Here is a 223,013-nt window from a genome sequence, read left to right on the forward strand (position 1 = left end):
ACCAAGAAGCACCTTATCCGCTGCCTCAAGCGCTATCTGGCCCGAGAGATCTATCCCCGGTTGATGGCCGACCTGGCCGACATGCAGGCCCTGCAGACGACTTGACAACCATAGGAGCATCACGATGCTCCCGCACCGGAGAGCCGCGATCCGGCCGCGGAGCATGCGCGGATGCTGGCGCTGGCTCATGAGGAGATCACCGCCTGGGTCGTGCGCAACGCCCAAGCCGGCCGCCCACCGGTGCCGCTGTCCTTCGAGCGGGAACTCGCCCAGGCGGTGGTGGCCTCGATGGCCGGGCTGGGCGCGCTGCTTCCCTTGCTGGAACGCGAAGACGTAGAAAACATCCACATCCACGGCTACGACCGCGTCTGGCTGGAGCTGGCCGACGGGTCACTGGAACGCTGGCAATATGTGGTGGCCGACTCCGATGCCACCCTGATCACGATGGTGGCCGACCTGGCCGCCCGGATGGGCCAGACCGCCCGCGAGTTCAGCCCCGCCAACCCGATGGTCTCCTTCCGCATCCCCGCGGGCGGGGTGCTCGGGGCGCGGTTGTCCGCGGTGATGTCGCTGACCGACCGCCCCCGGATCGCCATCCGCCGCCACCGCCTCCACGACGTCGGCCTGGACGACCTCGTGCGGGCAGGCACCCTGGACTCCCTCCTGGTCGCCTTCCTGCGCGCAGCGGTGCGGGCGGGCAAGAACATCGTCGTCACCGGCGGCCCCTACACCGGCAAGACCACCGCCCTGCGCGCCCTGGCCCGGGAAATCCCCGCCAACGAACACCTCATCACCGTCGAAGACGACGCCGAACTGGGCCTGGACCTCCTCGGCACCCACACCCTGGTCACACCCCTGGAGGCCCGGCAGGGCAACGCCGAAGGCGCCGGCGAAGTCACCCTGGACGACCTCCTCAAACAGACATTGCGGCATTCCCCGAGCCGGGTCCTGGTCGGTGAGGTCCGGGCCGGGGAGGTCACCTCCCTGCTGCGCGCGCTGGGCAACGGCGCCGCCGGCGGCATGTGCACCCTGCACGCCGGCTCCGCGGCCGCGGTCACCGACCGCATCGCCGCCCTCGGCCAACTCGCCGCACCTCCGCTGCCGGTGGAGGCCGCCTACCGCTGGACCGCCTCCGCGATCGACCTCGTCGTGCAGCTGGCCAAGGTCGACCACCACGACCCGCACTCCGGCCGGTTCAGTCGCCAGCGTTACGTCACCGAGATCGCCGAACTCGGTCCCGTCGGGGACACCGGCCGCCCCGACCTCACCCACCTGTTCAGCCCCCGCCCAGTGGACGGCCGCGCCATCCCGGCCTACCCACCCAGCCCCGCGTTGATGGCTGATCTGATCCGGCACGGCTTCGACCCCGGCCTGCTGCACCAGACCGAGGGCGACTGGCAACCCGCGTTCCTGCGCCGGGATCTGTCATGACCGCCCTGCCCGCAGTACTGGGTGTGGCCTTGGCGGCCGCGGTCTTGCTGGCCGCCACCAGCCTGCGCGCCCCGGACCTACCCGCCGACCGCGACGGCGCGGCGCCCCGCAGGTGGAACGCCTGGGCGTGGGTGAGTCGGGGGGCTCGGCCGCAGGCCACGCTGTCCGCTGTCGGTGCCGGTGGTCTGGTGTGGTGGGTCAGCGGCTGGCCGGTGGCCGCGGTCGCGGCGGCGATCGGGGTGGTGCTGGTGCCGCGCGCGGTGGCCCAGCCCGGCAACCGCGACATCATCATCACCCTGGAGGCGCTGGCCGAGTGGATCCGGCGTGTGGCCGATCTGCTGGGCTCCGGCGCGGGCGGGCTGGAGTCGGCGTTGACCGCCAGCGCCCGCACCGCCCCCGCCCCGATCGCCGACCACGTCCAAGCCCTGGCCGCGCGCACCCGCGCCGGCGGGACGGAACCGGCGCTGTGGGCCCTCGCCCGCGACCTCGACCACGCCGCAGCCCACCGCGTCGTGGCCTGCCTGCTCCTGCGCCTGCGTAGCGGCGGCCGCGGCCTGCTGCCCATCCTCACCGAGCTGGCACAGTCGCTACGACAAGACGTCGCCGCCCGCCGCGAAGTCGAAGCCGATCGCGCCAAAGTCCGCACCAGTGTGCGGGCGCTGCTGGGCATCATCGCCGCCATGACCGCCGCCTTGTCGGTCTTCACCGAGGACTACCTCACCCCCTTCAACACGCTCGTCGGGCAGTTGTGGCTGGCCCTGGCGCTGGGGTTCCTCGCGCTGGCCTGCGTGTGGCTGGCCGCCTTGACCCGGCCCCGCCCGGAACCAGGATTTCTGTTGTACCGCCCGCGTTTCCTCGGCCGAGCACCACGGCGGTGGACACCGTGAACGCCCTGATCCTCGGAGTCTGCGCCGGGCTCGCCGTCACCTTGCTGGTGATCGCGATAGCGCCACCGGCCCCGCTCAACATCGCCGCGGCCATGGCCCGCGTGCAGAACCACCACGACGCACCCCAGGCCAGTACGACACAGGGGACTCGTCGGCCATCATGGCCGGCGCGCGTCCTGGCCGGGCTCGCGGAGCGTTCGGCGCGAACATCCAACCGGTGGTGGGGCGTGCCGGTGCTGGACCTGGAGTTGTTGGAGCGCACGGTCACCCGCTACGTGGCGGCCAGGCTCGCCTGGGCTGCTCTCGGTGGGCTCACCGCCATTGTTCTCGGTGTCGTCGTCGAGCTGGACATCGTGACGGTCACCCTGCTGACCGCGGTCGCCATGGCCGCCGCCTCACTGCTCCCGGGCGCCCACATCACCCGGGACGCGGCCGCGGCGCGGACGGAGTTCACCCGCACCCTGGCCTCCTACCTCGAACTGGTCGCCCAGGAACGCGCCGCCGGCGCCGCAGCGGCACAAGCGCTCGGCGAGGCCGCCTCCCTGGGCAGTGGCTGGGTCCTCGGCCAGATCCGCGCGATCCTGCACCGCGCCCGCCTCACCGGCACTCCCGCCTGGGACGCCCTTGCCCAGTGGGGACAACGGTTCCGGGTGCCCGCGGTGGTCGAGCTGGCCGACATCCTGGCCACCGCCGCCGAGGGCGCCGCCGTCTACACCACCCTGACCGCCAAAGCCGCCGCACTGCGCCAAGCCACCCTGGCCGCCGACCGGGAAGAGGCCAACCGCCGCTCCGAACGGCTCGTCGGACCGTTGGCGTGCCTGCTGATCGGCTTCCTGATCGTCATCGTCTACCCGCTGATCGCCCGACTGTAGAAGGGATGTGGACACCTCATGCTCCGCGCACCCCGAGCCCCGGACCGCTGGAAACTCCTCCCGCACCGGCTCGCACTCCAGCTCGTCCTCACCGTCACCGACCTGGCCGAGAAAGCCACCACCACCCTGCGTCGCCGTGCTGGCAGGCGCCGGGGCGGGGACGACGGCGTGGAAACGGTGGAGATCGCCATCGGCATCGCCCTAGGTGTCGCGGTGGCCCTGATCGTCTGGGCCGCCTACAAGGCAATCGCCCAGAAGTACCTCGACCAACTGCCCTAAACCGGGATCCACCATGAACAACACCACCGTCCACACAGGACGTAGCCCGGCGCCGCGGCGCCGATGGGAGGACCGCGGGGCGGCGACCGTGCAACTGGCGGTGCTGCTACCCCTGTTCTTCCTACTGTTCTCCGGCGCCACACAGGCCGGGGTGTACTGGTACGCCCGCAGCCTGTGCCAGGCCGCCGCCCAGCACGGCCTGCAAACAGCACGCACGCTCACCGGCACCCCGGCTGAGGGACAGGCCGCCGCCCGCTCCTTCCTGGAGCGCACCGGCAACGGCCTGATCACCAACACCGCGGTCAGCACCACCGGCAGCACGGCCACCACCGTGCGCGTGGAGGTCACCGCCACCGTGCTCCGCCTGGTCCCGATCCCCGGGCTGGACCTGCGCATCACCCGCAGCGTCACCGGCGCCAAGGAACGCTTCACCACCCTCGACGACACCGGGAACCCGCGATGACCCGCCGCCACCCCCGGCGCGGGAGCGCGGCCGGGTCGGTCAGCGTGGAGTTCGCCGCCGCAGCCATCCCCGTCCTGTTGCTGTTCACCACCGTCCTGATCGCCGCCGGCCGGATCATGCTCGCCCACACCGTGGTCACCGACGCCGCCATCGCCGCATCCCGCACCGCTTCCTTGGCCCGCACCGCCCCCCAGGCCCAGCACACCGCCATCGCCACGGCGCGCCGGGTGCTCACCGAACAGCACTTGCACTGCCGCAGCCTCACCGTCACCGTGGACACCTCCGGCTTCACCGTCCCGCCCGGCCAACCGGCCATGGTGTCCGCGACGGTGACCTGCGTGGCCGAACTGGCTGACCTCACCCTCCCCATACCCGGCAGCAAGACCCTCCAGGACACCTTCACCAGCCCCCTGGATCCCTTCCGAGGCCGGACATGAACCCCGCGGGGCGGTCAGCGTCATGACGCCATCCTCGGCTTCGCCCTGGTGCTGGTGCTCGCCCTGGTCGTGGACGGCACCGGGAAGATCCGCGCCTACTCCCGCGCCGATGCCCTCGCCGCCGAAACCGCCCGCGCGGCCTTGACCGCCGTGGACACCCGCAGCACCCCGATCCAACTCGACATCCCCGCCGCCCACACCGCGGCCCGCGGCCACCTGGCCCGCGCTGGCTGCCCCGGCACGGTGGAGATCACCTCCGCCCGCACCGTGCGGATCCAAGTGCGCTGCACCGAGCCGGCCCGGATCGGGCTACTCGGTTCCCACTACACCGTCACCGGCACCGCCACCGCCGGACTCGACATCGGCACCGGACCAACACCGCTTCGTCGGGACCGGTGATGGACGGCCGGGCAGGACCTCGCGGCTGGGCCGACATCGCCCGCGGCCTGGGCGCGGTGCTGCTTGTGCTGACGCTGGTGGTGGGCCTGCCGATCGGACTGCTGGCAGTGGGCAGCGACCCGCGGCAGTTGCTGCCCGACGAGCTACCGGGGCTGGAGGACCTGCCGCGGCGAGAGGAGATCCTGCCTTGGCTGGAATCGGCCTGGCACCGGCTGCGCTTCGCCTATGGCGCCGGCACCCTGATCCCCGATCTGCTGCTGGTGGTGCTCTGGTTGACCTGGCTGGCCATGCTCGGCCTGGTCCTGGCCGAGACCATCCACCAACTGCGCCACGGCATCCGCACCCTGCGCGGCGGGGTCGGTCCGCGGCGGTGGATCGCCGGACTGATCGCCACGGTCCTCATCGCGCTGTTGCCCCAGTCCGCGCTGGCCCTGCCCGCCACCGGGTCGAGAACAGTGGCCACCGCCGTGCACGACCCCGACCGCGTCACCGAGGCCAGGAAAGCCAGCGACAGCAAGCCGTTCACTGTCGATGGCGGGTTGGCGCATCGACGAACGGCGGATCCGGCGGTGCGCCCGGAATGCCTTCGGGTCACTGTGCGGCCCGGTGACACCATGACCAGCCTGGCCCACACCCACCTCGGCGATCCCCGCCGCTACAACGAGATCCACCGCCTCAACGCCGACCGCATCCCCAACCCTGACCTGCTCTACCCCGGCGACGTGCTCCTGCTTCCACCACCAGCCCCGAACACGCCACCGGCCGGGACGCACACCGTGACGGTCACCGCCGGGGAGACCGCTTCCACGATCGCGCAACGGGAGTACGGCCACCACGGCGGCTGGTGGCGACTGTGGGAGGACAACCACCACCGCCCCCAACCCGACGGCCGCGCCTGGACCAACCCGGACCAACTCCGTCCCGGCTGGCAACTCTGGATCACCGCGCCACCACCGCCCCCACCTCCAACACCACCTCCAGCCCCGCCTTCTCCACCCCCTTCAGCACCGCCAACTCCGGCCCCGAACGAGCCCGCGGACCGTGGTGATCCGGCCCCGGCCGAGGCAGGGTTCGAGCTGTCCACCGGTGCCTTTGTCAGCCTCGGCCTGGCCACCGCAGTCACCGCCGCGCTGGCCACCCTCGCCCTCCGGAAGCGCCGCCGCTATCGAATAGGCAGCGGCGAGCGCGCTGACCTGCACCAGCCCCTCGCCCCGGTCGTCCGCGCCTTGCGCATCGTCCACGACCACGCCCTCCCCGCCGCACCATCCACGCCGGCCCTTCCTCCGGGTCAGGCCGTCCTCGGCGTCCGCGACGGCCATGAACTCGCCCTCAACCTGGCCGCCACCCACGGCCTTGGCCTGCAGGGCCCCGGCGCCGCCGCAGCAGCCCGCGCCCTGCTGCTCCACCTGCTCACCACCGCCGCCCAGCACCAGCGCCGGACGCGAATCCTGCTGCCACGCAACGACGCGGACACCGTCTTCGACGGGCTCGACACCACGTGCCTGCCCGGGGCGATCACCGTGACCCCGACCTTGCAGGCCGCCTTGGAGGAGATGGAGGCGGCACTGCTCACCCACACGCGCCTGATCACCGAAACCCGCCAACTCCCACCGGAGCGCGAGCAGCTCGTCCTGCTCGCCCGGCCCACCGCCGGCCAGCATCGACTCCAGGCGATCCTCGACCACGGCACCGCCCTCAACCTGGCCGCCATCCTGCTCGGCCCCTGGCCCCACGGGGCCACCGTCCACGTCGCACCGGACGGCACCACCTCAGCCACCGAGTCCAACCAAGAAGGTCAGCTCGCGGGCATCCGCCTGTTCACCCTGCCCGCCACCGACACCGCCGACGTGCTCGCGGTGCTGCACCAGGCCGCCACCCCGGAGGAACACCCGGCCACCCCGCCCGAACCGGCGAGAGCCGAAGCCACCGCCCTCGAAACCACCGCCACCACCTCCGAAGCGACACCGACCCGGTCCACGACGACCACCCCGGCCAACACCGCACCCACCATCGCGGCGACGCCAGCCGGCCCCGGAGAAACCGAGGAAGACGCTGTCCCGCTGCGGCTCCAGGTGTTCGGGCCACTCCGGCTGAACAGGGTCGACAACGGCGAACCGCATGACCTCACCGGCGCGCTGACCGGCAAGCAGTGGGAAGTCCTGGTCTTCCTGGCTCTGCACCCGCGCGGTGTCCGCCGCGAGGCCCTCAACGAGGCCGTCTGGCCGGAGAGCCCCACCGCCCGCCCCTACAACGCCATGCACTACACGCTCTCCCGGCTCCGCCACGCCATGAGCACGGCAACCGGCGGCCAGATCACCAACCTGATCCGCAACCACGACGGCCGCTACCACCTCGACCACACCCTGGTCAGCACCGACTACCACCGCTTCCAGAGCACCATCACCAGCCGAGACCGATCCACCGAGGCCCGCCACCGCGGTCTGGCCGAGGCTCTCGACCTCTACCGCGGCGACCTGGCCGAGGACCTCAGCAGAACCTGGCTGGACGCGCCGAGGGAAGCCGCCCGCCGCGATGCCCTGGACGCCCTCGGCTTTCTCCTTCGCGCCGAAGCCGATCCCGACATCCGGCTGCGATTGCTGGAGCGCGCACGGCTACTCGACCCCTATAATGAGGACATCTACCGAAGTATCATCCGTACACAGGCCCGGCTAGGACAATTCGATGCCATCAGGCGCACGTACGCACTGCTGATCGCCAGCCTGTGCAACATCGAACAACACCCGAGTCGTGACACCGAGAAGCTCGTCGAGGATATGGAACGCCTCGGCCGGAACGTGCCTTCCGGCAGGCCAGGTTAGGGAAAAGCCGGAATCGAATTCCGATCCGAGCTGACCACGCGTAGGGCCTATGACCCGTGGCGGTGCGATCTCGCCGACGCCGGTCCTACAGTCCCGATGAGGTGCCACCCGGGCTTCCTCGCACCCGTCCAGCTAGGCAGGCAGGGATGCCGACCATCGAAGTCCCCGGTAGCTGCCGCCTGCGGGGCTACCGATGCTGGGGCCGACTCGCCTGCTGGTAGGCATCTGAACAGGTTGGGCGCGGCGGCGGTGTGCCCGGTGATGGTCGACGACCAGCCTCCGCCGGTCGTCCAACTCCCAGCAAATATCTAATCGAACTTGTCATTCCTTCAGGACCTCGCCTTTCATTGACGCCGACCATTCCTGTCCCCAGGGAAAATTGGGCGAATCGAACCATTGGCAATGCGTATGTCGCACCTATTTAGACTGAAAAGAATCATGACAATCACCCGAATTCCCTCTTGTATTTTCCGAAATTCAGGGTAGCGTCGAAGGTGTCAAGCAAAGGGACGGCAACCCTGGAAGCTGACGGTTCACTCTCCAAATATCCGCCTGATCCCTCAAAGGGGATGACTGCAATGACCTGCATTGACACTCATGTCTCCGACTACTCTCTGAACGTTGATGCCGAAGAGACGATTCGCGCCGTGCTCGCCGAGGCAGACCGGCCCTGGGGCCGTCGCCTGAACGACGCGCTGCTGCTGGCTGCGTCCGAGGCAGCGGCCTACGCCGTCACGCCGTACACCCCGGTCCCCATGGCCGACCTCCGCCCGGATGTCCCCCCGCGCGCGGACCGGCCGGACATCGCCGCCTGCGACGCTGCCGGTGTCCTGCACGCGCTGGCCCGAACCGGGTTGGCCGAGGTGCGCACGGTCTGGTCCGAGCCGTACACCGATGCCTACCTGAACACCGGCCGCCGACTTCTCGCCGTGCACGTGCTGCGGCCCTTCGTAGTCCTGGGCGTGCGGTACTGGCATTCCCGCGAGGCACTCGACCACCTGGCCCGGACCGGGCACGCCTACTCCGACCAGTGGGAGCTGACCGAGCGCAGCCACATCGTTCCGGCCGGCTGGTACCTCGTCGGCCTGGTCGGCGATCTCTTCTTCACCCTGGTCGGCGCGGCCGCCATGAACGTCGACCCCGACGAACACCCCGATGTCGTCGCCGAACGCCTCGGGCTGCGCGCCCTGGACACCGAAGGCTTCGGCGCCGAGCACTGCCAGGCCGAGTGCGCAGCCTGTGGCAGCCGGTGGGGCGCCGGGTCCGGATCGTGGTTGTTCCGGCCCGAAGGCGACACCACTGCCCGTGGCTGGGACTTCGACACCCTCGGCGAGGTCAGCGACAACGGCACCGTCCCGTGCCCGCACTGCAAGACCGGTCAGGTCGGATTCTGCATCTCCTGACCACACACCCCGGGGCTGTGCAGGCCCCGAGCGGGCCCTGAACCTTGCGCCCGGCAACACCTTTGCTCTGTCCACACAGGACACCTGTGTGCGGACCGGGGACGGCAACCCCCACCGCGCGCCCTCTCCACATCCCGACCCAACCCCTTTTGGAGGTCGCCATGTCCACCGCCACGAAGACCCGCCACACCAGCCGTCGCAGCCTCACCCCCGAAGAACGGGAAGAACGTATCTCCGCAGCCCGGCAACAGCTGCTTGACGGCGTCGACAAGCTGATGAGTGCCGAGGGCTGGCACCAGCTCATCGCCGCCCGCGCGTGGCTGCGCCGCTACAGCCTCAACAACCTGATCATGATCCTGGAGCAGTGCCCCGAGGCCAGGGACGTCCGCCCCCACTCGGAGTGGAAACAGCTCGGCTACGGCTACATGCGCAAAGGAACCCACAAGATCCAAATCTGGAAGCCGGTGTTCCGCAAGCCCAACCCCGACCAGACCACCACGCCCACGGCGGCCACCACCGATGAGAAGCCCGAGCAGCGCAAGACCCTGTCCGGGTTCATGCTCGTCCCCGTCGTCGACGTCTCCCAGCTCCAAGACACCCCGCCCGCCCCGGCGCCCGTCGCGCAGCCGCGCGCGCTCGCCGGTGACGCTCCGGCCGGCCTGTGGGACGGCATCGCCAACCAGATCCGCGCCCTGGGCTACACCCTCGACCGGGGCGACTGCGGCCCCGCCAACGGCCGGACCAACTTCACCCGCCGACAGGTAACCATCCGGGGCGATCTGGCCTGCGCGCAGGCGGCGAAGACCCTCACCCACGAACTCGCCCACATCCTCTGCGAGCACGACACCCGACCCGCAGCTCTCCGCGCGCTGTGCGAGGTCGAAGCAGAGTCCGTGGCCTGCATCGTAACCGCGGTCTGCGGCCTGGACAGCCTGTCCTACTCCGTGCCCTACGTGGCGCACTGGGCCACCGACCGCGACACCGCCCACGCCAGCGCGCACCGGGTGCTCACCGTCGCCGATCTCATCCTTGGGCGACTGGAGGCAACCTCGGCGAACCCCGAGCCAGCCGACCTGGCCGCCACCGAGGCGCCCGACGGTGACCAGCAGCAGCAGGTTGCGGAAATGGCGTTTGCCTGACCGGCCAGCGGTTCCCGGAACCCAGCCGTGGTGAACGGGTCGGTGGTGGAACCCGGCGGGTGAAACATCCCAAGGGATGCGGCAACTCACCCGCCGGGCCTCTCCAAACATCGACACCCACAAGGAGCACCGACCCCGGCGCCCAAGGGCACCAGGTGCTCAGTCTAGGACCCGTCCCCAACTCGCGCGCCACGCTGGCCGCGCGGCCCCGGCACAGCCGATGCCCAGGCAGAACCGGCTGTGCCCGCAGCACCCCGGGCTACCTCGAACCGATATCACCCGGATCCACAATGGACGGACAGCGACATGAACACCGAGAACTCTTCGACACCGGCGCGGGAACCCGGGACGAGGGAGTTGACCATCTGGCACACCTACGAACAGGGGACCATCCTCGGCGGAACCTCCAAGGGAGATCGCGCCAGCGAGCTGCTCGGGCGCGCCGGACTCGGCTGGCGGTGGTCCCGGCACATCGTGACACCGAACGGAGACGACGGCGCCTGGTACATCCGCATGAGCCGCGACAAACCGGCCCGCCGCGGGCAGATCGAGCACGCGGCCGAGTGTCTCCGCCAGGCCGGCTACCGGGTCGCGGTGCACCTGGACAACACCCCGCGGGACATGCGCGTCTCCGAGGCCGAGCGCGCCGACCGGATGTGCGAGCGCGCCGAGGCGCTGCAGGCCAAGGCCACCGGCCAGCACAACACCGCGGCCAGTCTGGCCGAGCAGGCCGAACGCTGTTTCCCGGACAACGGCCAGCCCCTGCTGGTCGGTCACCACAGCTACGCACGCGATCTGCGCCGCCGGGAACGGGGCTGGACCAAACTCGGCCAGAGCGCCGAACTCGCGGTCACCGCCGAGTGCACCAGCCGCCGCGCGGACACCGCACGAAAACACATGCAGCACCGTCAAGACCCGCTCCGCGTCGCCCGCCGAATCCACACCCTGGAAGCGGAGTTGCGCAGGTGGCAACGCGCACTCAACGAATGCGACGAGCAGCCCGCGGACACCGCCGCCCAGGATGGTCGAGAAGGTCGCCGTCCCGTCCCCGAGTGGAGCACGCGTGCGAGGGAGGAGATCGCCCACCTTGAGAACCAACTCGCCTACTGGCGCGCCCTGCGCCAACAGCAGCTGACCGACGGCACGGCAACCGACTGCGGCCCCGACACGATCAAGAACGGCGACTTGGTGCAGGACAAGGTCGGCTGGGCCGAGGTCGTCCGGGTGAACAGGAAGTCGGTCACGATCAACTTCATGCAACTGCCGGACGGGGAGTGGATCACGTCTACCGTTCGCTACGACCAGATCCGCGAGCATCGTCCCAGGCCGAACTAGGACGGCCCGGGACCTCAGCCGTCAGGCCGATGGGTACCGCTGTTGCAGAAGGCAGCCGACCGAGAACGCCGCTACCCCCGATCGGGTCTACTACGGCTGACGCTAGCTGACCCCGTCCTATGCTTCCGGGCTATGCCTAATACCAGTCGGATCGTCGACCTCGACAACCCGGGCACCTGGCCAACTGTGCTCGCGGGGCGGGTGCGGGAGTTGACCGAGGAAGCCCGCGGGACCACCGACTGCACTGGCGATCTGGCCGTTGAACAGTACGAGGACGAGGTTTGCGGGCTGCTCGACGGCTACCTTGTCCGGGCGTTCCACTGCACCCGTTTGCTTGAGCACGAAGCGGCCAACATCCAGGCACATGGGCTTCGCACGCTCAGCCCGGCTTTGGTCCAGACTCGCCTGACCGAAGCCCGTGACTACGGCTACCTCACCGAAGCCGATCACACCAAGCTCAGCGAGACTCACCACTTCACCACCCAGGCTAGTTGCAAGGCCAACGATCCGCGCCGCGATCAGATTTGCCTGGCATTGCCCGCCGGCGTGTTCGACAGCGAGGCCCACTCCTTTCACCTTTTGCTGTCTTGCTGGGGAGGCGAGGCCATCTACTGGGCCCACGCTGATGACGACGAGGGACTTGGCGGCAAACTGCGCACGCTGGGGCGGCCGACGATCATCGTCACCCTGCTCGATTTCTCTGGGCTCGCGCAACACGACACAGGTCCGACTCTGGCCAACCTGTTCGTTGGAGCCGCTCTCGGCCTAGCAGATGTTCATGGCGGAGTGGACTACTTCAACTCGATCCCGGCGGACCGCATCGACCGGTTGCTGCACCCTGGTGACGCCGACTACGACCGCCACTTGGAGCTACCTCAGCATTAACCGGCAGCTGCCATCAGTCCAGGACCTTCAGCATGTAATAGGCCCACTCTCTCCACATTTCTCACTATGCACCTATTGCTTGACTGAAGGACATCAACTGCCGAGCCTAGAAACTCAATTAACTTGACCTAGCGGCGGCCACGTCGAAGCAAACGTATCAAGGAAGTTAGCACGGATCGTGCATCCTTCCTGCGCTCGGGTTCTGAATGAAAGAGCGCGACTGCGACCGCAAGGCCGAGGTAGACGAGCAGTAGGGCAACTGCAATTGTTGCCATGCTGTTGATTAAACTGGTGATTGACGTAAAGACAGCGGTCCAGTCCGGCAATGTTGCTATCATCATCACTCAACCTCGCCGTAGCGGAGGTAGAGCGACGACCCGCCAAGTCTGATTGCCCAACCAAATGCATCTTCTATGGCCTCCGCCCCGGCCACACCGATCTCGGGGGCGGTGAGACAAGCAACAAGGTCCTCGGGATACGGATCCCGGTTCCAGTGAAGCTTCCAACGCGGACCCTCGCCCCAAAGGGACAGCTTGCGCTCACGTCCGCGGCTGGCCGGCTCCGGCCTCTGCAGCGGGTCGCCCCACCAGTTGGCGACATGCCAGGTTCGTCGAGGATCCCGAGCGGAGATCCGCGTGACGAGAGCCGCGAGAATTATCTCGATCTCGGCGGTCATCGGCGGTATTTGGCCCAGTGCGGCATGCTCGGCGGCTGTTAGAGGTATTTCCAAACGCGGGAAATAATCTAGGTACGATCCATCATGGTTCCACCGAGATCGCGAGACTGCATCCGTCGGCCCGAAGTCCGAGCGCGCCGCGAATACGACTCGGGCACCAGTAGGAGTATGGACGGCATGGAATGTACGGTAGTCATTCCTGGCGACAAGTCGCAGACCTGGCATGCCAAAGCGGAGATCATCATTGGTGGAGATTAGGCGACCGAGGGCGTTCTCAACTGCTCCCGGAATAAGGAAAACCATCTGGTCGTATCGCGGTGATGCGACCATGGTGTACGCCAAGAAGTCGTGCGTGCTATATATGTTCTTCTGGCTAATCTCACTGTTGTAGTTGTTGAATAGATGCAGTGCCACTAGCGCACGAAATCGGCGTTGCTCGGGAGTGCACCGGTCGAGCCCAAGGCATCGGCGACCCAGACCAGCTTTCGCAGCGATTTTGTCCTCGCCGGTGTACGACCGGCGAAGATCGCGAAGTGTGCGCCGGGCAGACGAGGGCATACGTGATCCATCTCCGACGGCTCGGCCCGCCAATGGTCACGTTGCTGTCACAGGTCACGCGGAACTGCCACACAAAGCAGGTGACCCACACCTCTCAACGTCGTACGCGGTGGTGCCGAGACCGTCCGCTGGACGCCATAGCAGCCCTTTGTGCGAGGCCGCATCTTCCATTGAAGACAAGAGCACCCTAGCACAGCGCCGACCGAGGCGATCACACACCTGGGAGGCAGGAGCTAGACGTTGAGGTAGGTGCCTGCGGACTTGCCTTCAGCGGGTAGGTGCCCAACAGCCTTCAAGTTTGTGTGCGACGAACCCGATTTCAAGTTGCGCCACGGATGGCGGGAAGATCGACCGGTCGCCAACTACGCTCGATGCTCTACCTATTACTATGGATTCCGGCGCATCGGACGGGTTGCACCAATGTAGTCGTCGTTCTTGTATCGGTAGCTGTCGATCTGGACGGGCTGGCCGAAGGTCGGTGCGTTGATCATTTTGCCGTTGCCTAGGTACAGGCCAACGTGGCGGATCTTGATGTGCGGGTTGCCGTAGAACACGAGGTCTCCCGGCAGCAGCGGCTGCCCGACTGGGACGCCTGGGCCAGCCTGGAACTGGGTATGTGCGGTGCGCGGCAGGCTGATCCCAGCGTGGGCGTAGGCAGCTTTGGTCAACCCGGAGCAATCGAACCCGCCCTCGGCCCCGCCGTCGCCGCCCCAGACATAGGGCTGGCCGAGTTGTTGGCAGGCAAAGCTAATCGCGGCGTGCGCGGCCAGGCTGAGTGCCTGGACGTCAGTGCAATTCCCGGTTCCTGCCACTGAGGCGGCAGCGGCGTAACGCTCGGCTTGAGCGAGGACTTTGCGGACGTACCAGTCGGCGCGGTTGTAGGTGAAGATCGCGCGGTAGAGGTCCTGCCCACCGCGGGCGCCGGAGTCACACAGGTAGTGCGCGGCGGCGTGGATCGCATCGTGCGGGTTGTAGCGCGAGGGTGGGGTTGCGCCGCCTGGCGGCAGCCGGTGGCGGCGCAGGACTTCGTCGAAGGTGCCGGCCAGGAACTGCATCGGACCGGCCGCGCCGGCGTGGTTCTGGCCGTTGTGGACTCCGGGGAGGGTGGAGCGGCCGTGGTCGGTTTCGATTTTGCCGATGGCGGCCAGGATGCTCCAGTCCAGTCCGGGGCATTGGGGGGCCGCGGTGCGGTAGAGGGCGAGGTAGTTGCCCGGGATGTCGGCCAGGGCCTCGGCGCCGGGGTGGCTGCTGGTGCCGCCGGTCACGGTTGCGGCGAGGTGGGTGAGGAAGGCGGCGATGGCCACCGGGATCGCCACGATGACCGCCATCGCGGCGAGCACGAGTTTCACGGCTGAGCCCTGCGGGCTGGAGCTGGAGGGGGCATTGGCGTTGGTGGCGCCAACTTGGTCAGGGCCGTGGTGGACCCGCGGACCGGCTCGGTGGTGGTGGAGGAGGAGGAGTTCGTGATCGGCCACAGGTCGGCGAGGTCGATCAGATCGAGGCGCCGTGGGGTGGTGGCTGGTTCGGTCAGTGGAAGCCACCCCGCGGTCGCGGAGCGGCCTGTGGCGATGGCCGGGGGCGTTGTGGTGGCGATGGGGACCAGGGCGGGGTGGACCAGGCTGGCCGTGGCTTCGGCCAGGGCGCGGCGGGCGGTGGCCTCGCGGCGGTGGCTGGGGAAGTGGAAGAGCACGGGGGTGCGGATCGCGGTGGCCGCGGCCAGGCGGGCGTAGTCGGTGAGCTTGGTGGTGAGGCGGGTGAGGGTTTCGGTGCCGAAGTCGTACTCCAGGAAGAACTCGAACTCGCGTCCGGCTTCTTGCCAGCGGCCGTAGGCGTCGGGGCGGACGATGTCGCCGAAGTGGGCCGCACAACGGGTTTCCGGCCACCAGGCGGTCAGGTGGCTGCGGGTGGCGGGGTGGCGGGCGTGGGCGATGAGGGCGGTGAAAAGGCCGTTGACACCGATGGTGTGGGCCAGGCGCAGGGAGTGGGCGATGCCGATGGCGGTGGTGTGGCGGTAGCCGAGGGTTTCTGGGGCCAGGCCGTCTTCGTGGGCCAGCACGGTCGCGCCGGCGGTGTCGAGGATGTAGTGCATCGGCATCGTGCCGGTGGTGATGAAGGGCTGGAAGCGGTCCAGGACGCGCCAGAGGTAGAGCTGGCGGAGGCGGTGGTTGGCCGCGCGGGTGGAGGGGAAGGCCAGCTGCTCGATCTGGTGGGTGGTGAACACGCGGTGCTCGAAGAGCATCCTGGCCAGCCACCGGTCGCGTGGGGTGAGTCGGGCGGCCAGTTGGGCGTGGTGGGCGCCGGTGGCCGCGGCGCGTGGGGTGGGGCGTTGGGGTAGGTGGCCGCGGAGTTTCCGTTGGGGCGTGACGTTGGTGATCATCCTGTTCTCCTGGGTGGTGGTCAGGCGGCCCGGCGTGGGTCGCGGCCGGTGCGGGTGGCCGGTCCGGGTGCTGGGGTTGGTGGGCGGGTGTTGGCTGTGGCGGCGGTGCGGATGGTCTGTGCGCGGCCGGGGATGGGGGGTGGGAGTTTGCGGGTGCGGGCGGTGAAGGGGTGGGCTTCTTCGCCGTCGGTGAGCAGGCGGGCGGCGATGTGGAAGGCGCCCAGGTGGGACAGGTCGTGTTCGGTGAGGCGGGGGTGGGTGTGGCGGGCCAGGTGGCGGGCGTCTTCGGGACTGGCGGTGAAGAAGACTTTCGAGCGGGTGTTGGCCGAGATGCCGGCGTGCAGGTCCTTGGTGAGCTGGTCGAGGTGCTGGTGGGCCAGGACCATGGACAGGCGGTAGCCGCGGGCCTCGGCGAGCAGGTCTTCCAGGGGGTGGGGCATGTTCAGGAAGTTGTGGCATTCATCGACGTAGAGTGCGCAGTCGCGGCGTCGGCGTTGTGAGAGGCGGGCGCGGCGGGTGGCGGCTTGCCAGACCGCGGCCACGATGATGGATCCGACCAAGCTGGTGGTGTCGATGCCGAGGGCGTCTTTGGCGATGCGTACCAGGCAGATTCCGCCGTCGAGGACCTTGGTCATGTCCACTGTGGAGGGTCCTGCGGCCAGGGCGTTGCGTACGAACGGGCGTAGCAGCAGGCCGCGGAGTTTGTTCATCAGCGGGGCGATGATGTGGGCGCGGGCGGGATCGGACAGCGTGTTGTAGCCGGCCCAGAAGCCCAGCAGGACCTCGTCGCGGAGGTGTTCGGTGGCGCGGTCGCGGAAGGCGCGCACCGTGAGCAGTTTGGGCACGTCCAGCAGGGTGGGGGTGCCGGGCTGGGTGGTGAGGGTGAGCAGGCTCGCGCGGAGGATGTCCTCGGTGCGGGGGCCCCAGGAGGAGGCGTAGATCCGGGCGAAGATCGAGACCAGGTTGTCCACGGTGCGGGCGGTGTCGTTGCCCTCCAACGGGTTGAGTACCGGGGGGTGGGTGGGGCTGTCGGCGTCGAAGAGCACCACCTTCTCGCCTACCTCCTCGGGTAGGCGCTGTAGTAGGTCGTGGATCAGGTCGCCTTTGGGGTCGATGACCACGACGCCGCGGCCGGCTTGGGCGTCGGCGAGCACGAGGTTGGCGATCAGTTCGGACTTGCCGGAGCCGGTCTTGCCCAGGATGTGGAGGTGGTGGCGGGCATCGGCGACGTGCAGGCCGATCGGGCGGGGGTGTCCGGTGTCGCTGATCCCGAGTGGTTTGACCTGTGGCCCGGTGGTGGCGATGCCGGGTGGTGGTGGGAGGGCGCGGGCTCCGGCGCGGTGCAGGCCGGGAACGGCTTCGTCCAGGGGCAGGTGGGCCAGGGCGGCGAGTTCGGGCACCGAGAGCAGATCACCGGTGTCCAGGCGCCGGGAGGCGATCGTGGCCGGTGGGTGGGGTAGGCGGGTGCGGCGGTAGTGGTTGTGTTCGGCGTAGGGGGCGAAGGCGGAGGCCAGGGCGTGGCCTCGGCCGCGGAGCACGGCCTGGATCGCGGCGCGTTCCTGCGGGGTGGGTTCGGCGGTCAGGGTGGTGGCGGCGAGGTAGCGGATGCGGGTGTCGTATTGCGGTTCTCGCTGTTTGGCCACGATGGCCCGGTCCTGGGCGTTGTAGTCCATGCTGGTCTGCCGATCCAGCCGCGGTGCCGCGGTGTTGGTGCGGGTGGTGTGGGTGGTGTGGGTGCCGGGGGTGAGCAGGTCGAGCAGGCTGCTGATCGGGTTGATCGGCCGGCCGGTGTGCAGGCGTTGGGCGGCGCGGCGGGCCCGTACGAGGCGGCGCCCGGTGACCGGGCGGGCCAGGATCTGCACGCGGATGTTTTCGTGCGGGCCGAGGGTGCCTGGGACGCCGAGCAGGGCGCGGAGGGGGTCGGTGGCGAAGTCGGTGCGGATGGGCAGCGCTTCGGTGCGGGCCAGGCGGAGTTCACCGCCGACCGCTTCGAGATGACCGCCGTGGTGCGGAGGTGGTGCCGGGGTGGTGTGGGTGCGTGCGCCGGGCCAGGCGGCTTCGATGGCGCGCTCGACCAGCCCTGGGGGTATGAGGCCGGGGACCCACAGCTGGATCTGCAGGCCGTTGGCGGTGAAGTCGTACTCGAAGCTGAGGTGGGGCTGGCCGTGCAGCAGTCGTTTCCAGGCGGGGTGGAGCAGGCCGATGAGGTTGGACCACAAGGTGATCGCGCCGGTGGGCTCGACTGTGGGCGGGGCCAGCACGGTGATCAGCCGGGCATCAGCGGCCAGCCGGGTGTGGTTGCGGCAGCACCAGGCCCGGCGGAAGAGCGCCACCGAGGTTGCCAGCACCAGGAGGACACCGGCGGCCGTCGGCCCCCAGTTCAGGAGCAGGTCCCTGGCCGCGGTCGCCAGGTTGGCGAGCGCGCCCCACGGGTTGAGCAGGTAGTCCGCGATCGGCGAGGCGTACGGTTTCCCGTTGCCTTCCAACAGGTTCCCGGCGGGCCGCAAGTGCGGGGTGACGTTAGGCAGCATCAAGATCGACCTCCTCGGCTAGCTCACTGACGGCCCCGGGGGCCAGGGACTCCAGGTCTACGAACGCCTCTGGTGTGGTCTCTGGTGTGGTCTCGGTCAGGGCGGCCAGCTCCGCGGGTGAGGTGGTGATCAGGGCGTGTTCGGCCGGGGAGGCGAGGGCTTGGAAGGCGACCCGGTGGGGTCCGGTGGCCAGCAGGCCTTGGCCCTGGGCGGCGGAGAGCAGGAATTGGCGTTCGCCGGCGGAGAGGGTGAAGGCGTGGCCGATCTCCTCGATGGCCTGTGGGGCCTGGCGCAGCAGGATCTGGGTGGAGGCGTTGGCGATCACGGCCTTGCCGATGTCGGAGCCCAGGACGTCGGCGGCGTCCTGGGTGGCCACGGTGAGTCCGGCCCAGTGCTTGCGGCCGGCTTTGGCCATGCGGAAGAGGAACTCCGCGCCGGCGGGCTGGCGCATCAGCATCCAGGCTTCGTCGACCACGACCAGCCGGGGGCGGCGGATCGCGGCGTTGGAGACCTGCCGCCACACCGCGTCCAGTGCGAGCAGGGTGCCGAGGGGTTTGAGTTCCTCGGCCAGCTCCCGCAGGGAGAACACGACGAAGTGTCCGTCCTGGCGCAGGGTGGTGGGCTTGGCGAACAGCCCGGAGAACGCGCCGGTGGTGTAGGGCTGTAACCGCGCGGCCAGTGTCACCGCGGCCGGGTCGCGCACCTGGGTCAGGGCGGTGGCCAGGTCGGCCAGCAGCGGGGCCGGGCGTAGCCAGGTGCGCGGGTCGGCGGTGATCCCGGCCGCGGCGTAGGTCGCGGTGATGGCGCGGTCCAGGGCGAGGCGTTGGGTGGCGTCGAGTTCAGCGCCGAGCAGGACGGCGACCACGGTGTGCAGGAACAGGCAGCGGCGCACCAGGGCGTCTCGGGGTGCGGTGCGCCGCCCGTCTGGGCGGGTGTGCACTGGCAGGTCGAGGGGGTTGAGGTGGATTTCGGTGGCGCCCAGTTGCAGGTGGGTGCCGCCGATCGCGGCGGCCAGGCGGGCGTATTCGTCTTCGGGGTCGACGATGAGCACCTGGACGCCGCGGTAGAGCGAGCGTAGGGCTTCGAGTTTGACCAGGTAGGACTTGCCGGCGCCGGAGCTGCCCAGGATGACGGAGTTGTGGTTGGCGCAGGCGAAGCGGTCGTGGTGGACCAGTCCTTGGGAGCCGAGGTTGAACCCGTAGAGCACCCCGGTCGGTGCCGCGGCGGAGGCCGGGTCCGGGGCCGGGAGGTCTGGGCTGGGGAACGGGAAGCTGGCCGCGAGCGCGGTGGTGTCGAAGGTGCGCCGCAACCCGAGCTGATCCAGGCCCAGTGGCAGGGTGGTGATCCAGGCTTGCAGGCTGCGGTAGCTGGCGGGTTTGGCATCCAGCAGCAGGGAGGCGGCCAAGGAGCGGACCGCGGCGACCTCAGTCGCCAATTCCTGCGCGGTATGGGCGTGCACGGTGAGGTAGAGGCCGAAGCGGAACAGCTTGTCCTGGCTGCGGGCCAGCCGATCGGCCAGGTCTTCGGCATCGCGCAGCGCGACCGCGGCGTGCGGGTCCAGGCCGGTGCCGGAGCCGAGCCGGGCGACCTGTTTCTTGAGGCGGTCGGCGGCGGTGACCGGGTCGACGGGCTCGATGTGCAGGCTGACGTCCAGGCGCCCGGGGTAGGTCAGCAGCGGCTGGAGCCAGCCGGGGTGGACCTCGCGCGGGTAGCCGGTGACGGCGAAGGAGGCCACCTGCTCGCCGCCGACCTCCAGGTGCCGGGCGCCGACGGTGATCGCGTCCGGGGTGAACACCCCGCTGCCCGCGGTGCTGGTGCGCCTCATCGCGGTTCACCTCCGTCCTGGTGGGTGCTGGCGGTGGTGCCGAAGGCGGCCGGGTTCCAGCCGCCGGTGGGCGCGGTGGTGATCACTTCGTCGGCGGTGGCCATCGCGGTGCCGGGCGGGATGAGCGAGTCGGGGTTGCAGGCCGCGGCCAGCACGCTGGTCGCCGTGCCGGGATCCAGCGCGGTGACGGTGATCCCGGCCGGTGCCAGCAGCGCGGTGGCTTCCTGCACCCGCTGGGCAAGCCGCGTCTCCGCGGCGCGGCGCGCTCCCTCATCCGGATGCGCCGGTGGGCGGCCTCGACGCAGCAGCGCCAGCGGCGAACCGACTCCGCCTGAGCCGGTGGTGTGGAGGGGTTCGCGCAGGACCAGGAGGACTTGCCGGCGCAGCAAGTCGGTGGTGGCGGCCAGCTGGGTGAGGTAGTCGGCGTGTTCGCGGGCAGCTTGTTCCAGCGCGGGATGGGGTAGCCGGGGCGCGCCCTCGTGCAGTTCGGCGATCTGGGTGGACAGGTCCAGGTGCTGGGCGCGCACCAGCAGTTGCGCCGGGGCGGTCAGGCCGTTGAGGAAGCGGGCGAAGACGGCGACGAGGGCTTGTTGCTCGGCGGCGGTGCGCAGCCCGAAGTTGACCGTGGAGCACACGGCCAGCACGGCCAGGCCGTCCGGGCCGAGGTCGATGACCCCGGCGTCGGTGACGGCTTCGGCGGGCAACTCCAGCGGCACCGGGGACACTGCCCCGGACCCGCCCGCGGTGGTGGCGTGCTGGGCCAGCCACTGCGGGACGGCGGGGATGCCTTCGGGGGCGGCGACGCGGTGCCGCGGGCTCAGCGCCTGCCGCAGTGCGGCCAGGGCGAGACGGTCCAGGCTGATCCCGTCCCGCTGCCCCAGCGCGACGACCGCGGTGATCGCCGCGATCGGCAGCGCGGCCAGTGCGAAGACCAGCAACGGGATCAGGTCACGGGTGAGGTGGTAGGCGCCGTAGAGCAGTCCGGCGGCAGCGGCGAGGATGAGTACCTGCCGTCCGGTGAGCGGGCCGAGGATGCGATCGGGCCGGTCGACGTCGGCTGGGATGCGGATGGGTGCGGTCACTTCTCACCTCCAGGTCGAGTCGGCGGAGTGGGTCCCGGCGGCTGGAACAGCACCGCGGACGGGGCGGACGCCGGACCGCTCGCCGGGGTCTCCGCCGGGCCGGGTGGTGGTTGGAATTGGAGCGGGGCGGGAGCGTGGGAACGGGCGCGGCGGCCGAGGGGAGCCACCGCCGGATGCCCGAACACCGGGGCCGCAGGCGCGGAGTCGGCGATGCGGGGCTGGACCAACTGCTCCGGGGTGGCGGGCTGGAACCGCAAGTGCGTGGGCACCGGCGCGGCGGGCACGAGAACTGGGGTGTTCGCTGGGACCGCGGCGGTCTGGAACCGCAGAGGACTGGGCGCGGCCGCGGGGCGGGCGATGGGCGTAGCGGTGGTGGGCCGGTCGGGGACCGGGGGCTGGAACTGGGTCATGGTGGGGGCCTCCGAGGCGTGACGCGGAGCCAGGTCGTGGGTCGGGGTCTGCGGGGCGGGTTGCTGGAAGCGGACCGCGCCGACCCGGCTGCCCGGCTGCTGGTGAATGTGGGCGGCGGCGCGGTGCTCGCGCAGACGGCGGGCGATGGCCTCCGGGCCGCCGATGCCGGCCAGGCCGCCCCACTGGCGGATCGCCATCGGCCACGGCGGCTCGCTGACCGCACCCGGCTGCGGCCGCACGGCGGCGGCGCGGGTGTGGGAGTGCGCGGTGCTTCTGCGATGTCCGCTGACCAGGCCGAAGGTCTTGCCGATGACGTAGGCGCGCAGCAGCCCGCCCATCAGGGACCGGCCCTGGCTGATCTTGAGCGGCTTGAAGATCCAGAAGGGGATCTTGACCAGGATGTAGAGCAGCGCGAGCCCCACCAACAGGTTGACCAAGCCCCCGGTGGTTGGCCCGAACACCGTGAACCCCGGGGCCAGGATCACCCGCAACGCGGTGATCAAGGTCAACGACTGGGCAAGCTGCACCGCCAGACAGCCGCCGAAGGCTTTCCACCACCACCTAGCGACCCCGTCGGAGACCGACAGGGCGTGGCCCATGAGCAGCAGCGGGGCGGCCACGATGAGGATCACGGTCAGGGCGACCCGCACGATGTAGGTCAGCAGCACCGCGATCACGCCGATGGCCACCGCGATCATCAACAGGGCCTGGATGATGCTCATCCCGAAGGCCGGGTTGAGCAGGAGGAGCTTGAGCGCGTCGGCGGCCTCGGTCGGGTTCACCCCGGGCCCCATCACCGCGGCCGAGAGCGCGTTGGCCAACTCGATGGCCTTGACCGCCACGAACAGCGACAGCGCGCTGGCCAGAAACCCGGTGAGCAGCCGCGGCAGGATCTCCTGCGCCGAAGAGCGGGTCTGCACGGTCTGGTAGGCCATCAGCTGGATCCCGGCGAAGACCACGAGCAGCCCGTAGCAGGCCAGCACGATCTCCCAGGAGGACTGCCACAACTGCCCGATCCGGGGCACCGATGCCGGGGTCGGGGTGGTGAGCAGGGTGTTGCCGAGCAGCTCCAGCAACGGGTTGAGCGCGGAAGCGGCCATGTCCCGGAACAACTCGGTCAGCATGGTGTCCAGGCAGACCGACCAGGTCGAGGTGTCCCACAGGGAGCACACCAGCTTCCCCGACCCGCCCGGCTGGCCCGGCGGTCGGCCGGGGGTGGTCGGTTGCGGGATGCAGCCCGGCCCGGTGCAGGGTCCCGGTGACGTGCTCGGCACCGTGGTGGTGATCGGGTTCGTGGAGGTGGGCGGCGCGGGCGGAGTGGGTGCAGGGGTTGGCTGGGCGCTTGCGGTGACCGCCAAGGCCGCGGCCAGCAGCAGGCCCAGGCTCACCGCCAAGGCCCATCCGGCCCAGGTCCGGGGCACTCCGCGGCGGCGTGGCCTCCCTGTTGCGGGAGGGATGGTGGCGGTCATGGTCCGGCCCCGACGATCCGCTTGAGGATCTCCACGATCAGTGGTGCCAGCAGCGCCACCGCGTACCCCACGCCCGCGCACTTGAGCGCCAACTTGGCCTTGCTCACCTCACCGGGATCCCCGCCGGCCGCGACGTAGCGGGCGCCGCCGAAGCTGAGGAACAGGGTGGCCAGCCCGCCGAGGATGCCCGCCAGCCACAGCTGGATGTTGCTGAGCACTTCCTCCAACGACTTGGCCAGCGCCAGCACCGCGGCCGGTTCGGCCTGCGCCGAGGACGCCGCCCCCAGCCATCCCGCCGCGAGCAACGCCACGACCGGCAGCGCTCGGCGCACCGTGTGCCACGGTCCCCAATCGGACGTAGTCCTCCGATGACTGCGGGCGGAACCCGCGGCGGTGAGCACGAAGTGGTCATCAGGTTGCTGGGGGTTGGCAGGTTGGGTCGGGGGCTGTTCGGTGGCAGGTGGGGGCGGGGTCAGGCACATGGGGGCACCTCCGAACGGCGCGGGGAGGACGGAGTGGTCTCACGCTCCTGAACTCCGGAATCCGAGCCGGTCTTGGACATCCCGCGCCGGACTTTCCGCCCGGACCGACCCCGGGAATCGGTCACCGAACGTGGTCGAGGAGGACGGGGCTGGCGGCGGGGTGCGGTGGGCTCGGCGGTGTCCTCGCACAGGTAGGCGCGCAGCCGGGCCTCGGCGCGCTGGCGCATCTTGTAGGCCGCCCACAGCTTCATCCGGCTCCGGGCCGCCCAGTCGGCCATGGGCAGTTCTTCCAGCCGGGTCGCCCCGATGACCGCGGCCTCGATCCGGGTCAGGACCCCCTCATCCACCGCGCGGGCCAGCACCAGATCCGGGTGGCCCCAGGGCGGGTGCGGTGCCCGGGAGAAGAACCCCGAAGGCAGCGGGGTCGGCGCGGCCAGGGCCTCAGCGACCGCGGCGTGCCCGGCACGGAAAGCCGCCCACCGCAAGCGCAGCATGATCTTCGGGCGGCGCAGATCGATCGTGGTGACCGCGGCGAGGAACCCGCGCAGGACCTCGCCGGCGACATCGGCCGGGTCGGCGGCGAAGCGGTCGGTCAGGCGCGCGGTGACCGAGGTGAGCGCGGGCAGGGCCATACCGACCGCGGCCACCGTCCAGGTCGCGCCCTCGGTGCGCGAGCGCAGCACCAGATGGGCCCACACCGCATCCCGGGTCGACTGGCGGCAACGGCGCTCCAGCACCAGATCGCGGAGTTCATCCAGAGGGACCTGACGATCCGGAAGCCCGGGAAGCCGGCGCCCGTTCAACGACACCGGATGCGGTCCGGTGACCAGCCACTCGAAGGCACCGCGTGCCACATCGAGCGCATTCTCCGAATACGATTCGCCGTCGCTGCGGCGCGAGGTCGAACGTGTAGGCATGACGTATCTCCCACGGCGTCGAGGTGTTCAACAACGACGCCAGTACGCCACGACGATTACTAGCGAAATGCTAGGGCGATACTATTTTGATCTCCCGGTACTGCTATGAAACTACTAGATCCTGCTGAATTCGCGACACAATGAAGGCCGGGCGCCGGCGACATACGGGGAAACCCACAAGGTGGAACTAGTAGTCGATGAGCTGCGGTTTGATCGTTGATCTAGCTGTGGACTAGTAGTCGACTGCCCGCTTGTCCGGCCACGAGCTGCACGCCTGGTTCAACCTGTCGAAAAAATCTTGGAAGAGCTTCACTCGTCGAATCGGGCTGTGGCGGTGGACGTCGACGAGAGTGCCTAGTGGTGGATCCACAGCGCGTCGCCTTCCCGCGATGGACTGCAAAGTTGATGGGCTTTTGTCCAATAGGTGCGGCAGAACCGGAGTTAAGGGGCGTCCAGTAGTTCGCCACTCGCCCTGCGGAGGCTCCGATGGATTCGCGCAGCTGTTCCGGCTCACCCGCTGATTCGACCAACAAGCCCGGGTCGCCCCGAGGGTGGCCTGGCGGCCGCGGTCGCGGAGCGCGGCCACGGTTCGGCTGGGAGCCCTTCCTGATCAGGCCGTCCCGGCCCAGGTTGACGACCGTGTGGCCCGGTCCCCGGTTCGCCGCGGAGGACTGGCTGCTGTCCACGATCGTCAAGATCGTCACCAGCTACACCTGTCCCGGCGACCGAGTGCTGCTGCTCGCTGTTCCGCGTCCAGCCACACCAGGAGATCGCCTCGGCGCGGCTAGGGTCCGAACACCGCGGGAACGCCGGGAGTACGACGGTCTCCTTGACGCCCGTTGGGCTGTGTTCCGCCTCGGCCGGACCGCCCAGACCTGTACCGATGCGGCCGGCGCTAACCACGCGGTTGACGCCGCCGCTGGGGTGGTCGACACCGAGTCGAGCCCAGGGCCTCGCACCACCAGAACCGCGGCCCGAGGCGTAGGCGAGCGCAACTCAGACCAGACGTCCCGCGGTGCTGTCGATCGAGGCGCGGACTCGGTCGACCTGATCATCACCGCGGTCGAGCCGACCGTCCCGCACCACCTGGGACTGCGTCGCTGGACCAACCGCCTGACCGGCCGGGGCATGGTCGTCGTCATTACACACAGCCACCATGACGGCTCCGGGCTGCACGACCCTACCGGCGCGGTGGTGCGCTCAGCCCGGCGGTCCGGACTCCACTTTCTCGATCACATCGCCGTGCTCGGCGCCGTCACCATGCAGCAGCGCTCCGAGTCCAGCACACCCACCGCCAGTAGCGCGAAGTCCTTCAGCGACATCCTCGTCTTCACCGCCGCCCCGCCTGGGACCACCGTACGGGGACACTGCGGAGACCTCCGATGACCGCCGCAGGGTCGGCGCCCACGGCCACATCGGTGTGGTTCACCGGCGAACGCAGCCTCGCCGACCAGCACCGCCGCGGTGGTTACACCCCGGCCACCCAGACCGACCGCGACCAAGTCCCACCCACGGTCGCCGCACACGCCATCACCACCTTCACCCAGCCCGGCGACCTCGTCCTGGACCCCGACTGCGGCGCAGGCACCGTCGTGACCGAAGCTCTCTGCGCCGGCCGCTGGGCCATCGGCCTGACCGTCGACCCGCGCTGGCGCCGAGTCGCCCGCATGAACCTCACCGCGGCCCGCCGCAACGGCGCCCGACGGCCCGGAACCGTGCTCACCGGAACACCCGGTCTCCTCCACGACGCCGAGGCCACCGACCTGGCCGGCCAGGTGGACCTGGTGCTGACCAGCCTCCGCGGACACCGGCCGAGCGCAGCCGTCGACAGCTCCGGGTCGGTCTCACGCTGGCGGCGACTGACTGACATGCTCTCCGGCTGCCACCCACTGCTGCGTCCCGGCGGTTACGTCGTGGTGGTCATCCAGCCCACCCGCTACGGCGGCGTGCTGCTCGACCTGCCCACCCAGGTGCTGGAGGCAGGGCGCGCCGTCGGTCTTATCCCGGTGCAGCGAGGCATCGCGGTGACCGCCCGGGTGCGCGGGCACGAGGTATTCACCCGCGTCGAGGTCACCGTCCGCCGCGCCGCCGAGCACGCCCGTGCGGCGGGAACACCGATAGCCCTGACCGCCCACTGCGACGTGGTGATCTTCCGCGCCCACTTCCTCCCGGCCACCCTGCTGGCCGACGGCGTGGTCACCGAGCTGCCGTTGGCCACCACCGCGTTGCGGCAGGACGGCATCGCCAACGCTCACCCGAGCACGAGGTGGGCGGCATGACCCTCCTGCAGTGCCGTGAACGCGGCTGGCACTCGACCTACCACCGCCGATCCGCGGCCCGCAGCGCGGCCCGGGGCCACCGCAGCGGACCGCTGCCCATCGAGCAGCAGCATCGGGCAAACCCCGGCCGCGGGATGAAGCAACTCGTGCGGAGAATCCGGCCCGCGTCGGTCCGTCGATCCGGCACCACGACGTCCACGGCCTTGCTGGTCGGCTCGGCAAACGGGTCGGTGGATGTCCGGACCGCCCTGGGGCGTCGCGTTCAGGTCGCTGTGATGAACCTGCCGGACGGGGGCGCGCCATGAGCCCCGGGCCGGTCCGCGGCACTCCGGGCACCACGTCGACGGGGTTCGCCAACACCACGTTGCCTGGCCCCGATAGGCCCTCGTCTTCACCTCGCTCCCTCGCAGGGCGCCTTGCCGCGGCAGTCAGCGCCCCGACCTCGTCCGCGCGGTCTCAGCCCGGCGGCCTCCCCGTCCCTCAGCTGCGCGTCAGCTCGCTGGTCAGCGATCTGCACTGCGTCGTCTCGCCCGTCGACCAACGAGGCAGGATCGCCGACCGATCACCCCTGCGCGCACTCGGCTGGCCACCAGGCCACCGGATCTCCCTCGCCGTGCTCGATGCCGCGGTCATCGTCGTGATCGGGCGCCGCGGCCCACACACCCTCAACCGGCAGGGGCGCCTGCGGCTGCCCGCCTCCGTCCGACACCAGTGCGGACTGACAGCAGGTGACCGCCTCCTCGTGGTGGCCCTGCCCGGACAGGACTTCCTGGTGGTCTACACCCCGGTCGCGGTGGGGTCGATCCTGCTTGCCCACCACGCCCGCGCACGGCAGGAACCGGGGCGATGACCGCCGAACTGGAAGCGGCCCGCCTGCTCCTGGCCAGCCTCGGCATCAGCCCCGAACAGCTCTTGGCCGCGCCGATCGCGGACGCACCGGTGCCGCTCCTCCGCGACTACCTGCCGCGCGTGGCCGATGCCGTTTCCTCCAGCACACGCGAGGTCTACGGTCCGTATTGGCGGCGGATGGTGGAGGTCTGGGGCGACCGGCCCCTGGATCAGGTGACCGCGCTGGACATCAAGCAGCTCGCCGAGCAGACCACGCACCGGGCCGTGGTGCGCAAGAACTCCAGGTCCGGCCGCAGCGCAGCCGAACACCTGATCTCCGCGACCCGCTGCGTGTTCCGGCACGCTGTGGATGACGGCCACATCCGCGAGTGGAACAACCCGGCCATACGCGTGGCCAAGCCCCGGCGGCTGGCCAGCACCCGCCGCGCGCTGCCACCGGCCCGGCTTGCCGAGATCAACGAGGTGGCCGGCTCGACCGGCAACGACCCCGAGCTGGATCTGACCCTGGTGCGCCTGCACACCGAAACCGCCTGCCGCCGCGGTGGCGCCCTGGCCCTGCGCCCGAAGGATCTCGACCCGCAGCAGTGCCTCATCCGCTTGCGGGAGAAGGGAGAGACGGTCCGCTGGCAGCCGGTGTCCCCGACCATGATGGACACCTTGGTCGCTCACGGCGAGGTACGTGGCGCCGAACCCGACGGTCAACTCTTCCGCTACCGCAACGGCCGCCCGATCACGACCCGCCGCTACGACCACATCTGGATCCGGGTCGGCGAACACCTGCCGTGGGTGGCCATCCAACAGGTCACCACGCACTGGATCCGGTACACGACGTTGACGTTCGTGGAGCGCAACTTCGGCTACGGCGTCGCCCGCGCGTTTGCCGGGCACTTTGGCAAGGGTGACGGCGGGACCACCACGACCTACATCCGTGCCGAACTTTACGAGGTCGCCACCGCGCTGGCCGCACTCACCGGAGAACCACACCCGTTGGCCCAGCTGCCTGGGTAGCAACCTGCTCGGGCGGGGCAGCTCTGCGCGCTGGACATCGGCGATCCGACAGGAGATGGCCATTCCCTGGCGGGTGCTCGGTTTCCAGGCTTGGCCGCCCTGTTGCGGGACAACTGGATGGCGGTGATCGTGGACGAGGCGCTGCCCGAGACCCGTGCCGCGGCTCCACAGCCAGATGCTGTTCTGTCCCCAACGTCCCTGTTTTGAGGGCCTCGGCGCACGCTCTGCGCCGAGGCCATCCTCATTTCCTTGAGGTACAACGGTTCTTGACCGCTATCCGCCGTAGTACCGAGCGAGAACCAGAGCGACCACGACGCCCACCACACTCCAGACAACTACGCGCCGACGACGCCAGCGAGTCCGCCAAGCGAGCGGCTGGCGGTTGCGCCACAAGCAAACCCATTCGTGGAGGGTGCGAACTCCCTCGTCGGCCTGCTGGATTCGCGCCGAGAACCACTGCGCGAACGTCAGCCGCGGCCGGCCCGGACAGCCACAGCTGTACGCCGGCCCTCCTGCTTGATCATCTACCTGGGACACCAAGCCCCCTATGCCTCTCGTGGATGAAACGGTTGCGGATGCGTCCGGATGCGCCGCGTGGTGGTCGCGACCATAGGCGGGGCTGCTCTGTTAGTCGACCTAGTCGAACCGCGGGTCGGGGCCTAAACGACGGGGCCGGTCCGATTTTCGCTGGTAGAACCCCTCAATTCGAGGTCTATCATGTGTGATAAGCCCGGAAAGTTCACCCGCTTGGGCTAGTTGGACATTGGCTAGTCGCCCTCGCTCGGGATGCGCGAGCAGCCCCCTGACCTGCTGTAATACCAGCAAGCTGGTATTACAGCAGGTCAACTACGTCGAGAATTGACGTCAATTGTGGATGCTTCGCAGTTGGCTCCGGGCAGGAGAGGTGTGACGCCTCGACATTGCGAGAAGTATCGCAAGTCGTGCTGTGAGACATTTCGCAGGATGAATTGCGAAACATGTTTTGCACGGCTTCTTAGTCCGGCGTTAACGGACAGGTTCGAGCCCGGTGGGACCCGATGGGCCAACCACGGCTCACCCCGTGGGTGCGGCTGACCACAGTGCCGGAGGACCAGCCGGACAACACCTGCAACGCGCTGGTCCACCTACATGGCCTGGATGTCGGCCCAATCCGCCTGGCGACCACTGGCGGTTCTGACCGTGATCATGGACTCCCGCGACGTGCGCATGATCTACGCCGATCCTGGTCATCGACGGAACGGCACCAGCCGTGTCCACCCTCCCAGCACTTCAGCGAAGCCGTCGTCGTCGGCGGCATCCAGCTTGCCGAGGACCTGCGCTTCCTGCCCGAAACTCTTGTGTGTAATGGTCATCGGGTGGAAGGGATCTGTATCCCAGGAGTTCGAACGATCTTCGTGCACGGTTACGTAGTAGACCTCGCCCTCGAAATCGCCAGGGTGGCGAGGCACCACAAGATGAGCCTGCAGCGGGTCATCGTCAGCACCGCCCCGCCCACCGTGGGCCCGGCAGGCGGCAACGAGCTGTTCGATACGAACCAGTCGGTCCCTTGCGCCCCACCGCATTGCCGGGGACAGCAGGTACGGTCCCCAGCTGCGCACGAGCCAACCCGCGGCGCCTTCGGGCAGCGGCCCGGTCTGGCCGTTGCGTTCGGAGCGGGTCACCTCGCACATCTGCCAGATGCGGGACGTCACGTCCTCGGGGTCGAGTCCCGTCGGCAGAAGCTGGAGCGCCTCCGCACGGGCGGCCGCATCGGAGGCCAGCTCGTCAGCAATGGTCAGCCGCTGGGGCCGGGTCATCGAGTTCATGATCTTCGGCAGCTCGGTGGCCAGCAGGTCCTGCGTGTCGATGAAGCTCCACTGGTCGCCGTGGCGGGAACCGGTGTCCGCGGTCAGGTCGATCGGGATCACCGACTCTGCTGGGCTGCGGAGCTGCTCGATCACCTGTGAGATTGCCGTCTCCAGAGCTGGCGTGGTGTCCAGCCAGGCGGCGGCATCCCACGCGTTCTCGGACAGCTGGGTCAGAATCGGCGCAAGCCGGTAGGCCATCTCGTCGTTGAGGGTGGTCACCTTGGTGCTGACGTCGGCCGACTCGCCACGCCAGGTCGCGAGCACGGTGTAGCGGGGCCCAGACGGCAGAACGCTGTAACTGGTCACGGATCTCTCCCGAACTGTGGGTCGCCGAACAGCCCCGATGACGCGGGGGCTTCGGCGCGACGAGTGAGTTCGGTAGCCCTGCGGCGCGACCGCCGAGCCAGTCCAGCAACAGCATAACCGGATACAGGCCCACCCGGTGAACTTCACCAGGTGGGCCTGTCCCGTGCATCGACGTTGTTCGCTGGGCACGCCCTAACCGGCCGCCGGCCTGCCTACGCCAAGGGGTGAGGCTCATCGGTGAGCGCGGCCAGCGCCCTGGCGATCTCCTGGAGGTCGGCGCGGACGTAGGTCGTGGTGGATCCGGTGTCACCGCCTTGATCGTTGTGCCCGGCGAAGGCGCGCGCGACTCCGTAGCCGAAGTTCCTCTCCACCCACGTCAAGGTGGTGTGGCGCAACCAGTGCGTGGTGATCTGCTGGGCTGCCGCCCAGGGCAGGTGCTTCGCGATGCGCTGCCAGAGGTGGTCGTAGCGGCGGCTGGTGATGGGTTTTCCGTTGCGGTAGCGGAGAACCTGGTCATCGGGTCCGGCGCCGCGGGCCTTTGCAAGGGCCAGCAAGCCGCACATCAGAGTGCGGGAGACCGGCTGCCAGCGCACCGTGCCACCCTTCTCCCGCAACATGATCAGGCACTGCTGCGGGTCGAGATCCCGCAGGCGCAAGGCAAGCGCACCCCCACGACGGCAGGCGGTTTCGGTATGTAGTCGAAGGATCAGGGTGTCCAGCTCGGGGTCGTCGCCAGTAGTGGCCGCGACCTGGTTGACCTCGGCCAGTCGATTGCTGGCGATGGCGCACCTGGTGGAGGGCAGCCGGCGAGGCTTGTCGACCTTGAGCGCCGGGTTGTCGGCCGCGGAGATCAGCTTGTCCTTCTCGGCGTGCCGGTACAGGCAGCGCATGGCGGCGATGAAGTGCTCGACCGCGCCACGGCCGCCGCGGGCGTTGCTGCGAACACGCACCGCGGTCCTGATGTCCTCGGCGAACCTCTCGATCTCCAACGCGGTCGGCTCGTCGAGATGACGATCACCCCACTCGGCACAGATACGGTTCCAGTAGGTGCCGTACACCCTGCGAGTGCCCTCACGAACCGCATCGGAGACCTCCGGGATGTACTTGGCGAAGGTCGGCATCGGCGGCCTCGGCTTCGGCACGGAGAGCAGATCCTCCGGCTTGATGCCCAGGCGCTCCAGGAGAACACGCGCGGCCTCCAGCTCTACGGTGGACGGCGCGCTGGCCGTGCTGGTGGTTGCGTTCATGTGGTCACCGCCCGGCCGGAGGTGGTGTTCATGGACCTGCTCGCAGCGGTGTTCACCGAAGAGGTGGTGGAACCGTTCACGACTGCGCCGGTGTCGCTGTTCAGGGCTGCGGCAAGTCGGGAGGACAGGCCGCGCGAACAGGCGGTCACCTGCCGGACCCACGCCGGGGTGATCACGGTGTCCGCGGTGCGCGCTTGCTGTGCACGGGCCAGGTAGTCCGCGAAGCGGATCCGGGTTCGGGTGGGCGCCCTGCTCGCGTCGGCCTGTCGTTCATGAACACCGGCTGCGGGCTGTTCATGAACGGTCGCGGTGGTGTTCATGGACTTGGCGGTGCTGGTGTTCACCGCCCCGGTGCTGGCGGTGATGGACGCCGGATTCGATGTGGTGGCCGCGGTGGTGAAGGCGTGAGTGACGGCCGCGGTGAGCTTGTCCCGCAGGTCGGTGATCGCCTCGGCGGCCAAGAAGATCACCAGCGGTGGCACCGAGTGCAGCAGCACCGCCTTGCCGTCCCCGCTCGCCCAGGCCGACCAGGTGTTCATGGCGTAGGTCGCGGCCAGGGTCGCCCACTTCGCCCGTCGCACCCACGGTCCGGTCTGTAGCCGGTACTGGGCGATGATCTGCTCGGCGCGCAGGATCGCGATGAGGATCAGGCTGACCATCGGGTCCAGCAGCCACGCGGTGAGCCAGGGCAAGGAGAATCGCGGGGCGCCGCCGGCGGCGAAGTGCTGGACGTTGGCCATGGTGAAGGCCAGCCCGAGCACGATCCCGGTCCACATGAGCCGGTCGACCTGGGTCCGGATGCGCTCGACCTGCAGCGCGATCACGTCCGGGTGTGTTTGGTGCGCCCGGATCCGGCTGGCTTCGCGGGCGTCGTGGAGAAGTTGGTCTGCGGCGTTCATCGGGAATCGCCGCCCGAGGCCGCGGTGAACTTGTCGGCGAACAAGTCGTCCAGCACCGCGGGCGGGAACACGAGCAGGTGGCCGGCGGCTGGGTCGGCGGCCAGCAAGACCCGGTCTCCGGTGGCCAGGCCGTGGCGGTGGCGTGCGGCGGCGCAGATCCGGAGATGGCCTTGCTCGGTCACGCTGAACTCGCCGTCGGTGTGGGCTTCGATGGTCAGCGGGCCGTCGGCAGGACGCAGGTGCAGTCGTGTACCTGGTGGCCAGTCGAGTGTTCGCAGGACGGCCAGGTCAGTGACCCGCCCGCGGTGGTCCAGCACGGACAGCCCGTACACCACGCTGCTGGTGCGAGTGGCGGGGCCGGTCGCCAACGGGAGAGCTTGGCTACTCGACCTCGGTCCGGACGAGGACTCAGTCCCGCGGGCGCGGGACTGCGGCATGGCCGGAGGAACGAGGGGTGCGATTACGACGCCGGTCATGCAGACCACCGCCCAGGGCGATGTTCTGACCAGTGCAGATGCACGAAGTCGGTGGCTTCAAGCGCGCTCAAGCACGCATACGTCAGATGTGGCAGGGATGCGACGTGTGGGGGTTCGAGTCCCCCCTCGGACACAATCTTGTGGCACACCTCCCACATCTGACGTTGTCGTGTTCAAGCACGCATGAACACGCTTTCTTCGCCCCTCCTGGGGCCTGCTGTCGCCTGTCGCGGTGGTGGTCTTCATGACCAGCACCGTGATCGCCCCGGGCATCCCCCCGGCGCTCCCCGGTCGGCGGACGAATCATCTCGCCGACGGCCAGTCCCGGCTGCGGCCAGCCGCCCGTGTCCTGCCACCGCCTGCCCCAGGCGGGGAAACCCTGCCGTCGCGGTACAACCCGCACGACGCCATCCACGCCGCCGCCCACTACCTTTGCGACTCCGGCGCCCGCGACGGACGCGATCTCTACCGGGCGATCTTCACCTACAACCGCGCCGACTGGTACGTCCGCCAAATCATCGACCAGGCCGCCCGATACGCCGAAGCCGCCCCAGTCGGAACCGGCACCTGCACTGACATCCGGGCACCGAACCCCGCAGCGCCCACACCCAGTACCACGCCGAGCCACGTGTGCCCGCCGGACAGCCTCTACAGCCGGGGGATCTCGTTTTCTACGGCAATCCCAAGACCAAGATCCGTCACGTGGCGCTGTACCTGGGTGGCAACAAGATGATCAACGCCCCGACCTTCGGGCAGCCGGACGTGAAGCCGTTGCGTCGACTGGATGAACTGCGGTGAGGTTGACGTTCGACTGGGCGCGGGAGATCGCGGCCGGCTGTTCGTGGGGGTTCGAGGTGTTCTCGGAGCCCGATCCGGTGCTGCTGGGCAACGTGCGGTTCCTTGCGGGCTACCGGCGTGGGTGGTTGTTCGACCTGGGCCTTGTTGCCGCAGTAGACCATGCGGTTGTCGACGGGATGGCCATTGTCGCGGCAGAGCGGGGATTGGCGTCTTCGTTCGACCCGCAGCTCACGAGGCCGGTGTTGATGCACCTGTTGCCGACAAGTGGTCGATGATGGTGATGGCCGTTCTCGACAGGCCCCGCCGGTTCAACGACATCAAGCGCCACCTCGAAGGCGTGACCCAGCGGGTCCTGCCCCAGACCCTCCGCCGCCTCGAACGCAACCGGATGATCGAACGGCGCGTGCTGCCAACCTCACCGGTCGGAGTCGAGTACTCCCTTGCCCCGCTCGGCGAATCCCTGCGCGAAACCTTCGGTCACTTGTACGACTGGACGACCGCCCCCGCGGACGAGATCCAGAACTGCCAGCAGGGCTACGACCAGCGTCGTCACGCCGAACGAGCGTAGCTCGCCGACTAACCCACCGAGTAGACGCCGGATGACGGAGGTGAGCGCGTGCCGCCCACCTCGTCATTTGTTGGTCGCCGCCTATGTCGATTGATGGAAAACGACTAACTATCCGTATACCTACCTGTTGATACCACGGTTGTTCTACCGACGAGCCGGTCCCACACTACGTCTTGGCGACGTCACCCTGTGTAGGTATGCCCGACGTCCGATGGAGAGGTTAACTATGTTCACACGTATCTGGCTGAAAGCCGCCGTTGTCGCCCTCGGGGCGGTGATGCTGTCCCCGGTGGTGACTGCGGCGGAGGCGTCGACCAGTGACCGGGAGTGCAGGATCGGTACCGAGCACGCCGCGTGTCTCTGGTCGGAACCCAACTACACCGGTCAACTCACCACGTTCCGCAAGGGCATCAGGCGAACCACGGTGGACCAGTTCCAGCGCGTCCGGAGCTATAAACTGCACAGAGCGTTGGTTGCGGGTACCGGCGACACCGGCGGAGCCTTCTTGGCCTGGTCGAATGGGGACCTCGTGGAAAAGCCCGCCAGTGACCCATGGGGTTCGCGCTCCGATGGTTGGGTAGCGGGGGTCAACTTGTCCTGGGGCCGTGCCGGGCAGGCGCTGCAGAACCTGCGCCAACAGTTCCAGTGCGAGGTCATCAACACCAAGGAGTCCTGTGGCACAGAGACGGAGACACCTCATGGCGGCACGTTAGTCGCGCGCCTACCTGCGCCTGGCGCGACCGGCGCGAAGCAGCTTTCCGGTAAGACCGCGACCCCCGAGCGGGCAGCACAGGCCGACCAATGCCTGCTCGGCCTCGAACACTCGGTGTGCCTGTGGTCTAAGCCCAACTACGAGGGCGACCTGATCGCCTTGCCTCTCGGCTACGACAGGATGGTCCTCGGACACCTGGGGTTCACACCCAGGAGTGCCAAGTCCATGGACATCATCAATCTCTTCGGCCACTCCTCTCCCACTCACGACGAAATCATAATGGGCGCCGGTCCTTTCGTGGCGCCGTCCCTCAACGTGGTTGACTCCTTTAAGCTCGATCTGATCGAGTATCGCGACGTCCACTAGCATCGCACCAGTGCTCGATGGCAGATTCGCGCCAAGCGAACATCGGCTACCTCGCCGGGTTGAGGGGTCATGTCGCCTGCGGCGAATGACGACCTGCGCTGATGTCCTGAGTCTTGTCGGCGTGTCTTGGGCTGGGGTACAAGGAACTCCTGGTAGATCGGTCGTTGTCGAGCGGCCGTTTTACCAGGAGTTCCGTTGTTGTCGTGCCCTATCCGTCGCGCCGGATCTGGTGCGGGGTCGTGTTGTCGGTTCGCCGCCACCCATCAATCACATGGTCCAGCGCGGAGATATCCGTCGGACACCACCGACGCGCGGTGGGCGGTGATCGACCGCCTGCTGCCGGACCCGGAGTGGTTGTCAGGCCGGGGTGGCCGTCCGGAGAAACAGCGCGTCCAGCACGCTACGGACCAACCGGTCCAACTTGGGAACAACCAACGTCTTCCACGGACTCAGGGGCAACTCCGACAACCACTCTTTCAGCCCGTCTCGCTTCTCAGGCTCCAAGCCCCCCGATACATGCAGGTCCTCCACCGTCGCAACAATCGGGATGCTGGACATGCTCTCGTCTGAATAGTGCGACTACCGGACGTAGCACAGCGCCCCGTCGCCATCCGAGGTGAACGGGATGACAACCAGATCCCGCGTGCTGGCTTGCTTCCTGAACCTGTGTCGCTTCCGGGGGCACTCGGTGCGCTCATGGTCGTATTCTCGCTGGTAAGAGCCTCTATCGACGGTAGTCGGCTGACCCGCTTGGTGCGACCCACCTTCTGATCACAGCCTCAACAGCCGCACCCACCGGACACCGCGCTGCCACAGAGGAGAATCTGGTGCTGGCCGGGGCGGGCACCGTGCCCGGCGTGGGCATCCCGCCCCGCGACTACGCCCAGCCGGTCGCGACCAGCCCGGTCACCGCAGCCACGAGCCGCTGGCCACACCCTATTGAGCGATCGCTCAACTATGCGTTAGTGTTTGAGCGATCGCTCAAACATGGGAGTTGACATGCAGACATCACCGCCGGTGCCCAGCTGGCGCCGCGTCGTGGTCGCGCTCATCGTGGTCTACGCCCTGTGCCTGACCATCGCCGTCCTGGTCAGCGTCCGCTCGCTGGCCTGGCTCCCGCTACTACTGGTCCCCACCGCGGCGCTGACTGTGCCGCTGTACTTCCGCACCGAGGACAGCTTCCGCCTGGCCTGCGTGTTCGCCTCGCTCGCCGTCCTACTCCCGGCGGCGGTGTTCCCTCCGCTCCTGCTGATACTCGCGCTGTCCCATGGCGGTCCCGCGCTGATGCTCCTGTGCGCGGCCGCGGCGGACCGATGGTGGTGGAGCTGGCTCCCGCTGGTGCTGGCCACCGGGTTCGTCACCTGGTTCCTGTTCCACGGCGTCATGTGGTGACCTCCGTGCCCACATCGCCGCCGGTGCCCAGGTGGCGTCGTTTCTGGGGCGTGCTCCTCATGGCGGTCGGCCTGACCATCCAGGCCGGCGTGATCAGCGAACCATCGCGGAAATGGCCTTGACCGCCTTGCGTCGACGCCATGAACAATGGTCCTGGTGAAGCGTGTGGCGGTGATCTAGATGGTGACTGGTGTGGCCATTGACCTGTGGTTGTTTGAGATTATTGAGCATGTTTCAAGTGGGGTCAGTTCTGGTTGCGAGGCGGGTGACCTGCCCGAGGTCATCGAGCCCATGCTCGCCAGCCCGACGGCGGCCGGCTGGTCGATGACCCGGGTCAGAGCCTGGAGGTCGTCATCGGTGGCCGGCGGTCCGGGCAGCCGCTGCACCCGCGCGGTCGATTCAGAATTGTGAACCAGTTCCCCGCTCGTACTATTGGGGGTTGAACGACCGGCAATGGTGCGAGTGGAAAGTCAATAACATCCGGGCCATGACAAAACGAAGTTTGTTCCGCAGATCCGTGGCCGGTGTGGCCGGTTTAGCGCTGTCTCTGCCGTTGCTGGTGACGCCCGTCGCGGCCAGCACCTCGGCACAATCGATCACCAGCGCCCCGTACCCGGTCAACGAAACCGCGGCCAAATCGCTGACCCCGACCTTCTCCGTGCAGGTCGAAGCGGTCGGCAGCCAGCGCCCGTCGGTAGAGTTCGAGGTCTACAACGCCGAGCAGACCACCCGACTGGCGAACGGGACCGGCGCTTTCGACGCGACCGGCCGGGCCAATTGGACGGTGCCGAATGGAGTATTCGCCGACACGAACGAATACGCCTGGCGCAGCAGAGCCGTCACCGGTGGCCAGGAGGGGGAGTGGTCGGAACTCCATCCCGTCGCGGTTGACGCCACCGACGGCGTGGACCTGCCCGCCGGCCCACCGAAACCCGGCGCGGTCGACGGGCTCGTGGTGACGCCTGCCGCCGGCGGCGCCTATCTGACCTGGCAGGCCGCGGATGGCGGACCCGGCGCGGCCGTGACGCACTACGTGGTGCGGGCCCAGCAGACCGGCAGCGGCAGTTCGCCCGCGGTCGAGGTGGTGGTGCCCGCGGGCCAGGACCACGCCGTGGTCACCGGACTGTCCAGCCAGTTCGAGTACCGGTACAGCGTCACCGCGCACAACGACTGGTTCCCCGGCCCGGAAGCGGTGTCCGGCGCGGTGCGCCCGGCCACCACGCCGTTGCCCGCGGCCCAGTTCACCGCCATGGCCACGGACTACGTCAAGGCCCGCGGCCTGCTCGCCAGCGGCGGCGCGACCAGCCCGGCGCAGGCGGTCGAGCCGAGCCCGCACCGCGAGGTCATCCGAGCGGCGGTGCAGGCAGACGGCCCGGCTGACCTGAAACAGCGCGAGCACCTGGTGAAGCAGAACCTGTTCGTCGGCTCGCACACCACGAACCTGTCCGAGATCGCGGTCATCCCCGGCCAGGGCGGCGCGGTCACCGTGCACGCCGATGTCTACGAGAAGCTCGACCAGGAGGCGGTGGTCAGCACCGCGGAGAAGGTCCAGGTGCCGGAGGAGCGCATCCGCCGCTTCACCTTCGCCTTCACCGTCGCCGGCACCGCCTGGAAGCTGACCTCCGCCAGCACGCCCCTGGAGGGCGAGGGGCAGCCCGATCCGGTGGTGGAGACCCCGGACGTGAAACCGGTCGCCATGGACAAGAACGGTTTCGCCGAAGGCCCGCAGCTCATGTCCACCACCGCCGCGGTCAACCACGGCAGGATCGCCGCCTATGGCCGGGCGTGGGCCCTCAAGGACAACCCGCACTACAAGATCAAGGGCAATGACTGCACGAACTTCATCTCCCAGGCCCTGCGCCACGGATATTTCCCGATGAAGCGCGGTTTCTACCGCAACGACGGCGTCTGGTGGTACACCGGCGCCAGGCCGATCTACGGATCGTTCACCTGGTACGCCGCCCACAACAGCTTCAACCACATGTGGAAGAAGAAGCGCGCGGACTTCCGCTCCTATTTCAACCAGGCGGTGCCGGGCGATATCCTTTACTTCGATTTCCAGGGGGATGGCCACCTCGACCACGCCGCCGTGGTCACCAACGTCAAGGGCAACCACATCTGGTACTCCCAGCACTCGCCCAAGAAGAAGTATCGCCACCTGCAGGACGTCCTGCCGGGTAGCCCCAACCTGAAGCTCTACATCGCGCACCCCAAGGGCTGAACCGCCTCGCGGACAGGCCAGCGGGGGGCAGGCCGTCCCGGTCAACGGGGCGGCCTGCACCGGTCGAACCACCAAGTCGGGAGACATCGACGAACTGGCCGTCGCATCAGGACGGTCCGGCTATCCGGCCCTGCTCCGCTGTCTATAGTGCGCGAAGTGCGGAACTGGCTGATCACTGGCTTTCAAGCGACGAAAGACCTGTTGCGGGACAACAGATTCAGCCGTCACCTCCCAGAACACCACGGGCAACTCGCCGGGCCTGCCCTGCGGATGTCGATCACCGAGATGGATCCGCCCCGGCACACCGAGATCCGCACCCTCATCGGCGGTGCGTTCTCCGCCCGCCGGGTGGAGACACTCCGGCCGGTGATCACCGCGTACGCCGAAGTCCTGCTCGCCAAGGCCCGCGGCCGCGGGCCGGCGGGCGACCTGCTGACCGAGTACTGCACCCCACTGGCCTTCGCCGCCCAGTGCGAGCTACTCGGCGTGCCAGGACACCGGCGGGCGGCCGTGCGTGCCCTGGCCGAGGCACGCCTGCGGGTCGCGGGCCGGGATCCGGCGGCCACCTGCCTGGCCGAACTTGGCCTGCACGCCGAGATCGCCGACCTGCTCGCCGACCGGCAGCGCCCGCCGACCGGTCTGTTCGCCGACCTGCTGATCGCCCACCGCGACGGCGGCCTCAGCCACGAGGATCTCACCGGCCTGGCCGCCTCCCTGTTCTTCGACGGCCACGCGCTCTCCGCCGCCCAGATAGGCCACGCGGCACTGTGCTTGTTGCGCCGCCCCGAGCTGTGGGAGCGGCTGCGGACCGAGCCCGCGCTGCTTTCCGGCGTGGTGGAGGAGACCTTCCGGCACAGCCCGGCGGTCAACCACACCATGTCCCGGGTGGCCACGACCGGCCTGGAACTCGGCGGCCGCCAGGTTCGCGCCGGCGACCGCGTCGTGGCCGCGCTGCCGCTGGCCAACCGCGACCCGACCGCCATCGACGACCCGGACGCCTTCCTGGCCACCCGCGAGCACCCCCGTCACCTGTCCTTCGGCCACGGCACCCATCACTGCCTCGGCGCGCACCTGGCCAGGGTGGAAGTCCAGGTCGCCATGGAGGTGTTGCTCCGCACGGCACCTGGCCTGCGCCTGGCGGATCCGGACGTCGAACCGGCCCAGACGGTGACACCGATGATGCGCGCGCTCACCGCCTTGCCCGTGCACTGGTGAGCATCTTCGGCGGAACCGGGCTAGGCCCGCCACGCCCCGATCAATCCCCACACTTCATGGTCGGTGGTCGTGTTCGAGGGGCATGGCCGATGCGGGAGCCGGTGCGTCGTGTCCCTGCCGGTACAGCCAGCCGAACACCGCGCGCAGCGGGCGGGCGATCAGCAGTGGTGCGCTCATCCGGGTGGCCACCAGGCCCAGGTGCACTGGCACCACCCGGATTCCGTCGTCGGCGACCTCGGGGGCCAGTGCGCCTCGCCGTCTACACCCTCATGGCGCCCCCACACCGGCTGCTCTCACCCCGGGTGCTGCTCGGGGCGTTGCTGGGAGGCAGCTAGATTGCCGCTGCCGGACCTGTACCTCAAGCGGGTGCTCACCCAACCCGCCGCTCGGAAGTCGCTGCCCCAGTGGGCAGTCACAAGGGCAACACCGTCCACTGTGGCCGGTGCGGCCCTAGGGTGCCCGCCATGGGGAGGACGACGCGCGCCACGGTGCTGGTGCTGCTGCTGGGTGGACTGGGACTGGCCGTGCCTGCTGTCGCGGCGGCGGAGACGCCGGTGGAGGTGGCGATCCAGAGCCGGGGGGTGGGTGGCGGGCCGGGTGAGCTGACCATGACGGTGACCAACCGGGGTGAGCGGCCGTGCAAGCTGGCCGCCACGCCGGCGGGCACGGTGGAGGTGCTGTCGGTCACCAGGGATGGGCAGCCGGTCGAGCCCGAGTTCATCCAGACCGCTTACCACGCCGGGTTTGACGCGATGTTCGCCGCCGCGACCCGGGAGGTGGCGCCGGGGCAGAGCCTGTCCTTTCCGCTGACCGAGGGTGGCGCGCTGGACACGGTGACCCCGGTCCCCGGCGGCGGACTCGGCGCGCACTGGGCGCTGGAGCAGGCGGGCCGGTACGCGGTGACCGCCGCCTACCGGATGCCGCGGGATGTGGAGATCGGCGAGGGTTCGGTGTGTGCGGGGGCGGGCGCCCCGGTCACGGCCGCGCTCGCGGTGGGGCAGCCCGGCGGGAACGGCTTGTCCTGGTTGGTGATCGGCGGGATCGCGGCCGGTGCGCTGGTACTGGTGCTGTTGCTCGCGCTGCTGGTGCGGCGGCGTCGGCGCACCGGGGTCGCGGTGCTGGTGCTGCTGGCCGTGGTGGCCGGGCAGTTCGCGCCGACCCGGACGGCGCAGGCGACCATCAAGGCCGTCGCGGGTGATGACGGGTTCGGGGCGGCGGTGCAGGGCTGCCTGTCGCTGTTCCGTGGCAACGACCCCAAGGGGCCGCCGCGCGGGCCGCTGGACCCGGCGAAGATCATGCCGTACCTGGACGGCACCTACAAGGTGTGGATCAAACCGGCCAAGGGCCAGACCAACGTGGAGACCCGCGGCACCGCGGAGTGGTCATCCATCTACTGGGATCCCAGCGACAACAGTCCGATGATCGGCGATCCCGCCGTCTCCTACGATCCCTGTTCGGCGCTTTACCACGAGCTGACCCACGCCTTCGACGCCGGGAACAACCAGCTGCCCGCGGGGGAATGCGCCTCGGCCAAGCCCACCAAGGCAGGCAAACGGGTGCCCACCAAGGATGTCCGGGCGGTCCGGGCGGAGAACGAGTTCCGGGCCAGCCAGGGTTTGCCGCCGCGCAACAACTACGGTGGCGCCCAGCTCCCGCCCGGCAAGGAGCTGGACGCGGCGAAGATCAAGGGCGAATGCGGCGAGGACAAGAACAAGACGCCGGCCAAGGGCGGACCGGACCGGAGCAAGCTGGTGCCAGGCGGCAGTGTCGGCGATCCGCACCTGACCACCTTCGACCGCAGGGAGTACGACTTCCAGGCGGTCGGCGAGTTCGTGCTCGCCAAGTCACCGCAGTGGGAGGTGCAGGTCCGGCAGAGCCCCCTGGCGGGCAGCCGCACCGTCTCGGTCAACCAGCAGGTCGCGTTGCGTGCCGGTGCGGACCGGGTGGTCTTCGACCTCGCCGCCGACTCGGGTGTGCAGCGGATCCTGGTCAACGGCAAGCAGATCAGCCCGGCCGACGAGCGGCTGCCCGGCGGTGGGCGGATCGTGGTCACCGACTCGGGGCACACCGTGAGCTTCCCGGACGGCAGCGAGGCCGACATCGACCCGATCGGCCGCTGGGGCCTGCACGTGCTGCTGTTCCCGCGTCCGGAACTGGCCGGGAAGCTCACCGGCCTGCTCGGCGACCTCAACGGCGATCCGGCCAACGATCTGTCCACAAAGGATGGTCGACCGCTGCCGGAGAAGCCGTCCAGGGAACAGCTTTACGGCGAGTTCGCCGATCGCTGGCGGGTCGGAGCCGAGTCGCTGCTGGACTATCCGGCCGGGCGCGCCGCCGCCGACTACACCGACCGGTCCTTCCCGGACAAGGAGGTCGCGGTCGCCGATCTGCCCGCGCCACGCCGGGAGGCCGCCACCCGCCACTGCGCCGCACTGGGCCTGTCCGGCCCGGCCCTGGACGGCTGCACGCTGGACCTGGCGCTCACCGGCCAGCCCGCCTTCGCCCGCAGCGCCGCCACGATGGCCGACACCCTCGCCCGCGGCCCGGAACCCAAGCCGGTCAAGGGCGAGCAAGGGCTGCTGCGCGACGGTTCGACCGTGTCCGGCCGGGTGAGCAAACCCGGCATGGTGCACACCTATCGCCTGGAACTGGGCGATGCCACCGTGTTCCGGCTGCACGAGGTCCGCGGCGAACTCCTGGACCGCGGCAAACTGGAGATCAAGCTCGACGGCCAGTACGACCCGGACTCGCCCGGCTTCACCATCACCAGCGTGTACCAGTACCGGATCGTCAAGGGCGGCAAGTACACCTTGACGGTGACCGGTGACGACGGCGCGACCGGGGCCTTCGCCTTCCGCCTCAACACGGCCAAGGAACGGCGCATCCCGGTCCGCCTCGGTGAGACGGTGCGGGGCAGGCTGGACTTGCCGGGCCGGGTTGACCTGTATGCCTTCCAGGCCACCGAGGACGTGCAGCTGGTTCCCGCCGACGGCACCGGCTGCGAGATCACCATGGCCCTGGTCGAGGACGGCCCGGCGCCGTCGGCGCACACGCCGCACGGGGTGTGTTACGGCGTCGGGATGGGCCGGTTGGAGCCGGGGCGGCGGTATCTGCTGGCGGTGTGGTCGGCGGAGGGCCGGACCGGGCCGTACTCGTTCAAGCTGACCGGCGAAGGCTGAGCGGTCAGGCGAGCGCCCGGCGAGGCTAGGCCAGCGGGGTTCGCTGGCCTAGCCTGATCGCGTGTTGATCGGCGTGAACGTCCCGAACTTCGGTCCCGGCACCAGCCCGGCCGTGCTGCGCGACTGGGCGCGGACGGTGGAGGGCCTGGGCTTCGACCTGCTCATGGTGTCCGACCACGTGGTGGTGACGCCCGATGTGGCCGAGCAGTACCCGGCGCCGTTCTACGAGCCGTTCACCACGCTGTCCTGGCTGGCCGGGGTCACCGAGCGGATCAGGCTGGGCACGACCGTGCTGATCGCGCCCTACCGCCATCCGCTGCTGGTCGCGCGGATGGCGGCGAACCTGAGTGAGCTGAGCGGCGACCGGCTTGTGCTCGGGGTGGGGATCGGCTGGGCGCGCCAGGAGTTCGAGGTACTCGGGGTCCCGTTCCACCGCCGGGGAGCGCTGACCGACGAGCTGATCACAACCGTGCGCGAGGCGTGGCGGGACGCGGGTTACCGCGCTGGCCGGATCCCGATCTGGGTGGGCGGGCACAGCGACGGGGCGCTGCGGCGCGCGGTCCGGCTCGGCGACGCCTGGCACCCGCTGCGACAGACACTCGGGCAGTGGCGGGAGTCCTTGGCGCGGCTGGCAAAGGTCGCCGCCGCCGAGGAACGGCCGCTGCCCGAGCTGACGCCGCGCATCCTGCTCCGGCTGACCGACGAGCCACTCGCGGACCGGCGGCTGGGTGAGGGCACGCTCGATCAGGTCGTCGGCGATCTGGAACTGCTCCGCGCGGACGGCGCGCGGGCCGTGGTGCTGGACCCGTTCCCCGGCGACCCGGAACAGACGCGGCATCCGGCGGCCGCCTGGCACGCACTGGCCGCGGTACGAAAGGAATTCCGGTGAACGAGGAACACTTGCGGCGGGCCATCACGCTGGCGGCCGAGGCTCGGGCTGGTGGAAACCCGCCGTTCGGGTCACTGCTGGTCGGTCCGGACGGATCGGTGCTCGCGGAGGAACGCAACTCCAGCCTCACCGACAACGACATCACCGCCCACCCCGAGCTGAAGCTGGCCCGCTGGGCTGCCCAGTCGCTGGACGCGGCCACGGCCGCCGGCACCACGATGTACACCAGCTGCCAGCCGTGCGGGATGTGCGCGGGCGCGTTGGCGCGGTCGGGGATCGGGCAGGTGGTGTTCGCGCTGTCGGGCGAGCAGCTCAACGGGTTGAAGACCTCCGGCGGCTTCGCCGAGGTGCCGAGCGACGGGCCGTACCTGTACGAGGAGGCGAAAGTCCCGGTCGAGGGGTACTACGCCTAGGACCGCACGCCAGTGGTCAGACGGGTGGCCAGTCCCGTAGGGCGCACGCCGCGGGGCTCGGCGCCGTCTTCGGCTGGCCGCCGTGCGATGCTGAGGATGTCCAGCGGTGGCTATCGTGGACTGATGCGTGAAACACCCCAAGAACTCACTGAACTCCAGGCCCTGCTTGACGCCTCGCTGGCCCGCTCCACCGATCACCTCCGTTCGATCGTCGCCGAGCGCACTATGACCGCCGAGCAGCTCACCCAGATCCTGGTCGGCATGTGCACCCTCGCCCTGTCCACCGTGACGGCGAAGGGCGAGCCGCGGATCAGCGGCGTGGACGGGCACTTCCTGCATGGCAAGTGGTACTTCGGCACCGCACGCAGCGCCGCCAAGGCCCGCCACCTCGCGGCCCGCCCCGCCGCCAGCGTCGCGCACATGCGCGGCGAGGACCTGGGAGTGTTCACGCACGGCACGGTGGAGATCCTCAACCCCGAGAACGACGAGCCGGCCGCGGACTGGCCAGACCTGCTCGCGTACTTCAAGGACTTCTACGACGATCAGACCGAGTGGGACAAGGACGTGTTCTACTACCGGCTGCGTCCGCACTGGATGACCGTCTACGCCCCCGACGCCGCGAAGCTCACCGCCAAGGCTTCCTGACGGTGGGCTCCCGCCGCAAGTTCGCCATCTGATCAGCTGTCAACGGGTTCAGGTACCGCTGAAACCCTTGTCCAGCACGGGTTACGCCTCGCTATGTTCGGATGGAATCCGATCTTGGGGAGGCAGACATGCGCATGTCCAAGCTTGCCGCCGCCGCTGCGGCGCTGGCCCTGACCGCCACCGGGCTGTTCGCGGGGGCCGCGAGCGCCGCGCCAGCGGCGGACCCGTGCGGCTACTTCGAACGCGGCGCCGACGCGCTGTACAACCACTGTCCCCACGACGAGTGGCCGGTCGAGGTCTACATCGACAACCACGACGGCTCCAAGCGGCAGACCTGCGTGAACACCGGCACCACCAAGATCGGTGAGGCCAGGGTCATCTACTTCGCCTGGTCCAACCGGAGCGCCTGCCGGGTCTGACACCTGCGGGTGAGCCGGTTCCCACCACAGCGGGAACCGGCGCACCCGGTTCCGGACGACCCTTGCCCTGACCGGCGTTGAGGGGAGTCAGGATGATCGGGACAATGGTGGTGGCGGCGTTGCTGGCGCTGCCGGGAGCGCCAGGAGCGGCCTCGGTGAGCGGGACGGCGCTGATCCACATGCACGACCCGGAGAGCGTGTTCGAGGTGACCGTGGCCGCCAGAGGTGACGCGGGGACGATCCGGGTCGCGCATCACTTCCAGGGCGAATCGGGCTGGCTGACCGGAACCGTGGACTGCGTGCGCACCGGGGGGCCGGTGGGCGTGGTGACCGGGAAGGTCGACCAGGTGCACCGGATCGGGTGGCTCAAGCCGGGGGACCGGTTCAGCCTGAGCGTGTACGACCACGGGCGGCGGGACCGGATCGGCATGGCCTGGCAGGCGGAGGCGGCGCACTGCCTCGGCCCGGCCCCGGACCGGGCGATCACCGGCGGGAACCTCAAGGTCGGGGCCGCGGCACCGGACTAGACTCCGGGCACATGGGACTGGGGGGACCGGAGACCGTGGCCGTGGGCGTGCCGCCCGAGCTGACTCTGCTGGGCCGGGTTTCCTTCCGCGGCAACGAGATCACCGGCCCGCGGATCCACGCACTGCTCGCGTTACTGGCCGGGGACCTGCGGTCCGGACGCGGTGTGGGCTCGCTGGTCGCGGGGTTGTGGCCGGAGGTCCGGCCCGAGCACCCGGTGAAGGCGGTGCAGATCCTGGTGTCCCGGGCGCGGGCACAGCTCGGCGCGGAGGTCATCGCCAGCACGCCGACCGGGTACCGGCTGGCACTGGGCGAATCGCGGGTGGACGCGGCCGCGGTACTGGTCCACGCCGAGGCCGCCCGCCGGTGCGCGCTGGCCGGGGAACACCTGGCGGCGCTGACCGCGGCGGAGGCCGGATTGGCGCTGTGCCAGGGGATCGAGCCCGCGGACGGGGACGATCCCCTGGCCAGGCTGCGGACCGAGCGGGCGGCCACGGGGGTGGAGCTGGGCCGGGTCCGGGCGATGGCGCTGGCGCGGCTGGGCCGGTTCGCCGCGGCGGTGGGACCGCTGAGCGAGCTGGCCGGGCAGTGGCCACGGGATGAGGAACTGCTCCTGGAACTGCTGCGCGCCGAACAGGCCACCACCGGGGTGTCCGCGGCAGTGGCCCGGTACGAGCACTACCGGCGCGGATTGCGCGCGGAACTGGGCACCGAGCCGGGCGAGGCACTGCGACGGCTGCACGGTGAGTTGCTGCGGGCTACCCAGCCCGCGGTGCGGCGTGGCGTGCCGCACGAGCCGAATCCGTTGCTGGGACGGGAAGAGGACCTCGCGCGGGTGGCCGAACTGCTGCGCGGATCCAGGGTCACCTCGATCGTCGGCACCGGCGGACTCGGCAAGACCAGGCTGGCCTACGCGGTCAGCCGGGCCGCCGGGCACCGCCTGGTGCAGGTGGTCGGACTGGCCGGGATCGGCGCGGAGGAGGAGGTCGCGCTCACCGTGGCCGCCGCCCTCGGCGCGGACCGCGCCGACCCGGTGCGCGGGATCGCCAGGGTCCTGGCAGGCGGATCGGCGTTGCTGGTGCTGGACAACTGCGAGCACGTGGTGCGCGGAGTCGCCGAACTGGTGCGCGCACTGGTCGCGCTGACCCCCGAGGCCCGGTTCCTGACCACCACCCGCACCCCGCTCGGCCTGTCCTCCGAGGCGGTCTACCCGCTGCCCGAACTGAGCCCGGCGGCCACCGTGCAGCTGTTCACCCAGCGGGCCCGCGCGGCCCGGCCCACGGTGCCACTGCCCGCGGACACCGTGGCCGAGCTGTGCCAGCGCCTGGACGGCCTGCCGCTGGCCGTGGAACTGGCCGCGGCCAGGGTCCGGGTGCTCTCGGTGCCCGAGATCGCCCGCCGCCTGGACGACCGCTTTTCCTTGCTGGCCGGGGGATCCCGGGACGCCCCGCCCCGCCACCACACCCTGCGCGCCGCCCTGGACTGGAGCTGGACGCTGCTCGAACCCGCCGGCCAGGCCGCGCTGCGGGCGCTGTCGATCTTCCCTGGCGGGTTCACCGCGACCAGCGCGGCCGAGTTGCTCGGTGCGCCGGATGTGCTTGCCGTGCTGGAACACCTGGTCGACCAGTCGCTGCTGAAGGTGGTCGACACGCCACAGGGCGCGCGGTTCCGGATGCTGGCCGCGGTGCGCGAGTTCGGTGCCGCCCAACGCGTGGAGGCGGGGGAGCGGCAGCAGGTCAGCGCCGGATTCCTGCGCTGGGCCACCGGATTCGGCCGCCGCCACCACGAGGCGGTGTTCCAGGACGACCCGGCCGAGACGGCCGAACTGATCCGCGCCGAACAGGACAACCTCACCCACGCGCTGCGCCTGGCGGTGGAACTGGCCGACGGTCCGGCCACCGCGGCCGCGACCGCCCTGCTGGCCGCCCTGGGCCTGCTGGACAACAACCTCCTCCGGCTGCTGCAGGTGGTCGAACTGTCCGGTCCGGTGCTCGGCCGTTACCGCCCGTCCCCGGAGCTGGCCGAACTCACCCGGACCGCGCTGACCCTGTGCTCGCTCTACAACTTCCAGGGCAGCGGCCTGCGTGCCGGGCGGGCCCTGCTGGCCCTGCGCCTGCTGCCACCCGGACCGCCGGACTCGCCGATCCGCGCCTTCGCCCAGGTGCTGACCGTCCTGGTCGAGGTCAGCGGCGCGGACGACCCGCTGCTGCGGGCGCTGTGCGAACGCCCGGAGCCACTGCTGGCCGCGGCCGCGGAATTCCTGGCCGGCTACCTGTGGGAGCGCGACGGCGTGCCGGAACGGGCCTTGCGCTGCACGGAGAAGATGCTGGCCGCGCTCCCCGGCGGGGTCCCGTTGCTGGTGGTGCTGGCCCGCGGCCGGCTGGCCGAACTGCACCTGCAACTCGACCGCGCCGACCTCGCGCTGACCCAGCTGCGCACCGCGCTGGCCGAACTGGACACGCTGCGGCTGAGCCCGGACTTCGTCGGCACCAGGGCCGGATTGATGCTGGCCAGCCTGCACCTGGGCGCGCTGGAGGAGGCCGAAGGGTGGTCGCCCCCGGCCGGACCCGGCGACCAGGCCGACTACCAGGAGGGCTTCCGGCTCGGCGTGCGCGCGGAGATCCTGTTGTCCCGCGGCGAGATCGAGATCGCCCTGCGCCAGTACCGCGACCTCGCGGGCCCGGCCGAACCACCCGCGGTGGAGCCCTGGGCGTTGCTGGCCCAGGGGGTCGCGGTGGTGGCACACGCTCAGCACGGGCGCCTGGACCAGGTGGCCGGGCTGGTCCAGGCGCTGCCCGCGCGGCTCTCGGCGTTGCTGGCCACCCCGGCCGGGCCGGGCACCAAGGTGGAGGAGTTCCCGGCGGCCGGGGTGCTGCTGGTGGCGCTGGCGCTGGTGCGGCTGGACCGCGGTGACCCGGCGGTGGCCGCCCGGCTGATCGCGCTGGCCGAACGGTTCCGGTACTCCCGCGCGTTCCAGCCGACCATGTCCGCCGAGCGGATCAGGGACACCGCGGTGCGGGCCGATCCGGCGGCCTACGCCGAGGCGGTGCTGGCCTACGCGGGCCGCTCGCAACACGAGCTGCAGGCGGCGGCCCGCGCGCTGGTCGAGCTGTGTCTCACCGGGTGAGCAGCGGCAGTGTGCGCACGCCCAGGGTTTCCGGGTTGGGCATGAACTCGGCCGGGCGGTCCGGATCGGTGCGCAGGTCCGGGAACCGGTCGAACAGGATGTCCAGCACCACCCGCCCCTCCAGCCGGGCCAGCGGGGCGCCAAGGCAGAAGTGCATGCCCCGGCCCCAGGCCAGGTGCGGGTTCGGGTCCCGGCCCGCGTCGAAGCCGTGCGGGTCGGTGAACACCCGCGGATCGCGGTTGGCCGCCGCGGTCCACATCCGCACCATCTGCCCTGCCGGGATCGTCTCGGCGCCGACCTGGACATCGGCGGTGGTGACCCGGTAACCGGTGGCGAACGGGCTGAGCATCCGCACCGCCTCCTCGATGGCCAGCGGGATCAGCGACCGGTCGGCCCGCACCCGCGCGCCCTGCTCCGGGTTGGCGTCCAGCAGCAGCACGGTGTTGCCCAGCATCATGGTGGTGGTGATGTGCCCGGCCAGCAGCAGCAGGCAGCCGAAGGTGGAGACCTGCCGGTCGGAGAGCCGCTCGCCGTCGACTTCGGCCTGCACCAGCTCGGTGAGCAGGTCGGCGCGTGGCTTGCGGCGGCGTTCGGCGGCGTGCTCGGTCATGTACGCGCCGAGTTGCCTGGTCAGCTCGTACTGCCGCTGACCGATCGCCTGCTGGGCCTCGGCGTCCTCGGGGTTGAGCGAGAGTTGCATATCGCCGCTGAAGCGCTCGTCCACCCAGGACCGGAACATCTCCTTGTCACCGCTGGGCACCCCGAGCAGATCGGCGATGATCGTCACCGGCAGCGGGTAGGCCAGCTCCGCCACCCACTCGAAACCGTCCCGCCCTTCCACCTCATCCAGCATCCGGTGCGCGAGCTGGGCGATCCGGGGCTCCAGATCGGCCACGGTTTTCGGCGTGAACGCATGGCTGATCAGCCTTTTCAGCTGGCGGTGGGCGGGCGCGTCGGTCTGCAGCAGGTTGCCGTCGTTGAACTCCGCGGCCGCCTCCTCCCCGGCGAGCAGCTTGAGGGTGTTGGCGGAGAAGTTCTGGTTGTCCCCGAGCACCTGGACGATCTCGGCGTGAGTGAAGACCTCCCACAGGCCCAGCTGGGCGTTGAAGCGGACGGACTCCTCGGGCTGCTCGCCGCGCATCCACGGGAACTGCTGGTGCACGGTGGTCAGGACGGAATTCGTGGTCATGCCGCCGAGGTTGGCGGCCACCGGTTTCACCGTGGTTTCAGCGCGGCTTCCCTGGCGGCTGGTTGACCGGTCGCGGCCGGATCGCTAACCTCGGCCCTTGTTCCAACCAATCGATTGGTTGGAACCAGGGCCGAAAGGGGTAACGTGCGGGACGGTGGGTGGGAGCCCAGACGGCTGGCGGCGGTGGCGGTGGCGCTGCCGGACGGGGTCACGCCGTCCGGGACGCGCGGGCGGATCCTGCACGCCGCACTCGGCCTGTTCGCGGAGTGGGGATTCCACGGCACCTCGATCCGCAAGATCGGCGCGGCCGTGGGCATCAACTCCGCCACGCTCTACGCGCACTACCCGTCCAAGGAACAGGTGCTGGCCGACCTGGTCCAGATCGGGCACGCCGAGTTGCACCACCGGCTCACCGAGGCGGTGCGCGCGGGCGGCGCCCCGGCCGAGCGGCTGGCCGCGCTGATGCGCGCGCACGTGCTGGCACACACCGATTTCCCGCTGCTCTCGGTGGTGACCAACAGTGAACTGCACGCGCTTTCCGCCGAGCTGGCCGCACCGGCGCTGGCGCTGGGCGTGGCCTCCGAACGGCTGCTGCTCGACGTGCTGGCCGCGGGCATCGAGGACGGCAGCTTCGACCTGCCCGATGTGCGGCTGGCCGCCCGTGCGATCGGCGGCATGGGGCAGCGGGTCGGGAACTGGTTCGGCCCCGACCAGCCACACACCCGCACCCAGGTGGCCGAGGCGTTCGTGAGCTTCGCCCTGCGCATCGCCGGGATCACCACCCCGATCCCGCCAGCCTGACCCCCAGACCCCGGCACCACCCAGGAGAGCGCCCGACCATGGACACCCTCGTCAGCACCCGGCACGGCGACGTCCGCGGGACCCGCACCGCGGCCGGCATCCTCGCGTTCAAGGGCATCCCCTACGCCGCGCCCCCGGTCGGCCCGAACCGGTTCCAGCCGTCACGCCCACCGCAGACCTGGTCCACGCCGCGGGATGCCACCGAATACGGCCCGACCGCCCCGCAGACCCCGCCGGAAGACCCCGCGCTGGCCCTGCTGCCCCGGGTGGTGATCCCCGGCGAGGACTACCTCAACCTCAACGTCTGGACCGCGGGCACCGAGGACCGTCGCCCGGTGATGGTCTTCATCCACGGCGGCTCGTTCACCGGCGGATCCGGCTCGGTGCCCTGTTACGACGGCGCCGCCTTCGCCAGGGACGGCGTGGTGCTGGTGACCATCAACTACCGGCTCGGCGCCGACGGGTTCCTGTGGTTCGGCCAGGGCGCGCCCAACCTCGGGCTGCTGGACCAGATCGCCGCCCTGGCCTGGGTCCGGGACAACATCGCCGCATTCGGCGGCGACCCGGCCAACGTCACCATCTTCGGCGAGTCCGCCGGTGGGATGAGCGTGTGCACCCTGCTGGCGATGCCCGCCGCCCGCGGACTGTTCCACCGCGCCATCGCCCAATCCGGCGCGGGCCACTCGGTGATCAGCCCGGCCACCGCCGCACTCATCGGCACCCGGCTGGCCCAGATCCTGGGCGTGGCGCCCAGCCGGGAGGCGATCGCCGAGGTCGAACCGGCCCGGCTGGCGGCGGCCCAGGAACAGCTGGGCCAGGAGGTGGTGGCCAAGCCGGATCCCGCGCTGTGGGGCGAGGTGACCCGCAACCTCATGCCGTTCGAACCGGTCGTCGACGGCGACCTGCTCTCCGCGCCGCCACACGAGTGCATCGCCGCCGGCGCCGGCGCGGACATCGACATCCTGATCGGCAGCAACACCGAGGAAGCCCGGCTGTTCCTGGTGCCCACCGGCCTGCTCGGCCTGGCCCCCGAACCGTTCCTGCTCGCCGCCGCGGCGGGCTACCGGCTGCCCGCCGAGGGCCTGGATCGCTACCGCGCCAACCGGCCGGGGGCGAGTCCTGGCGAGCTGGTGGCCGCCATCATGACCGACTGGTTCTACCGGATCCCGTTGCTGCGCATCGCCGAGACGCACCCCAGCACGCACGTGTACGAGTTCGCCTGGCGTTCCCCGGCCTACGACGGCACGCTCGGCGCCTGCCACGCCGTCGAACTGGGATTCGTCTTCGACACCCTGGCCGATCCCGGGCTGGCCCGGATCCTGGGTGACCAGGCCCCGCAGGCACTGGCCGATGCCCTGCACCGGGCCTGGATCGACTTCGCCACCACCGGCGATCCCGGCTGGCCCGCCTACCGCCCGGACAACCGGGTCAGCAAGCGCTTCGACACCGTCCCGGCGATCACCACCGACGACCGGGCAGACGAACGGGCGGTCTGGGACGGTCACCGCTGACGGCAGACCGCCACGGCTGGAACACTGTGCGGGACAACGGGGTGAGGGGTATCGGATGTACGAGCAGGCCGCGCACCGAGGTATCGACTGGCTGCTGTCCCAGCTCAAGCCGGACGGCTCCTACGGCCAGACCGACCTCGCCTGCTACTACAAGTCCCCCTCGGCCCTGGCCCTGGCCGGGCACCCACGCCAGGCCCGCCGCCTGCTGGCGGTCGCGGTCGAGCGGTTCCGCACCGAGGACGGCGACTTCGTCACCAGCGCGGGCGTGAAGAGCGCGAACCCGATCTTCGGCGAGTTCTGGTCCTACCCCAACGGCTGGCTGGCCCTGGGCGCGGCCAGACTCGGCTGGCTGGGCGTGGCCCACCAGGCCTACGCGCACCTGCGGAAGTACCGGACGCCCGAAGGCGCGTTCAGCGCCAACGAATCCGGCATCCCGGACGCCATCAGCACCGCCCACCTGGGCTACCTGGCGCTGACCCTCGGCGACCTCGACACCGCGGCGAACGCGGCCACCTGGCTGTTCCACCTGCTCGCCCAGCCGGATCCGGCCGCCCGGTTCTACCTGCGCACCGACGAGAACGGCCCGCGCCAGTCCGACGACTCGCCACTGCACGTGCTCACCACCGGCGCCCCGGACCAGCCCTACTTCATGATCGGCTACCCGCTGGCCTTCCTGACCCGCCTGCACCAGGTCAGCGGGCACCCGGACCACCTGGTCGCGGCGCAGGGCTACGCCGAGTACGCGCACCTGTGCGGCGAAAACCTCATCGGCACCGCGTTCAGCCACAAGGTCGGCTGGGGCGCGGCGATCCTGGCCCGGCACACCGGCGACCAGCGCCATCGGGCACTGGCCACCGGCATCGCCGACCACCTGCTGTCGCTCCAGGGCCCCGACGGGAACTGGTCCCCGGACGGCCCGGCGCACGCCACCTTCGACGACACCGCCGAGATCGCGCACTGGCTACTGGAGATCGCCGCCGAACTCCCCGCCTAGGACCCGCACCCCAACTCACCGTCCACAACGGCCAACACGGTGCGTGGGTTGGATCCTGGTCAGAAGGCGGGAACCTTCGTTGTCGAGGCGTTCCCGCCGACCACCGGGGTCAGCGTGATCTGCCAGTGTGCGTTCGCGCTGAAGGGCTGGTCGAACTTCTCGAACGCGCAGTCCCTGGTGAACCCGCGCCGCTTGCCGTCCCAGTCGGCGCCGGACTTGAAGTAGACCTCGTAGGTCCCGGCCAGGCTGGACAGGGTGGCCTTCGACTTGGCCCGCACGTAGATCGTGGCCCGCGGGTTGTCCGGCTTGCCCACCACCGCCGACACCGCGATATCCGCGTCGCCGTCGTTGCTGATCTCCAGCCGGGCCCGGCCCTTGGGCCCGCTGCGGTGCACCACCTCGCCGTTCTTGGCCTGCCGGTTCTGCTCCGCCGGGTCTTCCGGCTCGGCCGGGATCAGGTTGCCCAGCTTGAGGTTCTGCTTGTCCAGCTCCTCGGCCACCCCGGTCAGCGCGGTGTGCAGCGCGGTCCGCACGTACCGCTTCGCCTGGGCCAGATGGACTTCCGGCCCCGGCGCGACCCCGCATTCGTTCGCCTCGACCTCCGGCTTGGGCGTGACCCGCAACTGCGGCGACACCGCGATGAACGCGGCGAACCGGGTGTGCGCCTGCTTCGCCGCGGCCGGCGGCACGATCTTGTCGATCTCACCGCGTCTGACGTCGAGCAACTTGGCCAGTTCCTCCCGCGCCGCGGCCAGGTCCTCGACCGATCCGGCCCCGCTGATCCGCTCGATCAGCGGCCGCGCCGCCTGCTCCACCCCGGTCAGCACCGCCTGGTACTCCGGCACCGACATCCCGGCCACCGTGGCCGAGGTGCTCGGCGGAGTGCTCCCCTCCCCGGCCCCACACCCGGTCACGGCCACCAGCACCCCGGTCACCACAGCGATCACGGGCAGCCTGCTACCCAGCACGATTCCCAAATCCCCCACCCCCACTGAACTTTCAAGTGGCGGCAGCCTATCGGGGTTGGCCTACTGGAATCGGCCTTCGTGTCCGGTTCGTGCCCAACGTCGAGTTGGCCAAAGTGGTACGCCCGGTTGGGCCAACTATGCGTACGACTTGGGCCAACTCGACTGGCTCAGGGTGGTTCGCCGGCGCGTACGGCCAGGCCGCCGGGCTCAACCCGCCTGCCGTCCTTGGTGACAAAGCACAACTCGACCTCTTCGCCGGTCTCCGCGTCGGTGTAGACCGGCGTGGTCCCGGCCTTCACCGGCCGGTGCTCCTGACCCCAGCGGGCCAGTCCGGCCAGCACGAACACCAGGTCCCGGCCCGCCGGGGTGAGCACGTACTCCTCGCGGGCCCTGGCCCCGGTCACCTGGTAGGCGCGCCGCTCCAGCACGCCTTCGTGCACCAGCGCGGCCAGCCGGTTGGCCAGCACATCCGGCGCCACGCCGAGGTTCTTGCGGAAGTCGGAGAAGCGGGTGCGGCCCCAGAAGGCCTCCCGCGTGATCATCAGGACCCATTTCTCGCCGAGCAGGTCAACGCCGCGGGCCACCGCGCACCGCGCCTGCCTGCTGATCGCCTGCGTCATGGGGCAGAGGCTACCCCACTGGGTTGGCCACTCCTATTTAGTGGTCTAGATTGGAGAGACCTACTCAGAGGGGTTGTCATGGATCTGCACGATCGAGCGGGCGTGGTCACCGGAGCCGGCAGCGGGATCGGCCGGGCGCTGGCGGTGGAACTGGGCCGGGTCGACCTGCTGGTCAACAACGCCGGCAACGTGCGGGCCGGCCGCCTGGAACAGCACGAGATCCGCGATGTGCACGCGATGATCGACCTCAACCTCACCGCGCCGATCCTGCTCACCCGCGCCCTGCTGCCCGCCCTGCGCGCGGCGGCGCCCGGCAACGGCGGGCTGATCCTCAACATCGCCAGCGGCATGGCCCTGCTCGGCCTGCCCTTCTACGGCGTCTACGCCGCGACCAAGGCCGGTCTGGCCCGGTTCGGCGAATCGCTGCGCCGCGAGCTGCACGGCACCGGTCTGCACGTGGCCACCTCCTACCCGGGCGCCACCGACACCGACATGATGACCAGCACCGAGGCGGGGGAGGAGTACGGCATGGGCCTGCGCCCCCTGGCCGAGGTGGTCGGCGAGATCATCGCCGCGCTGGCAGCCGGCACGCACGAGATCAACACCAGCACGCCCGCCCGGCAGGAGGTCCAGCGGCGCAACGCGATCGACCCGCTGGCCGTGGACGCCCTGCTCGCGCCCAGACTGCCCGGCTTCGAGCACGCCGTGCGCAACCACCGCACCACCTGACCCGCTCAGCGCTGGGCGATCCCGGCGAGCACCCGCGGGCTGAGGTGGTGCCGCAGCTCGCCTGACAGGTCGGCCTGGGCGTGCCGGGACGCGAACCGCCACCGGCCGTCCAGCCGCTGGAAGGTGTCCCGGTACCGCCCGGCCGCGATGATCTGCAACGGCAGCTCCGGCGTCGCCTGCAGCACGGTGAAGTAGGCGCGGGCCGTCGCCGTGCCCGCCTCCTCATCCACCTCGATCACGATGTTGGTGGTGACGTGCTTGGTCCGCGGCGTGCCGTCCGGGTAGACCACCAGCATCTCCCGGAACTTCGCCGTGACCGCCGCCGCACCGCGCGCCTCGCTGCCATCGCGGAAGGACCCGTCCGCGAACAACGCGCCGACCTGGTCGAACTCACCCGCGTCCACCTGTTCGGCATAGCGCAGCATCAGGTGCTCAATTGCCCGCTCACTGGAAATACCCATGAACGGAGGCTACCCTCCGCTTAGGCGGTGAACCAGGGGAGGACCCATGCGGGCGGACGCCCAGCGCAACCGCGACCGCCTCGTCGCCGAGGCCAGGACCGCCTTCCTGGCCGCCGGGACCACCGCCTCACTGGAGGAGATCGCCCGCCGGGCCGGCGTCGGCATCGGCACCCTGTACCGGCACTTCCCGGCCAGGGGCGACCTGGTCGACGCGGTCTTCCACGGCGAGGCCCAGGCCCTGCTCACCCTGGCCGCCGACCTGCGCACCGCCGACCCGTTCGCCGACCTGGCTGCCTGGCTGCGCGCGGTGCTGACCCGGCACCGCGCCTGCCTGGCCATCGCCCAGGCCACGGGGGAGTCCCAGGCGAGCCTGGCCGACCTGAGACAGCCGGTGGAACAGGCGGGCGCGGACCTGCTGGCCCGTGCCCAACAAGCAGGTTCCGCCCGCCCGGACGCCCAGGTCCGCGACCTGATGCGGCTGGCAACCGCGATCGGCCTGGTCGCCGACGAACACCCGGCCGAACCGGGCCTGGCCGACCGGCTGCTCAGCCTGGCCGTGGACGGCCTGCGCGCCCGCTGACCCTCAGCGGCCCTTGCGCTTGATCTTGATATCCCGCATGTCGGTGACCGCCACCTTGTACCCCTCGCGCACCGGAAGCCCGTGCGCGGCAAGCACATCCAGGGCCTTCAGCTCGGCGACCTCGTCATCGTCGTCCGGCTCGGCGGCCAGCTGGCAGCGGAAGGTGAACACGGTCGCGCCCGGATCGTGGCTGAACGCTCCCGCCTCGGTGAACCCAATCCCACTGGCCGCGGCCAGCGCCGCGCGCTGCGCCTCGGACAGCGGCTCGAACTTCCCGCGGATACTGACCCGAAACACCACTCTGTCCTCTCGTACGGCATAACCCAGCACTCGATCCCCGAGCACGTCCTGCACCCCGTCCAGCAGCCGGAGCACCGCGGCGGCGATGGTCGCCGGCCGCTGCCCGGCCACCGTGCGCCGCCCGATCTCGCCGAAGACCAGCGCGTGCGCCCAGCCGATCTGCCCGGCCACCAGCCGGGGCAGCAGCCCACGGTCCCCGGTCTCCCGAACCAGTTGCGCGGCAAGCGAATCCACCATCTCCGCGCCCAGCCGCTCCAGCCGGGCGGCCAGGGTCGGCGCGGCCAGCATCATCGGCAGCACCCGGCCGAAGCCCTCGGTGAGCCCGGCCGCCCGGTCCCGCCGCCGCACCTCGGCCCGCAGCTGCGCGAGCACGGCCCGCGCCGCCGACATCCCGGCAGGCCGGACCCGCACGATCTCGGTCAGCCGGTCCGGCGAGGCCTGATCCGGCGGCAGCACCAGGTCTTCCTTGGCCGGGAAGTAGTTGTAGACGGTGTTCACCGAGACCTCCGCCGCCTCGGCGACCTCGGCGACGGTCACCCGGTCGAAACCCCGGGCCACGAACAGCTCCAGCGCCACCTCGGTGATCCGGCGCGCGGTCTGCCGCTTCTTCCGCTCACGCAGCCCCGGGGTGCTCACCGTCGAAGTGAAACACACCCCAAACTTGCAGTGCACCCCACTATTCGTCCCCGTTGCCAAACCCACGACCAGGGGATGTGTGCCCGCTCGCCGTAACCGATCCAGCCGAACGTCGTTAGGGCGGACATGAGCGAAGCCTTGCTCCTCGAAGACGGGACCGTGCTGAACCTGCTCCGCCGCGGCGACCCGGCCGCCCCGCTGACCGTGCTGTTCGCCCACGGCTACGCCCTGGACCACCGGGAATGGCACCGCCAGCTCGGCGTGCTCGAAACCGCGGTGGCCCGGCCGGTGCAACTGCTCGCCTACGACCACCGCGGCCACGGCGAGTCCAGCCCCGCCACTCCGGAGACCGCCACCATCGACCAGCTGGCCGACGACCTGGCCGTGGTCATCGAACGCGCCGTGCCCAGCGGCCGGGTGGTGCTGGTCGCGCACTCCATGGGCGGGATGGCCGCGCTGGCGCTGGCGGTGCGGCGCCCGAGGCTGTTCTCCCAGCGGATCGGCGGCCTGGTGCTGCTCTCCACCGCGGCCGGCGGCTTCGCCGAGACCAACCTGGGCCTGGCCCAGCCGGTGGGCAGACTGGTGCACGAGCTGGAACGGCTGTTCGGCCCGGTGGTGCGCAAGGTCCGAGAGAAGATCGAACCGGCCAAGACCGCCGGCCTGCGCTGGTTCCTCTTCGGCGCGGCCCCACGGGCCGAGGACGTGGACCTGACCGCGGACATGGTGTGGTCGAACTGGCCGGAGACGGTGGCCCAGTTCAAACCCGCGCTGGACCGGCACGACCGGCAGGCCGCGATGGCGGTGGTGGAGGGCGCCCCGCTGGGCGGCGCGGAAATCGTGATCATGACCGGCGACCAGGACCGGTTGTGCCCGACCAGCCATGTCGCGGAGATCGCGAAGGTGCTCGGCGGAGGGGAGCAGGTGATCGTCCAGGGCGCGGGCCACATGCTGCCGCTGGAACACCCGGACGAGGTCACCGGCCGAATCGCGACCCTGGTGGACCGGCTGCCGTAGTCGATCAAGCCGCTGAACAGGGGCGAGCTTGCTTGGCTTGCGTTCTTTGCTGACTCGATTACTTCAGTGATGGCTGAAATCAAGCGAAACGCGAAAGGAAGGCAAACCGCCTCGAAGGGGAGTGGCCCGGCGAGTGAGGGGTGCGCCGGGCCATCAGGGTCGCGGCCGTCCGCGCCGGGTGGGCGGTTGCCTACCGCTCCTCGTCCTGCTGCCCGGGCCGCGCGATCGGGAAGAAGATCGGGCTCACCAGGTACGGAGCCCGGTCCGCCGCGGCCTGGTTGCCCGCCCGCGCCCGCAGCAACGCCACCATCTCACCCGCCAGCTCCGTCATCTCAGCCGTGCTCAGCCACAGCGTCCCCTGCTTGTACCCCACCCCATCGGCGGGCGGATTGGCCCCGTCGCGGTCCAGGTACGCGTTGAACTCCGCCAGCAGGGCCGCCATCGCCGCCGCGAAGCCGTGCCGGTGATCATCCAGCGTCATCGCCGCGGCGGCCGCGGGATCGACCAGGGTGCGGTCCTGGCGAAGCCGGTAGTGGCGTTCGACCGCGCCGTGCACGCGTTGTTCGTCGGCGACCTCCAGGATGCCGCCCTCGGCGAGTAGGCCGACGTGCCGGTACAGGGTGGTTTTGGGCACGTCGGGGAGCTGGGCGCACAGGTCGGAGGTGGTGACGGTGCGGCCGCCGGACAGGCACCAGGTGATGCGCAGCCGGACCGGGTGCAGCAGCAGGTCGAGGGTGTCCACCCGGCCTACGATCCCACATCTGGTACCGTTCCCAAAGTTGGAAACGCGCAGAGGGGGTTCCCGGTGAGCACGAACATCTCCACCCAGGCCAGGCTCAGCGATCAGGCGGTGCTGCCATTGCACACACTCGATCCGGCCGCGCCACTCGACGATCTGGGCTGGCTGGACGAGGTGATCGGCGACGCGCGGGTGGTCGCGATCGGCGAAAGCTCGCACTACAGCACCGAGTTCCCGCGGCTGCGGCACCGCGTGCTGCGCTACCTGGTGCAGCGGCACGGGTTCGTCGCAGGCACCGAGGAGAACGGGTTCGTCCAGGGACAGCTGGTGCACGACTGGATCAACGGCGGCCCCGGCGCGGTCGGCACGGTCATGGCCGACGGGTTCGGCTCGCTGACCGGGTTGTGGCGGCCGGTCCGGCTCCAGCTGGAATGGCTGCGCGAGCACAACCGCACCGCGGCGGAGCCGGTCCGCTACTACGGCATCGACCTCGGCGGCTCCAACGTGACCCCGCTGCCCAGCCTGGACGCCGTGCTCGGCTACCTCGCCGAGGCCGATCCCGGCTACCGGCCCGACCCGGTGCTCCGGGAGATCGCGCTGACCTTCGCCGCCACCTCCGCCTTCGGCATCCCGGCCGCGGTGGGCGGGTACGGCGCACTCGAACCGGAGCGCAAGAACACGCTCACCGCCGGACTCGCCGGACTGCTCGCCCGCCTGGCCGCCAGGCGGATCGACTACACCGCCCGCACCGGCGCCGAGTCCTACCAGCGGGCCCAGCGCGCGCTGCACGCCGCCATCACCCTGGACGTGATGGTGCGCGCGATGGCCCAGGGCGACCTGGAAACCGCCTCACTCAGCCGCGAGGCCACCCTGGCCGACACCGTGGAGTGGGTGCTGCGCCGGGAGGACCGGATCGTGCTCGGCGCGCACAACGGGCACGTGCAACGGGTCCCCGGCGCGATCCCGGGCACGCCGCCGATGACCGGCCTCGGCGTGCACCTGGCCGACCGGCTGGGCGCGGACTACCGGACGATCGGCACCACCTCGGGCAGCGGCCAGGTGCTGGGCAGTGGCTTCTTCGCAGGCGAGTTCTTCGAGGAACTGCCCGAACCCCGGCCAGGCAGCCTGGACGCGCTGATGGCGGCCAGTCACGACGGTCCCTTCGCCGTCAACCTGCGCACGCTGGGCGAGGCCGACCGGCAGGCCGTGCGCGCGGCCGGCCAGCACCGCAACGGCACCTACTACAACGAGCTGGACCCCCTGGTCGCCTACGACGCGCTGGTGCACGTCCCGGTGGTCAGCGCGGGCGAGCCGGACGCCGAGGCGCTGGCCGCCTCGCCGCCGGAGGTGCGCGAGATGTTCGCCAAGTGGCAGGGCAGCGGCGGCTGATCGGCCAGAATCGCGGTCATGCGCGAGGTTGAGGGACGGACGGTGGCCCTGCCCGACGGACGGCGGCTGGGCTACTACGAGTTCGGCGACCCGGCGGGCCTGCCCTGCGTGTACTCGCCGGGCTGGCCTGCCTCCGGTCTGCTGGGCGGGGTCTACGACGAGACGGCCCGCGCGGCCGGGGTGCGCTGGCTCTCGGTGGACAAACCTGGTTGCGGCGCCTCGGATTTCGACCCGCGCCGCTCGCTGGCCCGCTACGCCGCCGACCTCGCCTGCCTCGCCGATCACCTCGGCCTGGCCAGGTTCGCCGCGGTGGGGGAGTCCGGCGGCGGCCCGCACGCCCTGGCCATGGCGCACGCGCTGCCGGACCGGCTGACCAGCACGATCCTGCTGGCCGCCATCGGACCAGGGCACGAAAGCCAGGTGCGCCAAGGCATGCGCGGCGGCAACCGCTGGTTGTTCCTGCTCGCCCAGCACGCGCCCTGGCTGCTGCGCCTGCAGCTGGGCGGGCTGAGCAGGCTGGTGCGCGACCCGGCCGGGGCCCGCAGGTTCGAGCAGTCGATGCTGCGCCGCGCCTCGCCCGCGGACCGGGCCGCCCTCCACGGGGTGGACACCGGCTGGCTGGCCGGGGCAGCCGCGGGCGCGTTGCGGGACGGCGGTCGCGCGGCGGCCCAGGAGCTGGTCATGATCGCCCGGCCGTGGGGGTTCGCGCTGAGCGAGATCACCGCGCCGGTACTGGCCTGGCACGGTGATCAGGACACCAACGTGCCGCTGCCGGTGGCCCGGCGGCTGGCGGACACGCTGCCGGACTGCACGCTGCGGGTGATCCAGGGACAGGCGCACGGCGTCGGCCTGGTGGTCCGGGATGAGGTGATGGCCGCGATCCGGGCCGCTGGCTAGGACCGCCCGCGAACAGCGGAGACCAGCACGACCCGCAGAATTCTCTTGTCACGATCACTTCAGTGTCGAGTGAAATCAACTCCAGCAAACCGAACCCATCCCAAACCCGCCGGAGAGCAGGCAAATCGGCTTGCCCTCGCCGCGAGGATCGACCCATGGCCCAACCCACCTTGCACACCCCTCGGCTCACCCTCGTGCCACTGGCCGAGGAGCACCTCGACCTGGAGATCGAGCTGGACGCCGACCCAGAGGTGATGCGCTACCTCGGCGGCCGGGCGCACTCCCGCGCCGAGGTCGAGCAGTCGCACCGCAGGCGGCTCGCCGCCGCGCGGAAGGTGCCCGGTCTCGGGTTCTGGGCTGGTTTCGCCGAGGACGGGTTCGTCGGCTGGTGGATCCTGCAGCCACCGCACGGGCCGGACCAGCCCGAGGTCGACGGCGAGGCCGATCTCGGCTACCGGTTGCTGCGCAGCCGATGGCGCCGCGGCTATGCCGGCGAGGGCGCCCGCGAGCTGATCCGCTACGGCTTCACCGAGGCCGGGCTCGACCGGATCTTCGCCCAGACCCTGGCCGGCAACACCGCCTCCCGGGCGACCATGACCGCCGTCGGGCTCTCGTTCGTGCGGGCCTTCCACTCCGGCGGACAGGACGAGGTCGAGTACGAGATCACCCGGACCAGCTGGCAGCGCGGCGCACCGGCCTCCCCCTGACGCGGGAGCCGTTTCGCCCTGTGGCGGGAGTTCGCCGCCCCGCGCCCCGGCGAGGCTGGTGCCGGAGGTGGGCGATGATGGCTTGGCCGGAGTGGACGCCGTACGCGGCGGCAGCCTGGGTGGTGGGGTACGCGGGCTTGAACCAGGTGCTCGACGGTCCCTGGATCGTCCTTGGCCTGGCCCCGGTCGCGGTGGTGATCGCCGTGGCCGCGATCCGGCCCCGCGGTGGCCGGCTGGTGCCGGCCGGGGCGTGGCTGATGAGCGCGCTGGCGTTGGCAGCGGGGATGTTCACGGTGATCTCGGTGGTGGCGTTCGTGATCTCCGGGATGCTGGCGGACTGGCCGGGGCTGCTGCGACAGGTGGGTGCGCTGGTGGGGGCGGGGCTGTTCGCGGCGACGGCGGTGTCCTATCAGCGGCGCAGTCGTGGGGTGTGCGGCCGGTGTGGTGAGCCGGGGGAGGCGGGGCCGGTTTCGGGGCGGGTGCGCCGGATCGGCTACCTCGGCATTGCCGCGTTTGTGCCGTATGTGGTGCTGAAGTCGTGGTGGGCGGCGGGATTCGGCGCTGGTCCGGAGCTGACCGAGGGCTTGTACGGCTTGCTGGCGCGCTACGGCGTGGACGCGACCGCGGTCGCCGCGGTGGTGGGCATGGTGCTGTTGCTGGCGCTGGCGCGGCCGTGGGGGGAGCGGTTGCCGCGGTGGCTGGTGCTGGGGCCTGCCTGGCTGGGGGCGTTGCTCGGGCCGTACGGGGTGGTGGGGCTGGGGTGGGTGCTGCTGGTGGTGCTCGGGGTGTTGCCGGGCAGTGCGGAGGCGCCGCTGTGGGTGGCGCTGGTGGGTGCGGTGGGCTTCGCCGGGTTCGGGCTCGCCCTGGCGGTGACGGCGGTGTCGTATCAGCGGCGGACCCGGCGGAGTTGCCGTACCCATAATTCTTTCTTGACTCGATAAGTTCAGTGTCAACTGAAATTAATCACTCAAAAACCAAGAAAAGACCCTGCCCAGAGGCAGGATGGGTGCCAGACTGCCGTGGTGGTTTCCGAATACGCCCAGAGCGACCAGTTCCGCGGTGCCCGTATCCACCTGTGCGATCTCGCCGGCCTGGAGATCCGCGATTGCGAGGTGGACGGTCTGAAGATCGTCGACTGCTACGGCAGCGAGGTCTACCTCGGTGGCGCCTTCGAGCGCGTCGTGGTCAACGACGTCGACGTGACCGCCTACGTCGAGGCCGAGCTGGACCGCCTGCATCCCGCACGGGTGCTGGCGCGGGATGCGGCCTCCCCCGAGGACTACCGGGCCGCGTGGGCGGCCGTCGAGTCCCGGTGGAACGCGACCCTGGCCCGGGCGAGGCTGTTGCCCGAGGCGACACTGCACGAGCGGGTCGGCGGCGAGTGGTCCCTGGTCGAGACCCAGCGGCATCTGCTGTTCGCCAGTGACGCCTGGCTCGGCAGCGCCGTGCTGGAGGAGGAAGCGCCCTACCACCCGTTGGGCTTCCCAGCCGGGGGAATGCCGCCCGAGGCGGCGGCGAAGCTCGGCCTCACCCTCGATGCCACCCCGGCCCTGGACGAGGTGCTCGCGCCGCGGCTGGCCCGGATGGCCGCGATGCGGCGGGTCGTCGATGGGCTCACCGCGGCCGAACTCGACCGGGTGTGCGGTCGTAAGCCGGCGGATCCGTATCCCGACCAGGAGTACGTCGTGCGCCGCTGCCTCAAGGTGGTGCTGAAGGAAGAGGCCGAGCACCACCGTTACGCGGTGCGGGACCTCGCGGTGCTTGAGGCAGGTGTGTCTGGCGAGCCTTCGGCCCGGGGGTGAAGGTCGGGCTAGATGATGATCCCGGGTAGGCCGGCGTGGGCCGGTCGGCGTTTGCGGCGGAGCCAGACCTTGCGGGTGCCGTCGGAGAACAGCAGTACCCTGGACAGCTCCCACCCGGCGAACTCGGCGTGGATGGCGAGCTGGGTGGCCGCCGCGCGCCGGGAGACTCCCGGGGGGATGCGCAGCGGCTGGTACTCCCAGTCTCCGTCGACCACCGCCTCGTTGGCAGCAGCACTCATGGTTGCACCACCTGTACCCCTCCTCCGTCCGCGGAGGCGACCAGTACGCGTCCGCTCTTCGGATCCACCGTCACCGAGTTGGGCTGGTGCACGGTGGCAAAGCGATACTTCTCCTCCGGCGAGCCGGCGGCGACGTTGTAGCCGACCACCTCGTCGCGTTCGGTGAGGGTGATCCACGCGAGGTCCCTGGTGCGGTCGTAGGCGATCCCGTAGGGCGCCCCTGGCACGGGGTAGCGCTGGCGCATGATCAGTGGGTTCGTGGAGAAGGCGAGCAGTTCGCCGCCGCGGGTGTCCACGGCCAGGACGCGGCCGAAGCGGTCGGTGACCGCGTGGGTGGTGGCATCGCCCGCGCGCAGGCCCGCGCCCAGTTCGCCGGTGGCGGGGTCGACCTCGATGACGGCGGTGCGCAGTTCGTCGAGGACGACGACCTTCTTGCCCGCGGGCAGGACGGCGCTGACGCCGCGGAAGCCTTCGTTGATGGTGCGTTCGAGCTTGCCCGCGGAGTTGAGCACGGCGATGCCCTGGCCGGGTTCACGCAGCGCGACGATGGTGCGGTCGCCGACCTGGGTGGCCGAGAGCGGGCCGCCGCTGACCTCGAAGGTCTCGGCGGCGCCTGCGGGCAGGGTGATGCGGAGGAGTTTTCCGTTGGCGCGCACCGGTGCCAGGAGTTTTCCGTCCACAAGGGAGAGTTGGTCGACCGGGCCGGGCAGCGGGATTTCCCGGGGGGTGGCGGTGAGGTTGTCGGCCGGGTAGAGCAGCAGCCGGGCGGGGTCGGTGACCGCGATGGCGACCGTTCGGGTGGTCTCGTCCAGGGTGAGGGCGGTGGCCTTGCCCGGTAGCGGCGTGACGGTGCCCGCGGGGATCGCGCCGCGGGCCGCGGCGACCGCGGGGCCTGCGGGGATGACCTCGTCGGGTGGCTGTTCGTTGGTGCTGCTCTGGCTTGTTGAACAGGCCGTGAGCAGGACTGTTCCGGTAAGCAGGGCCGCCATCAGCCGACGCACTCGTTTCCTCCCGTGTTGACCGCGGTGCGTTCAGCATCCCGGAAGTTCACGCGCTCGTCACGTTCCGGGTGTGAACAACTCCACGACTTGTAACTCGTAGTAGTTGTTGAACGAAGTATTACCGTGTTGGCCGTATCGACCCCGAACCGCCCCGTCCGTTGAAGGAGCCCTCGATGAACAGCACCGGCTCGCGGGGTTCCTTTGTGCTGGAAGGGCTGCGGGTGGGGGAGCACGCGCACGGTCACGGGCACCTGGCCGATGGCCGGGAGTTCTCGTTCGTGTTGCGGCATGGGGTTGCCCGGTTGGTGGTCTATCGGGCGGATGCGCCCGCGGTGCCGGGGCGGGCGCATGTGGAGCTGACCTGGGAGGCTCCGGTGGATGGGGTGGCGCCGAGGGACCGGCGGGCGGTGGGGGCGTTGTTGCGGTCGATGCTCACGGCAGCGGGCGTTCCGGATAGCTGAGTTCGACCGCGCTGACGTCGTCGAGGGCGGCGCGGATGGCCGGGGGCAGGGTGAGTTCCTCGGCGGCGAGGCAGCCGGTGAGCTGGGCGGTGTCGCGGGCGCCGATGACGGGGGCGATGACCTGGGGGCGGTCCCGGACCCAGGCGAGGGCGACGGCCAGGGGTGAGGTGCCCAGGCCGTCGGCGGCGGTGGCCACGGCCTGGACGATGCGGGCGGTGCGTTCGGTGCGGTGGTGTTCGACGTAGGGGGCGTAGTGCGGGCTGGCGCCGCGGGAGTCGGCTGGGGTGCCGTTGCGGTATTTGCCGGTGAGCACGCCGCGGCCGAGTGGGGCCCAGGGGAGCAGGCCGAGTCCGTGGTGGGTGGCGGCGGGGATGACCTCGCGTTCGACGCCGCGTTCCAGGAGTGAGTATTCGACCTGGGTGGAGATCAGTGGGGCTGGGCTGTGCTGGGCGTGCTGGCGGGCGGCGGCGGTGGCGGTTTGCCAGCCGGAGTAGTTGGAGATGCCGGTGTAGCGGACTTTGCCGCTGGTGACGGCGGTGTCGAGGGCGGCGAGGGTTTCCTCGATGGGGGTGCTGGCGTCCCAGGCGTGTAGTTGCCAGAGGTCGATGTGGTCGGTGTTGAGGCGGCGTAGTGAGTCGTGCAGGGCGGTGAGCAGGGCGCCGCGGGAGGCGCCGCCGCCGAAGGGGCCTTCGGTGCGGCGGGCGACGGCTTTGGTGGCCAGCACGATGTCGGTGCGCGGGATGGCCTCGGTGAGCAGGCTGCCGAGGATTTCCTCGGCGAGTCCGTCGTTGTAGACATCGGCGGTGTCGACGAGGGTGCCGCCGGCTTCGCAGAAGGCGAGCAGCAGGTTGGCGGCTTCGTCGGCGTCGGTGTCGCGTCCCCAGGACATGGTGCCGAGGGCCGTGCGGGAGACCCGGAGGCCGCTGCGGCCGAGCTGTCGCTGTTCCACGCCGCACAACCCTAGGTGCTTGGTGAGCCTGTTGTGGGTACCTGGGCCGTGGTGGCGGGTCACTCGGTCGTGTGACCGGTGTCACGGTGGCCTACCCGGTTTGTTACTAGCGAGTAAGGTTCGGCGAGTGCGACTTGGGCTGAACCTCGGATATTGGGGCGCCGGTAACGACGCCGAGAACCTCGACCTGGCCAAGGAGGCCGACCGGCTCGGCTACTCCGTGGTCTGGGCCGCGGAGGCCTATGGCTCCGACGCGCCCACCGTGCTGAGCTGGATCGCCGCGCAGACCGAACGCATCGACGTCGGTTCCGCGGTCTTCCAGATCCCGGCGCGGACCCCGGCGATGGCCGCGATGACCGCGGCGACCCTGGACACCCTCTCCGACGGCCGGTTCCGGATGGGACTGGGCGTGTCCGGACCGCAGGTCTCGGAGGGCTGGCACGGCGTGCGTTTCGACAAGCCGCTGGGCCGGACCCGGGAGTACGTGGAGATCGTGCGCAAGGCACTGGCCAGGGAGCGGCTGAAGTACGAGGGGCGGCACTACACGCTGCCGCTGCCGGATGGTCCCGGCAAGGCGCTGACGCTGACCGTGCACCCCGCGCGTGAGCACATCCCGATCTACCTGGCCTCGATCGGTCCGAAGAACCTGGAGCTGACCGGCGAGATCGCCGATGGCTGGCTCGGGGTGTTCTTCTCCCCTGAGCACTCCGCGGAGAGCCTGGAGTCGATCCGGGTCGGCCGGGAGCGGGCGGGCAAGACCATGGCGGGCTTCGACGTCGTGCCGACCGTGCCGCTGGTGGTCGGGGAGGACTGGCAGGCCTGCGCGGACAAGGTCCGGCCGTACGCCTCGCTGTACCTGGGCGGGATGGGCAGCAAGCAGAAGAACTTCTACAAGGACCTGGCCACCAGGATGGGCTTCGGCGAGCAGGCCCAGGAGGTGCAGGACAAGTTCCTGGCCAAGGACTACGAGGGCGCGCTGGCCGCGGTGCCGCTGGAGTTCATCGACGCCACCTCGCTGCTGGGGCCCAAGGAGCGGATCACCGAGCGGATCAAGGCTTTCGCGCAGGCGGGGGTCACCACGCTGACCGTTTCGGCGATGCTGCAAGATCTTGACGAGGCGACGCTGTCCCTTCGCGTCGCGGTCGAAGCCTTGGAAGCAGCTGGAGTGGGGTAAGTGGCGCATCATCTCGCGGTCGCCGACCGGGTCATCGAATCAGTTGGCGACCGCGGGATGGTGGTCTGAGCCATGACCTGGCTGGAAGCCCTCGTCCTCGGCGTGGTCCAGGGGCTGACCGAGATGCTGCCGATCTCCAGTTCCGGTCACCTGCGGATCGTCTCGGAGTTGTTCTTCGGGCGGGACGCGGGCGCGAGTTTCACCGCGGTGACCCAGCTGGGCACCGAGGCGGCGGTGCTGATCTATTTCGCCAAGGACATCTTCCGCCTGGTGGGCACCTGGTTCCGCGGGTTCGGCAACGCCGCGGTGCGTCAGACCCAGGACTACCGGCTGGCCTGGTACGTGATCATCGGCACCATCCCGATCAGTGTGCTGGGGCTGCTGTTCAAGGAGCAGATCCGCACCAGCGGCCGCAACCTGTGGGTCGTGGGCACCACACTGGTGGTGTTCGGGCTGGTGCTGGGCGCGGCGGAGTTGTACGGCAGGCAGAAGCGCACGGTGGAGCAGATGACGCTCAAGGACGGCCTGATCATGGGCTGTGCGCAGGCGATGGCGCTGGTGCCGGGGGTCTCACGCTCGGGTGGCACGATCACGGCGGGTCTGTTCATCGGGTTGAACCGGGCGGCGGCGACCCGGTATTCGTTCCTGCTGGCCATCCCGGCTGTGGTGGCGGCGGGGATCTTCTCGCTGCCGGATGTCTTCGAGCGGGCCGGGGCGAACGCGCCGAGCATCGCGCAGATGATCGTGGCCACCGTGGTGGCCTTCGCCATCGGCTATGTGACCATCGCCTGGCTGCTGAAGTTCGTGGCCAAGCACAGCGTGTACGTCTTCGTCTGGTACCGGGTGGTGCTGGGCCTGTTCGTGCTGGCGATGCTGTCCTCGGGTTACATGTCGGCGACCTGACCCTCGGCGCGGCGGGTGCAGGTGCCCAGGCAGCGCCGGTAGGCCTGTTCGGCCTGGGCCCGGCAGGCCCGGTTCTGTTCCCGGCACTTGACCGCGGGCGTTCCGCTGCGCAGGCAGCGGTCGTAGGCGAGGTCGCAGTTGCGGCGGCTGTCCTCGTACTTGCGGCGGCAGTTGTCCGTGCACGGACCGGCGGCCAGGTCCTCGGCGCAGGCGGCCACCGGTGCGGCGGCGGGTGCGGCGGAGGCGGCCGGGGCCAGGAACAGGGTGCTGAGGGCGGCGAGGGCGAGCAGGCCGCGGGCCAGGCGAGTGCTGTTCGACATGTCTTCGTTCCTAGCAGCCGAGCCCGGCGAGCGTGCGGTGAAATGGCCGATCCGCACCCGCTGGGTGCCTGGAACCGGTGGTGTGGGTGGTGGCACGTAAGCTGCCGGGGTGGCGACGCTCATCCTTCTGCGGCATGCACGATCGGTGGCCAACGGTTCCGGGACCCTGGCCGGACGGGCCGAAGGGGTGGGCCTGCACGAGGACGGCCTGACCCAGGCGCAGGGCCTGGTCGAGCGGTTCGCCGGGGTGCCGATCGCCGAGATCGTCTCCTCGCCGCTGCAGCGCTGCGCCGAGACCCTGGCGCCGCTGGCCGCCGCGCTGGAGCTGACCCCTCTTGACGAGCCGCGACTGTCCGAAGTGGACTATGGCGAGTGGACGGGCAAGGCGATCACCGATCTGCTCAAGGAACCGTTGTGGAAGGTCGTGCAGCAGCACCCTTCCGCGGCGGTCTTCCCTGGCGGTGAGGGTCTGGCGGCGGTGTCGGCGCGGGCGGTGGCCGCGGTCCGCGAGCATGACGCGCGGATCAGCGCGGCGCACGGGGCCGAGGCGATCTGGGTGGCGTGCAGTCACGGTGATGTGATCAAGGCGATCCTGGCCGACGCGCTGGGGTCGCACCTGGACGCCTTCCAGCGGATCCTGGTCGATCCGGGGGCGGCCTCGGTGATCCACTACACCGAGCACCGGCCGTATGTGTGGAAGGTCAACGACTCGGGTGCGCTGGCCGGGCTGGTGCGGGCGGAGCGGCCCGCCGAGGACGCCACGGTGGGTGGCTCAACCGGTGGCGAGACCGCTCCCGCCGAGACCGCTCCCGTCGGGTAGGGCTGGGTTCGCGGGTAGTTCCAGGGTGATGACCGCGCCGCCGTCTTCGGCGTTGGCGAAGGTCAGGGTGCCGCCGAGCACCCGGGTCTGGGCGGCGGCGATGGTCAGGCCGAGGCCGTGTCCGGTGCCGCGGTCGCTGCTGCCGGTGCGGAAGCGGCTGGGGCCGTCGCGGAGCAGGTCGGTGCCGAAGCCGGGTCCGTGATCGCGGACCCGCAGGGTGCGCCCGTCGACGTGGACCTCCACGGGTGGTTTGCCGTGGCGGCGGGCGTTGATCAGCAGGTTGACCAGGACCCGTTCCAGTCGGCGCGGGTCGGTGAGCACGGTCTGGGACTCGCCGCTGACCTGGGCTTCGGGGGTGAGGGCGGTGACCCGGCGCTGGACGAAGGTGAGCAGGTCGAACTCGGTCAGTTCGGCCTTCTCGGTGGCGGTGTCCAGGCGGGCGACTTCGAGGACGTCCTCGACCAGTCCGCGCAGGGCTTTGATGCGGTCGCGGACCATTTCGGCGGGGCGGCCCGGCGGCAGGAGTTCGGCGGCGGTGACCAGTCCGGTGACCGGGGTGCGTAGTTCGTGCGCGATGTCGGCGGTGACGCGTTGTTCGGCGGCCAGGCGTTCCTGCAGGGCATCGGCCATGGCGTCCACGGCCTGGGCGAGTTCGGCGGTCTCGTCGGCTGGGCGGTCGCCGATGGCGTCGCGGACCCGGACCTCGGTGTCGCCGTCGGCGACCTGGCGGGCCGCGGTGGCGGCCAGGCGCAGGCGCCGGGACAGGCGGGCGCCGAGGATCACGCCGAGCAGGGTGCCGAGCACGACGACCGCGGCTGAGCCGATGACCAGGACCTGGTCGAGCTGGTCGAGGGCGTCGTCCTTGTCGGCGTAGGAGGTGCGGATGGACAGGATCTTGCCGTCGGTTTCCGCCGCCGCCCAGATCCATGCTTGGCCGGGGCGGCGTTCCAGGTAGGTGGCGCGCTGGCCGCCGTGCACGGAGTCGCGGAGTTCGCGGGGCAGGTCGGGGGAGTCCAGGTCGGCGCCCAGGGTGGCGGTGCCGGACATGGCGTAGTCGCGCACGACGAGCTGGATGCGTTCGTCCTGCAGGCGGCGGGCGTCGGTGAGTTGCATGCGGGCGAACTCGGTGCGCACCAGCACGCTCAAGGCGATCGCGACCAGTGCGCCGACCACGGCGATGACCGCGCTCAGTCGCCAGCGCAGGGTTGTCGGGAACACCGGCTCAGCCCCGTAGCTTGTAGCCGAAGCCGCGCACGGTCTCGATCCGGTCCTGCCCGATCTTGACCCGCAGCCGTTGCACGTGCACGTCCACCACCCGGGAGTCCCCGCCCCACTGGTAATCCCACACCTGTTCCAGCAGCACGTCGCGGGTGAGCACGTTGCCGGGGGAGTCGGCGAAGCAGAGCAGCAGCCGCAGTTCGGTGGGGGTCAGCTCGACCTGCTCGCCGGCCAGGCGGACTTCCAGGCCGTTCTTGTGGATCTCCAGGTCGCCGAAGCGCAGCACGGTGTCCTCGGCCTCGCGCCCGGCGCGCGCCATCCGGCGGACCACCGCGCGGATGCGGGCGACCAGCACGGTGGAGTCGAAGGGTTTGGTCACGTAGTCATCGGCGCCGGCCTCCAATCCCAGTACCACGTCGATGGGGTCGGCGCGGGCGGACATCATGATCACCGGGGTGGGGCCTTCCTCGCGGATCTGGCGGCACAGGCTGACCCCGTTGAGGCCGGGCAGCATGATGTCGAGCAGCGCGACGTCGGGGCGGTGTTCGCGGTAGGCGGCCAGGCCGGCCAGTCCGTCGGCGGCCACGGTGACGGTGAAGCCGTCGCGTTCCAGGGTCAGCTGGGTGGCCTCGCGGATGACGTCGTCGTCCTCGACCAGCAGCACGTGCAAGCCGCTCACTTCTTGAACTCCTCGAAGGCGGTTCCGGTCCAGCGGTAGACGGTGATCTCCTCGCCGCTGGGGCAGCAGCTGCGGTCGGCGGGCTCGTAGACGGGGTGGCTGAGCACGAACCCGATGCTGGGTTCGACCTTGATCACGTTGCCGGGTTCCTCGGTGCCGAACAGCCGCCGCGGCGGGGTGGCGGTCAGCTCGTAGATGTAACTGCCCAGCACCCCGCGACCCGGGTAGACCCCGGCGACGCTGCCTGCGCAGGCGCGGATGGAGGCCAGCAGTTCGGCGTTGCCGTCCCCGGTGAGGTCGATGAAGCGGACATCCACCGCGTACCGGCTGTCCCCACACGGCTTGAGCTGGAGTTTGATCTTCTCCCCGACCTGGGGGTCGGCGCGCAGGATCGCGATGGCATCGGCGCTGGGGGCGGTGCCGCTGCTGGTGGGCGGGCTGGTCGGGGGTGGTTTGACCTGGCTGGCCGGGCCTTCCACCTGGACGCCGCCGACCGTGGCGCACCCGGCTGTGACCCACCCGGCGGCCAGCAGGGCGGCGCCCAGGGCCGCCGCGGGGCCGATCCGCCTTCGCATGCCGCTCATTGTGCCCAGGCAACCACGCCCCGGCGCGGACGGCGCACCCGCCCCACCGGGTGTTACCTGCCTGGCGGGGGAGTGCCGGGCGGCTGTTACAGAACCGTCGGACGGCCATGACAAAGCGCGCTTAGCGTCGGAAACGTCCTGCTCAGACAACTTTCGGAGAGTTGTTCACATGCTCAAGCGTCTCGGTCCGTTCCGTTACGTGGCCGCGGCTGTGCTCGCGTTGATCGTGGTGGCGCTGCTGCTCAACCGGAACACCGCCGGGACCCCCGAACCCGCCGCGAGCAGCCCCGGCCCGGAGTCGGCGGACAAATCCCCGGACCCGGCGCCGCGCCCGGTGCCCAGTGGCGAGCCCGCCAAGGTGATCTACAAGGTCGACACCCAGGACCGGGTGGTGTTCCTGACCATCGACGACGGCGCCACCCGCCGCCCCGACATGATCGACATCCTCAAGCGCAACGGGGTCAAGGCGACCTTCTTCCTGACCAACTCCTACGTCAAGCAGGACCCCGGCTTCTACCAGAAGCTCCGGGATGAGACCGGCAGTGCGATCGAGAACCACACCGAGTCCCATCCCAACCTCAAGGGCCGTTCCCTGGATGCCCAGCGCACCGAGATCGGCCCGGTCTCCGACACCTACGCCACCGAGTTCGGCGCCCGCCCGACCCTGTTCCGCCCGCCGTTTGGCAACTTCGACGACAACACGCTCAAGGCCGCCGGTGAGGCCGGGATCAAGTGGGTCGTGCACTGGGGCTCGGAGATCATCAACGGCAAGGTGCAGTTCAGCGGGCCGCACGAGTTCCGGCCCGGCTCCATCGTGCTCATGCACTTCCGCAACACCTTCGAGCAGGACGTCCAGGCATTCGTGGACCAGGCCCGCGCGAACAACCTGACCCCCGCCCTGCTCACCGACTACCTGAAATGAGCGCGATGAACGCGAAAAAGTCCACCTCGACTCGGCGAGTGCTGTCCGGGATAGGCAAGACCGGCCTGGTGCTGGTCTCCGTCGCCGCGCTCACCGCCACCGCCGCCGGCTACCTGACCTACCGGCAGGCCACCATCGGCCTGGCCACCGACAACGTCATCACCGACGACAAGGGTGAGCCGGTGCTGCCCAAGGCCCCCGGCACCGACACCAACATCCTGCTGGTCGGGGTGGACTCGCGTACCGACGCCCAGGGACGGCCGCTCTCCCGGGAAGTCCTCGACGCCCTGCAGGCCGGGGATGCCAACGGGGAGCAGAACACCGACACCATGATGCTGGTGCACGTCCCGGCCGATCCGGCCAAGAAGGCCTTCGCGGTCTCGCTGCCGCGGGATTCCTATGTGGACATCGCGGGCGGGTTCGGCAAGCACAAGCTCAACTCCGCCTACGCCCGCGGCAAACTCGCCAAGGCCAAGGAACTGCGTGGCCAGGGCAAGGACGCGGCCACGGTGGACAAGGAGTCGGTGACCGCCGGGCGCAAGAACCTGATCAACACCATCGGCAAGCTCACCGGGCTGACCGTGGACCACTACGCCGAGATCAACCTCTACGGCTTCAGCGAGATCACCAAGGCCGTCGGCGGCATCCCGGTCTGCCTGAACAAGCCGGTCAAGGACGACTTCTCCGGCGCGAACTTCCCCGCGGGTAAGCAGACCCTGGAAGGCGTGGACGCGCTGAAGTTCGTCCGCCAGCGCCACGGCCTGCCCGCCGGTGACCTGGACCGGGTGCGTCGTCAGCAGGCGTTCCTGGCCGGGCTGGCCAACCAGGTGCTCTCCGCCGGGACGCTGACCGACCCTGGCAAGGTCAAGGACCTCATCGACGCGCTGACCCGCTCGGTGGTGCTCGACCAGGGCTGGGACCTGCTCGGATTCGCCCAGCAAGTCCAGGGGCTGTCCGGCGGCAAGATCCAGTTCCACACCATCCCGACCCTGCGCTCCAACCTGGCCACCCCCGGCGACGGCGTCGCGGTGGAGGTCGACCCGAACAAGGTCAAGGGCTTCGTGCAGGGCCTGCTCACCGGCGACGGCACCCCCGCCAGCGCCTCGGGGGCCGGGACCTCGGCGGGCAAGGTGCGGCCGGTGGCCAACACCGCCCAGCAGCCCATCGACGCCGCCGGGATCCCCTGTGTCAACTGACCACCACACTCGCGCGGGCGAGCAGCACCCGAGCGCCGCTCGCCCGCGCGTCCCCTTCTGGGCCGCCATCCTGATCGCCTATCTGCCCGGCGCCGCCGGTGGTCTGCTCGGCGGGTACTGGTTGCCCGCGGGGATCGGACTGGGCTGTGTGGCCGCCGCCCTGCTGGTGGCGCCCGGTGGCCTGTTCACCGCAGCCGTGCAGCCTCCGCTGATCACCGCGGCCGTGGTGGCCACTGTCGTCGCAACGGGCACGCCGCTGCTGGCCGCGGTGTCCGACCTGGTGAAGACCTTCCCCTGGCTGGCGGCCACCACGGCTGTGGTGATCGCGATCGTGCTGGGCCGGGTGAACCGGGCACGGCGGACCTGCGTAGTCAGGAGAGCCTCGCCCGGCGCAGTGAACCGGCGTGAGACGCGCGTGAAGGCGGGCTCGACCTCCCGGAGCGGGCGGTCGGAATGGTTGCGTGGTGGCAGGGAAGGGGTGAGCGCCGATGAGTCTGAGAGCACGCCACGCCCGGCGTCTGGCCAGTCTGCTGACCGCCCGCACCGGCGCCTACGTGCTGGTGCGCTACGACCGGTCAGCCGCTCGGTACCAGGTGCAGTGGAGCGGCGGTCCTGATCGCGACGCCATGCGCGAGCTGGCCGCCGAATACACCGAGGAGGTCGCCGAACTCGAGCTGGCCGAGCTGATCTGGCTGCGCAGCAGCGGCTGAGGCAAGGCGTTGTCCGCTTCCCGCCGCCGTGGGAGGTTCCCGATGATCGTGCTCAGTCTGGAGATCGGCAGCGACACGCACCGGCTGCCCGCCGTGCGCGCCGAGGTGGATCCGGTGCTGCGCCGCCTGTTCCCGCCCGCCGCGGCCGAGCAACTGGGCCAGGCGGTGCGGGAGGCGGTGGCCAATGCCATCCAGCACGGCAACGCCGCCGATCCGCGCGCCGCGGTCGGCATCACCCTGGCCCTGGCCGAGGACGAACTGCTGATCCAGATCAGCGACCAGGGCTCCGGTTTCGTGCCAGCCGCCACCGCCGGTCCGGGCCACCCGCCGGCGTTGTTGCGGCCGCACGGCGGCGGCCTGACCGTGATCCTGGCCGCGGTCACCGGCCTGGACGTCACCCGCGCCGGCGGCCGTTTCCTGCTCACCCTGCGCGCGGCCTTACCGGCCTCGCAGTCCGACGCCGCCTGACTCAGGTGGGCGGGTCGAGCTGGGCGGTGACCGCGGCCCGGATCTCGGCCCGCAACACCGCCCGGTCCCGTCCGGTCCCGTCCGCCCACGCTGCTCCACTCGCCGTGCAGCGGGAAGACCTGCGCCAACGGGGCCGCCAGCACCGCATCGTCATACCCGCTGGCGCGGCAGATCCAGTCGACCGCGTGCAGCACCTGTTCCTCGGTGGCCAGCCCGTCCGCGCAGCGCCGGGCCACCGCGGTGAACACCAGCCGGGCCGCCGTCGCCAGGTCCGGTTCGGGCGCTCCGGCCTCTGCCAGGGCCCAGGGCAGCACCGAGCGGACCTCCTCCAGGTCCTGGCCGTTCATCCCGGCGAGCATGCGCAGGTCGGTGCCGTCGAGGTCCTCGGTGAGCCAGTGCGCCGCCCACAGTGGCGTGCGCTCCGGCGGCGCGATGCCCAGCCGCAGTCCGGCGGCCGCCAGTGCCGGTGTCGGCGTGTCCTCGAACAACATCAGCGCCGCGCCGCCAGATCCGGTCCGTTGACCAGCTCACCCAGCCACCCCGGCACCGCCTCAGCCCACTCGGCCAGCGCGGACTCATCGGCGCCGAGCAGGGCGCGTTCCCAGGCCAGCGCCCGGCTGATCGCGCCGACCTTGGTGGTCAGCGCGAGGGTGCGGCGCAGTTCGGCCGGGGTGCCCAGATCCGACCACGGTTCCAGGTAGGCATCCCGCAACCGCAGCATCTCCGGCGCCTCCTGGTCCAGCTCGAACCTGCGGGCGGCCACCCGCAGCGAGACCAGCAGTGTGGTGAAGGGGTGCGCGATGCTGGCGTCGCCCCAGTCGAAGAACCGGTACCGGCCTTGCGCGTCGACCAGGACGTTGGCGTCGTGCAGATCATCGTGCTGCAACCCCAGCGGCACCGGCGATCCGCCCAGCTCAGCGCACAACTCGCCGAGCCGCGGCCGCTGCTCGGCGATCTCGGGCAGCTCGTGCTCGCCGAGCAGCCGGTCCAGGTGGCCGGGCAGTGTGGCGGGGGAGAGGTCGGGCACGCCCAGTCCCAGGAAGTCCGGCGTGTGCGCGACCAGTTCCCGCTGCAGCACGGCGTACTCGCTCAGCAACCGTTCCCAGGCCGCGAGCCCGTCCTGGGCTGATTCCCGCAGTGTCCGCCCGCCGTCGGGCAGCAGCGACCAGCCCCGCTCGACCTGCACCGCCAGCGGCGTGATCACCCGGTCGGGGGCCAGCGAGCCGAGGGCCCGCAGCAACCCGGCCTCGTACAACAGCCCCGGTCCGTTGGCCTTGAACCACACCGGACCCGTCGTGGTGGGCACGGTGGCCACCGTCGACCACGGCCGCTCCCGCACCCGTTCGATCTCGCCGGTGCGCACCCGGCCGTCCAGGTTCGCCTCGATCCAGGCCACCGCCCGCGGCCACCACACGGGTTCGCTCATGGCGGCACCGTAGAGGAACTAGTACTCCCAGTTCATCCCAGTTCCCTGGTACTCGGCCACCGGGATGGACTCCGCGTCGGTGCGCATCCGCTCTGGGTAGAGCACCCCGTGGAGGTGATCCACCTCGTGTGCGACCAGCCGCGCCACCCCGTGGCTGAAGATCGTGATCCGGCGCGCGCCGGAGAGTTCCTGGTGCTCCACGTGCAGGGCCAGGGGCCGGGTCACCAGGCCGCGGACGTCGAAAAAGCTCAGGCAGCCCTCGTATTGCTCGTCGGTCTGGTCCCCGATCTCGATGATGCGCGGGTTGAGCAGCATGATCAGGTCCTCGCTGCCCGGCGGCAGCACCAGTGCCGCGGCGCGGTCGATGCCGAGCTGGTTGGCGGCCAGTCCCATGCCCTTGCCGAAGGTGTGCGCGCGGCAGATCCGCTTGGCCGCGGTGCGCAGTTCGTGCAGCACCCGGCGGGCGTCCTCGGCCTCATCGGGCAGGACGAAGGGGCGGGCCGGGCGGTGTAACAACGGGTCGTCGCGTTGCAGCACACCGAGGGCCTGCATGACCTCGCTGGGACGTTGCTGGCGGGCTTCCGCGGCGATGCGGGCGGCGGCCCGGAAATGCCATTCGAGGCGGTAGCGGGCATGTAAAGGAGGATCCTCGGTGGCCCAGGAGTACACCCGGCGGCCCTGCTCGTGGCGCTCGTCGATCGCGGTGCGAAACGGCATCGCCTCGGCGGTCATCGAGGTGTGCAGTCCCCACACGGTGGGTTCGAGTTCGGCCGGGAAGTCCAGCCGCATGGACAGCCGTTTGGTGGGCAGCCGGACCGCGCGGCGGAACCACGGGCCCCACTTCTCCGCGCGCACCGAGTAGGTGTATTCGATCCAGGTGCTCTGCCCCGGATACAGCGGGAAGTGGCCGCTGTCGTTGGCGAAGAGCAGCCAGAGTTCTTTGAAGGCGTCCCGGTCGTGCTGGGCCACCCAGTGCATCGGCTCGGCCCTGCCCTCGCCCCACCAGGCGGTCAGTGCCAGCTCGTTCCAGGTCAGCGGGTTGTCCCTGTACAGCCGGTTGGACTGCTCCGGGTTGTCCGGGTAGCGGTCCACCGCGATCCGGATCAGGTAGCGGGTGATCGGCTCGGTGCCGGAGTTGACCAGCTTGCGGCGCATGGTCGCCCGGTAGGAGTGCCCGTCGAAGTGCAGTTCGGCGTCATCGTGCTCCACCAGCAGGCTGGACCCGGTGGCCGCCTCCACCCCGACCTCGGGGCTGGGCTGGATCAGCCGGATCGCCACCGGCCGGTTGGTGTCGTAGTCCCGCCAGGCCCGCCGCAACGCCCCGGCCGCGCGCAACGCCTCATCGGCGGCCTTGGCGAACTCCCGGGAGGGACGCTCGTGCGCGCTCTCCACCTTCGAGACATAGGATCGGCTGTAGCCCATGGCGTTGGCCAGCGCCGTGCGGGAGAGTCCGCGCACGTCACGCCACCGCCGCAGCTCGGCGATGAACGCGTCCAGATGCGCGACATCCTCGCCCGGGGGCTCCTCGTCAGACACCATGCCGCCGCCTCCACCGCCGAGGCGTGAGTCGGCGTGAGAGGCGCGTGAGTCCACGCACATCTTCCGCTAGCCGGCTCACCACTGGTCTGCTCTCACCACAGATAGCACACAAGCGACCGCGCGGAGTGTTCGAGAGGGCTTCTGTTATGGAACTTGTCCAGAGGGTGCTTCGCGCGGTTCCCAGCGGAATGAGCACCATGAGCCACCGAGCCCGCAGTGCCCGACGACTCGCGACGCTGCTCTCAGCGCGTTCGGGGGTGTCGGTCTCGGTGCGCTACGACCGGGAGCTGCGCCGCTATCGGGTGGTGTGGGCCAGCGGCCCGGACCAGGCGCAGATGCAGACCTTTGCCGTCACCAGCGTGGCCGCGGTCCCCGACTTCACCGTCGGCGAGCTGTTCTGGCATCGGACTCCCGCGTAGGCGCCACAAGCCACTACGCGGGGAAGCCGCCCCGGTGGCGGCGGGTTTTCCGGGCCTGCAACCCGGCCGCCACCGGTTCGGCAACCACCCTGCTTCATCCCGTCACCCTGCGGGAGCCCTCCGAGCTGTCTGCCGGGACAGCTCAGGCGACCACCAGCCGGTCGAGCAACGCCGCCAGCTCGACCGGCTTGGTGGCCATCGGCCAGTGCCCGGTCTGGATCTCCGCGCGCACCCAGTCCCGCCCGTAGTGCGGCAGTTCGTGCGCCGGGCCATCGCCCGTGCAGTGCACGAAGACCCTGGGTACCGGTGAGCTGTCCGGAGTGGCCAGGGTGATCACCTCGCGGTGGGTGGCGATCGGCACCCCGTGGGCATGCTTGCGCAGCCAGCCCAGGTGCTGCCCGGTCAGCCCGTGCTCGCCGTAGTAGAGGTCCAGGGTCTCATCGCTGATGAACGGGATCCGCCAGCCCTCGCCTTCGGCGTCGGCCATGGCCTGCATGATCTCCTCCACGCCCGGGATCAGGTCGAAGAGCCGTTTGCCGTGCTCCGGGGTCACCCCGGCCACATAGATCACCTTGGCCAGCCGCTCCGGGATGCGGTCGGCGACCACGGTGACCACCGCTCCGGCGTAGCTGTGCCCGATGAGCACCACATCGGTCAGCTCCTCGGCCTCGATCGCCGCGATCACGTCCTGGACGTGGCCGGACAGGTTCGTTTCCGGGGTGCCCAGGTGGGCGCGGTCGCCGAAACCGGTCAGCGTCAGCGGGTGGACCTGGTGTCCGGCCGCGCGCAGTTCCGGGGTGACCGCCCGCCACGCCCAGGCGCCGATCCAGGCCCCGCCCACCAGCACGATGTTCGCCATTGTGATCTCCCAGCTTCGTGATTCCGGTTGTTTCCGCTGGTGAGAACGCTAGAATCACATCCGGACAGAATCCGCCCGGATTAACTGCGAGAGTGGCCTGTGTCACACCCGACCACCCGGATCCTGGCGCTGCTGGAACTGCTCCAGGCCCACCACCGGCTCACCGGCGCCGACCTCGCCCAGCGCCTGGACGTCGACGAACGCACCATCCGCCGCTACGCCACCCGCCTGGCCGAACTCGGCATCCCGGTGCAGGCCGACCGCGGCCGCTACGGCGGCTATCACCTGCTGCCCGGCTACAAACTCCCGCCGCTGATGTTCACCGACGAGGAAGCCGTGGCCGTCGTCCTGGGCCTGCTGGCGGGGGCCCGTCTCGGCCTGTCCACCGCCGCACCCGCGGTGGACAGCGCCCTGGCCAAGGTCCAGCGGGTGCTGCCCGCCCAGCTACGCGAACGCACCGCCGCGGTGCGCGAGGCCCTGGACTTCACCCTGGCCCCACGCGAGGCCCGCGCCCCCGGCACCGGCACCCTGCTCGTGCTGGGCGAGGCCACCAGCCGGCGCCGCCGGGTCCGCCTGACCTACCGCTCCTACCAAGGGCAGGACAGCGAACGCGAACTCGACCCCTACGGCCTGGTCTTCCACCACGGCCGCTGGTACGTCACCGGCCACGACCACCACCGCGCCGACCTGCGCACCTTCCGGCTGGACCGCATCGGCGAGGCCACCATCACCGAGCACACCTTCACCCCGCCCGCGGAGTTCAACCCGGTCCAGCACGTCACCCAGTCCCTGGCCGGCGTGCCGTATGCCTGGGAAGTCCAGGTCACCCTGCACACCACCCTGGACGAAGCCCGCAAACGCATCCCGGCCAGCACCGCCACCCTGACCGACACCGAGGACGGCGTGCTGCTGCGCACCAGGGCCGAACGCCTGGACGGGATGGCGATGATGCTGGCCGGACTCGGCTGGAGTTTCCGCATCCACCACCCGGCGGAGCTGAAGGAAGAGGTCAGATCGCACGCGGCGCGGCTGGTGGCGGCCAGCGAACACTGAGCCAGCCCGGCCCCGGCGCGGGAAGTCGGGGGGTAGCTTCCCACGCCGGGGCACCGGCTTCTGGTCGGAGTAACGCCCGACCGCCAGGTTCGTCGTTCGGCGCAGCGTGAGCGTTACACCACGGAGCGAGAAATCCGGCCCGGAAGTACGCACACTTGACCCTCACGCGACGTGAGGCCACAGGCTCGGAGCCGTCAACGAAAGGAGCGGGGAAGGTGAGTCACTCGGTCGGCCAGGTCTCCCGGTTCGCCGGCGTCACGGTGCGCACACTGCACCACTACGACGAGATCGGCCTGCTCAGCCCGAGCGGCCGCACCCTGGCCGGCTACCGCCGCTACGAACAGGACGACCTGGACCGCCTCCAGCAAATCCTGTTCTACCGCGAACTCGGCTTCCCCCTGGACGAGATCTCGACCCTGCTGGACGACCCGACGGTCAACGCGCGCGAACACCTGCGCCGTCAGCACGCGCTGCTGAGCGACCGGATCGAACGCCTCCAGCAGATGGTCAAGGCCGTCGAACACACGATGGAGGCACGAGCCATGGGAACAAACCTGACCCCCGAAGAGCAGTTCGAGGTCTTCGGCGCCTGGCGCCCCGGCCCCGGCTACGCCGAGCGCGCCGAAACCCGCTGGGGCCACACCCAGGAGTGGCAGGAAGGCATGCCCAAGGCGGCGGCCATGACCAAGGAGGAATGGGTCGCCGACCAGCAGCGCGTCGCCGACTGGGTCACCGACCTGGAAGCCCTCCTGGACACTGGGGCGGCCCCGGACAGCGTTGCCGCGCTGGCCCTGGCCGAACGGCACCGCGACATGCTGCGCAAGTTCTTCGACTGCACCTACCCGGTCCAGGTCAGCATCGCCGAAAGCTACGTCACCGACCCGGAGCAGTTCGCCTTCCTCGTGCGCCCGGAACGGCAGCGTCCCGGCATGGCCGAGTTCATCCGTGACGCGGTCAAGGCCAACGCCGCCAACGCCGGGTAGCGCGGGTCAGTCCGCCGCCAGCCAGTCCGCGATCAGGTGGTGACCGATCGAGTCCACCCGGAACGCCGCCGGATCCGCCGCCACCCGCGCCCGGATCTCCGCCGCGGTGAACCACCGGGCCTCGATCAACTCCTGCTCATCCACCGCGATCGCCGCATCCACCGCGGTGGCCTGAAACCCGACCATCAACCCCGCCGGGAACGGCCAGGCCTGCGAAGCCAGATACCGCACCGGCCCCACCGCGACCCCGGCCTCCTCGGCGACCTCCCGCCGCACCGCGTCCTCCAGACTCTCGCCGATCTCCACAAACCCGGCCAGAGTCGAGAACGCCCCCTCCGCCGCGCCCCGGTGCCGCCCCAACAGGCAGCGCCGGGGCGCGTCCGGCGCCGTGACCAGCACAATCACCGCGGGCTCGATCCGAGGGAACAACAATCGCCCACACCCGACCGCCCCGCACACCCGCAGATGCCCACCCTCACGGACCTCGGTGCCATGCCCACAGGCGCCGCAAAAACGCTGGCCGCGATGCCAGTGCAGGATGCCCTTGGCGTAGGCGAGCAGGGAAGACTCGGTCGCGGACAACACCGGGAAGAGCGCCCGAACGTCCACAGCGGACTCCGCGCCACTCAGTCGCAACGCCTCCGCCTCGTCCACATCGGACAGATCAACCGCGAACCGCCCGCAATCCCCATCCAGGGCAAGGAAAACCAGCTCCCGCCCGCCCGGGGACCCGGCCCGCGCGCCGTTGCCCGCGGCACCCGCGCGCCCGACCGGATCGTCCCCCACCACACGGTCACCCACCGCACCCAGCCGCCCAGCCTCACCCCAGTGCCCAGCCCCGTCCAGCTGCCAGGCTCCGCCCCAGTGCCCGACCGCCGGGGGCAGTACCACCGGCACCCCATCCCGCACCAGGCACCGGTCCCGCCACAGCGCCAGCACCGTGGACCCCGCCCGCTCCCGCACCTCCGCCAGCCACTCCGGATCGGCGCGGTGCTTGCCCGCGCGGTCCAGCGAGAGTCCGTTATAGGCGATGGCCAGGTCAGACACGGTTCGGCTCCAGGCGTTCGTCGGCGGTGACGGGCCCAACTCCACAGTCCGCGACCCCGACCGTCAAGATGATTAGGTGCCAGCCAGCGACCGCCCGAGACAAGCCACCGGCCACGGCCACGGGCATGGTCACGGCCCCGCCGAACCGGTCTCCCGCCGCGTCCGCACCCTGCTCACCATCCTGCTCGCCCCGCTGGCGCTGGCCGCGGTGCTCGGCGGCATCCTGCTCTACCCCTTCGGCAGCCAGCAGGCCACCGGCCGCGACCTGGGCCTGCACCGCACCCCCGTGCACGCCGAGGTCAAAGCCGTCGCCCAGGAACCCTGCGCCACCGGCGGCCAGGGCGACAACTGCCAGGTCGTCACGGTCACCCTCACCGACGGCCCCGGTGCAGGCGCCACCGTGCGCGTCCCGGTCCCACTGGGTCCCAGCGCCCCGAAGTTCACCATCGGCGACGCCGTGGTCCTGGCCTTCTCCGGCGAGGGCAACCCCCGCGACGGCGCCGCCTACGAACTCGTCGACTTCCAGCGCGGCCTGCCCCTGGGCGTACTCGCCGCGATCTTCGCCCTGGCCGTGCTCATCCTGGCCCGCTGGCGCGGCCTGGCCGCCCTGGGCGCCCTCGCGCTGAGCTTCCTGGTCCTGATGTACTTCATGCTCCCGGCCATCCTCGCCGGCAAAAGCCCGCTGGCGGTGGCCGTGGTCGGCGCCGGCATCATCATGTTCGCCGCCCTGTACCTGACCCACGGCTTCAGCGCCCGGACCTCCACAGCCGTCCTGGGCACCCTGGTCAGCCTGGTCCTCATCGGCCTGCTCGGCGCCTCCTTCGTCGCCCTGACCCACCTGACCGGCCTGGACGAGGAATCCACCAACCTGATCACCCTGCTCGGCCGCCCCGTGGACACCCGCGGCCTGCTCCTGGCCGGCATCATCATCGGCGCCCTGGGCGTGCTCGACGACGTCACCGTCACCCAGGCCAGCGCCGTCTGGGAACTCCGCCGCGCCAACCCCAGCCTCAACTGGCGCAAGCTTTACGCCGCCGGCCTGCGCATCGGCCGCGACCACGCGGGCTCCGCCGTCAACACCCTGTTCATGGCCTACGCAGGCGCCGCCCTGCCCATGCTCATCACCTTCTCCGTCTCCGGCCGCACCTTCACCGAGATCGCCACCACCCAAACCCTCGCCCAGGAAATCGTCCGAACCCTCATCGGCAGCATCGGCCTGGTAGCCGCGGTCCCCGTCACCACCCTGCTCGCCGCCCTGGTCGCCGTCCGCGAACCTGTCAACACCCCACCCGACCCCGACCACACCCCCGATCCCACCCTGGCCCCCGACCCCCTCCACCAAGCACCCGTCACCGGCCCCCAGCCCCGCCTGTCACCACCGGCAGACACCGCAACCCAGCCCCGCCGATCACCCCCTCCGGACACCGGCACTCAGTCCCACCAGCCGCCACCATCGGCCACCGGCACGCACCCGCGACTCCCCGGACAGCCAGGCCCCAGCGTCAGTCACCAACCCCAGGCGAGCACGACCGGCCGCCATCCGCGACCGGCTTCCCCGGCCACCGGCACCCAGCCCAGACTGCCCTCGCCAACCGCCGCAGACCCAAGGATCCGGCCCGCCACCCCCGGCAACACCCCACCCTCTGGTCTGACTCCACCTCCTGGCCCGACAGCGCCCGGCCCGATGACGCCCGGCCCGACGCACCCCAGCGAGCGCGCGCACCCCGCCCTCAACCCCGACTCCGGCCGCTGGCCTACCCCCGCTCATCCGCCCACCAGCCCCAACGTCGCTCCAGCACCCAACCTCACTCGCGCCCCCACCCCCGCTCCTGCCCCAATCCCCGCCACCAGTTCTGGCCCCGCTCCTGCCCCAGGCCCCAGGCCAGGCACCGGCCAGTGGCCAGTCCCCGAGTGGACAACCCCCGACCAGCCGTGGCCAGCCCCAGCCCAGCCCAGGCCACCCCACACCGCCTCTCCCCACACCGCTTCACCCCACCCCGCCCCACCCCAACCCGCCCCACCCCTCAGCGAGCCGCCCTACCCCACACACGAGCAGCGGCGACCCCCACCGTCGCCCTCGCAACAGTGGGAATCGCCGCCCGCCGACCACCCGGCACCGGAAGACCCGACCCCGCCGCGCCGGTCCCGACACCGGCGCGACTGATCAGGCCCGGCCCGGTCTCACTCCCGGCACCGCTTGTTCTTGTTGATGCAGTTGACCACCCGGTTCATGATCGACTGCGACATCACGTTGGCGAAGTCGTCGTGGTCGGAGAAGGGGTTGTGCTTCTCCTCCGGGAAGGAGTCCACCGCGAACCGGCGCTGTTGCTGGATGTCCTGCGGGATGTTGTAGGTCAGTGAGATCCGCAGCTGCGGCACCGCGCGCGTGCCCCGCGGGCAACGTCCGGAGCCGGCATCGGCGAACTTGATGTGGTCGCGGTGGTTCGTGCTGTCGATGTTCTGACCGTCCCAGCAACTCGGGAAGTCGTGCACCCGCTTGATCTTGCTGCCCTGTGGGCAGATCGGATACTTGTTGAGCAGCCGGTCCTCGAAGCCGGTGCAGGTCCAGGAGGCGCGGGCGTTCTTGGTGCCGTTGGTGGAGACCTTCGCGTCGCCGTAGAGGATGCGCAGGAATCGCGGCATCGCCGAGACCTTGCCGGTGGGGCTGCCGCGGAAGGTCAGGTCCACCACCTCCGGCCGCTGGATCTCCCCGCCGTTGCCGGGCAGCTCGTTGTTGCCGTCGGCATCGAGCAGGCTGGCCTTGGGTGACTCGAAGACCTCGGCGTTGTCCTGCTTGACCTCGCACTGGGCCAGCCCGTCCAGCTCCGGCTGCTGACCGTTGCGGGCGGCCTCCTGCTTGATCCCGTCGATGGCCACCTCGCGCTGCTGCGCCAGCGGCGCGAGCACCTCCTGCCGCACCTGGTCCTGGTTGGCCGCGTCCACCCCGCGGAGTTTCTCGTTGGCCTCCTCGACCTGTCCGTCGAGCTGGTCCAGCCGCTCTTCCACCGCGGGCTGGGACTCATCCGGCACGTCCTCCAGCTTGCTGGCCACGTCCGGGCAGGTCACCACATCGGACTTGACCTGCTTGGCGCTGGTGCCGCCGCGCTGGCCCTTCTGGTTCTGCGCGTCGTCGTCACGGTCGATGCGCACCACCGGCCAGAAGTAGGTCGACTTGTCGCCGTTCTTGCAGGTCGTGCCTGCTCGTTTCAGGCTCTCATTCGTCGAGTCCGCATTCGTGGAAAGGTTCCCGACATAGTCGTGCAGGTGCTGGGCGCCGTTGCGCACGCCAGGCTGGGCGATGAAGTTGTCCGGATTGAAGTGGCCGTTCTCGTTACGGCCGCAGTTGACCGTGAACGTGCCTTTTGTCGCGTCGTTCTCCCCTCGGGGTGTGCGTACGTTCGGTCTGACCTTCTGGATGTCGACATACTGGTCTTCCGGCCCCTGCCCGTCAGCCAGCGCCGAGCCCGGCTGCACCGAGGAGGTGATCACGGCGACCACTCCGGCGAGCAGCGTCATCGTGATGCACGCGGCGAGGAAAGCGGCCCGTCGGGACGGGAGTCTGTGCAAGGCCATGCGAGGTCACCTCACAGGTCAAGGTGCATGAAAAACATGCGTGTGCATAACTTCGCCGGGATTCCAGGGCACCCGTGAACCCGACATGGGAAATACGGGTCGGAACCTGCGAAAGCTCACCTCGTTGCCTCGCGTTATCAAACTGTTATTTCAGGCGTACTCCTTCCTCGGCTGCCACCAGCCGCGCCTCCGACACCCACCGCCGCAGCGGCAGGATGGTCACCAGCATCACCACCGCACACCCGGCGAAGACCGCCTGTGCGGGCACCAGCACCGCCAGCAACCCGCCCAGCGCCGCGCCGATCGGCGTGCTGCCGTAATTGATCATCCGGAACGCGCCGCCGACCCTGCCCAGCTCAGCCCGGACCACCGTGCGCTGCCGGACCGACATCGACACTGCCTGCCACATCCCGCCCAGCACGCTGGCCAGCGTCATCACCGCGCCCAGCACCCAGCCCTGCAGCACCAGCGGCGCGGCGAAGTACACCGCCCAGCCCACCCGGGTGAGCTGCAACAGGCGGGCTCGGCCCCACCGCCGCTCACATCGCCCGGACAGCAACGACCCCACCGCGGCGCCCACGCCGCTCGCCCCGAGCAACAGCCCGTATCCGGTCTCACTCAGCCCCAGCGGACCACGCGCGTATCCGAGGAACGGGACCAGGAACGCCGCGTAAGCCGCCATCGTCGTGCCGCTGACGCCGAAGAGCGCCAACAGGATCGGCTGGCGCAACACCGGCCGGAACCCGGACCGCAGCCCAGGTCTGCCGCGCCCCACCGGCGCCGAGGGCAACGCGATCCCGCGCAACAACCACGCCGCCGCCAGACAGGCCACGCCCGCCGCCACCGCGGGCAACCCGATCGCCAGACTCGCCGCCACGCCGGCCACCACCGGCCCCAAAGCCTGCTGCGACAACCGGGTCGCCACCGACATCGCACCATTGGCGCCGGTCAGCTTCTCCGGAGGAACCAGCTCCGGAATGGTCACCTCGGCGGCGGTGTCGGACAACAACTGCAGACACACGACGAGGAAGACCGAGATCACCAGCACCGGTACCGGCGAGATGCCGGTGCTGAGCAACAACCCGGTTACTAGCAATACCAGACCGCGGCCCAGTTGGGCCAATCGGAGCAATCGGCCGCGGTCGGTGGAGTCCACCAGCACGCCGCCGGGCACCGCGAACAGCAGCCAGGGCAGGCTGGCCGCCGTGCTCACCGCGGCCACCGCCAGCGGTGATCCGGTGCTGGTCTGCGCGATCAGCGCGCCTGCCACGATCACCACCCCGGTCGCGGAGTCCGACAACGCCGTGGTGCCGAGCAGGCGCTGGAAGGGGGTGATCGGCATGACCCGAGCCTGCCACGTGACAAGCCCTGGTCAGAGCGATTAAGGGGTCATCGCGGGGGCAGCGGCAAGGGCAGTGCGGGCAGCCCGTCGATGCTGGTGCCGTTGGTCGGCACCCGCTCGCAATAGGTGGCGAATTCGGCGTCGGCGCGCCGGCCGAAGTAATCCGCGTGCAGGGTGCGCTCGGCCCGGAAGTCCAGCAGTGGCACCGCGAATCCGCAGCTGTCGCTGACCCGCTGCACCGCCACCAGGATCACCGCGCGCAACCCCGGCCCGTCCGCCTCGCCGAAACCCGCGACCAGGTCGGCGAAGCGTGGGTCGTCGCGGAAGACCGGCTCGCCTGCGCCATGCACCCGCAGCACCATCGGCGGACCGCTGAACGCGCACCACATCAGCGTGATCCGGCCGTTCTCCCGCAGGTGCGCGATGGTCTCGGCGTGGCTGCCGCCGAAGTCCAGGAAGGCCACCGTGTGCTCGTCGAGCACCCGCAGCGTCCCCGCCCGGCCCTTGGGTGAGAGGTTGACGTGTCCTGACCCGGCCAGCGGCGCCGTGGCCACGAAGAACAGTGGCTGCTCGTCGATGAAGCGCCGCAGCCTGGCATCGAGTCCGTCGTAGTTCCGCCCCATGATCAGCAGTCTCGGCCCTGCCGCTGGCAATCCGCTGACGCCGCTTGCCGACCAGCCCGGCCACCCTCTAGCATTGTGATATCACTTTTCTGGGGAGGAACCTCGCATGGCGCACATCCTCTGTCTCGCCCCCGGTGCGGCGGGACACGTCAACCCCCTGCTCGGCGTGGTCAGCGAACTGAGCGCACGCGGGCACCGGATCAGCTTCGCCACCACCAAGGACTACGCCGCCCGGGTCGCCGAAGCGGGCGCGGAACCGGTGGTCTACCACTCCGTCATCGAGGAGTCCTGGGGCGATGAGGACCCGCCGGACTTCACCGGCGAGGAGATCATCCGGCTGATGCGGCTGGGGGTCACCGAGACCGAGACCCAGCTGCCGGTGCTGGAACAGGCCCTGGCCGGCGACGAACCCGACCTGGTGCTCTACGACGGCATGCAGATGCTGCGCTGGGCCGGACCGTTCCTGGGCGACCGCTGGGGCGTGCCGACGGTGCAGAGCTGCCCGTCACTGGTGAGCAACCAGCACTGGTCGATGACCGACGAACACGTCGAGTTCGACCCGGAACACCCCGGTTTCGCCGAAGTGCTCACCAGGCTCGGAGCCCTTGCCGCGCAACGGAAAGCCGGCTTCGACTTCGGTGGTCTGTTCGACGACTCGCTCAGCTCACGGCACCTGGTCTTCCTGCCCAGGGAATTCCAGCCCGCGGGGGAGACCTTCGACCAGCGCTACCACTTCGTCGGGCCGTGCCTGAGCCCGCGCTCCTTCCATGGCGAGTGGGAACCGCCGAACTCGGTGCGCCCCAGGGTGTTCATCTCCCTGGGCACCGCCTACAACCGGCGGCCGGAGTTCTTCCGCACCTGCATGGACGCCTTCGACGGACTGCCCATCCACGTCGTGCTGGCCATCGGCGACCAGGTCGACCGCGCCGCCCTCGGCACCGTGCCCGCACACGTCGAAGTTCACCAGTTCGTGCCACAGCTGTCCGTGCTGGAGCAGGTCGACCTGTTCGTCACGCACGCGGGCATGGGCAGCACGATGGAGGGACTGCATCTGGGGGTGCCACTGCTCGCGGTGCCGCAGATGGCCGAACAGCGGGTCAACGCCGACCGGATCGAGGCACTCGGACTGGGCCGTCAGCTCGCGCCCGGCGAGGTCACCGCGGAGAGCCTGCTCGCGGCCGCGCTGGCCGTGCTCGGCGACGGGGCGATGGCCAAACGTGTTGCGGCGTACCGTAAGCGCTCGCAGGCCGCGGGCGGTGCGCCGGTGGCCGCGGATGTGGTGGAGGAACTGCTGTGACCGAGCAGGTCGGTGAGCTGGTGCGGGACTGGGTGCACGGCTGGGCGCGGTGCCGCGAGGTCGCGCCGCCGGTGGCCGTGCCCGAGGGGTACCGGCTGCGCGTGGACCGGCCCGGACACCTGGTCCGCCACGTCCTGCCCGGCTTCGACCCGGCGGCGTTGCGGGAGCTGGCCGCCGGACTGACCACTGTGGACACCTGGCTGAAGGTCTGCGGACCACCCGATCAGGTCACGGCCTGTCTGTCCGGGCAGTGGTCGGTGGGCGCGCAGGAGTTCCTGATGAGCCTGGACCTCACGCCGGAGCGGGCGCCGGTGACCTCCTATCCGGTCGAGGTCGCCGAGGGTGTCGACGTGGTTGACGTGCGGCTGCGCGCCCCGGACGGCTCGGTCGCGGCCAGTGGGCGGATCGGGCTGGCCGGGAAGGCCGCCGTGGTCGACCAGGTGGAGACCGCGCCCGCGCATCGGCGCCGCGGCCTCGGGCGGGTGGTCATGGCCGGTCTCGGCGCGCAGGCCCTGACCAGGGGCGCGCGCCGGGCCGTGCTGGTGGCCACCGAGGACGGCCAAGGTCTCTACCACGCCCTCGGCTGGACCACCCGCTCCTCGGTCACCGCCGCCCGCCGCACTGCCTGACCTGCGCATTTGCCAGTCGCGGTGACCTGGACTACATTCAACCCAGCGGTTAATTAACGAGGCGGTTGAATACGTGACTGGCAACGCGATCCCCGAGACCGAGGACCAGCTCAGTGTGGTGTTCGCGGCGCTGTCCGACCCCACCCGCCGGGCCATCCTGTCCCGGCTGGCGGAGGGGGAGGCCACGGTCAACCAGATCGCCGAACCGTTCGCGATGAGCCTGCCCGCGGTCTCCAAGCACCTCAAGGTGCTCGAGCGCGCCGGGCTGATCACTCGCGGACGCGAGGCCCAGTGGCGGCCCTGCCGGTTGGACGCACGTCCGCTGGCCGGGGCCACCGACTGGCTGGAGCGGTACCGGAAGTTCTGGTCCGACAGCTTCGACCGCCTCGACGACCACCTGCGCCTGCTGCAGGAGCAGGCGCCCCGGCAACAGAAAGGACAGGACGATGACTGAGGTAGCAGTCGCCAGGCAGTTCACCCTCACCCGCGTGTTCAACGCTCCGCGCGAGCTGGTGTACCGCTCCTGGACCGACCCGGACGAGGCCACCCACTGGTGGGGGCCGCACGGTTTCACCACCCCACGCGCCACCATGGCCTTCGACGTCCGCCCCGGTGGCGAATGGCAGGCGTGCATGATCGAGGACGCCACCGGCAAGCAGTTCCTCAGCAGCGGTGTCTACCGCGAAGTCGTGCCCAACGAGAAGCTCGTGTTCAGCTGGGGCGAGCAGGGCGACGCCGATGAGGACAAGCCCGTCATCACCATCGACTTCAACGACCTGGGCGAGCGCACCGAGATGGTCTTCCACCAGGTCGGACTGCTCCCGGAGGACGCCTTACTGGAAATGGAGGACGGCTGGAGCCAGTGCATCGAACGCAGCATGACCCACCTGAGCCGCTGACCCCGCCAGCCCAAGCCCACCGCAGGCACCACCGCGCTCCACCCCGCCACAACCGGCCCCAGCACAACCCGCGCCCGCTCCACCGGCAACCACCGCCACCCGGCTGACCACCGCCGCGATTGCTCGATGGTGACAGCGATCCACCGCCCGGATCGCCGCCGAGCCCCACCCGGCGCCCACACCGTCGACCAGCCCGAGCACAGTTCCCAGGCCAGTCGCGACCAGCGCCCGCCCGCGCGGCCGCCCACGGGACACCCGCTCTCGCGGATGACACCCCACCGAGCACGCGGCAAGCGGGCACGCCAGCCCTTGCCCAGCTCAGCCCAGCGCCGCCGCCGCTGATCACGCGCGCTCGTCATCCGCGGTCGGGCCCGGCCTCGCCCCGCCGAGGCACCCCGGTCGCAACCACTACCGCCAGCTGCGGCAGAACCCTGCCCGCCAACGACCACAGCGGAGGTGAACCCGCACTCTCACCCACTCGAATCCCAGCCCGCCGGAACACCACGCCCCCGGCACTGACCGTGCTCGCCGCCGACTCCACCCCGGCACATACCCACATCCAGCCTGGGTCCGCCCGCCTTCGCTGAACTGGGCAACGAATCGCCCCAAGACCGTTCCAAGTAGGACAGGAGGTGTCCGCATGGGCTGAGATGATGTGGCCATGACCGACACACCGGGCCGACTGCTCACCCTGCTCTCGCTGTTGCAGACGCCGCGGGAGTGGTCGGGCACGGTGCTCGCCGAACGGCTGGGCGTCACCACCCGGACGATCCGGCGGGACATAGATCGGCTGCGCGAGCTGGGCTACCCGGTGCAGGCCACGCTGGGCGCGGAGGGTGGGTACCGGCTGGTGGCGGGAGCGGCGATGCCGCCACTGCTGCTGGATGACGAGGAGGCGGTGGCCATCGCGGTCGGGCTGCGGACCGCGGCGGGCCAGGCGGTGCAGGGGATCGAGGAGGCATCGGTCCGGGCGCTGACCAAGCTGGAGCAGGTGCTGCCGTCCCGGTTGCGGCGGCAGGTGGCGAGCCTGGGCAGTGCCACGGTGCCGATGTACGGGCCCCCGGCGGCACTGGTGGATCCGGGGAACCTCACCGTGCTGGCCGCGGCGGTGGCCAATCGCGAGCGGGTGCGGTTCGGCTACCAGGCTGGTGACGGCGCCGAATCGAAACGGCTCGTAGAGCCGCATCGACTGGTCTCCTCCGGGCGGCGGTGGTACCTGGTCGCCTTTGACGTCGACCGGGATGACTGGCGGATCTTCCGGGTGGACCGGGTCGCCGAGCCCCGGGCCATTGGGGCGCGTTCGCTGGAACGGACCTTGCCCGCGGCCGATGCCGCCGAGTACGTGACCAACAAGCTGTACTCGCTGGTGCCGACCTACAGCGCGGTGGCCACCATCCACGCCCCGGCCAGCCGGCTGGCGGGAGTGCTGGGTGACCGGCCTGCTGATCTGGAGGTGGTGGACGAGAACACCTGCCGGTTGCACAGCCACACCGACACCCTGGAATGGCTGGCCTTCCGGCTGGCGATGCTGGGCTGTGAGTTCGAGGTGCATTCGCCACCGGAGCTGGCGCAGTACCTGCGGGAGCTGGCTGGGCGGGTCAGCAGGGCGGTCGCCGGGACCCCGTCGGCGGGGTGAGCGTGATCCACTGACCGGTAGCGCAGCTGCCGAGAGCACCTGCCAGTGGATCATCGGTCAGGACGGCTCGGCGATGTCCAGGGTGACCTTGGCCAGTGGGCAGCCCACGCAGGTCAGGACGTAGCCGTCGGCCTGCTGTTGTGGGGTCAGGCAGTTCGGTTCGTTCATCGCGACCTGCCCGGTGCGGAGTTTCACCATGCAGTCTCCGCAGTTGCCGACCGTGCAGGAGTAGGGCATCGGCAGCCCCGCCGCGAGACCGGCGTCCAGCAGCGTCTGGCCTGGTTCGACCACCACGGAGCCGACTTCGTGCGCGCCGTCCTCGACCACCATCTCCTGCGGTGCGGTGGTTGCGGTGGTGGCGTCCGCTCCGCTGGCGTAGCGCTCCTGGTGCACGTGGGCCCCGGGCACGCCGCGTTCGGTCAGGACGCCCTGGACCGTGTCCATCAGCGCTTCGGGGCCGCACAGGTAGTACCGGGCGGCTTCGGATGGGTTCAACTCGGTGAGCCAGCTGTGCGTGCCCGGGGCGTCGAGTCGTCCGTGCTGCTGGGTGAGGAGGTGGGTGACCGACAGGCGTTCGGGATTTTCCGTTGCCAGCCGGTGGAGTTCGTCGGCGAAGATGATCTCCGGTCCGGTGCGATTGCTGTACAGCAGCGCGATCCGGCTGGTCGCCGGTGTGGCCAGCAGGGTGCGGATCATGCTCATCATCGGGGTGACACCGCTGCCCGCGGCGATCAGCACGACCTCGTGCGCTGCCGCCGGATCAGCGTGGAAGGCACCGGAGGGGCCGCGGAGCGACAGCCGGTCCCCGGGGCGCAGGTCGCGGTGGACGTGGGTGGAGAACCGGCCGCCGTCGACCTGCTTGACCGTGACCTCCAGCCGTGGTGTCCCGGGTGCGGAGGAGGCGGAGTAGGCGCGCCGTACCGATCGGCCGTCGATGTCGGTGATCAGGGTGAAGAACTGTCCGGGGCGGAAGTGGAAGGGGGCTGGGGCCTGGTTGTCCTCCAGCACCAGCGTGACCGTGCTGGGCGTCTCCTGGCGAACCTCGGTGATCCGCACCTCCCGCACCGGGTGCTCCGCCGCGGGCCCGGCGGCGGGAGGCTGGGCCCGCCCGGCGCGGCGGGAGCCGACCTCGACGTCCTGGTAGCCCTCCTTCCGCAGCGCGGACCGGTAGGCGCGGTTCATCACCAGCCGCAACACCCGGTTGATCCCGGGGATCTTCATGACGACCTGGAACACCCGCGCCAGCCGACTGCCGTTGGCCTTGGCCAGGTTCGTGGCGAGGTGGTCTCCGGCCAGCGCCATCAGGTCGGGCACCGTGCCACGCGCCAGGTGCGCGGCCGCGGTCCACGGCCGGGATCGCGCCAGGGCGGCGCCCGCGGTCAGTTCGGCGTGGTCGACCTCGATGAGCAGCGCCGCGAGCGGGGGTGTGCCGCGCAAGGCCATCGTCGCCAGCAACGCCGGATCATCGGTGATCGAGCCGCGGCCGCGCACATGCAGCACGCCGGTGCGGCCCGGGACGAGGGCGGCGAAGGAGAGCCGGTTGTCCTGGAGGAGGTTGTGCAGGCTGTCCGTGCGTTTGTTGCCCTTGCGGTCCGGGATGGCGAGGGTCCGGCTGTCCAGGATCCGCGCGACGGTCCGCCAGTCCCCGCGTGGACTGGTGTCGCTGCCACCGGAGGTGTCCCAGGTGGACAGTGCGAGGAATGGGGCGGCGGCCAGGAAATCGGCGACGCCAGGGCCGCGCAGCGGGCCGTCATCGTCGTCGGTGCCGTCGGTGCCGTCGGTGCGGCTGCCGCTGCCGTTGATGCCATCGCTGCTGCCGCCGCCGCTGCCACCGTTGCCGTTGCCGCCGTTGATGCCGCCGTCGTTGTTGGCGAACTCGAAGTCGGGAACGGGTGCGGGGTCGGTGGGCGCGGGGGGCTGCCACAGGCGGGAGCGGATGACCGCCTGGGCGCAGTGCACATACGCCTCGTGCACGTCGACGAAGGTCTCGGCGCCCTTGCGCTTGAGCACGGAACCGTTGACGCGCAACGTTTCCCCGACGCCCGGCAGCAGGAAGAGGAACGACACCGGGCCGTGCGCCTGGCCGTCGGGCAGAGTGCAGGAGATCCGGGTGGGTGAGTGGACGCGGGTGAATCCCGGGGTGCCGCCGATGAACGTCGTGCGGCTGACGCCTTCCGCGTCGCGGTAGCCGAAGCCGGCGAGCGGACTGTGCGCCAGGATGCGCTGGCAGCCCTGATCGAGGGCGCTGATCTGCTTCATCATGATCACCGCAGGCGGCGACCCCACAGTCGCCTCGACCTCGGCGACGGTTGACATCCGGCGCAATGCGCTCAACTGCATGGGAATCCCCCTCGTCCCGGCGTCAACCGGTCGTGCCCATGGCAACCTGCCTACGAGATGCAGCCGGGCACCTCGTACACGCAGCTCATAGCACTATTGTGAGCATTAGCTCAGGTCTTTGCTACTCGCTTTTGCCGCCATCGAGGAGGACCCGGATGCCATCGGCGGACCGTCGCTTGGCGCCACGTCGCAAGCCCCGCCAGGTGCGTGCCGAACTCACCCGCGAGCGCATCCTCACCGCGGCTGCTCACGTTTTCGCCGAGCACGGCTACGCCGCGGGCACCACCAACCGCATCGCCGAGCGCGCCCGCATCTCCATCGGCTCGCTGTACCAGTACTTCCCGAACAAGGACGCCATCCTCGCCGAACTCCTCATCCAGCACGTCGACCGCGGCACCTGGACCAGTGCCGCCGAACTCGACCTCTCGCCGGGGACGCTGGAGGCCACAGTGCGGGCGTTGATCCGCGACGCGATCGACAACCACAGCGACGATCCCCGGCTGCTCCGGGTGATGATCGAGGAGGCGCCGGTCTCCCAGGAACTGCTCGACACCATCGACCGGCACGGGAAGCTGCGCACGGCCCAGGTCCGCGATGTCCTGCTCCGGCACCCCGACATCCGGGTGGGCGATGCCGATGTCGCCGCGGAGATCATCCTGTTCACCGTGGAGATGAACACCCACAAGTTCATGGCCGCGCCGCGGACCATCCCGGTCGAGACCTTCGAGCGCGAGTTGGTCGCCATGGTGACCCGCTACCTGCGCGGGGACCGGTAGCCGGGACGGGTTGTCACAGGCCGAGCTTGGTGACCGCGTTGTCCTCCAACGGGTTCGCGGTGCGGATGTAGCGGTGCACGGTGCGCGGGTTGGACCAGCGGCCCTGGCGCATGATCTCCCGGTCGCTGGCCCCGCCGAGGGCGGCCTGGGTAGCGAAGCCCGCTCTGAGAGAGTGGCCGGAGAACAGGGCCGGGTCCAGACCCGCGCGCGCGGCGTAGCGCTTGACCAGTTCGGCGACCGCGCGGCCGGAGATGGGAGTACTGCCCAGGTGGCCGTGTTTGGTTATGGCGGGGAAGAGCGGGTGGGCGGAGCCGTTGGCCAGGGGGGTGCCTTGGTAGGCGTGGCAGGTGTGCACCGTGGCGGAGGGGGGAGGGGGCGATGGGGGTTGTGGGCCGGTTGGCGACCGCGGACCGGCCGGGAATCGAGGGGGCGTCGGGGATTGCGGGGCAGTGGATTGGGCGGAGGCGGGGGACTGCGGGGTGAGGTGGGCCTGGAGGGCGGTGGAACCGTTGGTGGCGTTGACTTCCAGCAGGGCCACCCAGTTGGCGAAGGCGCAGACGGGGCAGGTGTGCGGGCGTTGGCCCCTGGGGAGGGCGACGCGCTGTTCGTGGATGCCGGTGGGGTCGGTTTTGGTGCTGGCCAGGTGGACCAGCAGGAGGGGTTCGCCGGTGCTGAGATCGGTGTCGACGGTGACGTCGTCCAGGGTCAGGGCCGCCAGTTCGCTGCGGCGCAGGGCGCCGGCGAAGCCGACCAGGAGCAGTAGCTGGTCTCGGTGGCGGGCTGGTTCGGTGGGCCAGCCAGGGGCGGGCAGCCCGGCGAGCAGTTCCTCCAGGGTGTGCAGCAGGACGGGGCGTTTGCGGGTGGGCTGGGTGCGGCGGGTGCGGCGGATGCCGCGCAGGGTCAGGCGGACCACGTCCGAGCGGGTGGGGCTGGGCAGGCCGTTGGCGGCGTGCACCGCGGCGATGGCGGCGGACTTGCGTTCCAGGGTGGCGGGGCTGAAGGCGGGCTGGCCGGTGGGTTTGCGGGTGTCGGCGGCCGCGGCGAGGTAGACCGCGACGTCGAGCGGGTCGGCGGGCAGGGCCTGGCGGCCCTCGGCGGCGCACCAGGCCGACCAGGCCAGCCAGTCGGAACGATAGGCGCGCAGGGTGTTGGGGGACTGGCTGGCTTCCAGGTAACGGGCCAGGGACTCGGACTGTTCGGCGTCGAAGCGGGCGCGCACCGCCAGCAACTGCTGGGTGTCCACCAGCACGCTGCGCGGGCCCTGCTCCAGGCGGGCGCGCACGAGCTTGGGCAGGCGATCGACGACCTGGGACGCTGCGCCGGGGTGCTCCACCCGACCAGCCTGCCACAACGGGATGTCATGATCGACTCCGTAGACCGGTGACACGGAAGGGAACTGCGGTGGCCGAGTTGTCCGGAGTGGCCTCGACTGAGGCGGGGATGCTGGCGATCTGGGCGCCGGAGGAGTTCGCCGGGATCGTTGATCAGCAGAGCTGGGCGGCGGAACTGGGGACCGAGGACGGGATCCGGGCGCGGATCGAGGCGGGCGGGCTGGTGCCGGTCAACATCGGCGGGAACGGGGCCTGGCAGGTCGTGCTGCGGGCCGGTGGGCCGGAGGCGCCCGGTGGCGGCCTGGGGTTGAGTGCGCCGGAGATGCCCGGTGGCGGGGTCGGGTTGAGTGCGCGGGAGGAGCGTTTTGTGATGCTCAGTTCCGAGCCCTACCTGTTGGTGTGCCATGGAATGGTGCATGTCGGCGGCATCGAGGAGGTGTCAGGGCGGCCCGCCGACACCGGGCTGCCGTTGCCACCCGGGCGCTACTCCGTCTCCGTCCATCTCATCGAATGGGACGCCGAACCAGGCAGCCGGGACGCCGAGGGACAGCCGGCCGAGGACGCGTTGCCGGACTTCGTCGTGTTGCTGGAACTGGACTATCGGCCTGGGGCCCGGATGCCGCCCGCCGGGTCGGCGCTGGCGCCGGTGTACCGGCGGGAGTTGCTGACCTTCGGGACCGCGGGGTGAGTCAGGCCAGGGCGAGGTAGACCGCGGTGGCGATGGGGGCCAGGGGCAGGGCGGGAAGCAGGTTGGCCACGGCGATCTCGCGGAGTTCGAGCATGCGCAGGCTGATCGCCAGGATCAGGATGCCGCCGACCGCGGTGAGCGAGCCGATCACGGCGGGGACCATCACGGTGCTCAGCACCGAGGCCAGCGCGGTCAGGCCGCCCTGGTAGACCAGCACCGCGGCGGCGGACAGGCCCACGCCCCAGCCCAGGTTGGCGGCGAAGGCCAGGGCGATGAAGCCGTCCAGGATGGACTTGATCGCCAGGATGCCGGGGTCACCTTGCACGCCGTCGGCGAAGGCGCCCAGCACCGCCATCGGGCCCACGCAGAACAGCAGGGTGGCGGTGACGAAGCCGGTGGCGAAGCGGTGGTCCTCGGCGCCGCCGCGGGAGAAGCGGCGTTGCAGCCAGCCGCCCAGAGTGTCCAGGCGGGACTCGAGGTCGATGGCCGAGCCCAGGCCGCCGCCCAGCACCAGGGCGGCCAGGATGAGGATGGTGGCTGCGCCGCCCGCGGCGGTGGCGAACTCGCCGGTGAAGGCCTGCATGGCCTGGTAGACGCCCATGGCCAGCAGGAACAGCGCCAGCGAGGAGACCATGAGTTCGCGCCAGCGTTTGGGCAGGCGGTCGCCGAGCACCGCGCCCAGGCCGGTGCCCACCAGGATCGCCAGCACGTTGATGCCCGTACCCAGACCAGTCACCGCAACAGCCTAGGTGGGCAGGAGCCCGCGGAAAGCGTGCTCCTGCCCACAGCGCGGACTGTCCAGGTAGGACAGTCAGAGGCGCAAGGGCGGGTTGCCCTGGCGGGACAGGAAAGTGGCCCGCCAGGGCAACGGACTAGCCGGTGAGATACCGGCCGGTCCGGCTGGCCGGGTTCGCCGCGATCTCCTCCGGGGTGCCGGTGGCCACCACCTGGCCGCCGCCGTCACCACCCGCCGGGCCCAGGTCGATCACCCAGTCCGCGGTGCGCACCACCTCGCTGTGGTGCGAGACGGTGATCACCGTGTGGCCCTTGGCCACCAACCGGTGCAGCACCCCCATCAACCGGGCCACGTCACTGGCGTGCAGCCCCGTGGTCGGCTCGTCGAGCAGGTACAGCGTGTGCTTGCCGGGTCTGCGCTGCAGTTCCGCGGCCAGCTTGACCCGCTGCGCCTCCCCGCCGGAGAGGGTGTTCGCCGCCTGGCCCAGCCGCAGATACCCCAGCCCCACCTCGCACAACGTGCGCAGCGGACCGGCGATGGCCGGGGCCGCGGCGAAGAACTCCGCCGCTGCCTCGATCGGCAGGTCCAGCACCTGCGCGATGCTGCGATTCCGGTAGGTCACCTTCAACGTGTCCGCGTCGTAGCGGGTGCCGTGACAGCTGTCGCACTCCAGGAACACATCGGGCAGGAAGTACATCTCGATGCGCACCGTGCCGTCCCCTGCACACGCCTCGCAGCGGCCGCCGGGGGAGTTGAAGGAGAACCGGCCAGGGGTGAAACCCAGCTCCTTCGCCGTGCTGGTCTGGGCGAACAGCTTGCGGATGGAGTCCAGGATCCCGGTGTAGGTCGCCGGGGTGGACCGGCCGGAGCGGCCGATCGGGGTCTGGTCGACCCGGATCACCCGGTCCACCAGGCCGAGTCCGTCGACGCCGTCGTGCTCGCCAGGGGGCAGGGCCTCGGCGCCGAGGGCCTTGGCCGCGGCCCGGTACAGGATGGTGTCGACCAGGGTGGACTTCCCGGCGCCGGAGACGCCGCTGACCGCGACGAAACAACCCAGCGGGAAGGTCACGTCCAGGCCGGTGAGGTTGTTCTCCCTGGCCCCGCGCACCGTCAGCGCCCGCCCCGGCACCGGCCTGCGGCGGCGGTCCGGGCGATGGCCGGTGCGGCGGCCACTGAGATAGGCCCCGGTCAGCGACTCCGGATCGGCCAGCATCTCCGGCGCGGTGCCGGTGAAGATGAGCTGCCCGCCGTGCTCGCCCGCGGCCGGACCCAGTTCGACCACCCAGTCCGCGGCCCGGATCAGGTGCTCGTCGTGTTCCACCACGATCAGGGTGTTCCCTCGGTCCCGCAACGACTTCAGCGTGCCGATCAGCTCCTCGACGTCCTGCGGGTGCAGGCCGGCGGTGGGCTCGTCCAGCACGTACAACAGCCCGAACAACCGGGTGCCGAGCTGGGTGGCCAGCCGGATCCGCTGCGCCTCGCCCCCGGACAGCGTGCGCGCCGGGCGGTCCAGGCTCAGATAGCCCAGGCCGACCTCGGTGAGGTAGCGCAGCCGGTCGGTGATCTCGATCAGCGCCTGGTCCAGGACCTGCCGCTGCCGCTCGGAGAAGGACAGCCCGGCGAACCAGCGCAGGCACTGCGCCACCGGCAGCGCGGTCACCTCCGCGATGCTCCGGCCGCCGACCCGCACTCCCAGTTGGGCGGGCCGAAGACGTGCGCCGCCACAGCTGGCGCACAACCGGAGCCGGGTGCTCTCCTGTTCGGCCGCCGAGCCCAGGCCCAGGCAGTCCGGGCACTGGCCGAAGGGCAGGTTGAAGGAGAAGGAGCGGTTGTACAGCTCGGGCAACTCGGTCTCGTGCCCGTCCAGGCAGACCAGGACTCCGTTGTCCGGCAACAGTTCCTCGTCGCACACGGTGCAGTGCGGCAGGCCGGCGGTGGCCCACACCACCCGCATCAGGTCATACACCTCGGTCACCGTGCCCACCGTGGAGCGTGGGCTGCGGGTGGCCGAGGAACGCTGGTCCACCGCCACCGCCGAACACAGGCCCTCCAGCCGGTCCAGGTCGGGCTTGCCCATCTCGTCCATGAACTGCCTGGCGAAGGTGGACAGCGACTGCACCTGACGCCGCTGCGCCTCGGCGTAGAGGGTGTCGAAGGCGAGGGAGGACTTGCCGGAGCCGGAGACCCCGGTGAACACGATCAGCTTGCGGTGCGGCAGGTCGAGGTCGACGCCGCGCAGGTTGTGCACGCGCGCGCCACGCACGATCAGTCGGTCGGGGAGCAGGGTGTCGGTCGAGTCGAGGACGTCGACTGAGGTCACCATCGTCCTTTCTGGACGCGTCGGAAAGGGCAGGTCAGGCGGAGAGTTTGCGGATCGCGCGCAGGGCGAAGGCGGTGGCTCCGGCGCCACCGATCACCACGATGCCCACCGAGATCAGGATCGAGGGATGGCTGAAGTTCCCGGCGAAGAGCGCGCGTTCGGCGTTGACCACGTGGGTCAGCGGGTTGATCCGGGAGAGCACGAACAGCCAGCCCGGCGCGGTGTCCATCGGCAGCAACATGCCCGCGGTCAGCATCAGCGGCAGGATCGCGGTCTGCACCGCGGTGTAGAACAGGTACGCCTGCTTGATCACCAGCCCCAGGCCGAGGGAGGCGATGCCCACCGCCGCGGAGAGCAGGATCAGCATCACCAGCCCCAGGAAGGTGCCCAGCGGATCCACCGAGAGCCCGAAGGGCAGCACCACCACGATCAGCACCAGCGCCTGCACCAGCAGCGTGCTGACCTGCCTGCCGACCTGGCCGATCAGCAGCGCGATCCGGCTCACCGGCGAGGCCAGCAGCCGTTCCAGCGAGCCCATGTCCCGCTCGTACATCAGGTCCGCCCCGGCGAAGGCGGTGCCGAACAGGGTGGTGAAGACCAGCATGCCCGGGATGAACCAGGACCACGGGGTGCCGCCGCCGGGCACCCCCGGCAGGCTGAAGGTGGACAGCAGCGGACCGAACAGCGCCACGTAGAGCAGCGGCTGGAGCAGCCCGGTGATGATCGCCATCGGGTTGCGCAGCGTCGGCCGCATCTCCCTGGCGTAGATGACACCGGTCGCGGTGATCAGGTTCATGCCGACTCCTCACGCAGGCTGCGGCCGGTCAGGGACAGGAAGACGTCGTCGAGACTGGGCCGGGAGACATTCAGCCCGCGCAGCCGGATCTCCGCGGTGTCCAGGGCGCGGACCAGCATCGGCAGCGCCTCGTCGCCGTGCTCGATCCGCAGGGTCAGCCGAGTGCCCTCGGCGTTGACCTCGTGCGCGCCGGGCAGGGCCGCGCCGATGGTCACCGCGCGGGCGGCGGCCTCGGGCTCGCCGAACTCCACCGTGACCAGGTCGCCGGAGACCTTGGCCTTGAGCTGGTCCGGGGTGCCCTCGGCGATGATCCGGCCGTGGTCGATGACGATCACCCGCTCGGCCGCGGTGTCGGCCTCGTCCAGGTAGTGGGTGGTCAGGAAGATGGTCGTGCCGTACTGCTCGCGCAGCCCGGTGATGTGCGTCCACAGGTTCGCCCGGCTGTGCGGGTCGAGACCGGTCGAGGGCTCGTCCAAGAACAGCAAATCGGGGCGGTGGATCAGCCCGAGGGCCACGTCCAGGCGGCGCTTCTGCCCGCCGGAGAGGGTGGCCACGTACCGCTTGGCCTGCTCGGCCAGTTCCAGCTGGTCGAGCAGCTCATCGGCCCGCTTGCCCGCATCCGCCGAGCCGAGCCCGTAGATGCGGCCCTGCGCGACCAGCTCGTCGCGGACCTGCTGGCCCTCGCTGGCCCCGTGCTTCTGCCCGATGTAGCCGATCCGGCCGCGCACCGCGTCCGGGTTGGCGCGCACGTCGAACCCGGCCACCTTCGCCTCGCCGGAGGTGGCGGGCAGCAGTGTGGTCAGCATGCGCAGTGTGGTGCTCTTGCCTGCCCCGTTCGGGCCGAGGAAGGCGACGATCTCGCCTTGCACTACGTCCAGGTCAACGCCCTGGACAGCCTTCACTACCTCCCCTTTTGCCTTGAAGTGACGGACCAGATCCCTGGTGTGGATCATCCCCAGCTCCCTACTCAAACTTGAGTCGCCGGGCGAGGGTAGGGCAAAACGGACCCTACATACAAGTTTGAGTGGAGGAAAAGTCTCAGCCGCAGCTGATGTCGGGGCGCGGCCGGGCCCTCGGTGTCCCGTCACTGTTGAGCGCGGCGCCGCCGGGCATGCCGAAGACGTGCGGGGCCTCGCCGGCGAAGGTGTGTTCCCCGGCCTCGATCCGTTCCACCAGGTCCTGGGTCCAGGCGATGCTGCTGTCCGCCGAGCGCCGCCAGACCCCGAACAACTCGCTCATGTGCGCGGGTTCGGTCAGGTCCCCGGCCTGCCCGGCGACCTGGGCCCGGTTGACCTCCAGTGCGGCCAGCCGCTCCTTGAGCAGCGAGATCACCTCATCGCGCGGCAGGGTCGGCATCAGCACCAGTGCGGCGGCGAGCAGGTCGGGTTTGTGCTGTTCCGGTTCACGCAGGGTGGCCCGCAGCAGTCGCAGGAACTCCGCCTCGCCTGCCTCGGTCAGCGCGTAGTCGACCCGGCCCACGTTGGTCAGCGGCGAGGAGGCGGTCATCAGCTCCTGCTTGGTGAGCTGTTTGAGGCCGTGGTAGATCGAGCCCCACTTGATGTTGGCCCACTCGTGCGCCCACCAGGACTCCAGCTCGGCGCGCACCAGATAGCCGTGTGCGGTCCCGCACCAGCGCACCACACCGAGCAGCAGCAGCCTCGTCGCCGACATCGTCTCCCTGTTCAGTCACGCCTACCTGGGGTGACCAGGTTATCCCTGCTCGATACAGGCTCGCCGGAGGTCGGGCACGGCAAGGCACAAGGTGGCCCCGATCAGCTCCAGTCCGGCGCAGAGCAGATAGGCGGGCAGCACCCCGAAGGCCTCCACCGCCAGGCCGAACAAACCAATGGCCAGCGGCGCGATGCCCAGGCTGCACAGGGTGTGCACGCTGCTCACCCGGCCGCGGAAGGCATCCGGCGTGCGCGCCTGCAGCAGCGTGCGCACCGCGATTCCGCACGGCGCGCCGCCGAGTCCGACCAGCACCGCGGCGAAGACCGCCACCGGCAGACTCGGCCAGACCGCCATCGCCACCATGGCCAGGGCTTCGCCCAGCGCGGCCACCGCGACGATCAGCCCGAGCCGGGTGCGCAGGTGCACCCGCAGCAGCACCAGCGCGCCCAGTGCCGCGCCGCCGCCGAACCCGGCCACCAGCAGCCCGATCCCGACCGACCCCCAGCCGCGGAACTCGGCGAGCACCGCGATGCCCAGGTTCATCGGTCCGACAAAGCCCAGGTTGATCACCAGTGCGGCCAGGATCACCGTGCGCAGCACCCGGTCTCCGCGCAGGAAGGCGAAACCCGAGCGCATCGCGGCGAACATCGGCTCACCGCTGGGCTCGACCTCCCGGCGTGGCCGGGCCGAGGCCACCGCGACCATGGAGAGCACGAAGGTCACCGCGTTGACCACACAGGCCAGCGGCAATCCGCCGACGGCCACCAGCACGCCGCCCAGTGGCGCGCCCAGCAGCAGCGCGGCCCTGGCCACCACCTCGTTGAGCGCGGCGCCGGAGGAGAGCTGCCCGAGTTCGAGCAGCCGCGGTTGCAGGGATCCGGCCGCGGGCAGGAACACCGCGTCGGCGATGCCGAAGGCCAGCGCGACCAGCACCAGCCACAGCACGCTTGGCGAGGTGAAGGCCAGCACCGCGGCCAGCACCATGACCACCGCGCGGGCCAGATCGCTGCCGATCATCAACCGCCGCGCGTCGAACCGATCGGCCAGCGCGCCACCGAGCAGCATCAGCGCCAGCCGGGGCACCGCGGCCACGGTCATCACCAGACCGGCCACGCCGGGAGAGGCCAGCTGCACCGCGGAGTAGGACAGCGCCACGTGCCAGACCTGATCACCCAGCAGCGAGGTGCCGTGTCCGGCGAGGTAACGCAGGTAGGCGGGTTCGCGGTAGGCCGGGCGAACGGCGAGGGCGGTGCTCACGGGCGCTCCGGGAAGGCGTGCAGGAACAGGAACACGTGCTCGCGGCCGTCCTCGGCCTCGGGTCCGGCCGGCAGGTCCTTGCGCGGTTCACGCCATTTGGTGATCACCGCGTGCAGCTCGTCCTCCAGCTCGCGCAGTTCGGTGTCGGTCAGGCGCAGGTAGTTGTTGGAGATGAAGGCCGAGGTGTTCCACTGCCCCTGCCAGCCGTCCCGGGTCTGCTGGAAGGCGCGGGAGCGCTCGAACTGGTCGGTCACCATCTGGGCCAGCGCCGCGGCGGCCACCGTGCGCGCTTCCGGGGTGGTGAAGTCGGTCCAGGCCCAGGATTGGTTCTCCCCGGTGGCCCGGTACCAGCGTTCGCGGCGGTCCCTGGCCAGTTCGGGCGCGGCGACGATGTAGCCCGCCTTGGCCAGCTCCCGCAGGTGGTAGCTGACCAGGCCGGGATCGGTGTCCACCCGCTTGGCCAGCGCGCTCACCGTGGCCGGGCCGGTCTGGGTCAGTAGCTGGTAGAGCTGCTGCCGCAGTGGCTGGGCCAGGCCCTTGAGCACCTCGGGATCGGTGATACGACGGTTCCCCATGTTCCAGAAGATAAGTTCCAGAAGAAATCTTCCGCAACTGGTTTCGGCAATACCTGCCAGAACGTGTCAGTCTCTGCTGGCACGGTGACCGGCATGAGCAAGCCACTGAACGGAAAGATCGCCCTGGTCGCCGGCGCCACCCGCAACGCCGGCCGGGGCATCGCCATCGAGCTGGGCGCGGCGGGCGCCACCGTCTACATCACCGGCCGCACCGCGGGCGGGGCGAAGTCACCGGAGAACCGCGGCGAGTCCCTGGAGGAGACCGCGGCCATGATCGAGGCCGAGGGCGGCACCGCGGTGATCGTGCCGGTGGACCACCTCGACCCGGCCCAGGTGCAGGCCCTGATCCAGCGCGTCGACACCGAGCAGGGCCGCCTGGACCTCCTGGTCAACGCGATCTTCGGCGGGAACTCCCTGCTGGAGTGGGACAAGCCGATCTGGGAGCACGATCTCGACGGCGGGCTGAAGATGCTGCGGCTGGCGGTGGACACCCACCTGATCACCGCGCACCACGCGCTGCCGCTGATGCTGCGTCACCCCGGCAGCCTGCTGATCGAGCTGACCGACGGCACCACCGCGTACAACCAGGACAACTACCGGGTCAGCACCTACTTCGACCTGACCAAGGCCAACTGCAACCGGATCGCCTTCACCCTGGGGCATGAGATGAAGGCCAAGGGCGGCACCGCGGTCGCGCTCACCCCTGGCTGGCTGCGCTCGGAGATGATGCTGGAGGCCTACGGCGTGACCGAGGCGAACTGGCGGGACGCCCTGGTCAAGGAACCGCACTTCGCGATCTCCGAGACCACCCGCTACGGCGGCCGGGCGGTGGCCGCGCTGGCCGCTGATCCCGAGGTGGCGCGGTTCAACCAGCAGTCCCTGGACGCGGGCAGCCTGGCCCAGGTCTACGGCTTCACCGACCTGGACGGCTCCCAGCCCGACGCCTGGCGCTACCTGGTCGAGGTGCAGGACCCTGGCAAGCCCGCCGACACCACCGGCTACCGCTGATCGAGGGTCCAGCCCCGCGCCACGGATCGCGCGCACCTGCCCGGCTCATCGCCCATGCTGACGTAGAGCGCGGCCAGCATGGGCACGCCGCTGCTCAGGGTCGACCGGGGGAGTGGGCCGTTGGCCACCAGGGAGACCAGGCCATGCGCGATGGCCCAGCTCTGGGTGGCCAGTTCCAGCGGCACCACCTCGGCCCGGAACCGCTCGGCCACCCGGCCCCGGTCGGCGGCCTGGACCAGGTATTCCAGGGTCGCGTCGGCGGCCTTGAGGTCCTCCAGGTCAAAACCGGCGTCGAACATGACCCGGTACAGGTCGGGGTGATCCAGGGCGTTGCCGAGATAGGCGGCCACCAGCGCGGTGAGGTCGGCGACCGGATCGGCCGAACAGGTCAAGGTGGCGAAGCGGGCGGCCAGGCGGGTGAAACCCTCCTGCCGCAACCCTTTCCACAGCCCGTCCATGCCGCCGAAGTGGGTGTAGACGGCCATGGTGGACACGCCGGTCCCGGCCACCAGGGAGCGCAGCGTGACCGGCTCGCGGGTGCGCAGCAGCAGTGCCGCCCGCTCCAGCAGCAGGGTGCGGACCGCTGGATCCTTCGACCTGGTCATGCGTCCAGGATACATAGCATTGCAATGTTATGTATTGTCGAGCCATGGCTATCACCCTGGTTAACCCCGCCGGACTGCCCAAGGTCGACCTCTACCGGCAGGTCGCCGTGGCCACCGGCTCCAGAATGGTCTTCATCGCCGGTCAGGTCGCCCGCGACGCCGACGGCGGCAAGATCGGCGAAGGCGACCTGGCCGCCCAGGTCGAGCAGTGCTACCTCAACCTCGGCATCGCACTGGCCGAGGTCGGCGCCACCTTCGACGACGTGGCCAAGGTGACCGTGTACTTCGTCGGCTGGCACCCGGACCTGATCGCGCACTACGTCGAGGGCGCCGGGCGGGCCGCGGCGAAGCTGGGCATCACCGCGTTGCCGCCGCTGACCGGAATCGGCGTGGCCGCACTGGCCGAGCCGGATCTGCTGGTGGAGATCGAGGCGACCGCGGTCCTGGACTGAGTTATCCGGCCAGGAACCCGGAAACCACCGAGGTGAACGGGTCGGGGGCGTCCAGCCACGGCCAGTGCCCGCAGCCGGGGAGCACCGCCAGTACCCCGGCCGGGTGCAGGTCGGCGACCAGCTTGGCCGGGGTCAGCCCCGCGATCCCGTCCTCGGCCCCGGCCACCGCCAGCACCGGATGCGGCAGCGCCCTGGCCTGGTGCTCGACGTAGAACGCGCCCCGCAGCCAGCCCGGCGGACTGCCGTTCTCCGCCGGTTCCTGGGTCCGCACCCCTCTGGCCTGGATGCGCGCCACTTCCTCGGCGTCCGGCTCGCGCGAGCCGCGACCGGCCGGGGCGATGAGCACCAGCCGCCGGACCCGCCGGGGTTCGGCGGCGGCGTAGGCCTGGGCGGTCAGGGTGCCCGCGGAGTGCGCCAGCAGGTCGATCCGCGGCATCCCGAGATGGGCGCGCAGTGCCTCGATATCCTTGACCTGGGCGGGAAACGCGCAGCTGGCCTGGTCCTGGGGGATCTCGGAGTCCCCGCCCGCCCTGGCGTCCAGCCGGATGAGCGTGTGGTGCCCGGCCAGTCCACCAAGGTCGCCCAGGCTGGTGGCGTCCGCGCCGGGTCCGCCGGAGAGGCAGATCAGCGGCGGGCCCGCGCCGAGTGTGGTGTAGGACAGCCGAAGTCCGTCATAGCTCTCGAAATGCGGCATCCCGCCCAGGTTGCCACAACTCGCCGGTACGCCGGTGTCGATTCCGCGAGCCCGTGCCCGTCGGGTGGGGGAGAGCCGGAATCGGCCGAAGGAGGAGTGGGTGAAGTACCTGCTGATGGTCTGCGCGGAGACCGCCGCGGACACACCGGAGTTCGCGGCCTGGCTGCGCGAAGTTGACGACCGGGGCGCGAGCCGGACCGGACTGCCGCTGGCCGGGCCGGCCGAGGCGGTCACGGTGCGGGTCCGCGGCACCGAGCGCAGGCTTGCGGAAGGCCCGTTCGGGGAGATCAACCCGTGGTCCGTGGAGATCATCGACTGCGCTGATCTGGACACCGCGGTGGCCATCGCCGCCGCGCATCCGGCCGCGGGCCGGGGTCCGATCGAAGTTCGCGCGTACTGGGAGGACTGAGTAATGAAGTACCTGATGTTCGTGCGGGTGGATGACGCACTGGTTGGCACGGTCGAGGACAACGTGGCGGACTGGGTGGACACCACCCCGCAACGCCTGGACGGGGACCGGCTCCGGCCGACCGCGGCAGCGAAGACCGTGCGCTCGCGGACCCTGGTCAGCGACGGGCCCTTCGCCGAGACCAAGGAGTGGATCGCCGGATTCGACCTCCTGGACTGCGCGAGCCTGGACGAGGCGATCGAGATCGCCGCCCGGCATCCGGTGGCTCGCTTCGGCGCGATCGAGCTTCGTCAGGTCGGCTGAAGCTCCTCGGCCAGCGCCAGGGCGTCCTGCACCGAGCCCGCGGCGGCCGGGATCGGCGGCGGAGAGGTCCGTCCGGCATAGTGCGTTCCCAGAAGGAACTCACTACCTCCTGGGGGCAGGACATGCGCACGAAACCGGCTGGCGACTTCGACTACGAGACCCACGGCTCCGGCTACGCCCAGCATCGCCGCACCGACCCGCGCATCGCCGAGCTGGTGCACGCCGCCCTCGGCGACGCGCGGACCGTGGTCAACGTCGGCGCGGGCGCCGGCTCCTACGAGCCCCTCGATCGGCACGTGATCGCGATCGAACCCGCCGCCGCCATGCGCGCCCAGCGGCCGCCGCGGCTGGCCCCGGCGATCAACGGCATCGCCGAGGAACTGCCCCTGGACGACGGCAGCGTGGACGCGGCCATGGCCACCATCACCGTGCACCAGTGGTCCGACCCCGAACGGGGCCTGCGCGAGCTGCGGCGGGTCAGCCGCGGCCGGGTGGTGATCCTGACCATCGACGGCCCGGCCCTGGCCCAGGGCTGGTTCGCCGAGTACGCGCCGGAGGTGGTCAGCGTCGAACGCGGCCGCTACCTGCCCGTCGAGCGGATGGCCGAGATCCTCGGTGGCGCCACCATCACCCCGGTCCCGGTGGCGCTGGACTGCGTGGACGGGTTCACCGACGCCTACTACGGCCGCCCGGAACGCTTCCTCGACCCCGCGGTGCGCCGCGCCCAGTCCGGCTGGGGCTTTGTCGGACCCGAGGCCGAGGCGCGGATCGTCGCCACCCTGGCCGCGGACCTGGAGTCGGGGGACTGGGACCGGCGGTTCGGCCACCTGCGCACCCAACCGTCCTACGACAGTGCGCTGCGACTGGTCGTGGCGGAGTAACTAGCCCAGCCGGGGGTATCGGAGGTCACCCGGTGTCGGTGCGCACACGCGTTGTGCGAACTGGGAAAACACCGAATGGCGGACGCTAGTCTCAGGTGTTTTGTCCTGACCTGGCTGGAGGTTTCGCACAGGTGGCTGGCTTGTCTGTTTCCGCACTCGTCGACCTGGTCCGCGAGCGCTCCCCCTATTACCGGGAACTCTACGCGGAGCTGCCACCCGCGCCGGACCTGACCGACCTGCCGATCGTGGACCACGCCGGGTACTGGGCGGCGAACACCTTGCGGGACAACCGGTTGCACACCGGCGAACACGTCGGCGGACTGGTGTTCAAGACCGGCGGCACCACCAGCGCGCCGCGGGTGTCGGTCTACACCCGCGCGGAGTGGCGGGAGATGAGCGAGACCTTCTCCACCGGCCTCGTCGGCGCGGGCCTGGTCGACGGGGACCGGGTGGCGAACCTGTTCTACGCCGGGGAGCTGTACTCCAGCTTCATCTTCACCCTCAACACCCTGCAGGACGCGCCGGTGGACACCGTGCAGCTGCCCATCGCCGGGTCGGCTCCACTGGAGTTCGTGGCCAAGACCCTGGCAGAGTTCGGCGCGACCGTGCTGGCCGCGCCGCCCACCTCGCTGTGCCAGCTGGCCCAGCACGTGGTGGACACGGTGGGGTCGCTGCCGCTGGTGCGGATCGTGCTGTTCAGCGGTGAGGCCTTCTACGGCGACCAGCGGGCGCTGATCAACACCGCCTTCCCCGGCGCGCGGGTCCGTTCGATCGGTTACGCCAGTGTGGACGGTGGCATCCTGGGTGGGCCGGTCGAGGGTGAGCAGGACGCGCGGGTCCACCGGGTGTTCCCCGGGCGGATCATGGAGATCCTGGACATCGACTCCGGCGAGCCGATCCAGCAGGCGGGCCGACCCGGCCGGGTGGTGGTGACCGACCTGGTGCGCACCCTGCAGCCGGTGGTGCGTTACCCGGTGGGCGATCTGGCCGAGTGGACCGACTTCGAGTCGCGGACCTTCCGGTTGCTCGGGCGTTCCGACGAGGGCGCGCGGGTGGGACCGGTGACGGTCTACCTGGACGATCTGCGCTCCATTGTGGAGGGTGCGGCGGCCGGGCAGTCCATCACCGGCATCCAGGTGGTGTTGCGGCGCAAGGACGCCAAGGACCAGCTCGTGCTGCGCCTCGGTGGCACGGTCACCGGTGAGCAGGAACTGGCCAGGGCCATCGCGGCGCGGCTGGACGAGGTGCGGCCGATGTTCGCCGACCACGTCGAACGCGGCCTGATCCAGCCCCTGGCCGTGGAATGGGCGGGCACCGACGGGCTGAAGATCAACCCGCGGACCGGCAAGCTGGTCCGGCTGCTCGATGAGCGCGGTGCCTGATGTTATTGCGCAACAAGAACTTCGCCCTGGTCTGGGTGGGCCAGGTGCTCTCCCAGGGCGGCACCAGGGTTTACCAGATCGCGCTGCTGTGGTGGCTGCTGGGCAGTCTGCCCGCTGACAGCCGGGGACTGGCCTCCGGGGCGTTCCTGGTGATGGGCGCGCTGCCGCCACTGTTGCTGGTCCGCCAGATCGGCCGCCGCCTGGACCGCCGCCCCAGCCGTACGGTGATGCTGCGCACGGAACTCATCGCCTGCGCCGTGGTCACCGTGCTGGCGATCCTGGCCACCCAGGACGCGGTGTCGCCGTGGATGGTCTACCCGGTCGCGGTGGTGCTGGCCACCTGCCAGGCCTTCTTCGACCCCTGCCTGCTCAAGTCACTGCCGGAACTGGTGGCGGGCAAGGACATCGAACGCGCGGTCGGCTTCGGCGCGGCCACCCAGTCGGTGGCCAACTTCGCCGGCGCGGCCTTCGGCGCGGTGCTGCTGGCCACGGTCGGCTTCACCGGCGCGATCTGGCTCAACGCGGCCAGCTACGCCATCGCCGCGCTGTGCCTGACCGCGGCCAGGTTCACCCCGGCCCCGGCCCCGCCCGCACCCCCGGCGGAGGCTCCCGTCGCGGACGGCGGCACCTGGCACTTCCTGGGTTCGATGCCCGGGGTGCGGCCGCTGCTGGTGTGCTTCGCCGCCGCGAACTTCTTCTCCGCGCCCACCCTGCTGGTGCTGCCGCTCTACACCAAACTCGTGCTGGCACAGGGCGCGGGCACCCTGGCGATCCTGGAAGCCGCGCTGTGGCTGGGTTTGCTGCTGGGCGCCTTCCTCGCCGCGAGTATCCCCACCGGCAGCCGCACCATCCGCTTCGGCGCGGTCTGCATCGCCTTGTTCGGCCTGTGCCTGGCGGTGCCGGGGCTGCTGGTGGACCAGTGGCTCTACGCGGTCGCGCTCGCGGCCAGCGGCTGGTTCCTTGGCGTGTCCAACGTCAAGTTCACCGCGCTGTTCCAGCAGGTGGTGCCGACTGAGGTCAAGGGCCGGTTCTTCGCCGCGCTGCAGGCCGCGATCAGCGCCACCTTCCCGATCGCCTTCCTGGCCTTCGGCGCGTTCGGTGACGCGCTCAGCCCGCAGCTGCTGACCCTGGCCCAGGCCGGTGGACTGCTGGTGCTCGCGGTCGCGCTGGCCCAGCTGCGCGAGCCGAAACCGGTGATGGCGTAACGGGTTCAGCCGCGGTCGGTGAGCAGCGCCTCCAGGTCCGTGCGGGCGTAGTGGCCATGTTTCTGGACCAGGCCCCGCCACTGCGCGAACTCCAGGAACTGGTCCTGCCGCTGCCAGCCCAGCGCCGTGGCCGCGTCCGCGATCGAGAGACCCGCCACGATCCACGCGATGCGCTCGGCCACCACGGCGGCCAGCGCCCCGGCCTGCTCGTTGGCCACGCGGTCCAGCTGCGCCGGTGCGAACAGGTCGTGCGAGCGGCCGTTGCTGGTGTATCTCGCGGCGACGGTGAGCACGCCCTGCTCGGCCAGTGCGGCCACGTCGGCCGGGATGACGTCCAGGCCGCCGCGTCCGGCCAGCCTGCCCGCCGCGCGGTGCAGGCCGATCGGGTACTCCGCGCCCACCGCCGCGCGGATGCGGTCGGCCTCGCCGGTGAGCGCGGCGGCCGCGGCGGCGGACCAGCGCGGGTCCAGGTCCGGTGCGGGGATCAGGCCGAACTCCCGGCCCACCGCGACCTGCCAGGCCCGTAGACCGAGATGCTCAGCCAGCTCGGCCTGGTTGTAGCCGGGCGATGTCGTCTCGCTTGTACTCATCAGCAGTGCTCGGTGATCAGCACCAGCCGGGCGCCGGTGGCACTGCGCCACATGCTCACCCCGTAGCTCAGCTCGTGCTGCACGGTCGCCTCGCCCTCCACCCGGCCCGCCACCCGCTCGGCCCAGAACCCCGGCCGCGCGGCCGGATCCAGCCAGGTCAGCTCGGGATCGGCCGATTCCACCGCGACCAGCGTCGAGCCGCGCAGCACGAACCGGCGCGCGTCCCGCTCGGGCAGCCAGCGCGGCTTGCTCCGGAACCACTCCCGGCCCTGGTGATCAATCCAGCTCTCCCGGGAAGAGCGCCACAGCTCGGTCATCAGCCGGTCCGCGCTTCGTGTTCGGCGCGGGCGGCCAGGACTTCCGGCAGGTGCTCATCGGCCCAGGTGCAGCAGGATTCCAGCAGCCCGAGCAGCGAGCGGCCCAGCCCGGTCAGCTCGTACTCCACCCGCGGCGGGATCTCCGGGTAGTGCGTGCGAGTCAGCATGCCGTCGCGTTCCATCGCGCGCAGCGTCTCGGTGAGCACCTTCGGCGTCACCCTGGCCATCGGCACCCGCAGTTCGGTGAACCGGCGCGGCCCGTCCTCCAGGCAGCGGATGACCATCGCGGTCCACTTGTCGCCGATCCGGAACGGCAGCGCGCTGGAGGGGCAGGCCGGGTCGAACAGATCCGGACGCAGTGGCGTGGTCACTTCCCGAACGGTAGCCAAGTACCTTTGAAGTAACAAGTATGTCGTGGATAGCGTCCAGGTCAGCGCCGTGATCAGCACGGTCCTGACGAACTGGGGAACCCATGAGCAAGATCATCGTCTTCGGCGCCGGTGGCCGGGTCGGCAGGCTGGTGGTGGCCGAGGCACTGGCCCGCGGCCACCAGGTGACCTCGGTGGTCCGCGATCCGGCCCGCCACCCCGGCCTGCCCGGCCAGGTGGTCAGCGGAGATATCACCGACGCGGACTCGGTGGCCACGCTGGTCCCCGGTCACGACGTCGCGGTCAGCACGGTCTACGACGTCAGCGCCGATCCGGCCGCCTGCTACACCGCCGCCGCCCAGGCCCTGGCCGCCGTGCCCGGGGTGCGGGTGCTGGTGCTGGGGATCGCGGTATTGCTGGAGTCCGCGCCGGGGGTGCGGTTGATGGACGCGCTGGGATTCCCCGAGGAGTTCAAGCCGTTCTGCCTGGGGCACCTGGCCGGGACCGAGGTGCTGGCCAGGACGGACGGCCTTGACTGGCTGGTGCTGAGTCCGATCGGGGAGTTCGACTTCGCGGCCGCGCGCACCGGGCACCGCACCGACGGCGGGCCGGTCGCGCCGGGCTGGCCGCGGACCGAGGGCGCGTTGTCCGGGCTGGACTTCGCCGCCGCGGTGGTCGAGGAGATCGGGACACCTCGCCACCGCGGTCAGCAGGTCGCGGTCTATCCGGTCTGAGATCAGGTCAGGGCGCGGGTGAAGAACTTGATCACCTCGTCCACGGCCCGGCCGCGCTGCCGCTGCTCATCGAGCTGGGTGACCACGGTGCCGGACTGGGGTTCCCGGCACTGGCCCTCGGGCAGCGGCGGGTTCTCCTCCCGGCCCGGCGCGTCGTCATAGGCGTGCTGCTGTCCACTGCCCGGCGACCATCGGGTGTTGAAGAAGTTGTGGTTGCCACCGGTGTAGGTGCTGACCGCGGCCGGATACCGGGTGCCGGCGGCCAGCGCGTCGCGGACGTAACCGCGGCCGGCCTCGCCCACCGCGCCATCGCAGGTGCTCACCAGCACCCGGACCGGCGCGGTGGTGACCAGGCCGTCGCTGACATCGCCCTCCACCAGGGGGAAGTACACCGGTGCGACCGGCAGCACCGCGCGGATCCGGACGCCGGCCGGGACCTTGGCCCGCTCCCGGTCGGCGGCCTGCCACATGATGCCCTTGCCACCGCGGGAATGCCCCAGCGTGCCGACCCTGCTGAGGTCGGCCCGGCCACGGAAGTCGACCTCGCGAGCGGCGCCGGTGTCCGGATCGGTGAACCGCCCGGCCAGTTCGCCGTCCCCGGTGGCGGCCAGCCGCTGCCACATCGCCAGATGCTTGTTGATCAGATCCGCGCGGGCCTGATACGGCTGCATCGGCTGGGCCGGTCCGCTGCCGCCGGGACGGTTCCACTGGCCCTCGATCGCGTTGGCCGCGATGGACACCGCGATGATCCCGCGTTCGGCCAGCGCCCGGCCGAGATAGTCGTAGCCGCGGTGACTGGGCATCGGCGCGGAGCTGGTGCAGGGCCAGGCCGCCTCGTCGACACAGGAGTGCCAGGAGCCGTGCAGCATCAGCACCACCGGCGCGGGCCGGGAGCTGCGCCGCACCGGGTAGTGCACCACCGCGGTCAGCTCCAGGGGCTCGGGCATGGCCGGGGTGCGAAAGGCCGCCCGCCCCAGGTCGTAGGCCACCGTCCGCACGCCCTGGCCTTCCGCCTCGGCCTGGGCGAGCACCGGGCTCAGCGTCAGCAGGAGCGCGGCGACGGTGGACACGGCGGGTTTGCGCAGGGGCACAGCGGATCCCTTCGGCGGTGGAGTGGCCGTCACCGACGGTAGGGGTGAGTTGTCAGGAAGTTGTGAACCGGCTGTCAGTCCGCGGTGACCCCGACCTCAGTTCGGATTCACAACTCAAGGGTAGGCTGGCGGCATGCCCGAGGTCGCCGAGGTCAGCACCGACAACTGCTCAGTGGCGCGCACGCTCGCCGTGGTCGGGGAGAAGTGGTCGCTGCTGGTGCTGCGCGAAGCCTTCTTCGGCACCGCCCGGTTCGAGGAGTTCCAGCGCCGGATCGGCTGCGCCCGCAACCTGCTGACCCAGCGCCTGGCCACCCTGGTCGAACACGGCATCCTGGACCGCGACAGCTACCGGGAGCCCGGCCAGCGCGCCCGCCCCGAATACCACCTCACCGGCAAGGGCCGCGAGCTGTACCCGGTGCTGGTGGCGCTGATGCAGTGGGGCGACCGGCACGTGGCCGACCCCGCCGGACCGTCGGTGCTGCTGACCCACCACGACTGCGGCGAACCCGTGCACGCGGTGCTGACCTGCGGCGCCGGACATGACCAGCTGACCAGGACCGACCTGGACCTCCACCCCGGACCCGGGGCACACCCTGCCTGATCAGGCCCGGCTGAAACTCATGTCCAGCCAGTGCGTCCACTCCCCGCGCACCAGGCGCTCCCACCGCGCGGCCATCACCGATTCGGCGATCCGCAGCGTGGCCCTGGTGTCCGGACCGAGGAAGGTCCACACGCCCTCGGCGTCCACCCGCGCGATCATCTCCGCGAGCACCCCGCGATTGTCGAAAGCCCGCATCGGGTAGCCGCCGGTGGCCGGATCGTAGGGGCCGATCATCTCCAGGACCTCGACGTGCTCGCCGCCGAAACGCACGTCCACCCGGTGCACCAGGAAGTGCTCGCCGGCGAACCAGGTGTACTCGTCGGTGCCGATGATCCGCACCGGCGGGCTGTCCAGGGTCTCCCCGCTGGAGCGCCACAGGCCGAGCAGTGCGTTGAGGGGGGCGTTCTCCGCGGTGGGCATCGGGCCTGCTCCTCATCGGTAAGGTGGGCTGACGTGCGGATCGGAGAGTTGTCGGAGCGTACGGGCACCCCCCGGCGGTTGCTGCGCTACTACGAGGAGCAGGGCCTCATCCTGGCCGAGCGCTGCCAGAACGGCTACCGCTCCTACGACGAGTCCTCCGTGGACCGGGTCCTGCAGATCCGCGGCCTGCTGGACGCCGGGCTGCCCACCCGGCTGATCAAGCAGATCCTGCCCTGCCTGAACAAGCCCCGCACCATCCACTTCCCGGACGCCACCCCGGAGATGATCACCACCCTGGAGCGCGAGCGGGACCGGATGTCGGGGCGGATCGAGGCGCTGGTGCGCAACCGGGACGCCATCGCGGAGTACCTGGACGCGGTCCGGGACGGGACCCCGCCCGCGGCGTGACCGGATGAACCGCTCAGCCGAAGACGTCGACCTGGTCGGCCAGCCACTCGGCATAGCTTCGTGGTGGGCGGCCGAGCACCCGGGTGACGGTGGCGATGCCGAGGCCGAGCCAGCGGCGGTAGTCCGGGTCCTCCGGGTTCGCCGCCCAGGCCGCCCTGGCGGCCAGCCACTGCTCGATCTCCTCCGCGGCCAGACCCTGCCCCCTGGCGTGCTCGGCGGCCTGCTCCGGAGTCTGTTCGGCCAAGGGGATGTCCCGGCCGAGCGCCTGCCCGATCAGCCGGAGCTGCTCGCGGAGGCTGATCGGCTCGCCGTGCACGGTCAGCGTCTGGCCGGCGTAGCCGTCCTCGAACAGCGCCGCCATGGCGATCGCGGCCAGATCGTCCTCGTCGAGGAACGGGCACGTGCTGTCCGGGTACGGCTCGCGGATGACCTCGCCCGCGCGGATCGCCGCGGCCAGGTTGGCGCGGGAACGCGGATAGCCCTCCCGCAGGGTCTGGCTCATGATCGGCGAGGGTTGCAGGTGGGTCCACCGCGCCCCGCTGCGTTCCACCACCACCTCGATCGCCAGCCAGTACCAGGACTCCGGCTCGAACTCGATCTCGAAGTCGGGCCCGTGCGAGGACAGCACCGCGATCCGCTGCACCCCGCCCTGCCTGGCCAGGGTGACGGCCTCCCGGACCGTTCCCGGGAGCGCCCCGGCCAGGAACATCCGCTCGATCCCGGCGAAAGCAGCCGGAACCTCCCCTGGCCGCGCGACATCGCCCACCACGATGTCGGTGCCCGGCGGCCAGCCCGCTGTCTCCGCCGGTGGCGCCAGCACCCGCGTTGGCTGCCCCGCGGCGAGCAGCCGGGCGGCGAGCCGGCGTCCGACCGGTCCGGTCGGGACGTGTCCCGGGTAGTCGCGCTCCTCCACCACGGTGATCAGGGTGGTCATCTGGAGTCCTCCTTCTCCTTGACGGTCAGCGCAGCAGCGGCAGGAAGATCGTGTCGACGATCTCCCCCGCACGTGGTCGGCTACGGCGCTGAAGGTCACCAGGATCTCGTGCCGCGGCAGGTCGAAGGGAAGCGATTTAACGCTCGCCGAGCACACCCACCTCGTCGACCTCGCCGGGCTGGCGGTCGCCCGCACACGCCGGCTGGGCACGGCCTGAAAGAAGGAAGAGGGCGGACCGGGCTCGGGGTTCCGGCCCGCCCTCCGCGCGCTCAGCTGTTGCGAGCGCGCCGATCGACCACCGCGACCAGCTTGCCGCTGGCCCCGGTCCGGTCGAAGGTCGTCGGATCGGTCAGCTGCACACGCAGGTCCACCAGGTTGTCCCGGACCGCGGTGACGGTCAGTTCCGGGTAGCGGGCCAGGAACTCCGCCTGCACCGCGTTCGGGTCCAGGTTGGCCCGGCCCCGTTCCAGGCGGATGGTCAGGCTTTCCCGCTCGTCCTGCTCGTCCAGCACGATCTGCAGATCACCGGCGTAGGCGAAGGCCTCATCGGCCACCGCGACGAACCGCCGGTAGTTGAGGAAGTGCCCGCCACTGCGGAAGACATCCCCGGAGCGGCCCAGCAACTCAAACCGCGGGGTGCGGCGGCCGCACGGGCAGTCCTCGGCCAGCCAGCGGCCAAGGTCGCCGATCTCGTAACGGTCCAGACGCTGGCCGCGGCGGGTGTGCGCGGTGAAGACCAGGCGGCCGGTCTCGCCGGGGCCGACCGGGCGATCCTCTTCCCGGTCCAGGATCTCCAGGGTCTGGATGCCGGCGAAGAGGTGGTGCACCCTGGCCGGGGAGTCCGGGCACTGGTAGCCCAGCGGGCCGCCGTCCACACTGCCATAGGCGGCGCTGCGGATGAGTTCGACGCCGAACTCCTCGGTCAGCCACTGCCGCTGGGCCTCGCTGAAATGCTCGCCGCCGTAGAAGATCTTGCGCACACCCCGGTAGTTGCGCAGGGTGTCGCCGGACTCGTCGAAGAGGCGAAGCAGGTAGCTGGGCATGCCGAGCAGGGTGTCCACCCGATTGTCCACAATGGACTTGGCCACCAGGTCGTGCAGGTTCTGCTGACCGGCCATCGGGAACTGCACCGCGCCCAGGCGTTCCAGCGCGGAGAAGAAGCTGAGGAACCCGCCGTAGAGCTGGCCGCCGAAGAACAGGTTCATCGTCCGGTCGGTGCGCGGGTCCAGCCCGGCAGCGAGGAGGCCCTCGGCGCCGTGCCGCATGTGCTCGTCGTAGTCGGCCCAGCTGAACGCGGACAGCTTGGGCTCGCCGGTGGTGCCGCCGCTGCGGAAGAACACCTCGGCCCGGCTCAGATCGGTCTGCAACTCGTCGAAGCGCGCCTTGGTGGTCACCGGCACGGCGGGCGGCGGCAGCGGACGGGAGGAGACCAGGTCGTCCAGGCAGGCGTGCCCGGCGAACCGCGCGTCCAGCTGCACGTCGACCCGGCGGCTGTAGCGCTGCAACGCGTACACCCCGTCGTGCGGTTCGCCGTCGTAGCTGCCCAGCATCCGGCCGGGCATGGTGATCCGCTGCACGCCCGCGCCGATCAGCGCGCGGGTCAGCGTGGCCACCTCGTCGCGGTCCGCGCCAAGGCCCACGGTCTGCAGGTAGCGGCGCATCGGCCGCAGCACCTGGCCGATCTTGGTGCGGGACAACGATTTCACCCACACCGTGCGGAACAGCGGGGAGGCGCGCAGCGCGGAGCGGGTGTCGGCGAGCACCCGCCAGGACCCGTCGGCGGCGGCGTGCACCTTGGTCAGCCCGAGGTGCTCTTCCAACTCGGTGACCAGCACGGTGTTGGTGATCTCGGCCCATTCCGGGTCACTGGGCGCGCGGACCTCGGTGGCGGCCACGGTCTCGGCCAGCACCGCGGCGAAGCGCTCGGCGAAGGCGAAGACCTCCGCGTCGTCCTCGGTGTCGAGGTAGATCACCTGCGGGCTGGAGCAGGCCTGCTGGTCAAGCAGACACACATCCGCGGCGACCGCGCGCAGGGTGTCCGGCTCGGCCCAGGTGGCGGCGGTGAGGTAGGCGAAGGACAGCTTCGGGCCCCAGTCGACCAGGCGGCAGCCGGGGCGCAGCACCGAGGCGACGCCGGCCAGGGCTTCCTCGCCGCCCCAGGCGGCCACCGCGTCAGCCGGCGCGCACATCCGCTCCAGCCAGTCCTTGCGGCTGGAGGAGTAGTGCAGCACGATCACCCGGCGGGTGATCTGCCCGGTCGGATCGGCCTCGGCCAGCGCGGCGAGCAGTTCGGCGGTGAACCGCGAGTCCTCGCCGCTGGTCTTGATCACGTTGAGGTTGCCCGAGAGCAGCCCTTCCAGGCCGCTCATCGCGCCGGCGGCGGGGGCGTTGCCGGGGGCGATGTGCGCGAGCAGCCCGACCGGCGCCCATGCCTCGAAAATCTCCTGCCGGAAGTCGAACCGGGTCAGCCGGCCCGGGTCGATGCCGCCGAGTTCGCGGACGACCTTGCGCTCCAGGGTGTCCCGGCCCAGCGCGCCGGTGAGCTGGGTCAGGGTCGCCTCGATCTCGGCCGCGGGCACATGCCAGGCGGCGAGCCGGTCGGCCAGGCGTTGCCGCACCGGGCTGTGCGCGTCACGGAGCTGGCCGACCAGCTTGTCCGCGGCGGCCAGCACCAGCAGCGGGCTCAGCGGTTCGCCGCCGAGCACCTGCTGGGTCAGCTCCTCCAGGGTGTCCAGCCTGCGGTCGGCCTCGGCGTCGGTGACCCACTCGCCCTGCCAGTAGTGCTGGTTCACGATTTGTCCTTCAGGAGTTCGGCGGCGGCGATGGCGCAGCTCTTGTTGCGGCTCAGTCCGGCGCGGCCCAGGATCCGGATCCACGGGGTCGGGGCGCCGCAGCCGCATTCCGCGGGGGTGTGCAGCGAGGCGAGGTCGCCCATCAGCACGCTCTGCGCGGGTGCGGAGGTGATGAACGGGGAGACGAACTGGAGGTAGCCGGGTTCGCCGTAGCCCAGCGGGGACAGGTCGCGGACCGAGCGGATCAGCACCCGGGACCAGACCGGCACGTGCATGTTGTGCCGGGCGCATTCCATGTAGGGCACCGAATGCTCGACCGAGCCGAAGCCGTCCCGGATCCGCTCGTCCGGGATGCCCAGCTGCTCGGCGATCTTGCCGTACAGCTCGGGCTTGCTGATCTGCTTGTCCGCGTTGCCCTTCCAGCCGCCGCCGAAGACCACCAGCGAGGCCGGGTCCAGCTGGATCGGCTTCATGCCCATGTTGCGCATCCGGTCCAGGGTGAAGGACAGGAACGCCGGGAAGCCCAGGATCCGCACCGGCACACCGTCTTCGGCCGAGCGCAGCAGCGAGCGGATCGCGCCGAAGGCGTCGAACTCGTGCCCGGTGCCGGTGCTGGGCAGGGCGTGCTCGACCCGGTTGACCGGGGCGAACTCGCACAGGTAGTTGTCGGTGAAGGAGGCGCCCAGGTTCAGGCCCGGCCGGGGCTGGTAGGTGTAGATCAGGTAGTCCACCGCGCGGCTGCCGTCGATCCAGCCGTAGTGGTCGAAGATCCGCGCCACCATCCGCTGCCCGGCCCGCAGGGTCCACTCGTCGAAGAACATCTGCGACTTCTGACCCGTGGTGCCCGAGGAGGTCACGTGCAGCTTGACCTCATCCCGCGGGATGGAGACGACCTCGTGCATCTTGAAGAAGTTGGCGTGCACGAACGGCTGCCGCGCCAAGTCCACAATGGACTCCAACGGCGCACGGCCCTTGCTCGACCACAGCGAGTCGAAGAACGGCGAGCGCGCGGCGTGCCAGGCGTTGGACTCGTTCATCGCCGCCACGAACAACTCGTCCGCGTCAGCGCCTGCCGCGTAGGGCGCGGCCAGGTCGCACAGCCGCTGCACCGCGTCCAGCGCGGCCGGGTCGGGGACCGTGACCGGTCCGAGGTAGGAACTCACCGGAACACCCCGCGTGTGTTGAGATACATCTGTTTCCAGGCTTCGATGTACTGCTCGGTGAACGGCTGGAAGGCCGCGTCGATGGCCAGGCCCCGGAAGTCCAGGGGCTGCATGGTGCGCGCCATGACCACGTAGTCGCGGAACAGCTCGCCGTCGCGGCGCATCGCCGGGTAGGCGGCCGCGGGCAGGAAGCCGTGCGCGAGCAGCTGGCCCAGTTCGTCGAAGGCGTGCAGTGGCACCAGGGTCTCGATGTAGAAGGCGCCGTAGTCGTTGAGCTGCTCGATGAGCAGGTCCAGGTGCCGGGCCACCGCCATCGCGTCCGGGTTGGCCCCGATCAGCGTGCAGTAGCCGTCGTTGCCGGACAGGTGCGCGAACACCTCGTAGGAGCCGTCGGCCGCGGCCAGCAGCACGTTCGGGGTGTGGAAGGGGTAGAAGCGCCGGTCGGCGTTGGTGAGCTGCTCGTTGTAGCGGCGCAGCACGAACCGCGGCGCGCTGATCAGCTCGACCTCCGGCGCGGGCTCCCCGCGCCGCACCGGCACCTCTGCATCGGGCACCAGTTCGGGCCGGACGGGCAGGCCCACGACCTTGTCCACCGCGTCCAGCAGCGGGCCGAGGCTGGCCGGGACCCGCTCCACGGGGTGGCGCTGTTCGAGCACGCCGTCCTGGTGGCGGGCCAGCAGGACCATGGTCTCGTGCCGGGCGGCCTTGCGCAGGTTCGGGAAGATGCCCAGCGCCTTGAACCCGCTGCGCAGGCAGACCCGTTGCGGGGCGGTGGAGGTGGTGCGCGCGGTGCCGTAGACGGAGTCCGCGCGCCCGTCGGAGAGGATCAGCTCGGCAAGGGAGCTGACCGCCTGCTGGGCCAGGCCGCCACCGCGGTGCTCGGGGTGGACGACCAGGCCCTGCATCTTGCCGAGCCGGTCGGCGGGTTCGACGTTGCCGACGATGGAGGCGACCAGCTCGCCGTTGTCCCTGGCCACCAGCCAGCTCGTCCGGTCGGAGGTGATCTCGGCGGCCATCACCTGCGGATCGGTGCCCAGCGGCAGCGCGTAGGCGCGGCCGTAGACCTTGCGGTAGAGCCGGAGTAACTCGTCGATGTCCTCGACGCTCGCCCGCTCGAACACAGGCCCCAAGGCAGTTCTCCGTTCTCGTTCCCCAGATGTTTCGCAGAATGCGGCCGGGACTGCGCAGTCGACCGGAGCCACTGGGAAGACTAGCCGCCCGTCAGGCTTGACCATGATTTGATAAAGCCCTGACCTGCGAAGATGTCCTGATGGGGCGATCAGGCTCACATGCGGATACGACCAGATGTCGCAATTAATGAGAGGTCTTCGAACCAGGGCAACACGGATAGGCCGGAAGTTGCAGAGCGGAGGCGGCCTTGGTGGTGAGTTTGTTGAAGAATCCGCTCAACCGCGGCGAGGCGAGCGCCTTGTACATCAGGTTGCGCCGCCGGATACCGAAGGCGGTGCGCGGGGCCAGGAACGCCCCGGCGTTGTCCGAGGTCTTCTGACACCCGGTGGCGTAGTCCCGGATGATCCGTTCGTAGGCCCGGAACGCCACCCGGTGATCACCATTGGCGGCCTGGAGTTCCCCGGCGAGCACGTGCGCGCACACCACGGCCAGCCCGGTGCCCAGCCCACCGCAGGTGGCCCCGTAGCCGGCGTCGCCGAGCAGCACGATCCGCCCCTGGGACAGGCGGTCGAGGTGGATCTGGCTGATCGAGTCGAAGTAGAAGTCCGGCGCTTCCCACATCGCGTCGATGATCTTGGGCACCTGCCAGCCCATCCCGGCGTAGGTCCGCTCGACGATCTTCATCTGCTGTTGCGGGTCCCGCCGGTCGTACTCCAGGGGGTCGCTGGCGAAGACCAGCAGCGCGCCTGCCTCGACGCCGCCGAGGGTGGCGCCGCGGCCGGGGTCGTTGTAGAGGCGGTTGTGGTTGTCCGGGCCGGGGTGGCCGGGCATGGTGAAGCCGCACACGTAGTAGCCGAGGTGGCGCAGGAACTGCTCCTCCGCGCCGAAGGCCAGGCGGCGGACGTTGGAGTGCAGGCCGTCCGCGCCGATCACCAGGTCGAAGGTGCGCGGCGCGCCGCGTTCGAAGGTGACCTCGACGCCGTCGCCGGTCTCGGTGAGCGAGGTGATCGAGTCGCCGAAGACGTACTCCACGTCGTCCTTGGTGCGGTCGTGGATGATCCGGCTCAGGTCGCCGCGCAGGATCTCCACCTCGCCCGCGGTGAGGTAGGCGGGCAGCCTGGCCAGGTCCCGCCCGTCCCGGTCCACCACGATCATCTCGCCCGCGTCGGTCTGGTTGGCCCGCACCGCCTCCAGGATGTCCATCCGGCGCAGCACCTCCAGGTGCACCGGGCCGCGGAAGTCCACCGCGAACCCGCCGGGGCGCAGCGCGGGGGCGCGTTCGACGACGGTGGGGTTGAAGCCGTAGCGGCGCAGCCAGAAGGCCAGGGCGGGTCCGGCGATGCTGGCGCCGGAGATCAGGACGTTGCGGTTGCTGGTCATGGCGGCAGCCTGGCCGGGCCCGCTGACCGGCCGCGCACCATCGGCTGACGGTGCTGGTCAGAGCGTGATGACCTGCCGGTAGATGTTGGCCCGGTAGGCCGCGGTCATGCCCAGGGATTCGTACAGCCGGTAGGCGCCGGTCGGGTTGGTGGTGTCCACGCCCAGTCCCACCTTGCGCCGGCCCGCGGCCGCGTACCCGGCGAAAGTGCTGCACAGCAAGGCTGAGGCCAGGCCGCGGCCGCGGTGTCCGGGTAGCACGCCGAGCCATTTGACCCAGCCCTCGTTGTCGGCCAGGGACTGGTTCGAGCAGACCGACACCCCGGCCAGGTCACCGCCGTCGGCCTCGGCCACCAGGCTGTCCGCCCACTGGATGCCGGGCGTGGCCGCGAATTCCGCGAAGGTGCTGTGCAGCGGGTGGGCGGTCTCGGCGAAGGTGGCGCACAGCAGTTCGTGGCAGGCGCGCAGCTCCTCGGTCCGCAGCGGCCGCAGGGTGTAGCCCGGCACGGGTTCGGCCGGTTGCTCGGTCCCGGTCAGCGGCCTGCTCATCCGGGCGTGCTGGCGCTCCAGCTCGAATCCGGCCGCCGCGAGCACCCGCAGGTAGGCATCCTCGGTCGGCACCGCGACCGCCTTGGCGATCACCTCGCGGTGTCCGGCGGCCGCGGCGCGGGCGGTGACCCGCTCCAGCAGCAGCGCGATCAGCGTGGCCTGCACCGCCGGATCGGCGCCCGGGCGGGCGTAGGCCTCGCAGCACATCTCCCCGGCGGTGTCGCTGGGAGAGTCCAGATAGCCCCAGCCCGTCAGCTCGCGTTCCTGGTCGCGGACCAGCCAGGAGTCGGCGGCCGGGTCGAAGCCGGGTGCGGTCAGCGCCGCGGTCACCTCGGACTCGTCGAAGTCGGGGAACCCCACCGCGGCGATATCGCTGGCGTGGACCAGGGCGAGGATCTCCGGGACCTCGGCCAAGGTTGGCCGCTCAAGGGAGTAGCCGTCGGGAGGGCGCATCGGGCCAGTGAAGTCCGGGCCCGGCGGGGGAGTCCAACCAATAACGCCGGGTCTACCCCTTCGGGCGGAGTGCGTGCACCCCGGCGAGCACCAGATCGACGCCGGCCAGGAACTGCTCGCGGTCGTCATGCTCGCGCATCTGCCCGGCGACAGCCCGGAGGAACGAGAACTGCTCGGGGTCGAGCCGGTCCCATTCCGCCGACGCGGCCGCCAGGAACTCGGCGCGGTCCGCCTCGGATCCGAGCACTCCGGCGTTCGCGGCGTTCTGGCCCGCGGCGCCGAGGATGTAGTGCACCAGCGCGGAGGTCGCGGTGAACCAGCTCTCCTCTGGCACGCCGAGTGCGCGGATCTGGCGGCCGATGCGCTCGAAGATCCGCGGCGTCACCGCGCCCCAGGGGTTGCGGGAGAGCTGCGTGGAGAGCTGGGTGGCCAGCCACGGGTGCTGCTCGATCGCCTCGAACAGCCCGAGCGCGACCGCCCGGATCTCCGCCCGCGGCGAATCCGCGGGTTCGGTGGTCAGGGCGGCGGTGATGACGGCCTCGGTCGCGGCGCCGACCAGCTCGCCCTTGTTCGCCACATGCCAGTAGATCGCCCCTGGCCCGGTGGCCAGGCGTTCGGTGAGGACCCGGAAGGTCAGCCCGCTCTCGCCTGCCGCGTCGAGCAGTTCGACGGCGGCGGCCACGATGCGCTCCCGGGAGAGCGCCTCGGTACGTCGCTGGGACCGGCCCGACCGCGTTGCCATGCCGCCATCTTGACACATCTGGAATGCCGTTCCAACATTGGAGCGACATTCCAGACAGGGGTTTCATGACCACCCACGTCACGATCATCGGGGCCGGACTCGGCGGACTCACCCTGGCCCGCGTGCTGCACGTGCACGGCATCCCGGCGACCGTCTACGAGGCCGAGCCCGCGCCGAGTGCGCGAGCGCAGGGCGGCATGCTCGACATCCACGACTACAACGGCCAGCTCGCCCTGCACGCGGCGAACCTGATGGCGGAATTCCGCGGCCTGATCCTGGACGGCCGCCAGGCCATGCGGATCCTCGACCGCGACGGAACCGTGCTGTTCGAGAAGGCCGATGACGGCACCGGCGGCCGCCCCGAGGTGCAGCGCGGCGAGCTGCGGCAGTTACTACTCGACTCGCTCCCGGCCGGGACCGTCCGCTGGGGCCACAAAGTCAACAGTGCCCGCACCCTCGGCGACGGCCGCCACGAGGTGACCTTCGCCGACGGCGGGACGGTCGACACCGGCCTGCTGGTCGGCGCGGACGGCGCGTGGTCCCGGGTCCGCCCGCTGCTCTCCGCCGCCGTCCCCGAGTACACCGGCGCCTCCTTCGTCGAGACCTACCTGTTCGAGGCCGACACCCGGCACCCCGCCGCGGCGAAGGCGGTCGGCGGCGGGTCGCTGATGGCTGTCGAGCCGGACCGGGAGATCCACGCGCACCGGGAAAGCGGCGACACCCTGCACACCTACGTGCTGCTCACCAGGCCGCTGGACTGGTTCGCCGCCATTGATTTCACCGATGCCGCCGCGGCCACCGCCCGGATCGCCCAGGAGTTCCACGGCTGGACCCCTGAGCTGACCGCGCTGATCACCGACGGCGACACCGCGCTGGTCCACCGCCCGCACTACGCGCTGCCTGCGGAGCATCGGTGGGACCGGCTGCCGGGGGTGACCCTGCTCGGCGACGCCGCCCACCTCACCGCCCCCAACGGCGAGGGCGCCAACCTGGCCATGCTCGACGGCGCCGACCTCGGCCAGGCCCTGGCCGCGCACCCCGGGGATGTCGAGGCCGCGCTCACCGCCTACGAACAGACCATGTTCCCGCGCGCCGCCGACACCGAAGCCGATACCGCCCGGCTCCAGCACTCCCTCTTCGGCGACGAAGTCCCGCCCGCCCTGCAAACCCGCCCATGACTCGCCGGCGTGTTGGCCGTTGTCGTACCCAGTCTTGGCCGAACTGGTACCACTTGGGCCAACTGGTACGCCCACTTTGGCCAAACCGGCGTACCAGTTGGGCCAACTCGCCGTCCACAACGGCCAACACGCCGTACGAGAACGGCCAACACGGCGTTAGGCGGACCGGAGCAGTTCGATCACCCGGGCCCAGCCGTCGCCGCCGTGGCCCTGGGCGACCGCGCGCTTCGCGTAGTCCCGCAACAACTTCGGCAGTGCGGCGTCGATGCCGCGCACCTCGCTGGCGTGCACCAGGTGTTCGATGGTGGCCGCCTGCACGTCGATGGTCGCGTCAAAACCGGGGTAGGCGCGTTCGTCGACCTGCTGGGCGTAGGCGCGGACGAAACCGCTGACATCGCCGAGCCAGCGGATGGCCAGGGGGGTGAACTCGGCCGCGGTGGCGCCGTCGGCGGTGACCAGGGCGGCGGCGTGCAGCCAGCCGGTCATGCTCGCCCACATGATCCCCAGCAGCGCGGTGTCATACAGCGAGGCCACACCGGGATCCTCGCCGAGGTAGATCGCCTCACCGAAGGCGGACAGGAGTTTCCCGGTGTCGGTGAAGGCGGTCCGGGGGCCGCTGTAGAGCAGCATGGAGGCCGGGTTGCCGATGCCGGGCGGGGTGATCATGATCCCGCCGTCGAGGTAGCCGATCCCGTGCCGCGCTGCCCAGGCCGCGGTCTCGCGGGCCTGTTCGGGGGAGCCGGAGGTGAGGTTGACCAGGGTGCGCCCGGCCAGCGCGGCCGGGTCCAGGATCTCGTGCAGGGCCGGGTAGTCGAGCACACAGGCGATGATCACCGGGCTGGCGGCCTGGGCCTGCGCCGCGGTGGCCGCGACCCGCGCGCCCGCTTCGGCCAGGGCGGTGCTCTTGGCCGCGGTGCGGTTCCACACGGTGGTCTGGTGACCGGCGCGCAGCAGTGCGGCGGCCAGTGCCGAGCCCATCTGGCCCAGGCCCAGCACGGTCACATCGGAGTGAGGCATATCGTTGTCCCCCAAGGGTTTCGCTGACTGACCCGATCAGCCTCACACTCGCCGATCCCGATCAACAGTGGCAGAAATGCCGACATCCGCACGATTACTGCCATAGGCTGGCGGCATGACCGTGGGAACCGTGGCGATCCTGGTGACCGATGACCACGCGCCCACGCTGTGGGATGTCTACGAGGTCGGCCTGGCCTGCGTGGTCTTCGGCGTGGACTACCCCGACCTGGCCGACCCCTGGTACGAGATGCGCCTGTGCGGCACCCGCCCCGACCTGCCCCGGGCCGGCCGCGGCTTCGTGCTCAACCCCGAGCACGGACTGGAGGGCCTGCACGGCGCGGACACCATCCTGGTGCCCTCGGTCCCCGAAGCCGTGCTCCACGGCACGGAACCCCTGGATCCGTTGCTGGTCAAGGAACTCCAGGCCGCCGCGGACAACGGCGCCCGCATCGCCGCGCTGTGCAACGGCGCGTTCGTGCTCGCCGAGGCCGGCCTGCTGGACGGCCGCCGGGCCACCGCGCACTGGTCCTACACCGCCGAACTGGCCCGCCGCTACCCGAAGGTCCAGGTCGACGATTCGGTGCTCTACATCGACGAGGGCCAGATCCTGACCAGCGCGGGCGCGGCGGCCGGACTCGACCTGTGCCTGTACCTGGTACGCCAGGACCTCGGCGCGCACGTGGCCAACCAGCTCGCCCGGCGGCTGTGCGTGCCCGCGCACCGCACCGGCGGCCAGGCCCAGTTCGTCACCCGGCACGTGCCCGCCACCGACGACGACAGCATCGCCCCGGTGCTGGAATGGGCCACCCACCACCTGGACCGCCCGCTGACCGTGGCCGAACTGGCCCGCCGCGCCGGGATGAGCCAGCGCACCTTCTTCCGCCGCCTGCACGAGGCCACCGGCACCACCCCGCTGCAATGGCTGCTCAGCCAGCGCCTCGCGCACGCCCAGGCACTCCTGGAAACCACGGCGCTCTCGGTCGAACAGGTCGGCGAACGCTGCGGACTGGGTTCCGGGGCGAACCTGCGGCGGCACTTCACCGCGCACGTCGGCGTCGCGCCCACCGACTACCGGCGCGCTTTCACCGCTTGACCTCGACCTAACTGGAGGTAGTGGACTTCCAGTCATGACAACGAAAACAATGCGAGCCGCCGCGGCCACCAGGTTCGGCGGGATCGAGGTCCTGGACGTGGTGGAGATCCCGCTCCCCGAGCCGGGCCCCGGTCAGGTCCGGGTGCGGGTGCGGGCGGCCGGGATCCAGCCCTTCGACCTGGCCGTGCGCGCCGGCTGGACCCCGCCCTACGGCTCGGTGAACTTCCCCCAGCCGCTGGGCAACGAGTTCGCCGGGGTGATCGACGCGGTGGGGGAGCAGGTCACCGGGATCGAACCGGGCGCGGAGGTGCTGGGCTTCTCCGTGCTCAACGCGCAGGCCGAGTACGTGGTGGTGCCTGCCGACGCGGTCACCCCCAAGCCGCCGGAGATGCCCTGGGAGGTCGCCGGGGGCTTCACCGCGGGCACCCAGACCGCCACCCTCGCCCTGGACCAGCTCGGCATCAAGCCCGGCGACACCGTGCTGGTGCACGCCGCCGCCGGTTCGGTCGGCACCGCCGCCGTGCAACTCGCCCAGCTGCGTGGCGCCAGGGTGATCGGCACCGCCGGCGCCGCCAACCAGGACTACCTGCGCTCGCTCGGCGCCACCCCGGTGATCTACGGCGAGACCCTGGCCGCCCAGCTCAAGGAACTCGCCCCGGACGGGGTGGACGCGGTACTCGACGGCGCCGGGGGAGCGGCACTGGAGCTGTCCCTGACCCTGGTCGCCAACCCGAAGCAGATCGTGACCCTGGTGGAACACGGCAAGGCGGCTGACCTGGGAGTTCAGCTCGTCAACGGCACCAGGTCCGCCGACCGCCTCGGCACGCTGGCCAAGCTCTACGCCGAGGGCAAGCTCCAGTTCCCGGTCCGCCGGGCCTACCCGATGCACCAGATCCAGGACGCCCACCGCGAGGTCGAGACCGGCCACGGCCGCGGCAAGGTCGTGCTGACCCTGGACTGAGATCAGCCGCCGACGAGGCGGCGCACGGCTTCCCGGATCGCCTCCCGGTGCCGGGACACCCGCGCCGTCTCGTCGTCCACGCTCCCGGCCACCGCCGCGCCGAAGTGGGTGAACCAGGCCATCGCCAGCCCGATCACCAGGATCAGCAGGTCCTCCGGATCCAGCCCGGCATCCACCGAGCCCGCCTGCTGCGCGGCGGCGAGGGGCGCCTGCGCGCGGTGGTCGACGCGGCCTACGCCGACGGCCCGGCGGCCCAGCTGCGCGCTCTGCTCTCCGGCGGCGGCGACTACGAGTTCGGCGACCCGGCCCGCTACGCCGAGGCGATCATCGAGGCGGTCGCCAGCCCGGAGCCACCGACCCGGCTGCTGCTGGGCGCGGACGCCTACGAGCAGGTCACCACCGCCCTGGCGGCCCGGCTGGCCCAGGCCGAGGCGCAGCGGGAGACCGCGATCGGGGTCAGGAAGCCGGCAGCGACCGGTCGTTGACCACCCGCTTCATCACCAGGGTGGAGTTGAGCCGCTGCACCCCGGGCAGCGCGGAGAGCACATCGTCCTCCAGCTGCTGGTAGGCGGCCAGATCGGCGGTGACGATCCGCAGCAGATAGTCGGGATCACCGAAAAGTCGTTGGGCCAGCAGCACATTCGGGATCCGGGTGAGCGCGTCCTCGAAACTCAGCAGCGTCTCCCGGTCCTCCTGGCGCATGGTCACGAAGACCAGCGCCTCGAAGTTCAGGCCCAGCGCCGCCGGATCCACCACCGCGCGGTACCCGCGGATGGTGCCATCGCGTTCCAGCGCCCGCAGCCGCCGGTGACAGGGCGACACGCTCAGCTGGACGCGCTGGGCCAGCTCGGTGAGCGTCAATCGCCCCTCTTCCTGCAACACGGCAAGGATCTTCCGGTCCACGGCATCCACGGGGAAGATTCTTCCACAAACGTGGTGACCAGCGGCAACAGTTGGAAGCACCTTTGGCGAGTTGACGCATAGCTTTTCAGGCACACCCGGTCCCCGTGGAAAGAAGAAGCCCCGTGCCTGTCGCTTCCCTGCTCGCCTTCTGGGGCGTGGCCGCCCTGCTCATCGCGGTCCCCGGCCCCGACTGGGCCTTCGCCATCAACGCCGGCCTGCGCCGCCAGGTGCTCCCGGCCGCAGGCGGCATCGTGCTCGGCTACCTGGCGATGACCCTGGTCGTCGCCGCCGGCCTGGGCCTGGTCATTTCCTCAACCCCGGCGGCACTGGCCACGCTGACCATCGCCGGCGGGGTGTACCTGGTGTGGCTGGGCTCCAAGATCGTCCGGAGTCCGGCCACACCGCCCGGCGCGGCCGAGCCCCAGCCCGGCGGCAGACTGCGCACGGTCGCCCAGGGCATGGCCGTCAGCGGCCTCAACCCCAAGGGCCTGCTGGTCTTCGTGGCCATGCTGCCCCAGTTCACCGACCCCGCCGCCAGTTGGCCCCTGCCCCTCCAGCTCGCCGCCCTGGGCCTGACCTTCACCGCCACCTGCGGCGCGGTGTACCTGGCGGTCGGCGCCGCCGCCGACGGCCTGCTGCGCGCCCGGCCCACGGTGTCCCGCCTGGTCTCCCGGATCTCCGGCGTGGCAATGATCCTGATCGGCGCCCTGCTGTTGCTGGAACGCCTGCTCTAAGCCCGTGGCGAGAAGTCCGGTCCGTACCTCACCGGCGTGTTGGCCGTTGTCGTACCCAGTCTTGGCCGAATTGGTACGCCCACTCGGCCAACATGGTGGGGGTGGGCAGGGCGAGCCGAACACCAGTCGACGCGGCACGTCCAGCAGCTCCCGGAGCCACTCCAGGTCCGCGATCAGGTGCGGGAGGCCTGCGAGGTGCGCAGGAACTCCAGCACCGGCAAGCTGGCCATCGGCACGTAATGACCCGTGCCCGGCGACAGGTACACCTTGGCCTGTGGCACGAACTCGGCCAGTCTGCTCCGGGTCTGCGCCGAGTCCAGCAGCACGTCCCGTCCGCCGATCCCGACCAGCATCGGCATGTCCAGGCCGCTCAGTTCCGCGTCGGTGGCCACCGCGATCCGGTCCGTGCGTGGCCGGAAGTGCCGGTTGACGAAGAGCAGGTACTCCTCGACCTCCGCGGGCAGGCTCGCCGTGCCCATGATCATCCGGAACAGCTTGCGCCGCCCGGCTTCCCCCCGCAGGCCGAACCACAGCGCCTTGGGCAGCCAGCCGAAGGTCTGCCCGCCGATGCCGCTGGGGCTCAGCAACGCCAGCCGTTCCACCTGTTCCGGCCGGTGCGCCGCCTGGTCCAGCGCGATCCGCCCGCCAAGGGAGCTGGCCACGAACGCGGCTCGCCGCACCCCCAGGGCCCCGAGCACCTCCGTCAGCCAGCGCAGGTGTCCGCCGGAGGTCAGTGGCAGCCGGTTGGGGTTGCTCAGGCCGGGTTCGCCGGGGATGTCGATGGCGTGCAGGCGGAAGTGCCGGGACCATTCCGCGGCCACCTCCAGCCAGGCGCCGGCATTGCCGCTGGAGCCGTGCAGCAGCACCAGCGGTGGCGCGTCGGCAGGGCCGCTGGAGATGACGAAGGTGTCACCGTCCGAAGTGGACACCGTCTCCTGGTCGGCCGGGGCCGGCCAGCGGCTCAGCAGGGCGCGGTAGCGCTCGGCGAGCAGGCGCTGGCTGTCCGGGGTGCGGTAAATGCCGCTCATCGGGTCAGCAGGTGGTTGACGAGGTCGAGCAGGGCGGCGGTGTCGCCGACCGGCCCGTTGAGGATGATCTTCATGCTGGCCCGTTCCTGGTCGTAGTAGGTCTGCACCCGCATCGGCTGCGCGGTGAAGTCGCGGCCCTGCAGGGAGCCGGTGATGGCGCCGCTGACCGCGCTCATCAGCTCGAAGCTGATCGCCTCGATCTGCACCACGGTGGACGCTTCGGCGTGCCGGTGCCGCACCGCGGTGTCCCTGGCCGGCGGTTCGGCGGTGCGGCCGGTGAAGGCCTCCAGGTCCCGGCGGGCGATGCGGTACTGCTTGCCGATCCGGACCGCCTTGAGCCGTCCCTCGCGCACGTAGTTGCGCACAGTCTTCACGTGCAGCCCGAGCACGTCGGCGACGTGATCCACGGTGTACAGCTCGTCGTCCACAACAACTCCCTCGGTTCCCGTACGAACGCCACCGTAGCACGCGATAGGGAATGTTAGGGAAGTATGGGGCAGTCTTGATGGCGGGACGGTGAATTCCGGCGGTCAGGCTGGTCTGACTCGATGCGGAACATGGCCCTGGCTAGGCATCGGAGGCGACAATGCGGACTACCGGCAAGACTGTTCCGGCTGGGGTTTCTTCCCCCCGAACGAGGCTGAGGACCATGACCAAGAAGGACGACGCCGTCCGTACCGCGACCGGCCGTGACTGGACCGAGTGGCTGTCCCTGCTGGATGCCGCGGGCGCCGCCGACTGGGACCACAAGGGCATCGTCGCGCACCTGGCCGCGGTGTACCCGCAGGTCAGCAGCTGGTGGCAGCAGTCGATCACGGTGGCCTACGAGCAGGCCCGCGGCAAGCGGGCGGTCGGGCAGACCGCGACCGGGTTCCAGGTCGGCGTGCAGCGCAGTGTGTCCGCGGGTGCGGACGTGGTGTGGAAGGTGATCACCGAGCGCCCGGAGCTGTGGCTGGGCGGCCCGGTCCGCTTCGAGCCCGGCAACCGGTACGAGGGCGGCGGGGTCAGCGGCGAGATCCGGGTGGTCAAACCGGCGGACCGGGTCCGCTTCACCTGGCAGCTCGCCGGCTGGGACACCCCGGCCACGGTGCAGGTCAGCCTGCTCGGCGAGGGCAGGACCGCGGTGCACGCCCACGTGGAGAAGCTGCCGGACGCCGAGGCCCGCGAGTGGGCACGCGAACAGTGGCGAGTGGCCCTGGACCGGATCGCGGCCGAGGCGGGCAGCTAGCGGCGCAGCTCGACCAGATCGGCCAGTTCGGCGTCGGTGAGTTCGGTGAAGGCGGCCTCGCCGGCGGAGAGCACCGAGTCGGCCAGGTCCTTCTTGGCCGCGATCAGCTCGGCGATCCGGTCCTCCACCGTGCCCTCGGCGATCAGCCGGTGCACCTGCACCGGGCGGGTCTGCCCGATCCGGTAGGCGCGGTCGGTGGCCTGGTCCTCCACCGCCGGGTTCCACCACCGGTCGTAGTGCACCACGTGATCGGCCCTGGTGAGGTTGAGCCCGGTGCCCGCGGCCTTGAGCGACAACAGGAACACCGGCACCTCGCCGTCCTGGAACCGCTGTACGAGGTGCTCGCGTCGCGGCACCGGGGTGCCGCCGTGCAGCAGCTGGGTCGGGATGCCGCGGTCGGCCAGGTGTTGTTCGAGCAGCCGGGCCATGGTCACGTACTGGGTGAAGACCAGCACCGCGCCGTCCTCGGCCAGGATGGTCGCCAGGAGTTCGTCGAGCAGTTCCAGCTTGCCGGAGCGGTTCTCCAGCTTGGGTTCGGTCTCTTTGAGGAACTGCGCAGGGTGGTTGCAGATCTGCTTGAGCGCGATCAGCAGCGAGACGATCCGGCCCCGCCGCGCCATCGGCCCGTCGCTGTCCTTGATCGCGGCCAGGCTCTCTCGCACGGTCGCCTGGTAGAGCGCGGCCTGTTCCCTGGTCAGCGACACCGGCTGGTCGGTCTCGGTCTTGGGTGGCAGCTCGGGGGCGATGCCGGGGTCGGATTTGCGGCGGCGCAACAGGAACGGCCGCACCAGCCGGGCGAATCGGTCGGCCACCGCGGTGTCCTTGGCGCCCTCGATCCGCTTGGCCCACCGGGTGCGGAAGGCGGGCAGGGTGCCGAGCAGTCCTGGCGTGGTCCAGTCCAGCACGGCCCACAGTTCGGCGAGGGTGTTCTCCACCGGCGTGCCGGTCAGCGCGATCCGCGCCGGGGCCGGGATCGTGCGCAACGCCCTGGCCGTGCCCGAGCGCGGGTTCTTCACGTGCTGGGCCTCATCGGCGACCACCAGGCCCCAGCAGAACCCGGCCAGCACGGCGGAATCCAGGCGCATGGTGCCGTAGGTGGTGAGCACGAACCCGCCCTCGACACCGTCCAGGCTCCGCCCGTTCCCGTGGTAGCGGCGCACCTGCACGCCTGGCGCGAACCGGTGGATCTCCCGCTCCCAGTTGCCCAGCAGCGAGGCCGGGCACACCACCAGCGTCGGCCCGGGAAAATCGGGGCGGCGGTGCAGGTGCAGCGCGATCACCGTGATCGTCTTGCCCAGCCCCATGTCATCGGCCAGGCAGCCGCCGAGTCCGAGTTCGGTCATCCGGGCCAGCCAGCGCAACCCGCGCAGCTGGTAGTCCCGCAGGGTCGCGGCCAGCTCGGCCGGTGGCTGCACGGGTTCGCGGCCGGTGTCGGGCTCGGCGATCCGCCCGCGCATCTGCTCCAGCCACCCACCGGCCCGCACCGGCAGCCGCTGCCCGGCCACCACCGCCGACCCGGTCAGCGCGACCTCCAGGGCGTCCATCCCGCCGAGCACCGCGATGGTCGGCTTGTCGGCCTTGCGCCGCAGGTCCGGCGGCACCAGCGTCCACTGGTCACGCAGCCGCACCACCGGCCGCCGCGATTCGGTGAGCTGCTCCAGTTCGGCCTCGGTCAACGGGTCATCGCCCAGGGCGAGCCGCCAGTGGAAGGCGAAAGCCTTGTCCCCGCCGAAAAACGACGGCCGTTCCGCGGTGGCCGCCACCTCAGCCCGCGCGCTCAGCCCACGCCCCAGCTCCTTGGGCCAGTGCACCTCGATCCCTGGCACCCCGCCGAGCAGTCGCAGCACCTCCTCGTCGGCGAGCTGGATGTCCTCGGGCGGCTCGGCTTCCAGGAGCCGTCCCACCGGTGGCCAGGCCGCCGCGCTGCGCCGGATCGCGGCCAGCACCCCGCCCTTGACCTCCGGACCCAGCCCGTCCACCCGCCCGGCCCACACGTCGGCGGCATCGGCGAGCAGCGCCGGGTCGATGAGACTGTGCACCTGCAGCACCGCGCGGAACAGCCGGGTGCGCCCGAACTCGATCCGCAGCGACACCCGCACCTCGGGCGCGACCGGCGGCTCCGGCTTGGGTTTCCAGGAGGTCAGCTCGGCCAGCGAGGTCAGCGCGGGCAGGGACGGCAGCACCGGTGCGGCCGCGTTCATGCCGTCGGCCACCGCGTCCAGGAACTCCCGGACCAGGTCCACCGGATCACCGAACCCGGCCCGTTCCGGCATCGCCGCGGCGAAGCGCCGCACCCGCTCCTCATCGGCCGGGGTCAGCGCGTTCGCCCGGCCCGCGGTGACCAGTTGCAGCCCGAAGACCGCCACCGTGCCCCAGTAGGCCGCGGCCGGATGCGCCGCCGGGTCGCGCCGGGCCCGGCTGAGCACCGGCAACGCCTCGGCCACCGGCAGCCACTCGTCCTCGGCCAGCCGCACCCGCCCGGTGCGCGGCGGCGAGCCGGGCCGGAACTCCGCCACCCACTGCCCGAGTTCTTCCTCAGTCAGCCGCACAACCGATTCCTACTCGAACTCGCCATGCCGCCCGGCCCCGGCGCTGAACCGCCGAGCGCCGTCCAGGGTGTCCGCGGCCAGGGAGACCAGGCCGTGCCGCAGCTCGTTGGCGATCGCGGCCTCCTCAGTGAGGCCGTCCTGGGCCAGCACGGACAACCGGTCCTGGCGCAGGCAGGTCTGCGGGAACCGGGCCAGCTGCGCGGCCAGGTCCTCGGCCGCGGCCCGCGCCTGCCCCGGCGGCACCACCCGGTTGGCCAGTCCGATCCGCTCGGCCTCGGCGGCGTCCACCGGCCGTCCGGTGAGGATGAGGTCCATCGCCCGGGAGGCGCCGATCAGCCGGGGCAGCCGGACCGTGCCGCCGTCGATCAACGGCACGCCCCAGCGACGGCAGAACACGCCGAAGGTGGCATCGGCCTCAACCACCCGCAGATCGCACCACAGCGCCAGTTCCAGCCCGCCTGCCACCGCGTACCCGCTGACCGCGGCGATCACCGGCTTGCCCAGCCGCAGCCGGGTCGGGCCCATCGGCCCGTCCCCGTCCGCGCTGACCTGGTTGCCGCGCTCGGTGCCGATCGCGGTGAGATCCGCGCCTGCGCAGAACGTGCCGCCCTCGCCCCACAGCACGGCCACCGCCGCCTCGGGATCGGCGTCGAACTCCCGGAAGGCCGCGGTCAGCGCCGCCGCGGTCGGTCCGTCGACCGCGTTGCGCTTGTCCGGCCGGGACAGCACCACCGTGCTGACCGGCCCCTGCCGCTCCACGCGCACCGACATGCGGAAAACCCTAATGGCTAGCGGGTCGTGCCCGCCGCCACCCCGGCGAAGCGCTCCCTGGCCCAGCGCCTGCTCGGCCGCGGACTCCGGCACAGCACTCCGTCATGCCCGCGCTCGCTACCGCAGCACCCGGTCCAGGTGGTAGCGCATCGTGTCGCCGGCCTCGGCCGCGTTGAGCTGACCGCAGGCCAGTTCGATGGTCAGCGCGTCGGCCAGCGACCAGATGATCCGCGCCTCCCGCTCCGGATCCAGCCCGGCCGCCCGGCCCTGGGACTGGGCGATCCGCACCACGTAGGCGGCCAGCGCGCGCAGTTCGGCGTTGTCCTGGAAGAGCACATCGGCGATTTGGGTGTCCTCCATGGCCCGCCCGAGGAAGGCCACGTTGACCCGGATCGCCTGCCGGGTGTCCGGGTCGTCGCCGAGCACCTCCGCCAGCGCGGCCCGCAACAGCTGCTCCGGCGATCCGGCCAGCCCAGTGAGCCGCTCCGCGATCCGGGTCTCCATCCGCTGTCCGGCCAGTTTCAGCCCGTAGAGCAGCATCGTGTCCTTGGACCGGAAGTAGTGCTGCACCCGCCCGACCGACACGCCGGCCTCGGCCGCCACCTCGCGCACGCTCACCGCCTCCAGCCCGGCGCGGGCGGCCAGCCGCCACAGCGCCTCGGCGATCTGCGCCTTCTGCTCCTCGACATCGGTCCGTGCCACCGGCCCAGCCTACCAATACGCTCGTATTGAAGATCCACGCGGTCTGTCCTACAGTACGACCGTATTGACCAGAGGGAGGAGAGCACATGGCCAAGAGCGTCAGCGCGATCGACGGTGTCCAGGGGGTGATCGCGCTGGTCGGGATCACCTTGGGCGGGGTGCCGCTGGTCCGCTGGTTCATCGAGGGACAGCACAGCGGGCCGTTCCGGTGGCTCTTCGGCGAGCAGACCGGAACCATGGGCTATGTGGCGCCGCTGCTGGTGATCGGGGTCGCGATCGGCCTGATCGCGGTGCTGGAACGGCGCAAGCGGGCCTGAAAAACCGCTTGGCCGGGGTCGAATAATCGGACCTGATGACGTTGATCGAGGTACCGCCCGCCTTCGCCGCCCTGCACGAGCAACACGACGGGGCCGACGGCCTGGCGTGGATCAAGACCCTGCCCGCGCTGGTCGCGGACTTCCTGGATCGCTGGGACCTGCGCCGCGACGGCGATCCCGCGCACGGCATGGCCTCACTGGTGCTGCCGGTGCGCCAGGCCGACGACAGCCTGGCCGTGCTGAAACTGCAGCGGGTCAACGAGGAGAACATCGGCGAACCGGTGGGACTGCGCAGCTGGGACGGCGACGGCGTGGTGCGGCTGCTCCGGCACGACGAGCCCAGCTGCACCATGCTGCTCGAACGCCTGGACGCCGCCCGCCCGCTCACCGTGCTGCCCGATGACGAGCAGGCCCTGACCATCCTCACCGGCCTGCTCGGCCGCCTGGTCAGCCTGCCCGCCCCGGCCGGGTTGCGGCGGCTGGCCGACATCGCCGCGGCCATGGTCGCCGACACCCCCGCCGCGGCTGCCCAGCTGCCCGACCCCGCCGAGGCCGAACTGCTGCGCGGGTACGCGGCCGCGGTCGCCGAGGTGCTCGACGAGCCCGGCGACCGGCTGCTGCACTGGGACCTGCACTACGAGAACGTGCTGGCCCCGCTACCCGGCGCCAACCGCGAACCCTGGCTCGCCATCGACCCGAAACCCCTGGCAGGCGACCCCTGCTTCGATCTGCAACCCGCGCTGAGCAACCGCTGGGCCGACCTGGTGGCCACCGGCGACCCACACCGCGCGCTACGCCGCCGCTTCGACCTGATGACCAGCCAGCTCGGCCTGGACCGGGCCAGGGCCACCCACTGGACACTGGGCCGGGTGCTGCAGAACAGCCTGTGGGACATCGAGGACGGCAAGCTCCGCCTCGACCCGGAACAGCGCGCCATCGCCGAAGCGTTGACCCCACACCGGGGCTGACCCACTCAACCCGATCGTGGCTGGCGTGCCACCCCGGCACAGCGCAGGCTCGGACCAGACCCGCCCACCCAGCCCCGAACGGACCCCCATGCCAGACCGCAACCCCGCCATCGTCTTCACCGAACACGGCGGCCCCGAGGTACTGCACCCCGCCGAGATCGACCAGCCCGAACCCGGCCCCGGCCAGGTCCGGCTCCGGGTGAAAGCCGCGGGCGTCAACCCCTTCGACAGCAAGGTACGCGGCGGCGCCTTCCCCGGCCTGCCCGCCGGGTTCCCCGCCGTGCCCGGCTCCGACGTGGCCGGGGTGATCGACGCCGTCGGCCCCGGTGTCACCGAGTTCGCCGTGGGCGATGAGGTGCTCGGCTCGGCCGCCACCGGCAGCTACGCCACCTACACCCTGGCCAGCCCGGCCAAACTCACCAGGAAACCCGCCGAACTCGACTGGGCCACCGCCGCCGGCCTGCCCGTGGTGGCCACCACCGCCTACCGGGTGCTCGCGCTGGTCGGCGCGCAGCCGGGGGAGACGGTGCTCATCGACGGCGCCGCGGGCGGCGTCGGCACCCTCACCGTGCAGCTCGCCCGGCACCAGGGCCTGATCGTGATCGGCACCGCGGGCGAGGCCAACCACGACTACCTGCGCGAACTCGGCGCGATCCCGGTCAGCTACGGCCCCGGCCTGGTGGACCGGGTCAAGGACATCGCCCCGCTGGGCGTGGACGCGGCCATCGACCTCTCCGGCCGCGGCGGCCTGCCCGCCCTGCTCACCCTGGCCGGTAGCCCGGAGCGGGTGGTCACCATCGCCGACGGCCAGGCCGCCGACTTCGGCGTCCGGGCCAGCTACGGCGGCCCCGCCGAAGAGGTCCCCGAGGCCCTGGCCGGCGCGGTCGCCCTGGTCGCCGCCGGCACGATCACCCTGCCGATCGCCCGCACCTACCCACTCAAGGACGCGGCCACCGCGCACCGGGACAGCGACAGCGGCCACGTCCGCGGCAAACTCGTCCTGCTGATCGACTGACAAATCAAGTTGCCGACCCCGGGCGCCGCCGACACCCTGCACGCATGACTGCCGCCCGGGTCGAACTGCTGCTCAAACAGCTCGACATCGCCTGGTCCCTGTTCGAGCACCACCTGACCGACCTGGACGACGCCGCCTGTCTGTGGGAGCCCGCCCCCGGCAGCTGGTCCGTCCGCCCGGACGAGACCGGAACCTGGCACGCCGACTGGGCCGAACCCGAACCCAGTCCCGCCCCACCCACCACCATCGGCTGGCTCACCTGGCACATCGGTTTCTGGTGGACCACCACCCACGGCCACCTGTTCGCCAACGGCGCCCCGCCCCGCGACCAGATCACCTGGCCCGGCACCGCCGAGTCCACCATCACCTGGCTCCGCGGCCTCAACGACACCTGGCGCGCCAGCCTGCTCCCACTCACCGACGCCGACCTGGACGCCAAGGACCGCACCGCCACCCTGCCCTGGGGCCCGGACTTCACCCTGGTCGACATCGCCGGCTGGGTCACCGTCGAACTGACCAAGAACGTCGCCGAGATCGGCCAGCTCCGCCATCTGCACCAAGCCCGCACCGCACGCTGACGTACCCCGGCACGTACACCCGTACGTCGAAACGCGTACCCCACCCGAGATCCACAACGGACGCCAACCCACCCCGAACTCCCTACCGTTCTGGACACCACCATCCAGAACACCCAGGGGGACACCATGAACCGAGCCCGCCTCGCCAGCACCGTCTCGATCACCTACGTCTGGGTCGCGATGATCGCCTGCGGCGGCGTGCTCGTGGAAACCGCGCTGCTCTACCCCAACATCTTCCGCGACCCACCCGCCTCCCTCGCCGAGTCGATGGCCTTCTTCCAGGTCGTCGGACCCGGCCACATCTTCCGGCCGCTCGGCATGGCCACCACGCTCACCGCGGTGCTCGCGGCGATCACCCTGTGGCGGCGGCCGCGGGCCCGCTGGTGGTTCGCAGCCAGCCTGATCACGTTGCTGGCAGGGGAGTTCCTGTTCTCCGCGCTGTACTTCTGGCCGCGCAACACGATCATGTTCACCGAGGGCCTTGCCGTGCACCCGGCGGAGTTCCTGCGCCAGACCGCCGCGGAGTTCGTCTTCGGCCACTACTTCCGGATCGCCTTCACCGTGGCCACCGCCGCCCTGGCCTTCACCGGCCTGCTCCGCTTCCAGCGCGGCCGGGACGTGGCGTGAGCACCCGCCCTGGTCCACAGTGGACACCATGCTGATCCGCCGCCCGCTGCTGACCGACGCGGCACTGGCGGTGCTGGTGGTGATCGCGGTCAGCGCGCCGATCATCGCCAACGTCGGCCGCACCGGTCAGCCCAGCCTGCTCGCCTTCGCCTTCGTCGGCGTGCTGGCCGGACTGATGTTCCTGCGCCGCCGCTATCCGGTGCTGATCATGCTGCTCAGCACGGCCGCGCTGATCGGCTACTACACCCTGGAACTGCCGCCGATCGGCCTGGCCGTGCCGCTGGCCGCCCCGCTGTACTCCGCCGCCGAACAGGGCCGCCCCCGCGCGGCCATCGGTGTGGCGGCCGCGGTCATGGTGATCTCCACGGTGGCCCGGCTCGGCGAGGGCGACGACCCGGCCTACGTGCTGGGCCTGGACTTCGGCGGCTGGATCGCCCTGTTCGCCGCGGTGATCGCCCTGGGCGACGCGGTCCGCTCCCGCCGCGGCTGGCGCGCCGAACTGGCCAAACAAGCCCGCGCGGCCGAGCAGGAACGCGAACGCGAGGCCGCCGCCCGGGTCGAGCAGGAACGGCTGCGCATCCTCCAACCCTCTCACCTGCACTGATGGCGTGGACAACGCGAGTATTGCGCTGTCCACGCCATCTACGTACACTCATACGTATAGCAAGCCAGGTGATGGGGGCTAGGATGCAGTCGTGCCGAACAAAACGATCTACGTGTCCGGTGAGGATCTGGAGCTGTTCCAGCGAGCACAGGCACTCGCCGGGGGCAGCCTGTCCGCCGCGATCGTGGCCGCCCTGCGGCGGTACGTAGACATCGAAGAGGGCCGGGCCGCGGGCTTCGACGAGATCGTGGTCAAGGTCGGACCCGGGGTCGGCCGCAAGGTGCGTTTCTCCGGGGTGCTGCTCGGGGAGTGGGGTGCGGCCTCCGATCAGCGGATGGAGGTCTACCGCGTCTACCGCTCCCGCACCGGCAAGTTCGTGCTGCACGTGGACCGCTCGCCGGACTGGACCTCCAACTGGACGCCGACCGAGAACGACCCGGCCGGGGCGAGTCCGCCCGCCGGTGGCTGGCGCGGCCTGATCGGCATGGGCCAGAACCAGAGCTGGACCAGCTTCCTCGGACTCGGCGAGCAGACCTGGGGTTTCGCCGAAGGGGAGGCCACCCTGGAGGTGGTCGAGACCGTGGAGCAGTTGCGGGAGAAGATCCCGGACGAGCTGTACACGCTGATCGCCCGCGCCGCCGAGCACCCGCCGGTCGAGGACCTCGACATCTGATCCGCTGTCCCGTCAGCGGTTTCTCCACACGGCCGTGAGCACGGCCGATACGCCAGGTTTCTTCGCGCTGCCCTGAGTTCGCCGTGTCCGCACTGGCGAGGCTGGTTCAACGCGCCCCTTGACATTAGCAAACGCAAAGGAAATGGGTTCATCATGAACATCCCGACCGGCCGGTCGGCGATCACCGCCACCGGTCTGCGCAAGTCCTACGGCGACCACCTCGTGCTCGACGGCCTGGAACTGGACGTCGCCGAGGGCACGATCTACGCCCTGCTCGGCCCGAACGGGGCAGGCAAGACCACCGCGGTCCGCATCCTGTCCACCCTGATCAGCCCGGACGGCGGGCAGCTGCGGGTGGCCGGGCACGACGTGGTCACCGAGGCGGCCAAGGTGCGCACCGCGATCGGCGTCACCGGGCAGTTCTCCGCGGTGGACAACCTGCTCACCGGCCGGGAGAACCTCCAGCTGATGGCCGACCTCAACCACCTCGCCCCGGCCGCGGGTCGTCGCCGCGCCGCCGGGTTGCTGGAGCGGTTCGACCTGGTCAAGGCCGGGGACAAGATCGTGGCCGGCTACTCCGGCGGCATGCGCAGGCGGCTCGACCTGGCCATGACCCTGGTCGGCTCACCCCGGGTGATCTTCCTCGACGAGCCCACCACCGGCCTGGACCCACGCAGCAGGCACACCATGTGGCAGATCATCCGGGACCTGGTCGCCGACCAGGGCGTGACGCTGCTGCTGACCACCCAGTACCTGGACGAGGCCGATCAGCTCGCCGACCGGATCGGCGTGCTCGACCACGGCAGGCTGGTCGCCGAGGGCACCGCGGACGAGCTGAAGCGCCGCATCCCCGGCGGATTCGTCCGCCTCCAGTTCCCCACCGGCGAGGAACTGGCCGCCGCCGCGCGGATCTTCCCGGCCGGCAGCAGTGATCCGGACGAGCGCACCCTGCAGATCCCCAGCGACGGCAGCGTGACCGAGTTGCGCGCGGTGCTGGACCGCCTGGACGGCCACTCGGTCGAGGTCGACCGGCTCACCGTGCACACCCCCGACCTCGACGACGTCTTCTTCGCCCTCACCGGCCACCCGGCCGACACTGACAAGGAACTGGCCCGATGACCACCATGTCCTACGCCGTCCGCGATTCGGTGACCATGCTGCGCCGCGATCTCCGGCATGCCCAGCGCTACCCGCTGATGACGGTCATGACAATCGTGATGCCGCTGCTCATGATGCTGTTGTTCGCCTTCGTCTTCGGCAACGCGATGTCCCCGGTGGCCCGCACCGGCAACTACCTGGACTACCTGACCCCAGGCATCATCGTGATGGCCATCGGCAGCGCCAGCGGCAGCGCGGTGGCGATCAAGGTGTGCACCGACATGCAGGAGGGCATCATCGCCCGGTTCCGCACCATGTCGATCAGCCGCGGCTCGGTGCTCAGCGGTCAGGTGCTGGGCAGCCTGATCCGCACCCTCATCAGCGTCACGCTGATCATCCTGCTGGCCGTGCTCATGGGCTTCCGGCCGACCGCGGGCGTGGGGGAGTGGCTGGCCGTGCTCGGCCTGCTCTCGCTGGTGATCATCGCCTTCACCTGGCTCGCGGTGGCCATCGGCCTGGCCACCAAGACCGTGGGCGGCGCCAACACCGCGGCCTTCCCACTCCAGTTCCTGCCGTTCCTGAGCAGCGCGTTCATCCCGACCTCGGCCATGTCCGACGGGGTGGCCCTGGTAGCCCAGCACCAGCCCTTCACGCCGATCATCGACACCCTGCGCGGACTGCTGACCGGCACGCCGATCGGCACCAGCTGGATCTTCGCCCTCGGCTGGTGCCTGCTGCTGACCGGCATCGGCTACTTCTTCGCGCTCCGTCGCTACAACAGTGATACGTCGCAATAACGTTTCGTCATACCAACGCAACGCAAACCAAAGCCAACCCGGCTGACCAACTCAATCCAGCCCTGGTTGACCTCCGATAATGTTCACTTATCGGAGGTCAACCAAGGCTTTCGTCTGCGCCGCCCACGCCGCCCTTATCCGATTTCGTTTCGTGTCGTTACGTGTGCTCGCGACGAAAGTAACGCTACGATTTACGGGTGAACGCCGAAGTGACCCGCGAGGCCGGAATATGCAACTACCCGGGCTGTAGCCGCCCGATCGCCCGCACCGGTGGCCCAGGACGCCCCTCGGAGTACTGCGACCTGCCCGAACACACCCGCTGGCGGGCCTGGCGAGAACGTCAACGCCAGCAACAGGGCGAAGAAGCTGCGGAATCCATCGTCACCGTGACGAAACAGCTGGGCCCTGTCACCGCGGCCCGACTACGCGCCGACGAGCTTCTGACGCAGTTCCGCACCCTGGCCGGCCAGCTCAACCAGACCCTCAACTCGGCGGTCACCGAACTGTCCACCCTGGCCGACCCCAGCGCCGCCGAGGCACAGGTGCAGGCGGTCCAGGCCGACGCCGCCCGCCGCATCGCCGAGGCCGAGTCCACCGCGGTCGCCGCCGAAGGGGCCCGCCGCGAAGCCGAGTCCGCCCGCGCCCAGGCCGAAGCCGCCGCCGACGACGCGGCCGGCGCCGCCGAAGCCGCCGAACAGGAGGCGATCACCGCCCTGGCCGCCCGCGACCACGCCGAAGCCCAGGCCCAGACCGCCACCCGCCAGGCCGCCGAAGAAGTCCTCGCCGCCCGCAACGAAGCCGAGGTCCTCATCCAGGGCGTGCGCCGGGACGCCGCCGCCGAGATCGAACGCGCCCGCGAGGAATCGGTGGCCCAGGCCGAACAAGCCCGCCGTCAGGCCGCCAAGGACGTCGAGCAAGCCCAGCGTGAGGCCGCCGCCTCCATCGAGGCGGTCCAACGCGACGCCGCGGCCGCGGTGGAACGAGCCCAGCGCGAGGCCACCAACACCATCGCCCAGATCAAACAGGAAGCCGCCACCGCCACCCAGCACGCCGAACGCACCGCCCAGCTCAGCGTCACCAAAGCCGAACAGGCCCGCGCCGAAGCCGTCACCAGGGCCGACCGCGCCGACCAGTCCGCCAAGGACGCCCGCGAGGAACTCGACCACACCCGCGCCGAACTCCGCACCCTGCGCGAAACCCACACCAGGGACCTGGCCGCCGCGGTCGAGTCCGCCCGCAGCACCGCCGAGGAACGCCTGGCCGCCCTGGACGAGGCCCGCGCCCAGACCCTGGCCCGCGCCGAACGCGCCGAACGCCAACTGGACCAGCTCATGGCCAGGTGAGCCTGCCCGAGGTCGCACCTCATGCCAGCAGGGTGCCCGGGATCGGCTGGTACGGCTGGAAGAAGTCGTTGGCGCTCGCCCCGGCCAGGGTGAGCACCAACGACGGCACCGCCACCCCGTCGAGCTGCTCGCGGATGATGTCGGCGTGGCCCGCGTGCCGGGCACACTCCTCGACCAGGTGCACCAGGAAGTAGCGAGCGTGAATCGGCCGGGCGTCGAAGATCCCATGCCACGGCGCGGGTGGTGCCATGGTGTCGCCGGCCGGATCGGTCGCGGCGACCGCGGCCAGCAGCTGAGCCCGCACCCGGTCGAAGTCCTCGATGGTCCCGGCCACCGTCTCGTCCTCGCGCACGGTGAAGCTGTCGGTGAACGCGGCGTACGCCGCCCCATCGACCGGCTGCTCGGTGACTTCGGTGCGCAACCGCTCCAGCGCTCCACCCAGGACGTAGGCCGCGTGTTTGATGATGCCCCCGACCGACAACGCGCTCCGGCACGGCGTCTCGCGCGCCTGCTGCTCGGTCAGGCCGAACGCGGCGGCCCGGATGGCCGTGAGCTGCTGGTCGAGGTAGTTGACCAGGCCCGTGATCTCGTCGTGCTGGGCGGGTGCGTACATGGGTCGTCCTCCAGGCTCCATGGTGTCGTTGTGGAGACGATTCTGCCGACCGTGTAGGTCAGTTCCGGTCCGCCTTGGCTCGCGCCGAACGCCACTGCGCCTGGTATGCCTGGGCCAGGTGGTCCTGGTAGCGGGCGTGGCGGAACTGGTAGGCCGACCCGGCCTGGCGCAGCACACCCCGGTGGTGGGCGTCGGCCAGGAAGGCGGGCAGCGACCAGGGCAGCCTGCCGGTCAGCGGCAGCCACACCCGGGACAGGGCCAGCCACTGGCCCCAGGCGGTCGCGCTGAGCACATAGCCGAACGCGGCGCTGAAGCCAGTGCTGAGGCCCAGCGTCAGCGCGAAGGGAAGGTCCCAGATGACGCCGATCCCGAATTCGGCCGCGGGTGCGCGGATGAGCGCGACTACAGCTCCGGTGCCGAGCCCGATCACCAGCAAGAACACCGGGACCACGACGAGCAGCCGGATCGTCTCGTGCTCCCGGCTGGTCCGCAGCAAGGAGGTGGGGTTGAGAGCGGCTGTGGTGTCCAGCGGGGTTTCCAGCCAGGCCGTGACCAGGGCGGTGGCCGCACCGGCGAGCCCGTAGAGCGGCACGTAGACGATCACGTCCACGAGCAGGACGCCGACCGGCTCGAAGGCGCCCAGGACCAGGGCGGTCTGGAGCTGGCGCACGCAGGCCGACGCCACGCCGAAGAGCAGTCCGATCACCAGCGCCCACCGCACGCGCTGGCGGAGCTGCGCGCGCGGCAGGCCGGCCGCCCCGCGCAGTCGCATCCGCACCCTGGCCGGTTCCAGCGCGCCGGGGGCGAGCCACAGCGCCCCCCGGTGCACGACGCCGAAGGCGATCCCGGTCAGCAACCCCTGCAACAGCCCGTGGGCCAGCCCGCGCACGCTCCCGGTCCCGAGGGTGTCCGCGACCGCGACCATCAGCCCGGTCGCCAGACCGGAGACCAGGCCGACCACCAGTGCACGGGTCCGGCGACGGAGGGTCTCGCCCAGTTGCCACCACTGGAGGTCGGGTTTGCCAAGCCGGTTCAGGTGCCAGGCGAGGTAGCTCAGCCAGCGTTCGGCCAGCCTGGGGTCCCAGCGCCGGCGGCCCGGTTCGGGCGGGCGCTGGTAGGCGGCGGTGGTGAAGGTGCCGATGAGGTAGGTCTCGATGGCCTCACGGGAACCGAACCGGCCGCGGTCCAGCAGTTCGGCCGGGTCCTTGCCGGGCACATCGCTGTAGACACCGCGGGCCATCGCGACCATCAACGGGGTGCTCAGCACCGCGGTGAGTCGCGCACCCGCCGGGCTCCGGGGGTTGCCGTGCAGTTCGCGGAGGACCGCCGCCCACCCGCGGTCGGTGCGGGCGATGCGCGGCAGGTAGGCGGTCAGGTCCGCCGGGGTCAGGTCGGCCAGCTCGACCACGGCGGCCCCGGAGAGTACCCGGGCGCAGGCCACCGCCGCCGCGTACTGCTCGGTGCGGCCGGTGAGCAGCAGCGGCATGGTGGTGGCGTTGAGTTCGGCCAGCGCGGCGGTGTGCAGACCGTTGGCGATCTCGTCGAACCCGTCCAGCACCGGCAGGACGCGGCGGTCCTTGACCAGCCCGGCGGCCGTGGGCTGCCCGGCCGCCAGTATCGGATAGTCCTTCCGCAGCTGGCTGACCAGCCAGTTCTCCAGCGTGATGGTGGTGGGATCCCAGGCGGCCAGGCTGAAGATGACCGGCACGACCCCGGTGCCGGTACGGTTCTCCAGCAGGTCCAGGACGAACCGCAGGGTCAGGATCGTCTTGCCCGATCCGGGTTTGCCCAGCACCACCAGCCGCCCGGACGGCACCCGGCGGTAGACCTCCACGATCTCGGCCAGTCCGCCGTCCAGCGGCAACGGGTCGGCCGTGGCCCCGGCGGGCAGACAGCGGATGTTGGCCCAGTGGTCAGTCGGCACCTCGGCCGCGCGCCGCCACCGGACCGGCAGTGGGAACGGCGCCGAGATCCGCAGCCGGTCCTCCTCCGCGCGCCACTGGGCCCGCACCGCACCTGCCAGGTGCTCGGCGGCCTGCTCCAGCGGGTCGGCAGGCGCGGCGACCGTCAGATGGATGTGCTGGTCACCGTGCACCGCGCCGACCTGTGCCACCTGGGACACCGTCTTCGAGGTGATCTGGTTGTGCGACCGATCCGGCTCTGACCTCGCCACCAAGCGTTCCCCCCTCCGGCCCGCTCGGTTCCATCCTCCCGCTGGCACCCCTGGGGCAGCTTGGGCCGATCAGGCGACTCGTCGCACCCAAGGTGTGATTCCGGTGCAGGATCTGGCCTCTGACCTGCGCAGTAGTTACTGTTATGCCAATTGACACAGCAGTAAAGATCCCACTACGGTTTTCCCCATGGATGAGGCCAGGGGGAGGGGACGACCCCGAAAGGACCCGGCCGCGCTGGCCCGGTGGACGCCGCCCGAGGGGTGGTCCCGGCTGGTCGCCTGGATCTCCCCGGAGGAGAAGAAGGCGCTCAAGCACGTCGCCGTCGAGGCGGACACCTCGGTGGCGGACCTGGTGCGGGCGCTGGCCGCCGGGCTGGTCGGCGGGGTCATCACCTATGCGGAACTGATCGGGCAAGTCTCGAAGGGAAAACAGGTCATGGAGAAGATCCCCACGCTCTTCGAGCGCGACGAACGATTCCGGGTGGTCGACCGGCCGCGGGCGGAGTGCGCGTGGGTCTTCGACGGCGCCGGGGTCGGCACCGAGAAGCTCGACGGCACCAACGTCCGGCTGACCGTGCGCGCCGGCCGGGTGGTCCGGGTGGAGAAGCGGCGCAATCCGAGCAAGGAGCAGAAGCAGCTCGGGATCGTCGACGGCTGGTACGTGGACACCAGCGAGAACTCGGCCGAGGACAGGTGGATCCACACCGCGGCCGGCAACACCGACGTCTCCGGCTGGCCCGACGGCGAGCACCCCTGCGAAGCACTCGGCCCCCGGGTCCAGGGCAATCCGCTGGCCCTGGCGGAGCACCTGTGCGTGCCGTTCAACCTCCAGGCGCCGACGATCTCCGAGGTGCCACGCGACTTCGAGCAGCTACGCGACTTCCTGGCCACCCTGGACAGCAGGTTCGCGCCGGGACATCTCGCGGAAGGCATCGTTTTCCACCACCCGGACGGGCGCCGGGCCAAGATCAAGCGCAAGGACTTCGGACTCGGCGCCAAGTAGGGGTCCCGATTTGCCCGAACCCCCGACAGCGCAGGTCAGCGCGACCTAGCATCCGGCCATGATCCTTCGACGGGTATTACGCGCGTTCACCGCCGTCGCGCTGGCCGTTCCGCTCGCCCTCACCGGTGTCACCGGGACGGCCTCGGCGGAGACCCCGGCACGGCAGTTGCTGTTCTTCAACCACGGTTATGGGGTGCTGGACCGGGAGACCGCTGACGCGATCGAGCACTCCCCGTACATGAAGGAGTTCTCCAACTTCACGGTGCAGACCAATACCGGCGCCGGCGGCCAGAAGTGGACCGGCCGCTACCTGATGGGCCGGGAGACCTACGTCGAACTGTTCGGCGTTGGCGACCTGCCGGGCTCGGACGGCAAGCTCGGCGCCACCGGGTTCGGTGTCTCCCCCGACCACGCCGGCGACCTCAAGACGGTGCGCCAGCGCCTGGTGGACCAAGGCGTCAAGCCGGTCGACTTCCAGCAGACCAGGGACTTCGGCGACGGCAAGCCGGTGCCGTGGTTCGACGCCATCTTCACCAGTCCCGAACCGTATGAGTCATTGAACGCGTGGGGCATGGAGTACCGGGAGGAGTTCCTGTCCGACCCGCGCACCAAGATCGGCCCGCCCGCCTACCCCGGTGACGTCAGCCGGGACCGCTACCTGTCCGAGAAGTACCGCGACTTCCTGATGCGGGATGTCTCCGCCATCCACCTTGCCATCACCTCGCGGGACCTGAACGTGACGTTGCCGCTGCTCAAGGCCGGTGGCTTCGTGGTCGTGCCGACTCCCGGCGGGGTGCTGGCCACCCGTGGCGGCACCACGATGCGCTTGGACGCGGTGCCGCTGGCCGAGATCGGCCTGCGGAGCATCGAGTTCACCCTGAACCGGCCGCTGGGGGCCCGGCAGGAGCACCGGATCGGCCGCTCGACCCTGGCCGTCGGACCCGGCGCCCGCGCCACCTGGACCTTCCAGCGGTGAGCCGCCATCACTGAGTTGACCGGGGTGGCGGCCGCGCTGGACCGAGGTGCGGCGGTGGTCCTGCCCAATCCGTATCCGTTGACCTCGGTGGTGGCCGCCGCCACCGCCGAGGCAGTCAACGCCGCCAAGGGCCGTCCCGCCGACCAGGCGGTGGCGTTGTGGCTGGCCGAGGACGGGCCGTGGGCGGAACTGGCCGCCGTCCTGGACCTCGATCCGCGCGGTGTCGCCCTGGCGAGAACGCTCCTGGTCGAGGAGCGGGTGACGGCGTTGCTGCCGATCACCCCGGCCGCGCCGCGCTGGGTCCTGGACGCGGCGCGGCAGGGGTTCGTGCTGGTGTTCGGCTCGTGCTGGGCGCCGTTGCGGCCGCTGCTCACCCACCCGCTGCGGGTGAGCAGCGCCAACCGCACCGGCCGCGCACCGGTGGCAGGCCCGGCGGCCGCGCGGGCGGAGTTCCCCCCGGATGTGCCCGTCCTGGACGCGGGAGACGGCCACCCCGGCCGGGATCGGCGCGCCACCAGCACCCTGCGCGTCACCCGGGCTGGGGTCGAGCACGTCCGGCCCGGGGCGCAGTGCCACACCCACGGCGGACCGGCCGCCTACCTCGCCCACCTGCGCGGCAAGTGGGCGTGAGTAGGTCGGCGAAACTTGGTCCGCCGCGGATGTCGAGAACGGCCGACGGGTTTCGTCCCAGGGACATCAGCGGCCACCACCGGCCGCGCGAGGCAGGAGGAGAATCACCATGGCGATTCAGCGGATGGACCACGTCGGCGTTGTGGTCGAGGACCTCAAGGCCGCCATCGCGTTCTTCGTCGAACTGGGCCTGGAACTGGAGGGCGAGGCACCCGCTGAGGGCCAGTGGCTGGACCGCATCGTCGGACTGGAGCGGGTCCAGGTCGAGGTCGCGATGGTGCGCACGCCGGACGGCCACGGCAAACTCGAACTGACGAAGTTCCGCTCCCCTCGGGTGCGCGCCGGTGAACCGGACGCCCCGGCGAACACGCTGGGCCTGCGCCGCGTCATGTTCACCGTGGACGACATCGAGGACACCATCACCCGCCTGCGGGCCCATGGCGCGGAACTCGTCGGCGAGGTGACGCAGTTCGAGAACCTGTTCCGGCTCTGCTACCTGCGTGGCCCCGCGGGCATCATCGTCGCCCTGGCCGAGCAGATCAGCTGATCTGGTCGCAGAAGACCAGGTTGACCAGCTTCTGCTGCGCCTTCTGGAACTCCACCGCCGGGTTGATCGCGGCGTCCCCCGCGGTCAGCGAGGCCTCCAGGGTCCGGCTGCCGTCGGGTGTGCTGTAGAGCAGCGCGCCCGAGCCGTTGACGCCGCCGTTGTGGTAGAGCAGGGTGCCGCCGCAGGTCGGGCCCGCCTCCAGCACGCGCAGGCCGAGGCCGAAACCGCTCTTGGGGTGCGGGACGCGCATCTGGGCCAGCAGCTGGGCAGGCAGCAGCTTCCCGCCCAGCAGTCCGGCGAAGAAGACGCGCAGGTCCTTGGTGGTGGAGATCATGTCACCGGCGCTGGAGATCCAGGACGGGTTCTGCCGGGTGACGTCGATCGTCTTCCACTGCCCGGCGTCCTCGTACCGGTAGTAGCTGTGCGCGTGCGGTCCGGGGATCTCCGTCGAGGCGCCCGGCGACACGGTGTCCCGCAGCCCGAGCGGCCGCAGGATCCGCCGCTGCAACTCCTCGGCGAACGGGCGGCCGGTGACCTGCTCGACCAGCAGCCTGGCCACCACGTAGTTGGTGTTGGAGTAGTTCCAGTCCGCGCCCGGCGCGAACCTCGGCGGCTTGGACAGGGCGAATCGGACCAGCTCCGCGGGCTGGTAGGTGTGGAAGCGCTTGTCCACCCATTCCTTGCCCTGCCAGGGGATTCCTGGCACGACCGTGCCGTCGGGGTAGTACTCGCCGGTGTGGTCGAACAGTCCGCTGGTGTGCGCCAGCAGCATCCGCACGGTGATCCGCCGGTCCAGGGCGAACTGCGGCAGGTACTCCACCGCAGGGGAGTCCAGGCCGATCCGGCCCTCGGCCACCAGTTGCAGCACCAGGGTCGCGGTGAAGACCTTGGCGTTGCTGCCGATCCGGAACCGCCCGTTGGTCGGCGGTTTCGCGGTCTCGCCCGGTTTGCGCACCCCGGCGCTGCCGACCCAGTCGCCGCGCTGGTCGTGCACCCGCAGCTGCGCTCCGCCGAAACCGTTGTCCACCAGCGATTCGATGGCCTGCTGCAGCTCGGGGCGGTGCGGCTGGGCCGCGGCCGCCGGCAGTGCGCTGCCGACGGCCGCCCCGGCCACCAGGGTGACGGCCAGCGCGGTGGCCCCCACTCGCCGGAAGGTCCGTGAGTTGGTGTTGTGGTGTGTCATGCGGTCAGCGTTCAGCTTGACCTTGGGTCAAGGTCAAGCCCAGTGCTCAGTAGGCCACGGTGAACCGGCCGCGGTGCCGGGGCCGCTCGGCCTCGTCCAGCAGCGCCACCGCGAAGTCCTCCATGGAGATCGCGGAATCGCCCTGCTCGTCGATGAGCAGCTCGTCCTTGCCCGTCCGGTAGCGGCCGGTGCGCACCCCGGGTTCCAGCAGCATGGGCGGGCTCAGGTAGGTCCAGTCCACCCCGGTGCTCGCCTCGGCGACGGCCAGCTGGTCCTTGCAGGCCAGCGCGATCGGCCGCAGGTGCGCCGGGAAGTCGGCGGTGTCCACCAGCAGTTCGCCGGTGGCCACCCGCAGGCTGGCCGAGCCGCCGACCAGCAGCAGCCGGACGTCACGTTCGCGCAGGCCGGTGAACAGCGCTTCGGTGACCTGGACCAGTTCCGGCTCCCGGCCCGGTCGCGGGCGGGTCGCGGTGATCACCAGGTCCGCCTCGGCGGCCAGGGCGGCGATGGCGGCCGGGTCGGTGGCGTCGGCGGCGCGGTGGGTGGCCTGCGGGTGCAGGTCCGGGAAACGGGCTGCCGAGCGGGCCACGGCGGTGACCTGGTGGCCGCGGGCAAGGGCCTCGGCGACCATGCGGCTGCCGGTGGCTCCGGTGGCGCCGAACACGGTGATGCGCAAGGGAAATCAGCTCCTGACGAGAGTGCGGGCGGGGAGTTGGGCGGTGACCACCGCGGCCAGCACGACGAGACCGCCGAGCCCCTGGACCGGGGTGAGGTGCTGGCCGAGCACGAGCCAGCCGAGCAGGGTGGCGACCAGTGGGCTGAGCAGGCCGAGGAAGGTGACCTCGGTGGGGGAGAGGGCGTGGATACCGCGGAACCACAGCGCGTAGGCGAAGGCCGAGCCGATGATCGCCAGGTAGGCGTAGCCGAGCAGGTTGGGCCCGGTCAGCGCCGCGGGCGGCGGCCCTTCTGCGAACAGGGTGACCGGGACCAGCAGCAGTCCGCCCGCGGCGAGTTGCCAGCCGGTGACCGCGAGCATCGGGGCGTCGGCCCGCCAGCGTTTGCTCAGCACCACGCCTAGGGCCATCACCACCGCGCCGGCCAGCGCGGCCGCGATGCCGACGCCGTCCAGCTCGGCGTCGGCGCGCAGCACCAGGAGGCTGACCCCGGCGAACCCGGCCAGCCCGGCGACCAGGGTCCGGGTGGTGAGCTTCTGGCCGAGCAGTCCGGCGGCGAAACCGGCCACCAGCAGCGGCTGGATCGCGCCCAGGGTGGCCGCGACACCCCCGGGCAGCCGGTAGGCGGCGATGAACAGCATCGCGTTGAACACGCCGATGTTGAGCGCGCCCAGCACCGCCGCCCGCCACCACCACTGACCGCGCGGTAATCGCCGGGTGATCAGGATGAGCAGCAAACCCGCTGGCAGGGCGCGGAGCACCGAGGCCAGCAGTGGCCGGTCGGGCGGGAGCAGTTCGGTGGTGACGAGGTAGGTGGATCCCCAGACGGCGGGGGCGAGTGCGGTGGCCAGCACAACCCCCAGGCGATTGCTTAGCACTAAGACAATGTATCTCATCGCTAAGGCATCTAGGATGGGGTGGTGACAGATCACGTCGACCGCGTGCTCGCCCAGTGGGCCGCCCAGCGCCCTGACCTCGATGTCTCACCCATGGCCGTGCTCGGCAGACTGGCCAGGGCCAACCGGCTCACCGGCGCCTCGATGGACAAGACCTTCGCCGCCCACGGCCTGGACCGTCCCTCCTTCGACGTGCTGGCCACCCTGCGCCGCAACAACCCGCCGCACCGGCTCACCCCGGCCGAACTCATGCGCTCCTCGATGGTCACCTCCGGCGCGATCACCCAGCGCCTGGACCGCCTGCAGGCCCGCGGCCTGATCACCCGCGAACCCAGCCCCACCGACGGGCGGGTGGTGCACGTCCAGCTCACCGCCGAGGGCAAGCAGCTCATCGACCAGGCCCTGCCCGACCACCTCGCCACCGAGGAGTACCTGCTCGCCGCGCTCACCCCGGCGCAGCGCGCCGACCTCGCCGCCATCCTGCGCACGCTGCTGATCTCCTTGGGTGACAGCGTGTTCTGAGCTGTGAAGGCTCTCAGCAACGCCTCGGTAGCGTCGGCCCGTGAGATCAACTCTTCGTCGGCTCGCGGCGCTGCTGCTCACCTTCGTCAGCCTCACCGTGGCCCTGCCCGGCACCGCGGTGGCCGGGGTCCGCCCGGAACTCCAGCGGGAACTGGACGGCATGGTCGCCGCCGGGGTGCCCGGCGTGGTGCTCACCGTGCGCACCGGCGACCGGGTGCACCGGGCACGGGCGGGGGTGGCCGACCTGGACACCGGTGCGCCACTGCCCGCCGACGGGCGGTTCCGGATCGCCAGCCTGACCAAACCACTGGTCGCCACCGTGCTGCTGGGACTCGTGCACGAGGGCAGACTCGCGCTGACCGACACCCTGGGCCACCGGCTGCCCGGCGTGGTCCCCGGCGGCGACGGCATCCGGATCGAACAGCTGCTGCACAACACCAGCGGCCTGACCGACTACACGGCCGCGCCCGAGTTCGCCGATCCGGCGGTCTACACCCAGCGCCACCACTCGCCGGCGGATCTGGTGCGCGCCGCCAACGCCCTCGGCCACAGCCCGCCCGGCGCCTGGAAGTACAGCAACACCAACTACATCCTGCTCGGCATGATCATCGAACGGGCCACCGGCGACACCCTGGACAACCAGTTGCGGCAGCGGGTGTTCCGGCCCGCGGGCATGCACGCCAGCGAACTGCCCCGGCACCCGCGGCTGTGGGGTCCGCACGCCTCCGGCCACTACCGGATCGACCCCGGCCCTCGGGTCGAGCTGACCGAGCTGGACCCGTCCTTCGCCTGGGCCGCCTACGGCGTGGTCTCCACCGCGGGCGACCTCCAGCGCTTCCACACCGCCCTGCACTCCGGTGTCCTGCTGCCACCCGGGCTGGCCGAGCGCATGCGCACCGACGCGGTGGCCACGACGAACCCGGTGTGGCCCCGCTACGGCCTTGGCGTGGAGGAGATGAGCACCACCTGCGGCGTCCGGTTGTGGGGCCACACCGGCGCGATCCCCGGCTACTCGACCATGGCCTTCGCCACCGCCGACACCCGCAGGCAGGTGATCCTGTCCAGCTCGCTGTTCAGCCCGAGGGACGGCAAGCAGGTCCTGCACATGGTGAATGTGATCAACTGGGAGTTCTGCGGCGAACCGTGGCGGCCGCCGAGCTGAGGCGGCAGGCTGGTCCGTCGTGCGCATCCTGTTCACCTTCGCCGGCGGCAACGGCCACTTCGAACCGCTGATCCCACTGGCCACGGCGGCACTCGCGGCCGGGCACACCGTCGCCTTCGCCAGTGGCCCCGGGCTGCGCGCGGCGGTCGCCGCGGCCGGGTTCACCGTCTTCGCGGTCGGCTCCGGCGGGCCGGACAACGCCGCCGCGATCACCCCGCTGGCACCCCTGGACCCGGAGCGCGAACGCCGTGATCTGCGGGAGGGTTTCGCCCGGCGGGTCACCGGCGAACGCCTGCCCGGCCTGTTGACTCTGCTCGCGCGGTGGCGGCCGGATGTCCTGGTCCGGGACGGGGCCGACTACGCGGCGGCGATCGCGGCCGACCAGCTCGGGCAGCCCTGCGCTTCGATGACCTGCATGCCCGCGGGCGGCTTCGCCACCGATGAGGTCGTCGGCGGTCCCTTGCACGAGTGGCGGGCCACCCAGGGACTGGCGCCGGATCCCGGGCTGAGTATGTTGCGCCGTCTGGTGCTGGCCGGGTTGCCGCTGTCCTTCCGCGACCCGGCCGACCTCGGTCCGCAGCCCCCGCACGTGCGCGTCGAGCGCTACCGGCCGCAGGCGGAGATCCTGCCGCATTGCGACCTCGTGGTCTCCCAGGGCGGATCCGGCGCGGTCACCGGCACCCTCGCGCACGGCCTGCCCGCCCTGCTGCTGCCCATGGGCGCCGACCAGCCGCACAACGCGGCACGGTGCGCCGCACTCGGCTTCGCCAAGGTGCTCGACCCCACCACCGCCACCCCGGACCAGGTGCGTGCCAATGCCGCCGCACTGCTCACCGATCCTGAGTATGCGCGCCGTACCCAGGAGTACGCCGGAGAGATCGCCGCGTTGCCGGGTCCGGACATCGCCCTGGAATGGATCACCGCACTGCGCTGAGGACGTGTTCAATGGCAGCGGCAGTGATCCACAAAAGCAAGGAAGTGCGGATGCGGACCCGGCGATCGTTTCTCGGACTGGCCACCGGCGCGGCACTGGCCGCCGCCATCCCCGGCGGGACCGCGTCCGCCGCGACCCCGGGCGCGACCGGACGGCTGCGCGAGCTGGAACGCGAACACGGCGCCCGGCTGGGCGTCTACGGCCGCAACCTCGGCACCGGGCGGACCGTGGCCTACCGGGCCGACGAGCTGTTCCCGCTCTGCTCCAGCTGGAAGCCACTGGTCTCGGCCGCGATCCTGCGCGATCTGGACCAGCACGGCGAGGTGCTGGCCAAGCGGATCCACTACACCCAGGCCGACCTGGTCACCTACTCACCGATCACCGGCACCCCCGAACACCTGGCCAACGGCATGACCATCGCCGAACTCAGCGCGGCCGGCATCTGCCACAGCGACAACTCCGCGGCCAACTTCCTGCTCCGCGAGATCGGCGGCCCCACCGGCATCACGAAGTTCTGCCGCTCCCTCGGCGATCACCGCACCCGGCTGGACCGGTGGGAGACCGAGCTGAACTCCGCCGAACCCTGGCGGATCACCGACACCACCAGCCCACGCGCCATCGCCACCACCTACCGCCGCCTGCTGCTCGGCGACGCCCTCACCCCGCCCGACCGGCGACAGGTCACCGACTGGATGCTGGCCAACACCACCAGCGGCGACCGCTTCCGCGCCGGACTGCCCAAGGACTGGAAGCTGGCCGACAAGACCGGCACCGGCTCCTACGGCACCAACAACGACGTCGGCATCGCCTGGACCCCGGACGGCACGCCGATCCTGCTCGCGGTCTACAGCACCAAACCGGAGCAGGCGGCCAAGCCGGACAGTCCCCTGGTCGCCAAGGCCGCCGCGGTGCTGGCCGACACACTGGGCTGAGTTGCCCGACGCGGGGTGTCGATCTGCGGCAGGCTCGTTCGTCGGGTGAGCGACACCCGAACCCGGAAGGGGACCTCCGATGACCGAGCCGCAGATCCAGACCCGCGCCGCCCAGCCCTACCTGGGCGTGACCGCCACGGTCACCATGACCACCTTCCACCTCGTCGCCGACCGGATCGGCGAGATCGTCGGCCTGCTCCTGAGCCGTGGGCAGGAGATCGCCGGCGCCCCGTTCCTCCGCTACCACGTGATCGACATGGACGCCGAGCTGGTGGTGGAGGCCGGGGTGCCGGTGGCCGAACCGCAGCCCGGCGAGGGCGAGATCAAGCCGGGCGAGCTGCCCGCCGGGCGCTACGTCACCCTCATCCACCACGGGCACCCGGACGGGCTGATCGAGACGATCACCGGCATGTTCGCCTGGGCCGAGGCCCAGGGCCTGACCTGGGATATGACCACCTCCGCACAGGGTGAGCACTGGGGCTGCCGGATGGAGAGCTACCTGACCAACCCGCAGGTCGAGCCGGACATGAACAAGTGGGACACCGAGCTGGCCTACCGGCTCGCGGACTGAAGGCGCCCGGACATGCCACACACGGTGACCGTCAACGGCGTCCCCACCTGGTACGACGTCCGCGGCGACGGCGAGGCGCTGGTGCTGCTGCACGGCGGCATGACCGACGCCCGCTGCTTCGCGGGCAACCTGGACGGCCTGGCCGGGCACTTCCAGGTCTACCTGCCCGAACGCCGCGGCCACGGCCACACCCCCGACGTCGACGGGCCGATCAGCCACGACCTCATGGCCGAGGACATGATCGCCTTCATCGACACCGTCATCGGCGCCCCGGTGCACCTGGCCGGGTACAGCGACGGCGCGGTGGTCGCGCTGCTGCTGGCACACCGGCGACCGGACCTGGTCCGCAAACTGGTGCTGATCAGTGGCGTGCACGACCACACGGGCTGGCTGTTCACGCCGGAGCCGGGCGGCGAGATCCCCGAGGTGATCACCAGGGCCTACGCCGAGGTGGCCCCGCACCCACCGGAGCACCTCCAGGTGGTGGCGGGCAAACTCGCCGAGTCCGCCAGGGACGAGACCCTGCTCAGCACCGCGGAGTTGGCCGGGATCAGCGCGCGCACCCTGGTGCTGGCCGCCGATGACGACATCATCAGCCTGGAACACACCCTCGCCCTCTACCGCGGCATCCCCACCGCCGAGCTGGCTGTGGTGCCTGGTACCTCGCACGCGCTGTTGGAGGAGAAACCCGTGCTGTGCCGGGAGATCGTCGGCGAGTTCCTGCGTAACGAGGCCGTGTCCACCTGGATACCGATCCGACGCGCGGGCTGAACACGCGAGGTGGATGATCTCGCCCATGGGCGATGTCGCTATCGAGATCGACAGCCTCACCAAGGACTACGGTCGGCGGCGCGCACTGGACGCGCTGACCCTCCAGGTCCGCACCGGTGAGGTTTTCGGTTTCCTGGGTCCCAACGGGGCCGGCAAGACCACCACCATCAGGATCCTGCTCGATCTGCTGCGCCCCACGTCCGGCCGGGCCACCGTGCTCGGCCTGGACGTGCGGCGGCAGGCGATGGCCCTGCACCAGCGAATCGCCTACGTGCCAGGCGATGTCGCGCTCTGGCCGCAGCTCACCGGTGGCCAGGCCATCGACGCCCTGCTGCACCTGCACGGCACTCCCGGCGATCAGGCCCGCCGCGCCGAGCTGATCGAACGCTTCCAGCTCGACCCGTCGCTGCGCTGCCGCACCTACTCCAAGGGCAACCGGCAGAAGGTCGCCCTGGTCGCCGCCTTCGCCACCGGCGCCGAACTGCTCATCCTGGACGAGCCGACCAGCGGGCTGGACCCGTTGATGGGGGAGACCTTCCGGGAGTGCGTGCGCGAGGCCCGCGCCGACGGCCGGACGCTGTTCCTGTCCTCGCACATCCTCGGCGAGGTCGAGTCCATCTGCGACCGGGTCGGCGTGGTCCGCGCCGGACAACTGGTGGACAGCGGCACGCTGACCGACCTGCGGCACCTCTCCGCCTACACCGTGGAGGCCGAACTGGCCGGCCCGGTGCAGGTCGACGGGCTGCCCGGGGTCACCGATCCGATCCTCACCGAACCCGAGAGCGGCCACTACCGGCTCACCTGCCGTGCCCAGCCCGGCACCATGGACCGGCTGCTGGCCGCACTGGCCACCGCGGGCGTGCACACCCTGACCAGCCGCCCGCCCACCCTGGAGGAGCTGTTCCTGGGCTACTACACCGAGGCGGAGAAGTGAACGCGCTGCTGCTGCGGCTGACCCTGGGCCGGGTGTGGGTGCGCACCCTGTCCTGGGGCGCGGCCATCGCGGTGCTGATGATCGTGGGCATCGCCGCCTACCAGGAGGCCTTCCCCGACCCGGCCCAGCGCGAGGCGGCCATCGCCGGACTGGCCAGCCAGCCCGCGCTGTACGCCACCCTGGGCAAACCGGGGGACATCGGCAGCCTCGGCGGATTTGTCAGCTGGCGGATGGGCCAGTTCGAGTGCGTGGTCATCGCGCTCTACGCCGCCCTCACCCTCGCCCTGCTGACCAGGGGCGATGAGGAGAACGGGCTGCGCGAGGCGGTGTGGGCCGGATCCGTGCGCCGCACCGCCCCGCTGACCGCCGCGCTGCTCGTGGTCGGCACCGGCACGCTGCTGCTGGGCGCGGTGATCACCCTGGTCATGCTCGTCGAGGGCACCCCGGTGCTGGGCGCGGTGCTCTTCGGCGCGGCCTGCGCCGGGGCCGGACTCGCCCACCTCGGGATCGCCGCGCTGTGCAGTCAGCTGGCCACCTCCCGGCGCGCGGTCAGCGGCCTCACCGGCGCGGCGCTGGCCACCGGATACGTGCTGCGCGTCCTGGCCGATGCCAACACCGACGTGTCCTGGCTGCGCTGGCTCAGCCCACTCGGCTGGGCGCAGTACGTGGACGCCTACACCACCAACCGCGCCTGGCCACTGCTGTTGCTCGTCGGCCTTGCCGTGCTGACCGCCACCGCCGCGCTGGTCCTGGAGGCCCGCCGCGACCTGGGCGCCGGACTGCTGCACGCCCGCCCCGGCCCCGCGCACGGCCGCTCGCTGCGCACCGTCGAACTGCTCACCCTGCGCCTGCACACCGGCATGATCCTGGGCTGGGCCGCCGGACTGGGGGTGCTGGCCGCCTCCATCGGCGCGATCGTGGACGGCGTCTCCACCGTGCTGGCCGGTAACCCGCAGCTCAGCGCCATGCTCGCGGCCGTGGCCGGTGGCGAGCGCCGGTTCACCGAGGCGTTCCTGGCCACCCTGTTCCAGATCATCGGCCTGCTCATCGCGCTGGTCGCCGCCCAGGGCGTGGTCAGCGCCAGGGAGGCCGAACGCACCGGCCAGGCCGAGGTGCTGCTGGCCCGCCCGCTGACCAGGGCCCGCTGGCTCGGCGCGCACCTGCTGACGGGGTTGCTGTCGGCAACCCTGGTGGCCACCCTCGCCGGGTCGGCGGCCGCGCTGTCCTGGTGGGCCACCGGCGGTCATGACACCTCGGTGCTGGTGGCCGCGGCGCTGAACAGCCTGCCGGCGGCCGCGGTCTTCGCCGGGCTGGCCACCCTGCTCATCGCGGTGCTGCCGCGCTGGGCGGTTTCCCTGGGCACCACGCTGCCGCTGGCCGGATTCGTGCTCGCCCTGTTCGGCCCGCTGATCGACCTGCCGACCTGGCTGCTGGACGTCTCCCCGTTCCGGCATCTGGCGCTGTTGCCCGCCGAGTCCTTCGACGGCGCCTCCGCGCTGGTCCTGCTGGGAGTGGCGGCACTGTTCGCGGCCGCCGGACTGGTCCTGGTGCAGCGCAGGGACCTGCGGATCGGCTGAGCCGGAAACCCGGTTGAGCACCACGGGCGGGGTTGGTTGGCTGCCCACATGCTCCCCGACCCCACCCGCGCGGACGCCGCGGTCGTGCTCATCGGCGAATGGACCAGCACCGACCCCGAGGCTGAACTCGACTGGCTCGCCGCCGAACCGCTACCCGAGGGCTGCCAGTTCATGGCCTCCTACCGGTGCACGGACGGGGTGAACCTGCTGCACTACTCGCAGTGGACCACCAGCACCGCCGCCCGCGCGCACGCCGCCACCGCGCCGATCCCCGTCACCGAGTTCCGGCACTATCGCAGCCGGGTCGATACCACCGGGCCGGTCGGCTGCGTGGTCATCGCCCAGCTCGGCATCGCCGTCGCGGACCCGCAATGGCTACGCGACTTCGTCGACCGGATGTTCACCACCGGCGAGGAAGCCGACGCCGCGGGCATGGTAATCCCCGGCCTGCTGGCCGCGCACTTCTACTTCAGCATCGACGGCACCGACATCCGCAACTACGCCGAGTGGACGGATCCGGGCTGCCACCGGGCCATGACCGGCGCCGACGAGAGCCCGGCCTGGAAGCGCTATCTTCCACGCCACGCCCGCACGCTCTGAAAAACAAGCGACCAAAGGGCCATGTTCCGTTCACCTGTTCCCCTCCTACGGTCGGCACAATCCCGCCGTTCCCGACTGGAGGAGGCAGGTAGCAGGTGAATCTCATCGACAACGGCGATGTCGAACGCGGCACCGGCGGCGCGGGGGAGCCAACCCCGGCGGTGCCGGGCTGGCAGACCGTGGAAGGCGCGCCCGCGATCATCCGGTACGCCGCGGGCGGCGGCTACCCCACCGCGCTGGACCCGGGCCCGGCCGACCGCGGCGCCCAGTTCCTCGGCGGCGGCACCAGCCCGCGCACCCGGCTCACCCAGACCGTGCGGCTGCCCGCAGGCGCGGTCTTCCGGTTCTCCGGCTGGCTCGGCGGGTTCGCCACCCAGCAGGACGGGGTCCGGCTGTCGGTGGAGTTCCTCGACCGCACCGGCTACCCGATCGGCCTGGCCGTGCTCGGCCCGGTCACCGCCCAGGAACGCGGCCTGCGCACCGGTCTGTTCGAGCAGACCACCACCGGACCGGTGCCCGCGGGCAGCACGCACGCCCGGATCACGCTGCTGTTCACCCGCTCCGGCAGCGGCAGCTCCAACGACGGCTACGCCGACAACCTCAGCCTGACCGTGGGAGCCCGCTGATGCTGAACCGACGCACCCTGCTCCGCGGCGCGGCCACCGCGGGCGCCCTCGGCGCCGTCTGGCCGCTCTCGGCCGCGCTCAGTCCGGCCCAGGCCTACGCCGCCGCGGCCGACCTCGGCGTCAGCTGGGACCCCAAGCCGTTCACCCTCGGCGTGGCCTCCGGCGACCCGATGCCCACCAGCGTGGTGCTGTGGACCCGGCTGGCCCCGGACCCCCTCGCCGCCGAACAGCCGCTACCGGCCGCGGTCGAGGTCAGGTGGATCGTGGCCGAGGACCGCGAACTGCGCCGCAAGGTCGTCTGCGGCACCGCCCCGGCCACCTCGCTGCTGGGGCACGCCGTGCACGTCCCGGTGCACGGGCTGCGTCCCGGCCGCACCTACTACTACGCCTTCGAGGCCCTCGGCCGGCGCAGCCGGGTCGGCCGCACCCGCACCGCCCCGGTCGGCAAGGTGGACAAGGTCCGGTTCGCCTCGGCCAACTGCCAGGCCTTCCACGACGGCCTCTACGCCGCGCACCGCGGCATCGCCAGGGAGAACCTGGACTTCGTGGTGCACCTGGGCGACTACATCTACGAGCACGGCAAGGTCGGCGGCAGCCACATCCGCGACCACGACGGCCCGGAGATCCTCACCCTGGCCGACTACCGCAAGCGGCACGCCCTCTACAAGGGCGACCCGTCGCTGCGCGAGGCACACGCCGCGCACCCGTGGTTCCTGACCTGGGACGACCACGAGGTGGTCAACGACCACAGCGGCACCACCGGCGACGCCCCGTTCGTCAAGCGCCGGGCCGCGGCCTACCAGGCCTGGTACGAGCACATGCCCGCGCGGGCCGAGACCGGGCTGCCCGACATCCAGATCCACAAGCAGCGCCGCTGGGGCGACCTGCTCGACCTGACCATCCTGGACCTGCGCCAGTACCGCTCGGCGCAGAACCTGCCCGAGGGCACCATCCTGGGCGCCGAGCAGCGCGCCTGGCTGGGCCGCCAGATCGACTCACCCAGCGACGCCTGGCACTGCTGGGTCAACTCGATCATGCTCAGCCAGCTGGCCAAACCCGGTGGCGGCTACTACTTCACCGACCAGTGGGACGGCTTCCGCACCGAGCGAAACAGTGTGCTCGGCCAGGCCCACCAGAAGGGCCTGGAGGACCTGGTGGTGATCACCGGCGACTGGCACTCCGCCTTCGTCGATGACATCCGCCCGGACTTCGACAACGCCGAGTCCCCGGTGATCGGCACCGAGTTCACCGCGCACTCGGTCACCTCGGGCGCCTACTCCGCGGAGTGGAACGCCACCAACGGACCGGTGATGGGCAAGGCCAACCCGCACCTGAAGTACTTCGAGGGCAACCGCTACGGCTACGACGTCTACGAGGTCACGCCGCGGCGCTGGTCCACGCACCTGCGGGTGATCGGCGACCGGAAGGTGGCCGATTCGCCGGTGAGCACGCTGACCACCTTCCACGTCGACCGCGGCAAGGCAGGCAGCTACGAGGACCCGGCCACCGCAGGCTCGGCCGCGCAGTACCGGCGGCGCTGAACCTCCGGGTCACGATGGCCGTCACGCCGAGGCGCGCACGGCCATCGTGACCCCCAGGACCAGCATGGTCACCGCGATCAGTGAGTCCAGCACCCGCCAGGCGACCGGCTTGGCGAACAGCCCGGACAGCGAGCGCGCGCCGAAGCCGAGCGCGCCGAACCAGAGCAGGCTGCCCGCGACCGCGCCTGCGGCGAAGATCCAGCGGGCCGCGCCATAGCCGTTGCCGACCGAGCCGAGCAGCAGCACCGTGTCCAGGTAGACGTGCGGATTGAGCCAGGTCAGCGCCAGGCAGGTGAGGATCGCCGCGCGCACCGAGCCGCCACCGGTAGTCCCGGCCTGTAAAGCCGAGGGGCGCAGGGCGCGGCGGGCGGCGAGCAGGCCGTAGCCGACCAGGAAGACCGCACCGGCCCAGCCGACCACGGTCAGCGCGCCCGGCCACAGCTGGACCAGGCCGCCGATGCCGCTGACCCCGGCCACGATGAGCACCGCGTCGGAGATCCCGCAGATGGCCACCACCGGCAGCACGTGCTCGCGGCGCAGTCCTTGGCGCAGCACGAAGGCGTTCTGCGAACCGATCGCGATGATGAGGGACAGGCCAGTGCCCAGACCGGCGGCCAGCGGTGTCAAGTATCCGTACACGTTCTTGACGCTAAGGAGCGAAGATCCAGCAGGCCAGCTAAAGATTCTTCACTATCATTAGCCATCGTGATGGACGAGCTGCCGTTCGACCAGGTCCGCACCCTGCTCGCCGCGGTCGACGAGGGCACCTTCGAGGCAGCCGCGCGGGCCCTGCACGTCACCCCGTCCGCAGTCAGCCAGCGGATCAAGGCCCTGGAACAGCGGGTCGGCCGGGTGCTGCTGCAACGCGCCAAACCGGTCCGGCTCACCTCCTCCGGCGAGGTGGTGGCCCGGTTCGGGCGGCAACTCGCGCTGCTGGCCCACGACGCCCGCGCTGAACTGGGACTACCCGAGGACGGGCGACCCACCGTGCTGCCGGTGGCGGTCAACGCCGACTCACTGGCCACCTGGTTCCTCACCGCGCTGACCAGGGTCCCCGAACACCTCCAGGTGTGCTTCGCACTGCGCCGGGAGGACCAGGACCACACCACCGACCTGCTGCGCGAGGGCCTGGTGCTGGCCGCGGTCACCTCCACCGTCGAACCCGTGCAGGGCTGCTCGGTGCGCCCGCTGGGCCGGATGCGCTACCGGGCGATGGCCAGCCCGGCCTTCCGCCGGCGCTGGCTCACCGGCGGCCCGCTGGCCGAGCTGCTGCCCGCGGCGCCGGTGGTGGTCTTCGACGGCAAGGACGACCTGCAACACCGCTTCGCCCGCGACCTCACCCAGCGCGAGCCGAGCAGCCGTCAGCACCTGGTGCCAGCCTCGGATGTGTTCCTGGCCGCGGTGGTGCAGGGCCTGGGCTGGGGGATGATCCCGGACGGGCAAGCCGGCGAGCACGCCGCCCGCGGCACGCTGGTCGACCTCGCCCCGCCGCACCCGGTGGACGTGCCGCTGTACTGGCAGCAGTGGAAGCTGGACTCACCGCCGCTGTCCGCGCTGGCCGAGGCGGTGGTCCGCACTGCGGCCGAACACCTCACCCCACTATCTTGACCTCCACCACGCTGGAGGTAGCACCCTTCTGACATGCCGATTTCCGAGGATCTCCCGCCGGATACCCCAGCTGTGGTGGCCGACTACTGGTTCGCGCTGGAATGCCCCTGGCTCGGCTGGTTCGAGCCCGCGACCGGCGCCGACCTGTCCGCGGTGGCCTGAGCCGATATTGAGCGGCGGCGCCCGCCCGGACTGCCTACGCTGCGGCCATGCGTGATCTGCTGACGCTGCCCAAGACCCACCTGCACGTGCACCTGGAGAGCACCCTGCGCCGGGCGACCCTCCAGGAGATCGCCACCAAACATGGCATCGAGCTGCCGGCCAGCCTCACCAGCGACGGCGCTTCCTTCCAGGGCTTCCGGGCCTTCGCCGACGCCAACTCGCACATCCGGGACTGCCTGCGCGAACCCGCCGACTTCCGCCGGATGGCCCGCGAGTTCTGCGCTGACGAAGCCGCCCAGGGCACCCGCTACGCCGAGATCCGCTTCACCGCCGCCGCGCACGGCGAACGCCTCGGCGACCTGGCCATGCCGCTGACCGCCATGCTCGAAGGACTCGATGCGGGCCAGGCCGCACACGGCATCGAGGTCCAGGTCATCCTGGACCACTCCCGCCGCCGCTCGGTCGAACGCGCCCAGCGCACCCTGGACCTGGCCCGCCGGTTCCCCGGCCGGGTCATCGGCCTGGACATGGCGGGGGAGGAGACCTACTCCCTCGCGCCATTCGCCCAGGTCATCGCGGAAGCCAAGGACGCGGGCCTGCACCTGGTGCACCACGCCGGCGAGTCCTGCGGACCACCCAGCATCCGCGAAGCCCTCACCCTCGGCCGCACCGAACGCCTCGGCCACGGCTTCCGCGTCCTGGAAGACCGCGAACTCGCCGCCGAGGTCGCCGACCGCGGCATCCCCCTGGAAGTCAGCCCCTCCTCCAACGTCACCCTCGGCCTGGTCCCCGAGCTGCCCAGCCACCCGCTGCCCGACCTGCTGGCCGCCGGCCTGGTCGTCACCCTCAACACCGACATCCCCAACTTCACCGGCGTCACCCTCACCGAGGAGTACCAGCGCGTCCGGGACACCTTCGGCCTCACCGACCCGCAACTGGCCGACCTGGCCAGGGACGCCGCCGACGCCTCCTTCGCCTCGCCGGAGACCAAGGCGGCGCTGCACCGCGGCATCGATGCCTGGAGCGCCGCACCGCCGGTGACCGCGATGCGATAAACAAGGCGCCGTGCCCAACCTCGTGCTCGGACCGCTGCTGCGCCACGTCGATGACAACTCGGCCACCGTCTGGGTGGAGACCGACGGCCCCGGCACAGTCCGGGTGCTCGACGTCGAAAGCGGCACCTTCCAGGTCGGCGGCCACCACTACGCGCTGGTCGTGCTCAGTGGCCTGGACCCGGACACCGAACACGAGTACCAGGTCCACCTCGACGGCCAGGCGGTGTGGCCGCTGCCGGAGTCCGGCTACCCGCCCAGCGTCATCCGCACCCTGCCCGACCAGGCCGATCACCCGGTGCGGGTCTCCTTCGGCTCCTGCCGTTTCGCCAGGCCCGAGGACCCGGCCCGGCGCGCCAAGGTCGGCTACTGCGCGCTGTCCGCACTGGCCAACCGCCTGCGCGAGCTGCCGGTGCGGGAACGGCCAGAGGCGCTGCTGCTGCTCGGCGACCAGATCTACGCCGACGAGACCACCGACCGCACCCAGCAGTACCTCAAGCAGCGCCGCGACCTGGCCGAACCGCCCGGCATCGAGGTCGCCGACTACGAGGAGTACACCCAGCTCTACCACGAGAGCTGGTCCGAACCCGAGGTCCGCTGGCTGTTCTCCACCGTGCCCACCTCGATGATCTTCGACGACCACGACGTCCGCGACGACTGGAACACCTCCGAGACCTGGCGTACCGAGATGGCGGCCAAGTCCTGGTGGGCCAAGCGGGTCCGCGGCGCGCTGGCCTCCTACTGGGTGTACCAGCACCTGGGCAACCTCAGCCCCGCCGCACTGGCCAAGGACGAGGTGTACCAGCAGGTCCAGGGCCTGCATGGGGCGGACGCGCAGGAGCTGCTGGAATCGCACGCCCAGCGCTGGGACACCGAGATCGGCGAACACAAGCAGGCCCAGTGGAGCTTCTGCCGCGACTTCGGCCCGGTCCGCCTGCTCATGGTGGACAGCCGGGCCGGTCGCATCCTGCGCGATGGCCGCCGCAAGATGCTCGACGACGAGGAATTCGCCTGGCTCACCGCCCAGCTCGCCGGGGCCGGAACCGAGTACCGCCACCTGCTGCTGGGCAGCTCCCTGCCCTGGCTGCTGCCCCCGGTGATCCACCACCTGCAGGCCCGCAACGAACACGCCGCCACCCGCCCCGGCCGGCGCGGACGCCTGGCCGAACGCATCCGCCAGCTCGGCGACTTCGACCACTGGGCCAGCTTCCGCGAGTCCTTCGACCAGCTCTCCCAGGTCCTGCACGAGGCGGCGGGCAAGACCGACGGCACGGTCGCGGTGCTCTCCGGCGACGTCCACCACAGCTACGTCGCCCGCACCACCGCCGACACCCCCGTGCACCAGCTGACCTGCTCACCCCTGCGCAACGCCGAACCGGCCATGTTCAAACCGGCCCTGCACGTGGGCTGGTGGCGCCTGCCTTCGGCGCTCATGCACGCCTGGACCCGCCTCTCCGGCGTCCCGGCCCAGCCCACCCACTGGCGCAAAACCGCGGGCCCCTACTTCGGCAACCTGCTCGCCACCCTGGACCTGACCAGCACCGAAGCCACCATCACCTTCGAACGCGCCACCGAGACCACCCTGACCGAGGTGGCCCGCCTGCCCCTGCGGTGACCACTCAGGCCCGCGCCAGCTCCTCGGGCAGGTGCAACACCGTCGGCCGGTCGGCCTCGAACGCCCGCGCCAGCTCCACTCGCAACGACTCGGCGTCGGCCACCCGAACCCCGTGGCACCCCAGCGCGCGCCCCAGCGCCGCGAAGTCCGGCGACGGCAGATCCACCGCGTGCACCGGATCCTCCCGCGCCACCATCTCCGCCCGGATCTCCCCGTACCCGGCGTTGTCCACCACCAGCACCGGCAACGCCAGCCCGAGCTGCGCCGCGGTGGCCAGCTCCGCCACGGTGAACATCACCCCACCGTCCCCGAGCAACGCCGCCGTCCGCACTCCCGGACACGCCACCGCGGCCCCGATGGCAGCAGGCAGCCCGTACCCCAGGGTGCCGAACCCGGTCGGATACAGAAACCCGCCCGGCCGCTGCACCGGCAGATTCGTCAGCGCCCCGTAATAGCAGGCCATCGCACTGTCGGCCGCCAAGATCCCGTCCCCGAGGGCCTCGCCGAGCACCTCCAGCAACCACAACCACCGAGCCCCCTCGGCCCGCCCCTGCTCCCGCAACCGCTCCCGCCACCAGGCCGCCCGCTGCACCCCGTCCCGAAGTTCTCCTCCGGCGAGCCGGGGGAGCAGCTCGGTCAGCACCGCCCCGGCATCCCCCACCACCTCCACCTCCGGCGCGGCGTTGACCCGCAGCTGCCCCGGATCCACATCCACCCGCACCAGGCACCCCGGCCGGGCCAACGGCTCCACCCAGAAGTCACTGGGCGCCAGCTCGCTGCCCAGGACCACCAGCACATCGCAGTCCCGCACGAACTCCGCCGCCCCCGGCAAATGCACCCCCGCCCCCAGGCTCAACGGATGCCCCTCGGCTAGCACCCCCTTCCCGTTGGCCGTGCTGAGCACCGGCGCCCCCACCAGTTCGGCCAGCTCCCGAACCAGCCCCGCCGCTCCCTTGGCCCCGCCGCCCACCAGGAGCCCAGGCCGCCGAGCGGTCCCCAGCACCTCCGCCACCCGGGCCAACACCCCGGGCTCCGGCCGCACCGACCCCACCGGCAGCGGTCCCGCAACCTCGACTTCGGCGGCCTCCCCCAGCACATCCACCGGAATCTCCAGGTGCACCGGCCGAGGCCGCCCCGCCCGGAAGTAGGCGAACGCCTCCGCCACCGCCCCCGGGATCTCCGCCACCGAGGTCACCCGCAGGCTGTATCCCGCGATCGCCCGCATCGCCGCGGACTGGTCCTTCATCTCGTGCAGGTACCCGTTGCCCCGCCCCGGATGCCGCAGCGGCAGCCCTGGGGAGATCAGCAGCACCGGCACCGAGTCGGAGTAGGCCTGCCCGATCGCCGCCGCGGCGTTCAGGGTCGCCGGCCCCGAGGTCACCACGCACACCCCCGGCCGTCCACTGGCCCGCGCGTACCCGTCGGCGGCATAGGCGGCGCCCTGCTCGTGCCGGGTGCTCACATGCCGCACCCCTTCGGCGGCCAGGTGCCGGTAGATCTCCAGGTTGTGCGTGCCCGGAATCCCGAACACGGTGTCCACCCCGTGCGCCAGAAGTGCCTGCACCACTGCCTGTCCACCGGTCACCTTCACCACGTCACCCCTGGCATCCGCTCTCCCCGCTCGCTCGTCCCAGTCACGTCCGCCCGAGTCTCAGCGGCCCGAGTCTCAGCCGCTCCAGTCACGTCCGCTCCAGCATCAGCCGCCCGTGCCCGCGCCGCCTGCTGATCCCGCCCCGCCATCGGCACCAGCAGCGCGTCCACCGCGACCGCCCCCGACGGCCCGACCCGCAACGGGTTGATCTCGCCCTCCGCCAGGTCGCCCCGCGCCAGCGCCACCCGCGACACTGCGGCCACCACCCGGGCCGCCGCCTCGACGTCCACCGCCGGACGGCCCCGCCATCCCGCCAGCAACGGCCACCCCCGCAACCGCCGCAGCATCCTCCCGGCCAGCTCCGCGTCCACCGGCGCCAGTTCCACCGTGACGTCCCGGTACACCTCAGCCAACGTGCCTCCGATCCCGACCAGCACCACCGGCCCGAACGCCGGATCCCGCCGGAACCCCACGATCAGCTCGACCACACCCGCACGCTGATCCTGCACCTCGACCACGTACCCATGCTCGCCGAGCCGCCCCGCCAGCTCGTCGTACCCGGCCAGCACTGCCACCGGATCCGCCAGTCCCACCCGCACCGCGTCCTGCTCGGTTCGGTGCTCGATCCAGCCCGCCTTCAGCACGAACGGCCCACGCATCCGCGCGGTCGCCGCCAGCACCTCGGTCCGGGAGGCCACTGGTTGAGCGGCCGGATACGGCACGCCGAACGCGGACAGCAACTCCCGGGCACTCCAGTAGGTGATGACACTCGGCGCTGAGTCACTCCAGGGGGCGTTCACCGTTGCCGTGGTGCTCCGGGTTTCCTGACCCACGGCCCTGGAGTCCGCGCCGCGCGCCGACAGGTCCCGGGCGGCCCCGGCTCGCCATTGGGCGGCCAGACCGAGGGCCTCGACCGCCATGTCGATCTCGGCGTGCACGGTCACGCCGCCGGCCCGCAGCACGGCCACCGCGGGCGCCTGCGGATCGTTCGCGGCCATGCTGTGCACCACCAGTGGACACCCGCCGCGACCGAGTTCGACCAGGCGTTGCGCCGCCGCGATCTCGATGGCAGCCAGCCCTGGCGTGTCCACCGCGTACCGGCCGAAGTAGCCGGTCAGCAGCACCGCGTCGACGTCTCCGCCGTCCAGCACCCGCTTGATGGCCGCCGGGTAGCTGCCCAGGTCCGCCTCGCCCGTCCCGGCCAGGTCGACCGGGACGCCCGGCCTCAGTCCGGCCTCGCTCACCAGGTCGGCGGCCAGCGCGCCCTGGCCGCCGCTGTCGCTGACCACGCCGACGCGATCACCGCGCGGGATCCCCGCGGCGAGCTGGGCGGCGGCACGCACCGCCTCGGCCGGGGTGCGGGCCAGGATCGCGCCCGCGGCACGCAGGGCCGCGCGCACCACATCGGTGGTGGAGCTGAGCGCGCCGGTGTGCGAGCGGACCGCGGCCGCGCCGACCGGGCTGGCCCCCGCGGTCAGCACCACCACCGGCTTACCGGCTGCGCGCAGCCGGGCGAGGGTCGCGAGCACCGTGCGGCCGTCCCCGAAGCCCTCCAGGTACAGCAGCACCACCCGGGTGCGGGCGTGACCGGCCAGGCCGTGCAGCAGGTCGGTCGCGGTGACATCGCACTGGGCGCCAACCGAGACGAACCGCGACACCCCCAGCCCCGCCGCGGCGGCCAGGCCGGCCACTTCCAGCCCGAGCTGACCGCTCTGCGAGACGATGGCCAGCGCACCCGGCACGCACTCGCCCCACAGCAGCCGCAGCTCGGCGTCGGCGTCGTAGAGACCGAGGCAGCTCGGGCCGAGCAGCCGGGCCCCAGCCCGCCGGACCCGGTCGGCCAGAGCCGCCTCAGCCGTGGGGGTGAACCCGCTGGTGATCACCAGGAACGCCCGCACCCCCAGTGCGAGGGCGTCCTCGACCACCTCTGGCACGGCCCGCGCCGGCACGCAGACCGCCACCAGCTCCGGCGCCTCGGGCAGCGCCCGCACGCTGGTCAGGCACTCCCGCCCGGCGACCTGGCCACCGCGGTGGTTGACCAGGTGCACCCGTCGCCGGTGCGCGCCCGCCAGCGCGCCCAGGGCCAGCCAGTGACCCCATTTGGCCGGGTCGGCCGAAGCGCCGACCACCGCCACCGAGGCCGGGTCGGTGAACCGGGCCAGCGTGCTCACCTCGGCCTGGCCAGCGACCTGGCGATGATCAGCCGCTGGATGTCGGAGGTGCCCTCCTCGATCTCCTCCAGCTTGGCGTCGCGCAGCCACTTCTCGACCAGGAACTCCCGCGAGTACCCCCAGCCGCCCAGTGTCTGCACCGCGGCCCAGGCACACCACATCGCGTTCTCCGAGGCGGTGACCTTCGCGATCGCCGACTCCGCCGCGACCGGCTCGCCCCGGTCGAACAGCTGGGCCGCCCGCACGGTCAGCAGGTGCGAGATGTCGACCTTGGCCGCCATATCGGCCAGCCGGAAGCCGACCGCCTGGTGCTCGATGATGGGCGTGCCGAACTGCACCCGCTGCCGGGCGTAGTCGGTGGCCGTGTCCAGGGCGGCCCTGGACAGACCGGTGCAGGCGGCGCCGATGAGGATCCGCGAGGCGTCGAAGGTCCGCATGAGCCCGCGGAAGGCCTCACCGTCCCCGCCGAGCCGGTGCTCGACCGGCACCCGCACCTCGTCCAGGAAGACCTCGGCGTTGACGATCGCCCGCTGCCCGAGCTTGCGCATGGGCGGGCCGACCGTGAGCCCCGGCCGGTCTCGTTCCACCACGAAGGCGGTGACGCCGCGCGAGCGCAGCGCCGGGTCCACCGTCGCGAACACCACGAAGAACTCGGCGTAGGGCGCGTTGGAGATCCAGGTCTTCTGCCCGGTCAGCACGTACTCCGCGCCGTCGCGCACGGCCCGGGTCCGCAGGCCTGCGGCATCGGAGCCGATGTCCGGTTCGGTCACCGCGACCGCGGTCAGCGGCGGGTTCTTCCCGCACAACGGCGCCAGCCAGCGGTCCTGCTGCTCCGGCGAGCCCAGTGCGAGCAGCGGACCGGCGGTGAACCCGCTGGAGGTCAGCAGGTTGCCGATGCCGATGTCGCCGTAGCAGAGTTCCTGCTGGATGAGGGCCTGGGTGAGCAGGTCCTCGATCCCGCCGCCGCCCAGCCGGGCGGGCAGCATCAGGTCGGTCAGGCCCAGCGCCGCGGCACGAGTCCACAGTTCAAGCGGGCTCTCCGTGTCAGCCTCATCCACCGTGCGCGCCACCGGACGGATTTCCGTCGCGGCGAAATCCCGGGCGAGGCTGATGAAGTCCCGTTGTTCCGCGGTGAGATCGAGCCCGTCCCGCACCTGCCGCACAGCCACCTCCGCCACTAAGTGACTGATCAATCAGTCAGCAGCAATCTGGTATGGCTGTCGCGGGATGTCAAGAGGGACGGAGACCCATGCTCGACCACCTCGTGCTGGCGACGCCGGACCTGGCCGGCACCGTTGACCTGATCCACCTCCTTTCCGGCGACCGCCCGGTACCAGGCGGTCGCCACGTCGAGTTCGGAACCGCGAACTACTTACTCGGCCTGGGTGAGCAGGCCTACTTGGAGATCATCGGACCGGATCCGGCCCGCGAGGCCGAGCCGACGATCTTCGGACTCGGCACGCTGACCGGCCCCAGCCTGGTGACCTGGGCCGCCCGCACCACCGACATCGATGCGAGCGTGGCCGCCGCCCGCGCCCGCGGGGCCGATCCGGGCGCACCGCAGGCGATGGGGCGGCTCACCACCGACGGACGGCAGCTGAGCTGGCGGCTCACCCCGCCAGGCACTGGAGTCGTCCCGTTCCTGATTGACTGGGGCGGCACAACACACCCGGCCAGGAACCTTCCGATGGCGGCGCTGGTGGAGCTGCACGCGTGGTCTCCGGATCCAGACCCGCTGCGCGCCACCCTGGCTGCACTGGACGAGGCACTGCCGATCCGTCCAGCCAACCGCGTCGGCCTGAGAGCAGTTGTACACGGCCGGAAGGGCCAATTCGACCTGATTACAGCTCCCTGAGCAATTCCGCCCTGATCGAGTTATTCAGCGTTCACCCTGGGCAGAATGACGGGCGCGAATCGAGACGCAGCGTGTTCAGTTGAGGCATGCGCGCCCAATATGATGACATCGCGGACTGGTACGAGCACGACTTCCTCGCCGCCCAGCAAGGCTCCGACCTGCTGGAACTGACCGGACTGCTGGCTGACCTGCTCGGCCCCGGAAGTGGCCCCTGCCTGGAAATAGGCTGCGGAACCGGTGCGCACGCGGGCCGGCTCCGGGCGCTGGGCTGGACGCCGGTCGGACTCGACATTTCTTGCGGTATGCTCGCCTCACGCGTCGGCGAAATTGCCGGTTGCCCAGGCCGACGCCGAATGTCTCCCTATCGCCGACAGTTCGCTGGCGGCCGTGGTGACGGTGCTGACCCACACCGATATGCCCGGCTACCCGGCGGTGCTCCGCGAGGTGGCCCGAGTCCTGCGCCCAGGCGGCGTGTTCGTCCACCTCGGGGTGCACCCGTGTTTCTGCGGCGGTTTTGCCGACCGGTCTGAGCCGGCGGCCATAGTGATCAACCCCGGCTACCGGGACAACCATTGGACGACCGAGTCGTGGACCGCTGACGGTCTGCGCGACAAGGTCGGCGCCACCCATCGGCCACTGCCCGACCTGCTGAACGAGTTCCTGGCCGCGGGCCTGGTGCTCGAACGCTTCGGGGAGGGCGGCTCGCCGACACCAGTGGTGCTGGGGATACGGACCCGCAATGCCGGCACCGGCTATTGACGAGATTCCACCCGCGGTTCAGTCCGTCGTTTCGCGGACGTCCTTTCCGTGCTCGGCGAACGCCTTGAAGTCCCGCATGTGCTGTAGCGACTGCTTGCGGAAGGTGCCGGGCATCAAGAGCGCCACCAGCCGCATCAGCAGGCTGCTGAACCGGTACTCGTTCTCGCTCACCCAGAGCGTCGTCTCCAGGTCGGTTTCGGTAAAGCGTTCGCGCGCGGCGCTCCACATGCCATTGCCGACGATCTCGCGCTCGTAATGGACGACGCTCTCCCTCGCGATCCCGTGCGGGTCCACCGGTTCCCGGCGCGTGATGGTCTCGGTGCACTCCATCTGCTGCTGCCCCGTCTGCAGCACCACTCGCGACTTGGTGCCGACCTGCCCGTGCACCCCGCTCAGCGGCTCATGCAGCACCAGGCCCCGCAGCCACTTCGGCAGATGTTCCGGGTCGGCGAGCAACTGGACCACTCGCTCCCGCGGCAGGGCGATCTCGATCGAGACGGTGTACTTCATGGCGGAGCGCTCCAGTTCTCGAGTGAATGGACGCACATTAACAGCTTCGCCTTAGCTGAATTCGCGCTAATTCATCGTGGAGGCAACGTAGGGGCGCCGATTCCGGAACTCGCGCCGGTGATGATCGCGGTGGCTGCCGACGTCGGGGCACCGATCAACGCTGATCGGGTGTGAACAGGTGGTCCAGGTGATCGCGGAGGACGTGCTCGGCGGACTCGGCGTCGCGCTGGCCGGCGATCACGCTGGAGACCAGGCCGCCGGTGAGGGACATCAGCGCCGCGGCGAGCAGGGACGGGTCCCGGTCCGGGGCGATCTCGCCTGACTGCTGGGCCTGGCTGATCTGGTCGGTGAGGTAGCGCTCCATCTTGTCCGGCGTGGTGCCCAGGTTGCGGTTGGCGAAGGCCGGGTCGGTGATCATCAGCGTCTGGAAGGCGACGAAGGTGAGCTGGACGCGGTGGCTGGCCTCGTCGGTGGGCAGCAGGCCGGTCAGCGCCGCGTACAGGATGCTGCGCGGGGTCGGGGGCAGGCCCGCGGCGCGGATGCGCTCGATCATGCGGTCGTTGAGTGTGCCGACCAGGCGGGCCATGCCGTCGAGCAGCAGTTCTTCCTTGGTGTGGAAGTAGTACTGCACCAGCCGCAGGGACACCCCGGCCTCGGCGGCGACCTCGCGCATGCTCGCGGCGTGCAGGCCGCGGGTGCCCGCGATGCGCAGCAGTGCCTCCGCGATCTCGGTGCGGCGCTGCTCATGATCAACCCGTTTTGGCACGGCGCACACCCTACGACAACCCAACTTCTGATACGTTCGTATCATAACCGAGAGTGATGGGGGATCGCATGGGTAAGGAGCGCGTGGGAGGGTTCAAGCACGAGCGGGCCCGGCAGGAGTTCATCCGGGTCCATGACGAGCTGATGGACGAGTACTGGCCCTCCGCCAGGGACTTCGTGGAGGTCGAGACCTCCTTCGGGCGCACCCGGGTACAGCGCAACGGCTCCGGCGACGGGGTGCCGCTGGTGTTGCTGACCGGGGCCGGTGGGACCCCACTGGGGTTCCGGCCGGTCATCCGGCAGCTCAGCGCCGTGCATCCGGTGCTGTCGCTGGAGACCATCGGCGAGCCCGGCCACCATCGGCAGCAGAAGCCGGTGCTCGACTTCGCCGACCTGGCGAGCTGGCTGGTCGAGGTGCTCGACGCGCTGGGTGTCGAGCGCGCGCATCTGGTGGGCTGCTCCTACGGGGCGTTGATCTCGGCGCACACCGCGTTGCACGCGCCGGAGCGGGTGGCCTCGGTGACCCTGATCGATCCGCCCGCACTGGCGCGGTTGGGCTGGCGGGCCATCCGCTGGCTGCTCCTCTGCGGATTGTGCACCCCGATGCCCAGGCCGATCCGGGCGTGGGCGGCCCGACGGCTGCCCAACGCGACGCTGCTGGAGGGCTGGCTGCCGCGGCTGTTCCCGAAGATGATCGGGTACCGGCGGGTGCTGCCGGACGCGGTGGTCTTCACCGACGCCCAGCTGGCCGCGCTGTCGGTGCCGTCGCTGTTCCTTTTCGGCGAGCGCAGTGTTCTGCACGATGCGGCAGCCGCACGGGCGCGAGTGGCCGCCTTTGCGAACATCACCGGCGCCGTGGTCGTGCCAGGGGCCGGTCACGTGGTGCACATTGATGATCCAGAACGGACGGTCGGGCTGGTGCTGGACTTCCTCGGATCGCGCGTCGGCCGGCCCGGGGACTCAACGGTGGGGACTCATGACGACTGACTACGTGGGCCGGTTTCCGAGCGAGGCCGTGCGGCAGGACTACATCCGCGGCTACGACCGGCTGCTGGCCGAGCACTGGCCGCCGCTGACGGTGACCACCGACGTGCCGACCTCCTTCGGCACCACCCGGGTGCATCGCAGCGGCCAGGAATGCGGGGTGCCGCTGGTGCTGCTGCCGGGGTCGAACGGGGCGCCGTTGATGTTCCGCGGCCTGGTGCACCAGCTCAGCGCGGCCCATCCGGTGTTCGCGGTGGAGGCGATCGGCGAGCCGGGGCACCATCACCAGGACAAGCCGGTGCGCGATGGCCGGGACCTGGCGGCCTGGCTGGTCGAGGTGCTCGACGGGCTGGGGGTGGCGCGCGCCAGTCTGGTGGGGTCCTCCTATGGGGCCTGGACGGCGATGCACACCGCGCTGCACGCCCCGGAGCGGGTGGCCTCGCTCTCGCTGCTGGACCCGCCAGGGTTCGAGCAGGTCGGGGTGCGGTTCGTGTCCTGGGCGATGGCCTGCTCGGCGTTTTTCGGGGCGCCGCGGGAGATGCGGGAGTGGGCGGCGCGGTCGCTGACCAACGCGGCGCTGACCGAGGACTGGCTGATGCCGTTGGCCCCGGCCATGTTCGCCTTCCGCCGGGTGCTGCCCAACCCGCCGGTGTTCACCGACGAGGAGCTGCTGGCGCTGAGCGTGCCCAGCCTGTTCCTGCTCGGGGAACGCAGTCAGCTGCACGATTCGGCGCTGGCCAGGCAACGCCTGGCGGGGATGTCGAGCATCACCAGGGTCGAGGTGCTGCCCGGCACCGGGCACGCGATGTCCCTCGATGATCCGGCGGCGGTGCTGGCCAGGGTGCTGGAGTTCGTGGGCAGCCTGGTCCGGGCCTGACCTGGACCCGGTTCGGCGCCACCCGCGGCGTCGAACCGGGTCCGGCCGGGTCAGGCGCGGATGCGGGTGCCCTTGGGGTCGAACAGCGGGTCGCGTTCGACCACGCCGGGCACCCAGCGGCCGAAGATCTCCACCTCGACCTCGGTGCCGATCTTGACCCGGTCCACCGGCAGGTAGCAGAAGGCGATGGCGCGGCCCACGCTGTAGCCATAACCGCCGGTGGTGACCCGGCCCAGCACCTCGCCGCCGACCCGGACCGCCTCGCTGCCCAGCGGCCAGGCCAGCGGATCGTCCAGGGTGAGGCAGCGCAGGCGGTGGGTGAAGCCGGTTTCCTTGCGGCGCAACAGGGCTTCGCGGCCGTGGAAGCCGCCTGGCTTGTCCGGTTTGACGCAGAAGCCCAGGCCGGCCTCGTACGGGGTGCGTTCCGGGGTCAGGTCCGAGCCCCAGAGCCGGTAGCCCTTCTCCAGGCGCAGGCTGTCGATGGCCCGGTAGCCGCCGGCGATGACACCGTGCTCCTGCCCGGCTTCCCACAGCGTGCGCCACAGCGCGGCGCCGTACTCGCTGGAACAGTACAACTCCCAGCCCAGCTCACCGGCGAAGGTCACCCGCAGCGCGCGGACCGGGACGTCGCCGACGGTGGTCTCCTGGGCGGTGAGGTACGGGAAGGCCTCGTTGTCCAGGGCGGCGGGGGTGAGTCCGGCCAGGATCTCCCGGGAACGCGGGCCCCACAGGGCGAAGCAGGACCAGGCGCCGGTGACATCGGCGATGCGGACCGAGCCGTCGTCCGGGGCGTGGCGGCGCAGCCAGGCCGCGTCGTGCGAGCCGAAGGCGGTGCCGGTGACCACCTGGAACTCGTGTTCGCCCCAGCGGGTGACGGTGAAATCGCATTCGATGCCGCCGCGGGCGTTGAGCGCCTGGGTGTAGGTGATCGCGCCGACCGGGCCCGCGACCTCGTTGGCGCACACCCAGTCCAGCAGCTTCGCCGCGCCGGGGCCGGTGACCTCGATCTTGGCGAAGGAGGACTCGTCGAACAGGCCCGCGCGCTCCCGGGTGCCCAGGTGTTCGGCGCCGATGGCCGGGGACCAGTTGCGGCCTGCCCAGCCGTGCGGGCGCCAGGACTCCTGACCGGCGGCGGCGTTGCGTTCGTAGTGGTTGACCCGTTCCCAGCCGGACTTCTCCCCGAAGCTGGCCTCGTGCTCGCGGTGCCAGGGGTAGGCCGAGGACACCCGCAGCGGACGGCCCGCGCCGCGTTCGCGGTGCGGGAACGGGATGTCGTAGTAGGTCTCGTAGTTCTCCACCGTGCGCTTGCGGGTGTAGCCAGGGGAGCGGTACTGGCGGCCGAAGCGGCGGATGTCCATGTGTGAGAGGTCGAACTCCGGTTCCCCGGCCACGATCCACTCGGCCATCACCTTGCCGATGCCGCCTGCCCCGGCGATGCCGTGTGCGCAGAACCCGGCCGCCACGAAGAATCCGCCGACCTCGGTCTCGCCGAGGCAGAACTCGTTGTCCGGGGTGAAGGCCTCCGGGCCGTTGATCATCTTGCGGATGCCCGCGGTGGCCATGGTCGGCACCCGCAGCTGGGCGGCCTCGGCGATCTCGGCGAAGCGGTCCCAGTCCTCGGGCAGCAGCTTGCCGTTGAAGTCCGGCGGCACCGCCTCGAAGTTCGCCCCGGTCTGCGCCCAGGGCGCGGAGTCGCGTTCGTAGCCGCCCATGAGCAGCCCGTCGACCTCCTCGCGGAAGTAGACCAGGTTGTCCGGGTCGCGCAGGGTCGGCAGGTGGCCGCCATCGCGCGGGCGGACCGGCTCGGTGATCAGATACTGGTGCGACATGGGCACGATCGGCACCCGCACCCCGGCCAGCCTGCCGATCTCGGCGGCGAACATGCCACCGCAGTTGACCACGATCTCGGCCTCGATATCGCCGCGTTCGGTGCGCACACCGCGGACCCGGCCCTCGCGCACGTCGATGCCCAGCACCCTGGTGTGCGGGAAGATCCGCACCCCGCCCGCGCGGGCGCCCGCGGCCAGGGAATAGGTGAGCTGGGCCGGGTCGACGTAGCCGTCGGTGGCCAGGTAGGTGCCGCCGAGCACGCCGGAAGTGTCCAGCAGTGGGAACAGTTCCTTGGCCTCGGCCGGGCTGATCTCCTGCAGCGGCAGGTCAACGGTGCGGGACCAGCCTATCTGCCGCCGCGCCTCGTCCATCCGCTCGGGGGTGCAGGCCAGCCGGATGCCGCCGCAGGGCACGAACCCGACCGGGTTCTCCCTGGCCTCCAGCTCGGCGTAGAGCTGGGCGGAGTAGATGTTCATCCGGGTCAGGGTCACATCGGCGCGCAGCTGACCGACGAGTCCCGCCGAGTGGAAGGTCGAGCCGCTGGTCAGCTCGTCGCGGTCGAGCAGCACGACGTCTCGTTCGCCGAGCTTGGCGAGGTGGTAGGCGATGCTGGTACCGCCGACGCCGCCGCCGATCACGACGATGCGGGCGCGGGCTGGGAGCGTTCGGTCCACGGACACGAGTCCTTGGTAGCGCAGGTGGGCCGGTCGGGGGAACCAGGCGGCCGCGTGTCTTGACGGACAAGTGTGCGCGCCAACACACTCGGCGACTATGTCGGCGACCGTGCAGGACGCGATCAGTCAGGTCCCGGCGTGGACGGGACGGCGGGTGGAGCTGCTGCCGATGACCGGCGGACTCAGCCACCAGGTCGCGCACCTGCGGGTGGACGGCGTCGATCAGGTGCTGCGGGTGCTCGACCCCGCGGTGGCCGAGGCCGGGCTCGGCGTGCCCCTGGCGCAGGAGATCGCCAACACCGTGGTGGCCGCGGAATCCGGTGCGGGGCCACGGGTCCTGCACATCATCGAGGCGCTGCCCGCGCTGGTGCTGGAGTACCTGCCGGGTCGCACGCTGAATTTCGCCGACACCCGTGAACCCGGCCGCATCCCGCAGCTGGCCGCGGCCTGCCGCCGGTTGCACGCCGCGCCGCGGCCCTTCGCCAACGACTTCGACATCTTCGCCAAACAGCAGCAGCTGCTCGAGATCTGCCGCCGCCACGACCTGACCCTGTTCGAGGACTACCTGACCCACCTGCCGCTGGCCCAGCAGCTGCGGGCGGTGCTGGGCGCGGACCCGCTGCCGGTGCGGCCGTGCCACAACGACCTGCTGGCGGAGAACTTCATCGCCGAGCCCGGCGGCATCCGGATCGTGGACTACCAGCTCAGCGGCAACGGCGACCCCGGCTTCGAGCTGGGCAACATCTGCGCCGAAGGCCAGTTCGACCCCGACCGGGCAGCCCTGCTCGCCGAGGCCTACTTCGGCGGCGCCGACCCCCGGCTGACCGCCAGGGCGCGGTTGTTCCAGGCGATGTCGGACTTCACCTGGACGCTGTGGTTCTGCATCCACCACGGCCTGCTCAGCAAGCCCGGCAGCACCTTCGACTACTGGGGTGAGGCCGCGGGCAAATGGGGGCGGGCCAAGGCCGCCCTGACCGATCCCGGGCTGGGCCGGCTGCTGGAACTGGCCCGCTGAGGGCTTGACAGGGTTTGTAACCTCGCTCACAAATATGGGCAATGGTCTGACCGTTGACCAATCAGCCGCTGTCCGGACCGCAGGTGGAGGCGCGCGTGAGCACAGAACAGCCCAAAAGCGGGGGAGTGGACTACACCCACGTCGAGGCGGCCTACCTGGAGCAACGCCAGCTCAAGAAAGGCGCGGCGGGCTGGGTGCTGCTCGCCGGGCTCGGCGTCTCCTACGTCATCTCCGGGGACTTCTCCGGCTGGAACTCCGGCCTGGCCCAGGGCGGGTTCGGCGGTCTGCTGATCGCCACCATCCTGGTCGCGGTGATGTACACCTGCATGGTCTTCGGCCTGGCCGAAATGGCCTCGGCGATGCCGGTGGCCGGGGCGGGCTACGGCTTCGCCCGGCGTGCCCTCGGTCCGCTGGGCGGGTTCGCCACCGGCACCGCGATCCTGATCGAGTACACCATCGCGCCCGCGGCCATCTCGGTGTTCATCGGCGGCTACGTCCAGGCGCTCGGACTGTTCGGGCTGACCAACAGCTGGCCGGTCTACCTGGTCTGTTACGCCATCTTCGTCGGCGTGCACCTCTACGGCGTCGGCGAGGCGCTGCGGCTGATGTTCGTCATCACCGCCATCGCCGTGGTCGGTCTGGTGATCTTCGTGGTGGCCATGATCCCGATGATCGACCTGTCCCGGCTCACCGACATCCCGCCCACCGACGCGGTCGGGGCCAGCGCGTTCCTGCCCTTCGGCTACGCCGGGATCCTGGCCGCCTTCGTCTACGGCATCTGGTTCTTCCTGGCCATCGAGGGCGTGCCGCTGGCCGCGGAGGAGGCGCGCAACCCGCGCAAGGACATGCCCAAGGGCATCGTGGCCGCGATGCTGGTGCTGCTGGTCTTCGCCGCGCTGATCCTGATCGCCGCGCCGGGCGGGGCGGGCAGCAACGCGCTGAAATCCTCGGACAACCCGCTGCCCGCGGCCCTGCGCGCGGTCTACGGCAGCAACGCGGTGATCGCCGACATCGTCAACTACATCGGCCTGGCCGGGCTGGTGGCCAGCTTCTTCTCCATCATCTACGGCTACTCCCGGCAGCTCTTCGCCCTGTCCAGGGCCGGTTACCTGCCGCGGAAGCTGTCGGTGACCGGCAAGCGCAAGACGCCGATCCTGGCACTGCTGGTGCCAGGCGCGATCGGGTTCATCCTGGCCGCGATCACCCAGAACGGCGCCAAGCTGATCAACATCGCGGTCTTCGGCGCGGCCGTGTCCTATGTGCTGATGATGGTCTCGCACATCGTGCTGCGGGTCCGGGAGCCGAACCTGCCGCGCCCCTACCGCACCCCGGGCGGGGTGGTCACCACGAGCATCGCGCTGGTGCTGGCCGCCGCGGCGGTGGTGGCCACCTTCCTGGTGGACATCCTGGCCGCCGGGGTGATGGCCGGGATCTTCCTGCTGGCCCTGGCCTACTTCTGGTTCTACAGCCGCCACCACCTGGTCGCGGAGGCCCCGGAAGAGGAGTTCGAGGCGGTGCGTCGCGCCACCGCCGAACTGGAGGACCCGTGAGATCGTGGCGCTCATGAGTTCCGAACCGGAGCCGCCCGCCACCCTGGCCGACCAGGCCGTCTTCCGCCCGGTCCGCAGTGGCAACGCCTTCGAGGAGGCGGTGGAGCGGATCCTGCAGGCGATCAAGCTCGGCGTGGTCGGCCCTGGTGAGCGGCTGCCTGCCGAGCGGGATCTGGCGGTGCGGCTGGGGGTGAGCCGGATGACGCTGCGGGAGGCGATCCGGGCGTTGCAGCAGTCCGGGTACGTGGAGTCCCGGCGCGGGCGCTTCGGCGGCACCTTCGTGGTCAGCAGGGCCGAGGACGCCCCGCGCGGCAAGGCCCGGCTGCGCAAGCTGGTGGTCGGCATGGGCTCGGTCGGCCTGGAGGACACGCTGACCTTCCGCGAGGTGCTGGAGACCGGCGCGGCCTGCGCGGCGGCCACCCGGGGGCTGCCCGAGCCGGAGCGGGCGCTGCTGCGCGCGGTGCACGAGCAGGTCCGCACCGCCACCCCGGAGACCTACCGGCACCTGGACTCCCGGTTCCACCTGGCCATCGCGCAGATCACCGGCTCGCCCTCGCTGGCCTCGGCGGTGGCGGACAACCGGATGCGGATCAACGAGCTGCTGGACGCGATCCCGTTGCTGGGACACAACATCGAGCATTCGCACGAACAGCATGAGCGGATCGTGATGGCGGTGCTGGCCGGGGACGGCCCGGCGGCGCGGGCGGCGATGGCCGAGCACCTGGCGGGCACCGCGGCGCTGCTGCGGGCCTTCCTGAGCTGACCCGGTCCACGCCGGCTGACCTGCGCGCTTGACAGTGTCGTGGGTCACCCACCATCCTGCAAAGGTCCAATCGCAGACCATTACGGAGGCGGTCGTGTCGCAGTCGGGAACCACAGCCCCGCTCTCGCTGGCCCGCCTGCGCGAGCTGGTCGACATGGGTGAGATCGACACCGTGCTGCTGGCCATGACCGACATGCAGGGCCGGTTGCAGGGCAAGCGGATCGCCGCCCGGCACTTCCTCGACGACGTCGTCCCGCACGCCGCCGAGGCCTGCAACTACCTGCTCGCCGTCGATGTGGACATGAACACCGTCGGCGGGTACCGGATGTCCTCCTGGGAAACCGGCTACGGCGACTTCACCCTGCGCCCGGACCTGGACACGCTGCGCCTGGCCACCTGGCACCCGGCCACCGCGCTGGTGCTGGCCGACGTGGTCTGGGCCGACGGCTCCCCGGTCCCCGCCTCGCCGCGGCAGATCCTGCGCCGCCAGCTGGACCGGCTGGCCGAACGGGGCCTGGTCGCCCAGGTCGGCACCGAGCTGGAGTTCATCGTCTTCGACGACAGCTTCGAGCAGGCCTGGAACACCGGCTACCGCGACATGACCCCGAGCAACCAGTACAACGTGGACTACTCGCTGCTGGGCACCTCCCGGATCGAGCCGCTGCTGCGCCGCATCCGCAACGAGATGACCGCGGCCGGGCTGCGGGTGGAATCGGCCAAGGGCGAGTGCAACCCCGGCCAGCACGAGATCGCCTTCCGCTACGCCGAGGCGCTGGCCAGCTGCGACAACCACAGCATCTACAAGACCGCCGCGAAGGAGATCGCCGCCCAGGAGGGCAAGAGCCTGACCTTCATGGCCAAGTACAACCAGCGCGAGGGCAACTCCTGCCACATCCACATCAGCCTGCGCGGCGCCGACGGCAGCCTGGTCTTCGCCGGCGATCGCCGGCACGGCATGTCCGCGCTGGCCGAGCACTTCCTGGCCGGGCAGCTGGCCCACCTGCGTGGGCTGACCCTGCTGCTCGCGCCGAACATCAACTCCTACAAGCGGTTCGTGCCCGGCAGCTTCGCCCCCACCGCGGTGGCCTGGGGCCCGGACAACCGCACCTGCGCACTGCGCCTGGTCGGGCACGGCGGGGCCAGCCTGCGGGTGGAGAACCGGGTGCCCGGCGGCGACGTCAACCCGTACCTGGCCACCGCCGCGCTGATCGCGGCCGGTCTGGACGGCATCGACAACGAACTCCCGCTGGGCGAGGCGCTCACCGGCAACGCCTACGCCAGCGAGGCCGAGCACGTGCCCTCGACCCTGCCCGAGGCGGTGGATGCCTTCGCGGGCAGCGAGCTGGCCAGGGCGGCCTTCGGTGAGGACGTGGTGGCGCACTACCTCAACGCCGCGCGCATCGAGATCGCCGCCTACCAGGCCGCCGTCACCGACTGGGAGCTGTTCCGTGGCTTCGAACGCCTCTGACGCGCCCGTCATCGGGATCAGCTGCTACCGGGAGAGCGCGGCCTGGGGCGTGTGGGAACGCCCGGCCGCCCTGCTGCCCGCCGGCTACCTCGACGCGGTCACCGCCGCGGGCGGCATCCCGGTGCTGCTGCCACCGGGCGCCACCGCAGCCAGGGTGCTGCCCCGGCTGGACGGGCTGATCCTGGCCGGCGGCGCCGATATCGACCCCCAGCGTTACCAGGCACCACCGCACGAGCACACCACCGGCATCCGCCCGGACCGGGACAGCAGCGAACTCGCGCTGCTCTACCACGCCCTGGACCGGCGCACCCCGCTGCTGGCGATCTGCCGGGGCGCGCAACTGCTCAACGTCGGCCTCGGCGGCACCCTGCACCAGCACCTGCCCGAGGTGCTCGGGCATCGCGACCACCAGCCCGCGCCCGGCCGCTTCGGCCGCACCACGGTGCGCCTGGAACCGGGGTGCCCGCCGGCCACGCTGCTCGGGGAGAAGATCGAGGTCTCCTGCTACCACCACCAGGCCATCGACCGGCTCGCCCCGGGCCTGGAGGCGGTCGGGCACGCCGCCGACGGCACCATCGAGGCCGTCCGGCAACCCAGCCACCCGTTCGCGCTCGGGGTGCAGTGGCATCCCGAGGAGGACACCGCCGACCCCGCACACCCCAGCGCGCCGCTGTTCGCCGCGCTGGTGACCGCAGCCCGAGGAGCGACCGCGTGAGCGCCACCCACGACCTGATCAACCCGGCCACCGGCGCGGTCTTCGACACCATCGCGCTGGCCGATGCGGCCGCCGCCGACGCCGCGATCGAACGCGCGGCCAAGGCATTCCCGGCCTGGCGCGCGGTCAGCCCCGGCGACCGGGCCCGGCTGCTGCACCGCTTCGCCGAAGCGGTGGACGCCGACCTGGAGCACCTGGCCGCGCTGGAGGTCCGCAACGCCGGGCACACCATCGGCAACGCCCGCTGGGAGGCAGGCAACGCCAGGGACGTGATCCGCTACTACGCCGGCGCCCCCGAACGGCACTTCGGCCGCCAGATCCCGGTGGCGGGCGGCCTCAACGTCACCTTCCACGAACCCCTGGGCGTGATCGGGGTGATCGTGCCGTGGAACTTCCCGATGCCGATCGCCGCCTGGGGCTTCGCCCCCGCACTCGCGGCCGGGAACACCGTGGTGCTCAAACCCGCCGAGCTGACCCCGCTCACCGCGGTCCGGCTGGCCGAACTGGCCTGCCAGGCCGGGATCCCCGAGGACGTCTTCCAGGTGCTGCCCGGCGCCGGCCGGGTGGTCGGGCAGCGGTTCGTGACCCACCCCAGTGTGCGCAAGGTGGTCTTCACCGGGTCCACCGCGGTCGGCAAACAGATCATGGCCGGCTGCGCCGACCAGGTGAAACGCCTGACCCTGGAACTCGGCGGGAAGAGCGCCAACATCGTCTTCGCCGACGCCGACCTGGACAAGGCCGCGGCCGCCGCCCCGTACGGGGTGTTCGACAACGCGGGCCAGGACTGCTGCGCCCGCTCCCGGATCCTGGTCCAGCGCGAGGTCTACGACCGGTTCCTGGAACTCCTGGAACCCGCGGTCAAGGGCGTGGTGGTCGGCGATCCGGCTGCCGAGGCCACCGAGATGGGCCCGCTGATCACCGCCGCGCACCGTGACCGGGTCGCCTCCTACGTGGATGAGACCACCGTGGCCTACCGCGGCCAGGCCCCCGCCGGGGACGGGTTCTGGTACCCGGCCACCGTGCTGCTGCCCCGGGACGAGCGGGACCGGGCCTGGCGGGAGGAGATCTTCGGGCCGGTGGTCTCGGTGCTGCCCTTCACCGACGAGGCCGACGCGCTGCGGCTGGCCAACGACACCGAGTACGGCCTGTCCGGCTCGATCTGGACCCGGGACGCCGGCCGCGCGCTGCGGGTGGCCCGCGGGGTGGAGGCCGGGAACCTCTCGGTCAACTCGCACTCCTCGGTGCGCTACTGGACGCCCTTCGGCGGGTTCAAGCAGTCCGGACTCGGCCGTGAGCTGGGCCCGGACGCCTTGGACGGGTTCACCGAGGTCAAGAACGTGTTCGTCAGCACTGAGGAGAACTGATGGGACGGCTCACCGACCGCGTCGCGGTCATCACCGGCGCGGCCAGCGGCATCGGCCTGGCCACCACCCGCCGCTTCGCGGAGGAGGGCGCCACGGTGGTGGTCGTCGACATCGACGAGACCACCGGCAAGCAGGTCGCCGACGAGGTCAACGGCCTGTTCGTGCGGGCCGATGTCACCAGCGCCACCGACGTCGAGGCGCTCTACGCCACGGTGTTCGAGAAGTACGGGCGCATCGACATCGCCTTCAACAACGCCGGCATCTCCCCGCCGGAGGACGACTCGATCCTGACCACCGGCCTGGAAGCCTGGCGCAAGGTGCAGGAGGTCAACCTGACCTCGGTGTACCTGTGCTGCAAGCACGTGCTGCCCTACATGCAGCGCGCGGGCAAGGGCTCCATCATCAACACCGCCTCCTTCGTGGCCGTGATGGGCGCGGCCACCAGCCAGATCTCCTACACCGCCTCCAAGGGCGGCGTGCTGGCGATGTCCAGGGAACTGGGTGTGCAGTTCGCCCGCGAGGGCATCCGGGTCAACGCCCTGTGCCCCGGCCCGGTGAACACCCCCCTGCTCCAGGAACTCTTCGCCAAGGATCCCGAACGCGCCGCCCGCCGCCTGGTGCACATCCCGATGGGCCGCTTCGCCGAGCCCGCCGAGATCGCCGCCGCGGTGACCTTCCTGGCCAGCGACGACTCCAGCTTCATCACCGCCTCCCAGTTCCTCGTCGACGGCGGCCTCACCGGCGCCTACGTCACCCCGCTGTAGCGCGGTCAGTCCCCGGTTGTCTGTGACATGCTGTAGCAGACAACCGGGGGCTGACATGACGGATCACCTTCCAGGCGAGGAGCACACCACCCGGCTGCTGCTCAAGGCCGCCGTGCTGCGGATGACCCTGGCCGCGCACGACCGCGAGCCGCCGGCCTTCGCCGCCGCGGCCGAACAGGTCCTGACCCTGACCGGGCCCGCGGTGCAGCTGCGTGAGTCGGTCACTGAGCTGATGGCTCTCGCCGGTGGCTGGGTGCGGGTGGCCCAGGACCACACCAACGACAACAGTCCCACCGTCGGGCAAGCCCTCGATCAGGTGGGCCTGATGATCGCGCGGTTGGTCCCGGAAGCCCACCGGGCCGCCGCGGCCGAGGCGCTGCCGCCCCTGGTCCGCGAAGCCATCCCCGGTCCCATCGACTGGCTACGGGTGTTCGCTGCCCCGGCCGGACCCGCACAGGTGCACGCGCTGGCCGTGTTCGCCGGGTGGCTGGGTACCGAGCCCGATCTGTACGCCTTCGACGGCAGCGTGCGCCACGGGCTGACCGTGGACATCGCCGACGCCGAGGACCTCGCCCAGGGCGGCCCCGGATGGACGGAGCGCCCCGGCCCCAGCGGGGTCGAGGTGGATCACCTGCTGCGCTCGGCGGGGATCTCTCCGCTGCCCGCTGAACTCGGCGGAGTGGCCGGGCTGAACCTGGAGAAGCTGGTCAAGTCGCACCTGATCGAGCATCCCGAACGCAGCCCGGCCGCGGATGAGCGCCTGCGTGGCCTGGTCGAGCTGAGCGTGGGCCGGTCCAGACTCTGAGCCAAGACCGCGCGCCAGACCGCTAGCGCGGCCGGCGTCCTCGCCGTGCGCCTGCCGGTGGGCCGGAGCGAGCCGGCCGCGCGGCGCTCCAGTGCGCGGGCCGGTCCAGTCCGGCGGGCAGCCGGGTCGCGGAGTCGCCCTGGGCGGCGTTGACCTGGAACTGGGTCAGGAACAACGCCTCGGACAAATCCGCGCCCCGCAGGTCGGCGCCGCGCAGGTCAGCCCCGATCAGATCGGCCAGCCCCAGGTCGACCTCGCGCAGGTCAGCCCCGATCAGATAGGCGCCACGCAGGTTCGCCCCGCGCAGTCGCTTGCGGCGCAGGTCCGCGCCGATGAGATCGGCCCCGCGCCGCTCCGGCCCCGGTGATCCGGCCCGGACCAGCTCACTGACCCGGGACAGCAGTGGATCCGCCCGCTGCCACCGCGCGGCCACATCCAGCGCGAGCAGTTCGGCCGGGGGCAGCCCGGCCAGCCGCGCCAGCTCGGTGCGCAGCTCGTCGAGTTCGGTGTGCAAGGACCTCGCGGCGGGGTGCCGCTGGGCCTCGGTGAGGTGCCAGAGCAGTTCGTGCAGTTCCCGCACGATGGGGAAGACCGCGAACATCTCCTTGGCGCGTTCGGGGGAGGAGCGCCAGTCCTGGCCGCCGTAGGTGTGCTGGGCGACCTGCTGACCGGCGCCAAAGCAGTCATAGACGGTGCAGCCGGGGAATCCGCGGTCACGAAGCCGGGTGTGGATGCCGCAGCGGAAATCGGCGAGCAGGTTCGGGCAAGAGGTGCCGGCGGGTTTGGTGATGGCGAAGTCGGCCGAGGCTGCATAGGCGGGGACAACACAGCACAGTCCGAAACAGTTGGCGCAGTCGGCTCGCAACATCACCCTGAAACTCTAGGCCGCCGGTTGCTCCGGCCCGGGACGAAGGGTCCCGGGCCTAGCGTCCCCATCCATCCGAAGATCCTCTACTGCGGCCCCGGCGAGCACCTGGGGGCCACCAGCACCCGCTGAGCCACCAGCCCAGCCACCAGCGCCACCCCGGCCAGCCCGGCACTGACCCACAACGGCGCCCGGTACCCGTACCCGGCCGCGATGGCCAGCCCACCGGCCCACGGACCCAGCGCCGCCCCGACGTTGAACGCCGCCGTCGCCCCAGCCCCGGCCAGCCGCGGCGCACCGGTCGCCGCGTAGAGCGCCTGGGAGATCAACGTGGAGCCGACCGCGAAGGACAACGTCCCCTGCGCCAGCACCAGCACCAGCGTGAGCACCGGCTCGCCCGCGGTCAGCGCGAACAGCACCCACCCGCACACCAGCGCCACCCCGCCCCCGGCCAGCACCAGCCGCGGCCGGGAATCCGCGATCCGCCCACCCAGACTCACCCCCAGGAAGGAGCCGATCCCGAACAGCGCCAGCACCGCGGGCACCCAGCCCGCGTCGATCCCGGCGACCCCGGTGACCATCGGCGCGAGATAGGTGAACGTGCAGAACGTCGCACCATTGACCAGGGCGCCCAGCACCAACACCAGCCCCAGTCGCGGCCGCCGCAACGCGCGCAACTCACCGCGCACCCCCGGCGCGTTCCCGGCCCGGCCCGCCGGGACCCAGCGCAGGATCGCCACCAGCGCCGGCGCCGAAACCAGGGCCACCGCCCAGAACGCCGAGCGCCACCCCCAGGCCTGACCCAGCAACGCCCCCGCGGGCACCCCAGCCACACAGGCCAGGGTCACCCCGCCCAGCAGCACCGCGGTCGCCCGGCCCTTGGCATTGGCCGCCACCAGACCGGTCGCGGTCGCCAGGGCCACCGCGAGAAACCCGGCATTGGCCAGCGCCGCCACCACCCTGGTGGCCAGCAGCACCGGATAACTCGTGGTCAGCGCCCCCAGCACGTGCACCACCAGGAACACCGACAGGAAGGCCAGCAGCGCGTGCCGGGGCGGCCAGCGCAGACTCAGGATCGCCATCAACGGCGCACCCACGATCATCCCGGCGGCAAACGCCGAGGTCAGCGCACCCGCGGCCGGGATGGAGACGTGCAGATCAGCGGCCAGGTCCGGCAACAGACCGGACAACATGAACTCCGAGGTGCCCTGCGCGAACACGGCGAGGGCGAGCAAATACAACACAACAGGCACAGCAGGACTCCGCAACCACAGTGGATCGACAAGGAAGATCGACCGCGGTCCGGCCGGTGGCCGTGAAGGAGCACGCCACCGGGGGGACCGGTGGCTACCGTCTGGAAGCCTCGGGGCTGCGCACGAGCGGCAGGCTACAACCCTGCGCGAAACCCGGTCGACGGAGTTTCCCACCGGACTAAGGTTTGATCATGTTGACCGGAGCGATCACCCTGCCCGATGGAACGGTCGTACGCGGCCGGGGCCTGCGCCACCCCATCCCGGATGGCCCACAACCCGATTTCGGCCTCTACCTGGGCAGCCCCCGCCTGCGCGCCCGCCACGACGACACCCTGACCTGGCCCCGGCACTGGCTGGAATGGCCCGACTTCCGGCTGCCCCGCGACCACGCCGAGGCCATCCGCCGGATCACCGCCCTGCACGCCGCCGCCCGCTCCGGACAGCGGGTGGAGGTCGCCTGCAACGGCGGCGTCGGCCGCACCGGCACCGTCATCGCCTGCCTGGCCATCCTGGCCGGCGTGCCCCCCACCGAGGCGGTGGCCTGGGCCCGGACCCACCACAACAAGCACGCGGTGGAAACGCCCTGGCAGAAGCGCTGGGTCAGTCGCTTCCCCTGCTAGCCCCGGGCCGCAGCACCAGCTCGGTCGCGCACGCCTCGCGCGGCGCGGCCAGCACCGCGCGCACGGTCTCGGCCACGGAGGCGGGGGAGAGGTAGCGCTCCGGCTGGTACCGCAGCCCCTCCACCGCGCACACATCCCGCTGCATATCGGTGGCCACCCGCCCCAGGAACACCGTGGTCACCCGCAACCGCGGCTCCTCGGCACGCAGCGAGTCGGCGAAAGCCCGCAGCGCGTACTTGCTCGCCGAGTACGCCCCGCGCGCCGCGTTGGCCTGCAACCCCGCGGTGGAGTTGATCAGCACCACGTGCCCGCCCGCCTTACGCAACGCAGGCAGCAGCAGCCGGGTCAGCTCGACCACGGCGAATACGTTGACCTCGAAGGTCCGCCGCCACAGCCCGCCGTCGCACTCCTCGATCCGCCCGGTGGCCAGCACCCCGGCGTTATGGATCAGCGCGTCCAGGCGCTCGATCCCGGGCGGCACGTGCAGCGCGCGCGGATCGGCCAGGTTCACCGGCCACGCCTGGGCATCCGGCAACTCCCTGGCCAGCCGGGTCAGCGCGGGCGATCCCCGGCCACCCAGCACCAGCCGGTGACTATCCCCCAGCGCGGCGGCGATCCGCGCGCCGATGCCCCGGGAAGCGCCCGTGACCACCGCCGTCGGCTGGTCCTGAGCGCGGGTCGGCGGCACCGGCGCCCCTTCTCCCTCGATGAGCACGGGCAAGTCTGAGTTCGTGCCCCTGCCAGGCGGAAGACTCCCGATGGGTGGTGCGGCCAACCACCCGTTCGACGCTTGTCCGTTACGTCCCCGGCGCGCCATTCTTTTACTCGCACCGGGCTGACAACGTTGTCAGCACAGTCGAGGAGGACGCGTGAGATCTCGCAACCGTCGCGCTGTCATCGGCGCACTCGCCGCCATCACCCTGCTGGCCACCGCCATCCCCGGCGCTGCCGCGGCCGAGGACACCCTCATCGCCGACCCCACCCAGTACGTCGACCCCATGATCGGCACCGGCAAAGGCGGCCCGGTCGTCGGCGAGATCAACACCTTCCCCGGCCCCACCGCGCCCTTCGGCATGATCCAGTGGAGCCCGGACAACGGCAACTACGCCGGCTACAACTACCACCTCGGCCCGATCCGCGGCTTCAGCCTCACCCACGCCTCCGTCGGCTGCAGCGCCTTCGGCGACATCCCGATCCTCCCGGTCACCGGCGAGATCGGCGTGACCCCGTGGAACCGCACCGAGAAGTTCTCCCACCGCACCGAACGCGCCGAGGTCGCCCACTATGGCGTCACCCTCGAAGACTCCGGCATCCGCGCCGAACTCACCGCCAGCACCCGCGCCGGACTGGGCACCTTCACCTACCCCGAGGGCGCCACCGCCCAGGTCCTGGTCAAAACCGGCGCCAGCCTGGCGGGCAACAGCGCCGCCACCGTCCGGATCAGCGCCTCCGACGAGATCACCGGATCCGCCACCACCGGCCGGTTCTGCGGGGAGAGCGGCAACCAGTACACCGTCTACTTCGCCCTCAAGTTCGACCGCCCCTTCACCGCCAACGGCACCTGGGACGGCAGCACCGTCACCCCCGGCGGCACCAGCGCCAACCACCCCAGATCCGGCGCCTACCTCACCTTCGACACCAGCCAGAACCGGCAACTGCGCGCCAAGGTCGCCCTCTCCTACGTCAGCGCCGACGGCGCCCGCGCCAACCTGGCCGAAATCCCCGGCTGGCACCCCGAACCGGTCCGCGCCGCCACCCGCGCCCAGTGGCGCGAACACCTCGGCCGCATCCGGATCGGCGGCGGCACACCAGCCCACCGCAAGACCTTCTACACCGCCCTCTACCACTCCCTGATCCACCCGAACACCTTCAACGACCTCGACGGCCGCTACCCCGGCTTCGACAGCAAGATCCACCAGGTCGAACCAGGCCGCACCCACTACGCCAACTTCTCCGACTGGGACACCTACCGCAGCCTCGCCCCACTACACGGCTGGCTCTACCCCGACCGCGCCAGTGACATGGCGCAAAGCCTCGTGCTCGCCGCCGTGCAAGGCGGCTGGCTACCGCGCTGGCCCATGGCCAACGGCTACACCAGCGTGATGAACGGCGACAACAGCGTCCCGCTCCTGGTCAACCTGCACGCCTACGGCGCCACCGGCTTCGACACCCGCACCGCCCTGAAATACATGCTCAAAGGCGCCACCAAGGCCGAACCCGTCCAGTGGGGCTACGTCGAACGCCAGGGCATCGAGGACTACCAGAAACTCGGCTACGTCCCCAACGACCGCGCCCTGGTCGGCCACGTCCGCAAAGGCGCCTCCCAGACCCTCGAATACGCCGTCGACGACTTCGCCATCTCCCGCTTCGCCCGCACCCTCGGCGACCCCGCCACCGCCGCCACCTACGCCAAACGCGGCGAGTACTGGCGCAACCTGTTCGACCCCAGCACCGGCTACCTGCGCCCCAAGGACAGCAAAGGCCAGTTCCCGGCCGGCCCCGGCTTTGTGCCACCCCCACCCGGCCAGTTCGGCCAGGACGGCTTCGAGGAAGGCAACGCCGCCCAGTACCGCTGGTTCGTCCCGCACAACATCGCCGGACTCATCACCGCCCTCGGCGGCAAAACCAAGGCCCAGCCGCTGATGGACGAGTTCTTCACCAAGGTCAACGTCGGCCCCAACCAGCCCTACCAATGGTCCGGCAACGAGGTCGACTTCTCCACCCCCTGGCTCTACAACTACATCGGCCAGCCCTGGAAGAGCCAGGCCGTCATCCGCCGCATCCAGAGCGAACTCTTCGCCCCCACCCCCGACGGCCTGCCCGGCAACGACGACCTCGGCGCCCAGTCCTCCTGGTACGTCTGGTCCGCCCTCGGCCTCTACCCGGTCACCCCCGGCACCGCCGACCTCTCCGTACACACCCCACTGTTCCCCGCCATCCAGCTCCGCCCACCCAACGCAGGCGAACTCCACATCACCGCACCCGGCGCCGGAACAGCCCGCCCCTACATCACCCAGCTCCACCTCAACGGCGAGAACTGGGCCCGCACCTGGCTGCCCCAGCACCTCGTGCGCACCGGCGGCCACCTCGACTTCCGCCTGCGCGCCACCCCCGACCCCAACTGGGCGAACACCCCCGACGCGGCGCCACCGTCCTACCAATGACAGACCTGACCGAGATGATGCTCCGGGGCCGATGAGTTTTCGCTCCCGGAAAGGTCTCTACTGCCATGACAACCACGCACACCCTCGAGTTCGCCGGCGCCCAGCTCGTCTACGACGTGCACGGAGAACTGCCCACCGCCGACGGGCGGGCGCCGCTGTTCCTGATCGGCCAGCCCATGACCGCCGACGGCTTCACCACCCTCACCACCTACCTCACCGACCGCACCGTGATCACCTACGACCCCCGCGGCCTCGGCCGCAGCACCCGCCAGGACGGCAGGGTCGACCACACACCCACCGGCCAGGCCGAGGACGTGCACGCCATCATCGAAGCCCTCGGCGCGGGCCCGGTGGAGATGCTGGCCAGCAGCGGCGGCGCGGTCACCGCCCTCGCCCTGGTCACCGCCCACCCCACCGACCTCACCACCCTCATCGCCCACGAACCACCGCTCATCCCGGTCCTGCCCGACGCCGCGGCCGCCGAACGCGCCCGCGACGGCTGGATGCAGACTTACCAGGCCAAGGGCTGGGGCGCGGGCATGGCCGGCTTCATCGCCATGACCTCCTGGCCCGGGGAGTACACCGAGGAGTACTTCGCCCAGCCCGCGCCCGACCCCGCGCAGTTCGGCCTGCCCACCGAGGACGACGGCAACCGGGACGACCCGCTGATGTCCGACCGCTCCCTGTCCGTCACCCGCTACCAGCCCGACATCGCCGCCCTGCTCGCCGCACCCACCAGGGTGATCGTCGCGGTGGGGGAGGAGACCGGCGAAGCCTTCACCGGACGCACCGCAGTGGCCCTGGCCGCCCTGCTCGGCCAGGAAGCCACCGTCTTCCCCAGCCACCACGGCGGCTTCGCGGGCGAGGAAAACGGCTACCCCGGACAGCCCGAGGCCTTCGCCGCCAAACTCCGCGAGGTACTCGGCTGAATCCGTTACACCCCAACGATTCCGGAAACAACGACAGCGGAAAAGGTCGCGGCGGCCCCGGGGAATTCCCCGCGGGCTACCGCGCCCGCCGCTGCACCGGAACCGACCTCGCCGCACAACGCGCACACGCCACCGGCTCGTCCAACAACCAGCCGGCCGCCGACAACCACGCCACCACCGGCCCCGGCAAATCCGGCCCCGCCGCACACACCAACGGGCCATCACCACAACCCTGGCATTCCACATTCAGCACCGGACCACGCGGCGCACAACCCACACAGAAACGCCGCACCCGCACCACACCCGCCGCATCCACCAGCAGCCACACCACGGACAGGTCAGCGCGCAGCTGTTCCCTTTCCATCCGATGCGAAACAACCCGGCCACATTCCGGACACGACCGGAGAACCGCGGTCGAACCCTGCGTCAAGCCGTGCCCTGGGCTGGTCACGGCGCCACCTCCAGTAGAACGGGGGAGCGTCACAACTGTGGTTACCCAACCACGATAAGTGACGATCACCCCATTCCCAAGCATCTTTTCCGCAACTCGGTGAACAACGACCGTAATCCGACCCAATTCCGGATGAAACCCACCCAGGATCAGTCCCCGACAACCGGCTCACCACCCACCCCAGCCGCCTCGGCGAGCGCCCGGTAAGTGCGGTTGCCCAGCACCGCCGCCCGCTGTTCCCGACCCGTCGCCTCGATGTAGTTCTGGCTCGTATTCAGGTTCGCATGCCCCAGCAACGCCATAATCTCCGCCGCGTTCGCCCCGTCCTCGGCCAACCGGGTGGCAAAGGTGTGCCGCAACGCGTGCAGGTTCGCCCCCGTCGGCACCCGATCGTGAATTCCGGCCGCCCGGTAACAACAGCTCACCAGATACTGCAACGCACCCCGCCCGATCGGCTCACCCCGCAGATCCAGCAACAACGCCGACTCCCGCCCGAACCGGGCATGCGGAAACCGCCCCCGGCACGACACCAGATACCGCGCCACCACCGCCTCCATCGGCGCACTGATCGGAATCGACCGCTCCCGGCTGCCCTTGCCCCGCACATGCAACCGCTGCTCACCCGGCCGCCCCACCACACTGCTCACCAGCAACGCCCGCATCTCCGCCGACCGCAACCCGGTCACCAAACCCAACCCCACCACCAGCAGATCCCGCTCCGGCCACGGATCCCGCGACTTCCGCTCACCCGAGGCCACCGCCGAGAGCAACTGCTCCGGCGTGTCCTCACCCCGCAACGGCTTCGGCATCGACGCCGCGGGCCGCGGCCGCGCCACCGCCCCCATCGGATTCCCCGCCACCAGACCATCGGCCACACAGAAGTTCATGAACTGATTCCACGTCGACCAGGCCCGCGACACCGACGTCTTGGCATGGGTCTCCGCGAACGACCCGAACGCCTCCCGCAACGCACCCGCACCCACCTGCGCCAGCTCCAGCGCCGGGGGAGCGCACCCGGCGGCCCCGGCCAGCAACACCGAGATCCCCGCCAGATCACGCCGATAAGCGGCAGTGGTGTGCGGCGAGTCCTTACGTGACCGCCGCGCGAGGAAGAACGACTCCTGGGCCTGCGACAACAACACACCCAGAGGAATACCGCACACCACCGACAAAGATCGACACGGCCGGTGACCGACCACCTACCCACCCCCGGCCCCGCTCACCCAGCGTCAACCCCGAGACCTGCTCCGCCACACCCCCGAACCACCCCGCATTCGCCAGCCCCATCGGTTACCTTGACCGCGCAAGCGTCCGACACCCACACGGCTGGATGGTGGAGATGCAGGGCATCGAGGACTTCTGGCACTGGTGGCAGCAGGAAGGCGCCACCCTGCTCGCCAACGCCATCCACTCCGGCGACTTCGCCGACCTGCCCGAACAGATGGCCCACCTGGTCAACGCCATCAACAAGGACCTGCAATGGGAACTCGGCCCCGGCCGCGACGCCCAGCACTCACTCTGCGTCACCGCCAACGGCGACCCTGCCCTGCGCCCGCTCACCGAACGCTGGCTGCGCGCCGCCCCCGCCCCTGACGCCACCTGGGAATACCGCGCCGCCCGCCAGGCCGACCCCAACGTGCTCAACCAGCAACTCGACTTCGCCGACTGGGAACTCGACCTCGAACAAACCCGGCTCTCCCTCACCGTCGACGAACAATCCCTGCTCGTCGACGTCACCGTGCACCACCCGCAGTTCCCCAACATGCCCGAGGACGCCGCCCTCCAGATCGCCTTCCTCACCCTCACCTGGCTCCTCGGCGAAGACGACCTCGAACGCTGGATCGGCGAGGTCAACACCGCCGCCGAACAACCAGCCGACGCCCTCCCCGCCGACGCCCTGCCGGAAACCGTGCACGCCATGGCCGCCCGCCACCCCGAACCCAGCTGGGTGGTCATGGAAGGCGAAGGCCAGGACGGCGCCCGCCTCACCGCCATCGCCATGCGCCCCATGCGCTGGATCGACCACCCACTCCTGGACCTGCACGCCGGCATCACCCTGCGCTACCCGACCCAGGACCCCCGCGACCTGCCCACCAGCGCCGGCCTCACCGACCTGCAGGACCTCGAAGACGACCTCATGCGCCAACTCGACGGCGCCGCCCTGCTGGTCGCCCACGAAACCGGCCGCGGCAACCGCACCCTGCACCTCTACTGCGACTCCACCGACACCGCCGCACTGGCCACCATCACCGCCTGGGTGCACGGCCAGTCCACCGCCACCCTGGACACCCAGTCCGACCCCGCCTGGGACCAGGTCGGCCACCTCCGCTGACCAGCGGGGGAGTCACAGCTCCGAGGCGCCCCACTCCAGCACCGACAACTCATCGCCGACCGAGAGCTTCCCGGACCGCAGCACGGCGAACTTCACCCCGAAGGCCACCCCGCCCTGCGCCGCCCGCCGGTACTTCGCCAGCGACCGCAACGGCTCCGGCCCCCGCTTCACCCCGGACTCCTGATCCACCGTGGTCACCGCGCACCGGATGGCCAGCTTGGTGTACCCCAGCTCCACATCCCCGATCCGCACCCGCCGCAGCCCATCCTCCGCATGCGGCCCATCCCACCCGTCGACCACGATGTTCGGCCGGAACCGCGCCATCGGCAACGCCACCGCCCCCGCGGCCACCATCCGCTCGTTCAACCCGGCCAGCGAATCCGCCGACAACAGGTGCACCGCACTGCTGTCGGCGAAACCCGAGGTCCCCGGCGTCAACCCGTCCGTGGCCCGGTCATGCTCCGGCGGCACCCGCACCAACCGGCACGGATCACCCACCACCGCCGACAACCACGCCGCCGCGACACTCACCCTGATCAATCGCCCGATACGGATCGCCGAACATCTCCACCGGCCGCCGCGGACCCACCGCGTCCACCGCGACGTCCACCGACTCGAACCCCTCGGCCGACAACCGCAGCACCTCACCGCCGGCCAGCACCCGCGGGCACACCAGCGCCAGCCGCGGATCCCGCCGCTGCGACCGGAACACCCCCTCCGGACTGACCACCATGAAACTGCGGTCATAGGCCAGCCCCGCCGGGTTCACCAGCGCATCCGGCACCGAGACGCCAGCGCAGCCCTTGACCGGGAAGTAGTTCAACTCCAACACCCTCGCCACCACCCGGACGCTACCGGCCGACCCCGTTACCGCGTTCCGAATATCGCCGCATTCACCTCCGGCAGAACTACCGCAACAACTCCACCAACGGCCCCGCCCGCCGCACCGAACCAGGGGAAACCCCGGCAATCCGCTTGAACGCCCGGCTGAACGCCGCCTCCGACTGATACCCCAGCTGCCGCGCGACCGCGGCCACCGACGCCTCCCCGGACCGCAACCGCCCCGCCGCCACGTGCATCCGCCACCGCGTCACGTACTGCATCACCGGCTCACCCACCAGGTCGGTGAACCGCGCCGCGAACGCCGAACGCGACATCGCCACCGCCGCGGCCAGACTCGCCACCGTCCACGCCCGCGCGGGCTCCCGGTGCACCAGCGCCACCGCCCGCCCCACCTGCGGATCCCGCAACGCCCCCAGCCACCCCGCGCGCGCCGCCGGATCAGTGCCCAGCCAGCTCCGGATCGCCTGGATCACCAGCACATCCGCCAGCCGGGTGATCACCGTCTCGCCCCCTGGCCGCAGCTCCCGCGCCTCGGCCGCCAGCAACCGCAACGTGGCGTCCAGGGCCGGATCGGCCACCGCCATCAGCCGGGGGAGTCGCGCCATCAGCCCGTATCCGGTCGGGTGGTCGAAGCGCACCGCCCCGCACACCAGACTCGTCGGGGCGCCACCACCGCCGTGCCGCAGGATCGCGTACCGCTCGCTGATCTGCTCGTGCGGGATGTCCTGGATCACCGGGGGAGCGGGCAGCCCCGGCTCACTGCACAGCTCATGCCCTTGCCCGTGCGGCACCAGCACCAGCTCACCGGGGGAGACCTGCCGCGGTGGCTGGCCCGGCACGGACAGCCAGTACCGGCCCGCGGTGACGACGTGGAACCACAGGCAGTCACTCATCGGCGGCAGGTCCAGCCGCCACGGCTCGGTCAGTTCGGACCGGAAGTACCAGGCCCCGTCCATCCGCAGGTGGTGCAGGGCCGCGCCGAGCGGATCGGCAGGCGGCGCCGGGGGAGAGGTGAGGTCCACCCGTCCGAGTATCCGCACCCGGCCGACCCAGCGTCCACGGCTACGGGACGAAGGAGCAGGAAATCGCGCGCTTCAGGCATGGATCATCCGCTACCTGAGACTCAAACTGGACGCACTGCACAATACTGGGAGGACATCATGACCGCGCTGACCGTCATCGCCGAGACCACCACCGCCATCCTGACCGGCCTGTTCTTCACCTTCTCCGCCGTGGTGATGCCCGCGCTGGCCAAACGCCCGGCCCCAGAGGCCGCCGCGGTCATGCAGCAGATCAACCGCACCATCGTGAACCCGCTGTTCCTGCTGGCCTTCCTGGGCGCCCCGATCACCAGCGCGGTGCTGGCCGTGCTCAACGGCTTCCCGCTGCTGCCCACCATCGCCGCCGTGCTGGTGGTAGGGGGGATGCTCGCGGTGACGGCCATCGTGAACGTGCCGATGAACAACGCCCTGGACGCCGCCGACCCGGCCACCCCGGCGGGGCAGGAGCTGTGGCGCGGCTTCCTGCGCCGCTGGACCGGGTGGAACCACCTGCGCACGATCGCCTGCCTCGGCGCCACGGTGCTGTACGCCCTGGCGTGACGAAATCCGCCAGACTGCTGACTCCCCCGTGATTCTTCTGATTTCGTGCATAATAGCGGTTATGCACGAAACGCCCATCTGACCAGCAGTGATACCGGCTTCATGCCCTGCGGGGGATGCGTTCGCCAGCTGGCCGCCCGAGTTCGCCAGAACGCTCCCTCCGACGAAACTCCGCCGACGCACCGGCTCGGCCTGTCGCCGGATGGCTCTCACGGGACGACCCGGAGGAGTCCGATGGGGAATGTGTCGCCACAGAACCGGGGATCACCTCGAATCCACCGGGTTCAGGGGTCGACTAGCGTCACAGTGACGTAATGACCCGGTATGCCCGGGTTACCCAGAACCGACGATCCGAGGCTTCAGCGGCCACCGAAGGCACCCATCGGCTTGGCTGGTCATCAGAACGCTCGCCCATCGTCTCGCCGCGCGCGGTCCAGCCGAGTGCGACGGACGACGGCCGGACCGCGGGTCGGCTCGTCAGCGACGCGGCTGTGCGACGGCGCGTGAAGTCAACGCGCACGGTGGCGCGCAAGCCAGAAATCAGCCTGATCTGCCCCTCTCGGCGCCTGCCGGTTTCTGACCGATAATCTACATTATGTTAAGTAGTGGTTCTAGGGGCCACTCCTTCGAGTGGAGCCGCTGCCCGAGCCGGTGAAGTCCACTTGTGTCGTTTCCCTTCCCTGCCGTTCGTCGGACTACCGACAACAACCGCACCAGAGGGAGGAAACCCATGGCTGACAAGGTGACCGGCGCGCGGACCGAGGTCGGGCTGACCGTCGAGGTCTCGCCGGAGAAACTATGGGAGATCATCACCGACGTGTCCCGGATCGGCGAGTTCAGCCCGGAGTGCAAGGGCGGGGCCTGGCTCGACCACGACTCCCCCGGCCCCCGGGCCGGCGCCCGATTCTCCGGTCGTAACGAGTTCGAGGGCGGCTTTGTCGGCGAGGTGACCTGTGTGGTGACCGAGTCGGAGCCGGGCCGGGTCTTCACCTGGGTGGTCCTCGACGGCGAGGAGGATCCCGCGCGACCGGGCTCGACCTGGCGTTATGAGCTGTCCGCTACCGAGTTCGGGGGCACGATGGTCCGGCAGACCTTCGTGCACGGCCCTGGCGACACCGGGCTGCGGGTGATGGTCGCGGACCTGACGCCGACGGCGGCCGAGGCCGGGATCCAGGAGCGGCTGGCGCAGATCAGGGAGCACATGACCGAGACGATCACCGCGATGTCCGAGCGGGGTTGAGCCGGGCGGCAGCCAGACGACAGCGAAGCTTCAGACCGGCCAGATACCGTTTACTTCATGATCAGAAACGGCCTGGCCAGGTGTGGGGTGCTGCTGGTGACGGCGGCGCTGGCCGGGTGCGCGGGCCCCAGCCGTGGGGCCACTCCCCCGGGCACGCCGCCGGTGCCGGTGTTCGAGCAGGACCGGCTGGAGTTCGCGGTGCGGTCGGTGCTGGTGGACAAGTACGAGGTGACCGGGCTGGAGATGGTGCGCTGTCCTGGTCGGCAGCCGATCGAGGACGCGCGGGTTTTCTCCTGTCTGGCTGTCCTGTCCGGGCAGTCCAAGCAGGTGCGGGTGACGGTGCGCGGGGCCAGCGGGACCTTCGAGGTGGATCGGCCCGGGTAAAGCGTTCGTCCCGGACGGGTGAGCTTTGTTAGGGTTCCGGCACGCTCTCCGAGCCGAGGACAGGGAGGTGGTAACCGTGATCGCACGTTCGTTGTTGATCTGGTGCTCCCCCTTCGCTACGAGGGCGTCGAAGTTCTGACTGGGGAGCGCTGAGCTTTCCGAAGGGACTTCTTCTCATGACCGATCTGGTCATTCGTTCGATCGAGCCCGGCGAGGAGCGGCTGTTCGCCTCGCTCCCGGATCCCGCCCTGGTGGGCAGGGCGCGGTTCGGACAGGACTACCTCACCATGGCCGCTACCGGCGCTTACCGGCCGGAGTGGACCTGGGTGGCGCTGCGCGAGGACGTGGTCGTGGCGCGCGCTGCCTGGTGGGGTGGTCCGAAGGACAGCAAGCCGATCACGCTGGACTGGTTCGACTTCACCGATGCCGAGGCCGCGGCGGAGCTGTTGCGGGCCTCTCCCCTGCGCGCGGAGTACGAGCTGCGGTTGCCGCCGGGCTGGCGGGCTGATCCGGCGGTGCTGGCCGCTGGTGAGGGCCGGATCGCGGCGGCGGAGGCGGCCGGGTACCGGGTGCTGGTGGAGCGGTTCCGGTACCTGTGGACGCCGGAGTGCGGGGTGCCCGATCGGCCTGGCCGGTTGGTGTTCCGGCCTGCTCCGGATGAGGAGTCCGTGCTGCAGGCGTTCCGGTTGATCCATCAGGGCAGCCTGGACGCGCATGTGCGGCTGCGGATCGAGGAGGACGGCCTGGAGGCGGCGGCGCGGGAGGAGCTGGACTACCTCAAGTGGCTGCCGAGTCCGCGCAGCGCCTGGTTGCTGGCGTACACGCCCGCGGGTGAGCTGGTGGGTATCACGGTGCCCGGTCATACCCCGTCGGACCCGGTTGTCGGCTACATCGGGGTGGTTCCGGAACAACGCGGGCATGGTTATGCGTTTGACCTGTTGGTCGAGGCGACGCAGGTGCATGCCGAGGCCGGGGTGGACCGCATCGCAGCCGCCACCGATCAGACGAACACGCCGATGGCGGCGACGTTCGCCCGTGCCGGGTATCCGGTGCAGATGGAGCGCGTCGACCTGGTGTGAGTGTGCGGGGCGGTCCCTCGGGGCCGCCCCGCACTGCTGTCTGGTGCAGGATGCGCGGTATGCGGTTCGCGATCTATGTGCCCTGTTATGGCCCGTATGGGGATCCGGCGTTGCTGGTGGAGCTGGCGGTGGCCGCCGAGCAGGCCGGGTGGGACGGGTTCTTCCTGTGGGATCACCTGGTGGCGGCGCCGCCGGTGGCTGATCCGTGGGTGACGCTGGGTGCGGTGGCGGCGCGGACCAGCCGGATCCGGTTCGGGCCGATGATCGTGCCACTCCCCCGCCGTCGGCCGTGGAAGCTGGCGGCCGAGGCTGGCACGTTGCAGCGGTTGTCCGGTGGGCGGTTGTTGCTGGGTCTGGGTATGGGGGTGCCGCGGGACTACGCGCGGTTCGGTGAGGCTGAGCCCGCCGCGGCGCGGGCCGGGCGGTTCCGCGAGGGCGTGGAGTTGCTGGAGCGGTTCTTCGCCGGTGAGCGGGTGCGGCATGAGGGGGTGAATTTCCAGGTCGATGACGTGGAGTTCGCGCCGGTGCGGGTGCCGTTGTGGACGAGTGGGTTGTGGCCGCGCAAGGCGCCGTTCCTGTCCGCGGCGCGGGTGGACGGGCTGTTCCCGATCATCCGGGATGAGGATGGGTTCGTGTTGCCGACGCCGGAGCAGGCGGGGCGGATCAAGGCGGACTTTGTCGCCTCGGGTGGCCGGGCGGAGGCGGATCTGGCGTTGTGGGGCAGCGGGGTGCAGCCGTCGGCGGGGTTGGTGGCGGAGTACGCCGAGGCTGGGGTGAGCTGGTTGTTGTGGGATGGGTGGCGGCGGTCGGTGGCGGAGTTGCGGGCGGTGGTGGCCGCCGGTCCCCCGCGGTGAGACTGTCTTGGGCTGGGGCCGATTCCGATGTCCTCCATCAGTTGACGGGAGTCGCAGGTGCAGTTGCTTCGTCTTGACCGGGAACCGTCCGGGTTGGCTGTGCTGACCATCGACGCGCCGCCGTTGAACCTCTACACCGCGCGGTTGCAGGAGGAGTTGCTCTCGGCGGTGGAGGCGTTGGCGGTGGATCCGCCGCGGGCGGCGTTGCTGCGGGCGGAGGGCAAGGTGGTCAGTGGCGGGGTGGATGTGTCGCTGTTCGCCGAGCAGGCCGACGCCGGGCAGGCGAAGGTGTTGTTCGACCGGATGCTGGAGGTGCCGGAGCGGATCGCGGCGTTGCCGTTCCCGACGGTGTTCGCCGCGCACGGGTTGTGCCTGACCTGGACCTTCGAGGTGGCGCTGGCCTGTGATCTGCTGGTGGCCAGTGAGCGGGCCAGTTTTGGGCTGGTGGAGAACGTGATCGGGTTGACCCCGACGATGGGTGGCACGCAGCGGCTGGCGGCGCGGGCCGGGGTGGCGCGGGCGAAGGAGTTCGTGTTCACCGGGGACCGGTATCCGGCGGAGACGTTGCGGGAGTGGGGTGTGGTGAACCGGGTGCTGCCTGCGGAGGGGTTCGCCGAGGCGGCGATGGCGCTGGCGAGGCGGTTGGCCGCTGGTCCGACCAGGGCGCATGCGGCGACCAAGCGGGTGCTGGCGCATTTCGAGCACGGTGGGGTGGCGGAGGCGAACCGGGAGGTCACCGGGATCGCGGCGGCGTTGTTCGACACCGAGGATCTGCGGGCTGGGGTGCGCTCGTTCCTGAGCGAGGGTCCGGGCAAGGCCACGTTCACCGGTGGGTGATGGGCGGGGCTCCCCCGTGCTGGTGTGGCGCAACCCGTGCTGGGCCTGGCACGTCCAGTGATCATGGGGCTGGGTGCGGGTTTTGCCAGGTTGTGGGTGGTGGGCACGGTCTCGGCGGTCGGCGATGGGGTGACGATGGTGGCCGGGCCGTTGCTGGCCGCGGCGTTGACCAGGGATCCGGTGCAGGTGGCCGGGCTGGCGGTGGCGCAGCAGTCAGCGGGGCTGGTGTTCGGGTTGCCGGGTGGGGCGCTGGTGGATCGGGTGGGGCGGCGGCGGATGCTGGTGGTGGCGGCGCTGGTGCGGTCGGTGGCGGTGGCGGTGCTGGGGCTGGTGTTGCTGGCCGGGCAGGCGTCGTTGTGGTTGCTGTACCTGGTGTTCTTCGTGGTCGGGTGTGCGGGGGTGGTGTTCGAGAACGCGGCGAGCACGCTGGTGCCCGCGCTGGTGGCGCCCGCGGGGTTGGCGCGGGCGCACGGGCGGTTGCTGGGGTCGGCCCTGGTGGGGCGGGATCTGCTGGCCAAGCCGGTGGGCGCGGTGTTGTTCGCGGTGGCGGTGTGGGTGCCGTTCCTGGTGGATGCCGGGGTGTTGTTGCTGGTGGCGGCGTTGTGCGTGCGGTTGCCGGCGGGGGTGGCTGGGCGGGGTGGGCCGCGGGGGTCGCTGTGGGCTGAGCTGGTCGGCGGGGTGCGGTGGCTGGCGCGGCACCGGGTGTTGCGGGCGTTGACGGCGGTGATCGCGGTGTCGAATGTGGCGCTGGGGGCGATGGCGGCGGTGCTGGTGCTGATCGCGCGGGAGCGGCTGGGGCTCGGGGAGGTCGGGTTCAGCCTGTTGCTGGTGGCCGTGGCGGTGGGTGGGTTGCTGGGTGGGTTACTGGCGGATCGCCTGATCGGGTGGCTTGGGGTGCCGGTGTTCCTGCGGGCGGGGTTCGCGCTGGAGGCGGTGGCGCACCTGGTGCTGGCGGTGAGCCGGGAGGTCTTCGTGGTGGCGGCGGCGCTGGTGGTCTTCGGGGGTTATCTGGTGGTGTCCTCGACGCTGGGGGCGGCGTTGCGGCAGTCGTTGGTGCCCGCTGAGCTGCTGGGACGGGTGCACAGCGGCTATCGGTGGCTGTCCGGGGCTGCGCTGCTGGCGGGGTCCGCGCTGGGTGGGGTGCTGGCACGGTATTTTGGGTTGGCCGCGCCGTTCTGGTTGGGTGCGGTGGGGGTCGGGTTGCTGATGGTGGTGTTCCCGGTGCGGGTGTTCCGGGGAGTCACACTCGCCACCACCAGGTGAATCCATTTTTGATTATATAAACCCCGTGGTATGTTGCTCATGTGCCAGCCCCATTCGAAGTACTCGCCGAACCCACCCGCCGCCGCATCCTCGACCTGCTCCTGGAACGCCCCCGCCTGGTCGGTGAGCTGACCGAGCAACTCGGCCTCACCCAGCCCGGCACGTCCAAGCACCTGCGCGTGCTGCGCGAGGCCGGCCTGGTCAACGTCCGCCCGGAGGCCCAGCGCCGCTGGTACGAACTGCGCCCGGAGCCCCTGGCCGAGATCGACGCCTGGATCGCCCCGTACCGCAAGCTCTGGACCGAGCGGCTCGGCATCCTGGAACAGCACCTCGACACCCTGCCCGAAGGCCACACCCCCAAGCCCCGCAAGGAAAACCCATGACCACCCCGCACTCCCCCGGCGACACCACCCGCCTGCCCGACGGCCGCCTCGCCCTGCGCCTGGAACGCCACCTGTCCCACTCCAGGGAGAAGGTCTGGCACGCCCTGACCACCCCGGAACACCTCAGCGTCTGGTACCCCTTCCCCGCGGTCGAACTGGACCTGCGCCCCGGCGGCGTGATCCGCTTCGACAACGGCGAGGGCGGCACCCTGGACGGCGAGGTGCTGGAGGTGGATCCGCCGAGGGTCTTCGCCTTCCGCGAGGTCGACGAGCAGTTGCGGTTGGAGCTGTTCGAGGAGCCCACCGGCTGCCGCCTGGTGCTCACGCACACCTTCGCCGAGACCGCGGGCTACGAGAACTACACCACCGGCTGGATCAACTGCCTGGACGCCCTCACCGCCAACCTCACCACCCTGTCCTCCCCCACCTGACCCGAGCCAGGCCACCCAGGCACCGGCCCTGGCCTCCGGTCCCCTCCCCCACCGCCGCCGGTCCGCGCATCCAAGCCTCGGCCACGCACCCTCCGGCAAGTCCCAGTCGCACCGGCCAGGTGCGATTCGCGGCCCCACGCCACGAGGCGGATAGTCGGGATGCCAGCAGGGAAGTTGTGATCGGTTGTCGGATCCGTTGACCAGACTGCTTCCTGGCCGGGATTCGGTGGAGATCATCGGCCGCGCTGTGAGGGGGCGGTAGCGGTGACGTGGCAGCAGTGGCAGAACTACTGGTGGCGGCTGATGTTGTTGGAGGACAAGGGCTACGAGGGCTGGGTGCCGATGCGGGCCGAACGCCCGTTGCTCAAGGTGCCCAATGCCGCCATAGCGCGGATGTCACTGGAGGCGTGGGTGGACGCGGTCCTCGAAGACGCGGCGGACAGCTTCAGCGAGTTCGACGGGGAGGTGCGGGTGGACTGCTTCACGGTGCCCGATCCGGGACCCGATGACGCTCCGGTGATCTCGAAGCAGATGCGGATCTACGAGGAGAACTGACGCAGTCACCGACTTCGTCGCCTACCCGGCGCTGCTCGCCGAGGACGTCGAGCCGCAGGAACAGGCCCGGCAGGCGGCGATCGCGGCCGGTACCGACGTGAGGCCGCCGGGATACGCTTGACGATCTCGGGCATTGGGGTGCCCGGATCCGGCTGCTGATCTTCTCGGCGAAGACCTTGTGGCACTGTGCTTTGGCTGCGACCTTGCCCGCGCGCTGCGGCACGTGCTGCCCGCGGGCACCTCGCACTGGGGTGTTCTGCGAAGCGAGTATCCGCTTCCTGCCGGCGACCGGTGACAACACCCCCGCGCGCGACGGCCTCCCGATGTGAATGTGTGTCAGCCCACCAGTGGCCTTCACCGGTGCTGAGCGCGCCATTGCGGCGCGAGCACCGACCATATCTCGAGGTCAAAGCGCTTTCCCCGGTGCAGCATGGCCTCGCGGAGCACGCCGTCGCGGGTCATGCCCAGTCGGCGGGCCACCGCGATGCTCGCCAGGTTGCCTGTCTTGACCTGCCACTCCACCCGGTGCGCGCCCCGGGTCCGCACCGCCCAGTCGATGATCGCGCGGGCGGCCTGGGTGGCCAGGCCCTTCCCGGTGCCCGCGGGCTCAAGCCAGCAGCCCACCTCGACGACTTCGTGCTTGAGGTCCATTCTGCGGAACAACACGCCGCCCACCAGGGTGTTACCGGTCCAGATGCCGTAGATCCGGCCGGTGTCGGTGGCCGCCTTGTCCGCGTACGCGCGCAACAGTGCCCGGCTGGAGTCCAGATCCGTCGCGCCGTCGGCAAGGGCGATGTACTGCCCGATGAACTCCCTGCCGCGATCGAGGTGGGCCAGGAACTCCTCGGCGTGCCACGGTTCGAGCGGGCCCAAGCGGGTGCCGTCAGGGCCAAGCGGGACCGAGAACATCACGGGCCTCCACCGGCGCTTGGGCCGGGTCGCTCGACACCAGCAGTCGGCTGGACCTTGGCCACTCCCGCTTGATGGCCGTTCACAGGTCGATGACGACGCGTCCGCGTGCCCGGGAAACGCAGGGGGTGAGCATGTCGTTCCGTTCGTCGTCGGTGAGGACCGAATCGCGGTGGTCTACGGTCCCGGCTGAGTATTCGAGGACACACGTGCCGCATTCGCCCTTTTCGCAGGAGTAGTCGATGGGCACTCCTTCCCGGAGCAGTGCCCGCAGCATGGTTTCGCGTGCTCCGACTCGCAGCACGCGGGCGGGCTCGGCGGCGAAGCGGACCTCGAAAGACTCACAGTCGGCCGGTTCCGGGTCCGCGGGCGTGAACCTCTCGCCGCGTACGCGGCCGGTGGGCCAGTCGGCTGTCGCCGTCGTGATCGCGTCCATCAGTCCCTGGGGACCGCAGTGATAGACCGTCGAGCCGGCCGGCAGGGACCGGATCAGTTCCGTCACGTTCAGGCGAACGCCTGCCGAACTGTCATACACAGTGACCCGCCTGCTCGACTCCCGCAGTGCATCGAGATACGGGGCGCTGGCCAGGCAACGCACGCAGTAGTGCGTTTCCGTCCTCGCCCCTTCGGGGAGGGCTTGCAGAAGTCCGAGAATCGGGGTCAGGCCAATGCCACCGGCGATGAAGACGTGCTGACTTGCCGAGGTGTCGATCTTCATTCCGTCGATCGGGGGTGAGATGGACAGTTGGTCACCGATCGTCAGATCGTCGTGGAAGGCCACCGAACCGCCGCGTCCATCGGCACGCCTGCGGATCGCGATCCGATACCGGGTCAGGTTGTCCGGGCAGCTGATCAGCGAGTACTGGCGCCGGACTCCCCTGGGGTGGCGGAGCTGGATGTGGGCTCCTGGAGTGAATCCGGGCAGCTTTCCGCCTGCGGCCGGGGACAACGTCAGTTCCCGGACATCGGCGGCGGGGAAATCCTCGGCCCGCACTACCACGGGGATCGCCGGGTCAGGCACTGTCCAGTCCGTTCGCTGTCATCGCCGCCGCGGTGGCTCGCTCAGTCAGAGTTCCCTTCGCCAGACCACGAACCACCCCGGAGCGATCTTCGGCGGAACGGTTCTGACTCAGCTTCGCCTTGCCGATGACGCGATCGATCCGCAGTTCCACTCCCACGATCCCCCGCAGTTGCCTGGCGATGAACTTCTCCGGGGCGTCGGTGACCTGCCACTCCGTCGGACGGCCCGCCTCGTGGCGCCTGGTCAGCGCGGTGACGTGGTCCAGCAGCCAGTCCTTGTCCTCGTGCGCCTCGAGCTGCCCGTACACGTAGAGCACCTCGTAGTTCCAGGTCGGAACCACCTTGGGGCGGACCGGTTTCGACGGGTAGTACTCAGGTGTGACATAGGCGTCCGTCCCGGGGACCACGGCCAGTGATTCGGCGTGGTCGGTGTACTTCCACTGTGGATTCGCCCGAGCGACGTGACCGACGAGCGAGTGGTTGGTTTCGTTGTACAGCAACGGTATCGACGTCACCTCAAGCCCCTCCGGCCCGGGCGTGACGAGGTGGCCGAAGGCGCGGGCGTGCAGTGCGGCCACGATCGCCTCCGCCGACAGCGCGAACTGGTCGGACAGCTCCATGGTTCTCCCTCCCGCCGAAGTCACCCGACTGCGGCCCGGTTTGTCACGTGACAAAGAGTCAAGCACAGGATTGGCGCGTTTGTCACGTGCCAATAGACTGGCGGCGTGAGTGACACAGCGGAACCACACGTGCCACCAGGCATCGCGGGCACCACCGCGGGAGAGATCTCCGGCAGCGTCCGCGACCTGGTCGATGCGGGCAGGCTCCGCCCCGGTGATGTGCTGCCCCCTATCCGGGATCTGGCGGAGGGCCTGGGGGTGCATCGCAACACCGTGGCCGTCTCCTACCGGCTGCTCGTCGCCGCCGGTGTCGCGGAGACCCGCGGTCGCCACGGCACCCTGATCCGCGCGTTGCCCGCGCTGGAAGCCGAAGGCGGGACAGCGCCCGCTGGCCAGGTCGACCTGGCCAGCGGCAACCCCGACCCCCGGCTCCTGCCTGACCTGATGGCCGCGGTGGCGACGATGTCGTATTCGGCACCGCTGTACGGGGTGTCGACCACTGACCCGGCCCTGGAGGCCTGGGCCCGGGACACGATGGGCGCCGACCTGCCGCACTCCTCGTTCGGGGTGACCGTCACCAACGGCTCCGTCGACGCCGTGGAACGACTCCTGACCGCCCGGCTCACCCGAGGTGACGCGGTGGCGATCGAGGATCCGTGCTTCCTGGCCAGCGTCGGCACCCTACGGATCAACGGCTTCCGCCCCCTGCCCGTCGCCGTGGATACCGAAGGCCCCACTCCCGATGGACTGCGGCGAGCCCTGCAAGACGGCGCCCGAGCGGTGGTGCTCACACCCCGCGCGCACAACCCGACGGGAATGAGCCGCACCGCCGCCCGCACGGCTGAGGTGCGCGCCGTACTGGCCGGCTATCCGCACGCCCTGATCATCGAAGACGACCACTTCTCAGCCATCTCCCACCAGCCCTACCACCGCCTCATCACCGAGCACACCTCCCAATGGGCACTGGTCCGATCGGTGTCCAAGTTCCTCGGACCAGACCTGCGCCTGGCCATCGTGGCCTCCGACCTCGACTCGGCAGCGCAGCTGAACGCCCGCCTGCGGCCCGGCACCACCTGGGTCAGCCACCTCCTGCAGCGACTGACCGCCACCCTGCTCACCGATCCACGCGTGGCATCGCGGCTCAGACAAGCGCGACGTGCCTACCCCCAGCGCAGCGCCACGCTCGCCGAATCCCTGGCCGACAACGGCATCACAGTCCACCCGCCGGCAGATGGCGTGAACCTGTGGATTCCGCTGGAAGCCGAGTCCTCGGCCGTCATCAAGCGCCTGGCGGACCAAGGGTGGACGGTTCGCGACGGCGCCCAGTTCGCGGCCACGCCGACGTCGTCCCACAACGCGATCCGGGTGACAACCGCCACGATCACCCCGGCGCAAGCGCGACGATTCGCCGCGGCGCTGGCGCACATACTGCGGGAGCAATGACCTCCCCGGTCAGCGGCGATCGCCCCGGCACGGGATGCCGGGGCGATCGCGGAGCAGGCAGGCCCGGGGTCAGCCGCAGGTGCCCGGGGTGATCTTCGGGTTGAGTGGGTCCCGGTAGTCCAGCGTGGTGGTGGCCTGGCATTCCGGGTGGTTGATCTCCAGGAAGCCCTCGTGGCCGCGGCTGCGCAGGATCGGGCCGGAGACCAGTGGGGCGGTGCTCCAGTGCGGCTGGGACTGGCCGTCGATGGACTTGATCAGGGTTTCGTAGTTGTCGCCGGTGTTGAGCTTGAACTGGTAGCGGTGGCCGTCGGCGGTGGTCATGACACCGGCCTCCTGGGTGCTGATCTCGTTGGTGAGGTTGGGGTTGCGCTCCCGGGTGCGGGTGTGGAAGGCGGCGAAGTCCATGGTGGTGGACTCCACGGCGTGCAGGACGCCGACCACCCCGTGCGAGGCGCTGGCCTTGTCCACGGAGTTGAGCGCGACGTAGACGCCCAGGTTGCCGCAGGCGGGGGTGTTGAGGTTGAGGAACTCCCAGCGGGCCTCGACCACGCGCTGGGCGCACTCACGCAGGAACTGCGGCACCACCAGGCGCAGGCCGCAGGCGAAGCCGCCTGCCACGCAGGTGTTGACCCGGTCGCGGTCGGCGGGGCCGCCGCTGTTGTGGAAGCCGTCGAAGCGGATCAGGTCATCGGTGCGGGTCTCCCGGCCCGGGGTGTTGCGGGTGGGCATCAGGGTGGTGGCCTGAGCGCGGCCGTAGAGCTTGCTGCCGCGGACCTCGTCCATGCCGTAGCCGCTGTTGCCCCAGATCCCGCCCGCGGTGAGCTGGAAGGACGGGGAGCTGGCGTAGATCTCCACCCCGGGCATCGCCGAGTCGGCGGAGAAGCTCAGCTTCGGGCGCGGGCCGTGCTGGAAGGAATGCTGGTAGGCGACGGACTTGTCCATGGCGCGGTGGATGGCCGCACGCGGCGGCACATAGCCAGAGACGCCGACGATGAGGGCCTCGCCGCTGAACTGGGGCGGGATGTGGTCGCCGGTGTTGGCCAGCAGGCCGGTCCAGAGCTGGAAGAAACCGGTCTGCGGGTCGGAGTTGCCCGCGTAGTAGCTCTGGTTGTCCGCATCGGCGCGGTCGGCGATGCGGCGGAACGGGCCCGCGCGGCGCAGCTGGTTGCTGCTGAGGGCGAACTTGGTGGTGGCGTAGTCGAGCACGATCTGGGCCGCGGTGCGGATGGCCGGGTCCTGGGCGTGGTCGAACAGGTTGAGCAGCGCGTTGAGTGAGTACCGCTGGTAGGGGCGGGCGTTGTACTCCATGAAGTCGTGTTTGGCGAAGGTCTGCAACTGCCGCAGCAGGTGCTCGCGCATCCCGTTGGCGGCGTTGTCGTAGCGGGCCTCGCCGGTGGCCTCGCGCAGTCGCTGGTTGCTCAGGTAGCGGGAGCTTTCGATGAGCAGCCGGTGGTTCTCGGTCTCGGGCACATCGACCAGCCCACAGACGGTGATCTTCTCGTCGTCGACCGAATGCGGTCCGTTCTCGGTGAGCAGGTGCTGCAGCAGGTGTTTGCGGGTCAGCGGGTAGAGCAGATCCCAGTACTTGCCGCTGATCACCACCAGGCTTTTGAGCACGGCGTCGTAGTCGGCGTCGCGGTGGCAGGTGGGGATGTCGTCGGTGGAGGAGCCGGTCATGTACGGGCGGGTGTGCCGCAGGGCCCGGTTGACGAGTTCCTGGCTGGGGGCCTGGTTTGCGCACTGGCTGGTCACGCCCTTGCGGCGGAGCCGGTCCAGGTGGGCCATGAACGCGATGCCGGTGTTCTCCCCTGCCTTCTCCCCCGTCGGGCTGAGCACGCTCTGGCAGGCCTGGTACTCGGTGACCAGCTCGCGGCGCTTGTCCAGGTGCTGGGGCGCCTGCGCGGGCTGGGTGGCGGTGAAGCCACGCAGGTCCACCCCGCCGGCGAAGCGGACGGTGGTCGCGGCGCGCTGGGTCCAGCCCTGTTTGCACTGCGCGCCGCCGATGCCGGTGTCGCAGCCCTGGAGTTCGACCTGGATCTCCCCCGCGACCTCGGCGTCGAAGCTGAAGTGGCCCTCGCGGCGGCGGTCCTGCCGGTATTTCACGTCGGCCTGGCGGGGATCGCGGCCGGGCTGGTACCAGCGCACGATGAAGTAGTCGTAGAAGAACCCGTCGGTGGGGCCCCACTCGAGGTAGACCCGGTTGTTCACCGAGTAGGTGGCCACCACCAGGTTGCCGCCCTGCGCTGGTGATTCGGCGAGCTGGCCGTGCGCGAAGGGCTGCACCCGGCCCTTGGGGCCATTGAACGCGGCGCCGGTGGGGCAGCCGAGTTTGCCGGTGGCGCCGCCCAGTTCCCGCCAGCGGCGGCCCAGGTTGCCCTCGACCGCGGGCCCTGGGCAGCCGGTGGGGGTGCCTGCCAGGTCGGGCAGGGTGACGCTGACCGGGATGGCCGCGCCCTGGTTGCATTTGAAGCCGGACTGGCCGGGGCGTTTGTCGCAGCCGGTGACGGTGAAGTCGTAGCGGCCGGGGCCACGGGTCAGCGGCATGGTGAAGGTGCCCCAGGTGCGCGGGCCGCCGTAGACGTCCTCCACCCGGGACAGTCCCTGGTGGAACCAGCTGATCAGGAAGCCGTCGTAGCTCCAGGGGTCGTTGGTGGGGCCCCAGTCCACGGTGACGTCGTTGTGCACCCGGTAGGCCGAGACGACTAGGTTCGGGCCCTGGTCAGGGGACCAGACGACCTCGCCGCGGTCGAAGCTCTGCTTGCGGCCGCGGCGGCCGGGCACGTCCTGTTCCGGGCCGGTCGGGCAGCCCAGCGGTCCGGCTTCGGCGTTGAGGGCGTGCCAGCGTTCGCCGATCAGGCCGCCCGCGGTGATCGCGCAGGCGAGGGCGGCGGCCGGTTGGGCCGGGGCGGGTGGTGGCGGTGTGGTGGGTGCGGCCGCGGCGCTGGGCACGAGCATCCCGGCCGCCAGCGCCGGTGCGAGCAGCAGCCCCCACCAGCGCCGCACGCGCTGTCCTGACACGGTGGTCTCCCCTTGGTCATCCCTGGGCGCGAAGTCGCGCGTCCTCCGAGTTTTCCCACCGGGAGTGCGCTGCGGCGAGGAGATGCCGTATTCCGTTTTCCGGGGAGATTCGGAATACCGGGGCGGAGCTGGGGAAAGCGGGATCTACGGGGCCGGTCCCGTGGGTGCCGGGACCGGCCCCGTAGAGGCTTACTTGATCACATCGGGAGCTGGTCGCGGAAGAAGTTCCGCACATCCGACACGAAAAGGTCTGGTTCCTCCATCGCCGCGAAATGCCCGCCGCGCGGCATTTCCGTCCACCGGGTCAGGGTCGGGAACTGCTTTTCCGCCAGGCGCCGGACCGGCTGGGTCAGGTCGTGTGGGAAGACCGCCACGGCCAGCGGCTGGGTGAGCGGGGGCTGGCTGCCCCAGCTGCGCGCGGACTCGTAGTACAGCCGGGCCGAGGAGCCCGCGGTGCCGGTGAGCCAGTACAGCATCACATTGGTCAGCAGGTGGTCGCGGTCCACCGCGTCCTCGGGCACGGACTGGGAGTCGGTCCACTCCTTGAACTTCTCCGCGATCCAGGCCAGCTGGCCCACCGGGGAGTCGGTGAGGCCGTAGGAGAGGGTCTGCGGCCGGGTGGACTGGATCTTCATGTAGCCGGACAGCTCGTCCTGGTAGCGGTTGAGCGTGGCCAGTTTGGCCAGCTCCTGCTCGGTCAGGTCGGTGACCTCGGGGTCGGGGCGGGTGATGAGCATGTTCAGGTGCACCGCGTGCACGTGCGCGGGGTCGGCGATCGCGATGGCCTGGCTGATCGCCGAGCCCCAGTCCCCGCCCTGCACGCCGTAGCGGTCATAGCCCAGGCGGCGCATCAGCTCGGCGAAGGCGGTGGCGATCCGGGTGACATTCCAGCCGGTCTCGCGGGTGGGGCCGGAGAAGCCGTAGCCGGGGATGGAGGGCAGCACCAGGTGGAAGGCGGGGCTGCCCGCGGGGGCGCCGTGGCCGCTCGGGTCGGTCAGCGGGCCGATGACGTCGAGGAATTCCACGATCGAGCCCGGCCAGCCGTGGGTCATGATCAGCGGCACCGCGTCCGGCTCCAGCGAGCGGATGTGCAGGAAGTGCAGGTGCTGGCCGTCGATCTCGGTGGTGAACTGGGGGAAGGAGTTGAGCCGCCGCTCCTGCGCCCGCCAGTCGTAGCCGTGCCGCCAGTACTCGGCCAGCTCGCGCAGGTAGTCGAGCGGGACCCCGTAGTCCCAGCCCGTGCCGGGCAGCTCCTCCGGCCAGCGGGTCAGGTCCAGCCGCGCGTGCAGGTCGTCGAGCTGGGACTGCGGGATGTCGATGCGGAAGGGGTCGATCTCGCTCATAACCCCACGCTAGCCATCGAAGAGGACACCTTCGGTCCTCTTCAGTCAGTGGTTAAGCCTTGGCCGCGGCCTTGGCCGCCTTCTTGAACTCGCGGACCTCGGTCAGGGTCACGGTGTCCACCACGTCGGCCACGCTGCGGCGCGCGCCGTCCTCGCCGTAGGCGCCCGCGGCCGCACGCCAGCCTGCCGGGGTCACGCCGCGCTGTTTGCCCAGCAGCGCCAGGAAGATCCGGGCCTTCTGATCGCCGAAGCCGGGCAGCGCCTTGAGCCGCTTGAGGACTTCCTTGCCCTCCGGCGCGCCCTCGGTCCACAGGCGTTCGACCTGGCCGTCGTAGTGTTCGACGAGGTAGCGGGCCAGCTCCTGCAGGCGCTTGCCCATCGAGCCTGGGAAGCGGTGCACGGCGGGCACCTGGGACATCACCGCGGCGAAGGCCTCGGGGTCCAGCTCGGCGATCTGCCGCACGTCCAGTTCGCCGAGCCGGTCGGCGAGCACCCGGGGGCCCTTGAACGCCTTCTCCATCGGGATCTGCTGGTCCAGCAGCATGCCGAACAGCAGCGCCAGGTGGCTCTCGGTGAGCAGGGCGTCCGCGGCCGGGTCCTGGGCCAGGCACAGCGTGCGAGTCATGGCGACAAGGATGGCAGTAGCCTCCGGCGGGTGCGTCCCTTGGGTGTGCTCCAGTGCCTCGTCCTCCACTGCCCGGCCCCGCGCCGGCTGGCCGCCTTCTACCAGGAGCTGCTGGGCGGGGAGGTCAACCGGCCCGATCGGCGCTGGGCGGTCAACGCCGACTGGTCCACGCTGCATCTGCCCGATGGCCGGGTGCTCTGCTTCCAGCGCCAGCCCGGCCACCGGCGACCGGTCTGGGGTGATGATCGGCGGCCGCAGCTGGCGCATCTGGACATCCACGTGGCCGATCTGGCCGCCGCGCACGAGCGGGTCCTAGAGCTGGGCGCGACGTTGCTGGACAGCGCGCTGGGCCGGGGCTGGCAGGTCTACGCCGATCCGGCCGGGCACCCGTTCTGCCTGCTGGGCCACTGAAACCGCCACGGGTGTGGCACCACGGCTGGGGTGGTCAGCCGGCCAGGCCGCGCACGATGAGTTCCAGGCCCTGCCGGTAGCGGCGGTCGAAGTCGCTGAACAGCTCCTTGCCCGCGGCCACCGCCAGTGGGGTCGCGGCGGCGTCCATCCGGGCGGCGCGGGCGGCGAAGTCATAGCGCGGGTCGCGTTCGGCCGGGGTGGGCTGCACGGCCTGTTCCTCGATGACGAAGCCCACGGTGAAGTGGTAGATCGTGGTCAGCCCGGAGATCGCCGCGGACAGGCTGAACCCGGCTGTGGTGAAGGTCGACAGCGCCCGTTCCATCGAGCCGTAGGCGCTGGTGTCGGTGAGGTGGGTGCCGGCGACCATGCGCGCGCCGTCGCGGTGGGCCAGCAGCGCGCGGCGCAGGGTGACCCCGGAGCGCCGCGCGATCTCCCGCCAGTCCAGGCCCTCCTCGGGGGCCTCGTAGGTGGCGCGCAGCACCTGGGTGGCCATCTCGTCGACGAGTTCCCGCTTGTTTTTGAAGTGCCAGTACAGCGCCGGGGCCTGGACCTCAAGGCGGGTGGCGATGCGGCGCAGGGTCAGCGCGTCCAGGCCGACCTCGTCGAGCACCGCCAGCGCGGTGCGCACCACAGTCTCGCGATCCAAAGCCATGCTTGACAGCTTAACGCCGTTCAAGCAACCTTAACGCCGTTAAATTTAACGACGTTAAGGAGTTGTCATGGACCCCGTGCTGATCGTGGGCGCCGGACCCACCGGCCTGACCCTGGCCGTCGACCTGGCCCGCCGCGGCCTGCCGTTCCGCCTGGTCGAGGCCAGGACCGAACCCTTCCCCGGCTCCCGCGGCAAGGGCATCCAGCCCCGCACCCAGGAGGTCTTCGAGGACCTCGGCGTGCTGGACGCGCTGTTCGCCCACGGCGGGCCGTACCCGGTGATCCGCGCCTACCGTGGCCGCGAGGTGCTCGGGGACCAGCGCATCGACGAGCCGCGTGAACCGACCGAGCAGGTGCCGTATCCGAACATCCTGATGAGCCCGCAGTGGCGCACCGAGCAGCTGCTGCGCGACCGGCTGGCCGAACTGGGCGGCCGGGTGGAGTTCGGCACTCCGCTGACCGGGTTCACCCAGGACGCCGAGGGTGTCACCGCGACCGTGGGCGGCCACTCGATGCGGGCGGCCTACCTGGTCGGCGCGGACGGCGGCCGCAGCTTCGTGCGCAAGAGCCTGGGCGTGGACTTCCTCGGTGAGACCCTGGAGACCCAGCGGATGCTGGTCGGCGATATCCGGCTCACCGGTCTGGACCGCGAGTTCTGGCACGCCTGGCCCGGTGAGTCCGGGGCGCTGGCCCTGTGCCCGCTGCCCGGCACCGACACCTTCCAGATCTACGCCCCGACCCCTGGCGAGGGCGCCGAGCTGCCCACCCTGGCCGCGCTGCAGGACCTGGTCAGCGCCGCCAGTGGCCGGGAGGAGCTGCGGCTGACCGAACTCGTGTGGCTCTCGCTGTACCGGGCCAACGTGCGCATGGTCGACCGCTTCCGCCTCGGGCGGGTGTTCCTGGCCGGGGACGCCGCGCACGTGCACTCCCCCGCCGGTGGTCAGGGCCTCAACACCGGCGTGCAGGACGCCTACAACCTCGGCTGGAAACTGGCCGCCGGATCCGAGGAGCTGCTGGCGAGCTACGAGCGGGAACGGCTGCCGGTGGCCGCGGCGGTGCTGGGCCTGAGTTCCCGCCTGGTCCAGCGCGACGCCACCGAAGGCATGCGGCGCGGTAAGGAAACCCACCAGCTCGACATCAGCTATCGCGGCGGACCCCTGGCTCCCACCGGGGTCGAGACGGCGACTGGCCTCGCGCCCGGGGACCGCGCGCCGGATGCCCGGCTGGTCGACGGCGGCCGGTTGTTCGAGCTGTTCCGGGGCCCGCACCAGACTCGGTTGATCTTCGGCGGGTCACGGCCCGGCGCGGACAGTCCTGGTGAGCGCAGCGTGGTCATCACCGAGGACTCGGTCCGCGCGATCTACGGCGTGCCGGTGGGCTCGACCGTGCTGGTCCGCCCGGACGGCTACCTCGGCGCGATCGAGGTTCCGGCGCTGTCCGGTCAGGGCGCGGGCTGATAGGTGCCGAAGCACCAGACGTTGCCCTCGGCGTCGGTGACCGCGTACTCCCGCGAGCCGTAGGGCTGGTCGGTCAACGGCATGCTCACCTGCGCACCGGCCGCGACCGCCTTCCTGTGGTGGGCGTCCGGATCGGCCACGGCCAGGTAGAGCACCGAGCGGCCGGTGTCGAACGGGCTGGGCTCGGCCGAGCGCTGGCCGATCATGATCATCCCGTTGCCCCAGGACAGTTCGGCGTGGCTGATCACGCCCTCGGGCGAGCGGGAGACCATCTTCTCGCCGAAGCCGAGTACCGAGGTCAGGTAGGCGACCGCGGCATCGGCGTCGGTGTAGCGCAAGGTCGGGTAGATGCTGGGCAGGTTCGGATCGGTCATGGCTCTGACGGTAGGCCCGCTGCCGGGTGATCGCTTGAACGAATGGCAGCTCAGAGGTGGCGGCGGAACCACGTGGTCAGGCTGGCGTCGACCACGCGGGCCAGGGGCAGCTGGGGTGCGGGTTCGATGCCGGGTTCCTCGGCCAGTGGGTGCGCCAGGCCGGGGATGGAGAGCAGTTCGGCTCGTTCACCGGCCGCCTCGGCGAGTTCGAGCGCGTCGGCCCGCAGTGCCGGGTGATCCAGTTCGCCGCTGACGACCAGCAGCGGCGCCCGCCCGGCGAGAACCTTGGCCCTGGGGATGAAGTCCAGGCTGTCGACGGCTTTTGTGGACTGCTCGTCGTAGGGGTAGTCGCCGGGGAACAGGTCGACGACCGAGCGCATCCGGATGGCGGCGTTGACCACGGCGGCGGCGAAGACCGGGGTGTCGGTCTCGGCGAGGATCCGCAGTGCGACCGCCCCGCCCAGCGAGCCGCCAAGCACCCCGATCGGGCCGTCGGTCACCGGCAGCTGCTCGCGGAGCGCGGCGAGGGCGGCCGGGAACTCCTCGGTCGCCTGCTGCACGAAGGCGTACAGGAAGGACATCAGCGGGTCTTCGCGGATCAGCGCCAGGCCGGCGTCCATGCTGCCGTCGACCATCCGCGCCCCGCACAT

General features: G+C 70.7%; 228 protein-coding genes and 4 pseudogenes (1 of these 232 running past the window's edge). 138 read left to right on the top strand and 94 right to left on the bottom strand.

The window, feature by feature from the left end; genetic code table 11:
• The first annotated feature begins 171 nt into the window (after positions 1 to 171).
• The 12 genes from ACTOWY_RS23255 (at position 172) to ACTOWY_RS23310 (ending at position 12,349) form a co-directional block, all read left to right on the top strand.
• Complete coding sequence (locus ACTOWY_RS23255) at positions 172 to 1,431, top strand: CpaF family protein (RefSeq protein WP_441311769.1); 1,260 nt, start codon at positions 172 to 174, stop codon at positions 1,429 to 1,431.
• Positions 1,428 to 2,318: a type II secretion system F family protein gene (locus ACTOWY_RS23260; RefSeq protein WP_441311770.1), complete on the top strand. Its 891-nt coding sequence runs from the start codon at positions 1,428 to 1,430 to the stop codon at positions 2,316 to 2,318. The genes ACTOWY_RS23255 and ACTOWY_RS23260 overlap by 4 nt, the downstream gene beginning before the upstream one ends.
• Positions 2,315 to 3,190, top strand: a complete 876-nt coding sequence (locus ACTOWY_RS23265; RefSeq protein WP_441311771.1) for a type II secretion system F family protein — start codon at positions 2,315 to 2,317, stop codon at positions 3,188 to 3,190. Before ACTOWY_RS23260 ends, ACTOWY_RS23265 begins: the two co-directional genes overlap by 4 nt.
• An 18-nt stretch (positions 3,191 to 3,208) precedes the next feature.
• Positions 3,209 to 3,469 (top strand): hypothetical protein, encoded by a 261-nt coding sequence (locus tag ACTOWY_RS23270; RefSeq protein ID WP_441311772.1) that lies wholly within the window; start codon positions 3,209 to 3,211, stop codon positions 3,467 to 3,469.
• A gap of 13 nt (positions 3,470 to 3,482) precedes the next feature.
• The gene (locus tag ACTOWY_RS23275) at positions 3,483 to 3,932 is read left to right on the top strand and encodes a TadE/TadG family type IV pilus assembly protein (RefSeq protein WP_441311773.1); all 450 of its coding nucleotides are present in this window, start codon (positions 3,483 to 3,485) and stop codon (positions 3,930 to 3,932) included.
• Positions 3,929 to 4,369: a TadE/TadG family type IV pilus assembly protein gene (locus ACTOWY_RS23280; RefSeq protein ID WP_441311774.1), complete on the top strand. Its 441-nt coding sequence runs from the start codon at positions 3,929 to 3,931 to the stop codon at positions 4,367 to 4,369. Before ACTOWY_RS23275 ends, ACTOWY_RS23280 begins: the two co-directional genes overlap by 4 nt.
• 48 nt (positions 4,370 to 4,417) lie before the next feature.
• Positions 4,418 to 4,768: a hypothetical protein gene (locus ACTOWY_RS23285; protein WP_441311775.1), complete on the top strand. Its 351-nt coding sequence runs from the start codon at positions 4,418 to 4,420 to the stop codon at positions 4,766 to 4,768.
• A complete protein-coding gene (locus ACTOWY_RS23290; protein WP_441311776.1) occupies positions 4,768 to 7,587 on the top strand; it encodes a LysM peptidoglycan-binding domain-containing protein in 2,820 nt (939 codons plus the stop codon). The genes ACTOWY_RS23285 and ACTOWY_RS23290 overlap by 1 nt, the downstream gene beginning before the upstream one ends.
• Before the next feature lie 647 nt (positions 7,588 to 8,234).
• A complete protein-coding gene (locus tag ACTOWY_RS23295) occupies positions 8,235 to 8,990 on the top strand; it encodes a hypothetical protein (RefSeq protein ID WP_441311777.1) in 756 nt (251 codons plus the stop codon).
• 161 nt (positions 8,991 to 9,151) lie between these two features.
• Complete coding sequence (locus ACTOWY_RS23300) at positions 9,152 to 10,129, top strand: hypothetical protein (RefSeq protein WP_441311778.1); 978 nt, start codon at positions 9,152 to 9,154, stop codon at positions 10,127 to 10,129.
• A 306-nt stretch (positions 10,130 to 10,435) separates the two neighbouring features.
• On the top strand, positions 10,436 to 11,464 hold the full coding sequence (locus ACTOWY_RS23305) for a DUF3560 domain-containing protein (RefSeq protein ID WP_441311779.1): 1,029 nt from the start codon (positions 10,436 to 10,438) through the stop codon (positions 11,462 to 11,464).
• A gap of 132 nt (positions 11,465 to 11,596) precedes the next feature.
• Positions 11,597 to 12,349, top strand: coding sequence for a hypothetical protein (locus ACTOWY_RS23310; protein WP_441311780.1), 753 nt, complete (start codon positions 11,597 to 11,599; stop codon positions 12,347 to 12,349).
• A 340-nt stretch (positions 12,350 to 12,689) separates the two neighbouring features.
• On the opposite strand, the gene ACTOWY_RS23315 is transcribed toward ACTOWY_RS23310, so the two are convergent.
• The 9 genes from ACTOWY_RS23315 to ACTOWY_RS23355 form a co-directional block, all read right to left on the bottom strand.
• Complete coding sequence (locus tag ACTOWY_RS23315; protein ID WP_441311781.1) at positions 12,690 to 13,025, bottom strand: hypothetical protein; 336 nt, start codon at positions 13,023 to 13,025, stop codon at positions 12,690 to 12,692.
• A gap of 944 nt (positions 13,026 to 13,969) precedes the next feature.
• Positions 13,970 to 14,932: a C40 family peptidase gene (locus ACTOWY_RS23320; RefSeq protein WP_441311782.1), complete on the bottom strand. Its 963-nt coding sequence runs from the start codon at positions 14,930 to 14,932 to the stop codon at positions 13,970 to 13,972.
• Complete coding sequence (locus ACTOWY_RS23325) at positions 14,929 to 15,960, bottom strand: replication-relaxation family protein (RefSeq protein ID WP_441311783.1); 1,032 nt, start codon at positions 15,958 to 15,960, stop codon at positions 14,929 to 14,931. Before ACTOWY_RS23325 ends, ACTOWY_RS23320 begins: the two co-directional genes overlap by 4 nt.
• 20 nt (positions 15,961 to 15,980) lie before the next feature.
• Positions 15,981 to 18,491, bottom strand: coding sequence for a type IV secretory system conjugative DNA transfer family protein (locus ACTOWY_RS23330; RefSeq protein WP_441312035.1), 2,511 nt, complete (start codon positions 18,489 to 18,491; stop codon positions 15,981 to 15,983).
• Complete coding sequence (locus ACTOWY_RS23335; protein WP_441311784.1) at positions 18,481 to 20,316, bottom strand: VirB4 family type IV secretion system protein; 1,836 nt, start codon at positions 20,314 to 20,316, stop codon at positions 18,481 to 18,483. Before ACTOWY_RS23335 ends, ACTOWY_RS23330 begins: the two co-directional genes overlap by 11 nt.
• The gene (locus tag ACTOWY_RS23340; RefSeq protein WP_441311785.1) at positions 20,313 to 21,398 is read right to left on the bottom strand and encodes a PrgI family mobile element protein; all 1,086 of its coding nucleotides are present in this window, start codon (positions 21,396 to 21,398) and stop codon (positions 20,313 to 20,315) included. The genes ACTOWY_RS23335 and ACTOWY_RS23340 overlap by 4 nt, the downstream gene beginning before the upstream one ends.
• A complete protein-coding gene (locus ACTOWY_RS23345) occupies positions 21,395 to 23,203 on the bottom strand; it encodes a hypothetical protein (protein WP_441311786.1) in 1,809 nt (602 codons plus the stop codon). The genes ACTOWY_RS23340 and ACTOWY_RS23345 overlap by 4 nt, the downstream gene beginning before the upstream one ends.
• 71 nt (positions 23,204 to 23,274) lie before the next feature.
• The gene (locus ACTOWY_RS23350) at positions 23,275 to 23,610 is read right to left on the bottom strand and encodes a pilin (protein ID WP_441311787.1); all 336 of its coding nucleotides are present in this window, start codon (positions 23,608 to 23,610) and stop codon (positions 23,275 to 23,277) included.
• Positions 23,611 to 23,750: 140 nt separating this feature from the next.
• A complete protein-coding gene (locus ACTOWY_RS23355; RefSeq protein WP_441311788.1) occupies positions 23,751 to 24,497 on the bottom strand; it encodes a hypothetical protein in 747 nt (248 codons plus the stop codon).
• An 819-nt stretch (positions 24,498 to 25,316) separates the two neighbouring features.
• Between ACTOWY_RS23355 and ACTOWY_RS23360 the strand changes: the two genes are divergently transcribed.
• The 5 genes from ACTOWY_RS23360 to ACTOWY_RS23380 all read left to right on the top strand — a co-directional run bounded on the left by ACTOWY_RS23360 (position 25,317) and on the right by ACTOWY_RS23380 (position 28,813).
• Positions 25,317 to 26,063 (top strand): hypothetical protein, encoded by a 747-nt coding sequence (locus ACTOWY_RS23360; protein WP_441311789.1) that lies wholly within the window; start codon positions 25,317 to 25,319, stop codon positions 26,061 to 26,063.
• The gene (locus ACTOWY_RS23365) at positions 26,060 to 26,956 is read left to right on the top strand and encodes a TRM11 family SAM-dependent methyltransferase (protein WP_441311790.1); all 897 of its coding nucleotides are present in this window, start codon (positions 26,060 to 26,062) and stop codon (positions 26,954 to 26,956) included. Before ACTOWY_RS23360 ends, ACTOWY_RS23365 begins: the two co-directional genes overlap by 4 nt.
• The gene (locus ACTOWY_RS23370) at positions 26,953 to 27,261 is read left to right on the top strand and encodes a hypothetical protein (protein ID WP_441311791.1); all 309 of its coding nucleotides are present in this window, start codon (positions 26,953 to 26,955) and stop codon (positions 27,259 to 27,261) included. The genes ACTOWY_RS23365 and ACTOWY_RS23370 overlap by 4 nt, the downstream gene beginning before the upstream one ends.
• A 308-nt stretch (positions 27,262 to 27,569) precedes the next feature.
• Positions 27,570 to 27,806, top strand: a complete 237-nt coding sequence (locus tag ACTOWY_RS23375) for an AbrB/MazE/SpoVT family DNA-binding domain-containing protein (protein WP_441311792.1) — start codon at positions 27,570 to 27,572, stop codon at positions 27,804 to 27,806.
• Positions 27,803 to 28,813: a site-specific integrase gene (locus ACTOWY_RS23380; protein ID WP_441311793.1), complete on the top strand. Its 1,011-nt coding sequence runs from the start codon at positions 27,803 to 27,805 to the stop codon at positions 28,811 to 28,813. Before ACTOWY_RS23375 ends, ACTOWY_RS23380 begins: the two co-directional genes overlap by 4 nt.
• A 1,226-nt stretch (positions 28,814 to 30,039) precedes the next feature.
• On the opposite strand, the gene ACTOWY_RS23385 is transcribed toward ACTOWY_RS23380, so the two are convergent.
• From ACTOWY_RS23385 to ACTOWY_RS23400, 4 genes are all read right to left on the bottom strand, one after another.
• Entirely contained in the window at positions 30,040 to 30,966 is a 927-nt protein-coding gene (locus ACTOWY_RS23385) for a hypothetical protein (protein ID WP_441311794.1), read from the bottom strand.
• A 212-nt stretch (positions 30,967 to 31,178) separates the two neighbouring features.
• Positions 31,179 to 32,213 carry a tyrosine-type recombinase/integrase gene (locus tag ACTOWY_RS23390; RefSeq protein WP_441311795.1) on the bottom strand — a complete coding sequence of 345 codons (1,035 nt, stop codon included), beginning with the start codon at positions 32,211 to 32,213 and terminating at the stop codon, positions 31,179 to 31,181.
• On the bottom strand, positions 32,210 to 33,112 hold the full coding sequence (locus ACTOWY_RS23395; protein ID WP_441311796.1) for a hypothetical protein: 903 nt from the start codon (positions 33,110 to 33,112) through the stop codon (positions 32,210 to 32,212). Before ACTOWY_RS23395 ends, ACTOWY_RS23390 begins: the two co-directional genes overlap by 4 nt.
• A complete protein-coding gene (locus ACTOWY_RS23400) occupies positions 33,109 to 33,480 on the bottom strand; it encodes an AbrB/MazE/SpoVT family DNA-binding domain-containing protein (RefSeq protein WP_441311797.1) in 372 nt (123 codons plus the stop codon). Before ACTOWY_RS23400 ends, ACTOWY_RS23395 begins: the two co-directional genes overlap by 4 nt.
• A gap of 463 nt (positions 33,481 to 33,943) precedes the next feature.
• Between ACTOWY_RS23400 and ACTOWY_RS23405 the strand changes: the two are divergent.
• From ACTOWY_RS23405 to ACTOWY_RS23420, 4 genes and pseudogenes are all read left to right on the top strand, one after another.
• Positions 33,944 to 34,347, top strand: a pseudogene (locus ACTOWY_RS23405) (C40 family peptidase); the annotation flags it as partial.
• A gap of 35 nt (positions 34,348 to 34,382) precedes the next feature.
• On the top strand, positions 34,383 to 34,661 hold the full coding sequence (locus tag ACTOWY_RS23410) for a hypothetical protein (protein ID WP_441311798.1): 279 nt from the start codon (positions 34,383 to 34,385) through the stop codon (positions 34,659 to 34,661).
• On the top strand, positions 34,658 to 34,954 hold the full coding sequence (locus ACTOWY_RS23415; protein ID WP_441311799.1) for a winged helix-turn-helix transcriptional regulator: 297 nt from the start codon (positions 34,658 to 34,660) through the stop codon (positions 34,952 to 34,954). The genes ACTOWY_RS23410 and ACTOWY_RS23415 overlap by 4 nt, the downstream gene beginning before the upstream one ends.
• A 226-nt stretch (positions 34,955 to 35,180) precedes the next feature.
• A complete protein-coding gene (locus ACTOWY_RS23420) occupies positions 35,181 to 36,032 on the top strand; it encodes a hypothetical protein (RefSeq protein WP_441311800.1) in 852 nt (283 codons plus the stop codon).
• 357 nt (positions 36,033 to 36,389) lie between these two features.
• Here the strand turns inward: ACTOWY_RS23420 and ACTOWY_RS23425 are convergent, their stop codons facing one another.
• On the bottom strand, positions 36,390 to 36,590 hold the full coding sequence (locus ACTOWY_RS23425) for a recombinase family protein (protein WP_441311801.1): 201 nt from the start codon (positions 36,588 to 36,590) through the stop codon (positions 36,390 to 36,392).
• Between the two features lie 441 nt (positions 36,591 to 37,031).
• Between ACTOWY_RS23425 and ACTOWY_RS23430 the strand changes: the two genes are divergently transcribed.
• The 4 genes from ACTOWY_RS23430 to ACTOWY_RS23445 all read left to right on the top strand — a co-directional run bounded on the left by ACTOWY_RS23430 (position 37,032) and on the right by ACTOWY_RS23445 (position 40,860).
• Complete coding sequence (locus ACTOWY_RS23430; RefSeq protein WP_441311802.1) at positions 37,032 to 37,424, top strand: hypothetical protein; 393 nt, start codon at positions 37,032 to 37,034, stop codon at positions 37,422 to 37,424.
• Positions 37,425 to 37,616: 192 nt separating this feature from the next.
• The gene (locus ACTOWY_RS23435; protein ID WP_441311803.1) at positions 37,617 to 37,835 is read left to right on the top strand and encodes a hypothetical protein; all 219 of its coding nucleotides are present in this window, start codon (positions 37,617 to 37,619) and stop codon (positions 37,833 to 37,835) included.
• A 76-nt stretch (positions 37,836 to 37,911) separates the two neighbouring features.
• Complete coding sequence (locus ACTOWY_RS23440) at positions 37,912 to 39,645, top strand: amidase domain-containing protein (RefSeq protein ID WP_441311804.1); 1,734 nt, start codon at positions 37,912 to 37,914, stop codon at positions 39,643 to 39,645.
• A gap of 270 nt (positions 39,646 to 39,915) precedes the next feature.
• Positions 39,916 to 40,860 (top strand): cytochrome P450, encoded by a 945-nt coding sequence (locus tag ACTOWY_RS23445; RefSeq protein WP_441311805.1) that lies wholly within the window; start codon positions 39,916 to 39,918, stop codon positions 40,858 to 40,860.
• Between the two features lie 54 nt (positions 40,861 to 40,914).
• On the opposite strand, the gene ACTOWY_RS23450 is transcribed toward ACTOWY_RS23445, so the two are convergent.
• Entirely contained in the window at positions 40,915 to 41,070 is a 156-nt protein-coding gene (locus ACTOWY_RS23450; RefSeq protein WP_441311806.1) for a hypothetical protein, read from the bottom strand.
• Positions 41,071 to 41,324: 254 nt separating this feature from the next.
• Between ACTOWY_RS23450 and ACTOWY_RS23455 the strand changes: the two genes are divergently transcribed.
• From ACTOWY_RS23455 to ACTOWY_RS23485, 7 genes are all read left to right on the top strand, one after another.
• A complete protein-coding gene (locus ACTOWY_RS23455) occupies positions 41,325 to 44,039 on the top strand; it encodes a VWD domain-containing protein (RefSeq protein WP_441311807.1) in 2,715 nt (904 codons plus the stop codon).
• A gap of 61 nt (positions 44,040 to 44,100) precedes the next feature.
• On the top strand, positions 44,101 to 44,928 hold the full coding sequence (locus tag ACTOWY_RS23460; RefSeq protein ID WP_441311808.1) for an LLM class flavin-dependent oxidoreductase: 828 nt from the start codon (positions 44,101 to 44,103) through the stop codon (positions 44,926 to 44,928).
• On the top strand, positions 44,925 to 45,341 hold the full coding sequence (locus ACTOWY_RS23465; RefSeq protein ID WP_441311809.1) for a nucleoside deaminase: 417 nt from the start codon (positions 44,925 to 44,927) through the stop codon (positions 45,339 to 45,341). The genes ACTOWY_RS23460 and ACTOWY_RS23465 overlap by 4 nt, the downstream gene beginning before the upstream one ends.
• A gap of 123 nt (positions 45,342 to 45,464) precedes the next feature.
• Positions 45,465 to 45,986, top strand: coding sequence for a pyridoxamine 5'-phosphate oxidase family protein (locus ACTOWY_RS23470; RefSeq protein ID WP_441311810.1), 522 nt, complete (start codon positions 45,465 to 45,467; stop codon positions 45,984 to 45,986).
• A 128-nt stretch (positions 45,987 to 46,114) separates the two neighbouring features.
• Positions 46,115 to 46,405: a DUF6355 family natural product biosynthesis protein gene (locus tag ACTOWY_RS23475; RefSeq protein WP_441311811.1), complete on the top strand. Its 291-nt coding sequence runs from the start codon at positions 46,115 to 46,117 to the stop codon at positions 46,403 to 46,405.
• Between the two features lie 92 nt (positions 46,406 to 46,497).
• Positions 46,498 to 46,932, top strand: coding sequence for a hypothetical protein (locus tag ACTOWY_RS23480; RefSeq protein ID WP_441311812.1), 435 nt, complete (start codon positions 46,498 to 46,500; stop codon positions 46,930 to 46,932).
• A gap of 11 nt (positions 46,933 to 46,943) precedes the next feature.
• Positions 46,944 to 50,057: an ATP-binding protein gene (locus tag ACTOWY_RS23485; RefSeq protein ID WP_441311813.1), complete on the top strand. Its 3,114-nt coding sequence runs from the start codon at positions 46,944 to 46,946 to the stop codon at positions 50,055 to 50,057.
• On the opposite strand, the gene ACTOWY_RS23490 is transcribed toward ACTOWY_RS23485, so the two are convergent.
• Complete coding sequence (locus tag ACTOWY_RS23490; RefSeq protein ID WP_441311814.1) at positions 50,047 to 51,246, bottom strand: cytochrome P450; 1,200 nt, start codon at positions 51,244 to 51,246, stop codon at positions 50,047 to 50,049. The genes ACTOWY_RS23485 and ACTOWY_RS23490 overlap by 11 nt on opposite strands.
• A gap of 144 nt (positions 51,247 to 51,390) precedes the next feature.
• Between ACTOWY_RS23490 and ACTOWY_RS23495 the strand changes: the two genes are divergently transcribed.
• Genes ACTOWY_RS23495 through ACTOWY_RS23505 form a run of 3 tightly spaced genes read left to right on the top strand, consistent with a single transcriptional unit; the run spans position 51,391 to position 54,552 of the window.
• Positions 51,391 to 52,047, top strand: coding sequence for a TetR/AcrR family transcriptional regulator (locus tag ACTOWY_RS23495; RefSeq protein ID WP_441311815.1), 657 nt, complete (start codon positions 51,391 to 51,393; stop codon positions 52,045 to 52,047).
• 38 nt (positions 52,048 to 52,085) lie between these two features.
• Entirely contained in the window at positions 52,086 to 53,558 is a 1,473-nt protein-coding gene (locus ACTOWY_RS23500; protein ID WP_441311816.1) for a carboxylesterase/lipase family protein, read from the top strand.
• Positions 53,559 to 53,613: 55 nt separating this feature from the next.
• Positions 53,614 to 54,552 (top strand): hypothetical protein, encoded by a 939-nt coding sequence (locus ACTOWY_RS23505; RefSeq protein WP_441311817.1) that lies wholly within the window; start codon positions 53,614 to 53,616, stop codon positions 54,550 to 54,552.
• 59 nt (positions 54,553 to 54,611) lie between these two features.
• On the opposite strand, the gene ACTOWY_RS23510 is transcribed toward ACTOWY_RS23505, so the two are convergent.
• Together ACTOWY_RS23510 and ACTOWY_RS23515 are read right to left on the bottom strand one after the other, a co-directional pair.
• Positions 54,612 to 55,499: a hypothetical protein gene (locus tag ACTOWY_RS23510; RefSeq protein ID WP_441311818.1), complete on the bottom strand. Its 888-nt coding sequence runs from the start codon at positions 55,497 to 55,499 to the stop codon at positions 54,612 to 54,614.
• A 188-nt stretch (positions 55,500 to 55,687) separates the two neighbouring features.
• Entirely contained in the window at positions 55,688 to 56,140 is a 453-nt protein-coding gene (locus tag ACTOWY_RS23515) for a winged helix-turn-helix transcriptional regulator (protein WP_441311819.1), read from the bottom strand.
• A 78-nt stretch (positions 56,141 to 56,218) separates the two neighbouring features.
• Here ACTOWY_RS23515 and ACTOWY_RS23520 point away from each other — a divergent pair, with 78 nt between their 5' ends.
• Positions 56,219 to 56,869 (top strand): SDR family NAD(P)-dependent oxidoreductase, encoded by a 651-nt coding sequence (locus ACTOWY_RS23520; RefSeq protein WP_441311820.1) that lies wholly within the window; start codon positions 56,219 to 56,221, stop codon positions 56,867 to 56,869.
• Positions 56,870 to 56,874: 5 nt separating this feature from the next.
• Here the strand turns inward: ACTOWY_RS23520 and ACTOWY_RS23525 are convergent, their stop codons facing one another.
• The gene (locus ACTOWY_RS23525; RefSeq protein WP_441311821.1) at positions 56,875 to 57,330 is read right to left on the bottom strand and encodes a nuclear transport factor 2 family protein; all 456 of its coding nucleotides are present in this window, start codon (positions 57,328 to 57,330) and stop codon (positions 56,875 to 56,877) included.
• Positions 57,331 to 57,376: 46 nt separating this feature from the next.
• Here ACTOWY_RS23525 and ACTOWY_RS23530 point away from each other — a divergent pair, with 46 nt between their 5' ends.
• Positions 57,377 to 57,910, top strand: coding sequence for a TetR/AcrR family transcriptional regulator (locus ACTOWY_RS23530; protein ID WP_441311822.1), 534 nt, complete (start codon positions 57,377 to 57,379; stop codon positions 57,908 to 57,910).
• Between the two features lie 3 nt (positions 57,911 to 57,913).
• Here ACTOWY_RS23530 and ACTOWY_RS23535 read toward each other — a convergent pair whose 3' ends face one another.
• Positions 57,914 to 58,846, bottom strand: a complete 933-nt coding sequence (locus tag ACTOWY_RS23535) for a DUF6204 family protein (RefSeq protein ID WP_441311823.1) — start codon at positions 58,844 to 58,846, stop codon at positions 57,914 to 57,916.
• Between the two features lie 126 nt (positions 58,847 to 58,972).
• On the opposite strand from ACTOWY_RS23535, the gene ACTOWY_RS23540 reads away from it, so the two are divergent.
• Positions 58,973 to 59,860: an alpha/beta fold hydrolase gene (locus ACTOWY_RS23540; protein ID WP_441311824.1), complete on the top strand. Its 888-nt coding sequence runs from the start codon at positions 58,973 to 58,975 to the stop codon at positions 59,858 to 59,860.
• Positions 59,861 to 60,050: 190 nt separating this feature from the next.
• On the opposite strand, the gene ACTOWY_RS23545 is transcribed toward ACTOWY_RS23540, so the two are convergent.
• Positions 60,051 to 60,602 carry a helix-turn-helix domain-containing protein gene (locus tag ACTOWY_RS23545; protein ID WP_441311825.1) on the bottom strand — a complete coding sequence of 184 codons (552 nt, stop codon included), beginning with the start codon at positions 60,600 to 60,602 and terminating at the stop codon, positions 60,051 to 60,053.
• A gap of 63 nt (positions 60,603 to 60,665) precedes the next feature.
• On the opposite strand from ACTOWY_RS23545, the gene ACTOWY_RS23550 reads away from it, so the two are divergent.
• The 5 genes from ACTOWY_RS23550 (at position 60,666) to ACTOWY_RS23570 (ending at position 65,394) form a co-directional block, all read left to right on the top strand.
• Entirely contained in the window at positions 60,666 to 61,988 is a 1,323-nt protein-coding gene (locus ACTOWY_RS23550; RefSeq protein ID WP_441311826.1) for an erythromycin esterase family protein, read from the top strand.
• 18 nt (positions 61,989 to 62,006) lie between these two features.
• Positions 62,007 to 62,885 (top strand): alpha/beta fold hydrolase, encoded by an 879-nt coding sequence (locus tag ACTOWY_RS23555; protein WP_441311827.1) that lies wholly within the window; start codon positions 62,007 to 62,009, stop codon positions 62,883 to 62,885.
• 155 nt (positions 62,886 to 63,040) lie between these two features.
• Complete coding sequence (locus ACTOWY_RS23560; RefSeq protein WP_441311828.1) at positions 63,041 to 63,592, top strand: GNAT family N-acetyltransferase; 552 nt, start codon at positions 63,041 to 63,043, stop codon at positions 63,590 to 63,592.
• Positions 63,593 to 63,669: 77 nt separating this feature from the next.
• Positions 63,670 to 64,533 (top strand): hypothetical protein, encoded by an 864-nt coding sequence (locus tag ACTOWY_RS23565; RefSeq protein WP_441311829.1) that lies wholly within the window; start codon positions 63,670 to 63,672, stop codon positions 64,531 to 64,533.
• Between the two features lie 81 nt (positions 64,534 to 64,614).
• Positions 64,615 to 65,394 carry a DinB family protein gene (locus ACTOWY_RS23570; RefSeq protein WP_441311830.1) on the top strand — a complete coding sequence of 260 codons (780 nt, stop codon included), beginning with the start codon at positions 64,615 to 64,617 and terminating at the stop codon, positions 65,392 to 65,394.
• Between the two features lie 8 nt (positions 65,395 to 65,402).
• On the opposite strand, the gene ACTOWY_RS23575 is transcribed toward ACTOWY_RS23570, so the two are convergent.
• Both ACTOWY_RS23575 and ACTOWY_RS23580 read right to left on the bottom strand, forming a co-directional pair.
• Positions 65,403 to 65,633 carry a DUF5703 family protein gene (locus ACTOWY_RS23575; RefSeq protein WP_441311831.1) on the bottom strand — a complete coding sequence of 77 codons (231 nt, stop codon included), beginning with the start codon at positions 65,631 to 65,633 and terminating at the stop codon, positions 65,403 to 65,405.
• Positions 65,630 to 66,622, bottom strand: coding sequence for a YncE family protein (locus ACTOWY_RS23580; protein WP_441311832.1), 993 nt, complete (start codon positions 66,620 to 66,622; stop codon positions 65,630 to 65,632). The genes ACTOWY_RS23575 and ACTOWY_RS23580 overlap by 4 nt, the downstream gene beginning before the upstream one ends.
• 185 nt (positions 66,623 to 66,807) lie before the next feature.
• Between ACTOWY_RS23580 and ACTOWY_RS23585 the strand changes: the two genes are divergently transcribed.
• Positions 66,808 to 67,095 carry a hypothetical protein gene (locus ACTOWY_RS23585; protein ID WP_441311833.1) on the top strand — a complete coding sequence of 96 codons (288 nt, stop codon included), beginning with the start codon at positions 66,808 to 66,810 and terminating at the stop codon, positions 67,093 to 67,095.
• Here ACTOWY_RS23585 and ACTOWY_RS23590 read toward each other — a convergent pair.
• Positions 67,067 to 68,044, bottom strand: a complete 978-nt coding sequence (locus tag ACTOWY_RS23590; protein WP_441311834.1) for an aldo/keto reductase — start codon at positions 68,042 to 68,044, stop codon at positions 67,067 to 67,069. The two genes, ACTOWY_RS23585 and ACTOWY_RS23590, sit on opposite strands and share 29 nt — an antisense overlap.
• A gap of 127 nt (positions 68,045 to 68,171) precedes the next feature.
• Between ACTOWY_RS23590 and ACTOWY_RS23595 the strand changes: the two genes are divergently transcribed.
• Positions 68,172 to 69,218 carry an LLM class F420-dependent oxidoreductase gene (locus ACTOWY_RS23595; RefSeq protein ID WP_441311835.1) on the top strand — a complete coding sequence of 349 codons (1,047 nt, stop codon included), beginning with the start codon at positions 68,172 to 68,174 and terminating at the stop codon, positions 69,216 to 69,218.
• A 72-nt stretch (positions 69,219 to 69,290) separates the two neighbouring features.
• Positions 69,291 to 70,121: an undecaprenyl-diphosphate phosphatase gene (locus ACTOWY_RS23600; protein WP_441311836.1), complete on the top strand. Its 831-nt coding sequence runs from the start codon at positions 69,291 to 69,293 to the stop codon at positions 70,119 to 70,121.
• Here the strand turns inward: ACTOWY_RS23600 and ACTOWY_RS23605 are convergent.
• Positions 70,103 to 70,441 (bottom strand): hypothetical protein, encoded by a 339-nt coding sequence (locus tag ACTOWY_RS23605; protein ID WP_441311837.1) that lies wholly within the window; start codon positions 70,439 to 70,441, stop codon positions 70,103 to 70,105. The two genes, ACTOWY_RS23600 and ACTOWY_RS23605, sit on opposite strands and share 19 nt — an antisense overlap.
• A 109-nt stretch (positions 70,442 to 70,550) precedes the next feature.
• Between ACTOWY_RS23605 and ACTOWY_RS23610 the strand changes: the two genes are divergently transcribed.
• Positions 70,551 to 71,261: an MSMEG_4193 family putative phosphomutase gene (locus ACTOWY_RS23610; protein WP_441311838.1), complete on the top strand. Its 711-nt coding sequence runs from the start codon at positions 70,551 to 70,553 to the stop codon at positions 71,259 to 71,261.
• Here ACTOWY_RS23610 and ACTOWY_RS23615 read toward each other — a convergent pair.
• Genes ACTOWY_RS23615 through ACTOWY_RS23625 form a run of 3 tightly spaced genes read right to left on the bottom strand, consistent with a single transcriptional unit; the run spans position 71,214 to position 73,733 of the window.
• Positions 71,214 to 72,479, bottom strand: coding sequence for a sensor histidine kinase (locus ACTOWY_RS23615; protein WP_441311839.1), 1,266 nt, complete (start codon positions 72,477 to 72,479; stop codon positions 71,214 to 71,216). The two genes, ACTOWY_RS23610 and ACTOWY_RS23615, sit on opposite strands and share 48 nt — an antisense overlap.
• A gap of 4 nt (positions 72,480 to 72,483) precedes the next feature.
• Positions 72,484 to 73,158 (bottom strand): two-component system response regulator CseB, encoded by a 675-nt coding sequence (cseB, locus tag ACTOWY_RS23620; RefSeq protein WP_441311840.1) that lies wholly within the window; start codon positions 73,156 to 73,158, stop codon positions 72,484 to 72,486.
• The gene (locus ACTOWY_RS23625) at positions 73,155 to 73,733 is read right to left on the bottom strand and encodes a hypothetical protein (RefSeq protein WP_441311841.1); all 579 of its coding nucleotides are present in this window, start codon (positions 73,731 to 73,733) and stop codon (positions 73,155 to 73,157) included. The genes cseB and ACTOWY_RS23625 overlap by 4 nt, the downstream gene beginning before the upstream one ends.
• 178 nt (positions 73,734 to 73,911) lie before the next feature.
• On the opposite strand from ACTOWY_RS23625, the gene ACTOWY_RS23630 reads away from it, so the two are divergent.
• From ACTOWY_RS23630 to ACTOWY_RS23655, 6 genes and pseudogenes are all read left to right on the top strand, one after another.
• The gene (locus ACTOWY_RS23630) at positions 73,912 to 74,664 is read left to right on the top strand and encodes a polysaccharide deacetylase family protein (RefSeq protein ID WP_441311842.1); all 753 of its coding nucleotides are present in this window, start codon (positions 73,912 to 73,914) and stop codon (positions 74,662 to 74,664) included.
• A gap of 5 nt (positions 74,665 to 74,669) precedes the next feature.
• Entirely contained in the window at positions 74,670 to 75,860 is a 1,191-nt protein-coding gene (locus ACTOWY_RS23635; RefSeq protein ID WP_441311843.1) for an LCP family protein, read from the top strand.
• A pseudogene (locus ACTOWY_RS23640) lies at positions 75,850 to 76,161 on the top strand (DUF6542 domain-containing protein); the annotation flags it as partial. The gene ACTOWY_RS23635 and the pseudogene ACTOWY_RS23640, both read left to right, overlap by 11 nt.
• Positions 76,162 to 76,348: 187 nt before the next feature.
• Positions 76,349 to 76,570: a hypothetical protein gene (locus tag ACTOWY_RS23645; protein ID WP_247756792.1), complete on the top strand. Its 222-nt coding sequence runs from the start codon at positions 76,349 to 76,351 to the stop codon at positions 76,568 to 76,570.
• Between the two features lie 42 nt (positions 76,571 to 76,612).
• Positions 76,613 to 77,038, top strand: a complete 426-nt coding sequence (locus tag ACTOWY_RS23650; RefSeq protein WP_441311844.1) for an ATP-binding protein — start codon at positions 76,613 to 76,615, stop codon at positions 77,036 to 77,038.
• A gap of 204 nt (positions 77,039 to 77,242) precedes the next feature.
• Positions 77,243 to 77,560, top strand: a complete 318-nt coding sequence (locus tag ACTOWY_RS23655; protein ID WP_441311845.1) for a hypothetical protein — start codon at positions 77,243 to 77,245, stop codon at positions 77,558 to 77,560.
• On the opposite strand, the gene ACTOWY_RS23660 is transcribed toward ACTOWY_RS23655, so the two are convergent.
• Positions 77,529 to 78,464, bottom strand: coding sequence for a phosphotransferase family protein (locus tag ACTOWY_RS23660; RefSeq protein ID WP_441311846.1), 936 nt, complete (start codon positions 78,462 to 78,464; stop codon positions 77,529 to 77,531). The two genes, ACTOWY_RS23655 and ACTOWY_RS23660, sit on opposite strands and share 32 nt — an antisense overlap.
• Positions 78,465 to 78,482: 18 nt before the next feature.
• A complete protein-coding gene (locus ACTOWY_RS23665) occupies positions 78,483 to 80,003 on the bottom strand; it encodes a peptide deformylase (RefSeq protein WP_441311847.1) in 1,521 nt (506 codons plus the stop codon).
• A 197-nt stretch (positions 80,004 to 80,200) separates the two neighbouring features.
• Between ACTOWY_RS23665 and ACTOWY_RS23670 the strand changes: the two genes are divergently transcribed.
• Positions 80,201 to 80,422 (top strand): hypothetical protein, encoded by a 222-nt coding sequence (locus ACTOWY_RS23670; RefSeq protein ID WP_185005120.1) that lies wholly within the window; start codon positions 80,201 to 80,203, stop codon positions 80,420 to 80,422.
• A 142-nt stretch (positions 80,423 to 80,564) separates the two neighbouring features.
• Here the strand turns inward: ACTOWY_RS23670 and ACTOWY_RS23675 are convergent, their stop codons facing one another.
• Entirely contained in the window at positions 80,565 to 81,281 is a 717-nt protein-coding gene (locus ACTOWY_RS23675; RefSeq protein WP_441311848.1) for an alpha/beta fold hydrolase, read from the bottom strand.
• A gap of 99 nt (positions 81,282 to 81,380) precedes the next feature.
• Here ACTOWY_RS23675 and ACTOWY_RS23680 point away from each other — a divergent pair, with 99 nt between their 5' ends.
• Positions 81,381 to 82,334, top strand: coding sequence for a helix-turn-helix transcriptional regulator (locus ACTOWY_RS23680; protein ID WP_441311849.1), 954 nt, complete (start codon positions 81,381 to 81,383; stop codon positions 82,332 to 82,334).
• 215 nt (positions 82,335 to 82,549) lie between these two features.
• A complete protein-coding gene (locus ACTOWY_RS23685) occupies positions 82,550 to 83,317 on the top strand; it encodes a MerR family transcriptional regulator (RefSeq protein ID WP_441311850.1) in 768 nt (255 codons plus the stop codon).
• 6 nt (positions 83,318 to 83,323) lie between these two features.
• Here ACTOWY_RS23685 and nudC read toward each other — a convergent pair whose 3' ends face one another.
• Positions 83,324 to 84,364 carry an NAD(+) diphosphatase gene (nudC, locus tag ACTOWY_RS23690; protein WP_441311851.1) on the bottom strand — a complete coding sequence of 347 codons (1,041 nt, stop codon included), beginning with the start codon at positions 84,362 to 84,364 and terminating at the stop codon, positions 83,324 to 83,326.
• A gap of 76 nt (positions 84,365 to 84,440) precedes the next feature.
• Between nudC and ACTOWY_RS23695 the strand changes: the two genes are divergently transcribed.
• Positions 84,441 to 86,528, top strand: coding sequence for a YibE/F family protein (locus ACTOWY_RS23695; protein WP_441311852.1), 2,088 nt, complete (start codon positions 84,441 to 84,443; stop codon positions 86,526 to 86,528).
• A 17-nt stretch (positions 86,529 to 86,545) separates the two neighbouring features.
• On the opposite strand, the gene ACTOWY_RS23700 is transcribed toward ACTOWY_RS23695, so the two are convergent.
• The 3 genes from ACTOWY_RS23700 to ACTOWY_RS23710 form a co-directional block, all read right to left on the bottom strand.
• Positions 86,546 to 87,937 carry a DUF1996 domain-containing protein gene (locus ACTOWY_RS23700; protein WP_441311853.1) on the bottom strand — a complete coding sequence of 464 codons (1,392 nt, stop codon included), beginning with the start codon at positions 87,935 to 87,937 and terminating at the stop codon, positions 86,546 to 86,548.
• Positions 87,938 to 88,082: 145 nt separating this feature from the next.
• On the bottom strand, positions 88,083 to 89,279 hold the full coding sequence (locus ACTOWY_RS23705) for an MFS transporter (protein WP_441311854.1): 1,197 nt from the start codon (positions 89,277 to 89,279) through the stop codon (positions 88,083 to 88,085).
• 47 nt (positions 89,280 to 89,326) lie between these two features.
• The gene (locus ACTOWY_RS23710; protein WP_441311855.1) at positions 89,327 to 89,902 is read right to left on the bottom strand and encodes a pyridoxamine 5'-phosphate oxidase family protein; all 576 of its coding nucleotides are present in this window, start codon (positions 89,900 to 89,902) and stop codon (positions 89,327 to 89,329) included.
• Positions 89,903 to 90,008: 106 nt separating this feature from the next.
• Between ACTOWY_RS23710 and ACTOWY_RS23715 the strand changes: the two genes are divergently transcribed.
• From ACTOWY_RS23715 to ACTOWY_RS23735, 5 genes are all read left to right on the top strand, one after another.
• Complete coding sequence (locus ACTOWY_RS23715; RefSeq protein WP_441311856.1) at positions 90,009 to 91,199, top strand: macrolide family glycosyltransferase; 1,191 nt, start codon at positions 90,009 to 90,011, stop codon at positions 91,197 to 91,199.
• A complete protein-coding gene (locus tag ACTOWY_RS23720; protein WP_441311857.1) occupies positions 91,196 to 91,828 on the top strand; it encodes a GNAT family N-acetyltransferase in 633 nt (210 codons plus the stop codon). Before ACTOWY_RS23715 ends, ACTOWY_RS23720 begins: the two co-directional genes overlap by 4 nt.
• A gap of 73 nt (positions 91,829 to 91,901) precedes the next feature.
• Positions 91,902 to 92,282, top strand: a complete 381-nt coding sequence (locus tag ACTOWY_RS23725; RefSeq protein WP_441311858.1) for an ArsR/SmtB family transcription factor — start codon at positions 91,902 to 91,904, stop codon at positions 92,280 to 92,282.
• Complete coding sequence (locus ACTOWY_RS23730) at positions 92,275 to 92,727, top strand: SRPBCC family protein (RefSeq protein WP_441311859.1); 453 nt, start codon at positions 92,275 to 92,277, stop codon at positions 92,725 to 92,727. Before ACTOWY_RS23725 ends, ACTOWY_RS23730 begins: the two co-directional genes overlap by 8 nt.
• A 661-nt stretch (positions 92,728 to 93,388) precedes the next feature.
• A complete protein-coding gene (locus ACTOWY_RS23735; RefSeq protein WP_441311860.1) occupies positions 93,389 to 94,363 on the top strand; it encodes a helix-turn-helix transcriptional regulator in 975 nt (324 codons plus the stop codon).
• 57 nt (positions 94,364 to 94,420) lie between these two features.
• Here the strand turns inward: ACTOWY_RS23735 and ACTOWY_RS23740 are convergent, their stop codons facing one another.
• On the bottom strand, positions 94,421 to 96,703 hold the full coding sequence (locus ACTOWY_RS23740) for an FAD-binding oxidoreductase (RefSeq protein WP_441311861.1): 2,283 nt from the start codon (positions 96,701 to 96,703) through the stop codon (positions 94,421 to 94,423).
• Between the two features lie 155 nt (positions 96,704 to 96,858).
• Between ACTOWY_RS23740 and ACTOWY_RS23745 the strand changes: the two genes are divergently transcribed.
• Positions 96,859 to 97,479 (top strand): TetR/AcrR family transcriptional regulator, encoded by a 621-nt coding sequence (locus tag ACTOWY_RS23745; RefSeq protein WP_441311862.1) that lies wholly within the window; start codon positions 96,859 to 96,861, stop codon positions 97,477 to 97,479.
• A gap of 13 nt (positions 97,480 to 97,492) precedes the next feature.
• Here ACTOWY_RS23745 and ACTOWY_RS23750 read toward each other — a convergent pair whose 3' ends face one another.
• Positions 97,493 to 98,812: a site-specific integrase gene (locus tag ACTOWY_RS23750; RefSeq protein WP_441311863.1), complete on the bottom strand. Its 1,320-nt coding sequence runs from the start codon at positions 98,810 to 98,812 to the stop codon at positions 97,493 to 97,495.
• 68 nt (positions 98,813 to 98,880) lie between these two features.
• On the opposite strand from ACTOWY_RS23750, the gene ACTOWY_RS23755 reads away from it, so the two are divergent.
• On the top strand, positions 98,881 to 99,498 hold the full coding sequence (locus ACTOWY_RS23755; RefSeq protein WP_441311864.1) for a hypothetical protein: 618 nt from the start codon (positions 98,881 to 98,883) through the stop codon (positions 99,496 to 99,498).
• A gap of 1 nt (position 99,499) precedes the next feature.
• Here the strand turns inward: ACTOWY_RS23755 and ACTOWY_RS23760 are convergent, their stop codons facing one another.
• From ACTOWY_RS23760 to ACTOWY_RS23795, 8 genes and pseudogenes are all read right to left on the bottom strand, one after another.
• Entirely contained in the window at positions 99,500 to 100,234 is a 735-nt protein-coding gene (locus ACTOWY_RS23760; RefSeq protein WP_441311865.1) for a DUF554 domain-containing protein, read from the bottom strand.
• Positions 100,235 to 100,370: 136 nt separating this feature from the next.
• Positions 100,371 to 102,146, bottom strand: a complete 1,776-nt coding sequence (gene uvrA / locus ACTOWY_RS23765; protein WP_441312036.1) for an excinuclease ABC subunit UvrA — start codon at positions 102,144 to 102,146, stop codon at positions 100,371 to 100,373.
• Positions 102,129 to 102,557: pseudogene (locus ACTOWY_RS23770) on the bottom strand (hypothetical protein); the annotation flags it as partial. The gene uvrA and the pseudogene ACTOWY_RS23770, both read right to left, overlap by 18 nt.
• A gap of 31 nt (positions 102,558 to 102,588) precedes the next feature.
• Complete coding sequence (locus tag ACTOWY_RS23775) at positions 102,589 to 103,350, bottom strand: ABC transporter permease (protein WP_441311866.1); 762 nt, start codon at positions 103,348 to 103,350, stop codon at positions 102,589 to 102,591.
• Positions 103,347 to 104,303 carry an ATP-binding cassette domain-containing protein gene (locus ACTOWY_RS23780; protein ID WP_441311867.1) on the bottom strand — a complete coding sequence of 319 codons (957 nt, stop codon included), beginning with the start codon at positions 104,301 to 104,303 and terminating at the stop codon, positions 103,347 to 103,349. The genes ACTOWY_RS23775 and ACTOWY_RS23780 overlap by 4 nt, the downstream gene beginning before the upstream one ends.
• Before the next feature lie 85 nt (positions 104,304 to 104,388).
• Complete coding sequence (locus tag ACTOWY_RS23785) at positions 104,389 to 105,021, bottom strand: PadR family transcriptional regulator (RefSeq protein WP_441311868.1); 633 nt, start codon at positions 105,019 to 105,021, stop codon at positions 104,389 to 104,391.
• 39 nt (positions 105,022 to 105,060) lie between these two features.
• Positions 105,061 to 106,278, bottom strand: a complete 1,218-nt coding sequence (locus ACTOWY_RS23790) for an MFS transporter (protein WP_441311869.1) — start codon at positions 106,276 to 106,278, stop codon at positions 105,061 to 105,063.
• Positions 106,275 to 106,853: a winged helix-turn-helix domain-containing protein gene (locus tag ACTOWY_RS23795; RefSeq protein WP_441311870.1), complete on the bottom strand. Its 579-nt coding sequence runs from the start codon at positions 106,851 to 106,853 to the stop codon at positions 106,275 to 106,277. The genes ACTOWY_RS23790 and ACTOWY_RS23795 overlap by 4 nt, the downstream gene beginning before the upstream one ends.
• 93 nt (positions 106,854 to 106,946) lie before the next feature.
• Between ACTOWY_RS23795 and ACTOWY_RS23800 the strand changes: the two genes are divergently transcribed.
• Positions 106,947 to 107,861, top strand: coding sequence for an SDR family oxidoreductase (locus tag ACTOWY_RS23800; protein WP_441311871.1), 915 nt, complete (start codon positions 106,947 to 106,949; stop codon positions 107,859 to 107,861).
• Here the strand turns inward: ACTOWY_RS23800 and ACTOWY_RS23805 are convergent.
• Positions 107,852 to 108,466 (bottom strand): TetR/AcrR family transcriptional regulator, encoded by a 615-nt coding sequence (locus tag ACTOWY_RS23805; RefSeq protein WP_441311872.1) that lies wholly within the window; start codon positions 108,464 to 108,466, stop codon positions 107,852 to 107,854. The genes ACTOWY_RS23800 and ACTOWY_RS23805 overlap by 10 nt on opposite strands.
• Positions 108,467 to 108,510: 44 nt before the next feature.
• Here ACTOWY_RS23805 and ACTOWY_RS23810 point away from each other — a divergent pair, with 44 nt between their 5' ends.
• Complete coding sequence (locus tag ACTOWY_RS23810; RefSeq protein ID WP_441311873.1) at positions 108,511 to 108,918, top strand: RidA family protein; 408 nt, start codon at positions 108,511 to 108,513, stop codon at positions 108,916 to 108,918.
• A gap of 1 nt (position 108,919) precedes the next feature.
• Here the strand turns inward: ACTOWY_RS23810 and ACTOWY_RS23815 are convergent, their stop codons facing one another.
• Complete coding sequence (locus ACTOWY_RS23815) at positions 108,920 to 109,612, bottom strand: alpha/beta fold hydrolase (protein WP_441311874.1); 693 nt, start codon at positions 109,610 to 109,612, stop codon at positions 108,920 to 108,922.
• 100 nt (positions 109,613 to 109,712) lie between these two features.
• On the opposite strand from ACTOWY_RS23815, the gene ACTOWY_RS23820 reads away from it, so the two are divergent.
• From ACTOWY_RS23820 to ACTOWY_RS23840, 5 genes are all read left to right on the top strand, one after another.
• Positions 109,713 to 110,021, top strand: a complete 309-nt coding sequence (locus ACTOWY_RS23820; RefSeq protein WP_441311875.1) for a YciI family protein — start codon at positions 109,713 to 109,715, stop codon at positions 110,019 to 110,021.
• A gap of 3 nt (positions 110,022 to 110,024) precedes the next feature.
• Positions 110,025 to 110,324, top strand: coding sequence for a YciI family protein (locus tag ACTOWY_RS23825; RefSeq protein WP_441311876.1), 300 nt, complete (start codon positions 110,025 to 110,027; stop codon positions 110,322 to 110,324).
• A gap of 122 nt (positions 110,325 to 110,446) precedes the next feature.
• Positions 110,447 to 111,205, top strand: coding sequence for a class I SAM-dependent methyltransferase (locus ACTOWY_RS23830; protein WP_441311877.1), 759 nt, complete (start codon positions 110,447 to 110,449; stop codon positions 111,203 to 111,205).
• Between the two features lie 140 nt (positions 111,206 to 111,345).
• Positions 111,346 to 112,587, top strand: a complete 1,242-nt coding sequence (locus tag ACTOWY_RS23835) for a phenylacetate--CoA ligase family protein (protein ID WP_441311878.1) — start codon at positions 111,346 to 111,348, stop codon at positions 112,585 to 112,587.
• Positions 112,587 to 113,792: an MFS transporter gene (locus ACTOWY_RS23840; protein WP_441311879.1), complete on the top strand. Its 1,206-nt coding sequence runs from the start codon at positions 112,587 to 112,589 to the stop codon at positions 113,790 to 113,792. The genes ACTOWY_RS23835 and ACTOWY_RS23840 overlap by 1 nt, the downstream gene beginning before the upstream one ends.
• A 5-nt stretch (positions 113,793 to 113,797) precedes the next feature.
• Here ACTOWY_RS23840 and ACTOWY_RS23845 read toward each other — a convergent pair whose 3' ends face one another.
• The 3 genes from ACTOWY_RS23845 to ACTOWY_RS23855 are packed head-to-tail and all read right to left on the bottom strand — an operon-like array spanning position 113,798 to position 115,070.
• A complete protein-coding gene (locus tag ACTOWY_RS23845) occupies positions 113,798 to 114,382 on the bottom strand; it encodes a hypothetical protein (RefSeq protein ID WP_441311880.1) in 585 nt (194 codons plus the stop codon).
• Positions 114,382 to 114,699 (bottom strand): hypothetical protein, encoded by a 318-nt coding sequence (locus ACTOWY_RS23850; protein WP_441311881.1) that lies wholly within the window; start codon positions 114,697 to 114,699, stop codon positions 114,382 to 114,384. The genes ACTOWY_RS23845 and ACTOWY_RS23850 overlap by 1 nt, the downstream gene beginning before the upstream one ends.
• Positions 114,699 to 115,070, bottom strand: coding sequence for a winged helix-turn-helix transcriptional regulator (locus ACTOWY_RS23855; protein WP_441311882.1), 372 nt, complete (start codon positions 115,068 to 115,070; stop codon positions 114,699 to 114,701). The genes ACTOWY_RS23850 and ACTOWY_RS23855 overlap by 1 nt, the downstream gene beginning before the upstream one ends.
• A gap of 101 nt (positions 115,071 to 115,171) precedes the next feature.
• Here ACTOWY_RS23855 and ACTOWY_RS23860 point away from each other — a divergent pair, with 101 nt between their 5' ends.
• Positions 115,172 to 115,801 carry an NAD(P)-dependent oxidoreductase gene (locus ACTOWY_RS23860; protein ID WP_441311883.1) on the top strand — a complete coding sequence of 210 codons (630 nt, stop codon included), beginning with the start codon at positions 115,172 to 115,174 and terminating at the stop codon, positions 115,799 to 115,801.
• A gap of 2 nt (positions 115,802 to 115,803) precedes the next feature.
• Here the strand turns inward: ACTOWY_RS23860 and ACTOWY_RS23865 are convergent, their stop codons facing one another.
• A complete protein-coding gene (locus ACTOWY_RS23865; protein WP_441311884.1) occupies positions 115,804 to 116,892 on the bottom strand; it encodes a hypothetical protein in 1,089 nt (362 codons plus the stop codon).
• Between the two features lie 133 nt (positions 116,893 to 117,025).
• On the opposite strand from ACTOWY_RS23865, the gene ACTOWY_RS23870 reads away from it, so the two are divergent.
• A complete protein-coding gene (locus tag ACTOWY_RS23870) occupies positions 117,026 to 117,493 on the top strand; it encodes a winged helix-turn-helix transcriptional regulator (protein WP_441311885.1) in 468 nt (155 codons plus the stop codon).
• On the opposite strand, the gene ACTOWY_RS23875 is transcribed toward ACTOWY_RS23870, so the two are convergent.
• Entirely contained in the window at positions 117,494 to 117,913 is a 420-nt protein-coding gene (locus ACTOWY_RS23875; protein ID WP_247756841.1) for a hypothetical protein, read from the bottom strand. It lies immediately after the preceding gene.
• 33 nt (positions 117,914 to 117,946) lie between these two features.
• Between ACTOWY_RS23875 and ACTOWY_RS23880 the strand changes: the two genes are divergently transcribed.
• Complete coding sequence (locus ACTOWY_RS23880) at positions 117,947 to 118,321, top strand: MerR family transcriptional regulator (RefSeq protein WP_441311886.1); 375 nt, start codon at positions 117,947 to 117,949, stop codon at positions 118,319 to 118,321.
• Positions 118,322 to 118,334: 13 nt separating this feature from the next.
• On the opposite strand, the gene ACTOWY_RS23885 is transcribed toward ACTOWY_RS23880, so the two are convergent.
• The 7 genes from ACTOWY_RS23885 to ACTOWY_RS23915 all read right to left on the bottom strand — a co-directional run bounded on the left by ACTOWY_RS23885 (position 118,335) and on the right by ACTOWY_RS23915 (position 127,462).
• A complete protein-coding gene (locus ACTOWY_RS23885; RefSeq protein ID WP_441311887.1) occupies positions 118,335 to 119,255 on the bottom strand; it encodes an NAD(P)H-binding protein in 921 nt (306 codons plus the stop codon).
• Between the two features lie 269 nt (positions 119,256 to 119,524).
• Positions 119,525 to 122,047, bottom strand: coding sequence for an acyl-CoA reductase (locus tag ACTOWY_RS23890; protein ID WP_441311888.1), 2,523 nt, complete (start codon positions 122,045 to 122,047; stop codon positions 119,525 to 119,527).
• Positions 122,044 to 123,210 carry a LuxE/PaaK family acyltransferase gene (locus ACTOWY_RS23895; protein ID WP_441311889.1) on the bottom strand — a complete coding sequence of 389 codons (1,167 nt, stop codon included), beginning with the start codon at positions 123,208 to 123,210 and terminating at the stop codon, positions 122,044 to 122,046. The genes ACTOWY_RS23890 and ACTOWY_RS23895 overlap by 4 nt, the downstream gene beginning before the upstream one ends.
• A complete protein-coding gene (locus ACTOWY_RS23900; RefSeq protein WP_441312037.1) occupies positions 123,207 to 124,331 on the bottom strand; it encodes a GNAT family N-acetyltransferase in 1,125 nt (374 codons plus the stop codon). The genes ACTOWY_RS23895 and ACTOWY_RS23900 overlap by 4 nt, the downstream gene beginning before the upstream one ends.
• 193 nt (positions 124,332 to 124,524) lie before the next feature.
• A complete protein-coding gene (locus ACTOWY_RS23905; protein ID WP_441311890.1) occupies positions 124,525 to 125,721 on the bottom strand; it encodes an FAD-dependent monooxygenase in 1,197 nt (398 codons plus the stop codon).
• Positions 125,722 to 125,778: 57 nt separating this feature from the next.
• Positions 125,779 to 126,720 (bottom strand): GNAT family N-acetyltransferase, encoded by a 942-nt coding sequence (locus tag ACTOWY_RS23910; protein ID WP_441311891.1) that lies wholly within the window; start codon positions 126,718 to 126,720, stop codon positions 125,779 to 125,781.
• 52 nt (positions 126,721 to 126,772) lie between these two features.
• Positions 126,773 to 127,462, bottom strand: a complete 690-nt coding sequence (locus ACTOWY_RS23915) for a TetR/AcrR family transcriptional regulator (protein WP_441311892.1) — start codon at positions 127,460 to 127,462, stop codon at positions 126,773 to 126,775.
• Positions 127,463 to 127,527: 65 nt separating this feature from the next.
• On the opposite strand from ACTOWY_RS23915, the gene ACTOWY_RS23920 reads away from it, so the two are divergent.
• On the top strand, positions 127,528 to 128,640 hold the full coding sequence (locus ACTOWY_RS23920; RefSeq protein WP_441311893.1) for an FAD-dependent oxidoreductase: 1,113 nt from the start codon (positions 127,528 to 127,530) through the stop codon (positions 128,638 to 128,640).
• 156 nt (positions 128,641 to 128,796) lie between these two features.
• On the opposite strand, the gene ACTOWY_RS23925 is transcribed toward ACTOWY_RS23920, so the two are convergent.
• Positions 128,797 to 129,657: an NAD(P)-dependent oxidoreductase gene (locus ACTOWY_RS23925; protein ID WP_441311894.1), complete on the bottom strand. Its 861-nt coding sequence runs from the start codon at positions 129,655 to 129,657 to the stop codon at positions 128,797 to 128,799.
• A gap of 115 nt (positions 129,658 to 129,772) precedes the next feature.
• Here ACTOWY_RS23925 and ACTOWY_RS23930 point away from each other — a divergent pair, with 115 nt between their 5' ends.
• On the top strand, positions 129,773 to 130,750 hold the full coding sequence (locus ACTOWY_RS23930; RefSeq protein ID WP_441311895.1) for a GlxA family transcriptional regulator: 978 nt from the start codon (positions 129,773 to 129,775) through the stop codon (positions 130,748 to 130,750).
• Positions 130,751 to 130,799: 49 nt separating this feature from the next.
• The gene (locus ACTOWY_RS23935) at positions 130,800 to 131,711 is read left to right on the top strand and encodes an NADP-dependent oxidoreductase (RefSeq protein ID WP_441312038.1); all 912 of its coding nucleotides are present in this window, start codon (positions 130,800 to 130,802) and stop codon (positions 131,709 to 131,711) included.
• A gap of 2 nt (positions 131,712 to 131,713) precedes the next feature.
• Here ACTOWY_RS23935 and ACTOWY_RS23940 read toward each other — a convergent pair whose 3' ends face one another.
• Complete coding sequence (locus tag ACTOWY_RS23940) at positions 131,714 to 131,887, bottom strand: hypothetical protein (RefSeq protein ID WP_441311896.1); 174 nt, start codon at positions 131,885 to 131,887, stop codon at positions 131,714 to 131,716.
• 42 nt (positions 131,888 to 131,929) lie between these two features.
• On the opposite strand from ACTOWY_RS23940, the gene ACTOWY_RS23945 reads away from it, so the two are divergent.
• Positions 131,930 to 132,196 (top strand): hypothetical protein, encoded by a 267-nt coding sequence (locus ACTOWY_RS23945; protein WP_441311897.1) that lies wholly within the window; start codon positions 131,930 to 131,932, stop codon positions 132,194 to 132,196.
• Here ACTOWY_RS23945 and ACTOWY_RS23950 read toward each other — a convergent pair.
• The gene (locus tag ACTOWY_RS23950) at positions 132,168 to 132,623 is read right to left on the bottom strand and encodes an Lrp/AsnC family transcriptional regulator (RefSeq protein ID WP_185005066.1); all 456 of its coding nucleotides are present in this window, start codon (positions 132,621 to 132,623) and stop codon (positions 132,168 to 132,170) included. The two genes, ACTOWY_RS23945 and ACTOWY_RS23950, sit on opposite strands and share 29 nt — an antisense overlap.
• Positions 132,624 to 132,736: 113 nt before the next feature.
• Here ACTOWY_RS23950 and ACTOWY_RS23955 point away from each other — a divergent pair, with 113 nt between their 5' ends.
• Positions 132,737 to 133,348 carry a LysE family translocator gene (locus ACTOWY_RS23955; protein ID WP_441311898.1) on the top strand — a complete coding sequence of 204 codons (612 nt, stop codon included), beginning with the start codon at positions 132,737 to 132,739 and terminating at the stop codon, positions 133,346 to 133,348.
• 173 nt (positions 133,349 to 133,521) lie between these two features.
• Here the strand turns inward: ACTOWY_RS23955 and ACTOWY_RS23960 are convergent, their stop codons facing one another.
• Both ACTOWY_RS23960 and ACTOWY_RS23965 read right to left on the bottom strand, forming a co-directional pair.
• Complete coding sequence (locus ACTOWY_RS23960) at positions 133,522 to 134,376, bottom strand: alpha/beta fold hydrolase (protein ID WP_441311899.1); 855 nt, start codon at positions 134,374 to 134,376, stop codon at positions 133,522 to 133,524.
• Positions 134,373 to 134,804, bottom strand: a complete 432-nt coding sequence (locus ACTOWY_RS23965) for a helix-turn-helix domain-containing protein (RefSeq protein WP_441311900.1) — start codon at positions 134,802 to 134,804, stop codon at positions 134,373 to 134,375. The genes ACTOWY_RS23960 and ACTOWY_RS23965 overlap by 4 nt, the downstream gene beginning before the upstream one ends.
• Before the next feature lie 221 nt (positions 134,805 to 135,025).
• Here ACTOWY_RS23965 and ACTOWY_RS23970 point away from each other — a divergent pair, with 221 nt between their 5' ends.
• Entirely contained in the window at positions 135,026 to 135,604 is a 579-nt protein-coding gene (locus tag ACTOWY_RS23970) for an SRPBCC domain-containing protein (protein ID WP_441311901.1), read from the top strand.
• Here the strand turns inward: ACTOWY_RS23970 and ACTOWY_RS23975 are convergent.
• The 3 genes from ACTOWY_RS23975 to ACTOWY_RS23985 all read right to left on the bottom strand — a co-directional run bounded on the left by ACTOWY_RS23975 (position 135,601) and on the right by ACTOWY_RS23985 (position 139,626).
• Positions 135,601 to 138,153 carry a DEAD/DEAH box helicase gene (locus tag ACTOWY_RS23975; RefSeq protein WP_441311902.1) on the bottom strand — a complete coding sequence of 851 codons (2,553 nt, stop codon included), beginning with the start codon at positions 138,151 to 138,153 and terminating at the stop codon, positions 135,601 to 135,603. The genes ACTOWY_RS23970 and ACTOWY_RS23975 overlap by 4 nt on opposite strands.
• A 9-nt stretch (positions 138,154 to 138,162) precedes the next feature.
• Entirely contained in the window at positions 138,163 to 138,924 is a 762-nt protein-coding gene (locus ACTOWY_RS23980) for a crotonase/enoyl-CoA hydratase family protein (RefSeq protein WP_441311903.1), read from the bottom strand.
• 117 nt (positions 138,925 to 139,041) lie between these two features.
• A complete protein-coding gene (locus ACTOWY_RS23985) occupies positions 139,042 to 139,626 on the bottom strand; it encodes a TetR/AcrR family transcriptional regulator (RefSeq protein ID WP_441311904.1) in 585 nt (194 codons plus the stop codon).
• A gap of 86 nt (positions 139,627 to 139,712) precedes the next feature.
• Between ACTOWY_RS23985 and ACTOWY_RS23990 the strand changes: the two genes are divergently transcribed.
• From ACTOWY_RS23990 to ACTOWY_RS24035, 10 genes are all read left to right on the top strand, one after another.
• Complete coding sequence (locus tag ACTOWY_RS23990; RefSeq protein ID WP_247756866.1) at positions 139,713 to 139,943, top strand: hypothetical protein; 231 nt, start codon at positions 139,713 to 139,715, stop codon at positions 139,941 to 139,943.
• Positions 139,944 to 139,978: 35 nt separating this feature from the next.
• A complete protein-coding gene (locus ACTOWY_RS23995; RefSeq protein ID WP_441311905.1) occupies positions 139,979 to 140,911 on the top strand; it encodes an aminoglycoside phosphotransferase family protein in 933 nt (310 codons plus the stop codon).
• Positions 140,912 to 140,999: 88 nt separating this feature from the next.
• On the top strand, positions 141,000 to 141,926 hold the full coding sequence (locus ACTOWY_RS24000; RefSeq protein ID WP_441311906.1) for an NADP-dependent oxidoreductase: 927 nt from the start codon (positions 141,000 to 141,002) through the stop codon (positions 141,924 to 141,926).
• Between the two features lie 44 nt (positions 141,927 to 141,970).
• A complete protein-coding gene (locus ACTOWY_RS24005; RefSeq protein WP_441311907.1) occupies positions 141,971 to 142,504 on the top strand; it encodes a DinB family protein in 534 nt (177 codons plus the stop codon).
• A 126-nt stretch (positions 142,505 to 142,630) separates the two neighbouring features.
• Positions 142,631 to 143,131, top strand: a complete 501-nt coding sequence (locus ACTOWY_RS24010; RefSeq protein ID WP_441311908.1) for a DUF1772 domain-containing protein — start codon at positions 142,631 to 142,633, stop codon at positions 143,129 to 143,131.
• A gap of 28 nt (positions 143,132 to 143,159) precedes the next feature.
• Positions 143,160 to 143,735 carry a DUF7134 domain-containing protein gene (locus ACTOWY_RS24015; RefSeq protein ID WP_441311909.1) on the top strand — a complete coding sequence of 192 codons (576 nt, stop codon included), beginning with the start codon at positions 143,160 to 143,162 and terminating at the stop codon, positions 143,733 to 143,735.
• Positions 143,736 to 143,826: 91 nt separating this feature from the next.
• The gene (locus ACTOWY_RS24020) at positions 143,827 to 144,408 is read left to right on the top strand and encodes an EXLDI protein (protein WP_441311910.1); all 582 of its coding nucleotides are present in this window, start codon (positions 143,827 to 143,829) and stop codon (positions 144,406 to 144,408) included.
• 153 nt (positions 144,409 to 144,561) lie between these two features.
• Positions 144,562 to 145,527 (top strand): ATP-binding cassette domain-containing protein, encoded by a 966-nt coding sequence (locus tag ACTOWY_RS24025; protein ID WP_441311911.1) that lies wholly within the window; start codon positions 144,562 to 144,564, stop codon positions 145,525 to 145,527.
• Positions 145,524 to 146,303 carry an ABC transporter permease gene (locus ACTOWY_RS24030; protein ID WP_441311912.1) on the top strand — a complete coding sequence of 260 codons (780 nt, stop codon included), beginning with the start codon at positions 145,524 to 145,526 and terminating at the stop codon, positions 146,301 to 146,303. Before ACTOWY_RS24025 ends, ACTOWY_RS24030 begins: the two co-directional genes overlap by 4 nt.
• A 197-nt stretch (positions 146,304 to 146,500) precedes the next feature.
• Positions 146,501 to 147,646, top strand: a complete 1,146-nt coding sequence (locus tag ACTOWY_RS24035; protein ID WP_441311913.1) for a hypothetical protein — start codon at positions 146,501 to 146,503, stop codon at positions 147,644 to 147,646.
• A gap of 19 nt (positions 147,647 to 147,665) precedes the next feature.
• Here ACTOWY_RS24035 and ACTOWY_RS24040 read toward each other — a convergent pair whose 3' ends face one another.
• Complete coding sequence (locus ACTOWY_RS24040; protein WP_441311914.1) at positions 147,666 to 148,259, bottom strand: DinB family protein; 594 nt, start codon at positions 148,257 to 148,259, stop codon at positions 147,666 to 147,668.
• A gap of 58 nt (positions 148,260 to 148,317) precedes the next feature.
• Positions 148,318 to 150,432, bottom strand: a complete 2,115-nt coding sequence (locus ACTOWY_RS24045) for an NACHT domain-containing protein (protein WP_441311915.1) — start codon at positions 150,430 to 150,432, stop codon at positions 148,318 to 148,320.
• Between the two features lie 187 nt (positions 150,433 to 150,619).
• On the opposite strand from ACTOWY_RS24045, the gene ACTOWY_RS24050 reads away from it, so the two are divergent.
• The 4 genes from ACTOWY_RS24050 (at position 150,620) to ACTOWY_RS24065 (ending at position 153,588) form a co-directional block, all read left to right on the top strand.
• Positions 150,620 to 151,435: a hypothetical protein gene (locus ACTOWY_RS24050; protein WP_441311916.1), complete on the top strand. Its 816-nt coding sequence runs from the start codon at positions 150,620 to 150,622 to the stop codon at positions 151,433 to 151,435.
• A 58-nt stretch (positions 151,436 to 151,493) separates the two neighbouring features.
• Positions 151,494 to 152,411: a DUF5829 family protein gene (locus ACTOWY_RS24055; protein WP_441311917.1), complete on the top strand. Its 918-nt coding sequence runs from the start codon at positions 151,494 to 151,496 to the stop codon at positions 152,409 to 152,411.
• A gap of 15 nt (positions 152,412 to 152,426) precedes the next feature.
• Positions 152,427 to 153,041 (top strand): hypothetical protein, encoded by a 615-nt coding sequence (locus ACTOWY_RS24060; protein ID WP_441311918.1) that lies wholly within the window; start codon positions 152,427 to 152,429, stop codon positions 153,039 to 153,041.
• A gap of 109 nt (positions 153,042 to 153,150) precedes the next feature.
• Positions 153,151 to 153,588 (top strand): VOC family protein, encoded by a 438-nt coding sequence (locus ACTOWY_RS24065; protein ID WP_441311919.1) that lies wholly within the window; start codon positions 153,151 to 153,153, stop codon positions 153,586 to 153,588.
• On the opposite strand, the gene ACTOWY_RS24070 is transcribed toward ACTOWY_RS24065, so the two are convergent.
• From ACTOWY_RS24070 to ACTOWY_RS24080, 3 genes are read right to left on the bottom strand one after another with little or no spacing between them, the layout of a single operon-like run.
• On the bottom strand, positions 153,581 to 154,771 hold the full coding sequence (locus ACTOWY_RS24070) for a serine hydrolase domain-containing protein (protein WP_441311920.1): 1,191 nt from the start codon (positions 154,769 to 154,771) through the stop codon (positions 153,581 to 153,583). The two genes, ACTOWY_RS24065 and ACTOWY_RS24070, sit on opposite strands and share 8 nt — an antisense overlap.
• Positions 154,772 to 154,817: 46 nt before the next feature.
• Entirely contained in the window at positions 154,818 to 155,447 is a 630-nt protein-coding gene (locus ACTOWY_RS24075) for an NAD(P)-dependent oxidoreductase (protein ID WP_441311921.1), read from the bottom strand.
• Between the two features lie 6 nt (positions 155,448 to 155,453).
• Positions 155,454 to 156,323: an EamA family transporter gene (locus ACTOWY_RS24080; RefSeq protein WP_441311922.1), complete on the bottom strand. Its 870-nt coding sequence runs from the start codon at positions 156,321 to 156,323 to the stop codon at positions 155,454 to 155,456.
• Between the two features lie 42 nt (positions 156,324 to 156,365).
• On the opposite strand from ACTOWY_RS24080, the gene ACTOWY_RS24085 reads away from it, so the two are divergent.
• The 11 genes from ACTOWY_RS24085 to ACTOWY_RS24135 all read left to right on the top strand — a co-directional run bounded on the left by ACTOWY_RS24085 (position 156,366) and on the right by ACTOWY_RS24135 (position 166,511).
• A complete protein-coding gene (locus ACTOWY_RS24085) occupies positions 156,366 to 156,863 on the top strand; it encodes a MarR family winged helix-turn-helix transcriptional regulator (RefSeq protein WP_441311923.1) in 498 nt (165 codons plus the stop codon).
• Positions 156,864 to 156,903: 40 nt separating this feature from the next.
• Complete coding sequence (locus ACTOWY_RS24090) at positions 156,904 to 158,025, top strand: serine hydrolase domain-containing protein (RefSeq protein WP_441311924.1); 1,122 nt, start codon at positions 156,904 to 156,906, stop codon at positions 158,023 to 158,025.
• Positions 158,026 to 158,044: 19 nt separating this feature from the next.
• The gene (locus ACTOWY_RS24095; protein ID WP_441311925.1) at positions 158,045 to 158,959 is read left to right on the top strand and encodes a glycosyltransferase; all 915 of its coding nucleotides are present in this window, start codon (positions 158,045 to 158,047) and stop codon (positions 158,957 to 158,959) included.
• Between the two features lie 50 nt (positions 158,960 to 159,009).
• On the top strand, positions 159,010 to 159,891 hold the full coding sequence (gene bla, locus ACTOWY_RS24100; RefSeq protein WP_441311926.1) for a class A beta-lactamase: 882 nt from the start codon (positions 159,010 to 159,012) through the stop codon (positions 159,889 to 159,891).
• Between the two features lie 79 nt (positions 159,892 to 159,970).
• Positions 159,971 to 160,462 carry a GyrI-like domain-containing protein gene (locus tag ACTOWY_RS24105; RefSeq protein ID WP_441311927.1) on the top strand — a complete coding sequence of 164 codons (492 nt, stop codon included), beginning with the start codon at positions 159,971 to 159,973 and terminating at the stop codon, positions 160,460 to 160,462.
• Between the two features lie 12 nt (positions 160,463 to 160,474).
• Entirely contained in the window at positions 160,475 to 161,233 is a 759-nt protein-coding gene (locus ACTOWY_RS24110; RefSeq protein ID WP_441311928.1) for an alpha/beta fold hydrolase, read from the top strand.
• 25 nt (positions 161,234 to 161,258) lie between these two features.
• On the top strand, positions 161,259 to 162,167 hold the full coding sequence (locus ACTOWY_RS24115) for an ATP-binding cassette domain-containing protein (protein ID WP_441311929.1): 909 nt from the start codon (positions 161,259 to 161,261) through the stop codon (positions 162,165 to 162,167).
• Complete coding sequence (locus tag ACTOWY_RS24120; protein WP_441311930.1) at positions 162,164 to 163,744, top strand: ABC transporter permease; 1,581 nt, start codon at positions 162,164 to 162,166, stop codon at positions 163,742 to 163,744. Before ACTOWY_RS24115 ends, ACTOWY_RS24120 begins: the two co-directional genes overlap by 4 nt.
• A gap of 48 nt (positions 163,745 to 163,792) precedes the next feature.
• Positions 163,793 to 164,344: a hypothetical protein gene (locus ACTOWY_RS24125; protein WP_441311931.1), complete on the top strand. Its 552-nt coding sequence runs from the start codon at positions 163,793 to 163,795 to the stop codon at positions 164,342 to 164,344.
• 95 nt (positions 164,345 to 164,439) lie between these two features.
• Entirely contained in the window at positions 164,440 to 164,970 is a 531-nt protein-coding gene (locus ACTOWY_RS24130) for a hypothetical protein (RefSeq protein WP_441311932.1), read from the top strand.
• Positions 164,970 to 166,511, top strand: coding sequence for an alkaline phosphatase D family protein (locus ACTOWY_RS24135; RefSeq protein WP_441311933.1), 1,542 nt, complete (start codon positions 164,970 to 164,972; stop codon positions 166,509 to 166,511). Before ACTOWY_RS24130 ends, ACTOWY_RS24135 begins: the two co-directional genes overlap by 1 nt.
• A gap of 21 nt (positions 166,512 to 166,532) precedes the next feature.
• Here the strand turns inward: ACTOWY_RS24135 and ACTOWY_RS24140 are convergent, their stop codons facing one another.
• Positions 166,533 to 167,150: a LysE/ArgO family amino acid transporter gene (locus ACTOWY_RS24140; protein WP_441311934.1), complete on the bottom strand. Its 618-nt coding sequence runs from the start codon at positions 167,148 to 167,150 to the stop codon at positions 166,533 to 166,535.
• A 69-nt stretch (positions 167,151 to 167,219) separates the two neighbouring features.
• On the opposite strand from ACTOWY_RS24140, the gene ACTOWY_RS24145 reads away from it, so the two are divergent.
• The 4 genes from ACTOWY_RS24145 to ACTOWY_RS24160 are packed head-to-tail and all read left to right on the top strand — an operon-like array spanning position 167,220 to position 170,948.
• Positions 167,220 to 168,119, top strand: coding sequence for a LysR family transcriptional regulator ArgP (locus ACTOWY_RS24145; protein ID WP_441312039.1), 900 nt, complete (start codon positions 167,220 to 167,222; stop codon positions 168,117 to 168,119).
• Positions 168,120 to 168,152: 33 nt separating this feature from the next.
• The gene (locus ACTOWY_RS24150; protein ID WP_441311935.1) at positions 168,153 to 168,281 is read left to right on the top strand and encodes a hypothetical protein; all 129 of its coding nucleotides are present in this window, start codon (positions 168,153 to 168,155) and stop codon (positions 168,279 to 168,281) included.
• A 47-nt stretch (positions 168,282 to 168,328) separates the two neighbouring features.
• The gene (gene add, locus ACTOWY_RS24155; RefSeq protein WP_441311936.1) at positions 168,329 to 169,336 is read left to right on the top strand and encodes an adenosine deaminase; all 1,008 of its coding nucleotides are present in this window, start codon (positions 168,329 to 168,331) and stop codon (positions 169,334 to 169,336) included.
• A gap of 10 nt (positions 169,337 to 169,346) precedes the next feature.
• Positions 169,347 to 170,948 (top strand): alkaline phosphatase D family protein, encoded by a 1,602-nt coding sequence (locus tag ACTOWY_RS24160; RefSeq protein WP_441311937.1) that lies wholly within the window; start codon positions 169,347 to 169,349, stop codon positions 170,946 to 170,948.
• A 4-nt stretch (positions 170,949 to 170,952) separates the two neighbouring features.
• Here the strand turns inward: ACTOWY_RS24160 and ACTOWY_RS24165 are convergent, their stop codons facing one another.
• The 3 genes from ACTOWY_RS24165 to ACTOWY_RS24175 are packed head-to-tail and all read right to left on the bottom strand — an operon-like array spanning position 170,953 to position 175,873.
• Positions 170,953 to 172,539, bottom strand: coding sequence for a thiamine pyrophosphate-binding protein (locus tag ACTOWY_RS24165; RefSeq protein ID WP_441311938.1), 1,587 nt, complete (start codon positions 172,537 to 172,539; stop codon positions 170,953 to 170,955).
• Positions 172,536 to 174,710 carry an acetate--CoA ligase family protein gene (locus ACTOWY_RS24170; RefSeq protein ID WP_441311939.1) on the bottom strand — a complete coding sequence of 725 codons (2,175 nt, stop codon included), beginning with the start codon at positions 174,708 to 174,710 and terminating at the stop codon, positions 172,536 to 172,538. Before ACTOWY_RS24170 ends, ACTOWY_RS24165 begins: the two co-directional genes overlap by 4 nt.
• Complete coding sequence (locus tag ACTOWY_RS24175; RefSeq protein ID WP_441311940.1) at positions 174,707 to 175,873, bottom strand: acyl-CoA dehydrogenase family protein; 1,167 nt, start codon at positions 175,871 to 175,873, stop codon at positions 174,707 to 174,709. The genes ACTOWY_RS24170 and ACTOWY_RS24175 overlap by 4 nt, the downstream gene beginning before the upstream one ends.
• A gap of 86 nt (positions 175,874 to 175,959) precedes the next feature.
• Here ACTOWY_RS24175 and ACTOWY_RS24180 point away from each other — a divergent pair, with 86 nt between their 5' ends.
• Positions 175,960 to 176,565 carry a VOC family protein gene (locus ACTOWY_RS24180; protein WP_441311941.1) on the top strand — a complete coding sequence of 202 codons (606 nt, stop codon included), beginning with the start codon at positions 175,960 to 175,962 and terminating at the stop codon, positions 176,563 to 176,565.
• Positions 176,566 to 176,802: 237 nt separating this feature from the next.
• A complete protein-coding gene (locus ACTOWY_RS24185) occupies positions 176,803 to 177,324 on the top strand; it encodes a class I SAM-dependent methyltransferase (RefSeq protein ID WP_441311942.1) in 522 nt (173 codons plus the stop codon).
• Between the two features lie 18 nt (positions 177,325 to 177,342).
• Here the strand turns inward: ACTOWY_RS24185 and ACTOWY_RS24190 are convergent, their stop codons facing one another.
• Together ACTOWY_RS24190 and ACTOWY_RS24195 are read right to left on the bottom strand one after the other, a co-directional pair.
• Positions 177,343 to 177,834 carry an SRPBCC family protein gene (locus ACTOWY_RS24190; RefSeq protein WP_441311943.1) on the bottom strand — a complete coding sequence of 164 codons (492 nt, stop codon included), beginning with the start codon at positions 177,832 to 177,834 and terminating at the stop codon, positions 177,343 to 177,345.
• A gap of 154 nt (positions 177,835 to 177,988) precedes the next feature.
• Positions 177,989 to 178,600 (bottom strand): TetR/AcrR family transcriptional regulator, encoded by a 612-nt coding sequence (locus tag ACTOWY_RS24195; protein ID WP_441311944.1) that lies wholly within the window; start codon positions 178,598 to 178,600, stop codon positions 177,989 to 177,991.
• Between the two features lie 83 nt (positions 178,601 to 178,683).
• Between ACTOWY_RS24195 and ACTOWY_RS24200 the strand changes: the two genes are divergently transcribed.
• Both ACTOWY_RS24200 and ACTOWY_RS24205 read left to right on the top strand, forming a co-directional pair.
• Positions 178,684 to 179,586, top strand: coding sequence for an alpha/beta fold hydrolase (locus tag ACTOWY_RS24200; RefSeq protein WP_441311945.1), 903 nt, complete (start codon positions 178,684 to 178,686; stop codon positions 179,584 to 179,586).
• Positions 179,576 to 180,460: an alpha/beta fold hydrolase gene (locus tag ACTOWY_RS24205; protein ID WP_441311946.1), complete on the top strand. Its 885-nt coding sequence runs from the start codon at positions 179,576 to 179,578 to the stop codon at positions 180,458 to 180,460. Before ACTOWY_RS24200 ends, ACTOWY_RS24205 begins: the two co-directional genes overlap by 11 nt.
• Positions 180,461 to 180,510: 50 nt before the next feature.
• Here ACTOWY_RS24205 and ACTOWY_RS24210 read toward each other — a convergent pair whose 3' ends face one another.
• Entirely contained in the window at positions 180,511 to 182,964 is a 2,454-nt protein-coding gene (locus ACTOWY_RS24210) for a GcvT family protein (RefSeq protein WP_441311947.1), read from the bottom strand.
• A gap of 97 nt (positions 182,965 to 183,061) precedes the next feature.
• On the opposite strand from ACTOWY_RS24210, the gene ACTOWY_RS24215 reads away from it, so the two are divergent.
• From ACTOWY_RS24215 to ACTOWY_RS24250, 8 genes are all read left to right on the top strand, one after another.
• Entirely contained in the window at positions 183,062 to 183,979 is a 918-nt protein-coding gene (locus ACTOWY_RS24215) for a phosphotransferase (protein WP_441311948.1), read from the top strand.
• A gap of 95 nt (positions 183,980 to 184,074) precedes the next feature.
• A complete protein-coding gene (gene eat / locus ACTOWY_RS24220; protein WP_441311949.1) occupies positions 184,075 to 185,529 on the top strand; it encodes an ethanolamine permease in 1,455 nt (484 codons plus the stop codon).
• 13 nt (positions 185,530 to 185,542) lie between these two features.
• Positions 185,543 to 186,292: a FadR/GntR family transcriptional regulator gene (locus ACTOWY_RS24225; protein ID WP_441311950.1), complete on the top strand. Its 750-nt coding sequence runs from the start codon at positions 185,543 to 185,545 to the stop codon at positions 186,290 to 186,292.
• Positions 186,293 to 186,446: 154 nt separating this feature from the next.
• Complete coding sequence (locus ACTOWY_RS24230; RefSeq protein WP_441312040.1) at positions 186,447 to 187,760, top strand: glutamine synthetase family protein; 1,314 nt, start codon at positions 186,447 to 186,449, stop codon at positions 187,758 to 187,760.
• A complete protein-coding gene (locus ACTOWY_RS24235; RefSeq protein ID WP_441311951.1) occupies positions 187,741 to 188,475 on the top strand; it encodes a gamma-glutamyl-gamma-aminobutyrate hydrolase family protein in 735 nt (244 codons plus the stop codon). The genes ACTOWY_RS24230 and ACTOWY_RS24235 overlap by 20 nt, the downstream gene beginning before the upstream one ends.
• Positions 188,472 to 189,839, top strand: a complete 1,368-nt coding sequence (locus ACTOWY_RS24240) for an aldehyde dehydrogenase family protein (protein WP_441311952.1) — start codon at positions 188,472 to 188,474, stop codon at positions 189,837 to 189,839. The genes ACTOWY_RS24235 and ACTOWY_RS24240 overlap by 4 nt, the downstream gene beginning before the upstream one ends.
• Positions 189,839 to 190,603: a 3-oxoacyl-ACP reductase gene (locus tag ACTOWY_RS24245; RefSeq protein WP_441311953.1), complete on the top strand. Its 765-nt coding sequence runs from the start codon at positions 189,839 to 189,841 to the stop codon at positions 190,601 to 190,603. The genes ACTOWY_RS24240 and ACTOWY_RS24245 overlap by 1 nt, the downstream gene beginning before the upstream one ends.
• 55 nt (positions 190,604 to 190,658) lie before the next feature.
• A complete protein-coding gene (locus ACTOWY_RS24250) occupies positions 190,659 to 191,408 on the top strand; it encodes a hypothetical protein (RefSeq protein ID WP_441311954.1) in 750 nt (249 codons plus the stop codon).
• A gap of 22 nt (positions 191,409 to 191,430) precedes the next feature.
• On the opposite strand, the gene ACTOWY_RS24255 is transcribed toward ACTOWY_RS24250, so the two are convergent.
• On the bottom strand, positions 191,431 to 192,276 hold the full coding sequence (locus tag ACTOWY_RS24255; RefSeq protein ID WP_441312041.1) for a pentapeptide repeat-containing protein: 846 nt from the start codon (positions 192,274 to 192,276) through the stop codon (positions 191,431 to 191,433).
• An 83-nt stretch (positions 192,277 to 192,359) separates the two neighbouring features.
• On the bottom strand, positions 192,360 to 193,526 hold the full coding sequence (locus ACTOWY_RS24260) for a Cmx/CmrA family chloramphenicol efflux MFS transporter (RefSeq protein ID WP_441311955.1): 1,167 nt from the start codon (positions 193,524 to 193,526) through the stop codon (positions 192,360 to 192,362).
• 191 nt (positions 193,527 to 193,717) lie between these two features.
• On the opposite strand from ACTOWY_RS24260, the gene ACTOWY_RS24265 reads away from it, so the two are divergent.
• Entirely contained in the window at positions 193,718 to 194,146 is a 429-nt protein-coding gene (locus tag ACTOWY_RS24265; protein WP_441311956.1) for a protein-tyrosine phosphatase family protein, read from the top strand.
• Here the strand turns inward: ACTOWY_RS24265 and ACTOWY_RS24270 are convergent.
• On the bottom strand, positions 194,127 to 194,834 hold the full coding sequence (locus ACTOWY_RS24270; protein WP_441311957.1) for an SDR family oxidoreductase: 708 nt from the start codon (positions 194,832 to 194,834) through the stop codon (positions 194,127 to 194,129). The genes ACTOWY_RS24265 and ACTOWY_RS24270 overlap by 20 nt on opposite strands.
• Before the next feature lie 181 nt (positions 194,835 to 195,015).
• Between ACTOWY_RS24270 and ACTOWY_RS24275 the strand changes: the two genes are divergently transcribed.
• Together ACTOWY_RS24275 and ACTOWY_RS24280 are read left to right on the top strand one after the other, a co-directional pair.
• A complete protein-coding gene (locus ACTOWY_RS24275; RefSeq protein ID WP_441311958.1) occupies positions 195,016 to 197,310 on the top strand; it encodes a GH92 family glycosyl hydrolase in 2,295 nt (764 codons plus the stop codon).
• A 65-nt stretch (positions 197,311 to 197,375) separates the two neighbouring features.
• The gene (locus tag ACTOWY_RS24280) at positions 197,376 to 198,239 is read left to right on the top strand and encodes an alpha/beta fold hydrolase (RefSeq protein ID WP_441311959.1); all 864 of its coding nucleotides are present in this window, start codon (positions 197,376 to 197,378) and stop codon (positions 198,237 to 198,239) included.
• A 600-nt stretch (positions 198,240 to 198,839) separates the two neighbouring features.
• Here ACTOWY_RS24280 and ACTOWY_RS24285 read toward each other — a convergent pair.
• Complete coding sequence (locus tag ACTOWY_RS24285) at positions 198,840 to 199,832, bottom strand: tyrosine-type recombinase/integrase (RefSeq protein WP_441311960.1); 993 nt, start codon at positions 199,830 to 199,832, stop codon at positions 198,840 to 198,842.
• 188 nt (positions 199,833 to 200,020) lie between these two features.
• Between ACTOWY_RS24285 and ACTOWY_RS24290 the strand changes: the two genes are divergently transcribed.
• Positions 200,021 to 201,022, top strand: a complete 1,002-nt coding sequence (locus tag ACTOWY_RS24290) for a DUF695 domain-containing protein (RefSeq protein WP_441311961.1) — start codon at positions 200,021 to 200,023, stop codon at positions 201,020 to 201,022.
• 12 nt (positions 201,023 to 201,034) lie between these two features.
• Here the strand turns inward: ACTOWY_RS24290 and ACTOWY_RS24295 are convergent.
• Both ACTOWY_RS24295 and ACTOWY_RS24300 read right to left on the bottom strand, forming a co-directional pair.
• Positions 201,035 to 201,863 (bottom strand): annotated as a pseudogene (locus ACTOWY_RS24295) (MOSC domain-containing protein).
• Positions 201,864 to 201,930: 67 nt separating this feature from the next.
• Positions 201,931 to 202,887 carry an AraC family transcriptional regulator gene (locus tag ACTOWY_RS24300; protein WP_441311962.1) on the bottom strand — a complete coding sequence of 319 codons (957 nt, stop codon included), beginning with the start codon at positions 202,885 to 202,887 and terminating at the stop codon, positions 201,931 to 201,933.
• Between the two features lie 138 nt (positions 202,888 to 203,025).
• Between ACTOWY_RS24300 and ACTOWY_RS24305 the strand changes: the two genes are divergently transcribed.
• The 10 genes from ACTOWY_RS24305 (at position 203,026) to ACTOWY_RS24350 (ending at position 210,492) form a co-directional block, all read left to right on the top strand.
• Positions 203,026 to 203,466, top strand: a complete 441-nt coding sequence (locus ACTOWY_RS24305; RefSeq protein ID WP_441311963.1) for an anthrone oxygenase family protein — start codon at positions 203,026 to 203,028, stop codon at positions 203,464 to 203,466.
• Between the two features lie 730 nt (positions 203,467 to 204,196).
• A complete protein-coding gene (locus ACTOWY_RS24310; RefSeq protein WP_441311964.1) occupies positions 204,197 to 204,706 on the top strand; it encodes an SRPBCC family protein in 510 nt (169 codons plus the stop codon).
• 57 nt (positions 204,707 to 204,763) lie between these two features.
• Complete coding sequence (locus ACTOWY_RS24315) at positions 204,764 to 205,090, top strand: DUF4333 domain-containing protein (protein WP_441311965.1); 327 nt, start codon at positions 204,764 to 204,766, stop codon at positions 205,088 to 205,090.
• 176 nt (positions 205,091 to 205,266) lie between these two features.
• Positions 205,267 to 206,169: a GNAT family N-acetyltransferase gene (locus ACTOWY_RS24320; protein WP_441311966.1), complete on the top strand. Its 903-nt coding sequence runs from the start codon at positions 205,267 to 205,269 to the stop codon at positions 206,167 to 206,169.
• Between the two features lie 59 nt (positions 206,170 to 206,228).
• Positions 206,229 to 207,023: an LLM class flavin-dependent oxidoreductase gene (locus ACTOWY_RS24325; RefSeq protein WP_441311967.1), complete on the top strand. Its 795-nt coding sequence runs from the start codon at positions 206,229 to 206,231 to the stop codon at positions 207,021 to 207,023.
• A 57-nt stretch (positions 207,024 to 207,080) separates the two neighbouring features.
• Positions 207,081 to 207,860: an enoyl-CoA hydratase/isomerase family protein gene (locus tag ACTOWY_RS24330; RefSeq protein WP_441311968.1), complete on the top strand. Its 780-nt coding sequence runs from the start codon at positions 207,081 to 207,083 to the stop codon at positions 207,858 to 207,860.
• A gap of 24 nt (positions 207,861 to 207,884) precedes the next feature.
• The gene (locus ACTOWY_RS24335) at positions 207,885 to 209,123 is read left to right on the top strand and encodes an MFS transporter (RefSeq protein WP_441311969.1); all 1,239 of its coding nucleotides are present in this window, start codon (positions 207,885 to 207,887) and stop codon (positions 209,121 to 209,123) included.
• A gap of 41 nt (positions 209,124 to 209,164) precedes the next feature.
• Entirely contained in the window at positions 209,165 to 209,506 is a 342-nt protein-coding gene (locus tag ACTOWY_RS24340) for an ArsR/SmtB family transcription factor (protein WP_441311970.1), read from the top strand.
• The gene (locus ACTOWY_RS24345; RefSeq protein ID WP_441311971.1) at positions 209,503 to 209,937 is read left to right on the top strand and encodes an SRPBCC domain-containing protein; all 435 of its coding nucleotides are present in this window, start codon (positions 209,503 to 209,505) and stop codon (positions 209,935 to 209,937) included. Before ACTOWY_RS24340 ends, ACTOWY_RS24345 begins: the two co-directional genes overlap by 4 nt.
• Positions 209,938 to 210,201: 264 nt before the next feature.
• Positions 210,202 to 210,492, top strand: coding sequence for a hypothetical protein (locus ACTOWY_RS24350; RefSeq protein ID WP_441311972.1), 291 nt, complete (start codon positions 210,202 to 210,204; stop codon positions 210,490 to 210,492).
• 354 nt (positions 210,493 to 210,846) lie between these two features.
• On the opposite strand, the gene ACTOWY_RS24355 is transcribed toward ACTOWY_RS24350, so the two are convergent.
• The 3 genes from ACTOWY_RS24355 to ACTOWY_RS24365 form a co-directional block, all read right to left on the bottom strand.
• Entirely contained in the window at positions 210,847 to 211,401 is a 555-nt protein-coding gene (locus ACTOWY_RS24355; protein WP_441311973.1) for a GNAT family N-acetyltransferase, read from the bottom strand.
• An 82-nt stretch (positions 211,402 to 211,483) separates the two neighbouring features.
• Complete coding sequence (locus ACTOWY_RS24360) at positions 211,484 to 212,422, bottom strand: PDR/VanB family oxidoreductase (protein WP_441311974.1); 939 nt, start codon at positions 212,420 to 212,422, stop codon at positions 211,484 to 211,486.
• Positions 212,415 to 213,041: an FMN-binding negative transcriptional regulator gene (locus ACTOWY_RS24365; protein ID WP_441311975.1), complete on the bottom strand. Its 627-nt coding sequence runs from the start codon at positions 213,039 to 213,041 to the stop codon at positions 212,415 to 212,417. The genes ACTOWY_RS24360 and ACTOWY_RS24365 overlap by 8 nt, the downstream gene beginning before the upstream one ends.
• Before the next feature lie 105 nt (positions 213,042 to 213,146).
• Between ACTOWY_RS24365 and ACTOWY_RS24370 the strand changes: the two genes are divergently transcribed.
• A complete protein-coding gene (locus ACTOWY_RS24370; RefSeq protein ID WP_441311976.1) occupies positions 213,147 to 214,484 on the top strand; it encodes an aminotransferase class I/II-fold pyridoxal phosphate-dependent enzyme in 1,338 nt (445 codons plus the stop codon).
• Between the two features lie 69 nt (positions 214,485 to 214,553).
• Here ACTOWY_RS24370 and ACTOWY_RS24375 read toward each other — a convergent pair whose 3' ends face one another.
• The 3 genes from ACTOWY_RS24375 to ACTOWY_RS24385 all read right to left on the bottom strand — a co-directional run bounded on the left by ACTOWY_RS24375 (position 214,554) and on the right by ACTOWY_RS24385 (position 219,470).
• A complete protein-coding gene (locus ACTOWY_RS24375; RefSeq protein ID WP_441311977.1) occupies positions 214,554 to 217,502 on the bottom strand; it encodes an LGFP repeat-containing protein in 2,949 nt (982 codons plus the stop codon).
• A gap of 197 nt (positions 217,503 to 217,699) precedes the next feature.
• Positions 217,700 to 218,845, bottom strand: coding sequence for an epoxide hydrolase family protein (locus ACTOWY_RS24380; RefSeq protein ID WP_441311978.1), 1,146 nt, complete (start codon positions 218,843 to 218,845; stop codon positions 217,700 to 217,702).
• A gap of 52 nt (positions 218,846 to 218,897) precedes the next feature.
• Positions 218,898 to 219,470, bottom strand: coding sequence for an HhH-GPD-type base excision DNA repair protein (locus ACTOWY_RS24385; RefSeq protein ID WP_441311979.1), 573 nt, complete (start codon positions 219,468 to 219,470; stop codon positions 218,898 to 218,900).
• A 30-nt stretch (positions 219,471 to 219,500) separates the two neighbouring features.
• Between ACTOWY_RS24385 and ACTOWY_RS24390 the strand changes: the two genes are divergently transcribed.
• A complete protein-coding gene (locus ACTOWY_RS24390) occupies positions 219,501 to 219,881 on the top strand; it encodes a VOC family protein (RefSeq protein ID WP_441311980.1) in 381 nt (126 codons plus the stop codon).
• A gap of 34 nt (positions 219,882 to 219,915) precedes the next feature.
• Here the strand turns inward: ACTOWY_RS24390 and ACTOWY_RS24395 are convergent, their stop codons facing one another.
• Positions 219,916 to 220,533 carry a TetR/AcrR family transcriptional regulator C-terminal domain-containing protein gene (locus ACTOWY_RS24395; RefSeq protein ID WP_441311981.1) on the bottom strand — a complete coding sequence of 206 codons (618 nt, stop codon included), beginning with the start codon at positions 220,531 to 220,533 and terminating at the stop codon, positions 219,916 to 219,918.
• A 67-nt stretch (positions 220,534 to 220,600) separates the two neighbouring features.
• Here ACTOWY_RS24395 and ACTOWY_RS24400 point away from each other — a divergent pair, with 67 nt between their 5' ends.
• Complete coding sequence (locus ACTOWY_RS24400; protein ID WP_441311982.1) at positions 220,601 to 221,989, top strand: FAD-dependent monooxygenase; 1,389 nt, start codon at positions 220,601 to 220,603, stop codon at positions 221,987 to 221,989.
• Here ACTOWY_RS24400 and ACTOWY_RS24405 read toward each other — a convergent pair.
• Entirely contained in the window at positions 221,974 to 222,363 is a 390-nt protein-coding gene (locus ACTOWY_RS24405) for a VOC family protein (RefSeq protein ID WP_441311983.1), read from the bottom strand. The genes ACTOWY_RS24400 and ACTOWY_RS24405 overlap by 16 nt on opposite strands.
• Positions 222,364 to 222,413: 50 nt before the next feature.
• Positions 222,414 to 223,013: the 3' portion of an alpha/beta hydrolase family protein gene (locus ACTOWY_RS24410; protein WP_441311984.1), read on the bottom strand. Its footprint extends 186 nt past the window's final position; only the last 600 of its 786 coding nucleotides appear in the window; its start codon lies beyond the right edge, outside the window; it ends in the stop codon at positions 222,414 to 222,416.

It is taken from the genome of Crossiella sp. CA198 (genome assembly GCF_052078295.1).
Lineage (GTDB): Bacteria > Actinomycetota > Actinomycetes > Mycobacteriales > Pseudonocardiaceae > Crossiella.

Bases quoted from the DNA above. Each gene is read 5' to 3' on its own strand.
- ACTOWY_RS23255 (WP_441311769.1), top strand. From the start codon at position 172: ATGCTGGCGCTGGCTCATGAGGAGATCACCGCCTGGGTCGTGCGCAAC.
- ACTOWY_RS23260 (WP_441311770.1), top strand. From the start codon at position 1,428: ATGACCGCCCTGCCCGCAGTACTGGGTGTGGCCTTGGCGGCCGCGGTC.
- ACTOWY_RS23270 (WP_441311772.1), top strand. From the start codon at position 3,209: ATGCTCCGCGCACCCCGAGCCCCGGACCGCTGGAAACTCCTCCCGCAC.
- ACTOWY_RS23275 (WP_441311773.1), top strand. From the start codon at position 3,483: ATGAACAACACCACCGTCCACACAGGACGTAGCCCGGCGCCGCGGCGC.
- ACTOWY_RS23280 (WP_441311774.1), top strand. From the start codon at position 3,929: ATGACCCGCCGCCACCCCCGGCGCGGGAGCGCGGCCGGGTCGGTCAGC.
- ACTOWY_RS23290 (WP_441311776.1), top strand. From the start codon at position 4,768: ATGGACGGCCGGGCAGGACCTCGCGGCTGGGCCGACATCGCCCGCGGC.
- ACTOWY_RS23300 (WP_441311778.1), top strand. From the start codon at position 9,152: ATGTCCACCGCCACGAAGACCCGCCACACCAGCCGTCGCAGCCTCACC.
- ACTOWY_RS23305 (WP_441311779.1), top strand. From the start codon at position 10,436: ATGAACACCGAGAACTCTTCGACACCGGCGCGGGAACCCGGGACGAGG.
- ACTOWY_RS23310 (WP_441311780.1), top strand. From the start codon at position 11,597: ATGCCTAATACCAGTCGGATCGTCGACCTCGACAACCCGGGCACCTGG.
- ACTOWY_RS23315 (WP_441311781.1), bottom strand. From the start codon at position 13,025: ATGACCGCCGAGATCGAGATAATTCTCGCGGCTCTCGTCACGCGGATC.
- ACTOWY_RS23325 (WP_441311783.1), bottom strand. From the start codon at position 15,960: ATGATCACCAACGTCACGCCCCAACGGAAACTCCGCGGCCACCTACCC.
- ACTOWY_RS23330 (WP_441312035.1), bottom strand. From the start codon at position 18,491: ATGCTGCCTAACGTCACCCCGCACTTGCGGCCCGCCGGGAACCTGTTG.
- ACTOWY_RS23335 (WP_441311784.1), bottom strand. From the start codon at position 20,316: ATGAGGCGCACCAGCACCGCGGGCAGCGGGGTGTTCACCCCGGACGCG.
- ACTOWY_RS23365 (WP_441311790.1), top strand. From the start codon at position 26,060: ATGACCGCCGCAGGGTCGGCGCCCACGGCCACATCGGTGTGGTTCACC.
- ACTOWY_RS23370 (WP_441311791.1), top strand. From the start codon at position 26,953: ATGACCCTCCTGCAGTGCCGTGAACGCGGCTGGCACTCGACCTACCAC.
- ACTOWY_RS23380 (WP_441311793.1), top strand. From the start codon at position 27,803: ATGACCGCCGAACTGGAAGCGGCCCGCCTGCTCCTGGCCAGCCTCGGC.
- ACTOWY_RS23390 (WP_441311795.1), bottom strand. From the start codon at position 32,213: ATGAACGCAACCACCAGCACGGCCAGCGCGCCGTCCACCGTAGAGCTG.
- ACTOWY_RS23395 (WP_441311796.1), bottom strand. From the start codon at position 33,112: ATGAACGCCGCAGACCAACTTCTCCACGACGCCCGCGAAGCCAGCCGG.
- ACTOWY_RS23415 (WP_441311799.1), top strand. From the start codon at position 34,658: ATGATGGTGATGGCCGTTCTCGACAGGCCCCGCCGGTTCAACGACATC.
- ACTOWY_RS23420 (WP_441311800.1), top strand. From the start codon at position 35,181: ATGTTCACACGTATCTGGCTGAAAGCCGCCGTTGTCGCCCTCGGGGCG.
- ACTOWY_RS23425 (WP_441311801.1), bottom strand. From the start codon at position 36,590: ATGTCCAGCATCCCGATTGTTGCGACGGTGGAGGACCTGCATGTATCG.
- ACTOWY_RS23430 (WP_441311802.1), top strand. From the start codon at position 37,032: ATGCAGACATCACCGCCGGTGCCCAGCTGGCGCCGCGTCGTGGTCGCG.
- ACTOWY_RS23440 (WP_441311804.1), top strand. From the start codon at position 37,912: ATGACAAAACGAAGTTTGTTCCGCAGATCCGTGGCCGGTGTGGCCGGT.
- ACTOWY_RS23445 (WP_441311805.1), top strand. From the start codon at position 39,916: ATGTCGATCACCGAGATGGATCCGCCCCGGCACACCGAGATCCGCACC.
- ACTOWY_RS23455 (WP_441311807.1), top strand. From the start codon at position 41,325: ATGGGGAGGACGACGCGCGCCACGGTGCTGGTGCTGCTGCTGGGTGGA.
- ACTOWY_RS23470 (WP_441311810.1), top strand. From the start codon at position 45,465: ATGCGTGAAACACCCCAAGAACTCACTGAACTCCAGGCCCTGCTTGAC.
- ACTOWY_RS23475 (WP_441311811.1), top strand. From the start codon at position 46,115: ATGCGCATGTCCAAGCTTGCCGCCGCCGCTGCGGCGCTGGCCCTGACC.
- ACTOWY_RS23480 (WP_441311812.1), top strand. From the start codon at position 46,498: ATGATCGGGACAATGGTGGTGGCGGCGTTGCTGGCGCTGCCGGGAGCG.
- ACTOWY_RS23485 (WP_441311813.1), top strand. From the start codon at position 46,944: ATGGGACTGGGGGGACCGGAGACCGTGGCCGTGGGCGTGCCGCCCGAG.
- ACTOWY_RS23490 (WP_441311814.1), bottom strand. From the start codon at position 51,246: ATGACCACGAATTCCGTCCTGACCACCGTGCACCAGCAGTTCCCGTGG.
- ACTOWY_RS23500 (WP_441311816.1), top strand. From the start codon at position 52,086: ATGGACACCCTCGTCAGCACCCGGCACGGCGACGTCCGCGGGACCCGC.
- ACTOWY_RS23505 (WP_441311817.1), top strand. From the start codon at position 53,614: ATGTACGAGCAGGCCGCGCACCGAGGTATCGACTGGCTGCTGTCCCAG.
- ACTOWY_RS23515 (WP_441311819.1), bottom strand. From the start codon at position 56,140: ATGACGCAGGCGATCAGCAGGCAGGCGCGGTGCGCGGTGGCCCGCGGC.
- ACTOWY_RS23520 (WP_441311820.1), top strand. From the start codon at position 56,219: ATGGATCTGCACGATCGAGCGGGCGTGGTCACCGGAGCCGGCAGCGGG.
- ACTOWY_RS23525 (WP_441311821.1), bottom strand. From the start codon at position 57,330: ATGGGTATTTCCAGTGAGCGGGCAATTGAGCACCTGATGCTGCGCTAT.
- ACTOWY_RS23530 (WP_441311822.1), top strand. From the start codon at position 57,377: ATGCGGGCGGACGCCCAGCGCAACCGCGACCGCCTCGTCGCCGAGGCC.
- ACTOWY_RS23540 (WP_441311824.1), top strand. From the start codon at position 58,973: ATGAGCGAAGCCTTGCTCCTCGAAGACGGGACCGTGCTGAACCTGCTC.
- ACTOWY_RS23555 (WP_441311827.1), top strand. From the start codon at position 62,007: ATGCGCGAGGTTGAGGGACGGACGGTGGCCCTGCCCGACGGACGGCGG.
- ACTOWY_RS23560 (WP_441311828.1), top strand. From the start codon at position 63,041: ATGGCCCAACCCACCTTGCACACCCCTCGGCTCACCCTCGTGCCACTG.
- ACTOWY_RS23565 (WP_441311829.1), top strand. From the start codon at position 63,670: ATGGCTTGGCCGGAGTGGACGCCGTACGCGGCGGCAGCCTGGGTGGTG.
- ACTOWY_RS23575 (WP_441311831.1), bottom strand. From the start codon at position 65,633: ATGAGTGCTGCTGCCAACGAGGCGGTGGTCGACGGAGACTGGGAGTAC.
- ACTOWY_RS23580 (WP_441311832.1), bottom strand. From the start codon at position 66,622: ATGGCGGCCCTGCTTACCGGAACAGTCCTGCTCACGGCCTGTTCAACA.
- ACTOWY_RS23585 (WP_441311833.1), top strand. From the start codon at position 66,808: ATGAACAGCACCGGCTCGCGGGGTTCCTTTGTGCTGGAAGGGCTGCGG.
- ACTOWY_RS23600 (WP_441311836.1), top strand. From the start codon at position 69,291: ATGACCTGGCTGGAAGCCCTCGTCCTCGGCGTGGTCCAGGGGCTGACC.
- ACTOWY_RS23605 (WP_441311837.1), bottom strand. From the start codon at position 70,441: ATGTCGAACAGCACTCGCCTGGCCCGCGGCCTGCTCGCCCTCGCCGCC.
- ACTOWY_RS23625 (WP_441311841.1), bottom strand. From the start codon at position 73,733: ATGCGAAGGCGGATCGGCCCCGCGGCGGCCCTGGGCGCCGCCCTGCTG.
- ACTOWY_RS23630 (WP_441311842.1), top strand. From the start codon at position 73,912: ATGCTCAAGCGTCTCGGTCCGTTCCGTTACGTGGCCGCGGCTGTGCTC.
- ACTOWY_RS23635 (WP_441311843.1), top strand. From the start codon at position 74,670: ATGAACGCGAAAAAGTCCACCTCGACTCGGCGAGTGCTGTCCGGGATA.
- ACTOWY_RS23645 (WP_247756792.1), top strand. From the start codon at position 76,349: ATGAGTCTGAGAGCACGCCACGCCCGGCGTCTGGCCAGTCTGCTGACC.
- ACTOWY_RS23650 (WP_441311844.1), top strand. From the start codon at position 76,613: ATGATCGTGCTCAGTCTGGAGATCGGCAGCGACACGCACCGGCTGCCC.
- ACTOWY_RS23660 (WP_441311846.1), bottom strand. From the start codon at position 78,464: ATGAGCGAACCCGTGTGGTGGCCGCGGGCGGTGGCCTGGATCGAGGCG.
- ACTOWY_RS23665 (WP_441311847.1), bottom strand. From the start codon at position 80,003: ATGGTGTCTGACGAGGAGCCCCCGGGCGAGGATGTCGCGCATCTGGAC.
- ACTOWY_RS23670 (WP_185005120.1), top strand. From the start codon at position 80,201: ATGAGCCACCGAGCCCGCAGTGCCCGACGACTCGCGACGCTGCTCTCA.
- ACTOWY_RS23675 (WP_441311848.1), bottom strand. From the start codon at position 81,281: ATGGCGAACATCGTGCTGGTGGGCGGGGCCTGGATCGGCGCCTGGGCG.
- ACTOWY_RS23700 (WP_441311853.1), bottom strand. From the start codon at position 87,937: ATGGCCTTGCACAGACTCCCGTCCCGACGGGCCGCTTTCCTCGCCGCG.
- ACTOWY_RS23705 (WP_441311854.1), bottom strand. From the start codon at position 89,279: ATGCCGATCACCCCCTTCCAGCGCCTGCTCGGCACCACGGCGTTGTCG.
- ACTOWY_RS23710 (WP_441311855.1), bottom strand. From the start codon at position 89,902: ATGGGGCGGAACTACGACGGACTCGATGCCAGGCTGCGGCGCTTCATC.
- ACTOWY_RS23715 (WP_441311856.1), top strand. From the start codon at position 90,009: ATGGCGCACATCCTCTGTCTCGCCCCCGGTGCGGCGGGACACGTCAAC.
- ACTOWY_RS23730 (WP_441311859.1), top strand. From the start codon at position 92,275: ATGACTGAGGTAGCAGTCGCCAGGCAGTTCACCCTCACCCGCGTGTTC.
- ACTOWY_RS23735 (WP_441311860.1), top strand. From the start codon at position 93,389: ATGACCGACACACCGGGCCGACTGCTCACCCTGCTCTCGCTGTTGCAG.
- ACTOWY_RS23740 (WP_441311861.1), bottom strand. From the start codon at position 96,703: ATGCAGTTGAGCGCATTGCGCCGGATGTCAACCGTCGCCGAGGTCGAG.
- ACTOWY_RS23745 (WP_441311862.1), top strand. From the start codon at position 96,859: ATGCCATCGGCGGACCGTCGCTTGGCGCCACGTCGCAAGCCCCGCCAG.
- ACTOWY_RS23775 (WP_441311866.1), bottom strand. From the start codon at position 103,350: ATGAACCTGATCACCGCGACCGGTGTCATCTACGCCAGGGAGATGCGG.
- ACTOWY_RS23780 (WP_441311867.1), bottom strand. From the start codon at position 104,303: ATGATCCACACCAGGGATCTGGTCCGTCACTTCAAGGCAAAAGGGGAG.
- ACTOWY_RS23785 (WP_441311868.1), bottom strand. From the start codon at position 105,021: ATGTCGGCGACGAGGCTGCTGCTGCTCGGTGTGGTGCGCTGGTGCGGG.
- ACTOWY_RS23795 (WP_441311870.1), bottom strand. From the start codon at position 106,853: ATGGGGAACCGTCGTATCACCGATCCCGAGGTGCTCAAGGGCCTGGCC.
- ACTOWY_RS23800 (WP_441311871.1), top strand. From the start codon at position 106,947: ATGAGCAAGCCACTGAACGGAAAGATCGCCCTGGTCGCCGGCGCCACC.
- ACTOWY_RS23805 (WP_441311872.1), bottom strand. From the start codon at position 108,466: ATGACCAGGTCGAAGGATCCAGCGGTCCGCACCCTGCTGCTGGAGCGG.
- ACTOWY_RS23810 (WP_441311873.1), top strand. From the start codon at position 108,511: ATGGCTATCACCCTGGTTAACCCCGCCGGACTGCCCAAGGTCGACCTC.
- ACTOWY_RS23815 (WP_441311874.1), bottom strand. From the start codon at position 109,612: ATGCCGCATTTCGAGAGCTATGACGGACTTCGGCTGTCCTACACCACA.
- ACTOWY_RS23825 (WP_441311876.1), top strand. From the start codon at position 110,025: ATGAAGTACCTGATGTTCGTGCGGGTGGATGACGCACTGGTTGGCACG.
- ACTOWY_RS23830 (WP_441311877.1), top strand. From the start codon at position 110,447: ATGCGCACGAAACCGGCTGGCGACTTCGACTACGAGACCCACGGCTCC.
- ACTOWY_RS23840 (WP_441311879.1), top strand. From the start codon at position 112,587: ATGTTATTGCGCAACAAGAACTTCGCCCTGGTCTGGGTGGGCCAGGTG.
- ACTOWY_RS23845 (WP_441311880.1), bottom strand. From the start codon at position 114,382: ATGAGTACAAGCGAGACGACATCGCCCGGCTACAACCAGGCCGAGCTG.
- ACTOWY_RS23850 (WP_441311881.1), bottom strand. From the start codon at position 114,699: ATGACCGAGCTGTGGCGCTCTTCCCGGGAGAGCTGGATTGATCACCAG.
- ACTOWY_RS23860 (WP_441311883.1), top strand. From the start codon at position 115,172: ATGAGCAAGATCATCGTCTTCGGCGCCGGTGGCCGGGTCGGCAGGCTG.
- ACTOWY_RS23870 (WP_441311885.1), top strand. From the start codon at position 117,026: ATGCCCGAGGTCGCCGAGGTCAGCACCGACAACTGCTCAGTGGCGCGC.
- ACTOWY_RS23875 (WP_247756841.1), bottom strand. From the start codon at position 117,913: ATGCCCACCGCGGAGAACGCCCCCCTCAACGCACTGCTCGGCCTGTGG.
- ACTOWY_RS23885 (WP_441311887.1), bottom strand. From the start codon at position 119,255: ATGACCACCCTGATCACCGTGGTGGAGGAGCGCGACTACCCGGGACAC.
- ACTOWY_RS23905 (WP_441311890.1), bottom strand. From the start codon at position 125,721: ATGACCAGCAACCGCAACGTCCTGATCTCCGGCGCCAGCATCGCCGGA.
- ACTOWY_RS23910 (WP_441311891.1), bottom strand. From the start codon at position 126,720: ATGCGCCCTCCCGACGGCTACTCCCTTGAGCGGCCAACCTTGGCCGAG.
- ACTOWY_RS23915 (WP_441311892.1), bottom strand. From the start codon at position 127,462: ATGGCAACGCGGTCGGGCCGGTCCCAGCGACGTACCGAGGCGCTCTCC.
- ACTOWY_RS23920 (WP_441311893.1), top strand. From the start codon at position 127,528: ATGACCACCCACGTCACGATCATCGGGGCCGGACTCGGCGGACTCACC.
- ACTOWY_RS23925 (WP_441311894.1), bottom strand. From the start codon at position 129,657: ATGCCTCACTCCGATGTGACCGTGCTGGGCCTGGGCCAGATGGGCTCG.
- ACTOWY_RS23930 (WP_441311895.1), top strand. From the start codon at position 129,773: ATGACCGTGGGAACCGTGGCGATCCTGGTGACCGATGACCACGCGCCC.
- ACTOWY_RS23935 (WP_441312038.1), top strand. From the start codon at position 130,800: ATGCGAGCCGCCGCGGCCACCAGGTTCGGCGGGATCGAGGTCCTGGAC.
- ACTOWY_RS23960 (WP_441311899.1), bottom strand. From the start codon at position 134,376: ATGAGCGGCATTTACCGCACCCCGGACAGCCAGCGCCTGCTCGCCGAG.
- ACTOWY_RS23970 (WP_441311901.1), top strand. From the start codon at position 135,026: ATGACCAAGAAGGACGACGCCGTCCGTACCGCGACCGGCCGTGACTGG.
- ACTOWY_RS23980 (WP_441311903.1), bottom strand. From the start codon at position 138,924: ATGTCGGTGCGCGTGGAGCGGCAGGGGCCGGTCAGCACGGTGGTGCTG.
- ACTOWY_RS23990 (WP_247756866.1), top strand. From the start codon at position 139,713: ATGGCCAAGAGCGTCAGCGCGATCGACGGTGTCCAGGGGGTGATCGCG.
- ACTOWY_RS23995 (WP_441311905.1), top strand. From the start codon at position 139,979: ATGACGTTGATCGAGGTACCGCCCGCCTTCGCCGCCCTGCACGAGCAA.
- ACTOWY_RS24000 (WP_441311906.1), top strand. From the start codon at position 141,000: ATGCCAGACCGCAACCCCGCCATCGTCTTCACCGAACACGGCGGCCCC.
- ACTOWY_RS24005 (WP_441311907.1), top strand. From the start codon at position 141,971: ATGACTGCCGCCCGGGTCGAACTGCTGCTCAAACAGCTCGACATCGCC.
- ACTOWY_RS24010 (WP_441311908.1), top strand. From the start codon at position 142,631: ATGAACCGAGCCCGCCTCGCCAGCACCGTCTCGATCACCTACGTCTGG.
- ACTOWY_RS24015 (WP_441311909.1), top strand. From the start codon at position 143,160: ATGCTGATCCGCCGCCCGCTGCTGACCGACGCGGCACTGGCGGTGCTG.
- ACTOWY_RS24025 (WP_441311911.1), top strand. From the start codon at position 144,562: ATGAACATCCCGACCGGCCGGTCGGCGATCACCGCCACCGGTCTGCGC.
- ACTOWY_RS24030 (WP_441311912.1), top strand. From the start codon at position 145,524: ATGACCACCATGTCCTACGCCGTCCGCGATTCGGTGACCATGCTGCGC.
- ACTOWY_RS24040 (WP_441311914.1), bottom strand. From the start codon at position 148,259: ATGTACGCACCCGCCCAGCACGACGAGATCACGGGCCTGGTCAACTAC.
- ACTOWY_RS24050 (WP_441311916.1), top strand. From the start codon at position 150,620: ATGGATGAGGCCAGGGGGAGGGGACGACCCCGAAAGGACCCGGCCGCG.
- ACTOWY_RS24055 (WP_441311917.1), top strand. From the start codon at position 151,494: ATGATCCTTCGACGGGTATTACGCGCGTTCACCGCCGTCGCGCTGGCC.
- ACTOWY_RS24065 (WP_441311919.1), top strand. From the start codon at position 153,151: ATGGCGATTCAGCGGATGGACCACGTCGGCGTTGTGGTCGAGGACCTC.
- ACTOWY_RS24070 (WP_441311920.1), bottom strand. From the start codon at position 154,771: ATGACACACCACAACACCAACTCACGGACCTTCCGGCGAGTGGGGGCC.
- bla (WP_441311926.1), top strand. From the start codon at position 159,010: ATGCGGACCCGGCGATCGTTTCTCGGACTGGCCACCGGCGCGGCACTG.
- ACTOWY_RS24105 (WP_441311927.1), top strand. From the start codon at position 159,971: ATGACCGAGCCGCAGATCCAGACCCGCGCCGCCCAGCCCTACCTGGGC.
- ACTOWY_RS24110 (WP_441311928.1), top strand. From the start codon at position 160,475: ATGCCACACACGGTGACCGTCAACGGCGTCCCCACCTGGTACGACGTC.
- ACTOWY_RS24115 (WP_441311929.1), top strand. From the start codon at position 161,259: ATGGGCGATGTCGCTATCGAGATCGACAGCCTCACCAAGGACTACGGT.
- ACTOWY_RS24125 (WP_441311931.1), top strand. From the start codon at position 163,793: ATGCTCCCCGACCCCACCCGCGCGGACGCCGCGGTCGTGCTCATCGGC.
- ACTOWY_RS24135 (WP_441311933.1), top strand. From the start codon at position 164,970: ATGCTGAACCGACGCACCCTGCTCCGCGGCGCGGCCACCGCGGGCGCC.
- ACTOWY_RS24145 (WP_441312039.1), top strand. From the start codon at position 167,220: ATGGACGAGCTGCCGTTCGACCAGGTCCGCACCCTGCTCGCCGCGGTC.
- ACTOWY_RS24150 (WP_441311935.1), top strand. From the start codon at position 168,153: ATGCCGATTTCCGAGGATCTCCCGCCGGATACCCCAGCTGTGGTGGCC.
- add (WP_441311936.1), top strand. From the start codon at position 168,329: ATGCGTGATCTGCTGACGCTGCCCAAGACCCACCTGCACGTGCACCTG.
- ACTOWY_RS24180 (WP_441311941.1), top strand. From the start codon at position 175,960: ATGCTCGACCACCTCGTGCTGGCGACGCCGGACCTGGCCGGCACCGTT.
- ACTOWY_RS24190 (WP_441311943.1), bottom strand. From the start codon at position 177,834: ATGAAGTACACCGTCTCGATCGAGATCGCCCTGCCGCGGGAGCGAGTG.
- ACTOWY_RS24205 (WP_441311946.1), top strand. From the start codon at position 179,576: ATGACGACTGACTACGTGGGCCGGTTTCCGAGCGAGGCCGTGCGGCAG.
- ACTOWY_RS24215 (WP_441311948.1), top strand. From the start codon at position 183,062: ATGTCGGCGACCGTGCAGGACGCGATCAGTCAGGTCCCGGCGTGGACG.
- ACTOWY_RS24225 (WP_441311950.1), top strand. From the start codon at position 185,543: ATGAGTTCCGAACCGGAGCCGCCCGCCACCCTGGCCGACCAGGCCGTC.
- ACTOWY_RS24230 (WP_441312040.1), top strand. From the start codon at position 186,447: ATGGGTGAGATCGACACCGTGCTGCTGGCCATGACCGACATGCAGGGC.
- ACTOWY_RS24245 (WP_441311953.1), top strand. From the start codon at position 189,839: ATGGGACGGCTCACCGACCGCGTCGCGGTCATCACCGGCGCGGCCAGC.
- ACTOWY_RS24250 (WP_441311954.1), top strand. From the start codon at position 190,659: ATGACGGATCACCTTCCAGGCGAGGAGCACACCACCCGGCTGCTGCTC.
- ACTOWY_RS24255 (WP_441312041.1), bottom strand. From the start codon at position 192,276: ATGTTGCGAGCCGACTGCGCCAACTGTTTCGGACTGTGCTGTGTTGTC.
- ACTOWY_RS24265 (WP_441311956.1), top strand. From the start codon at position 193,718: ATGTTGACCGGAGCGATCACCCTGCCCGATGGAACGGTCGTACGCGGC.
- ACTOWY_RS24280 (WP_441311959.1), top strand. From the start codon at position 197,376: ATGACAACCACGCACACCCTCGAGTTCGCCGGCGCCCAGCTCGTCTAC.
- ACTOWY_RS24290 (WP_441311961.1), top strand. From the start codon at position 200,021: ATGGTGGAGATGCAGGGCATCGAGGACTTCTGGCACTGGTGGCAGCAG.
- ACTOWY_RS24305 (WP_441311963.1), top strand. From the start codon at position 203,026: ATGACCGCGCTGACCGTCATCGCCGAGACCACCACCGCCATCCTGACC.
- ACTOWY_RS24310 (WP_441311964.1), top strand. From the start codon at position 204,197: ATGGCTGACAAGGTGACCGGCGCGCGGACCGAGGTCGGGCTGACCGTC.
- ACTOWY_RS24315 (WP_441311965.1), top strand. From the start codon at position 204,764: ATGATCAGAAACGGCCTGGCCAGGTGTGGGGTGCTGCTGGTGACGGCG.
- ACTOWY_RS24320 (WP_441311966.1), top strand. From the start codon at position 205,267: ATGACCGATCTGGTCATTCGTTCGATCGAGCCCGGCGAGGAGCGGCTG.
- ACTOWY_RS24325 (WP_441311967.1), top strand. From the start codon at position 206,229: ATGCGGTTCGCGATCTATGTGCCCTGTTATGGCCCGTATGGGGATCCG.
- ACTOWY_RS24345 (WP_441311971.1), top strand. From the start codon at position 209,503: ATGACCACCCCGCACTCCCCCGGCGACACCACCCGCCTGCCCGACGGC.
- ACTOWY_RS24355 (WP_441311973.1), bottom strand. From the start codon at position 211,401: ATGTTCTCGGTCCCGCTTGGCCCTGACGGCACCCGCTTGGGCCCGCTC.
- ACTOWY_RS24365 (WP_441311975.1), bottom strand. From the start codon at position 213,041: ATGGAGCTGTCCGACCAGTTCGCGCTGTCGGCGGAGGCGATCGTGGCC.
- ACTOWY_RS24380 (WP_441311978.1), bottom strand. From the start codon at position 218,845: ATGAGCGAGATCGACCCCTTCCGCATCGACATCCCGCAGTCCCAGCTC.
- ACTOWY_RS24385 (WP_441311979.1), bottom strand. From the start codon at position 219,470: ATGACTCGCACGCTGTGCCTGGCCCAGGACCCGGCCGCGGACGCCCTG.
- ACTOWY_RS24395 (WP_441311981.1), bottom strand. From the start codon at position 220,533: ATGGCTTTGGATCGCGAGACTGTGGTGCGCACCGCGCTGGCGGTGCTC.
- ACTOWY_RS24400 (WP_441311982.1), top strand. From the start codon at position 220,601: ATGGACCCCGTGCTGATCGTGGGCGCCGGACCCACCGGCCTGACCCTG.
- ACTOWY_RS24405 (WP_441311983.1), bottom strand. From the start codon at position 222,363: ATGACCGATCCGAACCTGCCCAGCATCTACCCGACCTTGCGCTACACC.